This window comes from Amycolatopsis sp. NPDC098790 (assembly GCF_044759945.1).
Lineage (GTDB): Bacteria > Actinomycetota > Actinomycetes > Mycobacteriales > Pseudonocardiaceae > Amycolatopsis.
On sequence record NZ_JBIWAI010000003.1, the window covers coordinates 114,777 to 339,407 of the forward strand.

Genomic DNA, 224,631 nt, shown 5'->3' on the forward strand with positions numbered 1-224,631 from the left:
CGACGGCCGCGATCGACGTCCAGGACCAGTGGGTCGCGGACGCGGTGGCCGCGGCGGCCGCGCGCGGGGTGACGCAGATCGTCGACTACGAGTACGCGGACACGGTGGCGGACTGGACGCGCCGCGGTGCCCCGGCGGCCCGCATCTCGTGCGTGATCGCGAAGCACCTGCTGGACCAGACCATCGAGCGCGGCCACCGCACGGGTGACGTCCTGCCGGACTCGGACGGGCTGCTGACGGTGGGCCCGTTCAAGCTCTTCGTGGACGGGTCCCTCAACACCCGCACGGCTTATTGCCACGATCCCTATCCCGGCGGGGACTTCCCGGGACTCTTGGAACTCCCGATCTCGTCACTCGTTTCGTTGATGCAACGGGCTTTCGTCCACGGGCTGATCCCCGCGGTCCACGCGATCGGCGACCGGGCGAACACGATCGCGCTGGCCGCGTTCGAGGAGGTCGGCTGCCCGGGCCGGATCGAGCACGCGCAACTGCTCTCCGCGGCCGATGTTTCGCGGTTCGCCGAGCTGGGCGTGATCGCGGCGGTCCAGCCGGCGCACCAGCCGGACGACCGCGACGTCGCCGACCGCCATTGGCACGGCCGGACGTCCCGCGCGTTCCCGTACCGCTCACTGCTGGAATCGGGCGCCCGCTTGGAGTTCGGCTCGGACGCCCCGGTGGCCCCGCTGGACCCCTGGGACGGCATAGCGTCGGCGGTGTTCCGGACGGACGACGACCGGCCCGCGTGGCACCCGGAGCAGTCGATCCCGTTCCCCGACGCGCTGGCAGCGTCTTCGGGTGGCCGCCGCGGGGTGTCGGTGGGGGACGTGGCGGACTTGATGGTGACGGCGGCGGACCCGTCGGTGTTGTCGGCCGCGGATCTGCGCGCCCTCCCGGTGACGGCGACGATCCTCGCGGGGCACGTGACGCACCTGGTTTAACCAGTTCTGTGACGGCGTAACAAGCCGGACGAGCCTCGCCTCCCGAGCACCGGCCGCCATCATGGCTTCACCCGGTTGTCGACACGGAACGGCGGAGATCCTCTTCGGAGTACTGGCATCGGCTGCCGGCTCTTTCCTGCTGACCTTTGGGGCGATGCTCGGGCGGAGTTCGAAGTGACTTCGAACTGACCGACGTCGGAGGGCTTGATTTGTCCACCGGACACCGGAAAAGATCCCACCGTGCATGTGACAACGTTGTCAGGAGGAAACCGGATGAGAACGCGGACGCGCGTCCTTGCCACCTTGCTCGCCGGGGCCACCACGGTGGCCCTCGCGACCCCCGCCCAGGCCGCCGGGCCGAGGTTCGCCGACGACCCCACCACGCTCGTCGACACCTCGATCGGCAACAACGGGGACGGCACCACCTTCCCGGGCGCCACCACCCCCTTCGGGATGGTGCAGCTGTCCCCGGACACCCAGCTCAAGAAGTACGCGTCCTACGACTACGCGCAGGACACCACCCTCGGCTTCAGCCACACCCACCTCTCGGGTGTCGGCTGCCAGACCATGGGCAACTTCCGGTTCATGCCGACCACCGGCGCCGTCACCAGCAGTGACCCCGCCCAGTACGGCGCCAAGTTCAGCCACGCCAACGAGACCCGCCAGCCCGGGTACTACGGCGTCAAGCTCGACAACGGCATCGACGCCGAGCTGACCGCCACCCAGCGCACCGGCCAGCACCGCTACACCTTCCCCGCCGGCGCCACCAGCGAGAACGTCCTCATCGAGGTCGGCGAGAGCAACGGCTACACCTACGCCGGCGACGTCCACGTCGTCGGGAACGACACCGTCGAAGGCTGGCTCCAGGGCGGCAACTTCTGCTGGGAGACGCAGAAGGAGCGGTACAAGGTCTTCTTCAGCGCCAAGTTCGACCGGAAGTTCAGCAGCTTCGGCACCTGGACCGACAACAAGCTGACGCCCAACCAGCGTGACGCCGAGCTGGGTTCGCAGCGCACCGGCGCCTGGCTCACCTTCGGCAGCGACAAGAGCCAGGTCGGCGCGTCCGTCGGGCTCTCGTACACCTCGATCGACGGCGCTCGCCTGAACCGCGGCGCCGAGCAGCCCAAGTCGTTCGACAAGGCGCGTGCCACCGCTCACGACACGTGGGAAGACGAGCTGAACCGCATGCGCGTCGCCGGCGGGACGACCGCGGACCAGCGGACCTACTACAGCGCGCTGTACCGGTCGCTGCTGCACCCGTCCGTCGGGTCCGATGTGGACGGTTCCTACCGCGGCTTCGACGACGCCGTCCATCGAAGCCGCGACACGTACTACCAGATGTTCTCGCTGTGGGACACCTACCGGTCGCAGAACCAGCTGGTCGCGCTCCTGCACCCGGACAAGGCCGCGGACATGACCAAGTCGATCCTGAAGGTCTACCAGGACGGCGGCTGGGTCCCGCGCTGGGCGCTGGCCGGAGGCGAGACGAACGTGATGAGCGGCGACCCCGTCACGCCGTGGGTCGTCGACAACTACCGTCGCGGGCTGCTGGACGACCGGACCGCGCGCCAGCTGTTCGACGCGTTGTGGCGCAACGCCAACGAAGTCCCGGCGGACCAGTCGATCTTCCGCGGCCGCGACGGCAACCCGACGTACGTGCAGAACGGCTGGATCGGCTACCAGGACCTGCCGGGCTACACCTACGGCGACACGCGTCAGGCGGGTTCGGCCACCCTCGAATACGCCCTGGCCGACTGCGCGCTGTCCACCATGGCGGCCGGCTTGGGCTACCGCGACAAGGCGGCGACGCTCTCCGCCCGCTGCGGCAACTTCGCGAAACTGTGGGACACCAGCGTCGATTCCCACGGGTTCACGGGCTTCCCGCGCACCCGCGCGGCGGACGGCACCGGCGTCGGCGACCCGGACCCCGCCCAGTCGACCGGTTTCCACGAGGGCACGCCGTGGCAGTACCAGTGGCTCGCCCAGCAGGACACCGCGAAGCTGTTCGGCCTGATGGGCGGCCCGGCGCAGGCGGAGAAGCGGCTCGACACGTTCTTCGACATGCCATTGCTGCTCACCGACCCGGCGAAGGCCGCCGCGGACTCCTGGGTCCACGGTGCGTACGACTACCACAACAACTTCGCGTTCAACCCGAACAACGAGCCCGACCTGCACGCGCCTTGGATGTACAGCTGGACGGGCGCACCGTGGAAGACCTCGGCGGTCCTGCGCGCGGCGCGGACGCTGTTCACGGACACGCCGTACGGCATGCCCGGCAACGACGACCTCGGCACCATCTCGTCGTGGCTCGTGTTCGGCATGACGGGGGTTTTCGAAGCCCAGCCCGGTTCCGGGACGTACCTGCTCAGCACCCCGATGTTCGAGAAGGTCGAGATCCGCCCGGCCGGTGGCCGCAAGATCGAGATCGAGGCGCCCGGTGCGAGCGCGTCGAAGCTCCAGTACACAAAGGACGTCCAGATCGGACACCGGACGTACGACCGTAGCTGGATTTCCCACGCGGACCTGCTTCGCGCGGGGAAGATCCGGTTCGCTTTGAGTGACACCCCCACGGCGTGGGGTACGAAGGCTGTTCCGCCCGCTATGTAGCTGTGAGGGGCACCTTCATGGCCTTTGAGGCCATGGGGGTGCCCTTCATGGGTTGCGGGCCGATCAGCGAAGCCGGCGGAGGGCTGCTGACCAGGCCTGACGTGAGACGGTGAGCTGACCGGCGGCGGGAGCCTTGCTGTCCCGCACGCCGACGGTGCGCTCGATCGCCACCTCGACGCAGTCGCCTGAATCGCCGCTGTGGGATGACTTGCGCCAGTTCCGGTGCATCCAGGCCCTCCGCTATCTGGTCACCTCCGCGATCAGGCTGCGGGAGGCTTCTTCGCTCAGAGCGCTTCCGGTCACGATTTTAGCAAGGCGGCGGTAGGCGGTGATGTGCCGATCGTCGGAGAGAAAAGCACTCCCGCCGTGGTGTTCGAGGAAGATGACCGGGGGCAGCTCCTCGTATTCGTAGATGAGGAAGCTGCCCAGGAGGCCGGGGTGGTACCCCTGGCCCGCGGGCAGGATCCGCAGCGAGACGTTCGGCAGCCCGGACATCGCCAGCAGGTGGTCGTACTGGTCGGACATGATGTCCTCGTTCCCGAGCAGCTCGCGGAACGCGGTCTCGTAGATGACCGCGCTGAGCCGGGCCGGGTCGGGGCGGGTGAGGATCTTCTGCCGGTCGAGCCGGACCTTGAGGCGCGCATCGGCCTGCTCGACGGTGAGGTTCGAATTGCTCAGGAGAGCGCGGGCGTAATCGGCGGTCTGCAGCAGTCCGGGAATGATCCCGAGCGCCCAGTTGGTGACCGTGGTCGCCGAACGCTCGCATTCCAGCAACCCGCTCAAGGGCTCGGGGATATCGGGCGAACCGATGGTGAGCCAGTCCGGCTCCCGTGCGGATCCTGCCAATTCCAGAAAATACTTCTGCTTTTCGCCTCGAACCTTGAAGAAGCCGAGGATCAGGGCCACGTCCGCCACGGACGGCAGCCTCAGCCCCTTCTCCCACAACGACAACACTTGCGGCGCGAAGCCGAGTATACGCGCCAGCTGGCGCAACCCCACTCCGTGCGCTTCGCGTACTTCGCGCAGTCCTGCGGCCAACGTGCGAGCGCGTGGCGTGGAAGAAGTCGCTTTCATGGCCTCGATAATACGAACTCCGTCCATCACTCCATCAGCGTGTTGGTGTCTACCGGATCGGACAGATTGAATGGTCCTATGTTGAGGTGGCAGCAAGCGGAGGGAAAGCGCCACGCGCTCGACGGAACCTTCCCTCCGCGTCCCGAAGAACAGTTCACGGCCCTGTGCGGGGAGGAGGTGACCGTCGCGGTGTGCGATGTCCCCCAGCTCGGCGGGAACTGGTTCGACCCGACCTGTGCCGAGTGCCGGGCCGCGTGGCTGGCTCGGTGCTGACCGAAGCCGACCGGGACCCGCGGCTGCTCGACCGCGTCCGGGATCTCCACACCTCGCTCGCCCTCGACGTCTCCTGGCTGGCGCGCACCCTCGACGACGAGGCGCCGCGTCCCGACATCCTCCGCGACCTCGGCGAACGGCTCGCCGACCTGGGCGCGGACCTGATCGCCCGCGCCGACGAGCTGGACGCCCGCGTCCGCGCCACCCTCCCGGACCACGGCTGGCTCCCCGAAGCGGGCGCACGGCGGCGCGCACTGGCCGTCGCCCACCAGGTCGGCCCGCACCCCCTCCGGTGCGGGCCGATCTTCCTGGCCGTCTGCGGCGCGGCGTGCCTCCCGTTCTACGGGACCGACCCCACCGGCCGGACAGCGCGCCACGAACGGTGCGAAAAGTGCCTCCACGTGCGCTGACCTGCCGTTCGTGCTGAGCTGGGGGCATGTCCGAGACGAAGACGACCGCGACCGAGAAGTTCTTCCGCGTCGCGATCGCGATCAAGGGGCTCGACGGCGCGCTGCAGGTCGTCGGGGCCCTGATCCTCGCTTTCATCCCCGCTTCGACCGTCAGCGGGTTCACCCACGCGGTCATCACGCGCGACCTGCTGGGCGACCCGTCCGGCACCCTCGCCCGCCACCTCGAATCGGCGACCGAGAACTTCCTCCACGGCGACACGAAGACGTTCGCCGTCGCCTATCTCCTGGCCCACGGCCTGATCAAGCTCGGCCTGGTCTGGGCGCTGGCCCGCAAGATCGTGCGCGCGTACCCGGTCGCGGCGTTGATCCTCGCGGCGTTCGTCGTCTACGAGGTCTTCCGGGCCGTCCACACCCACTCGATCGCGCTGCCGTTCTTCGCCGCGCTCGACGTCGTGATCATCGTCCTCGTCCTGCGCGAGTACCGGCAGCTCAAGCGCGCCTAGGACCGGCACGCCGGCGACGTGTCCAGCGGGCGCCCCTGCGACCAGACCAGGGCGTCCGGGCTGGTCGAGCCGTCGGCCCGCAGTTCGAGGATCGGCAGGGCCTTGTCGACCTGGTTGCCGTCCTCCTGCCGGAACGCGACGAAGCCGGTGGCGCCGGGCAGCGCCGAGTTGCAGTCGATGTTCGCGACGAAGTTGGCCATGCCCTCGTGCCCGCGTGCCGGGTTCTCCTCGGCGGCCTTCACCGCTGTGGCCGCGGCGTCGTACTCGATCATCGCGGCGCCGTCCAGCAGGTCGGTCAGCGGGAACTTGTTCCGGGTGAAGCGGTTTTCGAAGTCGTTGTAGTTCGTCCGGTACGTCAGGGACGCTTCGTCGCCGACGAACTTCTGCCACTGGTCGCGGTAAGCGAGCGCGGTGTACAGGGGCCGGACGGCGATGTCGCCGTCGAGCCGCAGCGGCGACCCGACGAGCGTCGCGGCGTCGTCGCCGGAGACCACCGTCACCGACGGGAGCTGCCGGCAGGCGCCGTCCTCGGCCAGCGCGGTGGTGAACGAGCGCAGGTCGACGCCGCGGCCCGCGAAGTAGATGACGTCCGGCTGGGCGGCGCAGATGTCGGAGTGCATGCCGCTGAAGAGCTTGAGCAGGTACTCGTGGCGGTTCGCGCCGGTGAGCTTCGGCGGGAGCCGGTACTTCTTCGTGAACTCGACCGGCACCCGGTCCTGCGCCTGGAAGGCCCTGGCCAGCGTCGCGGCGTAGATTTCGGCGTCGCTGACGTCCGCGACGAGCATCGTGCGGCGCTTCGGCAGGCCCGCGATGTAATTGACGGCGGCGCGCGCCTCGTCGCTGTTCGTCGGCCCGACCCGGAAGAAGTTCCGGATGGGCCGCTGCCCGGCGTCGAAGTTCAGGTCGTCGCCGGTGACCGTGGCGCCGATCGTCACGATGTCGTGCGCGGACAGGGCCGCCACGGCGTCGCGGACGTTCGCGAGGCTGATGCCGAGGCCGGTCACCGCGGCGATGTGCTCGCCGTCGGCGTGCTCGAGGATCCGGTCCACCACCGTGCGCCAGTGCGCGGCGTCGCCGCCGATGTTGGCCAGCAGCAGCTTGAAGCGGGGGGTCTCGCCGGGACCGGGCCAGACCGCGGCGATGGCCCCCTCGATCTCGTGGCGGACGTACTCGGTCGGCGTGCTGTCGGTGTCCGGGTCCGAGGTCATGTTCTCCAGCAGCACGATCGTTTCGTAGTCGCCGGCGACCTGGCCGTTGCGATCGGCGATGAGCGCTTCGAGGTCGGCGAGCGGGTCGTCGTCCCGGAACGGACCGGACTCCAGGTTCAGGCCGACGCACCCGGCGTCGGCCGTGTAGTCGAGACCGGGCCCGCACTGCTCCCACGGCCGTTGCCAGATCACCAGGCCGCTGATCAGGACGAGGCCGGCGACGGACAGGATGAGCCAATGCCGGTGCGCCCAGCTCCGCGGACGCACCGGCGGAGCGGGACGCCGGCCGCGCGACGGGGCGCGGCGGGCCAAAGCGGTGGGGGACAAGGCGGGCTCCTCACGGCCAGAGGCCGCGCGCGGCCCGGTCGGCGAAGGTGTAGAGCTGGGCGGTGTCGGCGAGCTCGGACGCCCGCGCGAGGTTGACCAGGGCCAGCTCGATGTCGCGGTTCTGCGCGCTGCCCCGCACGGCGAACGGGTTCGCGGCGAGCCAGCTCGAGGCGATCAGGCGGGCGAGCTCGTTGCGCACGGGCGTCCGGGCGGGCTGGTGCTCGCGGTCGGCCTTGACGAGCTGTTCGCGCAGCTCGTGGTAGCCCGCGCCGAGCGGCTGGTCGTCCGGCGCGTGGACGACCAGGGTGAGCCGGTCGAGCCAGTCGAGGTGCTGCAGGTCCGGGAAGTCCCGTTCGAACAGGTCCACCACCGCGGGGAACTCGCCGACGGCGAGGCGGCAGTAGGCGAGCCGGACCTCGTCGGTCCCGGCGACCGCCCGCAGCGCGGCGAACTGGGCCCGGTAGCCGGGCGTGCCGCCGTCGTGCCGGGCCAGCGCGGAGGCCAGGTTCCCCGCGAGCCACGGGTGCAACGTGACTTGGTCGTGGCCGCCGACGCCTTCGCCGGCCCGCACCCACAGGGAGGCCCGCAGCTCGGTGAGGATCGGGCCGATGCGCGGCTGCACGACGGCACCCTCCGCCCGCGGCTGGACCAGCCAGGGTGCGGTGGCGAACGGGGCCGCCGCCACCAGCTCGTCGACGTCCACAGTGGAGAGACCGAGGGCGGAAAGCCAAGACTGCCACGGTTCCGGGCCACCGGCGCCGAGGAGGTCGCGCGCGCCCGGCACGATCTCCTGGTCGAGCAGGACCCGCGCGACGTGCCGCACGGCACCCGGCAGGCCGCCGGTCGCGCGGTGCGCGAACTCCGCGTGGGCGCGCGGGACGTCGCGGCCGAGGAGTTCGGCCACCGCGCCGACACCCAGTGGTTCGAGCAGCACCGGGTAGTAGGCCGACGAGCGCGCGTCCGGCGGCCCGGTCCAGTGCTCGTAGGACGCCCGCCCGCAGTCGGGAACGGCCCGGCCCACGCCGGTTCCCGGCTGCCAGGGCGGCCGCCAGACGCGGCCCAGTTCGTCACCCCACTCGCCGCGCCACGACCCGCTGGTCGCGACGACGAGCAACGGGTCGGGCGTGCCGTGGTGACGTTCGCGGGCGGCCGTCAAGGCCCGCAGGAAGGCCAGGCCACCCGGGTGGTCGACGTTGTCCAGCAACGCCACCCAGGTGTGCAGGTGCGGCCGGCGCCGGGATTCGGGGCAGTCGCAGGGGCTCCGGCGTTCGGGGCCGGACATCCGGCGGTGGTTTTCCTTGACGTCGGCGAGGAAGGCTTCGAGCAGCCAGGCCGTGAGCCGCTCGGGGTCCGCTTCGCGGCCGCGGGCGAGCCGGTTGATCTCGATGAGGGCGTCGTAGGCGTCGTCGCCCTGGAACCACTCGACGTCCCGCAGCGAGCGCAGGGCCTGGGCCAGCCGCGGCCGGACGGCTCGCACCAGCTTCGGCAGCTCGGCGGAAAAGGCGTCGGCGATGGGGGCGGGGACCGTGCCGGTCGCGGTGGCGACGCGGACGCCCAGCCCGACGGTCGCGTCGACCCACCGGGGCCGGCGGTCGCGGTGGAACTCTTCGAGCAGCCGGCGCAGCGTCGCCTTGTCGCGGGTGTAGTCGGTCGTGCCGAGGTCGGCGCGCGCGGCGATCAGGGCCAACGCGAACCGCAGGAACCGCGGTTTCGCGCGGTGGCGCCAGCCGCGGGAGAAGCCGTAGGCGAGCCGGGTGAGGACGTCGGCCGGGCTCGGGCCGGCGTCGCCGAAGTCGAACCGGCTGTGCACGACGCCCCAGCCGAGGTCGGCGTCGATCCGGTCGAGCGCGTGCGTCTTCCCGGAACCGACCGGGCCGAGCAGCACGGTGACCGGGGGCTTGCGCGGTTCTTCGCCGACCGCGCCGTGCCACAGCAGCTCTCTGGTGAACTGGACAGTCCGGTCTGGTTCGGCCATCGGTGGTGACTCCCCCTGCGAACCCTCGATACCCTGGGTAACGAGAGTAAGCGGAAGGTGACGAATCGGCTACCGATCCGGCCCGATTGGCCAGGATTTGTCAAGTCACCTCACGCGGCGACGGGAAATCGCACCGTCGTGACGTCGGCCTCCAGGGGTTCGACGTAGATGGCGGTCGCGTTGTCCGAGCCGCCGCGGGCCAGCGCCGCCTCGACCAGCTCGGCCGCTCCGGTGCCCGGCCGGGCCAGCACCGCGCGGATGCCGCTGCCCGCCAGCGGCTTGTGGACGCCGTCGCTGGTCAGCAGCAGGCCCGCGCTCGTCGTCTCCGCCGTGCCGATCTCCTCCGGCTTGGTCGTGCGGACGCTCGTGGTGACGACGTGCTCCATCCGCGGGGTCACCGGCTGGTGGCGGGCGCGGAAGTACTCGGCGAGGGTGTGGTCGGTCGTCAGGCGGCCGAGAGCGGTGCCGTCCCATGCGTACGCGCGGGCGTCGCCGACCCAGGCGATGCGGTACCCGCCGTGCCCGGCCGGCATGGCGACGACGAGCACGGCGTCCCCGAGCGTCTGCTCGCGCACGGCTTGCTGCGCCGCGAGAACCGCCTCGACGGGTCCTTTGTGGACAGGGGTGCGAGCGGCAGCCGCGGCGGCGACCCGGGCGGCCCGCGCGGCGGCGGGATCATCCCCGACCCCGTCGGCGAGGGCGAACACGACCCCGGGACCACCGGCGGCGGCATAGGCCCCGACGGCATCGGCGTTGAGCGAGCGCGGCCCCTGGGCGCTCGCGGTGTGCCAGCGCGGGTAACCCGGACGTGTCGTGATCATCGCGGCCTCCTCGTCCCCTCTGACCGCCATGATCCGCGCCGAACCTGTGGGCCGTCTGAGACTTTCCTGTGCCGCCGGTGTTGGTTCGCGTACCTTGGGAACGGGGTGGGGGACATGGAGTTCCGGATTCTCGGACCGCTGGCGGTGGCGCGCGCCGACGGGTGCCAGGCCGTGCTCGGGGGCCGCAAACCGCGGACGCTGCTGGCCGCGTTGCTGCTCGCCCGGGGGCGCGTAGTACCCGGCGAACGGCTGATTTCACTGCTGTGGGACGACAACCGGCCCTCGACGGTCGACGCTCAGCTGTGCACCTACGTCTCCCGCCTGCGCAAGGGGCTCGGCCGGCCCGCGCGGCTCGTCCGCTCCGGGGGCGGGTACCTGCTCGCGCCCGGCGGGACCGTCGACGCCGAGGAGTTCGAACGCCTGGCCGCCGAAGGACACGACGAACTGCGCGAGGGCCGCGCCACCCGGGCGGCGCGGCTGTTCGGTGCCGCACTGGACCTCTGGCGGGGTCCGGTGCTCGCCGACGTCGCCGAACCGCTCCGCGCGGGGGAGTCGGCGCGGTTCGAGGAACTGCGGCTGAACGTCCTGGAAGGCCGCATCGAGGCGGAAGTGGCGGCGGGCGAACACTTCCGCGCGGTGCCCGACGCCACCGGACTCGTGCTCGAACACCCGCTGCGGGAACGCGCGCGGGCGCTGCTCATGGCCGCGCTCTGCGCGAGCGGGCGGCAGGCGGACGCCGTCGCCGAGTACCACCGGGGCCGGCGGATCCTCGCCGAACGGCTGGGGATCGCGCCGGGCCCGGTGCTGCGGGCGGCCTATCAGCGGGTGCTGTCCGGGTAGGGCGTCGCGCGGAAGTCGCGGTCGAGCTCGGCCGGCGAGCGCGGCAGCCAGTACCGCGCGAGCGCGCGCACCTGCTCGCGCGGCAGGCCCGGGTTGACGTGCCGGTGGTCGGGACGCGCGAGCGACTGCAGCGCCCACGCGAACCCGAGCATCGGGTCGATCCGCGCCCACCGGTGCCGGTCGATGCCCAGCAGCATCTGCGCGCGCTGGACGCAGTGCCAGAAGTGGTAGCCGTTCGGCGGATCGCCGTCCATCGTGTGCACTTCGGACTCGACGTCGGCCCGCCGCGGGTCGAACAGCACGCCCTGCCCGAACGCGGCGAACGCTTTGACGAGGCCGTCTTCGTCGCCGCGGTAGAAGCGGTCGAAGTTGCCGAGCTGCAACGCCGAAAGCGTTCTCAGCTGCGGCTCGATCGGCTTGACGAACTCGGCGTAGTTCTTCGGGTAGCCCGGTTCCAGGCTGAGGGCCCGCCACTTCGCGTGCAGCCCCTCCGGGGCGTTCTGCTGGATGAACGGGAAGAGCACCGCGTAGGCGTCCTGGACCTCCTGGGACGGGTGGTACAGCGCGATTTCGTCGAGCTGGTACCAGAGTTCGTTGGCCTTGCGGTCGCCCAGCATTCCCGGCACGGGCGGCAGCGCCGAAGCTTCGGCGGTCCCGGTGAGCAGCCCGGTCCCGGCGACCGCGACGGCCGCCCCCGCACCGAGTTTGAGCAGGCTGCGTCGATCGAGCGTCATGGATTCACCCCCGTCGGCGGCCCCCTGCCGCCGTCGCCGCCACGGTACGGAAGGTTTCTATACTTTCTCTGTACGATCGTCCCCGTGGACGATCACCGCGCGCTCGAAAACCTGGTCTACACCTACGCGTCACTGGTCGACGCGGGGGATTTCGACGGCGTGGGCGAGCTGTTCGCCGAAGGCGCGTTCGTTGGCAGCGGGGGCGCCTTCCGCGGCGCCGAAGTGGCGCAGATGCTGCGGGACACCGTGATCGTGTACGAGGACGGGACCCCGCGCACCAAGCACGTGACGACGAACCTCGCGCTCGAGGTGGACGGCGGCACGGCGTCGGGCCGGGCCTACTTCACGGTGCTGCAGGCGGCGCCCGGGCTGCCGCTGCAGACGATCGCGGCGGGCCGGTACGCGGACCGGTTCACGCGCACCGCCGGCGGGTGGCGATTCACCGAGCGGCGGGCCGCGGTGGATCTCGCCGGGGACGTCGGTCACCACCTGCGGCCCCGGCCGTAACGAGCCGCTGACCTGCGACGACTTCGGTGAAAGGACCGAAGGAGCCGACGATGGGCGCAGCGTCGCAGGACTCACGGCCGCTGGTGGTGTACGGCCTGCGCCTCCCCGGCGCCACGGTGGCCGAAGGCGATCTGCTCGCCGTGGTGGAGCTGCAGGCCCAGCTCGGCTCGGCCGTGCGGCTCGTCGAAGCCGAGGCGGTCACCGACAACGAGCTGTGCGACGACCTCATCCTGATCGGCGGCAATTCACTGACCGAACGCGTCCTCGAGCGCCTGGACGGCGTGCTCTCGCTCGGGTTCGCCGAGCACGGCTCGTCGGTCTACGACCGCAAGTCCGGCTTCGCGGCCTCCCCGCGCTACGACGACGCCGGTGAGCCACGCGTCGACTACGGGCTGGTCATCCGCGCCGCCAACCCGTTCGCCCCGGAGACCGCGGAGGTCGTGGTCGTCGCCGGGTGCGGGGGCCACGGCACCGCCGCCGCGGCCGAGGCGTTCGACGAGGCCGAAGCCCTCGGCGGGTACCGGCACTTCGAGGCGCTCGTCGAGACGGCCGTCTTCCGCGGCTCCCACCGCGACACGTTCGTCCGGGAAGCCCGCGGGATCGCGTGAAACCGCCCGGGCTTCCGCGGGGAAGCCCGGGCGGTCGGTCACTTCTGCAGGTCGTAGACCGTCTGGCCGTCGACCGTGGTGGCGGTGAAGTTCGCCGTCACCCACGCGGTGATCTCCGAGGAGCCGCCGCCCGGGCCGCCGCCGCGTCCGCCGTCGATGTAGTACTCGATCTCGCCGGCGGCGACGTACGCCTTGAACTCGTCCAGCGTCGGCGCCGGGTCGGAGCCGCTCCACCCGCCGATGCCGATCACCGCCTTGCCGCTGGCCAGTTCCAGCGACGCCGCGTTCTGCGAGCCTGTCGTCGCCGCGGCCCACTTCGTCGTCGTCTTCGCGAGCAGTTCGCCGACCGCGTTCGACGACGACTCGGGGTTGCCGCCGAAGCCGCCGCCCATCGCGCTCGACGTCGGTCCCGAGGTCGGGATCGAGCCGCTGTGCGCGAGCGACGCCGTCTCGACGCCGTAGGCAGCAGTGGACACACCCAGCGTCAGCACGACCGCCGTCGCGACGACCGCGGCCGCCTTGCGGACGGTCGGTACGCCCATCACCAGCACGGTCCCGGCGAGAACGCCGAGCACCGCGACGATCCAGCGCAGCGCCGGGAACCAGTCCGGCGTGCGGTCGAGCAGGATGAACGACCAGACCGCCGTCGCGACGACCATGCCGGCCAGCGTCGCCCGCGGGCCCGGGTTGGCCCGGCCCTGCCACAGCGCGCGGCCCGAGATCGCGACCAGCGCGGCGATCGCCGGGGCGAGCGCGACCGAGTAGTACGGGTGCACGATGCCGCTCATGTAGCTGAACACCAGCGCGGTGACGACCAGCCAGCCGCCCCACAGGACCAGCGCCAGGCGCGTGGAGTCGGTGCGCGGCGCGCGGCGGGTGAACCACAGGCCGGCGACCAGGCCGATCAGCGCGGCCGGCAGCAGCCACGAGATCTCCGTGCCGAAGCTCGACCCGAACATCCGGAAGAGGCCGGACGCGCCGCCGAAGCCGGTGTTCCCGCCGCCCATGCCACCGCCACCGCCGGGACCGCCGCCGTCGCCGCCGCCGAAGATGCGCGACAACCCGTTGTAGCCCAACGCGAGTTCGAGGAGACTGTCCCCTTCGGACCCGCCGATGTAGGGCCGCGACGCCGTCGGCCACAGGTCGACCAGCGCGATGTACCAGCCCGCCGAGACGACCAGCGCGACGACCGCGCCGCCGAGGTGCAGCAGCCGTTTCCCGAGCGACGTCGGCGCCGCGATCAGGTACGCCAGCCCGAACGCCGGCAGCACCAGGAACGCCTGCATCATCTTCGTCAGGAAGCCGAAGCCGATCGCGACGCCCGCCAGCGCGAGCCACTTCGGTGACGCCTTTTCCGTTGCGCGCACGACGAAGTAGGCGCCGGCGACCATGAGCAGCACGAGCAGCGCGTCCGGGTTGTTGAACCGGAACATCAGCGCCGCCACCGGCGTCACGGCCAGCAGCGCGCCGGCCATCAGCCCGGCGATCGGGCCCGAAGTGCGTTTGACTGTCAGGTAAAGGATCCCGACGGACGCGACGCCCATCAGCGCCTGCGGGGCGAGCACGGTGAAGCTGGAGAAGCCGAAGATCCGCGCGAAGGCCGTGGCGACCCACAGCGCCGCCGGCGGCTTGTCGACGGTCAGCACGTTGCCCGAGTCGAGCGACCCGAACAGCCACGCTTTCCAGTCCTGCGTCCCGGACTGCACGGCGGCGGCGTAGAAGCTGTTGCCGTAGCCGGAGGCGGTGAGGTTCCAGAAGTAGAGGACGGCGGTCGCGGCCAGCAGCCCGAACACCGCCGGGCGAACCCAGCGCGGTGGCGCGTGCGCGGCGTCTTCCTTGCGGTGGCGCGGTTCCCGCGTCACGGGGTCGGACAGGACGGCGGTCATCAGTACTCCTTCTGGGTAGCGGCCTGGCGGCGCGGGTTGAACACCCAGCCGCGCAGGAGCAGGAACCGGAGCACCGTCGCGGCGAGGTTCGCCAGCACGAGCACGGTGATCTCCAGGACCAGGCCGGGGGTGGTGGATCCGTTGAGCAGGGCCAGCGCGCCGCTGGTGAGGGCGAGGCCGAGGCCGAAGACGATCAGCCCTTCGAACTGGTGGCGCCCGGCGCCGGAGCGCCCGCGGATGCCGAAGGTGAGCCGCCGGTTCAGCGCGGTGTTCCCGACGGCGGTGACCAGCAGCGCGGCGAAGTTGGCCGGCTGCGCGCCGACGACGGTCCGCAGCAGCAGGAACAGCACGAGGTAGGCGAGCGTGCTGCTGACGCCGATGGCGGCGAACCGCACGAGCTGCGTCACCAGCCGCGGCGGCACACCCGGCGTCTCGACGCCGATCGGCTGCCTGCCGAGCTGTTCGCGCAGCCTGCTGATCGGGATCTCGCCGGTGAAGGTGGCCTTCGTGACGCGGGCGATGCCCTTGAGGTCGGCCGTCGCGGTCTTGACGATGTTGACCGACGAGTCGGGGTCGTCGACCCAGTCGACGGGCACCTCGTGGATCCGCAGCCCGGCGCGTTGCGCGAGGACGAGCAGCTCGGTGTCGAAGAACCAGCCGGTGTCCTCGACGTGCGGGAGCAGCTCGCGGGCGACGTCGGCGCGGATGGCCTTGAAGCCGCACTGGGCGTCGCTGAACTTCGCGGCGAGAGTGGACTTGAGGATGAGGTTGTAGGCGCGGGAAATGAACTCGCGCTTCGGCCCCCGCACGACGCGCGCTCCCCGGGCGAGCCTGCTGCCGATGGCGAGGTCCGAGTGCCCCGAGAGGAGAGGGGCGACGAGCGGCCCGAGCGCGGCGAGATCAGTGGAGAGGTCGACGTCCATGTAGGCGAGGACGGCGGCGTCGGAGGCCCGCCAGACGGCGTTGAGCGCGCGGCCGCGGCCCTTCTCGTCGAGGTGGTGGACGGCGACCTCGGGGAACTCGCGGGCGAGTCTTTCCGCCACCCGCAGCGTGGAGTCGGTGCTCGCGTTGTCGGCGATCGTGATCCGGTACGGGTAGGAGACGTGGTCGGCCAGGTGCGCGTGCAGCCGTCGGATGCACGGTTCGAGGTCGGTCTCTTCGTTGTAGACCGGGATGACGACGTCGAGGACGGGCTGCGGACCGGCCAGATCGACCGGGACGGTCCCGGGCCGTGCTGCGGAGGCGGTGGCTGTCATGGGGTCCACGGTCGCGGGCCCCGCTTTGGTGACGGTGTGATCGCCCTGTGCGCTTGCTGTGCGCACGCCCGGCGTCCAGGACGTGGACGCCGGGCGCGGGATCAGCTGTGCGCGCGCAGCGGGACGACCTCGCCCGGCGACACCGCGCGGCCGGGCTCACGGCGAGCCGCCTTCGCGCAGATCGTCAACGTCACCAGTGCCCCGTACTTCGGGTGGCGGTCCACGTAGATCTCCGCCGCGAAGCACGCGTCCGCCAGTACCTCGCGGCGGGAATGGATCTGGTCGAAGCCGATGCCCGCCGGGCAGAACAGGGACACCACGATGTCGCCGTCGATCACGCGGGTCCAGAGGATCGCCGGGCGGCGGCCGTCGACCGTGCAGATGCGGGCGCTCGCGAACGCGGTGCGCAGCCGGTGCTGGACCACGATCGCGCGCAGCCTGCCCCGGACGTGGCGGCGGGCCGCGCGCCAGTAGAACACCCAGTTGAACGCCACCACGAACGCCACCGCGGACCACACCGGGCCCAGCCACAGCACCAGGTTGACCAGGGCGTAGGGGAGCAGCGTCACCGCGAAGACCTCGTAGCGCCAGTGGTAGAGCCACAGCACCGGGTTGGGCCGCTTGACGGGGGCCAGCTGCCGGGCCAGTTCGGGGATTTCGTGGGTCATGACCGTGCTCCTTCGCAGCCGTCGGCGACCGGGACGGCGGTCGCGGGTGCCCGGCGGACGACTCCGGTTCCGGCGCAGCCCGGGCAAGCCGTGCCGTCGGAGGGGTGGGTCCCGTGGCCGCCGCACGAGGTGCATGCGTGCACGGTGTCCCAGCGGGGATCGCGGTAGACGCGGGTGCCGCGGGCCCCGCGCCGGACCTCCCAGCCGCGCGCGGTCGCGCGGGCGTCTTCGTCGGCGGCGAACAGCCACTCGCCGAGGCGGAGCAGCAGCCGATCGAACCGGCCACGTCGGCGGGACGTAGGTAGGTTGTGGTCTTGCATCGTGGCACCCCCGGAACGAACGCACGGACTCGGACGGGCGGCCCGGCAAGGGCGCCCACGGGCGGCTCGGGGAGGCCGCCGGGCACGTTGCGTAGTGCCCCAGCTGCGCGTGGTCGCGTCCACTCCTGCGAACAGGGGGTCCGCGAGCAGGGGGTTCAACCCGTTCGGGCGAGTCGACCCCAGTCCGCACCAACAAAGAGTCGCGGGTGGGATAGAGTGCGCTCTGTGTCCACATATTGTCACCTCCCTACGTCTGCCTACCTGTGTAGGTAAGGTTGGTGGCTAGTGCTTACCTACATTCTACGACCGTGGCGCGGCCGATAGGTTCTGATGTGATAACGACCGAGACCGTGGGCGCCGAACTGCGCCGGCTGCGCAAGGCGGCCGGGCAGACGCAGGCGGACGTGGCCAGGATCGTCGGCGTCAGCCGCGCGAACCTGACCCAGTGGGAGACCGGGCGCTACCTGCCGTCGGCGGAGAACGCCCGGCTGCTCGACGATCACTTCCGTGCCGCGAACGCCCTGGTAGAGCTGGCCGAAGCGGCCCGCTCACCCGCCCCCGTGGCGGCCGGGGCGCTGACCACCGGCGGCTCCCTGCTCGAGGTCTTCCGCCGGGCCGGGACCAGCCTCGCCGAGGAGCTGATCCGCGACGGCGACGGCCGCGCGGTCGGCTGGCGGCACAACCTCCAGAAGCGGGGCGCGCACACGACGCTCGCCACCGCCTACGGGATCTCGGCGATGGTCGTGGTAGGCGAGCCCTACATCGACCTACATGCGGTCGTCGAGGACCTCTACGACAAACGTTCCGACTTCGGCTGGCAGGGCCGGTCGGAAGGCCGCCGGCCCGAGGTCACGGCCGCGGTCGTGGGCGCCCTGTTCCAGGCCAGCACCGTCCTCACGGCCGAAGAAGGACTGTCCTACCTCGAACGCTCGCTCGACGACCGCGCCCGGACGCGGCCGTTCCTGCTCGCGTCCGCGCTGCGCACCGCGGTCCGGCTCGGGCCGGACGCCCCACTGACCCGGCGCCTCACGGACGACCTCCTCGCGGCCCGGCTCGACTTCGACGGCGTCCCCCTCTGGGGCGAGAAGAAGGAAGAGGTCCTGTTCTCCCCGGAGCCGTCGACCGCGCACACCGCGCGGGCGGTGGTGGCCCTGCGCGAGCTGCTGCGCTCCGGGCACGGCAGCGCCGAAGTCTCCGACGCCGTCGACGTCGGCACCCGCTGGCTCGTCGAGCGGGTCCACCCCGACGACGGCGTCTCCGAAGACCTGGCCCTGCCGCAACCGGACGGGCGGCCGGAAGTGCGGGTCACGATCAAGCACTTCACCTCCGCCTGGGTGCTCCAGGCACTGGCCGAGGCACCACAAGTGCCGGTGGCCAGGGTGAGCCGCGCGCTGAACTCGTTGTGGGAACGCTACGAACCCTCGCGCGGCCTGTGGGCCTGGGGCAGTGGCGACCTCCCGATCTGGATGACGCTCGACGCCGTCACGGCCTTGCGCGCGGTCGCGCTGGCCTTCCCGGCACCGCAGTTCCTACCCCCGACAGCCGCAGAATAGAGATTCCCGCGATGAGCACGACCCCGGTGGTGGTCAACGGCGACCACCCGTTCCCGCGGCACCTGGCGGAAGCGTTGCACGGCAACGGTTCCCGTCCCGGCCTCGCCCAGCTCGAAGCGGCGGCCGAGTACGTCCGCGCGCACCGCCCCGCCTTCGCCGCCTGGCTGCGCGACCTCGCCGGCGACCCCGTCGCGGCGGCCGACGTCGCGAAACGCTCCTATTGGCACCCCAACGGTTTCGCGAAGATCGTCCTCCACACCGGCGTCGAACCCGAGTTCCGGGTTCGCCTGCACGTCTGGCCGGAGGGCGAAACGGTCTCCCGCGGCGAGTCGAACCCGCACAGCCACCGGTGGGAGTTCGCGTCCCACGTCCTGACCGGCACCGGGATGCACATGGTCGAGTTCGCCGAAACCGCCGACGGCGGCAAGCCGTTCCGGCGGTACCGCTACGGCGCCGACCCCGCGAACCCGGCGGCCCTGGTCGCCGACGGCGAGGTCCGGCTCAAACGCCGCGCTTCACCGCACGTCCAAGGCGGCGACGTCTACACCTGCGACACGTCGGTCGTCCACACGGTACGGCCGGTCGACGCCGGGCTCACCGCGACCGTCGTGGTCCAGGGGCCCCGCCGGACGTCCACCACGGTCGTCTACTGCGAACCCGGGGAAAGCGACGACCAGCCGAACCTCGACCTCACCCCGGCGGACTTCGAGCAGCTCGTGACCGCCGTCCTGGCGAAGCTGGACAGCGGGGTCGCACCATGAGGTCCGTGCGGCCCGACCAGCCCGGCGTCCTCACCGACCGGGCGATCCGGCGGGCGTACGAGAGCGGGCAGCTGCGGGTCGACCCGTTCGACGCGGAGCTGGTCCGGCCGGCCGCGCTCAGCCTGCGGCTCGGGCGTGAAGCGTTCTCCCTAGTGACGCGCAGGCCGGTCGACGTCGCGGACCGGTCGACCCACCCCGAGCTGGTCCCGAAGGCGCTGGACCCGAGCGGACGGCTGACCGTCGAGCCCGGCGAGGTCGTGCTCGCGCCGACGCTGGAGAAGATCGGCCTCTCCGAAAACCTGGCCGGTCTCGTCGACGGCACGAGCGACTACGCGCGGCTCGGCATCAGCGTGGTGCTGTGCGGTCAGGTCAGCCCCGGCTTCGGCCGCGACACCGGTGCCGTGCTCACCCTGGAGATCGTGAACCACCTGCGGCATCCCGTGCTGATGTATCCCGGCGCGCGGATCTGCAACTTGATGCTGTTCGCTTCGACCGGGAGCGAGCGGCCGTACGGCGCCATGCCGCACAACTACTCGAGCGACCAGGCGGTCGTGGCGTCCCGATTGGCGGATCATGTCCGGCACCAGTGAAACCCTCGGCGACCTGGGGGAGCGCGGTATCCAGGAACACGTCCTGCGACCGCGGTACGGCGGCACCGACGGCTTCGGCGACGACAGCGCCCTGCTGGGCGCCGTGACCGCCAGGAGCGAACTCGTCGCGACGACCGACAGCTGCCCGGCGCCGGTGGTGAACCTCCTGCGCGAGCCGGACCTCTACCACGCGGGCTGGCTGCTGGCGACGATCAACCTGTCCGACCTCGCGGCGGCCGGCGCCGAACCGCTGGGCCTCCTCGTCAACTACACGCTGCCCAAGACGACCACGGTCGAGGAGTTCCGGCGGCTGCTCGACGGCGTCGACGACTGCTGCGCGGCGCACGGCACGAAGGTCGCGGGCGGGGACATCCGGGACGGCGCCGTCCAGCTGACCGCGACGGCGGTCGGGCGGTGCGTTCCGGGCAGCAGGTTCCGGCGGTCCGGAGCGAAGGCGGGGGACCGCCTGCTGCTGGTCGGCTCGCCCGGCTACCTGTGGGCCGCGGCCCTGCTGGAGACCGGCCGGGCCACGCTGCCGGCGAAGGCCCGCGAGGAGATCTGGGACCGCGCGTGCCGCCCGATGGCTCAGCTGAAGGCGGGCCAGGCACTGGCGAAGACCGGGCACGTGCGAACGGCGATGGACGTTTCCGACGGCCTGTTCGCCACGGTCCGCACGCTGTGCGAAGCGAACGGCCTCGGCGCCGAGGTCACCGGCGAGTACGACCTCGACGGGCCGGTGGCCGACGTGGCCGCCCAGTGCGGGATCCGGCCGTTCGACCTCGCCGAGACCTGGGGCGACTGGGGTCTGGTCGTGGTGGCCGAGGACGCCGGTCAGGTCCGGAAGACGCTGGACGAAGAAGGCTTGCCGGTGCAGGAGATCGGGACGCTCACCACCGACACCGCCATCACGAAGGGAACCGCTCCTTGGCGGGGGATCGCCCAGGAGCGGTTCTCGGCCAGTTCGTGGCACGGCGGTGAACTGTCCGCTTTGCTCACCGAGGTGCTGGGCCGCTAGCTGTGGGCCCGCAGGGGAACCACGTTGCTCGGCAGCACCGTCCGCTCGCGCGGGGCCTCGGTCGGGCTGATCGTCAGCGTCACCAGGCTCGCGTACTTCGGGTGGCGGTCGACGTACACCTGGGGGACCCCGCACGCCGCCGCCAGGACCGCGCGGTGGCGGTGCAGGTGCTCGAACGCCTCGCGGCCGAACAGCGACACCACGATGTCGCCGCCGCGGGGGCGGGACCACAGGATCGCCGGACGGCGGCCGCCGGGCAGGCGCAGCAGCGGGAACGCCGCCCGCAGCCGGTGCTGCAGCCGGATCGCGCCGATGCGGGCCCGCACCTGGCGCCGCCGCAGCAGGGCCAGGCCGACCGCGCCGGCGAGGACCGCCGCCGTCCACAGCGCGCCCGCCCACAGCGCGAACGTCACCAGGGCGTACGGCAGCAGCGTCACCGCCAGGACCTCCCACCGCCAGTGGTAGAGCCGGGCGGGGAACGACGCTTGCCTGCTGGTCATTTCCGAGCTCCTTCCGGTGAACCGGCGGCGCAGGAGGCCGCCGAGGTGGCGCGAGAGACGGCCGGCGGCGATGCCGAGCACGAGGGCCGCGACGATCACCAGCCCGGACGTCATGTCGGGATCCGGGTCTTCGGCGCCGGCTCGGGCCTGCGGTCGCGGTCCCGGCCGAGCTGCCAGGTCCAGCGCCACGCCGCCCAGAGCGCGACGACCGAACCCAGCAGGATCAGCACGAACGCCTGGCCGACGAGCCCGTCGAGCGGCGCGAGCCGCAGGAGCACCAGCAGCGCCCAGATCTGCGTGGCGGTGAACGGGATGACGAGCCCGGCCGCGTAGACGCCCCGGCGCCAGCGGCTGCGGCCCGGTGCGGTGGTGTAGGGGTCCATGACAATGCCCTCCTCTGCCCGTGGATCCAGGAAACCTCCGGCTCGCCGCGGCCTCTGTGTCAGCTGACACAGAAGGCGGGATTCAGCTCGCCAGGCGCCGAAGTTCGGCCATGCGGTGGATCGTCACCTGTCTTCTGCCGGTGCTGATGACGCCTTGCCGCCGCAGGTCGCGCGTCGCGCGCGCCCACGACTCGCGGGAGAGCGCCGCGGTCATCGCCAGTTCCGCCTGCGTGGCCGGGACGGCGATCTCGATGTCCCCGCCGCGCGGCACGCCGTGCTGGACGGCCAGCTGCATCAGCTGCGCGGCCACCCGCCGGGCCGCGGCGCCGCCCCCGAGTTCGAGCCACTGCCTGCCGACCGACCGCAGCCGCGTCGAGAGCACCTGCAGCAGCGCCCAGGAGATCCGCGACCGCGTCCGGCACAGCGAGGCGAACCGGTCGCCCGCGACTTCCAGGACCTCGACGTCTTCGAGCGCCTCGACGGTCGCCGAGCGCGGCTGCGCGTCGATCGCGGCCAGCTCGCCGATGACGTCGCCGGTGCCGCGCACCCCGACGACGACCTCGCGCCCGTCCGGCGTCCCGTGCACGATCCGCACGTGCCCGGCCAGCAGCACCAGCACGACGCTGGACCGGTCGCCTTCCCGGCAGAGCGTGCCGCCGCGGGGGTAGGCGCGCCGCGTGGCGGACTCCGCCAGCACGCGGCGATCGGCAGGCCCCAGATCGGCCCAGAATCCCGTCGGTTGCACATCCCCACCTCGTTTCCGGTCCCTACGCGGTCAGCCCCTCCTCCGGCGCGCCGGCTTCGGGCGTGTGGAGCCAGCCGCGCAGCCGTTCTTCGCCGAGCTTGATGTGGACGGCCTGGGTGAACGCCGTGTGGTCGATGCCGGCGTAGCCGTGCCGCACGACCGCGCGGTGGATCTCCTGCGAGATCGCGAGCGCGAGCGGCGCGGTGGTCTCCTTCAGCCGCCGCTTCAGCTCGGGGGCGTCGACCAGCCGGCAGGTGATGTCGACGTCCTCGCCGTACAGCCCGCGGGTGTCCCGGTGCACTTCGCCGGCGTGGATCGCGACGCGGAGCCGGAAGGCGAGGTCCGGGAGGTTGCGGGCGTGCTTGTCGAGCAGCTCGGCGAGCGCCGGGGCGAAGGAGGCGAGCAGCAGCGTCTTGGGCACCTGGTCCGCAGGGCGCACGAGACACAGAGCGCCGTCACCGCGGTCGACGAAGGCGTCCCGGTGCTTGCGGCCGATCCCGGCGATCGTGAAGGCCTCTTCGAGCAGCTGGTAGAGGACGTTCCGGAGCAGGGCTCGCACCGAGTTCGTGTGTTTGGTCGATCCCTCGATGTCGACCGCCACGATGGCCCGGTGCCGGGGTATGTCAGCTGGAACACTCATTGGCCCGCTCCTGCCTTCAGGTGTGAACTGAAGTTCAGTCAAGTTCACTGTAACGGGTGGAGTACCCTGGAACAACCAGGATGAATCGCTGTTACCCGTTTGCTGTGCGGAGGTTTGGGTACGCGTAACGTTTCAGTACTCGTAACCGCGGGTCGCCGATCGTGACTTTAGGTCCGAGGAGTACTATCAGGCCACTTTCCGCTGTACTGAAATTTACTGAAGGGTGGCGGAGGTCGTGTCCCCAGTCGCGCCGCGTGCGCTCGCCCGCCGTCTTAAGGCGTTGCGCGAGGAGCGGTGGCCGGACGCCGGGCTCACGCAGGGCCAGCTGGCCCACGCGCTCGGCAAGCTCAGCATCTCGCTGATCTCGTCGTGGGAGAACGTGGACAAGCCCGTCCGCCCGCCGACCCGCCGGATCGAGGCCTACGCGACGTTGTTCGCCACCCGGCGGTCCCTGGACGGCGGGTTGCACCTGCTCCCCGTCGAGGAACTGACGGACGAGGAGCGGGACGAGCGCAAGGACCTGCTCGAAGAGCTGCTGTGGCTGCGCGAAGGCAAGGAAGCGGCCCCGGGGGAGACGGGGGCGGCCGACCTCTGGACCTTCGACGACCCGGAGCAGCGGATCACGATCGTGTGCGCGCAGCTGCCGGAGAAGTACCGCCGGCACCTCAGCTACGCGGATCCCGAGAGCCCCGACTTCGTGTCGCTCTACACCTACGCCGATCCGGACGCGCTGATCGAGCTGTTCGGCCACATCAAGGCGCGCAACCCCGAGAACCCGGTCACCTTCCGCACCAGCGACGCACTCGAGCCGGACGACTACACGAGCCACCTGGTCCTGCTCGGCGGCGTCGACTTCAACAGCGTGACGAAGGACGTGATCGAGCGGGTGGACCTGCCGGTGGAGCAGGTCGGCCGGGCGGACGACGCCGAGCACGGCGGCTTCCGGGTCCAGGAGAACGGCCGGTCGAAGCTGATCGAGCCGCACCTCGACGCCGACGAACACCTCCTGGAAGATGTCGCGCACTTCTACCGGGGCGTATCTCCGTTCAACCGGAAGCGCACTGTGACCGTATGCAATGGTATGTACGGTCGAGGAACGCTGGGCGCGGTGCGGGCGCTGACCGATGCCCGGTTCTTGGACCGGAACACCGGCTACGTCCGCGAGCGGTTCGGCGACGGGAAGTCCTTCAGCATCATCAGCCGGGTCCTGGTGGTCGACGGCAACGGCCTGACGCCCGACTGGACGATCGAAGAGAACCGCCTCCACGAGTGGCCCGAGGCGGCCGGGTGAACGCGCGCCAACACAGGTCGCACCAGAACCTGCTGGACCACTTCGTTTCGGCCGAGGCCCCCCGCGAGACCCTGGACGCGATCGTCGTGCCCAACGGGCGCCCGGCGCCCTACCTGAAGCAGGCCATCAGCGCGGCCAAGTTCCTCGACGCCCACCTCGTGCTCCTGTGCAGCATGCACGCCGACGCCTCGAGCGCGGCGCTGGCCGCCAAGCAGGAGGGCGTCCGGGTGACGGCGATCGACGTCGGGCTGCTGCCGGACGGGATCGTCCCGCGGTTCGCCACCGACAAGCTGTTGCGGCTCAGCCGGTTCCACCGGCCCGTCGACACCAGCCTCAAGCGCAACCTCGGCCTGCTCCTGGCGAGCTTCGCGGGATGGAAGCGGATCCTCTTCCTCGACGACGACATCAAATTGCCCGACCTCGGTGACCTCCGCGCCGCCGCCGGGCTCCTCGACAACCATCCGGTGGTCGGTCTGGCGAACGCGGGGATGCCCGACAACTCGGTCGTCTGCCACGCGCTCCGCGAGGTCGGCACCGCCCAGGACGTCTTCATCGGCGGGGGCGCGCTGGTGGTCGGCGAAGCGGCGTTTTCCTCGTTCTTCCCGAACATCTACAACGAGGACTGGTTCTTCCTCCTGGACGGCGAGGGACTGCGGCCCTCGGCCGTCACCGGTACCGCGTGGCAGTACCCCTACGACCCGTACAACGACCCGCGGCGGGCCCGCGGCGAGGAGCTGGGGGACACCCTCGCCGAAGGGGTCTTCGGCCTTTTCGACAACGGGTTCGGCCTGGCCGATGCCGACAACGCCTACTGGAGCGAGTTCCTGCCCGACCGCCGGCGGATCATCAGCACGACGATCGAGCGGGTGCTCGCGTCGGCCATCGAACCAGCCCAGAAAGCCCGGATGGTCGCCGCGCTCAAGGGATCGATCGGGCGCAGCCACCTGATCACCCCGGAGCTGTGCGTGCAGTACCTCAAGGCCTGGCAGGCGGACGGCCGGCGGTGGCGGCGGCACATCGGCGACCGCCGAGGCATGGGGATCGAGGGCGCACTGGCCACCCTGGGCATCGGCCACCTCGCCCAGCCCGGTATCGACGGCCGGATCAGTACCGGCTCGAGGCGCCGATCCTCGGCTCCCCGCGCGGTTCCGGCGTGACCACGGTGAGGTCCTTGACCAGGACGTAGCAGCGTTCCGGCACCTGGAGCACGGTCCCGTTCGGCAAGGTCAGCTGCGCGTAGCACGTGACGGTGCCGTGGCCCCAGTCCCGGTAGCCCAACCGGTCGTACAGCCGGGCCGCGGCCGGGTTGTCCGTGCGGACCGCCAGCGCCACCCGCTCGTGCCCCAGATCGGCGAGGTGCCGTTCCACCTCCCCGACCAGGGCCGTGCCCACGCCCCGGTTGCGCAGCTCCGGGTGAACCTGCAGGTGGGTGAGCAGGGCGACGCCCGGCAGGTGACGGAGGATCGGCGGTTCCTCGGCTTTCTCCAGCCACAGGTAGACCGCGCCGGCCGGGCGGGTGCCCAGCCAGGCCAGGAACAGCACGCCGCGGCCGTTGCGCTGGCGCATCCAGCGATCGATGAGGAATCCGCCGTCGCCCAGGGCCGCGGCGAACGGAAACAGGTCTGCGGAGCGGGCCCGCCCTACGTGGGGCTCGGTCATGCAGAAACTCCGTTCTCCGGGTACTCCCATAGTGCCGGAGGCGGCACGGAGTTGACCAGGTCATTCGGCCCTGACCCTGCTTTCGTCGGTGCTCAGGCGGCCGCGGTGAGGTCGTAGACGGTCACGCCGTCCACGGTGGACGACTGGTACGTCGAGGCCACCCACTCCGCGATCTGCTGGGCCGCGTCCGAACCGGTGGAGCCCTGCATCGTCATGCCTTCGCCGAGGAAGTAGTGGATCCGTCCGCTCGCGACGTACTGCTGGAACTGGTCCAGCGTCGGGTACGGGTCCGTCCCGTTGAACCCGCCGACCGCCATCACCGGGGCGCCACTGGCCAGCTGGTAGCCGGCCGCCGCGTTGGAGAGGACCGTCGCCGCCGTCCACGTGTACTTCGCCGCGTCCTGCTGGAGCAACGCCGTCAGCTCGGCGCCCGGCAGCGTCGTCGACAGCAGCGAACCCGGGCCGCCGGCGCGGCCGCCGCCGAAGCCGCCGCCCGGGGCGCCACCGGGACCACCCCGGAAGCCGCCGCCGAACCCCGATGACGGACCCGCCGACGGGATCGCGCCGTCGTGCGTCGTCGCCGCGGTCGCCAGCGTGTACGCGCCGCTGCCGGAAAGCAGGACCACCAGCGCGAAACCGGCCACCAGCGAGGCCGCCCAGCGCGTCAGGTGGGCCGCGAAGAACAGCGTCACCGCCGCCAGCAGCCCGCCGACCAGCACCGCCGGGGCCAGCCACGGCTGCCACGACGACCCGGACAGCAGGAGGTACGTCGTCACCGCGGTCAGCGCCACCCCGCCGCTGAGCAGGCCGGACGCGACCGGGCGGGAGCGCAGCAGCCACAGCTGGACCGCCGCCGTGCCGACCAGCGCCGCGATCGCCGGGGCCAGCGCGACCGTGTAGTACGGGTGGATGATCCCGCCCATGTAGCTGAACACCAGCGCCGTCACCAGCAGCCAGCCGCCCCACAGCAGCAGGGCCGCCCGCGACCGGTCGGTGCGCGGCGCCCGGCGCGTGAACCACAGGCCGGCGCCCAGCGCGAGCAGCGCCGCGGGGATCAGCCACGCGATGCCGCCCGCCATCTCGCTGCCGAAGAGCCGCGTCAGGCCCGTCGAGCCCCAGCCGCGGCCGGCGCCGCCGCCGACGCTGCCTACCTCGTCGCCGGTGATGCGGCCGAAGCCGTTGTAGCCGAAGACCAGCTCCCACAACGAGTTCGTCTGCGAACCGCCGATGAACGGCCGGTCCGCGGCCGGCCACAGCGCGACGACGACGAGGTACCAGCCCGCCGCGGCCACCGTCGCCGCGAACGCGCCGAGCAGGTGCAGCAGCCGCTTGCCGGGCGACGCCGGCGCCGCGACGAGGTACGCCACCGCGAACGCGGGCAGCACGAGGAACGCCTGCAGCATCTTCGCGAGGAAGCCGAACCCGACCGCGACGCCGGCCAGCGCGAGCCACTTCGGGCTCGCCTTCTCGAGCGCGCGGACGACGCAGTACGCGCCGGCGACCAGCAGCAGGACGAGCAGCGCGTCCGGGTTGTTGAACCGGAACATCAGCGCCGCCGCCGGGGTCAGCGCGAGCACCAGGCCCGCGACGAGCCCGGCGGCCGGGCCGGAGGTCCGCTTGACCGTCGCGTGCAGCAGCCACACCGAGCCGACGCCCATCAGCGCCTGCGGCACCAGGATGCTCCACGCGTTGACGCCGAACAGCCGGGCCGACAGGCCCATCACCCACAGCGCGGCCGGGGTCTTGTCCACGGTGATCGCGTTCGCCGCGTCGCTCGACCCGAAGAACAGCGCCTTCCAGCTCTGCGAACCGGCCTGCGCGGCGGCGGAGTAGAAGGCGTTGGCCCAGCCGGACGCGCCGAGGCCCCACAGGTAGAGCACGGCGGTGCCGAGCAGCAGCGCGATGAGCGCGGGGCGGTGCCAGGTGCGGCGGGCTGGTGGAGCGGGCGTCACGGTCGTCGTTTCGCGCGAAGCGAGAGCGGTCATGAGATCAGCTTCCGGTTTCCAGCTGGGGCCGGGTTGTGCCGATGCTGTGCACTCGCTGTGCGGGCACGGCCACGGGCAGGCGCACCGCGAACTCCGTCCGGCCGGGGCGGCTGTGCACCTCGATCGTGCCGTGGTGGGCGACGACGACCGCGCACGCGATCGCCAGCCCGAGGCCCGTGCTGCCGGCGTTGCGGGAGCGCGAGGAGTCGCCGCGGGCGAAGCGTTCGAAGACGTCCGGCAGCAGGTCCGGCGCGATGCCGGGGCCGTTGTCGGTCACGGTGATCACGGCGCTGCCGTCGGCCGAGCGGGCGAGCGACGTCGCGACCGTGGTGCCGGGCGGGGTGTGCGTGCGCGCGTTGGCCAGCAGGTTCGCCAGGACCTGGTGCAGCCGCTGGACGTCGCCGAGCGCGAGCACCGGGTCCGGGGGCAGTTCCAGGAGCCACCGGTGGTCGCGCCCGGCGACCTGGGCGTCGCCGACGGCGTCGGCGACCAGCCGGGTGAGGTCGACGTCGCGCACGTCGAGCGGGCGGCCCGCGTCGAGCCGCGCGAGCAGCAGGAGGTCTTCGACGAGCGCGCTCATCCGGACGGCCTCGGACTGGATCCGGCCCATCGAGTGCGCGACGTCGGGGGGCACCAGCGAGCTGCCGCGGGCGGCCAGCTCGGCGTACCCGCGGATCGCGGCCAGCGGCGTCCGCAGCTCGTGGCTGGCGTCGGCGACGAACTGGCGGACGCGCAGCTCGCTGTCGTGCCTCGCTTCGAGGGCCTGTGCGACGTGGCCGAGCATCAGGTTCAGCGCCGAGCCGACCTGGCCGACCTCGGTCCGCGGGTCGGTGTCGGACTCGGGCACGCGGATCGACAGCGCCACCTGACCGCGGTCGAGCGGCAGTTCGGTGACGCGTCCGGCGGTGGCGGCGACGCGGTCGAGCGGCCGCAGCGTCCGGCGGACCGCGAACGCGCCGAGGAAGGCGGCGCCGAGCACACCGGCGGCGGCGACGCCGAAGAGGATCAGGCCGACGGTGAGCAGCGTGTCGGTGACCGGCTTCATCGGCAGGCCGGTGACCACGACCTCGGACGTGCCGGTGACCGGCAGCGCCATCAGCCGGTACTCGCCGAGGTCGTCGACGGACACCGTGTGCGGCTTGCCGTCGGTGGGCACCGAGAGCAGCACGGCCTGCTGGGCCGCGGTGAGGTCCAGCCGGGAGCCGTGCTCGGAGATGCTGTCGTCGTGGACGAGCTGCTGCCCGTCGAAGGTGCCGCTCACCGTCCCGACGTTCTGCCCCAGCGGGTGCTGGCCCTGGTCGTCGGGCTGCGGACCGCCGTCTCGGGGGCCGGCGTTGCTCGCGAAGACCAGGGAGCGCGTCGCCGCGGCGGAGAGCTGCTGGTCGATCTGGCGGGTGAGGAAGAGGTCGAGCGCGAGCTCGCTGACGACCCCGACGATCAGGCACACCACGGTGAGCAGCACGACCATCGAGCCGGTCAGCTTCGCGCGCAGCGACAGGCGCCCCCGGCGGGGGTGCGGTGCAACGGTTCGCGCGGCCATGGGTCCAGCGTCCGTCCGGGCCGTGTGTGCGGGTTGTGTGCTGCCTGTGAGGCGGCTGTGCGGTGACCGGCCTGTCGCGGAAGTCCGGTTCCTCCGGTCACAGGAACGGCTGACGGCAGGCACAGTCCGCACACAGCCGGCCGCTCCACCGTGGATCGCACACCTCGTTAAGGAGCAACGCATGACGACACCGCAGGCACCGTCCACTCCGGACCAGACGTGGGGCGCGGCACCCGCACCGGGCACCCCGCCGCGACCGGCTTGGTCGCCGGGCAAGAAGATCGCGGCGGGCGCCGTCGCGGTCGCCATCGTGGCCGGCGGGGGAGCGGCGATCTGGGCCGCGTCGTCGTCGTCCGCGTCAACGGAATCGGCGACCGGCCCGGGCGGGATGCAGGGCGGCCCGGGCGGGATGACGGGCGGCTCGGGTGGCCTGGCTTCGGCGTTGCACGGGGAGTACGTGGCCTCGGACGGAAACGGCGGCTACGTCACGAAGATCACCCAGACCGGAGAGGTGACGGCACTGAGCGCGACGTCGCTGACGGCGAAGAGCGAGGACGGGTTCTCGAAGACGTACACGATCACGTCGGACCAGGCGACGGGCTTGGCAACGGGCGACACGGTGACGGTGGTGGCCACGGAATCGGGCGACACGGCGACGGCGACATCGGTGAGCGACGGCGCAACGGGCGGTCAGGGCCAGCCACCGGGCGGCGGCCAGGGAACCCCGCCGACCCAGACCGGCTGACGCGATGGGCTCCGGGGACAGGCCGGTTCCTCGGAGCCCATCGAGAGGCTCGGAAGGTTCAGTCGGTGCGCCAATGACCTCGGGTGTCGATCCAGCCGCCGCCCGCCGACCACATCAGGCAACGGCCGAAGAGGTAAGCGCTCATGACCCAGCAGTGGGTGACGTCGTCAGGTACAGCGGGCGGTGCCGCAGGCGTATCACTGAACTCAGGTGAGAGCGGGAAGTGGAGCTCCCAAGGGCTCGTGTAGGTCGTACCGAGGAAGAGGTGCTTCTCGTCGCTGCTCGCTTGCCGGAGCTTCCGGCACTTCCCGAGCACCCTTTCGGAGCGCAACAGTTCATCGAGGGCGCCGTGCCACTGTTCCCAAGTCACGTCGGCCGGGCCCTCGATCCCGTCCGGGTAGAGCAGGACCTCGCCTTCGTCGTCGGCTGCTTCTCTCCACGAAGCACGCGTGATGCCGAACTTTCGAAGATCATCCTCGGTGGCGTCCTCGAGTAGCTCTGGCAGGCGTCTCCGGAGCTGGGACAAGTTCGCCTTGCCGGAGAGAGTCAGGAACCAGACCCGGTCGAGGTTCGGCGCGGTGATGCGGCCGGGTATCTCGGGATGCGCGGATCCTTTGGTCCGTAGTCCGGAAACCATCTCGGCGTATCTCGGGTCGAGGTCGGCGGTCACCTCGACGCAACCGATCCGGCCGTCGTCGTATTCGATCCGGAGATCGGGAGTGCGATCCGCCTTGTTGTCGTCCTGGATCACGACGCGCTCACCAGTCAGACGCGCGACGACCCGAGCAGCCGTGTTTTCGAAGTCGCCCAGGATACTTCGGGCTGCTCGCTCGCGCTGCGCGTCGCTCCTGAGGTCGACCGGATAGCCCCGCACGCCGTGACGATACGGCGCGGCGGCCCCGGGGTCAGCGGCGGTCGTAGTCGACCGCCACCTCCGGGGTCGTCGGCCGGGCACGGCACGTCAGGATGCGGTTCGCCGCCACGTCGTCCTCCGTCAGCGCGTAGCGGACGTCCATGTCCACCTGGCCGTGCCGCAGCGTTGCCCGGCACGTACCGCACGCGCCGCCCGTGCACGAGTACGGCACCTCGAACCCCGCCCGCATCGCCGCGTCCAGCACCGTTTCGCCGGCCTCCGTGCGGACGCACGTCGTCGTGCCGCCCAGCGTCACCGCCACGTTCGCCGGCGTGCCCGCCGGGTCGCGCAGCGGGGCCGCGCCGCGGAACAGTTCGAAGTGGACGTTCTCCTCCGGGACGTCCGCGTCGGCCAGTGTGCGGCGGACCAGGTCCATCAAACCCCTCGGCCCGCACAGGAACCACTCGTCGACCTTCGCCGGGTGCAGGCGGTTCTGCAGCAGCGCCCGCAGGCGCGTCCCGTCGAGGCGGCCGCGCTGGTAGCGCTCGTGGGAGATCGCCAGCGCCTCGCCGAGCGTGTCGAACTGGCGGGGCCGGTGCGCGTGCAGGTCCGGGTCGCGCTCGTCGGTCCGGTAGTGGACGACGTGCAGCCGCCCGCCGAACCCCTCGGCGAGCGCGCTCAACTCCTTCGCGAACAACGTCGTCGCGCCCGAAGTGTTGACGTACAACAACGTCGCGCGGCTGTGCGGCTCCGCCTTCAACGCGCTGACCACGATGGACAGCACCGGCGTGATGCCGCTGCCCGCCGCCAGCGCGACGTAGTGCGCGGTCCGCGACGGGTCCGGTGTGAGCGTGAACCCTCCCGACGGCGGCAGCACGTCCAGGAAGTCGCCGACGGCCAGCGCCGACATCGCGAAGCCGGAGAACGCGCCGCCCGGACGGCGTTTCACCGCGATCCGCAGCTCGCCCGCGTCCGCCGGCGCGCAGATCGAGTACGTCCGGCGCACCGGCTGCCCGTCGAGCACCGCGCGGACCGCGACGTGCTGGCCCGGCGTGAACCGGAACTCCTCCGCCAGCTGCGGCGGGACGTAGAAGGTGATCGCGACGGCGTCCGCGGTCAGCGGCCGGATCTCGCGGACCCGCAGCCGGTGGAACCGGCTCGGCCCGAGCGGCGGCGGGGCGGGCGCGGGCACGGACACCTCCGGGGAGCAGTCGAGGCCGGCCGCCGCGCGGTACTCCGCCGCGGTCAGGTCGCGGCCGCCGGCGGTGCGGATCGGGACGTCGCGGGCCAGGTACGCCTCGCGGTTCTCCAGCCAGACCCGGCGGTACCGGTGGAACGGGACGGCGGGGTGCAGGTGGTGCACCAGGTGCAGGTTCTGGGCCAGCAGCACCGGGGTCAGCAGCCAGTCGAGGCCGACGCGCACCCGGGTGGCGCCGAACCGGCCCGCGGCGGGCAGGCCGTGGTGCGGCAGCCAGGCGAACGACCACGCGAGCAGCCCCATCCCGAGCCGCTGCGGCAACAGGTAGACCAGCAGCAGCTCGACGCCGTGCCCGGCCGCGATCAGCGCCACCACCGCCGACAGGGCCGCGGCGAGCACGACCAGCGTCTCGGCCAGCTCGTGCGTGGGCCGGGACCGCAGCCGGGAGAAGTAGCAGCGCGCGTAGGCGAAGTCGAGGGTCAGCCAGCGCAGCGGCAGCTGCCAGCGCGGGCCCCGCGAGGTCCAGGCGTCCGGGTCGGCGGGCACCGACGCGTTCGTGTGGCGGTGGTGCTCGCCGTGGGCGAACCGCAGCGAGGGGAACGACGCGTACGCCGCGACGAACGGGACGGCCAGCCGGCCGAGCACCTCGTTGACCCAGGTCAGCTTCCCCACCGAGTGGTGGGCCGACTCGTGCACCACCGTGTACATGGCGAAGGTGACGAAGGTGTTCAGCACCACGGTGACCACCGGCGGCACGAGTCCCGCGAGCAGCAGCCACGTCGAGGTGACGCCCAGCGCCAGGCCGCCGGCGAAGAGCAGGAGCGCCGGAACCGAGACGGCGGGCAGGCTGATCCGCGGCGCGGGCAAGCCACGAAAGGTCGTCTCACCGGTCGCCGCCACGACGGCAGGGCCGTGCTGCTGGGTGAGGGCGACGGGCATCGAGCGGTCTCCTCGGTCGAGAAGCTCCTGGCCAGGCGGGAGTCACCGTAGACAACTCATCCGGGTTTGTAAACGTTACAGCAGGACCCGAAAAAAGGTGTCGGCCAGCGGGACGCAACCGGCGGGTAAGCTCGCCGTGTGAAGGCGGTCACCCACCCGGCGCCGGCGCGGACCCGGGAGAAGCTGCTGGCCGCGGCGGCCGACGTCATCGAGGCCGACGGCTGGGCCGCCGTCACCATGGGCAAGCTGGCCGCGCGGGTCGGCGTGAGCAGGCAGACCGTCTACAACGAACTGGGGTCGAAGGCCGAGCTGGCCAAGGCGCTGCTGCTGCGCGAGACCGACCGCTTCGCCGCGCGCGTGACCGATGACGTCGCCGCGCACCCGGACGACCCGGTCGCCGGCGTCACGGCCGCGTTCCGCCACACGCTCGAAGCCGCGCACACCAACCCGCTGGTCGAGGTCGCGCTCGGCGGTTCGCAGGGCGGCCGGGACGACTTCCTCCCGCTGCTGACGTCGCAGCCCGAGGCGGTGCTCGGCCGGGCGGTCGAAGCCGTCGCGGCGGTGTTCGCGCGCAGCTACCCGGGGGTCCCGCTGACCCCGTCGGAGTGGGCCGTGGCGGTCGAGGCGTGGATGCGGCTGCTGCTCTCGCACCTGGTGCAGCCGAGCGGCTCGGCCGAGTACGCGGCGGGCCAGATGCGCTGGGTGATCGGCCGGATGCTGCGGCCCTGAACCCCGGCGACGCCGGTCCGTGCACCGGCCGTGACGCCGCAGGTGGCCCCCGCCCCGGCGGCGCGGGCCACTGGCCTAGACTCGGACGTCCCGGTCTGCAGGTGACCTGGGGCCATTTCCGCAGGATTGTCCTACACAATCGTTACCGCTCGAGGAGAAGACCTTGAAGAGCACCGTCGAGCAGCTGAGCCCGACGCGAGTCAAGATCAATGTCGAGGTGCCGTTCGACGAGCTCAAGCCGAACTTCGACCGCGCCTACCGCAAGATCGCCCAGCAGGTGCGCATCCCGGGCTTCCGGCCCGGCAAGGCGCCCGCTCGCGTCCTGGAAAGCCGGATCGGGCGCGGCCCGGTGCTCGACGAGGTCGTCAACGAGGCCATCCCGGCCAAGTACATCGAGGCCGTTCGCGAGAACGAGGTCCGCACGCTCGGCAACCCCGAGTTCGACGTGACCAAGCTCGAAGACCGCGACGTCCTCGAGTTCACCGCCGAGGTCGACGTGCGCCCGGAGATCGAGCTGCCCGACCTCGAAGGCTTCGCGGTCACCGTCGACGACGTCGAGCTGACCGACGCCGAGGTCGACGAGCAGCTCGACGAGCTGCGCGCCCGCTTCGGCACGCTGACCGGCGTCGAGCGCCCGGCCGAGACCGGCGACTTCGTCTCGATCGACCTGTCCGCCACCGTCGACGGCGAGGCCGTCGAGGAGGCGAGCACCACCGGGCTGTCCTACGAGATCGGCTCCGGCCAGCTCGTCGACGGCATCGACGAGGCCATCGTCGGCGCGAACGCCGGCGAGACCAAGACGTTCACCACGCAGCTCGTCGCCGGTGAGCACGCCGGCAAGGACGCCGACGTGACCGTGACCGTCCAGTCGGTCAAGCAGCGCGAGCTGCCCGAGGCCGACGACGAGTTCGCCCAGATGGCCAGTGAGTTCGACACGATCGACGAGCTCAAGGGCGACCTGCGCGAGCGCCTCGGCCGCGTCAAGAAGATGCAGCAGGGCGTCCAGGCCCGCGACAAGGTGCTCGACGAGCTCCTGGAGCGCACCGAGGTGCCGATCCCGGAGAAGGTCCTCGACGCCGAGATCGAGAACCGCAAGCACGACGCGATCCACCCGTTCGACCACGACGAGGCCCAGTTCGCGCAGGCCCTCGAGGCCGAAGGCCGCACGCTCGAGGAGTTCGACGCCGAGACCCGCACCGAGTCGGAGAAGGCCGTCCGCACGCAGCTGCTGCTGGACACCATCGCCGACAAGGAAGAGGTGTCGGTCAACGACGGCGAGCTGACCGAGCGGATCATCTACCAGGCCCAGCGCTTCGGGATCAGCCCGGACGAGTACGTCCAGCGCGCCCAGCAGTCCGGCCAGCTGACCGCCATCTACGCCGACGTCCGGCGCGGCAAGGCCCTCGCCTCGGTGGTCCGCAAGGCCACCGTGACCGACGGCTCCGGCGCCGAGGTCGACCTCTCGGAGCTGTTCGGCTCCGACGAGCCGGCCGCCGACGAGGCAACCCAGGAGACGCAGGTCACCGACGAGGCGGCGAAGACTCCGGCGGAGTGAAGCTGTGAGCGAACTTGGGCGGTGTCAGGCATTCTGCACCGCCCGAGTTCGTTAGGGTCGGATACAAGATCTCAAGCATCTGAAACGACAGCGGCGGCCGTCAGCACCGGGCCGCCGCCGGCGAAAAGGCAGGCAGACGTGACGCAGCACACGCCCGAGGCGCGGACCGGCACCGCAGGGCTCACCCTCACCGACTCGGTGTTCGAGCGGTTGCTCCAGGAGCGCATCGTCGTCCTCGGCTCCGAGGTCAACGACGAGATCGCCAACCGGATCACCGCGCAGCTGTTGCTGCTCGACGCCGACGACGCCGAGTCCGACATCCGCTTCTACATCAACTCGCCGGGCGGTTCGGTCACCGCCGGGTTCGCGATCTACGACACCATGCAGCTCATCCGCCCGGACGTCGCGACCTACGCGATGGGCATGGCGGCCTCGATGGGGCAGTTCCTGCTCTCCTCGGGCACGCCGGGCAAGCGCTACGCGCTGCCGCACGCGCGCATCCTGATGCACCAGCCGTCGGCGGGTGTGGGCGGCACGGCGTCGGACATCGCGATCCAGGCCGACCTGTTCAACAAGTGGAAGCAGGAGCTGGCCCGGATCACCGCGGACCAGACCGGCCAGACGGTCGAGCAGATCATCAAGGACGGCGACCGCGACCGCTGGTTCACCGCGCAGGAGGCGAAGGACTACGGGTTCGTGGACCACGTCCTCACCCGCGACATCGCCCGTCCGGCCTCGAACTGAGCGCGAAGCACACAGGAGACTCGAACATGAGCAATTTCCGGCTCCCGGGTGACTTCCAGGCCCCGAGCACGCCCCAGTCGCGGTACATCCTGCCGTCGTACGTGGAGCGCACCAGCTACGGCGTCAAGGAGTCGAACCCGTACAACAAGCTGTACGAAGAGCGGGTCATCTTCCTCGGCGTGCAGGTGGACGACGCGTCGGCCAACGACGTGATGGCCCAGCTGCTGCACCTCGAGCACGAGGACCCGGACCGCGACATCCTGGTCTACATCAACTCGCCGGGTGGCTCCTTCACCTCGCTGATGGCGATCTACGACACCATGCAGTTCGTCCGCCCGGACATCCAGACGTACTGCCTCGGCCAGGCCGCCTCGGCCGCCGCGGTGCTGCTGTCGGCCGGCACGCCGGGCAAGCGCTACGCGCTGCCGAACTCGCGCGTGCTGATCCACCAGCCCGCCACCGAGGGCACCTACGGCCAGGTCTCCGACCTGGAGATCCAGGCGAACGAGATCCAGCGGGTGCGGCGCCAGATGGAGGTCATCCTGGCGAAGCACACGAACAAGGACCCGGACCAGATCCGGACCGACATCGAGCGCGACAAGATCCTGACGGCCGAGGAGGCCAAGGCGTACGGCATCATCGACGAGGTGCTGCCGTACCGGAAGGCGTCGGCTCTGTAGATCCGCCAGGCCGGTGTGTGTCGAGGAGACGACATACACCGGCACTCTGGTTTAGGGTCGTCCTCTGACGTGCTCCCGGCGCCTGTGGGTGTTCCCGCCCACGGCATCGGACGGGTACCGTCAGTGGCAATGCGTGAGGCTCCGCTCGGTCGTCCGTGACCGCCGGGTCGCACCGTCGCAACACACGTCAGGCGCGCCCACCGCGCGCCGGAGGGGACGAGGTCAACGGCCATGGCACGGATCGGTGACGGCGGAGACCTGCTGAAGTGTTCTTTCTGCGGGAAGAGCCAGAAGCAGGTGAAGAAGCTCATTGCCGGCCCCGGGGTCTACATCTGCGATGAGTGCATCGACCTCTGCAATGAGATCATCGAGGAGGAGCTGGCCGAGGCCGGCGACGTCAAGCTCGACGAGCTGCCCAAGCCCGCCGACATCCACGAGTTCCTCGAGCAGTACATCATCGGTCAGGACGACGCCAAGCGGACGCTCGCGGTAGCGGTCTACAACCACTACAAGCGGATCCAGGCGGACGACAAGGCCGGGCCGAAGGACTCCAAGGAGGAGTCGGTCGAGCTCGCCAAGTCGAACATCCTGATGCTCGGTCCCACCGGGTGCGGCAAGACCTACCTCGCGCAGACGCTGGCGAAGCTGCTGAACGTGCCGTTCGCGATCGCGGACGCCACGGCGCTGACCGAAGCCGGGTACGTCGGCGAGGACGTCGAGAACATCCTGCTCAAGCTCATCCAGGCGGCGGACTACGACGTCAAGCGGGCCGAGACCGGGATCATCTACATCGACGAGGTCGACAAGATCGCCCGGAAGAGCGAAAACCCGTCGATCACGCGGGACGTCTCCGGCGAGGGCGTGCAGCAGGCCCTGCTGAAGATCCTCGAGGGCACCACCGCCTCGGTGCCGCCGCAGGGCGGCCGCAAGCACCCGCACCAGGAGTTCATCCAGATCGACACGACGAACGTGCTGTTCATCGTGGCCGGCGCGTTCGCCGGGCTGGAGAAGATCATCAACGAGCGGGTCGGCAAGCGCGGCCTCGGCTTCGGCGCGGAGATCCGCACCAAGTCCGAGATCGAGGAGAGCGACGTCTTCTCCGACACCATGCCCGAGGACCTGATCAAGTTCGGGCTGATCCCGGAGTTCATCGGCCGCCTCCCGGTCGTGGCGACGGTCAACCACCTGGACAAGGACTCGCTGGTCAACATCCTGACCCAGCCGCGCAACGCCCTGGTGAAGCAGTACAAGAAGCTCTTCGAGATGGACAACGTCGAGCTCGAGTTCACCAAGACCGCGCTCGAGGCCATCGCCGACCAGGCGGTCCTGCGCGGGACCGGTGCCCGCGGGCTGCGCGCCATCATGGAAGAAGTGCTCCAGCCGGTCATGTACGACATCCCGAGCCGCGACGACGTGGCGAAGGTCGTGATCACCGAGCAGACCGTCCGGGAGAACGTGAACCCGACGATCGTCGCCCGGCAGCCGACGCGGCGCACGCGCAGCGAGCGCGGCGAGAAGTCGGCCTGAGGCCGGGCGTCTCCGGGCCGGCCGGCCCGGAGACCGACAGGAAAGCCGAATGACTGCAGACTCTGTGCCGGTCACCGGTGGGGGCGCCGCCCCCACCGGTGGCGTGCAGGCACCGCCGCCCCCGGAACCGGCGCCGGTGGCCGCCGGGCCGGTGCTCGGGTTCCGTGAGCTGAGCGAGCGCGTCATCGCGTCCGCGGCCGAGCGGTACCCGTGGCTGAACCGGGTGCTGATGGGCGTGCTGGCCGTGTGCACGGGCACGTGCGTCGTCGCCGTGGTGTCCCGGCTGTCGCCGTTGCCGCTGATCCCGGTGCCGCTGTTCCTCGTCGCCGGCTACGGCCTCTGGCGGGCCCGCGGCGTGACCGACCGGCGGGCGCTGGGCAACTGGGTGCTGCTGTTCGCCCTCGCGGCCATGGTCGGCTTCTGGCTGATTTCGGTCGTCGGTCGCTGGGTCGAGTGAATCCCGGCCGCCGGCTCGTTTGAAGCCGCGGGGCCGTGGGTATGTCCGCTCCGTGGTAGATGCCCTCAGACCGTTCCGGCATCCCGCACTCTTCTACCGCGGTGACACCGAGTACCTGGACGGTGTCGTTCCGTACCTCCTCGAAGGCCTCGACCGGGGCGAACCCGTGGCCGTCGCGGTTCCCGGGCGCAACCTGCTGCTGATCGAAAAGGCGCTGGAAGACCGGGCGGGCGAAGTCCGGCTGATCGACATGTCCCGCGCGGGCCGCAACCCCGGCGCCATCCTGCCTTCGGTGCTGCACGCGTTCGCCGGGCAGCACGACGGCCCGGTGCGGATCGTGGGCGAGCCGATCTGGGCCGGCCGCACCGACGACGAGTACCCCGCCTGCGTCGAGCACGAGGCCCTGATCAACAACGCGTTCGCGGGCCGCGACCTGGCGGTGCTGTGCCCGTACGACGTCGCGGAGCTGCCCGCGTCGGTGCTGGCCGACGCCGAGCGCACCCACCCCGAGCTGTGGGGCCTGGCGGGACCGTTCATCAGCCCGCGCTTCGACCCCGACGGCGTGCGCGCGGACTTCCGGCGCCCGCTGGTGCCGCCGGCAGGCGTGGTCGAGCGCGCGTTCGACATCGGGCAGCTGGGGTCGCTGCGCGGGTACGCCGAGATCTGGGCCGCCCGCCACGGCCTGCGCCGCCCCCGCCGCGACGACTTCGCGCTGGCGATCGCCGAGCTGATCACGAACAGCGTGCTGTACGGCGGCGGCACCGGCGTCCTGCGGCTGTGGCCGGAGGGGGAGCGGGTGATCGCGGAGGTGACCGACGCGGGCACGATCACCGACCCGCTGGCCGGCCGCATCCCCCCGCCGGCGACCACCCCGGGCGGCCGCGGGCTGTTGCTGGTGAACCGGCTGGCGGACCTGGTCCGCACGTACTGGATCCCGGGCCGCACGACGACCCGGGTCCACTTCGGCCGCTGAGGCTCAGTCCTTGCGGGGCACGTGCTTGCCCAGGAAGCTGATCACGCTCGGCACCACGGTCCGGTTGAACGGGTCGCCGTGCTTGCCGTGGGCCGTGTGGGCCACCGCCGGGTGGGCCGCGTCGATGTAGCGGCGGACGCCCGTGATGAACGGGTCCTCCGTGCCGCACCAGATGCCGTTGGCCACGGTCTTCGTCTCGTCGATGTGGCGAAGCGGGTCCAGCGCCGTCCAGTCGTTGAGCCCCGTGAAGATGCGCCGCTTGGCCATCTCCTGCCAGGACAGGATCAGCGCCGGGGCCAGCGTCGCGACCGCGGCCGGCGGCTGGCGGCGCTCCACCCGGCGGCGCGTGTACACCAGCGCGCCGAAGCCGCCCATCGACACGCCCGTGCACGCGAACGGCTGCCCCGTGTCACCGCCGAAGCCGCGCGCCCGCAGCCACTGGGGGACCTCCTCCAGCAGCATCGCCATCGGGTCGTCGCCCGGGTGCACCTCGTGCCAGTAGTTGTCGCCGCCGTCGACCGCCACGAAGCCGAACGCCGGGACCGCCTTGCGGGCGACGTCGCTGGCCAGCTGCTTGAGCGTGCCCGTCGGGGCCGCGCTGCGGGCGTTGCCGTGCAGGCCGTGCAGCATCAGCGACATCGGCAGCCCCTTCGGCGGGGTCTTCGACGGCAGGATGAACACCAGGTCGACCATCCGGCCGCGGGCCTGGGAGTAGACGCGCTCGACGCGGGTGCTGCCCAGCTGGGTCGTGGGGTTCGACGACGTCACGCCCAGCGTCCGCTGGAGTGCCTGGCTGAACGGCAGCTTGCCGGTCGCGGTGCCGAGGGCCAGGCCGCCCACGGCCAGCCCGGACGCGCCCGCGATCAGCACGGACCGGCGCGACAGCCACCGCCGTGCGTCCCGGACCGCGGCCGCCCCGACCGTCTCCGGGATCAAGGGCTCGCCCGGAGGTCGCTCCCCGTTTTCCTCGTTCACCTGTCTCCGTCCCCCGCCTGCTGTTCCTAGGACGCCGCGCACCCGCTCCGCGTTCCCCTCACGTCCCTGTTCGCCGGGTTAGTCGTTCTCACCCTGCCCGGCGTTTCGGTTCCTCGCGCGCCAGGCCGCCTTCGCGGCCTCGGTCGAGCGTTCCGCCTGCTCCACAGTGTCCCCGAGACCCACCGCGAGGGTGATCCCCAGGGGTATCAAAATGTGGTCGATGCCCTGCTCGGCGACCCCGAAGTGGCCCGACGCCTCGAGCGTGACGAAGCCGTGCAGCGCGCTCCACAGCTGGGCGGCGGCCTGGTACTTGTCCGCGGGCCGGAACCGGCCGGCCTCGATGGCCCGCTCGGTCGCCCGGACGATGTGGTCGAACGCCTCCAGGCCCTCCTGAGCGGCTTCGCGGCCCTCCTCGGTGGTGAGGTCGGACAGTGTCGCGCGCTTGCCGCCCGGCGCGGACTGGCCGAACGTCACCGCGAACAGCTGCGGCTGCTCGGCGACCGCCTGCCGGTAGGTGCGGGCGAGGCTGAAGATGTCGGCCACCGGGTCGTCGGTCTCGCCGACCCCGGCCAGCCACGTGCTCAGCCGCAGGAACCCCGTGCGCGCGACCTCGTCGACCAGCGCGGCCATGCCGCCGAAGTGCGTGTACACGGCCATCGTCGAGACGCCGACCTCCGCCGCCAGCTTGCGGGCCTGCAGGGCTTCGGGACCGCCCTCGGCGAGCAGCCTGATGGCGGCCTCGACGAGCCGCTCCTTGACGTCGTTCGCGCGCGGTTTGGGGCTCATGCTTGCCAGTATCTCATAACCCTGTTATAAATGGGTTCATAACCAAGTTATGGCAACTCTGGAGGGGTCGGCATGGGCAACAAGTTCCTCGAAGGCAACTTCGCCCCGGTGAGCCGGGAGCACACGATCACCGAGCTGGCCGTCACGGGGGCGATCCCGGAGTTCCTCGACGGCCGCTACCTGCGCAACGGGCCCAACCCGCTGTCCGAAGTGGACCCGGCGGCCTACCACTGGTTCATGGGCGACGGCATGGTCCACGGCGTGCGCCTGCGCGACGGCAAGGCCGAGTGGTACCGCAACCGCTGGGTCCGCAACCCGGCCGTCGCGGCGACGCTGAACGGCGAGGACGCGAGCCGCCTCTGCGGGCTCGACGCGCTCGGCGCCAACACCAACGTCATCGGCCACGCCGGCAAGACCCTCGCCCTGGTCGAGGCGGGCGCGCCGATCTACGAGCTGACCGACGAGCTCGACACCGTCGGCAGCTGCGACTTCGACGGCACGCTCCCGGGTGGCTACACCGCCCACCCCAAGCGCGACCCGCGCACCGGCGAGCTGCACGCCGTCTCGTACTTCTTCGGCATGGGCAACAAGGTCCAGTACTCGGTGATCGACGCCGGCGGCCGCGCGCGCCGCACGGTCGACGTCGAGGTCACCGGGTCGCCGATGATGCACGACTTCTCCCTGACCGAGAAGCACGTCGTGTTCTACGACCTGCCCGTGACGTTCAACGCCGAGATGGCGGTGGCCGCCAGCGTGCCGAGCGCGCTGCGGACACCGGCGAAGCTGGTCGTGTCGGCCATGGTCGGCAAGGTCCGCGTACCCGATCCGGTGACGGCGATGATGTCCCGCAAGATCGGCGCGAACGGCGGCCTGCCGTACCGCTGGGACCCGAGGTACCCGGCGCGCATCGGCGTCATGCCGCGTGAGGGCGGCAACGGCGACGTCCGCTGGTTCGAGGTCGAGCCCTGCTACGTCTTCCACCCGCTCAACGCCTACGACGACGGCGACTCGATCGTGCTCGACGTCGTCCGCCACCCGAAGATGTTCGACCGGGAGCTGCACGGCCCGGACGAGGGCGGCCCGACACTGGACCGCTGGACGGTCGACCTGGTGGCGGGCAAGGTCATCGAGGAGCGCCTCGACGACCGCGGCCAGGAGTTCCCGCGCGTGGACGAGCGGCTCGTCGGCCGCCGGCACCGCTACGGCTACGCGATGTCGGCCGACGGCGGCGCGAACCCCGGCGGGTCGCTGTTCAAGCACGACTTCCACACGGGTGCGCGCCAGGAGCGCGCGTTCGGCGCGGGCCGGGAGCCGGGCGAGTTCGTGTTCGTACCGTCCCATGAGGACGCGGCGGAGGACGACGGCGTCCTGATGGGCTTCGTCTTCGACCCGGCGACGCAGCGCAGCGACCTCACCCTGCTCGACGCGGGGACGCTGGAGACGGTCGCGGCGATCCACCTGCCCGACCGCGTGCCCAACGGCTTCCACGGCAACTGGGTCGAAGCCTAGGTCAGGACGCGGTGGTCGCCGGTGTAGAGGTTCATCGAGTCGCCGCGGAGGAAGCCGATCAGGGTCATGCCGTTCTCCTCCGCCAGCTCGACCGCCAGTGACGACGGCGCGGACACCGCGGCCAGCAGCCCGATCCCCGCCATCGCGGCCTTCTGCACCAGCTCGAACGACGCGCGCCCGGACACCAGCAGGCCGTGCCCGGGCGCCGGCACGCGACCTTCCAGGACCGCCCAGCCCAGCACCTTGTCCACCGCGTTGTGCCGGCCGACGTCCTCGCGGACGACGGCGAGCGAACCGTCCGGGGTGAACAGTGCCGCCGCGTGCAGGCCGCCGGTGCTGGAGAACACCTTCTGGCGGGCGCGCAACGCGTCGGGCAGCGCGGACAGCGTCTCGCTCTTCACGGCGAAGGCGGCCGAAGCGGGGGAGAAGCGGGTCTTCAGCTTCACCGCGTCGAGGGCGGCTTTGCCGCAGACGCCGCACGACGACGTCGTGTAGAAGTTGCGCTCGACCCCGGTGTCCGGCGGCGGCACGCCGTCGGCCAGCGCGATGTCCAGGACGTTGTAGGTGTTGCGGCCCTGGTCGTCGACGCCGTCGCAGTAGCGGGCGACCGCGATGTCCTCGCGGCCGCCGATCACCCCTTCGGACAGCAGGAAGCCGTGGGCCAGCTCGACGTCGTGCCCCGGCGTGCGCATCGTGACGGCCAGCGCCTTGCCGCCGACGCGCAGCTCCAGGGGTTCTTCGGCGGCCAGCGCGTCGGGGCGGCGCCGGTCCCCGGTCGCGGAGATCCGCCGCACCGGCCTGCGCACGGTCACCCTGCCCATGACCCACACCCTTCTCCGCCGGAAAGTTTGACACCCGCATGGTGCAACGCCGGGTATTTAGTAATACATTCCGTCCATCATCCCCACTCTAGGAGAGGGATCCGATGGCTCTCGGCTTCCTGGACCGTTCCCGGATCGTGGCACCCCCAGGCTGGACGCGCTGGCTGGTGCCGCCGGCGGCCCTTTCGGTACACCTGTCGATCGGGCAGGCCTACGCGTGGAGCGTCTTCAAGACGCCGCTCGAGAAGACGATGCACCTCAACGGGACGCAGAGCTCGCTGCCGTTCCAGCTGGGCATCGTCATGCTCGGGCTGTCCGCCGCGTTCGGCGGGACCCTCGTCGAGAAGAACGGCCCGCGCTGGGCGATGTTCGTGTCGATGTGCTGCTTCGCCAGCGGGTTCCTCATCTCCGCCCTCGGCGTCGCGACCGGCCAGTTCTGGCTGGTGGTCGTCGGCTACGGCGGGATCGGCGGCATCGGGCTCGGCATCGGCTACATCTCGCCGGTGTCCACGCTCATCAAGTGGTTCCCGGACCGGCCGGGCATGGCCACCGGCATCGCGATCATGGGCTTCGGCGGCGGCGCGCTGATCGCCTCGCCGTGGTCGTCGTCGATGCTCGGCACCGCGCCCACCGAGGGCACCATCGCGACGGCGTTCCTGGTCCACGGCATCGTCTACGCGGTGTTCATGTCGATGGGCTGGCTGCTCGTGCGGGTGCCGGCCGACGACTGGAAGCCGGCCGGCTGGGAGCCCAAGACCGACCACGGCAAGGCGATGATCAGCACGGCGAACGTCTCGGCGGCCAACGCCATCAAGACGCCGCAGTTCTGGCTGCTGTGGGTCGTGCTGTGCTTCAACGTCACCGCGGGCATCGGCATCCTCGAAAAGGCGTCGCCGATGATCGTGGACTTCTTCAAGGGCACGTCCACGCCGGTCGGCACGGCCGCGGCGGCCGGGTTCGTCGCGCTGCTGTCGCTGTGCAACATGCTCGGCCGGTTCGTCTGGTCGTCCACTTCGGACCTGGTGGGGCGCAAGAACATCTACCGCACCTACCTCGGCGTCGGCGCGGTGCTGTACCTGGTGATCGCGCTGACGGACAACTCGTCGAAGCTCGTGTTCATCCTGTGCGCGATGGTGATCCTGTCGTTCTACGGCGGCGGGTTCGCCACGATCCCGGCGTACCTCAAGGACCTCTTCGGCACCTACCAGGTCGGCGCGATCCACGGACGGCTGCTCACGGCGTGGTCGGTGGCCGGCGTGCTCGGCCCGCTGATCGTCAACGCGATCGCGGACAACGAGAAGTCGGCGGGCAAGTCCGGGCCGGAGCTGTACCAGCTGTCCTTCTACATCATGATCGGCCTGCTCGTGGTCGGCTTCGTCGCCAACGAGCTGGTCCGCCCGGTCAAGGAGAAGTTCCACGAGCCCGTCGCCGCGGGCGCGGCCGCGAGGAGTGAGGCGTGATGAGCGAGCCGGCGACGAAGCCCAACCGGGTGCCGCTGATCGTGCTGGCGTGGGCGTGGGTGGTCCTGCCCTTCGGCTACGGCGTGTACCAGCTGTTCCTGAAGCTGGTTCAGCTCTTCGGCTGAGCCGGTGTGACCTGCCTCACCCGTGCAGCGGAGGAGGGCCCGGCGGCGTCGGTAGGGCGTGCACCTACTGGGGAAGATCGCCGTCGCCGGGCTCGCCTTCGCGGTCCTGTGCGGGACCGCGTACGGCTACGCGAACCTCCACGCCCTCGACGACGTGTCCCGCGACAGCGTCATCGGCGAGGGCGCCACGCCGCCCGGTGAGCAGCCCGCCGACGGGTCGCTCGACATCCTGCTCGTCGGCCGGGACTCGCGGACCGACCAGCAGGAGAACCCGCTGCCCGCCGACGTCCTGCGCGAGCTGCGGGCCGGTGCCAACGGCGACGACCTCACCGACACCCTGATCGTGCTGCGGATCCCGAACGGGACCCACGACGTGAAAGCGTTTTCCATCCCCCGGGACAGCTACGTGTCATTGCCCGGCGGGAAGGGCAAGATCAACGCCGCGTTCGGCCGCGCGAAGGCCGCCGAAGCGAAGCGGCAGCGCGACGCGGGGGAGACCGACAAGGCGAAGGTGAACAAGGCCGCCCTCACCGCCGGGCGGCGCGCGACGCGGCAGGCGGTCGAGGACCTCACCGGCGTCAGGATCGACCACTACGCCGAAGTCAACCTGCTCAGCTTCTACGAGATCAGCAAGGCGGTCGGCGGCGTCGACGTCTGCCTCAAGGAAGCCACGAAGGACAAGAACTCCGGCGCGGACTTCCCGGCCGGGCCGCAGAAGGTCCAGGGCGCCGAGGCGCTGGCCTTCGTCCGGCAGCGCGACGGGCTCCCGGGCACCGACTTCGCCCGCGTCCGGCGGCAGCAGGTGTTCCTCGCCGGGCTGGCCCGGCAGGTGCTGTCGGCGGGGACGCTGGCCAGCCCCGGGAAGCTGTCCGACCTCATCGACGCCGTCAGGCGGTCGGTCGTGCTCGACGACTCGTGGAACCTGCTCGACTTCGTCGCCCAGATGCGCGGGGTCAGCGGCGGTGGGATCCAGTTCGAGACGATCCCCGTCGTCAACCGCGACTACCGGTACGACACCGACAACCCGCGCGCCACGGCGGTGCAGGTCGACCCGGCCGAGGTGAAGGCCTTCGCGGCGAGCCTCATCGGGTCCCCGGCGCCGTCCTCCCCGCAGGCCGGGCCCGTCACCGTCGACGTCACCAACGCGAGCCCCAACGGCGGTCTCGCGGCCCGCGTGTCCGGGTTCCTGGGTGACCACGGCTTCACCAAGGGCACGACCGGGAACGCCGATGCGCGCCGGACGTCCCTGGTCCGCTTCGGTGCGGACCTCGCGAAGCAGGGCGCGGAGGTCGCGAAGCTGCTGGGCGGGCTGGCGACGCAGGAATCCGCGGCGGTACCGGCGGGCCACATCGAGGTGGTGCTCGGCACGGTCTACTCCGGACCCGGGACGACCGGTGGCGGCCGCGCCCCGGCCGCCGGCGACGACCCGATCACGTCCGGCGGCGTCGTCTGCGTGGATTGAGTTTTTCGCGGGAATCGACGAAAACCGCGGGAAGAATTTCCGCAAATCGACGCAAAGGCGTTTTCCGCCGACCGGACCACGGCGGACCACGCGGGTGACTGGTCTTGACGCTGCCTCCCTGGTGAGGCAGGGTGCGATGACCGTCGACGGCAGCCCGTCGGACGGACCGGAAAAGATCACCGGACCGGTGACGACCCGGAAAGTCAATTTCGAAGAATACGGAAAGTCCGGAACCCATGCGTATCAGCGTCGCCCGCGGAGGGTGGCTCCTTCCGGTGCTCGCTTCCGCCGTGCTGTGCACCGGGTGCCAGTCGGCGTCCGCCGCGGCGCACTACCCCAAGTCGATCGACGCGTGCAAGCTGCCCGGGCCGAACGCGCACAACCAGCTCGCCCCCGGAACCGTCGAAATCCCGGCCGACTCGGTGAAGACCGCCGACGCGAAGGTCGTCCCCCAGGACCGCTCGACCGAGGGCAACGACCTCACCAGCTGCAAGCGCCTGTACGCCCGCGACCTCGGCGGCGGCAAGCCCAACATGCAGGACTACCGCCTGGTGACGATCGCGGTGGTGCGGTTCACCGACTCCGACGCGGCGGACGGGGCGGCGAAAGCGAGCCAGCTCCTGACCGACGCGCTGGGCGACCACTCGGGCGTCCGCCTGGCCACGGACGTCGGCGACGAGGCCGGGTTCTCGGAGCAGTGGGCGGCGGTCCGCACGGGCAACGTGGTGCTGAGCATGGCGATCGCCGACGGCGGCACGGAGGCGGCGCTGATCCCCCCGGCAACGCTCGACAACGTCCAGGCGGTGGTCACCGACATGGCGAACACCCTGCAGCGCGACTACAAGGGCTGAGCCCGGCCGGCGTTGCGCCGACTGCGAAACCCGCTGACAGCCGCGCCCAGCGCGAGGCATCCTCCCGCAAGATCGGGAGGGGGCCGGGTGGCCGGACGACGTGGTGGCCTGTGGCGGCACCGGGACTTCCGCCTGCTGTGGGCGGGCGAGACGACCAGCAAGCTCGGCAGCAACGTCACGACCGTGGCCTTGCCGCTGGTGGCGGTGCTCGTCACGCACGCGGGCCCGTTCACCGTGGGTGTGCTCGCGGCCGCGTCCTGGGTGCCGTGGCTGCTGCTCGGCCTGCCGGCCGGGGCGTGGATCGACCGGCTCCCGCGCCGGCCCGTGCTGCTGGCCTGCGACCTCGTTTCGGCCGCGGCGCTCGTCAGCGTCCCGGTGGCGGCCGGGCTGGGCGTCCTGACCGTGGCGCAGCTGGTCCTGGTCGCGCTGCTGACCGGGGCGAGCGGTGTGCTGTTCAGCACCGCCTACCGCGTATACCTCCCGGTCCTCGTCGCCGCGCCGGACCTGCCGGAGGGGAACGCGAAGCTGCAGGGCAGCGAGTCGGTCGCGCAGCTCGCCGGCCGGAGCCTGGCGGGTGTGCTCGCCCAGTGGGCGGGCGCGGTGGCCGGCCTGGTCGTCGACGCGGTGACGTTCCTGATCTCCGCCGGCTGCCTGGCGGCGATTTCCGTCCGGGAACTGCCCCGGCCGCGGGGCCGGCGGCGGGGCACGCTGCGCCGGGAGATCGCCGACGGGCTGCGGTGGGTGGTCCACGACCGGTACCTGCGCTCGTTGGCGGTGTTCAGCGCGGTCGCCAACGTCGCGCTGACCGGGTACCAGGCGATCCAGGTCGTGTTCTTCGTGCAGGGGGTGGGCGTGACCCCGGGCGCCGTGGGCCTCCTGGTGGCGGCCCCGGGGGCCGGCGGGGCGCTCGGCGCGGCCCTCGCCGTCCGGCTCGCGCGGCGCTGGGGCAGTGCGCGCAGCCTGCTGGCCTGCTTGCTCACCCTGACCCCGCTCGGCCTGCTCATCCCCTTGACCACGCGGGGCCCCGGCCTGCTCCTCGCGGCGGCCGGCGGGGTCGCCGTCGGCGCGGCCGTGGCGGCGGCGAACGTGCTCGCCGCGGGCTTCCGGCAGACCTACCCGCCGCCGGGCGTGCGCGGCCGGGTCGTCGCGACGAGCAGCCTGCTGGCCAACGGCTCGAGCGCGGCCGGCGCCCTGCTCGCCGGCGCCCTCGGGTCTCTCGCCGGGCCACGCGCGGCGGTGTGGGCGGTCATGGCCGTGCTCGTCGTGGCGACGGCCATCGTCGTGGCTGGCCCGGTTCGGGCCGGCCGGGATCTGCCCGTCGCAGCGACGGAGCCGGCGCGTCAGGCCTGAGCTTCGAGCCGCACCACGATCGCCTTCGACACCGGCGTGTTCGACTTCTCCGCCACCGAGTCCAGCGGCACCAGCGCGTTGGCCTCCGGGAAGTACGCCGCCGCGCAGCCGGGGGCCGTCGGGTACGACACCACGCGGAACGACGGCGCCCGGCGGTCGCCGTCGCGCCACTCCGAAACCAGGTCCACCATCGCGCCGTCGGCGAGGCCGAGCGCCGCGAGGTCGTCCGGGTTCACCAGCACCACGCGGCGGGCGTTCTCGATGCCGCGGTACCGGTCCGACAGCCCGTAGATCGTGGTGTTGTACTGGTCGTGGCTGCGCATCGTCTGCAGCAGCAGCCGGCCCTCGGGCACCGCCGGGTACTCCAGCTCCGACACCGTGAAGTTGCCCTTGCCGTTGGCCGTGCCGGTGAACTCCCGCGAGTCGCGCGGCGCGTGCGGCAGCACGAACCCGTCCGGCTCGCGGACGCGGCGGTTGTAGTCCTGGCAGCCCGGCACCACGCGGGAGATGCGGTCGCGGATCAGGTCGTAGTCGCCTTCGAACGTCCGCCACGGCACCGCGTGCCCGGCCCCGAACAACGTCTCGCCCAGCCGGCAGACGATCGCGACCTCGGACAGCAGGTGCTCACTCGCCGGCTTGAGGCGCCCGCGCGAGGTGTGCACCTGGGACATCGAGTCCTCGACCGTGACGAACTGCTCGCCGCTCGCCTGCACGTCCCGCTCGGTGCGGCCGAGCGTCGGCAGGACCAGCGCGGTGCGGCCGTGCACGACGTGCGACCGGTTCAGCTTCGTCGACACGTGCACGGTCAGCGAGCACGACTCGAGCGCCTTCTCGGTCGCCTCCGTGTCCGGCGTCGCGGACGCGAAGTTGCCGCCCACGGCGAAGAAGACCTTGCCGCGGCCGTCGCGCATCGCCCGGATCGCGTCGACGGTGTCGAAGCCGTGCTCGCGCGGGACCTCGATGCCGAACTCGCCCGCGAGCGCGTCCATGAAGGACTGCGGCATCTTCTCCCAGATGCCCATGGTCCGGTCGCCCTGGACGTTCGAGTGGCCGCGCACCGGGCACAGGCCCGCGCCCGGCTTGCCGATCATCCCGCGCATCAGCGCGAGGTTCGCGATCTCGGAGATGGTCGGGACGGCGTGCTTGTGCTGCGTCAGGCCCATCGCCCAGCAGTAGATCGTCCGCTCCGACGACGCGATCATCCGCGCGACGCGCTCGATCTGCGCGCGCGGCAGCCCGGTCGCGGTCTCGACCTCGGTCCAGTCGATCTCGCGCAGGTGCTTGGCGTAGTCGTCGAAGCCGTCGGTGACCCGCTCGACGAAGTCGCGGTCGACGATCGCGCCGGGCGCTTCCTCGTCCCACGTGAGCAGCAGGTGCCCGACGGCCTGGAACAGCGCGAGGTCGCCGCCGAGGCGGATCTGCGCGAACTCGTCGGCCAGCGGCGTGCCCTTGCCGACGACGCCGCGGACGTTCTGCGGGTTCTTGAACCGCATCAGCCCGGCTTCGGGCAGCGGGTTGACGGCGATGATCTTCGCGCCGTTCCCCTTGGCCTCCTCCAGCGCCGAGAGCATCCGCGGGTGGTTGGTGCCCGGGTTCTGCCCGACCACGACGATCAGGTCGGCCTTGTGGATGTCGGCGAGGCTGACCGAGCCCTTGCCGATGCCGGTCGTCGCCGCGAGCGCCGCGCCGGAGGACTCGTGGCACATGTTGGAGCAGTCCGGCAGGTTGTTCGTGCCGAAGGAGCGCACCAGCAGCTGGTAGAGGAACGCGGCTTCGTTGCTGGTGCGGCCCGAGGTGTAGAAGATCGCCTCGTTCGGGTCGGTCAGCGCCTTCAGCTCGCCGGCGACCAGCTCGAACGCGTCGTCCCAGGAGATCGGTTCGTAGTGCGACGCGCCTTCGCGGAGCACGAACGGCTCGGTGATCCGGCCCTGCTGGCCGAGCCAGTAGTCGGTCTTGGCGCGGAGGTCCTCGATCGGGTGCTTCGCGAAGAAGTCGCGGTCCACACGCCGTTTGGTGGCTTCCTCGGCGACGGCCTTGGCGCCGTTTTCGCAGAACTCGGCCAGCTTGCGCTTCTCGCCGTCGACCTCGCGCGGCTCCGGCCACGCGCAGCCCGGGCAGTCGAAGCCTTCGCGCTGGTTCAGCAGCCGCAGCGCCTTCACCGTCCGGCCGGTGCCCATCTGTTCGACGCTGCGCGCGAGCGACACGGCCACGCCCGGTATCCCGGCCGCCCAGCCCTTCGGCTTGCCCACCTCGAGGCGGTTCTCGTCGACGTCCTGCACCGGCGCTTCACGGGTCATGTGTCCATCGTGCGCCTCGATGACCGCGCGCGCGAACACGGGTCACGCTTCGGCGGTGCGCAGGCCCCGGTCGGCGAGCGTGACGACGAGCAGCAGGACGCTGACCACGACCAGCGCGAAAGCGAGCCGGTGCAGGCCGGCCGAGTCCGCGTGCGGGCCATAGCAAAGCGCGATGAGCGTGGACGCCACGATCGCGCCGAAGTACTGCGCTGTGCGGAACAAGCCGCTCGCGGTGCCCATCTGCTCGGCCGGTGCTTCGCGGTAGAGCGTCGTCTGGTTCGCGACGCTGGTCAGTCCCTGCGCCAGGCCGAACAACGCCGCGAGCGCCAGCAGCGCGCCGACCCACGTGCCGTCGTGGACGAGCAGCAGCAGCGCCGAGCCGCCGACGAGGGCCACCGCGACCGTGATCAGCCGCGCCCGGATTCCGGACGCGCGTCCCGAGAACGCCGCCGCGCACACCGCCGTGCCCGACATCGGCAGCAGCATCAGCCCGGCGGCCTCCTCGGACAGCTGCCGCGTCGTCTCCAGCCACTGGACGTAGCCGAACATGATCGCGTAGATGGCCATGAAGCTCAGGGCTTGGCGCAGGTAGGTGCGCAGGATCGCCCGGTTGGCCGCGAGCATCCGCAGGTCGAGGAACGGGTCGCCGCGGCGCAGCTCGACCAGCGTGAACGCGGTGCCGAAGACCGCGGCGAGGGCGAGCGCCCAGCTGTCGGCGCCCGGGTCCATCAGGAAGAACAGCAGCGCCAGCAGCGTCGCCGAGAACAGCGCGATGCCCAGGACGTCGATCCGCTTCGCCGTGCGCTCGCCGCGGTCGCTCTTCGGCACCCACAGCAGCGCCAGCACCAGTGACAGCCCGGCGAGCGGGATGTTCACCGCGAAGATCGCCGGCCAGCCGAACAGGGCGATCAGCACGCCGCCGAGCGTCGGGCCGATCACCATCACGGTCTGCGCGGACATCGACAGCAGCGCCAGCACGCGGGCGGGCACGCCCTGGCCGGTGGCTTCGGCGTGGTGGCGCAGCACGGCCATCGCGGCCGGGAACCCGGCACACGTGCCCAAGCCGAGCACGACCCGCACGCCGGTCAGCCAGCCGACGGAGATCGGGACCAGGCCGGCGATCCCGGCGATGATCACCAGCGTCGCGCCGCCGAGCAGGACGCGGCGGGCGCCGTAGCGGTCGACGAGCAGGCCGACCACCGGCTGCCCGACCGCGGTGGCCAGGTAGAGCGCCGAGATCAGCCAGGCGGTCTGGCCGGGGCCGGCGCCGAAGCTCTGCCCGATCGGCACCAGCGCGACGGCGATGAGCGTGGAGTTGATCGGGTTGAGCACCGCGCCGGCCACCAGCGGGGAGACCAGGCGGGCGCCGAACTTCGCGGGAGCGGTGAGGGTGGTCGTGAGGACCCCTTCTTTCAGTGTTCGGCGACGCGCTGCAGCAGCGGCAGCGCGCGGGTGACGGCGTCGAGCTCGGCGGGGGACAGGGCGTCGGCCAGCGCCTGGGCGAGCCACTCCTCGCGGTGCTGGAGGATGCCGCGCACGGTGTCGCGGCCGGACTCGGACAGGCTGATCACGACGCGGCGCCGGTCGGCCGGGTCGGGGGTGCGGGCGAGGTAGCCGAGCTCGTCGAGGACCCCGAGGGTGGCGGCCATCGACTGCTGCCGCACGTGCTCGGCGGCGGCCAGTTCACCCTGCGTGGCGGGACCTTCGCGGTGCAGCCGGTTGAGCACGGCGGACTGCGTCGGCGTCAGGATCCCGGCGTTGTCGACGTGGCGCAGCCGCCGGTGCAGCTGCGCGACGACACCGCGGAGCCAGCCGGCGCTTTCGGCCACGTGTGCGGGTATTTCGCCCATACACACAGGTTAACTGTACAGTCCAGACTGTGCATCCGGATGTGACGGACTTCTAGTCGTGGCAGCCGTCGAGGTCCGGGACCGGGTACTTCGGGTCGTAGTAGCCGGGCGCGTCCTGGTCGGCGCCGGTGCCGGGGCCGGCCGGCGGGTTCGCGTAGCCGGGGGCGAGGAAGCCCTCCCTGGCGGCGGCGCAGCCGACCGACGAGAACGCGCTGTGGACGTTCTCGAGCCAGAGCCCGTTGCTGCTCTCGGCGAAGGTCTTGCCGCTGCGGAGGATGTACGTTTCGTCCACGCGCAGGAAGCTGACGATCTCGTTCGGGCTGGTCAGGCCCTCCGGGTGGACGTTGTCGAAGGCGTAGGCGATGACGTACCTGGCGTCGACGGCCAGCTCACCCGGCTTGGCGCCGGGGTGCGCGGCGAGGGTGCCGAACGAGCGGGGCCCGGCGTCGAGCAGGTGGTAGCCGTCGGCGATCTCGGTCACGTAGGAGTCGAAGCTCGCGACGTCCTTCGCCGGCTTGCGGCCGAACACCTCGGTCAGGTGCTGGCGCATGTCCGGCGCGAAGAGGGCGAGGAAGGCCTTCGGGTCGTGCCCGGTCAGCACCGCGGGATCGAGCCGGGCTGCGGAGATCACCTGCTTGACCTCGGCGTACGCGTCGGCTTCGGCGGGTCCGGCCGGGGCCGCGGTGATGCCGTCGAGGCCCTTGGGCCAGTCCTGGGCGGGGGTGTTCGCGTACGGCCGGGCCAGGTCGACGTGGGCGTAGTCCGGCACCTGCGTCGGGTTCGGGACCTCCGGGACGGCCTCCCCGGCGGGAGCGGACCGGCGGCCGACGTACACGATCGCGGCCGTCGTCACGGCGAGGACCAGCACGAAAACACCGAAGATCCACCAGCGCCGCCGCGGTTTCCGCGCGCCGCGCCTCTGTTGCTTGCGGAACTGCTTGCGGTCCTGCTTGGCGCCCAGCCAGGCGTCGGTCTGCGCGTGCTTGCGCCACTCCGGGTCCACCAGGTCCGGGTGGGAATCGAGCAGGTTGTCGTCGTCCACGTCACTTTCCCCCAAGGTCGATGCCTGATCATCGACGGCGGGGGCCGGGCGTTACGGCGTCACGACCCGAAGAACAGGAACGCGCCCTCGTTGACGCCGACGCCCTGGATCTGGTGCACGACGACGGCCGCCGCGACCAGCACCACGACCAGCAGCAGGGCGAGCACGCCCGGCCACCGGCTGTGCCCGGGCTGCTGGTGGCCACCGGTGCGGCGCTCGCGTTTGCGGCGCTTCTTGAGCTCCTTCTTCGCGCCCAGCCAGGCGTCCCGTTCGGCGAACTTCTGCCAGTCCGGGTTCATCAGGTCGGGGTGCGTCTCCAGGCGCCGGTCGTCCGGATCCTGCGGCTGCTGAGGCTGTGCCATCCGAGAGTGCCTTCCCCCTGGGTGACCCGCCGTGACGGGTTCGTAGACTTGTCCATTGTGACCGAGAACGCTCCGCAGCAGACCACCGACCTTCCGGGTGCCTGGGACCCGGCCGCCGAGGAAGCACCGATGTACGACCGCTGGGTAGCGGCCGGGTACTTCACGGCCGACGCTTCGTCGGGGAAGCCGCCGTTCTCGATCGTACTGCCGCCGCCGAACGTCACCGGTTCGCTGCACATGGGCCACGCCCTCAACCACACCCTGATGGACGCGATGAGCCGCCGCCGTCGCATGCAGGGCTACGAGGTGCTGTGGCTGCCGGGCATGGACCACGCGGGCATCGCGACGCAGAACGTCGTCGAGCGCCAGCTGGCCGGCGAGGGCCTTTCGCGCCACGACCTGGGCCGCGAGAAGTTCGTCGAGCGCGTCTGGGCGTGGAAGGCCGAGTACGGCGGCAAGATCCTCGGCCAGATGAAGCGCCTCGGCGACGGCGTCGACTGGTCGCGCGAGCGCTTCACCATGGACGAGAACCTGTCGAAGGCCGTCCAGACGGTGTTCAAGAACTTCTTCGACGAGGGCCTGATCTACCGCGCCGAGCGGATCATCAACTGGTGCCCGCGCTGCCAGACGGCGCTGTCGGACATCGAGGTCGACCACAACGACGACGACGGCGAGCTCGTCTCGATCCGCTACGGCGACGGCGCCGACGCGATCGTGGTGGCGACGACCCGCGCGGAGACGATGCTGGGCGACACCGCGGTCGCCGTCCACCCGGACGACGAGCGGTACGCGCACCTGGTCGGCACCGAGGTCGAGCTGCCCCTGACCGGCCGCCGCATCCCGATCGTGGCCGACAAGCACGTCGACCCGGAGTTCGGCACCGGTGCGGTGAAGGTGACCCCGGCGCACGACCCGAACGACTTCGAGATCGGCCGCCGCCACGACCTGCCGATGCTCACGGTGATGAACGAGCGCGCCGAGATCACGGTGCCGGGCCCGTTCCAGGGCCTCGACCGGTTCGAGGCGCGGCCCGCGGTGGTCGCGGCGCTGCGGGAGATGGGCCGGATCGTCGCGGAGAAGCGGCCGTACGTGCACGCGGTCGGCCACTGCTCCCGCTGCGACACGGTCGTCGAGCCGCGGCTGTCGCTGCAGTGGTGGGTCAAGGTCGAGGAGCTGGCCAAGCTGGCCGGCGACGCGGTCCGCGACGGCCGCACCAAGATCCACCCGCCGGAGCTGGGCAAGCGGTACTTCGACTGGGTCGACAACATGCACGACTGGACGATCTCGCGCCAGCTGTGGTGGGGTCACCGCATCCCGGTGTACTACGGCCCGGACGGCGAAGTGGTGTGCGTCGGCCCGGACGAGCAGCCGCCGTCGGGTGAGGGCTGGACGCAGGACCCGGACGTGCTGGACACGTGGTTCTCGTCCGGCCTGTGGCCGATGTCGACGCTGGGGTGGCCTGCTTCTTCGGAAGATTTGGATCGCTTCTACCCGACAAGCGTGCTCTCCACGGGCTACGACATCCTGTTCTTCTGGGTCGTCCGGATGATGATGTTCGGCGTGCACCAGATGGACGGCAAGCAGCCGTTCGACCACGTCTACCTGCACGGCCTAATCCGCGACGCGCAGGGCAAGAAGATGTCGAAGTCGCGCGGGAACGTGATCGACCCGCTGGAGTGGATGGACGCGTACGGCGCGGACGCGACGCGGTTCACGCTGGCCCGCGGAGCGAACCCGGGCGCGGACATGGCACTGGCCGACGAGTGGGCGGCGGGTTCGCGCAACTTCTGCACGAAGCTGTGGAACGCGACGAAGTTCGCGATGATGAACGGGGCTTCGGTCGCTGCTCCGTTGCCCGCTGCTTCTTCCTTGACGGAATCGGATCGGTGGATCCTCGGCCGCCTCGGCGCGTTGGTGTCCGAAGTGGACGGTCTGTTCGAGGACTTCCAGTTCGCCAAGGTGGCGGGCGCGCTCTACCAGTTCACGTGGAACGAGCTGTGCGACTGGTACCTGGAGCTGGCGAAGGTCCAGCTGTACCAAGGGGATTCCTCGCGGGTTTCTTCGACTCGCGCTGTCCTCGGGCACGTGCTGGACACGGTGCTGCGGTTGCTGCACCCGTTCATCCCGTTCATCACGGAGAAGCTGTGGACGGCGCTGACGGGCGGCGCTTCCCTGGTGGTCGCTGCTTGGCCCGCGGCTTCGTCTGGTTTTGCCGATTCCGTGGCCGATGCGCGGATCGCGGACGTCCAGAAGCTGGTGACGGAGATCCGCCGGTTCCGAGCGGACCAGGGCCTGAAGCCGGGCCAGAAGGTGGCGGCCCGCTTGGCGGGGTACGAGGGCGGTCACGAGTCGGCGATCAGGTCGCTGGTCCGGTTGACTGAGCCTGCTCCCGAGTTCGCCGCGAGCGCGTCGCTCGAGGTGGCTTTGGGCGACGGCGTGGTGACGGTGGAGCTGGACCTGTCGGGCACGGTCGACGTGGCCGCGGAGCGCAAGCGTCTGGAGAAGGACCTGGCGGCGGCTCAGAAGGAGTTGACCCAGACGGAGGCGAAGCTGGGCAACGAGGCGTTCATCGCGAAGGCCCCGGAGCAGGTGGTGGACAAGATCAAGACCCGTCGCGAGACGGCGGTGGCGGACATCGACCGGATCACGGCCCGGTTGGCTGCCCTGCCGGCTTCCTGAGCCGACGGCGGCACTTTCACGTGAAAGTGCCGCCTTGCAAAGCCCGGTTCCTCCTGCAGGAGCCGGGCTTTGTCGTACCCCTCCGGTAGCGTGGAAAACGGGGGCTGCTCAGTCGGCGTCGATGGTGCGCGCCGCTTCGATCAACGCCACCACCTCTGGTGTCACCCGGCGCTCCGCCGGTGTTGCCAGATACGTCTGCATCCGCGGTGTCGGGTCCCGGAGTGGCCGGAACACCACCCCCGGCACCGGCAGCAAATTGGCGTGCGCCCGGTAGAACACCGTCCAGTGTGGACGGCCGAACCCCAGCGTTCCCAACGTGTCCTGCGCTGTCGTGAAATCGGGACCCAGTACCGGCTCGAACCCCGCCGACCGGCAACAAGACACCACCAGCTCGAACAACGGCCGGTTCCGCGAAGGCGGGCTCAACCGCACCGGAAGCGAAGCCAGCGAAGCGAAAGAGACAACAGAAGAAGCCGCAAGGGGATGGGAAGCGGGCAACGCCACCAAAACCTCGTCCATCCACAAGGGAGTGAAGTCGAGTCCGGAAGAAGGCCAAGACCCCCGCACGATGGTCGCGTCAAGAGAACCGTCGCGAACCCGCTCCAACCGCTGGGAAGTCGGCGCGTGCACCAGCTCCAACGAAACCGAAGGCGCCAACCGGGCAAACGCCCCCAGCAACACGTCCAGCCGATCACCCAGTCCCTCGCTGGTCCCCAGACGGACCGAGGAACCCGCGGGCCGGAACTCCGCCACCGAATCCGCCGCCCGGTCGGCCGCCGACAGCACCGCGCGCGCGTGCGGCAAGAACCGCTGCCCGGCCTCCGACAACACCACCGACCGCGTCGTACGCAGGAACAGCGCCACCCCCAGGGCGCGCTCCAGCCGCCGGATCTGCTGGCTCACCGCCGGCTGGACGATGTGCAGCCGCTCCGCCGCGCGGCCGAAGTGCAGCTCCTCCGCAACCGCCACGAAGTACCTCAGCTGCCGCAGCTCCACCGGCCCACCCCATTCATCAGCTTTCGTGATGAGTGTACGAGCGGACTGCCCATCGATCACCGCGAAAACGAGCACCAAGCTCGAGACATGCCTTACCTCGACGTCAACGACACCCGGCTCTACTACGAAGACGCCGGCACCGGCCCGGCCCTGCTGCTCCTGCACGGCTGGGGCGCCAGCGGCCGCGTCTGGCAGGCCTGCTTGCCCGATCTCGTGCGCTACCACCGCGTCATCACCCTCGACTGGCGCGGTTGCGGCCGCTCGGACCGCCCGCTCGACGGCAACTCCACCGCCGGAGTCGTCGAAGACCTCGCCGCGGTGATCGAAACGCTCGGCGCCACGCCCACCGTCGTCGGCTCCAGCATCGCCGGTGTCTTCGCCACCGAGCTCGCCCTCGCCCACCCCGAACTTGTGCACCGGGTGGTCGCCGTCGACAGCCCGGGGTACTGGCCGAGCACCGGCATGCGCGACACCGTGCAGGACCTCCGGAAGAACCTCGTCGACGACCGCTTCGGCACCGTCGCCGGCTGGGTGCCCGGCTGGTTCGGTCCGAAGGCGTCGCCCGCGCTGGTCGACTGGACGATCCGCCAGCTGCTCGACTCCGGCGTCTACATCGACGCCCACTTCACCGAGATCACCACGTACGACCCGCGGCCCCGGCTGAAGGACCTCAAAGTCCCGATCACCTACCTGCACGGCGAACTGGACACCCAGATCCCCGTCGAAGTCTCCCGCGAGTGCGCGGCGGAAACGCCGGGTGCGGAAGTCCGGGTCATAGAGGGCTGCGGCCACATCCCGCACCAGGAAGACCCGCGCGCGTTCACCGCCGCCCTCCGAGAGATCGCCTGAACCATGCCGAAAGTCACGCTCGAAGACGCCGTCGTCCACTACGACCGGACCGGCGACGGCCCCGCGCTGCTCCTGCTGCACGGCACCGCCGCCTCCCGCGAGCAGTGGGCGCACCTCACCGAGAGGGCGAAGCAGCGCTTCACCGTCCTGGCGCCCGACTTCCCGGGCTCCGGCTTGACCACCGACGACGGCAAAGAGATCACCGTCGAAGCCCTCGCCGCTCAGGCCGAAGCTGTGCTGGACCATGCGAAGGCAACCGAAGCCCACGTTGTCGGCCACTCCCTCGGCGCGGTCGTCGCCGCCCACCTGGCCGGCACCCGCCCGGACCGCGTCCGGAGAGCGGTCCTCCACGCCGCCTGGCCCGCGACCGATACCCGGCAGGACGCCGAGTTCCGCTACTGGCTGGACCTGCTCGCAACGGGGACCTTCGCCCGCATGCTCCCGCTGATGGCGTTCGGCCCGCGCTACTGGGAGCAGGCCACCGCCGAGAGCAACGAACAGCTCGTCAAGACGCTCGAGCCGGCCATCCAGTCCGGGACCGCCCGGCAGATCGAAACCGATCGGGCCGTCGACCTCCGCCCGATCCTGGGGAAGATCGCGGCAAGAGTACTGGTCCTCGGCAGCGCGCACGACCGGCTGATCACGGCCGAGCAGCAACGCGAGCTGGTCGCCGCGATCCCGGACGCGCGCGCCGCCGAGATCGACGCGGGGCACGGTGCCCCGGCCGAGCTGCCGGACGAGTTCGCCCGGCTCGTGCTGGAGTTCCTCAGCGCAGGGACTTGAGCACCACCGCCGCCACGCCCGCCATCCCCGCTTTGACCGGGTGGTAGGCGGCCGCCTCGAAGATGTTCTGGTCCTTCCCGTTGATCCACGCCGAACCGCCGCGCGCGCACGCGTCGTGGCCGCGGGACGGGCCGAACGTGTCGACGAACTCCGTCGCGCCGTCCGCGTCCGCGGCGTCGGACAGCGTCGAGTTCAGCTTCTCCTCGACGCTGTTCAGCCACGCGTAGTCGCCGTCGGCGAACGGCAGCACGTCCGGGCAGTAGCCCTTCTCCGGCGCGATCCGCGGGTAGCCGACCAGCAGGACCCGCGCCTTCGGGGCACGCTCGTGGATCGCGGCGAGCACCGCCTCGACCCGCGGCCCGATGTTGTCGATCGCCGACGTGACCGAACCCTTGAAGTGCTGCTCGCAGGGGTTGCCCGTCGGGTCGCTCGCCCGCAGGCCCGGGCACGTCGAGGTCAGGCTGCCGAAGACGCCGTAGTCGTTGCCGCCGATGCCGAGCGTGACCAGGTCGGTGTCGATCCGCAGCGCGCCGAGCTGCGGCGGGTTGGTCCCGTTGAACGGCACGCCCTGCGGCCGGGTCATGTTCGTGGTGTCCGCGCCGGCGCAGCTGACGTCGGTGAACCGCCCGGCGTGCAGCGCCGCGGCCAGCACCGACGGGTAGTTCGCGGTGGACCGCCCGCAGCCCAGCGGGTCGAGCCGCTGAGCGGGGATGAACGGCCCGGAGGTGTAGGAGTCGCCGAGGGCGACGTAGCTGCCGACGGTCGCCGCGGACGCCGCTGTCGCCGACGCCGGCAGCAGGACGGCTGCCGAGACGACGGCGGTGAGCAGCCGGGTGATGCGCATGAAGACCCCGTTCTCGCTGGTGGAAACGTTGCTTCCACATCTAGCGAGCCTCGGGCGGCGACGGAGATGAACTTCACCCCGCAGTGGGGTCACCGTCACCGTGCTCACGGTAAGTGATCAACGTGCGCCAGAACAGCAACGGCCGGACCGTGCTGCCGGGCAGCAGCCGGGCCGCCTCGCGCCGCACTTCAGCGAGCGTCGGGTAGTCGTCGACGACCGGGGCCTTCGGGCCGTCCTCGGCGCCGCCGTTCAGCCGTTCGCCGGCGTAGACGACGAGCCGCGCGAGCGCGTTCACCGGCACCGCCGCCACGGCCCGCGCCCAGTCCACCGGCGTGCTGGGCCTGGCCAGGCCCAGCACTACGAGCACGCCACCCGGCACCAGAGCGCGGCGCAGCTTGGCGAGCGTCTCGAACGGCATGTGGTGCAGCGACGCCAGGCACGAGATGAAGTCGTAGTGCGCCTCGGGCAGGGGATCGGTCGTGACGTCGGCCTGCCGGTAGACGATCTCGCCCGGGCCGGGGGACCCGAGGCCCGCCGCCGCCTCGACCATCGCCGCGGAGACGTCGACCGCCTCCACCGCCATGCCGGTCGCGGCCAGCCGCCGCGCGAAGCGGCCCGTCCCGCACCCGACGTCCAGCGCGATCCCCGGGCCCGGCGGCAGGTGGTCCAGCAGCAGCGGGTGGTAGTGGTCGTTGTGGTTGAACGGCATGCGTCGAGAGTGCCACCGCGCCCGCACGTAGACTCGCAAGGCAAGCCGAAAACCCCAGGCCGGAGGAGATTCAGTGCCGCAGGATGAGACAGGTCGCAAGCCGGACCTGTCGGATCTCGACAGCTTCGCGGGCGTCGACGAACTGGGGACGTCGGGCTACGAGGAGTCCGACGACCACGACCCGGAGCTGGACGTCCGCGACACCGCGTTCGAAGCGGGCGGTGGTTCGCGCGGCGGCATCGGCGGGGTAGGCCAGCTGGGCGACAACCTCGCCACCGGCCCGGTCCCCGACCTGACCGTGCCCGAGGACGCCGAGCTGCACGAGCTCGACGACCAGGGCGAAGCCGCGGTGTACGGCGACCCGGACGGGCCCGAAGCGCGGCGCGAGCTGCTGGCCGTCGAAGCCGAGCTGAACCAGCGCTGGCCGGAGACGAAGATCGAGCCGTCGCTGGCCCGGATCGCCGCGCTGACGCAGCTGCTGGGCGAGCCGAACAAGGGCTACCCGGTGCTGCACGTCGCCGGCACGAACGGCAAGGGCTCCACGGCCCGGATGATCGACGCGCTGCTGACCCGGATGGGCCTGCGCGTCGGCCGCTACACGAGCCCGCACCTGCAGCTGGTCACCGAGCGGATCGCGCTCGACGGGCAGCCGATCTCCGCCGCGCGCTACGCCGAGTTGTGGCACGACATCGCGCCGTACGTGTCCATGGTGGACGGTGCGAGTGCGGACGGCGTCGAGATGAGCAAGTTCGAGATCCTCACCGGGATGGCGTTCGCCGCGTTCGCCGACGCGCCGGTGGAGGCCGCCGTGCTCGAAGCGGGCCTCGGCGGCGCCTGGGACGCCACGAACGTCGCGGACGCCGACGTCGCCGTCCTCACCCCGATCGGTCTCGACCACGTCGAGTACCTGGGGCCGGACGCCGTCAGCGCGGCGAAGGAGAAGGCGGGCATCATCAAGCCCGGCTCGGTCGCGGTCATCGCGGAGCAGGACCCCGAGGTCCTGAAGGTGCTGCTGGCCAGGGCCGTCGAGGTCGACGCGGCGGTCGCCCGCGCGGGCAGCGAGTTCGGCGTGCTCGAGAAGGAGATCGCCGTCGGCGGGCAGCTGCTCAAGCTGCAGGGCCTCGGCGGGGTCTACGACGACATCTTCCTGCCGCTGCACGGCGCCCACCAGGCCGCGAACGCCGCGCTCGCGCTGGCCGCGGTCGAGGCGTTCTTCGGCGCGGGCAAGGACAAGCAGCTGGTCGTCGAGGCCGTCCGCGAGGCGTTCGCGGAGGTCGAGACCCCGGGACGGCTCGAGCGGGTCCGGGCCGCGCCGGCGGTCATGCTCGACGCCGCGCACAACCCGCACGGCGCCCGCGCGCTGGCGACGACGGTGGCCGAGGAGTTCGCCTTCCGCCGCCTGGTCGCGGTGGTCGGCGTGATGGCCGAGAAGGACGCGCACGGCATCCTCGACGCCCTGGAGCCGGTGGTGTCCGACATCGTCGTGACGCGCAACTCGTCGCCGCGCGCGATGCCCCTGGAAGAGCTGAACCAGCTGGCGATCTCGATCTTCGGCGAGGAGCGCGTGGTCGCCGAAACCGACCTGGAGACGGCCATCGAGACGGCGATCGCGCTGGTGGAGACCAGCGAAGACCCCGAAGAGCCGCTGTCCGGCGGCGGCGTCCTCGTCACCGGCTCGGTGGTCACCGCCGGCGAGGCGCGCACCCTGTTCGGGAAGGAGCCGGCGTGACGTCGAACGAGAACGAGACGCCCAAGCCGAAGGACCCGATGAAGGGCTTCCGCGGCGTGATGTCGGGAACCCTGATCATGGAGGCGATCACGGTCGCCCTCGCCTTGCCGGTCGTCAACAAGCTCGGCGGCGGGATCGGCACGGGCACGGGCTGGACGGTCATCGCGGTGGCCGTGCTGCTCGTCGTGACCTGCGGGTTCGTCAAGCGCCCCTGGGCGGTGCCGGTGATCCTCGGCCTGCAGGTCGTGCTGATCGCGCTGGTGTTCTGGCTGCCCGCGATCGCCGTGCTGGGGGCGCTCTTCCTGGCGGTCTGGCTGTGGCTGCTGTGGCTGCGCAAGGACGTCGCCCGCCGCATGGCGGCCGGCACCCTGGCGAGCCAGCAGCCCCAGCCCTGACCTCCTACAGGTAGTCGCCGTCCGCCACGTCGTCGAGCAGCGTGGTGTGGCGTGGTGACCAGCCGAGCAGCTCCCGCGTGAACGCGCTCGAGACGGGCGCGTCGGTGCCGTAGGCCCGCGCGATGAACGGGCTGACGAAGTGCCCGGCGGCTTCCTCGGGCGTCAGGGAGACGACGGGCAGGCCGAGCCCGCGTCCGATCGTCTCCGCGATGTCCCCGAAGCGCACGTTCTCGGCCGTCGCGTGCAGCACGCTGCCGGCCGGGGCGCCCTCCAGGGCGAGGCGGAACACGACCGCCGCGTCGAGCCGTTGGACCGCGGGCCAGCGGTTGTCGCCGTCGCCGACGTAGGCCGACTGCCCGGTCTTGCGCGCGGTGTCCACGAGCCAGGCGATGAACCCGTGGTCGCCGGGGCCGTGGACGGTCGGCGCGAGCCGGACGACGCTCGCCCGCACGCCTTGCCCGGCGAAGTCCAGGCAGGCCCGCTCGCCGGCGATCCGGAACGCGGCGAGCCCGGCGCCGTCGGGCTCGTCCCGCTCGGTGCTCTCGCGGCCGGCGGGCATGACCAGCGTCCCGGACGTGCTCACGAACGGCTTGCCCGAACCCACCAGGACCCGGCCGAGCGTCTCGATCGCCGTGCGGTCGCGGCGGGTCATGTCGTCGAGGTCGCTGAAGTCGCCGCCGAAGGCCATGTGCAGGACGCCGTCGGCGGCTTCGGCGCCGGTGCGGAGGCTGCCGAGGTCGTCGAGCGAGCCGGGGTGCGGGGTGGCGCCGAGCGCCGCGAGCCGGGCGGCGGCCGCGTCCGAACGCGCCAATCCGGTGACCGTGTGCCCGGCCGCGAGCAGCTCGGTGACGACGGCGGGGCCGGTCTGGCCGGACCCGCCGGTGACGAAGACGTGCATGGGACTCTCCCGCGTTGTGACAGTGACTGACACTACGAACTGTACCTCGTAGTGTCAGTCACTGTCACAACGGGTAAGCTGACGCGGTGCCCCGCAGCGGAGAAGAAGCGCGCCGCCGCCTTCAGCAGGCGGCGCTGGAGCTGTACGCCGAGCGCGGCTTCGACCGGACCACCACCGCCGAGATCGCGGCCCGGGCCGGCGTCACCGAACGCACGTTCTTCCGGCACTTCCCGGACAAGCGCGAAGTGCTGTTCGACGGCGAAGCCACCCTGCGCGCGGACCTGACGGCTTCGGTGGCCGGCGCGCCCGATGGGCTGTCGCCCCTCGAAGTCCTGATCCGCGCGTTCCGGCAGTCCGCGCGGATCCTCGAAGGCAACCGGTCGTTCGCCGAACCGCGGCTGGCGGTCATCGCCGCGACCCCGGCGCTGCGCGAACGCGACCTGGCCAAGGCCGCGACGATGACCGACGCCCTCGCGGCGGCGCTGCGCGGGCGTGGGGTCGCCGACCGGCTCGCCGCGCTGGCCGCCCACATCGGCTGGGTGACCTTCCACCACGCGGCCGGAGCCTGGATCGAAGAATCGAACCGCAGCCTGGACGAGCACCTCGACGAAGCCTTCGCCGACCTGCGCGCGTTGGCGGCGGAGACGGGCGGCTGACCGCCCGCCTCCGCCGCGCACGTCAGCGCAGGACGACGACCCGCAGCGCGGGGGAGCGCAGGATGTCGGCTTCGCAGAAGCGTTCCTTCACCCATTCACCCCGGCTGTAGAGCTTCGTCTGGTCGCTGAAGTACGGCGACTTCGGGTTCGCCGACTGCGAGTACGTCAGCAACGTCGAGGAGTCCGGGCACGCGTTCCCGCGGAACCCGACCACCTGGATGTAGCTCGACCCGTGCACCACCTCGACGTTCCCGCGCGCCGGGTCCCACACCGGCGTCATCACGTTGAGCACGCCGAGGAAACCCTGAGCGCCGTGGATCGGGATGCGCTCGCCGTTGCGCGTCACCGCTTGCCCGTCCCGCAGCCGCGCGTCGGGGGCCAGCCCGGCCGTGCGCAGCTCCACGAGCGCGTCCCCGAACGCCTTCTGGACGTCGGCGTTGCCCACGTTGAGCGTGTTCGGTGTGGTCAACGGCGCCTTCGGGTCGAACAGCACGGCGAACCGGTCCACGTTCCCGAGCCGCGCCGCGAACCGCTGGAACAACAGCGAACCCCGGCTGTCGAGCGAGTAGTTGTGGTCCCACGTCGCTAGTGCGTCGCAGGCCGGCCCGACCGGCACCGGACCGGACGACGACGGCGCCTGCCCGCCCGGGAAGGACGCGCACAGCTTCGCCAGGTCCGCGGCCGTGAGGTCGGCGAACAGGCTGTGGTCGGCGAAGAGCATCTTCTTCATCGAGTCCGTTGTGAAGCCGCCCTTTTCGGCCGTGAGCAACGCTTCCCGCGTGCGCGGCGAGCGTTCGGTGCCGATGTCGCCGACGATGTGCGGGTACCCCGTGATCGGCGCCTTCGCGTTCGCCAGCCAGGCGCTGTCGTTGGCGTTCAGTTCGTAGTCACGGCTTTGCTGCTGCGGCAGCCGCGACGGCGCGAAGATGCCCGGCTCGATCGCGCCCGGGTCGGAACCCCACTGGCACGTCGACTTCGCACCGTCCAAAATGGCCAGTCCGACCTGCTCGAAGGTGCCCTGCCCCAACGGGGTGCTGCACGCCTTCGCCAGCTCGTCGGTGACGTGCGGGACGACCTGGATGTCGGCGTAGAGCGCGTTGCCGGCGCGGTCGGTGGCGATGGTGTTGACCCACGGGACGCCCTGGGTGCGGCTCAGCGCTCGCACGATGTCACCCGTGCTGCGGGCCTGGTCCAGCTCGAACCACGTGTTGAGCCCGCGCAGGTTCGTCGCGTTGGCGTCGCGCACCGCGTACGCCGACTTCGCCGTCCACGGCAGGGGAATGCCCTGGAAGTCGGCCATCACCGGCCCGTACCGGGTCGACCAGAAGGTCTGGCGGACCGGCTTCAGCGAGCCGTCGGCCTGGCGCACCTGGACCGTGACGTCGCGGGACGTCATCTTCTCCGGCTTGCCGTCGACCAGGTACGTCGTCGGGTCGCCCGGCGTCAGCGGGACCTCGAAGAGGCCGAACGTGACCGGGGTGGACACCGTGTGCGTCCAGGCCGCGTCGGCGGTGTGCCCGATCTGGACGAACGGCATCCCGAGCAGGCTCGCGCCGGCGACGTCGAACCGGCCGGGGATGGTCAGCTGGCTCTGCCAGAACCGGCGCCCCGCCTGCCACGGGTAGTGCGGGTTGCCGAGCAGGACGCTGCCCTTGCCGGCCGCGGTGGAGTCCGCGCCGATCGCGATGCCGTTGCTGCCCAGCCCGCTGCCGCCCAATGCTTTCCGGACCTGCTCCGAGAGCTGCGCGGCCGTGCCCGGCGCCGGTGTCGGGCCGGACGGCGGTGCGGTGAACAGGCTTTCGGTCACCACGCCCTGGCCACCGGTGATCGCGATGGCGTAGAAGTGCCGGTAGAAGTCCTGTTCGGTGATCGGCCGGACCCAGGCCGCGCCGCGGCAGGCCGGGTCGGAGATGCCGGCCCGGCCGGTGCGCGCGAGGTAGGCGTTGAACCCCTTGACGTACCCCGAAACGATCTGCCGGACCTCCGGCCGCGGTCCCTGCGGCGCGGGCTGCGCGGCCAGCCGGTCGACGACGCCGGAGTCGTTGATCTTCTGGAAGAACAGGTCGCTGTGCAGGTTGTTCGCCGCCTCGGACAGCGACGGGTAGCCCTCGCCGTCCGGGCCGAGGTACTTCGACCGCTGCGCGCTCACCGTGAGGTAGATGTTCGCGAGCTCGCAGACGTTGTCGGTCGCCGCCGCGTAGCCGTACCCGTAGCCGAGGCCGGCGAAGTCCTTCGCGACGATGTGCGGGATGCCGTGTTCGGTGTAGCGGAGGACGGCTTTCCCACCGCCTTCTTCGCCGGCGTTCGCGACCCCCGCGCCGAGTGTGGTGACCGAAAGCGCCGCCGTGACGACGGCGAGCACTTTCCTGAAGACTGCCATTCGAACCCCCTTGTCGTGATCGCTACGCTACCGACGGCGATCGGTCCCGGGTATGGGGGAAAACCCCAATGTTCGTTCACCCGCGCGCAAGACGGCGTTGGCCGCGGCGGGATAGAAACCGCGCATGACCGAACCGACCCACCACTCCCGCCGCACCCTGCTCAAGGCCGGTCTCACCGGCGCCGCCGCCAGCCTCGTCCTGCCTTCGACGGCCTTCGCCGCGACGCCGCTGGTGCGCGCCGGCCGGCCCGTGCTCACCCACGGCGTCCAGTCCGGCGACGTCACGCCCGGCTCGGCGATCGTCTGGTCGCGGGCCGACCGGCCGTCGCGGCTGGTCGTCGAAATCGCGCGCGACCCGTCCTTCCGGCACGCGCGCCGGATCCCGGGGCCGCTCGCCGGGCCGGCCACCGGCGGGACCGGGCAGGTCCGCGTCGCCGGCCTCGCGCCCGGCACCGAGTACCACTACCGCGTCACGGCGGAGTCCCTCGACGGGCGCGCCACGAGCGAGCCGCTGACCGGCCGGTTCGCCACCGCGCCGGTGGGCCGCCGCGACACCCGGATCGTGTGGTCGGGCGACGTCGTCGGCCAGAACTGGGGCATCAACCCGGCCCTGGGCGGCATGACCATCTTCTCGGCGATGGCGGCCCGCCGCCCCGACCTGTTCCTGCACAGCGGCGACACGGTGTACGCCGACGGCCCGCTGACGGAGACGGTCACCCTGCCCGGCGGCCGCACGTGGCGCAACGTCGTCACACCGGAGAAGTCGAAGGTCGCCGAGACACTGGACGAGTTCCGCGGCCAGCACGCGTACAACCGGCTCGACGAGAACTTCCGGCGCTTCGCGGCGCAGGTGCCCTCGTGCGTCCAGTGGGACGACCACGAGGTCTCGAACAACTGGTACCCGGGCGAAGTCCTCGACAACCCGGCCTACACCGAGAAGCGCACGGACGTCCTCGCGCCGCGGGCGTACCAGGCGTTCCACGAGTGGCACCCGATCGACTCGCGCGCCGCGGTCGACGGCCGCGTCTACCGCAGCTTCAAGTACGGCTCGCGCGCGGAGATCTTCGTGCTGGACATGCGGACCTACCGCAACGCCAACACCGCGGACCAGACGAAGCCGGGTTACATCCTCGGCGACCGGCAGGCCCGCTGGCTGGCCGACGCACTCGGCCGCAGCACGGCGACGTGGAAGATCGTCCAGGCGGACATGCCGCTGGGCCTGGTCGTCCCGGACGGCACGGACATCGAAGCGGTGGCGAACAACCTCCCGGGCGCGCCGGGCGGCCGCGAGACGGAGCTGGCGTGGGTGCTGCGGGAGATCCAGCGCCGCCGCGTCCGCAACGTCGTGTGGCTGACGGCGGACGTCCACTACACGGCGGCGCACCACTATTCCCCCGACCGGGCGGCGTTCCAGGACTTCGACCCGTTCTGGGAGTTCGTGTCGGGGCCGCTGAACGCGGGCGCGTTCGGGCCGAACCAGCTCGACCCGACGTTCGGCCCGGAGGCGGTGTTCGTGCACGCCCCACCGACGGCGAACACGGCCCCGATCGACGGCTTCCAGCACTTCGGCGAGCTGAACATCGACGCCGGCAGCGGCGACCTGACGGTGGACCTGCGGGACGCCACGGGGGCGTCGCTGTGGTCCAAGAAGCTGCACCCGCAAGGCCGCTGACCGAGGTCGGCTACGCTCACGCGCACCGACCCTCACCCGTACCAAGGAGAAACACCGTCGTGACTGAACGCACGCTGGTCCTCGTCAAGCCCGATGGCGTCGCGCGCGGCCTCGTCGGCGAGGTCGTCTCGCGCATCGAGCGCAAGGGCCTGAAGCTCGCCGCCCTCGAGCTGCGGACCGTTCCGCAGGCGCTGGCCGAGGAGCACTACGCCGAGCACAAGGAGCGTCCGTTCTTCGGCGACCTGCTCGAGTTCATCACGTCGGGCCCGCTGGTCGCGCTCGCCGTCGAGGGCCCGCGCGCCATCGCCGCGTTCCGGCAGCTGGCCGGCGGCACCGACCCGGTCGAGAAGGCCATCCCGGGCACCATCCGCGGCGACTTCGCGCTGGAGACCCAGTACAACCTGGTCCACGGCTCGGACTCCCCGGAGTCGGCCGAGCGCGAGCTGAAGCTCTGGTTCCCCGACCTGTGATGCTGTGACCGGCACCGGGGCCGCGCCCGCCGCGCGGCCCCGGTTTCCTGGGGAGACCCGATGACGACGATGCCGTTCCCCGCCCGCGGGTACCTGCCGGTGCTGCGCGAGCTGACCGACGCGTTCGCCGAGCGGCTGCGCACCGGCGACCCGGCCGCGAAGGTGCCCGACTGCGCCGGCTGGACGCTGGCCGACCTCGGCACCCACCTCGGGAACGTGCACCGCTGGGCCGCCACCGTCGTCACCACCGGGGAAGTCCAGCCGCAGAACTTCGAAACCGGCCCGGGCGCCGATCTCGCGGCCTGGTACGCGGAAAGCGCCGGAATCCTGCTCGACGCCCTCGCCGAAGCGACTCCCGAAGACCGGTGCTGGCACTTCGGCGGCACCGCGAAGACCAAGGCGTTCTGGTTCCGCCGCCAAGTTCACGAGACCGCCGTCCACCTCGCCGACTCGGGCAGCGACCACGCGCTCGACCCGGCCGTGGCCGCGGACGGCGTCGACGAGGTCCTGACCGCCTGGCTCCCGCGCGTCACGCGCTGGCACGCCGCGCCGTCGCTGACCGCACCCCTCGCGCTGCGCGCCACCGACACCGGCGACGTCTGGACGCTGCACCCGGGCGAACCGCCCGCGCTCGGCCCGGCGACCGAACCCGCCGCGACCGCCGAGGCGACGGCCCGGGACCTCCTGCTGCACCTGTGGAAGCGCACGGCCACCCCACCGGACGTCAGCGGTGACACCGCGGTCGCCGACCAGCTCCTCAAGGCCCCTTTCACCGCCTGACCCGACAGCTGTTCTAGACCATTCAGGCGGCGTTCACCGGGAAGCCTTCCTCCGGCCGTGCCGCTGCGCTGTGCTGGTCCGGCTCACTCTCACTCGATACTGGGGTACCTGGTGAAGAAGCCACACATCGCGCTGCCGCTCGCCGCCCTGTTCGCGACGGTGTTCGTCGTCCCCGCCCACGCCGACCCGCTGAAGGCGCCGCTCGGCACGCCTCCGGTCGAGGCCGCGCCCGCCGCGTCGTCGGCTCGCGAAGGCGTGACCACCTTCGCCGCCGCGGACCCCGACGACGGCCTCGTCACCGGCAGCGCCACCACCGAGGTCGCGCCCGGGCTGAACCTCACCCAGTTCGACCGGTTCGACCCGGCGGGCTGGATCCGCGGCGACACCCTGTCCGTCGACCTGGGCAGCAAGGTCCTGAAGCCGACGTACCTGAGCCCCGGCACGGTCTCCGCGCGCACGCCGCTGTCGCAGCAGGTCGCGCGCACCGGCGCGGTCGCCGGCGTGAACGGCGACTTCTTCGACATCAACGCCACCGGCGCGCCGATCGGCGTCGGCATCGACCGCGGGCAACTGCAGACCGCGCCCGCCGCCGGGCACAACCTCACCGCGTCGATCACCGACGAAGGCAAGGCGCAGCTCGCTTCGGTCTTCCTCGAAGCGACCGTGACGCTGCCGGGCGGCACGGTGAAGGCCACGAACTTCAACAGCCCGGTCCTCGGTACCGACGCGATCGGCGTCTACACGCCGTTGTGGGGTGCCTCCGGGCGCGCGACGTCGGTGGCCGGAGCGTCGCGGGTGCGCGAGGTCGAGTTGCGCGACGGCGTCGTCACCGCGGTTCGCGACCAGCCCGCGGCCGGCCCCATCGCGGCCGGCACGACGCTGCTGCTGGCCCGCGAAGCCGGCGCGGACGCCCTCGCGGCGCTCAAGCCGGGTGACCCGGTGGGCGTCACGTACGCGCCGCGCTCGGACGCCGGCAAGATCGCGGTCGCCGTGGGCGGCAACGAAGTCCTGCTCCGCGACGGCGTCGTGCAGCCGGTCGACGACGTGGCCATGCACCCCCGGACCGCGGTCGGCTTCTCCGCCGACGGCCGGCGGCTGTGGCTGGCCACTGTGGACGGTCGCCAGGCCGACAGTCGCGGGATGACCGAGCTGGAACTGGCCCGGCACATGAAGAGCCTCGGCGCCGACGACGCCATCAACCTCGACGGCGGCGGCTCGTCGACGCTCCTGGCCCGCAACGAAGGCGAGGCCGCGCCGAGCGTCCGCAACGCGCCGTCGGACGGCGGGGAACGCCTGGTGCCCAACGGGATCGGCTTCGGGACCGTGCCCGGCAGCGGCAGGCTCACCGGCTTCGCGCCGGCGCCCGCCGTGGCGACCGGCGACGCGAACCGCGTGCTGACCGGCCTGACCCGGCACCTGGTCGCCGACGGCCACGACGAGACGGGCGCAGCCGTCGCCGCCGACCCGCGCTGGAGCACGTCGGACTTCCGGCGGGCGACCGTGACGCGCGGAGTCGTCACCGGCCACGGCGCCGGCAGCGTCGACGTCGTCGCCCGCGCCGGGCGCGCGTCCGGCAAGACGACGCTTTCCGTGCTGGGCAGGGCGATCCGGCTCGGCACGAGCACCGAGCAGGTCGCGCTGTCGGGCGCGGGCGCGAAGAGCACGTTCAAGGTCTACGGCTATGACGCGGACGGCTACGGCACCTGGCTGGAGCCCGACGACGTCAAGCTCGACTACGACCACTCCGTCGTGAAGGTCGAGCCGTCGGGCGACGGTTACACGGTGACCGCGCTGACCGCGTCCGGCGCGTCGGCGATCACCGCATCGGCCGCGGGCCTGACCACGCACCTGGCCGCCTCGGTCGGCACCGTGCCGCAGGTCGCGGCCCCGCTGGACGGCCCGGCCGGCTGGAGCGCGACGGTGTTCCCGGCGGTCGTCGGCGCGGCCCTGTCCGCGGCGCCCGGGCGGGACGGCGGCGCCGGTCTCGCGCTGGACTACCGGCTCACCGGCACGACCGCGACGCGCGCCGCGTACGTGACGCCTTCGTCGCCGCTTCCGGTCCCTTCGGGAACGCAGAAGATCGGGCTGTGGGTGAACGGCGACGGCAAGGGTGCCTGGCTGCGCGCCGAACTGCGCGACGCCGCCAACGTGGCGTCCATTGTGGACCTTTCGCTGAGCGTCGACTGGACGGGCTGGCGGTACGTCACCGCGGCGGTCCCGGCCGGGCTGCCCGACGGCCAGCGCCTGGCGCGGTTCTACGCCGTCGAAAACGTGCCGGACCAGCAGTACGAGGGGCACCTCGTGTTCGACGACCTGACGTTCGAGGTGGCGCCGACGACCACCGTGCCCGCCGATCCGGCCCCGCACGACCCGGCGCTGGTCACCGACGGGGTTCTGGCGGGCGGCCTGCGCGTCGCGGTCGTCAGCGACGCGCAGTTCACCGCGGACGACCCGGCGGGCCCGCTGGTCGCCCAGGCTCGGCGGGCGCTGCGGGAAGCCGTCGCGGCGAAGCCGGACCTGGTGCTGATCAACGGCGACTTCGTCGACCGCGGCACGGCGCCCGACTTCGTCTTGGCGAAGCAGGTCATCACCGAGGAACTGGACGGCAAGGTGCCCTGGTACTACGTGCCGGGCAACCACGAGGCCGAGGGTGGCAACGGCCTGGCCAACTTCCAGGCCGCGTTCGGCGTGACGCACCGGGTCGTCGACGTGCACGGCATTCGGCTGGTGTTGATGGACTCCTCGCGCGGCTCGCTGCGCGCGGGCGGGTTCGACCAGGTCCGGATGCTGCGGGACGCGCTCGATTCGGCGGCGAAGGACCGGTCGGTCCGCGGGGTCGTCGTCGCGATGCACCACCCGGTGAAGGACCCGAGCCCGACCGGGAACTCCCAGCTCGGCGACCGGAAGGAAGCCACGCTGCTGAGCCAGTGGCTGACCGGGTTCGAGCAGGCGTCCGGCAAACCGGCCGCTTCGGTGGCTTCGCACGCGGGCGTGTTCTCGCTGTCGCGCGTGGACGGCGTGCCGTACCTGGTCAACGGCAACTCGGGCAAGGCACCCGCGGCCGCGCCCGGCGACGGCGGGTTCGTCGGCTGGACGCTGCTGCGCGTCGACCCCGCCGACCGCGCCCAGCCGGTGCGCTTCGAGACGCGGCCGAACGTCGACTCGCTCACCGTTTCGGGACCGTCGTCGCTGAAGCGCGGCGAACGCGCGGTCGTCCGGGCTTCGCTGCGGCAGGGCAGCCGGGACGTCCCGGTCTCCTACCCGGTGAGCGCGGACTGGACGGTCGGCTGGGGTGTCGTTTCGTTCGATCCCGCGTCCGGGGTCCTGACGGCGCTGCGGCCGGGTGTCGCGCGGTTGTCGGTGACGGTCAACGGGGTGACGCAGTCGCTGGTCGTGACCGTGCGCGGCTAAACCGTTCGGTTTTTGTCGGTGCCCGCTCGTATGGTCGGGGGGTGGACGAATCGGAGGACCGGGAACCGGCGCTGGTGCAGGCCAAAGCACTGGTGAAGCGCTTCGGCGAGTTCGAGGCCGTGCGCGGGATCGACGTCGAGGTGCGGCGCGGGGAGGCGTTCGGCTTCCTCGGCCCGAACGGCGCGGGCAAGTCGTCGACGATGCGGATGATCGCGTGCGTGTCACCCCGCACCGACGGCGACCTGCGCGTGCTGGGGCTGGACCCGGAGGTGGCCGGGCCGCGGATCCGCGCGCGCCTGGGCGTCGTGCCGCAGCAGGACAACCTGGACGTCGAGCTGACGGTCCGGGAGAACCTGCTGATCTACGGCCGCTACTTCGGCCTGTCCCGGGCGGCGGCCCGGCGCAAGGCGGACGAGCTGCTGGAGTTCGCGCAGCTGACCGACCGGGCGGGGGACAAGGTCGACCCGCTCTCGGGCGGCATGAAACGACGGCTGACGATCGCGCGCTCGCTGGTCAACGACCCGGAGCTGCTGCTGCTCGACGAGCCGACGACGGGGCTCGACCCGCAGGCCAGGCACCTGCTGTGGGACCGGTTGTTCCGGTTGAAGGCCCAGGGCACGACGCTGATCGTGACGACGCACTACATGGACGAGGCGGAGCAGCTGTGCGACCGGCTGGTCGTGATGGACCACGGCCGCATCGCGGCGGAGGGTTCGCCGGCGGAGCTGATCAAGCGGTACTCGACGCGCGAGGTCGTCGAGCTGCGGTTCGCGTCGGGGGAGCAGGCCGCGGCGGCGCAGCAGGTCGAAGGGCTGGCCGACCGCGTGGAGATCCTCCCGGACCGGGTCCTGCTGTACAGCGACGACGGCGAGGCGGCGCTGGAACACGTGCACGCCCGCGGCGTCCGGCCGCTGTCGAGCTTGGTGCGGCGCAGCTCGCTGGAGGACGTGTTCCTCCGGTTGACCGGCCGGACGCTGGTGGACTGATGACGACCGTCGAACCCACCGGCCGGGTGGTCGGCACCTGGCACGGCGCCTGGCTGCGCGTCGAGGGGTACTGGACCTGGTACCGCCGCCACTGGGTGTCCACTTTGTACTCCACCGGCCTCCAGCCCGTCCTCTTCCTCGCCGCCATGGGCCTCGGCTTCGGCTCGCAGGTCCGTCCCGGCGCGGCCACCGGCGGCCTGTCCTACCTGCAGTACATCGCGCCCGCCCTGCTCGCCGCCGGTGCCGCGCAGCAGGCCGTCGGCGATTCGAGCTATCCCGTGCTGTCCGGGTTCAAGTGGCAGAAGGACTACCTGGCCGTCACCGCCACCCCCGTGTCACCCGGGCAGGTCCTCGGCGGCCACCTGATCTGGACGGCCCTGCGGCTCACGCTCGCCGGCGCGATCTACGCGTTCGTCGCGCTGTTCTTCGGCGCCTGGACCGGGCCCGGCGTGCTGCTGGTGATCCTCGTCGGCACGGTCACCGGCCTCGCCTGCGCCACGCCGATCACCGCGCTGGCGGCCCGGACGTACGACGAGGGCCAGCGGTTCGGGATCATCTTCCGGTTCGTCGTGATGCCGATGACGTTGTTCTCCGGCACGTTCTTCCCGATCTCCCAGCTGCCGGGCGCGATCCGCTGGCTGGCCTGGCTGTCCCCGCTCTGGCACGGCACGCAGCTGGCCCGCGGCGTGAGCCTCGGCGGGGTCGGCGGCTGGGCGGTGCTCGGCCATCTCGCGGTGCTCGCGGCGTTGTTCGCGGCCGGGTGGGCGCTCGCGCACCGGGCCTTCTACCGGCGGCTGGTGGTCTGATGGTGAGCGTCCAAGCCCCGCCCGCGCGGGCCGGGCTGCTGCTGCGGATCCTGCCGACCGGGCTGTACGCGGGCCGGGCCCGCATGCTCGTCGAGCGGTCCGTGCGGGTGAGCTGGAACAGCTGGCTGATGTTCCTCTCCGGCGCGGCCGAGCCGTTCCTCTACCTGCTGGCGTTCCAGCTCGGGTTCGGCAAGCTCGTCACCGAGGTGGCGGGCCCGGACGGCCACCCGATGGACTACGTCGCGTTCGTGGCGCCGGCGCTGCTGGCGACGTCGGCGATGAACGGCGCCGTCTTCGAGTCGACGTACAACCTGTTCTTCAAGCTGCGGTACGCGAAGCTGTACGACGCGATGCTGGCGACGCCGATCGGCCCGCTGGACATCGCGCTGGGCGAGATCGGCTGGGCGATGACCCGCGGCGGCGTCTACGCGGTGGCGTTCCTCGCGATCGCGGCGGGGATGGGACTGCTGGCGTCGTGGTGGGCGCTGCTGATGGTCCCGGCGGCGCTGCTGGTGGGCCTGGCCTTCTCGGCGATCGGCATGGCGCTGGTGACGTTCCTGAAGTCGACGGCCCAGTTCGACTACATCGCGCTGGGCCTGATGCCGATGTTCCTGTTCGCGACGACCTTCTTCCCGCTGTCGGTGTACCCGGAGCCGCTGCAGTGGGTGGTCCGCTGCCTCCCGCTGTACCACGGGATCGAGCTGATGCGCGGCCTGGCGAACGGCCTGCTGTCGGGGAGCATGCTGGTCAACCTGGCCTACCTGCTGGTCCTGGGCGCGGTGGGCCTGTGGGCGTCGACGAGGAGGATCGCCAAGCTCCTGCTGACGTGAGCGCGGCGGTCGCCCCGGTCGAGGCCGCCGCTCGCCGCCGACCCGCCGCAACCGGCCGCCGTGACGGGTCGCGGCGCTCCGCCGCAACCGAGCAGCCCGAATCCGCGCTGACCGCCGTCCGGCTCAGCGGGCCGGGTCGGGCTTGCCCCGCGGCACGGCGGCGGCCAGCGCGTCCACCATCCCGTGGCCGTAGAAGCCGTTGAACCCCTCGTAACCCGCGCAGTAGGCGTCCTGGGTGCCGTCGCCGGTGAGGTCGTAGTCGGCCGGGCACGGCATCGGCATCGCCTGGGCGTCGAGCGTCCGCCGCAGCTGGCGCGGGCCCGCGTTCGGCAAGGCGGACGCCAGCAGCGCCAGCACCCCGGTGACGTGCGGCGCGGCCATCGACGTCCCGCACAGCGGCGCGTACCCGCCCGGCACCGTCGAAAGCACGCACTCGCCGGCCTCCCCGCCGGGGGCCGTGACGTCGATCACGCCGAGCCCGTACGAGCTGTAGCCCGCCTTCACCCGGTCCGAGCCGACGGCGGACACCGCGACGACGTCCCGCAGCGCGGCCGGCAGCGCTTCGCACCCGGACCCCGGCCCGGGCGAGCCCGAGCGCGCCGACGGCGTCAGGTCGACGGCCTCGTTCGTCGCCGCGGCGACGTTCAGCGTCCCGGCCGACGTGCTGTACTCCACCGCCCGCGCCAGCACCTCGTGCACCACCCCGCGGTCGTCGCCGCGGATGCACGACAGCGTCCACGGGTTCACGAAGAAGCTGCTGTTCGTCAGCCGCAGGTGGCGTGAGGCCGCCCACATCAGGCCGCACACCGCGGCCTCCGGGTCGGCGTAGCCGCGGTCGTCGATCACCTTCACCGACGCCACGCGGACGCCGGGCGCCACGCCCGTGGTCCCGCGCCCGTCGCCGGCCGCCGCGATGATCCCCGCCACGTGCGTGCCGTGCACCGACGTCGTCGGCGCCCAGGCGGACGGCGCCCGGTCGGGCTCCCCGGTCAGGCAGCCCGCGGAGTCGTCGCGATCGAGGGCGCCGGCCAGGTCCGGGTGGTTCGGGTCGATCCCCGAGTCGAGCACGCCGACGACGACGTCGCGGCTGCCTTCCCCAGCGCCGCCCGCGTTGATCATCCGCATGTCCCACTGCTGCCCGCGCAGATCTGTGGTGGGCACGCGGGCGGGGTCGGTGACGGGCAGCGTGGCCCGCGCGGGCTGCGGCCTGGCCTCGGTGACGCGCTGCGCGGCCAGCCGCTCGGCCTGGGCGCTGAAGGCCCGGTCGAGCCCGATCCGGGCGCCGAACGCCGGGTCGCCGGAGGTGGCGACCGCCACGGCGATCTGCGGGTAGTAGACGGTGGTGGCGCCGCACGCCGCCGTTACCTGCTCGCGGGCGGCGGGCTCGGCCGTGCCGCGGTCGAAGGCGACGACGTAGCGCAGGGCCCGGCCGTGACCGCAGGCGGGCGCTTCGGCCACCGCCGGACCGGCGGTGACGCATCCCGAAAGCACCAGTACGGTGCACACGGCCGCCCGCAGCGGCCGCGCCAGCAGGGACACCGGACCTCCCACCGGATGCAGGAACCGCGGGTGCCGGCGCGCGAGATCCCGGTCACCCCGAGCCGCACGGTAGCCACCCCGTGCCCGCCGGACAAGCGATCCGGCCAAGTTCCCCCGGCCGGTGGGTGCGCGGCGCGCCCGGCGGCGTGGGCGGAGGTACCGAGTACACCGGAGCAGTCACCCGGTGTGGGATACTCGGGGTGGCCGCTGGGCCGCGGGGCGCACGTGAGAGGTGCTGCCTGCGGCGTTGTGGCCCGGTGAGGTGCACGAACCAGCACGACGCGCGTCGCCGCCCGGAGCCGGGCGGCTGGACGACGTGGCGGGCGGCCCGGGGGCCGCGAGTGCCGCGCACCGCGCCGAGCAGACCTTTGACCGGGCTGCGCGTCACCGGGATGCGGTGGTGCGGCGCCCGGTCGTCGGGCAAGGATTCCCGTCGCTGGTGACCACCACGGCGGAACGAACAGAAAGGGGCCCCTGCGCGGCCGCGTCCCTGCCGGTGCGAACCGGCAGACGCGCCCGGGGGCGGAGGAGACACATGTCGAACGCGGAAACACCCGCCGAGCACACCGGCGGGAATCCCGCCACACCCACGAGCGGCCCCCTGGCCGACCTGCCGCCCCGGATCCGGGTGCACGCGCTGGCGAAGCTGCTGCAGAAGCACAGCCGGGACGTCCTCGCCCAGCTCGCCGAGCTGGGGGAAAGCGTGCGCAGCGCGCAGTCGAGCGTGACGAGGGACGTGGCGCTCAAGGTGGCCGAGGCCTTCGCGCCCGCCGAGGGTGAAGGGTCGACCGGCACGCCCGAGCCGACCGCGGCCGGCCAGGACCAGCCGGCCGGCCAGGGCGGCGCAGACCGGCCGTTCACCGAAGGCGGCGCCGGTCGTCAGGACGAGGCCACGGGCCAGGCTGGCGCGAGCCAGCCGCTCACCGAGGGCGCCGGTCGTCAGGGCCCGGCCGCCGGTCACGGCAGCGCGGGTCAGGACCAGTCCGCGGGCCAGAGCCAGCCGTCCGCCCAGCAGCCCGCCGGCCAGAACCAGCCCACCGGCCGGGGCAACGCCGACCGGCCCTTCGCGCAGCAGCCCGCCGGCACCGCCGGCCGTGGCGACGACGCGCAGGACCAGGCCGCCGGCCGCGGTGCCGGTCAGCCGTCCGCCCAGGGTGGCGCCGGCCGGAGCCGTGCCGCCGCCGGTCAGCCGTTCGCCCAGCAGACCGCCACCGGCCAAGCCGCCGAGCAGGCTCCCGCCGCCGAGTCCGAGAAGCCGCGCCCGCGGCAGAAGACCCGCGCCCACCTGCCGGTCTTCGCCGCACCCTCGCCGGTCTTCCTGCCGCCGGAGCCCGCCGAGCCCGCGGCCAAGCCGGCCCGCAAGCCCGCCGACCCGTTCGCCGAGCCGGAGCCCCGCCCGGAGCGCGCGGAGCGCACCCGCCCCGAGCCCGAGGCCGCCGAGGAAGAGGCCGAAGAAACCACCCCGGCCACCGACCTCGACGAAGACGACGACGCCGGCAGCCGCCGCCGTCGCCGCCGGGGCCGCCGTGGCCGCGGCCGCGGCAAGGGCGCCGACGGTGGCGACGAGACCGCCGAGAACGACGACCAGGCCGAGGAGCAGCCGCGCCGGAAGTCCCGCAACGGGGACGAAAAGCCCGAAGCGGACACCGAAGAGCCCGAAGAAGCCGAAGCCGACTCCGACAACGACAGCGACGAGGGCGAAGGCGGCAGCAAGCGCCGTCGCCGCCGCCGTCGCCGCAAGGGCTCGGACGGCGACGACGCCGAGGGCACCGACGACCCGCCCAACACCGTCACGCACGTCCGCCAGGCGAAGGCCGAGCAGGCCGAGCGCGAGCGCCCGGCGCGCGACGAGGTGCGCAGCGTCCGCGGGTCGACCCGGCTCGAGGCCAAGCGCCAGCGCCGCCGCGACGGCCGCGAGGCCGGCCGCCGCCGCGCCCCGATCCTGTCCGAGGCCGAGTTCCTGGCCCGCCGCGAAGCGGTCGAGCGCACGATGGTCGTCGCCGAGCACGGCGACTCCACCCAGATCGCGGTGCTCGAGGACGGCGTCCTCGTCGAGCACTTCGTGACGCAGTCGGGCTCCGGCTCGATCGTCGGCAACGTCTACCTCGGCCGCGTCCAGAACGTGCTGCCGAGCATGGAGGCCGCGTTCATCGACATCGGCCGCGGCCGCAACGCCGTGCTGTACGCCGGCGAGGTCGACTGGGACGCCGCCGGCCTGGAGGGCAAGGCCCGCAAGATCGAGCAGGCGCTCTCGACCGGCGACTCGGTGCTGGTCCAGGTCACGAAGGACCCGGTCGGGCACAAGGGCGCCCGGCTGACCACGCAGATCTCGCTGCCCGGCCGCTTCCTCGTCTACGTGCCCGCGGGCGGCGCCACCGGCATCTCGCGCAAGCTGCCGGAGAACGAGCGCCGCCGGCTCAAGGACATCCTCAAGCGGATCGTCCCGGAGGACGCGGGTGTCATCATCCGCACCGCCTCCGAGGGCATCGGCGAGGAGGAGCTGGGCCGCGACGTCGACCGCCTGAAGGCGCAGTGGGACGTCATCAAGGAGAAGGCCGCCGCCGGTTCCGGCAAGAAGGGCGGCGCGCCGACCATGCTCTACGAAGAGCCGGACCTGCTGGTCAAGGTCGTGCGTGACCTCTTCACCGAGGACTTCACCAAGCTGGAGATCCAGGGCAACCGCTCCTGGGAGACGATCAACGGCTACGTCAGCCACGTCGCGCCGGAGCTCACCGAGCGCCTCAAGCGCTACACCGGCACCGGCGACGCGTTCGCCGACCACCGGATCGACGAGCAGATCACCAAGGCCCTCGACCGCAAGGTCTGGCTGCCCAGCGGCGGTTACCTGGTCATCGACCGCACCGAGGCGATGACGGTGATCGACGTCAACACCGGCAAGTTCACCGGATCGGGTGGCAACCTCGAGGAGACGGTGACCCGCAACAACCTGGAGTCGGCGGAGGAGATCGTCCGCCAGCTCCGGCTGCGGGACATCGGCGGCATCATCGTGATCGACTTCATCGACATGGTGCTCGAGTCCAACCGGGAGCTGGTGCTGCGCCGCCTCACCGAGTGCCTCGGCCGTGACCGCACGCGCCACCAGGTCGCCGAGGTCACCTCGCTCGGCCTGGTGCAGATGACCCGCAAGAAGATCGGCACCGGCCTGCTGGAGGCGTTCTCGACGCCGTGCGAGCACTGCAAGGGCCGGGGCGTGCTCGTCTCGACCGAGGTGCAGCGCGCGGGCGGCGGCTCGCACTCCCACGGCGGGAACGGCAACGGCGGCGGTGGCAACGGTGGCGGTGGCGGCGGGGAGAAGAGCTCCCGCCGGTCGCGGGGCCGCGGCAAGGGCGAGGAGGCCGCCAAGGAGCAGGCCGAAGCCGCCAAGGCCGAGGTGCACGCGGTGCCGCCGCCGGAGCGGCGCGAGTCGATCGCGTCCGCGGTGGCGGCGGTGGCCAACGCCTCCAAGGCCGTCAAGGAGCACGACCAGGGCGCGGTGAACGGCACCGGGCCCGCCCGGGAGGTCGCGGACGTCCCGGCGACCACGGAGGCGGACGAGACGCCGGTGACGGCCGAGCCGCCCGCCGAGCCCGCCCAGGAGGTCGCCGGCACCCCGGTGACCACCGAAGCGGACGAGGCGCCGGTGCCGCCGGAGGAAGAGCCCGAGGTCGAGCGGACCCCGGCGCCGGAACCCGCGGAGGAGCCGGTCAACGAGGCTCCGGAGGCCGCCGAGCCGGAGGTCAGCGTGCCCGAACCGGCCGCGCGCTCCACCCGGCGCCGTCCGCGCCGGGCCGCGTCACGCCCGGCGGGCCCGCCGGTGCACGCCTCCGACCAGAGCAAGTGAACGACTAGGGGGACCCCGGTGGTAACGCACCGGGGCACCCCACGTAACCTGTAGTACGGCCTGCCACCAGAGCAGGTCGCTGCGCGAGTCCAGGACCGCCGTCTCCACCAGGTGGGCCGGTCGCGCGGGCCCCCACCCATTGTCGAGTAATGCAGGAGACTTCCGTGTCGGCGTACGCGATCGTCAAGACCGGCGGCAAGCAGTACAAGGTGGCCGTCGGCGACGTCGTCGAGGTCGAGAAGCTCGAGGGCGAGCCGGGCACCGAGCACATCCTCCCCGCCGTTTTGTACGTCGACGGTGGCGAGGTCACCACGGACGCCGACGCGCTGGCGAAGGTCTCGGTCACCGGCAAGGTCGTCGAGCAGACCAAGGGTCCGAAGATCCGGATCCACAAGTTCAAGAACAAGACGGGCTACCACAAGCGCCAGGGTCACCGGCAGAAGCTGACCCGCGTCGAGGTCACCGCCATCTCCCTGTAAGAACTTCTCCGGATCTGCTTTTCAGAAAGAGGGCTGAGCCATGGCTCACAAGAAGGGTGCGTCCAGCTCCCGCAACGGTCGCGACTCGAACGCGCAGCGCCTCGGCGTCAAGCGCTTCGGCGGCCAGGAGGTCAACGCCGGCGAGATCCTGATCCGCCAGCGCGGCACCAAGTTCCACCCCGGCGTGAACGTCGGCCGCGGCGGCGACGACACGCTGTTCGCCCTGGCCGCCGGTGCGGTCCAGTTCGGCGAGAAGCGTGGTCGCAAGACGGTCAACATCGTGCCGTCGGAAGCCTGAGTTTCGGCTTCTGTCTAGACCTCTGACGAGGGGTGGGGCCGGAATATCCGGTGCCACCCCTCGTTTGTTTTGTCAGTACCCCTTTGGTTTCGCGAGTGAATAGAGGCAAGTCATGGCGTCCCGGTTCGTGGACCGCGCGGTCATCCACCTGACCGCCGGTGACGGGGGCAACGGCTGTGCCTCGGTGCACCGCGAGAAGTTCAAGCCCCTCGGCGGCCCCGACGGCGGCAACGGCGGCAACGGCGGCGACGTCCTGCTGGTCGTCGACCCCAACGTGCACACCCTGCTCGACTTCCACTTCCGCCCGCACGCCAAGGCCGGCAGCGGCAAGATGGGCCAGGGCGGCAACCGCGCCGGCGCGGCGGGGGAGACGCTGGTGATGAAGGTGCCGTCCGGCACCGTCGTGTTCACCGAGGACGGCGAGATGGTCGCCGACCTGATCGGCCCCGGCACCACGTTCGTCGCCGCCCAGGGTGGCCGCGGCGGCTTGGGCAACGCGGCGCTCGCGTCGAAGGCCCGCAAGGCCCCCGGGTTCGCCCTGCTGGGCGAGCCGGGCGAGGCCCGCAGCCTGACGTTGGAGCTGCGTTCGGTCGCCGACGTCGGCCTGCTCGGCTTCCCGTCCGCCGGCAAGTCGTCGCTGATCTCGGTGCTGTCCGCGGCCAAGCCGAAGATCGCCGACTACCCGTTCACCACGCTGGTGCCGAACCTCGGCGTCATCACCGGCGGCGAAACGGTGTTCACGATGGCCGACGTGCCCGGCCTGATCCCCGGCGCGTCCGAGGGCAAGGGTCTCGGCCTCGACTTCCTCCGCCACATCGAGCGCTGCGCGGTGCTGGTGCACGTCGTCGACTGCGCGACGCTGGAGCCGGGCCGCGACCCGGTGTCCGATGTGGACGCGCTCGAAGAGGAGCTGGCCAAGTACACCCCCGGGCTCGGCGGCAAGCTCGAGGAACGTCCCCGCGTGGTCGTCCTCAACAAGATCGACGTCCCGGAGGCCGCCGAGCTCGCCGAGTTCGTCCGGCCGGAGTTCGAGGCCCGGGGCCTGCAGGTGTTCGAGGTCTCGACCGCGTCGCGCAAGGGCCTGCGCGAGCTGACGTTCGCGCTGGCCGCCGTCGTCGAGAAGTACCGCGAGGCGCAGCCGGTGCTGGAGCCGGAGAAGATCGTCCTGCGGCCGCTCGCCGTCGACGACTCCGGGTTCACCGTCGAGGTCGACCCCGAAGAGGAGGGCGCGTTCATCGTGCGTGGCGCCCGCCCGGAGCGGTGGATCCGCCAGACCAACTTCGGCAACGACGAGGCCGTCGGCTACCTCGCCGACCGGCTCAACCGCCTCGGCGTCGAGGACGAGCTGGCGAAGCTCGGCGCGAAGCCGGGCAGCCCGGTCACGGTCGGCGACGTCCAGTTCGAGTGGGAGCCGTCGACGCCGTCGGTGGCGGTGCACCTGTCCGGCCGCGGCACCGACGTCCGGCTGGAGCGCACCGACCGCGTCGGCGCGGCCGAGCGCAAGGAGGCCCGCCGGATCCGCCGCGACGGCACCGGCGAGGACGACGACTTGGACCCCGACGCGTGAGCGGCACGCGCGAAGCGATCGCCGCGGCCCGGCGCCTGGTCGTCAAGGTCGGCTCCTCGGCCCTGACGACGGCGGGCAGCGGCCTCGACGTGGCCCACCTGGACGCGCTGGTCGACGCGATCGCCGAGCGCGTGTCCCGCGACGCGCAGATCGTGCTGGTGTCCTCGGGCGCGATCGGCGCCGGCCTGGCACCGCTGTCGCTGGGCAAGCGCCCGCGTGACCTGGCGACCCAGCAGGCGGCGGCGAGCGTGGGGCAGCTGCAGCTGGCGCACGCGTACGCGGAGTCGTTCGGCCGGTATGCGCTGACGGTCGGCCAGGTGCTGCTGACGTCGGACGACGTCGTCCGCCGGTCCCACTACCGCAACGCGCAGCGCACGTTTTCACGGCTGCTCGCGCTGGGCGCGGTCCCGGTGGTCAACGAGAACGACACGGTGGCGACGGAAGAAATCCGCTTCGGCGACAACGACCGCCTGGCGGCCCTGGTGGCCCACCTGATCGGCGCGGACGCGCTGGTGTTGCTGTCCGATGTGGACGGTCTGTACGACGGAGACCCCCGCGACGGCGCCACCCGCAAGCTGACGGAAGTCCTGTCGGAGTCCGATGTGGACGGAATTTCGGTCGGCATGTCGAGTTCCGGCCTGGGCACGGGCGGCATGGTGTCCAAGCTGGCGGCGGCCCGAACGGCGGCGGGAGCGGGCATCCCGGTCCTGTTGGCGGCGGCTTCGGAAGCCTCGGCGGCGTTGACGTCGGCATCCCCGGGAACAGCGTTCGCCCCGGCGGACACGCGCTTGTCGGCCCGCAGGTTCTGGCTGGGCTACGCGGCGGACACGACGGGAACGCTCCGCCTGGACGACGGCGCGGTGACGGCGGTGGTCCGCCGCCGCAGGTCCCTGTTGGCCGCGGGGATCACGGGCGTTTCAGGCGAGTTCCAGGCCGGGGACGTGGTGGATCTGGTGGACGCGAAGGACCGCCCGGTGGCCCGCGGAGTGGTGGCGTTCGACGCAACCGAGCTGCCGGACCTGATCGGCCTGTCGTCGCACGAGATCCCGGAGGAGCAGAGGCGAGAAGTCGTCCACGCCGACGACCTGGTCCCCCTGCGCCGCTGACCACACCCCAGCCGGAACTTTCCCTATGAAAGCTCTGCCTCCGTCACCCCAGCGAGACCAGCCGGGCGCCGACCTGGTCGCGGATCCGGGTTACGGCGCCTCGACCGCCGAAATCCGGTAGCGCGCGACCGACGCGTCGAGGATCTGCGCCGTCTGCTCGTCCGACGGCCCGGACCCGCGGAAACGCTCGAGGTCCGCATCGGACTCCCAGCGCTCGTACACGGTGATCCGGCCGGGGTCGAGCAGGTCGGCACCCAGCGCGTACTCCAGGCAGCCGGGCGCCTCCCGCGCGAGCCGGACGGCTTCCGCGCACCCGGCCAGGTAGGCTTCACGCTCGTCGGGAGCGACGGCGAGCCACCCGGCGACGATGATCACGACGCGATCCGATCCGCCTTGATCGTCAGCAGCAGCCGCGTCTGGTCGCGCCCGCCCCACCACGGGTACGGGCCGCCGAGGTAGCGCTGAGCCAGTTCCTCGATGTGCTCGACGGCGCCGTCCTCGGTCATCTCGAGGACCCGCCCGCGGATCGCGAAGTAGCGCGACGGCCGGTCGCGGTCGGCGACGTTGAGCGCCACCCGCGGGTCGCGCGCGATGTTGCGCTGCTTCTGGTGGCCCAGCACGGTGTTGACGAGGATGTGCGTGCCGTCGGTGTCCACCCAGGTCTGGGTGAGCTGCGGCGAGCCGTCCGGCATCAGCGTCGACAGGAAGCAGAGGCTGGGCTCGCGCAGCAGGGCGAGCAGGTCGCCGGGCAGTTCCACAATGGTCTCCCGCTAGAGCTGGTCGGGCGCTTCGATGCCGAGCAGGGAAAGCCCGAGCGCGAGCGTGTGCGACGTCAGCGTAGTCAACCTCAGCCGCGACGCGCGCAGCGACGGTGAGGACGCTTTCAAGACCGGACATTCCTCGAAGAACCGGGAAAACGCGACGGCCGTCTCGTACAGGTACGTACAGAGCTTGTGCGGTGCGTACGCCGTCGTCACGGCCTTCAAGGCTTCGCCGAACCGGAGCAGCTTCACCGCCAGGGCCCGTTCCTCCGGCGCTTCCAGCAGAATTTCCGTGCCGTCGGGCACGCCACCCGCCTTGAGGAGGATCGACCGCGTCCGCGCGTGCGCGTACTGCAGGTACACCGAGGTGTTGCCCTCCTTGGCGAGCATCCGGTCCCACGCGAAGACGTAGTCGCGCTCGCGGTCGCCGGACAGGTCGGCGTATTTCACGGCGCCGATGCCGACCGCCCGCGCGACCTCGGCTTGGCCGGCGGCGTCGAGCTCACTGCGTTCGGCGACGACCGCGGCGGCCTGCGAGACGGCTTCGGTGAGCAGGTCGGCCAGCTTGACCGTGTCGCCGGCCCGGGTCCGCATCGTCTTGCCGTCGGCGCCCAGGACCGTGCCGAAGCCGATGTGCTCGGCGTGGCCGGTCAGCCAGCCGGCGGCGCGGCAGACGGCGAACACCATCGCGAAGTGCTGCGCCTGCGGTGCCCCGACGACGTAGAGCAGGTCGGTCGCACCGCGTTCGGCCGTCCAGTACCGGGCGGTGGCCAGGTCGGTCGCCGCGTAGCCGTAGCCGCCGTCGCGCTTGCGGACGATCAGCGGCAGCCGGTCGCCCTCGCGGTTGCGGAACCCCTCGGGGAACACGCAGATCGCGCCGTCGCTGACCTCCGTCAGTCCCGCCTTTTCGAGATCGTCGACCACGGCGGCGAGGTACGGGTTGTAGAAGCTCTCGCCGTAGATGTCCTCGTCCGTCAGCGAAATCCCGAGCAGCGCGTAGACCTCGTTGAAGTGCCGCGTCGACTCGGCGATCAGCTCTCGCCACACGCCGAGCGTCTCTTCGTCGCCGCTTTGCAGCAGCACCACCCGTTCGCGCGCGCGGGTCGCGAACGCGTCGTCGGTGTCGAACTTCCGGCGCGCTTCGCGGTAGAAGGCGTCGAGGTCGGCGATGGCGCTCCGGCCGGCCGAGACGTCGAGCAGGTGCTCGATGAGCATCCCGAACGGCGTGCCCCAGTCGCCGAGGTGGTTGTGCGGCAGCACTTCGTGCCCGGCGAACCGCAGCAGCCGGGCGAGGGCGTCGCCGATGACCGTCGTGCGCACGTGCCCGACGTGCATCTCCTTGGCGACGTTCGGGCTGCTGTAGTCCAGCGCGATCCGCCGCGGCGCCGGCGTTTCCGGCACCCCGAGACGCGGGTCGCCGAGCAGCGCGGCCGTCCGGTCTTCGAGCCATTCCTTGCGCAGCACGAAGTTGAGGAAGCCAGGGCCGGCGACTTCGGGTGTTCCCGCGATCCCGTCGAGTTCCAGCGCCCCGGCGATCAGCCCGGCGACCTCGCGCGGCGGCCGGCCGAGCCGTTTGCCGAGGCTCATCGCGAGGTTGGCCTGGTAGTCGACGCCCTCGCGCGGCGACGCCTGGACCAGCGCCTGGTCCGTCGACAGTTCGACGTCCAGCACCTTGCCGGCGGCGGCCACCACGCGGCGGGCCAGCTCCTCGGTAACGTCGGCGGTCTGCGGCACGGTGTCCCTCCTTCGGCTCGGTCACGGAAGCCCGCAGCGTAGCGAGCGTGACCGGCCGGCGACGAAGGGTTTACCGCAGCTCGCTGCCCTTCGTTTCGGGCAGCGTGAGGATGACGGCGAACGCGATCGCCGCCCCCGCGGCGACGTACCAGAAGTAGAGCGTCTGCGACACCGTGCCGAAGAGCGTGATGAGCAGCGGCGCGGTACCGCCGAAGATCGCGACGGTCAGGTTGTACCAGGCGCCGATCCCCAGCCCGCGCAGTTCGGTCGGGAACAGCTCGCTCATGATGGCCGGCGCGATCGACGTCATCGCCGTGTACAGGCCGAGCCCGACGCAGAACACCACGAGCAGGCCGCCGACGTTCGGACCGATCAAAGTGGACAGCGGCACGACGACCACCGCGGTCACCCCGGACCACACGAGCAGCTGCGGCTTCCGCCCGACCCGGTCGGCGAGCGCCCCCATCGGGTACTGCAGCGCGATGAACAACGCCGTGCCGACCGAAAGCGCGAGGAAGACGGCGTCGGCGTCGGCGTGCCGGTTCTTCACCGCGAACGACGTCAGCGCGCTGAAGAACGTGTAGTAGCAAAGCGTCGAGAGCATCGTGAAGCCGACGAGCCTGCCGACGGCCTTGGGGTGGTGCGTCAGCGTCGTCAGCAGCGGCCGTTCGAGCTTGCGCGCCTTGGTCTTCGTCTGCTCGAACAGCTCGGTCTCGGCGAGGCTCCGGCGCAGCCACAGCCCGACCAGGCCGAAGACGCCGCCCAGCAGGAACGGCAGCCGCCAGCCCCAGGACGCGAGCTGCGCCTTGTCCAGCACGCGGGCCAGGACGAACCCGAGCACGGTCGCGATCAGCACGGCCGACCCCGTCGAGATGTAGAAGAACGCCGAGTACCGGCCGCGACGCTCCCGTGGCGCGATCTCGCCCAGGTAGGCCGACGCGTTCGACACCTCCCCGCCGAGCGACAGCCCCTGCGCGATGCGGGCGAGCAGCAGCAGGATCGGCGCGAGCCACCCGACCTGCGAGAACGTCGGCAGCAGCCCGATCGCCACCGACCCGCCCGCCATGAGCAGGATGGTGAGGATCATGGCCGGCTTCCGGCCGCGCGTGTCCGCGAAGCGCCCGAGCAGGACCCCGCCCAGCGGGCGGAAGAAGAACGCGAGCGCGTAGGTGGCGAACGTGTTGATCAGGGCCAGGGTGTCGTTCCCGGCGGGGAAGAACGCGCCGGCGAAGTAGATGCTGAACGTCGCGTAGATCGTCCAGTCGAACCACTCCAGCGCGTTGCCCGCGCTCGCCGCGAACAGCTTGCGCACCGGCAACCGGTGCCGCTGGGTTGCCTGAACGGTGGACTCGGTCATGGCGGCCTCCACGTCACCCGAAGGTGGAACGGGACTTTGCCACATCCGTTCGCGGTTCGAAAGGTTCTGACCGTCCTCCCTTCTCCTAAGCCGTGCTCGCCAGCGCGAACGGCAGGACCGCGGGCGCCCCGGCCCGCCGCAGCAGGCGTGCGGCCAGTGTCATCGTCCAGCCCGTGTCGATGACGTCGTCCACCAGCAGCACCGGCCCGGACGGCAGGATCCCCGCGAGGTCGGCCGGCATGCTCAGCCGCCGCCACAGGTCCGCCAGCCGTTGCGCGCTGTTCGCCTGGCGCGGCGGTGGTCCCTCGGCGTCGAGCGCCCCGAGGAAGTCCAGCTTCCCGATCTCGGCCAGGCGCGTCGCGAGGCTGTACACGAGCTGCGGCCGCGTTTCGGACGGGACGGCGACCACCGCCACCGGCCGTTGTGCCCACTGCCAGCCGGCCAGTACCTGCACGCACGCCTTGAACACCGAGTCCGGCACCTCGGCGTCCTTCGCCTGCGGACCGACCAGCTCCCGCAGCCGGTTGCCCCAGCCGACGTCGGTGAGCCGCCCGAGCACCTGGCCCGGCTCGGCCTGGTCGTCCGCCCCGATCCGGCCGGAGACCGGAACGTCCAAAGAGGACATCCCGGTGGGCCACTGCTTCCGGGGCGCCACCTCGACCCCCGGCCGCTGCAGCCGTTCGCGGGTCGCCTCGGCGACGTCGTCGGACACCGCCGTGTCCCAGTGCTGCCCGGTGCAGTTGTCGCACCGCCCGCACGGCGCCGCCTCGGGGTCGTCGAGCTGGCGCCGCAGGTACTCCATCCGGCAGCCGTCCGTGGCCAGGTAGCCGAGCATCGCCGTCTGCTCGCGTTCACGGGCCTCCGCGACCCGCCGGTACCGCCCGCGGTCGTACTCCCAGTCCTCGCCCGTGCTCGTCCAGCCGCCCTTGACGCGCCGCACCGCGCCGTCGACGTCCAGGACCTTGAGCACCATTTCCAGCCGGGACCGGGAAAGCTCGACCGACGGCTCGAGCGCCGCGGTCGACAGTGGACGGTCGGCGTAGGCGAGCGTGTTCAGCACCTGCGTCACCCGCAGCTCGTCCGGGAAGGCCAGCGAGCCGAAGTACGCCCAGATCGCCCGGTCCTCCTCGCCGGGCAGCAGCACGACCTCCGCGCGTTCCACGCCACGCCCGGCGCGGCCGACCTGCTGGTAGTAGGCGATCGGCGACGACGGCGCTCCGAGGTGCACGACGAACCCGAGGTCCGGCTTGTCGAACCCCATGCCCAGCGCCGACGTCGCGACCAGGGCCTTGACGCGGTTGCCGAGCAGGTCGTCCTCGGCCGCCTGCCGGTCGGCCGGGTCGGTCTTGCCGGTGTAGGCCGCCACCGGGTAGCCGCGGTCCTTCAGCAGCGACGCGACGTCGTGCGCCGCCGCCACGGTCAGGCAGTAGATGATCCCCGAGCCCGGCAGCTCGGCCAGGTGGTCGGCGAGCCACGCCAGCCGCGCCTGCGACGTCGGCAGCCGGCACACCGACAACCGCAGGCTCTCCCGGTCGAGGGTGCCGCGCAGCACGAGCGTGTCGGAGCCGGTGCCGAGGCCCAGCTGCTCGGCGACGTCGGTGACCACGCGGTCGTTCGCGGTCGCCGTGGTCGCCAGCACCGGCACGCCCTCGGGCAGGTCGCCCAGCAGCGTGCGCAGGCGCCGGTAGTCCGGCCGGAAGTCGTGCCCCCAGTCGGAGATGCAGTGCGCTTCGTCGACCACCAGCAGGCCGGTGCTCGCGGTCAGCTTCGGCAGCACGTTGTCGCGGAAGTCCGGGTTGTTCAGCCGTTCGGGGCCGACCAGGAGGACGTCGATCTCGCCGGCCGCGACCGACGCCTGGACCTGGTCCCACTCCTGCGGGTTCGCGGAGTTCATGGTCGCCGCGTGGATCCCGGCCTTGGCCGCCGCCGAGATCTGGTTGCGCATCAGGGCGAGCAGGGGGGAGACGATGACCGTCGGCCCGCTGCCCTGTTCGCGCAGCAACGCCGTGGCCAGGAAGTACACCGCCGACTTGCCCCAGCCGGTGCGCTGCACGACCAGCGCGCGGCGCCGCTGCGCGACCAGGGCCTCGATGGCCGTCCACTGGTCTTCGCGCAGCTTCGCCGAGTCGCCGGCCAGTGCCCGGAGGAGGGTTTCGGCGCGGTCTCGGAGGGCTGGGGTGGTGCTGGTCGTGTCCACGTCCCCACGTCTACCCCATGGCACCGACAGACCGGGAATCGGCGGCGTCGCGAACGGACCGTTCGCGACGAATACGGGCCGTTATGTGACCTGAATCACATCTCTTGCCCGGTCGGGCGAGGTGTCCCACAGCACCCGGCTCCGGGGCTCGCGGCTGTATAGGCTCTCCGGTCATGTCACCACGGCGGATCGGGGTCATGGGCGGCACGTTCGACCCCGTGCACCACGGCCACCTCGTCGCGGCCAGCGAGGTCCAGTCCCGGTTCGGGCTCGACGAAGTGATCTTCGTCCCGACCGGTCAGCCATGGCAGAAGACCAGCCGCCAGGTGACCAGGGCCGAGGACCGCTACCTCATGACGGTCATCGCGACCGCGTCCAACCCGGTCTTCTCGGTCAGCCGCGTCGACATCGACCGCGGCGGCCAGACCTACACCGTCGACACGCTGCGCGACCTCCACGCCGAGTACCCGGACGACCAGCTCTTCTTCATCACCGGCGCCGACGCGCTCGAGCAGATCCTGACCTGGCACAAGGCCGACGAGCTGTTCGACTTCGCGCACTTCATCGGCGTCACGCGGCCCGGCTACCGGCTGAACTCGCACCACCTGCCCAGCGGCAAGGTGAGCCTCGTCGAGGTCACCGCGATGGCGATCTCCTCGACCGGCTGCCGCGAGCGCGTCGAACGCGGGGAGCCGGTCTGGTACCTCGTGCCCGACGGCGTCGTCCGCTACATCGCGAAGAAGGATCTCTACCGGAAGAGCGACTGAAGGGCCCCTGGTCGCGGCGGGTACTCTTCTCGGGCGAACCCGATCTGAGAAGGAGCACCGTGGCAGCCACGTCCGAGGCACGAGAGCTGGCCGTAGCGGCCGCACACGCGGCGGCGGACAAGAAGGCCAGCGACGTCGTCGTGCTGGACGTGTCCGAGCAGCTCGTCATCACCGACGCCTTCGTCATCGCCTCCGCGTCCAACGAGCGCCTGGTCGGCGCCATCGTCGACAACGTCGAGGAGAAGCTGCGGGAGAGCGGGCACAAGCCGGTCCGCCGCGAAGGCGCCCGCGAGGGCCGCTGGGTCCTGCTGGACTACGTCGACGTCGTCGTGCACGTCCAGCACGTCGAGGAGCGCTCCTTCTACGGCCTCGAGCGGCTGTGGAAGGACTGCCCGCGCATCGAGGTGGCCGGTCTCGAGGAGCCACCCGCCGACGAGGACCCGGACGTCCCGTGAGCCCGCGGCGGCTCGTGCTCTGGCGCCACGGCGAGACGGACTACAACGCCGCCGGGCGGATGCAAGGCCACCTGGACTCGGCGCTGACCCCGCGGGGCTGGAACCAGGCCCGGTTCGCGGTGCCCGCGCTGGCCCGGTTCTCGCCGGACCTCGTCATCGCGTCCGACCTGCGCCGCGCCACCGACACGGCCACCGTGCTCACCGACGCGATCGGCGTCCCGCTGCGGATCGACAAGCGGCTGCGCGAGACGCACCTCGGCGAGTGGCAGGGCCTGACCGGCGCCGAGGTCGACGAGGCCTACCCCGGTGAACGCGCCCGCTGGCGCCGGGACGCCACCTGGGCGCCGCCGGGCGGGGAGAACCGCCTCGACGTCGCCGACCGCGCCGGCGAAGTCGTCACCGACCTGCAGCAAGCCAACTCCGAAGCGGGCGAGACCGTGCTGCTGGCCGCGCACGGCGGCCTGATCACGGCACTCACCGCGCACCTGCTGAACCTGCCGGTGGAGACCTGGCCGTCGCTGGGCGGGATCTCGAACTGCCACTGGGTCGAGCTGGGCGTGCGGGACGGGAAGTGGCGGCTGCGCGCCTACAACGCGGGGATGCACGGCTAGCCGATGGGGCCGCGCCTGCTGGTGTTCGGCGATTCGCTGAGCTTTCACGGTCCCGAAGGACCCTGCGCCGCCGACGAACCGCGGCTGTGGCCGAACGTCGCGGCCGCCGCGCTGGGCGGCACCGCCGACCTGGTCGCCGGCATCGGCTGGACCGCGCGGGACGCCTGGTGGTCGCTGACCGGCGACCCGCGCGTGTGGGCCGACCTGCACCACGTCGACGCGGTCGTCCTGGCGGTCGGCAGCATGGACACGCTGCCCTCGCCGTTGCCGACCTACCTGCGCACGGGCTTGAAGTACCTGCGGCCCGACCCCGTGCGTCGCGTGGTGCGCAAGGCCTACCTCGCCGCGCAGCCCCGGCTTTCCGTTGCCTTCCGAGGCCGTCCCGTGGTGCTGCCGGCCAAGCTGACCGTGCAGTACCTCGACACCGCGGTCGGCGCGTTGCGTGTCCTGCGCCCCGACCTGCCGATCTTCAGCATGCTGCCGTCGGTGCACCGCGCGGCGGCCTACGGTGGCGTGCACACCGCGCGCCCGGCCGCGACGGCCGCGATGACGGCCTGGGGCGCGCGAGCGGGAGTGCCGTTGCTGGACCTCGAAGCCGTTGTCGGGGACCACGTCCTGAGCGGCGAGGGCAACCCGGACGGCATGCACTGGGGCTGGAAGGGGCACGCCGCGGTGGGCGACGCGATGTCCGTGTTGATGGCACCGGTGCTGGCCCCCGGCCACGTAGGCTGACGGCGTGTCGGTCGCCGTAGTCACGGATTCCACCGCCCACCTGCCGGAGGGCTTCGCCGAACGGCACGCGGTCCGGGTGGTGCCGCTGCACGTCCTGGTCGACGGCGTGGTCTCCCTCGACGGCGTCGAGACCGGCCCGGCGGCGGTCGCCGAAGCGATGAAGCAGCGCAAGATCGTCACGACGTCGCGGCCGACGCCCACCGAGTTCGTCAAGGAGTTCCGCGCGGCGCTGGCCGACGGCGCCGAAGCGATCGTTTCCGTGCACCTCTCGCGCGAACTGTCGGGCACCTGGGAAGCGGCGGTGCTGGCGGCGCAGGAAGTCGGGCCGGACCGGGTCCGCGTGGTCGACTCGCGGACCACCGCGATGGGGCTGGGGTTCGCCGCCCTGCACGCCGCTTCGGCCGCGACCGCCGGAGCCGACGCCGCCGAGGTCGAAGCCGCGGCGGTGACCGCGGCCGGCTGCTCGTCGACGCTGTTCGTCGTGGAAACGCTGGACCACCTGCGCCGCGGCGGCCGGATCGGCCCGGCCGCGGCGCTGCTCGGCACGGCGCTGGCGGTGAAGCCGGTGCTGCACATGTCGGACGGCCGGATCCTGCCGCTGGAGAAGGTCCGCACCATGAACCGCGCGCTCGCCCGGCTGGTCGAGCTGGCTGCCGCGGCCGCCGAGGACGACGACGTCGAACTCGCCGTCCACCACCTCGCGTCGCCGGAGCGGGCGGTCGAGCTGGCGAACCGGCTGGAAGAGGCGGTGCCGCGCTCGGCGGGCTGCGTGGTCTCCGAGCTCGGCGCGGTGATCGGGGCGCACACCGGTCCCGGCGTGCTCGGCGTGGTCGTCCAGCGGACGGTCCCGTCCCGGCGCTAGCCGCCGAACCCTCCAGCATGCCACTCGGGTACGACGGAAACGGTCGTTCCCGGGCCGGGCCGGGTGGATCCGTCCACATCACCCCGGTTGTCCACAGGACGCGGCGGCACCCCTGTCGGACGCCTCCCCGCGGGCCCTAACGTCGATCGTGTGTTCGAGCAGCCCGCCCGGGATCCGGGCCCTCCCGTCAACGACCGGCTCGCCTGGCTGGCCGACCAGCTCTCGCCCGATGCGAGCACGGTCGGGCCCGGCGGCCGGCTGGTCCGGCGCTGGCTACCGGGCGGATCGGCCGGTCCCGGCCGCCGCCGGTGGGCGCTCGCCGGTGTCCTCGCGGCGGTCGTGGTGATCGTCCTCGGCTCGGTCGCGCTCCTCGGCGGCCGTCCGGCACCGGAGTCACCGCCCGCGTTGCCGAGCGCGAAACCGGCGAGCGAGGCCTCGGCCCGGGCCGCACCCCAGGCCGGTCTCGTCGTCAGCGTGATCGGCCGCGTCCGGTCGCCGGGGTTGGTCACCGTGGTCCAGGGCGCCCGCGTCGCGGACGTGCTGCGGGCCGCGGGCGGTCCCGAACCCGGCGCCGACCTGAGCTCGCTGAACCTCGCCCGCCGGGTGACCGACGGGGAGCAGCTCGCGGTCGGCGTCCCGGCACCCGCCGCGGCGACGGCCGGTGCCCCGGCGGGCGCCAAGGTCGACCTCAACGCGGCGAGCGCGGACCAGCTGGACACGTTGCCCGGCGTCGGCGCGGTGACAGCCCAGCGGATCGTCCAGTGGCGCACGGAGCACGGCGGCTTCACGAAGGTGGAGCAGCTGCGCGATGTGTCGGGCATCGGAGAAAGCAAGTTCGAGAAGCTGCGGGAGCAGGTGATGGTCGGATGAGCACGCTTCCCGCGACCGACACCCGGCAGGACATGCGGCTGGTACCGGCGGCACTGGCGTGCTGGCTCGCCGCACTCGGCGGCCTGCTGCTCGGCTGGTGGACGGCTGTCGCGGCCGGTCTCGCGTCGGCGGTGCTCGCCGGGCTGGTGCTCTGGCGGCCGCGCGGCCATCCCCGGGCGCTCGGCGCGGCCGCGGCTCTGCTGGTGCTGGGGCTGGTCGCCGCGGGTCCGGTCGCCTGGCGGATCCGGGACGCGCAGCGGGACGACCTCCGCGCGGCCGCGGCCGACGGACTGCCCGCGGTGGTGCGGGTCGTCGTCACCGAACGCCCGAAACCGGTACGCGGCGCGGGGTACGCCGACCAGCAGGCCGGCGCCCGGTCGGTGGTGTTGACGGCCGACGTCCGCACGGCGTCGGTCGACGGCCGGCCGGTCACGTCGTCCGGGCGCGTCCTGCTGCTGGCGCCGGTCGCGCAGTGGGCGGCGCTGCTGCCGGGGCAGGACGTGACGGCGTCGGGCCTGCTGATGCCGCCGCGCGGCTCGGACCTGACCGTCGCGGTGCTGTCCGTACGCGGACCCCCGGGTGAACCGGGCCCGGCGCCGTGGTGGCAGCGGACCGCGGCCGGGTTGCGCGCCGGCCTCCACGACCTGTGCCAGGTGCTGCCGGACGAACCCGCCGGCCTGCTGCCGGGCCTGGTCCTCGGCGACACGAGCGGGTTGTCGCCGCGGGTCGAGCAGGAGTTCGTCACCGCCGGCCTCGCCCACCTGACGGCCGTCAGCGGCGGCAACCTCGCCGTCGCGTGCGGCGCGGTCCTGCTCCTGCTGCGCGTGCTTCGGTTCGGGCCGCGGACTTCGGCGGTCGCCGCGGGCGGGTGCCTGGCCGGGTTCCTCGTCCTGGTCGGCCCCGAGCCGAGCGTGCTGCGGGCGGGCCTGATGGCGGCGGTCGCGTTGCTGGCCTTGGCGTTGGGACGGCGGGGGTCGGCGCTGCCGGCGCTGGCGTTCGCGGTGTGCGTGCTGGTGGTGATGGATCCGGCGATGGCCACGGACTTCGGGTTCGCGCTGTCGGTGTTCGCCACCGCCGGGCTGGTCCTGATCGCGCCCCGCTGGGCCGCCGCGCTGGTGCGCCGCGGCGTCCCGCCCGGGTTCGCCGAAGGGCTGGCGATCCCGTTGGCGGCCTTCCTCGTGACGGCGCCGGTCCTCGCGGGCATGGCGGGCACGGTGAGCCTGGTTTCGGTGTTCACCAACGTCCTCGCCGCACCCGTGGTCGCCCCGGCGACGGTGCTCGGCGTGCTGGCGACGGTGGTCGGCCCCTGGTGGCCGGGTGCCGGGCGGGTCCTGGTGCACCTGGCCGACCCGGAAGCCCGCTGGCTGATCACGGTGGCGCGGCACGGCGCACGGGCACCCGGCGCGGTCGTCGCCTGGCCCGGCGGCTGGACTGGCGGATTGCTGGCCGCCGCGGTCCTCGTGGTGCTGGTCCTGGCCGCCCGGCACCGGCGCGTGCGGCTGGTGATGGCGGTGCTGGTCGCCGGGGCGCTGCTGGTGTTCGTGCCGGTGCGGGTGATCGCGCCGGCTTGGCCACCGGCTGGCTGGGCGATGGTCGAGTGCGATGTCGGCCAGGGCGACGCGGTCGTGCTGGCGACGGCGGAGCCTGGGCGGGCCGTCGTGGTGGACACCGGACCGGAGCCGGGGCCGGTGGACGAGTGCCTGCACCGGCTGGCCGTCGAGCGGATCCCGTTGCTGGTGCTGAGCCACCTGCACGCGGACCACATCGGCGGGCTCGCGTCGGTCTTCGACGGCCGGGCGGTCGGCGCGGTCGCCGTCGGCCCGGGGCGGGCGCCGGAGTGGGCGTGGCGCCAGGTCGCGGCGGAGGCGAGGCGGCAGGAGGTGCCGCTGGTGGAGCTGAACCCGGGGGAGCGGATGGACTGGCCCGGCCTGACGCTCGACGTGCTCGGCCCGCGTTACGTACCGGCCCGCACGGCGGGCACGCAGGACGGCACGACGATCAACAACAGCTCGGTGGTCCTGCGAGCGCAAACCCCGGCCGGCCGGGTGCTGTTGACGGGCGACGTCGAGCTGGCGGCCCAGTCGGACCTGCTGGCCGACGTCGATGATCTGAAAGCGGAGGTGCTGAAGGTGCCACACCACGGTTCCCGCTACTCGTCGCCGGCGTTCCTCGCGGCGGTGGCACCCCGGGTGGCGATGGTGAGCGTGGGCGCGGGCAACACGTACGGCCACCCAAGCAAGTCCACAATGGACACTCTAAGTGCGTTGGGAGCACTGGTCACCCGAACCGACACGGACGGCGACACGGCGGTGGCCACGGGAACGGCGATCGTCCGCCGGGGCGAGCCGCGCGGCCCGCCCCGCCGGTAAGCCCGGCCCGGCCCGGTCGGCGGTCCGGCGGGGTGCGCTGAGGAAGCCTGCCCTGGCGGCTAGCCCGGGCCGGCGGGGTGCACCGAGGAGCTCCGCCCCGGCGGTGCGCCCGGTCTGGCGCGGTTGGCGGTGCGGCGGAGTGCGCCGAGGAGGTCTGCCCCGCTGGCCAGCCCGGGCCGGCGTGGTGGCCGTGCGCCGGGAAGTGCCGAGGTCGCCAAAAGGCCGGCCGTCTCCGGCGAACGCGCCAAGTGCGGCGTCCAGGGCCGCTGTAGCCTGACTAAGCGGCCGGTTCTAGGGGTCTGCCCATCGCTTCCCGGTTACGGCTTCAGCGACAAGCCGGCCGCGCCGGGGTGGGGGATCGAGCGGATATCCGACGCGTGGTGCGAGCTGATGGCCCGTCTCGGCTACCGGCGGTTCGGCGCCCAGGGCAGCGACTGGGGCACCAGCATCGCCACGAGCATCGGTCAACGGCAACCCGATCGGGTCGCCGGCATCCATCTCATGCCGCCGCTCGCACCGCCCGATCCGGCCACGTCGGACGACCTCACCGGTGCCGAGCGGGCGGCGCTCGCGACACTGCGGGAGGCGGACGAATGGGGCTCCGGATACTCGGCGCAGCAGTCGACCCGGCCGCAGACGGTCGGCTGCGGGCTGGTCGACTCGCCGGCCGCCCTCTGCGCCGGTGCCTCATCCGCCCGGCTGTACTGGGAAAGCCTCCGGCAGGTCAACGAATGGATCTCCGGGTCGGCCGGCGCGCCGGTGACCGTATCCACCGGCTGTTCGGTCTTCCCCAAGGAGCTGCAGCGCCCGTCTCGGCGGTGGGCGGAGCGCCGGTTCCCGAACATCCGGTACTGGAACGAGCCCGGCAAGAGCGGCCACTTCGCGGCGTTCGAGCAGCCGGCGTTGTTCGTCGACGAGGTCCGGTCATTCTTCCGGCTGGTCCGCTGATGGTCACCCGTGCTCGGTAAGCGGCTGGCTGAAGATCAACAAGTGCCCATCGGGTGTCCGTACGTTGAAGTCGCGCATCCCGTAGGGCCGGTCAGCCAGTGGCTCGACGATGTCGGCGCCGCGGGCGCGCAGCTCGTCGTGGCAGGAATCGACGTCGTCGACGACAACCGTCACCCTGGCCGGGCCGACGCTGCTTTCGGCGTACAGGTGGAACTCGGCGGTGTCGCGGATCACGGCCGCGTAGCTGGGTGGGGTCTCCCAGGTGAATATGGTGTCGAATCCGAGCGCGTCCGTGAAGTACGACCGCGCTGCCTGCACATCTCGGCACGGCAGCACGGGAATCGCCACCCGCATGACCATTCCGTCACCTTACCCGACTTTGGCTCAAGATCGCTGATCTTGGATAGGGTGCTGGTTGTTGAGCTGCGGTTTCGTCGTGTGAACGGCGAAAATCTGCGCACTAAGCGGCCGGTTCTAGGCTGTCTTTGTGGCGTATGTGCGCACGGTGAAGACGGCGTCGGGGGCCAGGGCGGTGCAGATCGTGCACTCCTCGCGTCGCGGGTCGCGGGACATCGAGCACATCGGCTCGGCGCATGACGATGCGGCGTTGGAGGCGCTCAAGGCGGTGGCGAGGCAGCGTCTGGCTGTGGGGCAGCCCGAGCTCGACTTCGGCCCGGACTTCGCGGCGTTGCAGGCCGGCAGTGGTGCTGGTGGTGGGCCGCTTGCGATCACGTCGTCGCGGACGGGGTACCTGTGGGACGCGCTCGGCCACGCCTACCAGCTGTTGGGTTCGAGGAGGCCGCTGGTGGTGACGAGGTGTTCCTATTACTGGTACTGGCACGGATCGTCGAGCCGATCAGCAAGCTGGACAGTCTGCGGGTGGTCGAGGAGGCAGGTTTCGACCCGCCGGCGTACGCGACCCTCAAGCGGCGTCTGCCCGCGTTCGCGGTTCCGTGAGCCCGGGTTCTCCAAAGGACGCCGCCTGGAGCCGCAGATCACGATCGAGCTGCTCACCGACGCAAGCGGGTTTCCGTTGATGGTCAACGCGTTCGAGGGCAACCGGGGCGAGACCACTACGATGCTGCCGACCATCCGTGCGTTCATGGATGCCCACCAGCTGGCTGATGTCACGGTCGTGGCCGACGCTGGCATGATCTCTGCGGAACAGGTCGCCAAGGCCGAGCAGGCCGTCGCCGGCAAGACCGCGGTCAAACGCAACCGGTTCATCCAGCTCACCGGCGCCACCAAGAGCGTCAACCGGACCCTGGAAGCCAAGGCACGCGCCCTTGCCGGCCTCAAAGGCTACGTCACCAACCTCCCGGACCTCACCGCCGAGTTCGTGATCGACGCCTACCACCGACTGTTCCACATCGAGAAGTCGTTTCGAATGTCTAAACACGACCTACGTGCGCGGCCGATCTACCACCACAAGCCGCTACCGCACCATCAACATCCAGGCCGGCGAGCACACCCTCACCGCAGTCGACCCGCTACCCGACGACCTCCGCGATGCCCTCACCCGCATCCACGACCGCGGTGCGCACTAATTTGAGCCAAGTCAGGTCCGTCTCCGGAGCGCGGCGACCGCTTGGCTCGCCGCTGTAGGCGGGCCAAGCGCGGTCGGTAGCCGGGCAGAAGTCGCGTGGCCGCCGACGTCCTACACGATCGCCCCAGCGCCCCAGCGCCCCAGCGCCCCAGCGCCCCAGCGCCCAGCGCCCCAGCGCCGGTCGAGCCCGTTGCCGGTGACCGGACTCGGGGCGAGCCGCACGGCCCGCCCCGAGCGTCGTCGGACGTCAGTAGCCGAGCGCCTCGTTCACCGCGGCGGCTGACGGCGGCACGATCGCCTTGGGGCCGAGGTGGTTCTCGACCGCGTCGAGGGTCTTGAGGCCGTCGCCGGTGATCAGGAGGACCGTCTCGGCGTCCGGGTCGAGCTTGCCCGTCTCGACGAGCTTCTTCGCCGTGGCCACGGTGACCCCGCCGGCCGTCTCGGTGAAGATGCCCTCGGTGCGGGCCAGCAGGCGGATGCCTTCGACGACCTCTTCGTCGGTGACGTCCTCGATCGCGCCGCCGGTGCGGTTGACGATGTCGAGCACGTACGGGCCGTCGGCCGGGTTGCCGATCGCCAGCGACTTGGCGATCGTGTCCGGCTTCACCGGCTGGACCACGTCCTGGCCGGCGCGGAACGCGGCCGACACCGGCGAGCAGCCGGTCGCCTGCGCGCCGAACACCTTGTACGGGCTGGCGTCCACGAGCCCGAGCTGTCCCAGCTCGCGGAAACCCTTGTCCACCTTCGTCAACTGGGAACCGGAGGCGATCGGCACGACGATCTGCGGCGGGATGCGCCAGCCGAGCTGCTCGGCGACCTCGAAGGCCAGCGTCTTCGAGCCCTCCGAGTAGTACGGCCGGACGTTCACGTTCACGAACGCCCACTTCGGGTGCTCACCGGCCAGCTCGGTGGCGAGGCGGTTGACGTCGTCGTAGTTGCCGTCGACGGCGATCAGGTCGCCGTCGTACACCGCGGTGGTGAGGATCTTGGCGCGCTCGAGGGTCTTCGGGATCAGCACGACCGACCGCCAGCCGGCGCGGGCCGCGGCGGCGGCCGTCGCGTTGGCCAGGTTGCCGGTCGACGGACACGCGAGCACCTCGAAGCCGAACTCGCGGGCCGCGGCCAGCGCGACGGCGACGACGCGGTCCTTGAACGAGTGCGTCGGGTTGCCGGTGTCGTCCTTGACCCACACGCGCTTGAGGCCGAGTTCTTTGGCCAGGCGGTCGGCGCGGATCAGCCGGGTCGCGCCGGGCTCGGTGTTCGGGATCTCTTCGACGTTGGACGGAACCGGGAGGAGCTTCTTGTAGCGCCAGATGTTCTTGGGGCCGGCCTCGATGTCTTCGCGGCGGACGCGGCCGAAGTCGTAGGCGACCTCGAGCGGCGAGAAGTCTTCGGCGGAGACGAACTCGGGGGCGAGCGGCTGCCGGTGGCCCTCTTCCTTCGACACCAGTTCGACGGCCGGTCCGAGGTCCGGGGTCTTGGTGGTGGAGGTCGTGCCGAGGGTTGCGGTCATCGCGAGGTTCCTTTCCTCATCTGCCCCGCCGAAGCGGGCCGGAATTGGCACCGTGGTCGTCAGCTACCCCGCGATCGCGGGATGACGGGCTGTACGCCGGTTGCCGGGGCTTCGTCGGGCCGTTCCCTCTGCCCCTCTGGATGAGCGGTATTCGGTTGTCGGGGCGCGCGAGTCAGCGCGCCGCCTCGTGGACACCGTACGACATGGCGGTCACGCCGTGCCACGGTGGCCGTCCGACATCACCGGAGCGGGCGCACGACACCGCAAGTGAGAGGATCCTCGGGTGACCGCGCAAGCCACCGCCCCCGCCCCGCTGCAGCTGGTGCTGGGCGAGGAAGAACTGCTGATCGAACGGGCCGTCCGCGAGACCCTCGCCGCGGCGCGCGCGATCGACGCCACGGCCGAGCTGACCCGGGTCCGGGTGTCGGATCTCACAGCCCCCGAGCTGGCCGAACTCGTCAGCCCGTCGCTGTTCAGCGAGGGTCGCGTGATCGTCCTGGAGTCGGCGCAGGACATCTCGCAGGAGCTGGCCGACGCCGTGGCGTCGTACCTGAAGGACCCCGCGGACGGCGTCGTGCTGGTCGTCGTGCACAACGGCGGTGGCCGCAGCAAGGCGGGCAAGTCGCTCCCCGCGGCGCTGAAGAAGGCCGGCGCCGAGGTCACGGAGTGCCCGAAACTGACCAAGCCGGCCGAGCGCGAGCAGTTCGTGCGGCACGAGATCCGCCGGGCGGGCGGCAAGATCGACCCGGCCGGGGTGGCCGCGCTGATCGACGCGGTGGGCTCCGACCTGCGTGAACTCTCCTCGGCGGCGAGCCAGCTGGTGGCCGACACGGGCGGCACGGTCGACGCCGACGCGGTCCGCCAGTACCACCGTGGCCGCGCCGACGTGACGGGCTTCGCGGTGGCGGAGAAGGCGGTGAGCGGCGACCGGTCGGCGGCGCTGGAGTCGCTGCGCTGGGCGATGCAGCTGGGCGTCCCGCACGTCCTGGTGGCCGACGCCCTGGCCGACGCGGTCCGCACGATCGCCCGCGTCTCGGGCGCGGGCCGCGGCAACCCGAACCAGATGGCCGGTGAACTGGGCATGCCGCCGTGGAAGATCCGCAAGGCCCAGGGCCAGTCGCGGGGCTGGAACCAGGACGGCCTGGCCACGGCGATGCGCGTCGTCGCGCGCCTGAACGCCGAGGTCAAGGGCGTGGCGGCCGACCCGGGCTACGCGCTGGAGCGCGCGGTCCTGGAGGTCGCGGCCGCCAAGGGCTGAACCCCGGGCACGAGAAAAGCCCCGGCCGAAGCCGGGGCCTTCCCAGAAATCAACCAGCTCAGAGCGCGTTGACGCGCTTGGCGAGCGCCGACTTCTTGTTGGCGGCCTGGTTGGCGTGGATGACGCCCTTCGAGACGGCCTTGTCCAGCTTCTGGGCGGCGTCGCGCTGCAGCTCGACGGCCTTGGCCTTGTCGCCGGCCTCGGCGGCTTCGCGGACCTTGCGGATCGCGGTCTTCACCGAGGACCGGATCGCCTGGTTGCGCTGACGCGCCTTCTCGTTCGTCGTGATGCGCTTGATCTGCGACTTGATGTTGGCCATAGGGCAACTCCTGTTTCACTCGGTGAGATCGCCGCCGCGCTGAAGTGGCCCCGCGAAAAGCGGGTTTCCTCCATGACGGAATGCCGCACGGGCAGCGAGCGACCACTTTAACAGCCGGGCCACGGGCGCCCGGCACCGGGAGTACGGTGGGCGACGGCAGTGCCTAGGGTTCCGTCGCCGGTCCGCGTACCCAGCCCGACACAACCAGGACCGGTGGGCCTGGTCCGAGCGGCACCATCGGCGGGCCCGGACGGCCGGTCGTTCATCTGACGGGGCAAAAGCCTGGAGGACCCGGTTTTCGCGCGCGCGAAAACCCGAAGGGGTCCCGTGAACGCCACCGCCTTGTCCCTCGTCCTCGTCGCCGCCGTCGTGCACGCCGCCTGGAACCTGGCGGCCAAGCGGATTTCCTCCGGTGGCACGCAGTTCGTCTGGCTCTACTACACCGTCGGCGCCGTCGTGCTGCTGCCGATCACGGTCGTGCAGCTCGTCGTCGAAGCGAACCGTCCACAGTGGAGCTGGCTGCTCGCCGCGGTCGTCACCTCCGTGCTGCACATCGCCTACGGCATCGTCCTGCAGCGCGGGTACCGCGTCGGCGACCTGTCCGTCGTCTACCCGGTCGCGCGGGGCACCGGGCCGCTGCTGTCGGTGCTGGCCGCCGTCCTCGTGCTCGGCGAGCGGCCCGGCTGGCTCGGCCTGCTCGGCGCGTTCCTGGTCGTCGCCGGGGTGCTGGTGATCAGCACCGGCCGCAAGGCGGACGACCCGCAAGCGGTGAAGGCCGGGATCTTCTACGGCCTGCTGACCGGCGCCGTCATCGCCGGCTACACGCTCTGGGACGCGCACTCGGTCACCGGGCTCGGCGTGCCGCCGATCGTCTACTTCGGCCTCGGCTCGGTCCTGCAGAGCCTGATGCTCGTGCCCGGCGCGCTGGCCGGGCGCGTCGAGGTCGGCCGCGTCTGGCGCGAGCACCGCCGCGAGGTGCTGCTCGTCGGGCTGCTGTCGCCGGTCGCCTACATCCTCGTGCTGTTCGCCCTCACGATGGCGCCGGTCAGCCTGGTGGCGCCGGCGCGGGAGCTGAGCATCGTGATCGGCGGCGTCGCCGCGTGGCTGGTGCTGGGCGAACGCGACGCCGTCCGGCGGCTCGCGGGATCGGTGATCGTGCTTTCCGGCATCGCCGCGATTGCGGCCGCCTGAGCGCGTCCGGTAGGGATGGTCGGATGGAAGTCCTGAAGAGCAGGCTGATCGTCCGCCCGCGCGACGCCGCCGCGACGACGGCGTTCTACCGCGACACCCTCGGCCTGGCCGTGGAGCGCGAGTTCCCCGGCGGCACCGTGTTCTTCCTCGGCCACGGCTCCCTGGAGGTCTCCGGCGGGGGCGAGACGGGTTCGTCGCCCGGCCTCGTGCTCTGGCTGCAGGTCCGGGACCTCGCCGGGACGCTGGCCGACCTGAAGGCGCGGGGCCTGGAGCCGGTGCGGGACGCCCAGCGCGAGCCCTGGGGCCTCGACGAGGCCTGGATCGCCGACCCGGACGGCACGCGCATCGTGCTGGTCGAGGTGCCCGAGGGCCACCCGATCCGCACGGACACCCGCTAGGCGGGCTTGACGGCGCGCAGCTGGGCGGCCAGCGCGGCGAAGCCGGGCGGGTCCCACGTCCACGTCTGCAGGTCGGCGAAGCCCGCTTCGGCGGCTTCGTCGGCCAGGACGTGCCTGCTCACGGGCAGCCACTTCTCGTGCGCGGAAAGCAGCAACCGGCCGCCGGGGCGCAGCACCCGGAACAGCTCGGCGAACCCGGCCGCGCGGTCGTCCCACAGCATGACGTTGTTCACGCTCAGCACGACGTCGACCGACTCGTTGGGCTCGCCGGTGTGCGCCGCCGACCCTTCGCGCAGTTCGGCGCGGTCGGCGCAGCGCTCCTGGCAGAGCGCGAGCATCTCGGGCGAGGGGTCGACGCCGATCGCGCGCCCGGCCAGCCGCGCGGCGGCGTCCAGGCCGACGCCGGGGCCGGGCCCGACGACCAGGACGGTGTCGTCCGGTTCGAGCCGGGCCAGGTCGACGACGCGGTGTTCGGTGGCGGCGTTGCCCCGCGCCATCACCCAGCCGCCGAGGCGGCCGAGCGGGCCGGAGGGGTGACCGAACGCACGGTCGAGAACTCGGGCGAAGCCGCTGGTCTCCGGCTGGGGAGGGGGTGCCGGCTGGTGCGAAGTGCTCATACTTCGAGGGCACCACGGATCGCGGAACCCCGCATCGGGGATGACCCCCACCCGCACCCGGAGGGCCATGGGAACATAGAGGTGGCCATCCCCGACTTTCCGAGGACTCATTCGAGTGACGACGTTCGCCGACACCACCTTCACGCCGCCGGAGCTCATCCGGAACTTCTGCATCATCGCGCACATCGACCACGGCAAGTCCACCCTGGCCGACCGCATGCTGCAGCTCACCGGCGTCGTGGAAGAGCGGGCCATGCGCGCTCAGTACCTCGACCGGATGGACATCGAGCGCGAGCGCGGCATCACGATCAAGGCGCAGAACGTCCGGCTGCCCTGGAAGGTCGACGGGCAGGACCACGTCCTGCACATGATCGACACACCCGGCCACGTCGACTTCACCTACGAGGTCTCCCGGGCGCTGGAGGCGTGCGAAGGCGCGATCCTGCTGGTCGACGCCGCGCAGGGGATCGAGGCCCAGACGCTGGCCAACCTGTACCTCGCGCTGGAGAACAACCTCCAGATCATCCCGGTCCTCAACAAGATCGACCTGCCCTCGGCCGACCCCGACAAGTACGCGGGTGAGCTCGCCCACATCATCGGCTGCGAGCCGGAGGACGTGCTGCGGGTCTCGGCCAAGACCGGCATGGGCGTCGGCGAGCTGCTCGACGAGGTCGTGAAGACGGTCCCGGCGCCGCAGGGCGACGCCGACGCGCCGGCGCGGGCGATGATCTTCGACTCGGTGTACGACACCTACCGCGGCGTCGTCACCTACATCCGCGTGGTCGACGGCAAGATCACACCGCGCGAGAAGATCAAGATGATGTCCACCGGCGCGACGCACGAGCTCCTGGAAGTCGGCATCATCTCGCCGGAACCCAAGCCCAGCAAGGGGCTCGGCGTCGGCGAGGTCGGCTACCTGATCACCGGCGTGAAGGACGTCCGGCAGTCGAAGGTCGGCGACACGGTGACGTCCGAGCGCCACGGCGCGAAGGAAGCGCTGGCGGGCTACCGCGAGCCGAAGCCGATGGTCTACTCCGGGCTCTACCCGGTGGACGGGTCCGACTACCCCGAGCTGCGCGAGGCGCTGGACAAGCTCCAGCTCAACGACGCGGCGCTCGACTACGAGCCGGAGACGTCGGTGGCGCTGGGCTTCGGCTTCCGCTGCGGCTTCCTCGGCCTGCTGCACCTGGAGATCACGCGCGACCGGCTCGAGCGCGAGTTCGGCCTCGACCTGATCTCGACGGCGCCCAACGTCATCTACCGCGTGGTGCTCGAGGACCGCAGCGAGGTCGTCGTGACGAACCCGTCCGACTGGCCGACCGGGCTCAAGATCGCCGAGGTCCACGAGCCGGTGTCGAAGGTCAGCATCCTCGCGCCGTCGGAGTTCGTCGGCACGATCATGGAGCTGTGCCAGACGAAGCGCGGCACGCTGCTCGGCATGGACTACCTGTCCGAGGACCGCGTCGAGCTGCGCTACAACATCCCGTTGGCCGAAATCATCTTTGATTTCTTCGACACGCTGAAGTCGCGTACGCGCGGCTACGCGTCCCTCGATTACGAAGAGGCAGGCGACCAGATCGCGGATCTGGTCAAGGTGGACATCCTGCTGCAGGGCGAAACGGTGGACGCGTTCTCGGCGATCGTCCACAAGGACGCGGCGTACGGCTACGGCAACCGGATGGCGACCCGGCTGCGCGAGCTGATCCCGCGCCAGCAGTTCGAGGTCCCGATCCAGGCGGCGGTCGGTTCCCGGATCATCGCCCGCGAAACGATCCGCGCGATCCGCAAGGACGTTCTGGCCAAGTGCTACGGCGGTGACATCTCGCGGAAGCGCAAGCTGCTGGAGAAGCAGAAGGAAGGCAAGAAGCGGATGAAGACCGTCGGCCGGGTCGAGGTTCCGCAGGAGGCCTTCGTCGCCGCACTGTCCACTGAGGACTCGGGCAAGAACAAGAAGTAACTGTTCCACTGACGTGACAACGGCGCCCATATTCACGCCTCCGCGTGAATATGGGCTTCGAATCCGTGTTCGAGGCGGTTTCTGTCGGTGCCTTCTGGTTCGCTCTGGTGTGAAGAGCGAAAGGAGAGCACCATGACGGTCATGGCAGACATCGAGCATCCCGTCGATTCGGGCCCCCTGACGGTGCACGACCTCGAGGGGATGCCGGAAGATGGCCGACGCCGCGAACTCATCGACGGGGTGCTCATCGTGAGCCCTGCGCCGGGGCGAAGACATCAGAAGATCGTGGTCAGACTTTGGCGAGTCCTCGACGACGTGTGTCCGCCCGAGTACGACGTACTCGTCGCGCCGCTCGCGGTGCGCCAGGGCGACAGCACGGAGCTGCAGCCGGACGTCCTGGTCGGCCGGGACGAAGACTTCACGGAGAAAGACCTCCCGGCACCGCCGGTGCTGGCCGTCGAGGTGCTGTCGCCCAGTACGGCGATCTACGACCTGAACCTCAAGAAGGCGGTCTACGAGCGGCTCGGGACCGGCAGCTACTGGGTGATCGACCCGGAAGAGCCCGCGGTCACGGTGTTCGAGCTGGACGAAGACGGCTGCTACCAGCAGGTGGCCAAAGGCGCGGGCGACGAGGTTTGCGAGGTGGAGCGGCCGTTCCGGGTGCGGTTCGTACCGAAGGAGCTGCTGGGCCGGCTCGGCTGAGGGCGGGATGGCAGCGCCGAGGGACGGGCTTGGTTCCGCGTCGGGTGACGGCGGCAAGCCGGAGCCGGCTCGGCTGAACCTCCGTCAGCGGATCCGAGGTGTCCCGCGGAGCTGGGCGTGCAGCTGCCGGTGCCGCAACTCCTTCCGGAGCCGCTCGACCACCGCGTCGAAGAGGGCCGGGTCGAGCACCGCCGTCTGCTCGAACTGCCTCCTCTGCGGCGGCGCCGGCTCCAGCCGTCCGCGGGGCGCGTAGCGCTGCACCGAACTCTCGATGCCGCCGCCCGTGACCAGGTCGAGCCAGAGCGCGTCGCGCAGGTGACCGTCGCCGAAGCGGGCCGAGCGGCGGACCGACACGTCGGCTATCTGGGACCACGGCACCACCCGGGTACTCAGCGTGCCCGCCGGCAGGCGAAGACCCTCGTCGCCGATCGTGAGGTCGCGGAGGCTCGCGAAGCCGCGCTTCAGCTCGCGGGCCCGGGACACGCGAAACCCGACGATCGCGACGAGCACGGACGCCGCGTAAGCACCGCCGATCAGCCACGGCGACAGGCCGCGCAGCACGCCGAGGGCGAGCGCCGCTCCAAAACCGGCGTCGGCGACGAAGAGCAGGCCGAGCAGGATCTTGACCGGCGTGCTCACACGGGGCGGGGACTCGGGCAACGGGTCGACTCCTCGGGCCGGGCTGGTCAGGGATTGCCGATTATCCGGTCCGCCGTCACGAAGACCGCGACCCGCCGCTCCTCGGCCATCACGCGGTCGTACTCGTCCCAGTCGTCGTGCGTACCGGTGGCGGCCTTGAAGACGTCGCGCAGAAGCTTCGGCAAGCCCGCGGGATCGAAGGCGGGGTCGGGATCGTCCGGCCCGACGAGGTGGGTGGCCCCGGTGACGGAGACCCAGTTCCACCGCCGCCGGAAGGTGACGGTGGCATGCCCGGCCCGCCGCAACAGCGCAAGCTTGTGCGCCCGCCCAACAGCAACGTAGGCAACGCCCGGAGCGCCGGTGACGGGGTCTTCGAGCACGCCGGCGTTGACCACGGAGGAGTGAACGGTGCCATCACCCCGCGTCGTGGCAACGGTGGCGAGGCCGTTCTCCTGCAGCGACAGCGTGCGAACCTGCTCCAGATCAACGCTCATGCCGCAATCTAACCCGCCGGACGAACCGGGTGTTCCGGAATCACCGCGCGAAATCAGTCGAGCACCGTCCGTACGGGGAGCTGACCATCATGCCAGCGCTGCCCGGTGCAGGCCGCTGAAGAAACGACGGTCAGGGAGCCAGCAGGCCGGTGGTCACAGCTTGCAACGGGACCCAGGCGGAGCCAGGTGCGGTTTGCCAGGTGTTGTAGAGCAGGCCGTCAGCGCCCCTCGCGAATGCGACCAGGCCGCCAGTCGAGCCCATCTCGACGTCGGGGATGCCGGCCGGGGTCAGCCCACCTCCGCCAATGCCGGTCCAGGGCTGCCAAGCGCTACCCGGTGCGGTTTGCCAGCTCGTGAGCAGGACGCCGTTGAAGTTTATGGCGTACGCGGAGAACCGGCCGTCGGGTTCCCGGTGGATCGCGGGAGACCCCGCGAGACTGCCGCCACCTGTGACGAGCTGCAGGGGAACCCACGTCGAGCCGGGCGATGGTTGCCAAGCGTTGTACAGCTGTCCGTCAGTGCCGCGGGCGAACACGACCAAGCCGCCCGTCGACGCCGTATCCACCACGGCCCTGCCGGACAAGGGAGTCCCGCCCGCGATGGCCGCCCAAGGCTGCCACGCACTGCCGGGTGCCGATTGCCAGGTGCTGATCAGGATGCCGTTGGAGTTGATCGCGTAAGCGGACAAACGCCCGTCCGGCTCACGGTGGATCGCGGGTGTCCCGGTGAGGCTCCCCCCAGGGGCGACGACTTGCAGTGCGCCCCACGACGACCCAGCCGAAGACTGCCAGGTGTTGTAGAGCTGTCCATCGAATCCTCGGACGAACACCACGAGGCCACCGGTGGATGCGCGCTCGACGACCGGGATGCCGGTGACGCCGCTGCCGCCGATCACGGTCCAAGGCTGCCAGGCGCTGCCCGGCGTTGTCTGCCACGTCGTCAATAGAGTCCCGGATGTATTGACCGCGTAGGCCGAAAACCGGCCGTCGGGTTCCCGGTGGATGGCAGGCGGAGCGGAGAGACCGCCACCGGAGGTGACGGGGTGGAACGGTGTCCAGGCCGAGCCCGGAGCGGATTGCCAAGCGTTGTACAGCTGCTGGTCGTTGCCCCGACCGAAAACGACGAACCCACCGGTCGTGGTCTGCGCGGCCGGCTGCATCGATTCGTGGGCGGGAGCGCTCGGGGGAGCCGTGGTGATGTCCTTGAAGTGGATGTAGCCAGTCGGGGAATTCGCTGCGATGGTCCGTTCGCTGTACGTCCCCGTCAGCGAACGGTTGTATTCCTCGACCGTCACTGTTCCGCCCGGGTTGACCGACTCGACCCACGCGACGTGTCCGCTTGCCCACCAAGCGACCGATCCAGCCGCAGGAGCCGAGTTCACGGCATAGCCTCGAGTCTGGGCTTCGGGCCCCCAGCCGGATGCGTTGGCGTGGAACGGGATGTCGAACCCGTTGCGCGAGTGCAGACGCCATGCGGCGAAACTCGTGCATTCTCTGTTGTACATGCCCCACGAGTCGAACGTCGAATCCATCGACGCGTTCCGCCAGGCGGTGGGATAGTCGTCGGTCCCCGCTTCCGCGGACGTGCCGATCGACAAGGCTGTTGCAGTCATGATCACCGCCGCCGAGACTCGCATGAGCCGAAGCCGCACCTTCGAAGAACGCGGCGTGAAGCACCTGACCATGGTGCACCTGCTTTCATGCCTGGTATCCGCTTCCGTGAACCGCATCGCGAGGTGAGTCGTGCCCGGCCTTGTCGCACGCACGCGGACGCCGGTTTTTCCACCGTTCGGCTCAGCGGGTCGGTTCGGCGCTTTCACGACGGCTCCGCCGAACGGCTGATTTCCCGCGGTTCTGTCACATCCGGCTCGTCCCGAGGCGATACAGGCCCGGTCGAATCGACCGCAAGGAGTCTGATGAGGGACAGGACATCCAGCCGGGCCCTGGCGTTCCGGCGCCGGCTCATCGTCGTGCTCGTAGCCATCACCGCAGCGCTCGGTGTTCCGGCCGTCGCGGTGGCGGGCACGGATGATTACCCCGCTCAGTGGCGTAGCGCAGCGCAGGGTTCGCTGTGGGATTCATGGGGCTACGAGAATCGGGAATGCACAAGTTTCGTAGCCTGGCGCCTGCATGCGCGGAACGCCTTCGAGATGCCACGGGCGATCGGGAACGCCGGAGCATGGGGTGCGTGGTTCGCACAACACGGATACGCCGTGGACAGTTCTCCGGCGGTCGGTGCGATCGCCGAGTCGGCGGGCCACGTCGCCTGGGTGGAAGCGGTCAACGGCGACGGGTCCGTCACCGTCGAGGAATACAACGAAACCGCTCCGGGCGTCTACAACGAGCGGACGGTCGCGGCGTCGGCCTTCCACTTCATCCACGCCCGGGACATCACCGTTTCGCCGGGCGGCGGCAGCGTCGGGACAAGCGAGTACTCGGGACGCGACCACCTCTCGCCCGACCAGCGCCTGTATCCCAACCAGTACGTCACCTCGACCGACGGACGCCACGTCCTGATCCTGCAAGGCGACGGCAACTTGGTGCTGTACGGCCCGGGCTACCGTGCGCTCTGGTCGACCGCCACGGCCGGCCGCTCGGTCCACTCCCTGCTCATGCAGAGTGACGGGAATCTGGTGTTGTACGGCACTGGCAGCCAGGGGGCTTTGTGGGCCAGCAACACCGCCGGTCGGGGGAGCTCGACGCTGAGGCTCCAGGACGACGGCAACACCGTCCTGTACGCCGGCAACGGCGCCAGCTGGAGCAGCGGAACCGCGAGCGGGACGGCGGGGCTGACCACGGTGTCGACCGACCGGCTCGCCGCCGATGCCCGGTTGTACCCGGGGCAGTTCCTGCGTTCCTCCGACGGTCGTTACCGCCTCGCGCTGCAGAGCGACGGGAACCTCGTGCTCTACTCGCCGGGCTACCGGGTGCTGTGGGCCTCCGGGACGGCCGGGCGGTCAGCGCATTCACTGCTGATGCAGGCGGACGCGAACCTTGTGCTCTACGGCACCGGCAGCCAGGGTGCCTTGTGGGCGTCCAACCGGACCGGTGTGGGCACCTTCGCGTTCACGTTGCAGAGCGACGGGAACGGAGTCGTCTACGGGCCCGCCGGGGCGATCTGGACGACGGGCACGGGCGGTCTGACCTAGAGACGAGCTGAAGGCCGGGCCCGCGAGAGCAGGCCCGGCCCATCACCTCAACAGGTGCCGTTGTCGGTCCACACTCCCCACTGGCCCGTCGTCCCCGGCTCCTCGCCCTGGGTCCACCACTTCGCCGTCCACTTGTGGCCGTTGTGGGACACCACGTTCCCGCCCGTGTACACCTGGGACGCACTCCAAGCCGGGTCCGCGCACGTCCCCGGGTTCGAAGTCCCTCCGGTGTCCCACGCCACCTGCGTAGACCGGTAGAAGTTGATCCCCTGAGCCACCCACCGCGGGGCCTGCGCGCCCAGCCGGGTGCGGAACGCCGTCCAGTCGTGGGTTGACCACGGGGACCAGCCCAGCTCCGCGTGGGCCGCCAGCCTCGGGAATGCCAGGTACTCGATGTCCGACTGCGTGACCACCGTTTCCGTCCACAGCGGCGATTCCACCCCGCGGACCGCCGACTCGCCGACGCCCGACAAGTACGCTCCCGGGTTCCAGCCGTACGCGTCCTGGACCTCGATGTAGCCCGCCCACGACAGGCCGATCGGTGTCGAGCTGTTGTACTTCTGGTCCACGTACGCCTTGTTCGCCGGCGACATGATCACCTTGCTGCCGCGGGAAACCGCGCTCGCCACGCCCGCGTCCGACGTCGTCGTCCCCCAGAACTGCGGGGTCGCCGACGCGGGCAGTACGGCCTTCGCGATGTCGTGCCAGCCCACGACCGACTTGCCCGTCGCCGCCACCAAGGGCAGCACCTTGTTCACGAACGTCAGGTAGTCGGCCGCCGACGTCGATTGGGCCTCGTCGCCGCCGATGTGGAGGTACGGGCCCGGGGTCAGCGCTGCCAGCTCGCGCAGCACGTCCGCGATGAACGTGTACGTGATGTCCTTCGAAATGCACAGCGAGCTGTAGCCGACCGCCGTGTCGGTGCGCAATGCGGGCGCCACGCCGTTGCAGTTCAGCTCCGCGTACGACGCCAGTGCCGCGTTCACGTGGCCCGGCATGTCGATCTCCGGGATCACCGTGATGTGCCGCGAAGCCGCGTAGTTCACGATGTCCGTGTACTGCGCCTTCGTGTAGTAGCCGCCCGCGCCGCCGCCGACCTGGGTGCTGCCGCCGACCGTCGTCAGGCGGGGCCAGCTGTCGATCTGGATGCGCCAGCCCTGGTCGTCGGCCAGGTGCAGGTGCAGGTTGTTGATCTTGTACTGGGCCAGCTCGTCGATGTACCGCTTGACCGTGGACACCGGGTGGAAGTGCCGGGCGACGTCGAGCATCGCGCCGCGGTAGCCGAAGCGCGGGTAGTCCACGATCGTCGCGCCCGGGACCGTCCACGGGCCCGTCTGGGGAGACGGGCTTTCGACCCGGCCCGGCAGCAGCTGCCGCAGCGTCTGGACGCCGGCGAAGAGCCCGTCGGCCGTCTGTGCGCGCACCGTCACCGACGACGCCGTCGACACCAGCTGGTAGCCCTGCGCGCCGACCGAGGAAGGCGCGCCGCTCAGCAGCAGCGCGATGCTGTCCGCCGGTACGGACGCCGGGGCGTCGGACACCGGCAGTGCGAACCCGGTCGACGGCCGCAGCACGCCAGCCAGGTAGTCGCCGACCTGACGAGCCGGCGCCGACCCGGCTTCGGTGACGATCTTCGTCGTCGACACCAGCGGGAAGGTGACGCCGGCGGCCGGGGTCACCGAGACCGGCACCGGCACGATCGACTGCAGTGCCGGGGTGGCCGCCGCGGCCGGGGCCAGCTGGGCGGCGGTCGTACCGGCGCCGACCAGCGCCAGCACGGCGAGGGCGCGGCCGAGCCGCCGCGCCAAGGGTGTCTTCACCGGGGGACCTCCTGGCGGGAAGGGCGCGACCTCGCCGTCGCACCTGCCCGGATCGTCGCATTTCTGCCAGCGATGGTCTAGACCAAACCGGGTGGTTAAGCTCGCGCGATGCCGCAGGAGTTCGCGCCGGGCTCGCCGTTCGCCCTGCTCTCGCCCACCGAAACGGCCGCCTGGTACGCGTACATGAAGGTGCACCTCCGCCTGGAGTACGAGCTGAACCGGCAGCTGCGCGCGGACAGCGGCCTTTTGCTCGCCGACTACCACGTGCTCGTCGCGCTGACGAGCGAGTCCGGTGGCCGGATGCGGGTCACGGACCTCGCGATCCGCATCGGCTGGGAGCGCAGCAGGCTCTCGCACCACCTCAAGCGGATGCGCGAACGCGGGCTGGTCGCGACCGGCGTGAGTCCCGAGGACCGGCGCGCCACCGACGTGGTGCTGTCCGAGGCGGGCTGGGCGGCGCTGCGCCAGGCCGCGCCGGACCACGTCGAATTCGTGCGCAAGGCCTTCCTGGACGCCCTCGAGCCCGGCGAACAAGCTCAGCTGACGACGCTGCTCGACCGCGTCTACGACACGCTCCTCGAGCACGGCAGCTTGCCGCGGCCGGACGACCACCCCTGACGCTTACGTGACATGTCACGTAATATGGCTTCGGAACCTCAGGAGGGTGCGACATGGCGACGGCGGCCGAACTGATGCGGGCGAACCTGCTCGACGTCTTCAACGAGCGCGACGACGAGCGGCGGGCGAAGGCGATCGCCGCGACCTACGCGGCCGGCGTCGAGTTCGCCGACCCGGAAGGGATCGCGACCGGGCACGAGGAGCTGAACGCCAAGGCGAAGGGGCTCCTGGAGCAGTCGCCGGGGTTCGTCTTCGCCCCCGCGGGCCCGGTGCTCGTCAACCACGACCTGGGCCACCTCGCCTGGGAACTGGGTCCGGAAGGCGGGCCGCCGGTCGTCCGGGGGATCGACGTCGCCCTCGTCGAGGACGGCCTCATCGCGAAGCTCTACACGATGTTGCTGCCCGCCTGAGTACTACGCTCGGGACATGTTCGACGAGCTGACGTTCCCGGTCATCGCCGCGCCGATGGCGGGCGGCCCCACCACCCCGGAGCTGGTCGCCGCGGTGACCGAGGCCGGGGGCTTCGGCTTCCTCAGCGCCGGGATGCTCACGCCCGCCGCGCTGGCCGCGCAGATCGACCGGACCCGCGAGCTGACCGGGCGCCCCTTCGGCGTCAACCTCTTCGTCCCGCAACCGGACACCGGCGCCGACGTCTCCGCGCACCGCGAACGGCTCGAAGCCTTCGCCCGCGAGTACGACGTCGAGCTCGGCGAACCCAAGTGGGACGACGACGCCTACCCCGCGAAGCTCGACGTCGTGCTCGAGAAACGGGTGCCCGTGGTGTCGTTCACCTTCGGGCCGCCCTCGCCGTCGGACGTCGTACGGCTCAAGGAAGCCGGGAGCACGGTCGTCGTCACGGTCACCACGCCGGAAGCCGCGCGGCGGGCCGCGGACCTCGGCGCCGACGCGCTCGTCCTGCAGGGCTTCGAAGCGGGCGGGCACCGTGGCCTGTTCACCGACGACGCCCGCCTGCCCGGCGGCGGCGCCGAATACGGCGTCCTCGCGCTGCTCAGGCTGGTCGCCGCCCGCGTCGAGGTGCCGCTGATCGCCGCCGGCGGCCTGGTGCACGGCGCCGACGTCGCCGCCGTGCTCGCGGCGGGCGCCGTCGCGGCCCAGCTGGGCACGGTCTTCCTGCGCGCCGACGAAGCCGGGACGTCCGAGGCGCACCGCAAGGCCCTGGCGCTCGCCGAGCGCGAGACGGCGTTCACCCGCGCCTTCAGCGGCCGCCCGGCGCGCGGGCTGGTCAACAAGTTCATGGACGCGCTGTCCGAGGGCGCGCCGGCGGCGTACCCGCAGCTCAACCACCTCGCGGGCCCGGTGCGCAAGGCGTCGGCGAAAGCCGGTGACCCGGAAGCGATCTCGCTGTGGGCCGGCCAGACCTACCCGCTCGCCTACGACGCGTCGGCCGCCGTCATCCTCGAGCGGCTGAAGGTCGAGGCACGCGACGCCGCCGCGCGCCTCGACCGGATCCGCTAGCCGCCCGAGCGGTTCAGCAGCGAGTGCCGCCGGCTGTAGAGGAAGTAGATCACCAGGCCGAGGACGAACCAGACGGCGAACCGCAGCCAGGTCGCCGGCTGCAGGAACGTGATCAGCCAGATCGAGAACACGATGCCGATCGCGGGGACCACCGGCATGCCCGGCGTCTTGAACGTGCGCGGCAGGTCGGGCTGCTTGTAGCGCAGCACGATCACCGCGACGCAGACCACGACGAACGCGAGCAGGATGCCGATGTTCGTCAGCTCGGCCGCCTCGCCGATCGGGAGCACGCCGGCGATGATCGCGGACGCGCCGCCGAGGATCCACGTCATCCGGCTCGGCACCTGGCGCTTGACGTTCGTCTTGCCGAACCACGCCGGGAGCAGCCCGTCGCGGCTCATCGAGTAGCCGACGCGGGTGGCGCCCATCAGGAACGTGAACAGCACGGTGAGGATGCCGATGATCGCGCCGATCGCGATCACCGTGGCCAGCCCGGAGAGGCCGACCGACTTGAACGCCGTCGAGAAGCCGCTCTTCGGGTCGATCTCGGTGTACTTCTGCATGCCGGTCAGCACCAGGCAGGCCAGCACGTACAGCACCATGGAGATCGCCAGCGAGTAGATGATCGCCTTCGGCATGTGCCGCTGCGCGTCCTTCGACTCCTCTGCCGCGGTGCTCATGGCGTCATAGCCGAAGACCGCGAAGAACACTGTCGCCGCGCCGGTCACCGCGCCGCCGAAGCCGGCCGGGGCGAACGGCGTGTAGTTGCCGGTCTTGACGTAGAAGAAGCCGACCAGGATGACCACCAGCACGATCAGGACCTTGATCCCGACCATCGCCGTCTCGAACCGGGCGGCGCTGCGGATGCCGCGGTTGAGCAGGAACGCGATCAGCAGGCACAGCAGCATGGCGAACAGGTCGACCTTGTGGCCCGGCCCGGTGCCGGGCGCGCCGAGCATCCACGCGGGCAGGTCGAGGCCGAGCTGCCCGAGCAGGAAGCTGAAGTAGCCGGAGATGCCGATGGCCACCACCGACACGATCGCGGTGTACTCCAGCAGCAGGTCCCAGCCGATGAACCAGCCGACGACCTCGCCGAGCACCGCGTAGCCGTAGGTGTAGGCCGAACCGGCCTTGGGGATCAGGCCCGCGAACTCGGCGTAGGAGAACGCGGCCGCGGCGCTCGCGACGCCGGCGATGAGGAACGAGATCAGCACGGCGGGGCCGACGCCGGGGATGCCCGCCGAGTCGTCGCCGTGCGCGACGCTGCCGGCGAGGGCGAAGATCCCGGCGCCGATGATGCCGCCGATGCCGATGGCGGTCAGCTGCCACAGACCCAAAGTGCGTTTCAGGCCACCGCTTTCCGAGGTGTCCTGGATCTGGTCGATCGGCTTGCGCCGGAAGATGCCGGAGCTGGAACCCAAGCCTCCTGGTGCGGACATCGTCGTCTCCCGAACGTCGCGGTGGACGGGCCCGGATCACGGACCCAAGGCCGGAACCTACCGCGATCTCGGTGTGAAGACAGCGTGAGCCGCTCAGCCCGCCGCGGTGTCCTCGCTCACGGCCTCGACCGCGCGCTTGGCCTGGGTGGTCCGGACCGCGCTCGCCGCGAAGTAGGCCAGCAGCTCGGCGATCTCCACCGGGTCGTCCAGCTGCGGGCAGTGCCCCCAGTCCTCGCGGACGAGCAGCCTGCTGTGCGGCACCAGCGTGTGCAGCTGCCGCCCGGACGCCGCGGTGACGAGCTTGTCCTTGCCGCACGCGACGACCAGCAGCGGCACCTTCACCGACTCGAGCCGGTAGGCGTCGGCGAGCTCCGCGACCAGCTGCCGGGCCTGCTCGAGCCGGCTCTTGGTCGAGCGGTAGTCGGGGAACAGCGCGGTGAAGCGCTGCACCTGCAGGGCGTCGGCGACGCTCGAGTCGGCGTACAGCAGCCGCGGGACGACCTGCTCGGCGACCTTGCGCACCAGGAAACCCGGCACGGGGACCGGAAGCGCCGAGTACAGCCGCAGCGGCAGCGGGTAGCGCGCGACCGTCCGGATCAGCCACGAGTCGACGAACCCGGGCGCGGCGATCGAGACGACGCCCGAGATCGGCAAACGGCTGTTCTGGGCCGCGCGCAGGCTCATCGTGCCGCCCAGCGAGTTCCCGGCCAGCACGACCGAGCCGAGCACGGCCTGCTCACGCACGACGGCGGTGGTGAACGCGTCGAGCTGGGGCAGCATCGGGCCGGGCCGCAGCGGCTGCGCGTCGCCGAACCCGGGCAGATCGACCGCGACCGCCGGGATCCCGGCGGCCGCGAGCTGCTCCAGTGCGGGGCGCCACGTGTCGGCGCTGTCGCAGTAGCCGTGCAGCAGCACCAGCCTCGGTGCCGACGGTTTGACGTGCGGCGTCGCGCTTCGGCGACGCAGGGAACGACGGGGGAGTTCCGGGTCCGGAGCGGCTTCGCCGACCTCCAGGACGCGGGTGCGGACGCCGGCGTAGCGCCGGAAGGAGACCCGGATCGGATCCGGGTCGCTGCTGGACCGGCCGCCCGGTCCAGCCGAGGCGGGCCGCTTCGTCGCGGTCATGCCACAAGATTACCTTGCGACCATTGGGTTTTGGTCGAATTTAGGTGCTAACGACCAGATCTCGAACTGAGTACGTTAGAGATTCACCGGATGCCGAGCCGGGCGGAACAACACGATCCGCCCAGCTCAGCGGTGGTCTAGCGGGTGAAGACGATCTTGCCGGCGGTGTCGCCCTCGAGCATCGCTTGGAACCCCTTAGGGGCCTCCGTGAAGGGCAGTTCGGCGCCGATCTGCGGCCGCACGCCGGTCAGGTCGAGGTAGGCGAGCAGGTCGGCGAGCTCGTCGCGGGTGCCCATGGTCGACCCGGCGACGCGCAGCTGGAGGAAGAAGACGCGCTGCAGCTCCGCGCCCGCGTCCGGGCCGCTGGTCGAGCCGGAGACGACGATGATGCCGCCCGGCTTGAGCGATTTGACCGAATGCGACCAGGTCGCCTTGCCGACGGTCTCGAACACGGCGTCGACGCGCTCGGGCAGCCGCGCGCCCGACTCGAACGTCTGGTGCGCGCCGAGGCTCGAGGCGAGTGCGCGCTTCTCCTCGGAACGGCCGGTCACCCAGACCCGGAACCCGGCCGCGCGGCCGAGCTGCACCAGCGCCGTCGAGACGCCGCCGGAGGCGCCCTGCACGAGCATCGTCTGGCCGGGCCGTAGCCCGGACTTCACGAAGAGCATCCGGTACGCGGTCAGCCAGGCCGTGCCCATGACGGAAGCCTCGGCGAAGCTCAGCCCGGCCGGCTTCGGGACGACGTTGCGGGCCGGGACGACCACCTGATCGGCGAAGGTGCCCTGGTGCTTCTCGGTGAGCAGGGTCCGCTTCGGGTCGAGGGTGTCGTCACCCTGCCAGCCCGGCGCGTTGATCACGGCGTGGATGACGACCTCGGAGCCGTCGTCGAGGGTCCCGGCGCCGTCGCAGCCGAGGATCATCGGGAACTGCTCGGGCTTGATCCCGACCCCGCGCAGCGTCCAGAGGTCGTGCATGTTGAGGCTGGCCGCCTTGACGTGCACGCGGACCCAGCCGTCCGGCACGTCGGGTTCGGGTCGCTCGCCCACGACGAGCGCTTCCAGTGGGCTTTCGGCGTTGGGTTCCTGCGCGTACACGGCGAACATGAGTGGCAACGTACCTCCCCGGAAGCGCGGTGGCAGTGGAGCGCGCGTAGGCTCACACCGTGTTCAACGGGCTTGCCGACTGGTGGGACGGGGTCGAGCTGTGGCTCGCCCAGGCCTGGTTCCCGGTCCAGTTCGTGCTGGTCATGGTGGTCGTCGTGCCGCTGTGCCTGGCCGCCGCGTGGGTGCTCGACAAGCTGGTCGGGCTGTTCGCCCGCCGGCTCGCTCCCGGGCGTGACGACGACCGCTCCGACACCCCGTCCTAGGCTGGCGCACCATGTTCAACCGAAGGCGGATCACCGCCGCGCTGATCGGGCTCCTCGTGCTGGTGCTGGGGGGCTGGCTGGTCAAGGACGTCGTCAGCGACGGCTCCCCGGCGTCCCCCTCGCAGAGTCCGTCGGCGAGTGCGTCGGCGAGCGCGCCGGCCAAGGGCGGCGCGGCCGTGCCGGGCGCGGACTCCGGGCTGCCGGTCAAGGGCCTCTCGACGCTGCCGTCGCAGGCTTCCGACACGTGGCGGCTGATCGAAAAGGGCGGGCCGTACCCGTACCCGCGCAACGACGACGTCGTGTTCGAAAACCGCGAGAAGCGGTTGCCCGGCAAGAAGTCCGGCTACTACCACGAGTACACCGTGAAGACCCCGGGCAGTGCCGACCGCGGCGCGCGGCGGCTGATCACCGGGCAGGCGCACGAGCTGTACTACACCGGCGACCACTACGCGTCGTTCGTCGTCGTGGACCCGGCCCGATGAGCGCCTCGGAGCAGGCGAAGGCCGCCGCCGAAGCAGCCTTCGCGAGGGGCGCGTATCCGCACCTGGTGAATTCGCAGGCGACCGTGGACAAGGCGAGCACGCTGACGGCGTTCGCCGCGGCACTGTCCTTTCCGGACTACTTCGGCCACAACCTCGACGCGTTGTACGACTGCCTGACCGACCTCTCGTGGCTGCCGCCGGGGGAGCACGTGCTGATCTGGCCGGGCTCGGAAGCGTTGCGCAAGGCCGAACCCAAGACGTACCTGGCGATCCGCAGCGTGCTTTCGGACGCGCAGCGCGCGCTCGGGCCGAGCGGCCGCAGCGCCGGTTCGTGGCGGCTCACGGTCGTGCTGCCGGACGCCTGAGCGGCGTCCCCGCGCGTTTGACCGTCCGGATCACCGGCGCGCTTTCGAGCGTCTGCACGCCGCGGATCCCGGCGACCCGGTCGGTCAGGTAGCGGTAGAGATCGCGGCCGTCGCGGCAGTTCACCATCGCCGTGAGGTTCGTGGTGCCGGTGGTGGCGACGGCGAACGACGTCTCCGGGTGGCTCGCCAGCGCCGCGCCCGCTTCGGCCAGGTTCGCGGGCGAGACGGTCAGCCACAGCCGCGTTTCGGAGCGGAACCCGAGCCGGGCCGGCGAGACGTCGAGGTGGTAGGTCAGCGTGCCGTGCCGCCGCAGCACGTCCATCCGGCGCCGCACGGTGGAGTCGGACCAGCCGGTCGTCTTCGCCAGCGCGGTGTAGCTCGCGCGGCCGTCGAGGGCCAGCGCGTCGAGGAGCGGCTGGTCTTCGGGTTCCGGCGGGAGGCCGGTGCCGTCGGGCTCCGGCGGCCGCAGCTGTTCGACCTGCTCGGGGGACAGGCAGTGCAGCCCGCTCCACCCGTCCGGGAGCGCGAACGTGTGCAGCAGTTCGTGCGCGGAGACGGCGGTGACGCGGTTGGCGCGCGGCAGCTTGTGCAGCAGGAGGTCGTCACGCCCGGCCGTGTCGGGCGCGTGGACGGTGCAGGAGATCTCCGTGCCGCCCGAGAGCAGGTGGACCCAGGAGACGTCGGGCCGGTCGGCGAGCGCGTCGGCGACGGCGGCTCCGGCGTCGGGCGTCGTGCGCAGGCGAAGAGTCCACGTCGTGTAGCCCGCTTCGCCGCCGCTGATCGCGCCGGTGACCCGGAGGACGCCGGCGGTCCGCAGCCGCTGATAGCGCCGGGCGACGGTGTTTTCGGAGACGCCGAGGACCTCGCCGAGCGTCCGCATCGGCGCGCGGCCGTCGAGCTGCAGCGCGTGGAGCAGGCCGCGGTCGACGTCGTCGAGGGTGACGGTTTCCATGCGTGCAGCGTATTCGGTGACGGTATCCGGCGGAATTTTCGCGTTCTCTGGTGGCGATCGGCGTCGCGCCCACACCCTTCGGGACACACGAAGGGAGTTTCGATGCGCAAGTGGTGGCCGCTGGTCGCGGTCTGTGCGGGGTCGTTCCTGTTCCTGCTGGACACCACCGTCGTGACGGTGGCGCTGCCCCGGATCGGTGCCGACCTGTCGGCGTCGGTCGGGCAGCTGCAGTGGGTGCCGGACGTCTACACGCTCGTCCTGGCGGTGCTGATGCTCGCGGTGGGTTCGCTCGCGGACCGCTGGGGGCCGAGGCGAGTGTTCCTCGCCGGGCTGGCGGTGTTCGGCCTGGCGTCCCTGGCCTGCGGGTTCGCCGGCGACATCGGGACGCTGATCGCGGCACGCGGGGTGCAGGCGGTCGGCGGCGCGGCGTTGGCGGTGACGGGGTTCGCGTTGCTGGCCGGTGGTTATGAAGGACGTGCGCGCGGGACGGCGATCAGCGTGTTCTTCGCGGTGAACGGGCTCGGCGCCGCCGCGGGGCCGGTGGTCGGCGGCGTGCTGACCGAGTACTTCGGCTGGGCGGCGATCTTTTTCGTCAACGTGCCGCTGGCGTTGCTCACCGGCGTGTTCGCGGTGGTGGCGTTGCCATCGGACACTCCCACTCGGCGGGGCCGGTTCGACGTCGCGGGCGCGGTGTGGTTCGCGGTGTTCGCCGCGAGCCTCGTGCACGGACTGACGTTGGGTGGCTCAGTGCCGGTACTGGTGATGTCGGTGGTCGCCTTGGCCGGGTTCGTGGTGGTGGAACGGCGCCGGGCGGAACCGTTGCTGGACCTGGGGTTGTTCCGCGACGGCCGGTTCACGGCGTTGGTCGCGTGCGCGGCGGCGTCGACGCTGACCTTCGCGGCGCTGGTGTACGTGTCGTTGTGGCTGGGGCTTTCGCTTTCGCCGGTCGAAGCGGGGCTCGCGATGGCGCCGCTGGCCGTGGCGTCGTTCCTGACTTCGACGTTCCTCGGAAAGGTCCTGCACCGGTTCCCGCCGCGGGTTCTGCTGGGAGCCGGGGTCTTGCTGGGCGCGCTCGGCTGCCTGGTGCTGCTGGTCGTGGGGATCCCGATCGGCCTGGCGGTGACCGGGGTGGGCGTCGGGATCGCGGGGCCGGCGACGGGCGCGGCGATCGCGGCCGCGGCGCCGCCGGGACGGGCCGGGATGGCCGCCGGGATCCTCACGACGACCCGCCAGTTCGGGCAGACACTCGGTGTCGCGGTGCTCGGGATCGCTTACCATGCCGGAGGTTTGACGCCGGTGTACGTGGCCGCCGCGGCGTGCGGCGGGGTGACGGGCCTGCTCGCGCTGGTCCCGCGCAAGCAGGCCGTCGCCACCGCGCGTTAGTCCTGCGGGACCCAGTTCGGCTTGCGCTTCTGGGCGAAGGCCAGGATGCCCTCCTGGCCCTCCTCACTGGCGAAGAACTTGGCCGACAGCCCCAGCATTTCGTCGAAGCCGTCCGACGGCGTGGCCGGGCGGGGGCGGCTCAGCAGCGCCTTCGTCTCGGCCAGCGCCTTCGGGCCGCCCGCCGCGAGCGCCTTCACGAACCGGGCCACCTCGGTGTCCAGATCGGACGTCGCCGAGTTCAGCAGTCCGATCTCGACCGCGCGGCGGGCGTCGAACGTGTCGCCGGTCAGGAACAGCTCGTGCGCCGCGCGCGGGTTGAGCCGCGGGAGGACGGTGAGCGAGATGACCGCCGGGACCACCCCGATGCGGACTTCGGAGAAGGCGAACGTCGCTTCCGGCACCGCCACCGCGATGTCGCACGCCGCCACCATGCCGATGCCGCCGGCGCGCGCGGGGCCGGCCAGCCGCGCGACGACCGGCTTCGGGCTCGTCCACAGCTGCTCGAGGATCTTCGGGAACTCGTTCACGCCCTGGTCGCCCGCGCCGGCGCCGCGGGCCTCCTTGAGGTCCATCCCCGCGCAGAAGACCGGCCCCGTGTGGGTCAGCACGATCACGCGCACGGCGTCGTCGCTCGCCGCCTTCGCCAGCGAGTCCGAGAGTTCGCGGCGCAGCTGGGCCGAGAGCGCGTTGCGGTTGTGCGGGGAGTCCAGGGTGATCGTGGCGGTGCCGCCCACCACGTCGTAGTGCACCAGTTCGTCAGCCATGACCGACACCCTTGCACATCCGTCGCGCGTGGCCGGTGTTACGCGGGCCACCCCGCGGGATCCCGCCCGCGAGGTGGCCGCGCGGTCAGCCGATGGTCGTCGTGGTGAAGACCGGGCTGGGGTTGGGGAAGCACGCCGTCGGGGCGGTGATGTCGCCGATGAAGGTGCTCGCCACCGCCTTGAACGTCAGGCCCGGGTCGCTGTAGCTGGTGCCGGACAGCTTCGTCTCGATCGTGCCCGACTGGCCCGCGGTCAGGTGGGCCGTGATGGTGGGCAGCTCGAACGTGGCGCCGCCGGCGATCGGGCCGGGGAAGCTCAGGGTCGCGACTCCGTTCGCGACGGCGATGGTGGGCGCGGTGCTGCCGAGCCCGGAGCCGCCGGCCAGGTCCGCGCCGACGTAGGTGGAGTTGGCCGGGATCGGGAACTTGAGCGCGAAGGTGTTGATGTTCTTGACGGTGTTCCCGGCCACCTCGCTCGGCACCTCGTTCGGCGCCGGATCGATGACGACGTCGAAGGCCCCGCCGGGCGCGACCGTGGCGGGCGCGGTGACGTCGGTGTCCTGGTTCAGCGACACCTGCTGCGGCCCGACGATCGGAGCGTCGGCCTGGCAGTCGAAGGTGACGGTGGTGGCCGCCTGCGCCGGAGCGGCGAGGGCGATCGGAAGGGCGGCGGCCGCGGTCAGAGCGGCGAGCCGGGAAAGGTGAAGAGCTTTCATCTGTATCCACCTACCTGCGGTTTCAAGAGGGGAGGGAGAAAGCTGCGCAGCGCTTAGATAGTTACCGGCAAGTTAAGTAGCGCGTCAAGGATTTACCGTTCCCATGCGCGCAGGGTGACGCCAAATGTGAATAAGACTCGCCTTTTGGCGGTGGTGGGCGCACTGAGCTACGCGTATTGGCGGAGCAACCCGCTCGTCGCGGTGGCATATCTGCTGATCACGACGTCGGCGACGCGCGGGTCGTCCGCCAGGGGTTCCGCGATGAACGCGCGCGGGTCCGCCTCCAGCGCCAGTCGCGCGATGCGGTCCGGCAGCAGCCCGGGCGCCAGGAACCACGACGCCACGACCAGGTGCCGCATCCCTCGGGCGCGCAGGCGGGCCGCCGCGGAAGGGATGTCCGGCTGGGTGGCGGATGCGAACGCCTCGCTCACCGGGACACCCAGCCGCTCTTCCCACTGCGCCGCCAGCGAAGCGACCACGGCATTGGCCGACGCGTTCGACGACCCGACCGCGCTCAGCAGCACGCCCGTCCCACGTCGGCGGGGCGCCGAAGCCAGCCGGTCCAGCGCCACCTCTTGCAGTGCCGGGTCCGCACCCAGCACGTCCGACACCTCGACCCGGAAGCCGGGGCAGGAGGAGACGACCGACTCGATCAGCGCCGGCAAGTCGACCCGCGCGTGGAACGCGCTGCCCAGCAGCAGCGGCACCACGACCGCGGTCCGGTGCCCGGAGGCGTACAGCCCGCGCAACACGTCCGTGACGAGCGGTGCGGACAGATCCAAAAAGGACTCGTGCACCGTCACGCCCGGGGCCTGCGCGCGCACGACGCCGACGAGTGCCCGCACCGTCGCGGCCGAGCGGGGGTCGCGACTGCCGTGCGCGACGGCGACCAGGGGTGGCGTCACGAGAAGCGCTCACCCACCAGGCCCGCGGCGAGCGTGTCGCCGTCCTTCGGGTCGATCACCAGGAACGCGCCCGTGCGCGGGCTGACGCCGTAGTCGTCCACGCTCAGCTCTTCGGCCAGCCGCAGGGACACGCGGCCGATGTCGTTGAGCTCCAGCGATGCCGGCGCGTCCACACTGGACAGTGTCTGCTCGTCGAACCGGGCGTGCAGCTCGCCGACCAGTGCCTGCACCGTGCGGGTGCCGTGCTTGACCAGCACGCGCGCCCCTTCCTTCAACGGCTTCGACGACAGCCAGCACAGCGTTCCGGTGATCTCGTCGGTCACCTGCGGCGGCGCGTCGGCGGCGGCGATCAGGTCGCCGCGGGAGATGTCGATGTCGTCGGCCAGCAGCAGCGTCACCGACGTCCCGGCGCCGGCCTCGTCCAGGGGGCCGTCCGCGGTGTCGATGCGCTCGACGCGGCTGCGGATGCCCTGCGGCAGCACGACGATCTCGTCGCCCGGCCGCACGGTGCCCGCGGCGATCTGGCCCGCGTAGCCGCGGTAGTCCGGGTACTCCGGCGTGCGCGGGCGGATGACGTACTGCACCGGGAACCGCAGCGCCGAGTCGTGCGGGTCGGGCGCGACCGGCACCTCCTCCAGGTGCTCCAGCAGGCTCGGGCCGGAGAACCACGGCGTCCGCTCCGAGCGGGTCGCGACGTTGTCACCCTCCAATGCGGACACGGGGATCGCGAGCACCGAACCGCGCGCGTAGCCCAGCGAAAGCGCGTGCGCGGCGAACTCCTCGGCGATCACGGTGAACGTCGCCTCGTCGTAGTCGACCAGGTCGATCTTGTTCACCGCCAGCACCAGCTGCGGCACGCCCAGCAGGGCCAGCACGGCCGCGTGCCGCCGGGTCTGCTCGATGACGCCCTTGCGCGCGTCGACCAGCAGCACGGCCAGCTGCGCGGTGGACGCGCCGGTCACCGTGTTGCGCGTGTACTGCACGTGCCCCGGCGTGTCGGCCAGCACGAACGACCGCTTCGGCGTGGCGAAGTACCGGTAGGCGACGTCGATGGTGATGCCCTGCTCGCGCTCCGAGCGCAAGCCGTCCACGAGCAGCGACAGGTCCGGAGTGGACAGTCCCTTGTCGACGGACGCGCGCGTGACGGCGTCGAGCTGGTCGGCCAGCACCGACTTCGTGTCGTACAGCAGCCGGCCGACCAAAGTGGACTTTCCGTCGTCCACGCTCCCGGCCGTGGCCAGGCGAAGAAGCGAGCTCATCAGAAGTACCCCTCACGCTTGCGGTCTTCCATGGCCGCCTCGGACATCCGGTCGTCGGCGCGGGTGGCGCCGCGCTCGGTCAGCCGCGACGCCGACACCTCGGCGATCACGTCCTGGACGGTGGTGGCGGTGGATTCGATCGCGCCGGTGCACGAGCCGTCGCCGACGGTCCGGTAGCGGACGGTCAGCTCGCGGACCTCTTCGCCGGGACGCGGGCCGCCCCACGGGCCTTCGGCTAGCAACATCCCGTCGCGCAGGTAGACCTCGCGTCGGTGGGCGTAGTAGATCGACGGCAGCTCGACCTTCTCGCGGGCGATGTAGTTCCAGACGTCGGCCTCGGTCCAGTTGGACAGCGGGAAGACGCGGACCTGTTCGCCCGGGCGGTGGCGCCCGTTGTAGAGGTTCCACAGCTCGGGCCGTTGCCGCCGCGGCTCCCACTGGCCGAAGGCGTTGCGGAGGCTGAAGATCCGCTCTTTGGCCCGGGCACGCTCCTCGTCCCGGCGGCCGCCGCCGAACACGGCGTCGAACTTGTTCTCCGCGATCGTGTCGAGCAACGGCGTGGTCTGCAACGGGTTCCGCATCCCGTCGGCGCGCTCTTCCAGGCGCCCGTCGTCGATCCAGTCCTGGACCTTCGCGACGACCAGGCGCAGGCCGTGGCGCTCGACGACGCGGTCGCGGAACTCGATGACCTCGTCGAAGTTGTGCCCGGTGTCGACGTGCAGCAGCGGGAACGGCACCGGCGCCGGCCAGAACGCCTTGATCGCCAGGTGCAGCAGCAGCGTCGAGTCCTTGCCGCCGGAGAAGAGGATCACCGGGCGGTCGAACTCGCCTGCCACCTCCCGGAAGATGTGGATGGCTTCGGACTCCAAAGCGGCCAGATTGTCCTGTGCCGCATCCGTAGCGGGCTCCAAGGTCGTCATGCGTCCCTTCCTCAGCCGTGCAGTCCGCACTCGGTCTTCGACTGGCCCGCCCACCGGCCGCTGCGCGGGTCCTGCCCGGCCTCCACGCGAGCGGTGCAGGGCGCGCAGCCGATCGACAGGTAGCCGATCGACACCAGCGGGTTCTCGAGGATCCCGTGCTCGCGGATGTAGCCGTTGAACTCGTCGTCGGTCCACGCCGCGATCGGGTTGATCTTCACCAGCCCGTTGCGGTCGTCCCAGGTGACGATCGGGGTGTTCGCGCGGGTCGGCGCGTCGACCCGGCGGACGCCGGTGATCCACGCCGAGTAGTTCGCGAGGGTTTTGCGCAGCGGCACGACTTTCCGCAGGTTGCAGCACAGCGTGGCGTCGCGGTCGTGCAGTTTCGCGCCGTACTCCGCGTCCTGCTCGGCGACGCTCTGCTCGGCCTGGGCGTTCACGATCTTCACGTCCGGGTAGACCGTCTGCACGGCGTCGCGCGTGCCGATGGTCTCCGGGAAGTGGTAGCCCGTCTCCAGGAACAGGATGTCCACATCGGACTTCACCTTGGTGGCGAGGTCGATGAGGACGGCGTCCTGCATGTTGGACGCGACGATGAAGTCGTCGTCGAACGTCTCGACGGTCCAGCGGATCGCCTCGTCGGCGGTGGCTTCGGCGAGTTCTTTCGACGCGCGCTCGGCGAGCGTCTTGTAGTCGGCAGTGGCGGTCATCGGGACACCTCCGGAAGGGACAGTCCGAGGAACTTGACCGAGAAGACCCGGCGACAGGCGGAACACAGCCAGCCGCCGTTCTCTTCCGGTCGCAGGTCCTCGTCGCCGCAATAGGGGCAGTAGTACGGCGTCGCTCGCTCGGTCACTGCAGGGCGCTTTCTTCGGCGCGCGCAGCCCACTGGGGGAATCGCTCGCCGTCCTCGCGCCCGGCCACATACGCCCGCACGACCCGCTCGACGTACCCGGTCAGCTCGCCCGAAGTCACCTTGTGGCCGCGCAGCTTCCGGCCGAACCCGGCGTCGAGGCCGAGCCCGCCGCCGAGGTGCACCTGGAAGCCCTCGACCTGGTTGCCGTCGGCGTCGGTGACGATCTGGCCCTTGAGGCCGATGTCGGCGGTCTGGATCCGGGCGCAGGAGTTGGGGCAGCCGTTGAGGTGCACGGTGACCGGCGTGTCGAGGCCGTCCTGGATGTCCGCGAGCGACTTCTCCAGGTCCGAAACGAGCTGCTGCGCGCGGGCCTTCGTCTCGACGATGGCGAGCTTGCAGAACTCCAGCCCGGTGCAGGCCATCACGCTGCGCCGCCACGGCGACGGCTTCGTCTCCAGGCCCAGTTCGGCCAGCTCCGCCTGCAGCCCGCCGACCTGCTCCCGCGGGACGTCCAGCACGACGAGCTTCTGCTGCGGGGTGAGCCGGACGCGGCCCGAGCCGGCGCGCTCGGCGGCCTTGGCCACGGCGACCAGCGTGCCGCCGGAGACGCGGCCGGCGACCGGCGCCGCACCGACGTAGAACTTGCCGTCGACCTGCGGGTGCACGCCGACGTGGTCCATCGGGACGGCGGGGTCGACCGGCGGCGGGCCGTCGAGCAGCTCGCGCTTGAGGTACTCGTCCTGCAGCACCTGGCGGAACTTCTCCGCACCCCAGTCCTTGACCAGGAACTTGATCCGCGCCCGCGAGCGCAGCCGCCGGTAGCCGTAGTCGCGGAAGATCGAAATGACGCCTTCCCAGACGTCCGGCACCTCGTCCAGCGGCACCCAGGCGCCGAGGCGCTGCCCGAGCATCGGGTTGGTCGAGAGGCCGCCGCCGACCCAGACGTCGAAGCCGGGGCCGTGTTCGGGGTGGTCGACGCCGACGAACGCGACGTCGTGGATCTCGTGCGCCACGTCGGGGAGGCCCGAGATCGCGGTCTTGAACTTCCGCGGCAGGTTCGCGAACTCCGGCTTGCCGATGTAGCGGCGCTTGATCTCCTCCAGCGCCGGGGTGCCGTCGATGACCTCGTCGGCGGAGATGCCGGCGACCGGCGAGCCGAGCATGACGCGCGGGCTGTCGCCGCACGCCTCCATCGTCGTCATGCCGGCGTTTTCGAGCTTCGCCCAGATCGTCGGCACGTCCTCGATCCGGATCCAGTGGTACTGGATGTTCTGCCGGTCGGTGATGTCGGCGGTGTCGCGCGCGTACGCCTGCGAGAGCTCGCCGAGCACGGTGAGCTGGCCGGTGGTCAGCGCGCCGCCGTCGAGCCGGACCCGCAGCATGAAGTAGCGGTCGTCGAGCTCTTCGGGCTCCAGCGTGGCGGTGCGGCCGCCGTCGATGCCCGGCTTGCGCTGGGTGTAGAGGCCGAACCAGCGGAACCGGCCGCGCAGGTCGCCCGGGTCGATCGCGTCGAACCCTCGGTGGGCGTAAATGTTCTCGATCCGCGCCCGCACGTTGAGCGGGTGGTCGTCCTTCTTGGACCGCTCGTTCGGGTTCAGCGGCTCCCGGTAACCGAGCGCCCACTGCCCCTCACCGCGCTTCTGCTTGGCGCGCGCGGGGCGGGCGGGGGTCTGACGCGTGGGCGTGGCCATGACGGCGTCCTCCGAGAGGCTTTTCGTGGCAGCGGAGGACACCGGCTCGCGGTTCCCCCCGGCGCCGGCTGTCCAGATTCGTGGCAGGTGGTGGCGACGGCAGTCAGCGAACGGGTACGCAGAGGGCGCTCGCGACCCGCAGGAGGTCGACGTGGCGGCGCGCCACGAGGAGAACACCGGCATGAGTCACGGCGTCAGCGTGCCACGCGTCCACAATGTGGTCCAGGCCTGCCCGAATGGTGGGAGAAGGGTCACTCGCCTGGGAGAATGCGGTCGACCAGCAGGCTCACGACCTGCGCGTCCGAGTACCCGGAGAAGGCTTCGGGCAATGTCAACCGCTCGACGGTCAGGCCGGTCAGGGCCAAGTAGAGCAGCAGGACCTCGTCCCGGCCGCCGGGCAGCCCGGCGGCTTCGTGGAAGCCCACGCTGATCTCGAAGCTGTCCTTCACGGTCGCGGTCAGCGCCGCCGCCAGTTCCGGCCGCCGGTTCGCTTCCAAACGCAGTTCGAGCAGGGCGAGGTAGGAGCTGCGGCGGGTCGTCAACCGGGTCATCAGGTCGCCGAGCAACGCGGTGACCCGCCCGGTCGACGGCTCTTCCGCTCGCGGATCGGCCATGACGTCCTCCGGCGCCGACAGCCGGATGTGCACGCGGGCACCCGCTTCGGCCAGCAGCCGGTCGCGGTCGCGGAAGTAGTTCGACGTCGTCCCCGGCGGCACGCCCGCCTCGGCGTCCACCGCCCGGTAGGTGAGCCCGCGCGCGCCGTCGCGGGCGAGAACCTCGATGGCCGCGTCGGTCAGCGCGGTCCGCCTTTCGGTGTTCTGCCGCACCCGGCGTCCTCCTTGCCCGATTCAAACCACTATGACTATAGTACTACAAGCACAGTGGTTTGGAGAGGGGAACTGGGGATGCAGGTCAAGGGTTTCGGGGCGGGTTACCTGGTCGACGACGTCGCCGCGACCACCCGCTTCTACGCGGACGTGATCGGGCTGCCGGTCACCGTCGAGCTGGACTGGTTCGCGAGCGTCAACGCCGGTGCGCCCGGCTACGAGATCAGCTTCGTGCAGCGCGGCCACGCCTCGGTGCCCGAGGGCTACCGGGCCGCGGAGACGACCGGGCTGATGTTCGGGCTCGTCGTCGACGACGCGGCCGCCGAGGCGAAGCGGCTGGAAGAAGCGGGTGTGGACCTGGTCACGCCGGTCGTCGACGAGGTCTGGGGGCAGCGGCACTTCTACGTCGCCGATCCGAACGGCGTGCTGCTGGACGTCATCGAGATGATCCCCGTCGACCCGGAGTGGGCCGCGGCGAACACCCCGGCCCAGTAGGGGACAATCGGGGAATGCCCGATTCCCCGACCGACCTCACGCTGCCCGAAAGCGCGCTGAAGGGCGTCGGCAGCCGGCCGTTCGGGGTCTACGTGCACGTCCCGTTCTGCGCGACGCGCTGCGGCTACTGCGACTTCAACACCTACACGGCGGGCGAGCTGGACTCCGGCTCGTCGCCGCAGTCCTGGCTCGACGGGCTGCGGCGTGAGCTCGAACTCGCCGCTCGCGTGCTCGTCGTGCCGCCCGCCGCCGAAACCGTGTTCGTCGGCGGCGGCACGCCGTCGCTGCTCGGCGCCGACGGTCTCGCCTCGGTGCTCGACGCCGTCCGCGACGTCTTCGGGCTCGCCCCGGGCGCCGAGGTGACGACGGAGTCGAACCCGGAGTCGACGTCGCCGGAGTTCTTCGCCGGCATCCGCGAAGCCGGCTACACGCGCGTGTCGCTCGGCATGCAGTCGGCGGCACCGCACGTGCTGAAGATCCTCGACCGCGTGCACACCCCGGGCCGGCCGGGCCAGGCCGCCGCCGAGGCGCGCGCGGCCGGGTTCGAGCACGTGAACCTCGATGTGATCTACGGCACGCCGGGTGAGCGCCCCGACGACCTCCTCGCGACGCTCGACGCCGTGCTGGCCGCCGGGGTCGACCACGTCTCGGCGTACGCGCTGATCGTCGAAGAGGGCACCGCGCTGGCCCGCCGCGTCCGCCGTGGCGAGCTGCCGGCCCCGGACGACGACGTGCTGGCGGCGGACTACGAGATGATCGACGCGACGCTCTCGGCGGCCGGGTTGCGCTGGTACGAAGTGTCGAACTGGGCGGCGAACGACGCCGCTCGCTGCCGCCACAACCTCGGCTACTGGCGCGGCGACGACTGGTGGGGCGCCGGTCCGGGCGCGCACAGCCACGTCGGCGGCGTCCGCTGGTGGAACGTCAAGCACCCGGCGCGCTACGCGGCCCTGCTGGCCGCCGGCGACTCGCCCGCGGGCGGCCGCGAAGTGCTCAGCGACGACGACCAGCACCTCGAGCGGATCATGCTCGAACTGCGTGTCGCGGAAGGACTTCCGCTGGACGTGCTCGACGAGCCGGGGCTCGCCGAAGCGCGGGCGGCCGCGGCCGAAGGCCTGCTCGATCCGTCCGCTTTGGACTCCCGCGGCCGCGCGGTGCTGACCGACCGCGGCCGGCTGCTGGCCGACGGCGTCGTCCGGCGTCTCGCGGGCTGACGGGAATTAAAACCGGCCGCCCGGTCGTTGCTTGTATCGAGCAACGACTTAGGAGGCCCCATGGCGCGCGCGATCAGGTTCGACGAGTACGGCGACGTGGAGGTCCTCCGGGTCGAGGACGTGCCGCGGCCGGCACCGGGACCGGGGCAGGTGCTCGTCGAGGTCCGCGCCGCGGGAATCAACCCCGGCGAGGCCGCCATCCGCCGCGGGCTCCTGCACGACCGCTTCCCGGCGACGTTCCCGTCCGGACAGGGCAGCGACTTCGCCGGTGTCGTCGCGGAACTCGGTGACGGCGTCGAGGAGATCGCGGTCGGCGACGAGGTGATCGGCTTCGTGCACACGCGGTCGAGTCACGCGGAGTACGTCGTGGCGGAGGCTTCGGACCTCACGCCGAAGCCGGACGACGTGCCGTGGGAAGTCGCGGGCGCGTTGTTCGTCGCGGGTACGACCGCCTATGCGGCGACGGCGGCGGTGTGCCCGCGCGAGGGCGACACGGTCGTCGTCTCGGGCGCGGCAGGCGGGGTCGGCTCGCTGGCCGTCCAGCTGGCGCTGCTCGCCGGTGCCACGGTGATCGGCCTCGCCGGTGAAGCGAACCACGCGTGGCTGCACGAGCTGGGTGCGATCCCAGTGGCCTACGGCGACGGCGTGCTGGAGCGGATCCGGGAAGCCGCGCCGGACGGCGTGCACGCGTTCGTCGACACGTTCGGTTCCGGGTACGTGGAACTGGCGCTGCACCTGGGCATCCACCCCGGGCGCATCGACACGATCATCGACTACGAAGCGGCTGCGAAGTACAACGTGAAGACCGACGGGAACATGGCGGGCGCGTCGGCCGAGGTGCTGCGCGAGCTGAGCCTGCTGGTGGGCAAGGGACTCCTGGAGGTCCCGATCGCGCGCGTCTACCCGCTGGACGAGGTGCGGAACGCCTACCGCGAGCTGGAGCAGCGGCACACGCGCGGCAAGATCGTCCTGCGGCCTTGAGGCGGGTCCGAAACCCGGTGGATCGCCCGCCGCCGCCGAAGGCTTCCGCGGCGGGCGGTCACCAGGCGCGTTCTACTGCACCTGCAGGGTGTCGCTGACCGCGGCCGTGTATCCGACCGGGAACCCGATGGACTGGTAGGCCGCACGGGACCGGTGCAGGACGCACACGTTGCTCGCCGTTTGCCTGACCGAGTGGGCGGGCACGGAGAAGTTGGGCACCGAGTTGCACAGGTAGCCGACGCCGGACTTGTAGTAGTTGACGGCGACGCGCTCCAAGACGAAGTTGTAGTTCGCGGTGTTGCCGAAGTGGACGGTGAAGTACACCTCGTTGTTGTCCGCCCAGGCGCAGGACTGCCAGTACAGCGACGGATCGGACGGCAGGTGCTGGTAACCGCTGCACACGTGGCCGAATTGCCCCGGCGCGACGATCACGTCTGCCGCCGCGACGCCCGCCCCCGCGATCATGCCGGTGGCCGAAAGCCCGGCGGCGATCAGCCCGGCGACGATTCGTTTCATGGAACCCCTCGTTTCCGTCATGACCGGCCCGCGTGACCGGCACCGCTGACACACGCTGATCCGGTGCGTGGTTGAGCCGCGCGGCGATGGCCACTCGATCGGCCTAGCGGGGATCGGGAGCGTGCCTGGCGTTCCCTAGTTCTTCGCCGCCAGCACTTTCAGGCCGGCGAGGTAGACGTCGAGGGCGAACTCGAGGCGTTCGGTCGCCGTCTCGGCGGTGAAGAACTCGCCGATCCGCAACATGTTCGGGAACGCGTCGGCGGGCAGTGAGCGCATGTACGCGACCATCTGCTCGCCGCGCTTCGCCGTCTCGGCTTCGTCGATGTCGCCCCAGGTCCAGCCGCTCGCTTCATACGCGTACGCCTTGGCGTAGAGCGACAACGCGTCGCCCGCGAAGGTCGCCTGCTTGAGCGTCAGGCCGCCCGCGCGCAGCAGTGCGAGCATCGCCTCGCCTTGCCGCAGCGAACTCGGCGTGACCGGCACAGCGACGTCCCACGCCACCCGGGCGATCCCGGGGTGCGCGACCATCACCCGGATCTGGCCGCGGACGAGGTCCTTGACCTGCTCGTCCCAGCGCGCCGGGTCCGGGTCGGGGATCGGCGCTTCGGCGAGCACGGCGTCGAGCATCAGCTCCGCCAGCTCGTCCTTGTTGGCCACGTGCGCGTAGAGCGACGCCGGTCCCGTCTCCAGCTCCTGGGCGACCCGTCGCATGGTGACCGCGTCGAGGCCCTCCTTCGCCAGGATCTCCAGCGCCGTCTTGACGACGAGCTCCTGCGAGAGCGCGGGCTTCGCGGCGCGCCGGCGCGGGGCGCTGCGCCACGGAGGTGGGGGAACGGTCACGCGAACACTGTACTTGACGCGAACAGCGTTCGTATGTAGAACGGTGTTCGTCAAACGAACAGCGTTCGTGAAGGGGACCTCATGACCACCGCCGAAACCGAAGTCCGGGCCGTGCTCGGACGTCTCACCGAAGCCTGGAACGCCGGCGACGCGACCGCGTACGGCCGGTTGTTCACCGAAGACGCCGACTACGTGACGTTCTTCGGGCTCAACTTCCCCGGCCGCGAGGCGATCGAAAGCTCGCACCGCGCGCTCTTCGAAGGGCCGCTGAAGGGCTCCAAGCTGACCGGGCAGCTCGGCGCGGCGGCGAAGGTGCGGTTCGTCCGGCCGGACGTCGCCGTGGTCGTCGTCGGCGGCGGCTCGTCGCTGACCGGCGCGGAGACCACCGACGAAGGCCGCGAATCGACCGTCGGCTTCGTGCTCGTCGAGGAGGACGGCGAGTGGCTGATCACGGCGTTCCAGAACACGCGCGTCTCGGATCCGCGCGGGTGAAAACGCTTGCGGAGGCGTCGGGGGTCGTCGCGCGGCCGCCGGGCGAGGTGTTCGAGGACGTGCTGCGGCGGGTGACCGGGGGTGGCCACCCGATGCGGACGGAGGTCGACCGCGAGCGCGGGTTCCTCGCCGTCCAGGGCGGCTGGTGGTACCGCGGCGAATACCGCGTGACGGCCGATCCCGGCGGCGCGCGCGTCGAGCACCGGGTCGTCAACGCGGCTACCCGGGGACGCTGGGGTGTCCCGCTCGCCAACCGGTTCTTCGTGGGATTTCGCCGACGGACGTCTGTCGCTTTTGCCCGGCTGCTCGAGGAACTGGCCACATCCGAGTAGGCAGCCGGCGGCTCCGGCGCGTACGGTTGCTTAGGTAAGCCTTAGTTCTCGCGAGGAGTTGTCGATGGCTGAAGCACCCCGGCGGTCCGGGCGTCCCGCGGTGCGGCTGCGGGTGCTGCGCACCGAGCGGCTGACCCCGCACATGATCCGGATCGTCGCGGGAGGCGACGGCATCGCCGATTTCCGGCCCAACGCGTTCACCGACGCCTACGTCAAGGTGCTGTTCAAGGTCCCGGGCGTCGAGTACCCGGAGCCGTTCGACGTCCAGGAGTGCCGGGCGACGCTGCCGCGCGAGCACTGGCCGCGGATGCGGTCGTACACGGTCCGGGCGTTCGACCCGCAGGCCGGCGAGCTGGTCATCGACTTCGTCCACCACGGCGACGAGGGCATCGCCGGCCCGTGGGCGGCCTCGGCGCAGGCGGGGGACGAACTGCTGCTGTCCGGCCCCGGTGGCGCCTACGCGCCGGGCGACGAGGCCGACTGGCACCTGCTGGCCGGCGACGAGAGCGCGTTGCCCGCCATCGCGGCGTCCCTGGAGGCGCTCCCGGCGGGCGTCCCGGCGCACGCCGTGATCCTGGTCGAGGACGCCGCCGAAGAGCAGTCGCTGGTCACGAAGGCGGACGCGCAGATCACGTGGCTGCACCGGTCGGCCGGCGGTGACGTCGCCGCGGCGGTGCGTTCGCTGCCGTGGCGGGACGGCGTCGTCCAGGCGTTCGTGCACGGCGAGGCGGGGTTCGTCCGCGACCTGCGCCGCTACCTGCTCGACGAGCGCGGCGTGCGGCGTGAGCTGCTGTCCATCTCCGGGTACTGGCGCGTCGGCAAGGACGACGAAGCCTGGCGCGAGGAGAAAGCGGCCGAACGGGCCCGCGAGAAGTAACCTCGCCGCATGGCGAATCTCAAGGTGGACGTCGACCCGGCCGAAGCCGGGTTCGACGCGGACCGGCTGTCCCGGATCGACGCGCACTTCGACCGCTACGTCGAGAATGGACGGTTACCGGGCTGGCTCGCGGTGGTGAGCAGGCACGGCCGGATCGTGCACGTCGGCAGCGGCGGGTACAGCGACGTCGAGGCCGGCACGCCGGTGGAGACCGACACGCTGTGGCGGATCTTCTCGATGACGAAGCCGATCACGTCGGTCGCGGCGATGATGCTCGCCGAAGAAGGCCTGCTGGAGCTGGACGACCCCATCTCGCGCTGGCTGCCGGAGTTCGCGTCACCACGGGTGTACGTCAAGGGGTCGGCGCTGTCGCCGTTGACGGAGCCGGCGCGCGAGCCGATCCGCGTGTGGCACCTGCTGACGCACACGGCGGGCCTGACGTACGGCTTCCACCACGGCCACCCGGTGGACGCGATCTACCGTTCGGCGGGGTTCGAGTGGGGAACGCCGCCGGGCCTGGACTTGGCCGCGTGTTCCGAGCGGTGGGCGTCGTTGCCGCTGGCGTTCCAGCCGGGAGCGGAGTGGAACTACTCGGTGGCGACGGACGTCCTCGGGCGGCTGGTCGAGGTGGTTTCCGGGCTGCCGTTGGACGAGTTCTTCGCGTCACGGATCTTCACCCCGCTGGGGATGACGGACACGGGGTTCGTGGCTTCGTCTCCTTCGCGGTTGGCGGCGTTGTATGTGCCCTCGGCGGATGGGCTGGTCCGGAACGACGCGTTCGGCCGGTTGGGGACGTCGCGCCCGGACTGCTTGTCCGGCGGCGGCGGGTTGGTGTCGTCGGCGGGGGACTACTGGCGGTTCACGGAGATGCTGCTGCGCGGAGGAGCGTTGGACGACGTCCGGTTGCTGTCGCCCCGAACGGTGTCGCTGATGGCTTCGAACCACCTGCCGGGACACGTGGACCTGGAGGAGTACGGGCGGCCGTTGTTCGCGGAGATGCCGTTCGACGGGCACGGGTTCGGGCTGGGGTTCTCGGTACTGGAGGACCCGGTGAAGGCCCGGACGCTGTCGTCGGCGGGGGAGTTCGCCTGGGGCGGGGCGGCTTCGACTGCTTTTTGGGTGGATCCGGATGAGGATTTGACCGTGGGGTTCTATACGCAGCTGTTGCCTTCGAGCACTTACCGGTTGAGGTCCCAGCTGAGGCAGCTCGTTTACCAGGCGCTGGTGGACTGAGCGGGTTCCGGCGGGCGCACGGTGGTGAGGTACCGCGCCACCGTGCTCCGCAGCTGGGCCGCGTGCTGGTAGATGTCCTCGACCGTCTCGATCGGCAGCCGGGTTTCGACCTTGTTCTCGTCGAACACCCCGAGGTACTTCTTCGACCGGTTGAACCACAGCCGGGCGATCGGCTTGCGGTTGTTGTCGTCGAGGAGGACGCCGAAGTAGGTCTGGGTGTCCCGCGCGGCGATCCGGGCGGCCGGCACCTCCGCGCAGACGATCGCGCGGACGATCCGGAAGCCCTCGAGCTCTTCCTCGGTCGTGACCACCCGCTCGGCGTCGTCCGCCTCGACGACCGGCTGGGGCTGCGGCTGTTCGGGTTGCGTGGTGCTGCCGCCCGACACGCTGACGTAGGAGTCTGGGCCGCCCAGCGCGTTCTTCAGCCGGTCGTTGACCTGTTCGTTCAGGAACTGGCCTGCCGCCTTCGTCACCAGCGGGCCGAACTGCTCGCGGACCTTCTGCGTGAACGCTCCTTCGTAGACCCGCGCGGTCAGGAACTTGACCCACTCGTCTTCGGGGTCCTTGAACTGGGCAGCGAGGATGCGCTTCAGCTGCCCGATGTACTTGAGCTCGCCGGCGGCGCTGATGACCGAGTCGAGGTCGAACGACTCCTTCGTCAGCTTGGCCAGCTCGGGCAGCAGGGTGTCGTCGATGTCGGCGAAGTCCAGCACGAGGAACGGCTTGGCGTCCATGCGGTTCGGCGCGTCGAGGTCGGTGTAGAACTCGTACACCTGGCCGTTCGTCAGCACGGCGATCCGGGCGTTCGTGACGGCGAAGTAGCAGAAGAGCTGGGAAGCGTGCTCGATCCGGAGCGGATCGTTGATCTTCTTGGCCTCGACGAGCACCTGCACCTGGCCGTCGTGCACGATCGCGTAGTCGATCTTCTCGCCCCGCTTCGTGCCCACGTCGGCGGTGAACTCGGGAATCACCTCGGCGGGGTTGAACACGTCGTAGCCGAGGACCGTGCTGATGAACGGCATGACGAAGGCGTTCTTGGTCGCCTCTTCGGTCTCGATCGCGTCCTTGTGCTTGCGGATCTTCAGTGCGAGGGCTTGCGCGCGCTCGGCGATGTCCATGCCGGTGCCGTTCTGTGCGGGGAACGAGGTGCGCGGCCTGGATCGGTGCGGCCGGCCGGTCTGTTACGGACTCGGCTTGAAAAACGAAAAACTCCGCTCCGCCCTCGCGATCACCTGCGGGGCCTGGGGATGGTCCCGAAGCTGGACCTCCGCCTCGGCCACCCCCTCCGCGATCACCCGCCGGCCCCGCGCGTAGTCCAGTAGCTCCGCCACCGGGCGGTTGTCCGCCGAATACACCGCCGTGAACCTCTCGAACCCGCGTTCCAACGCCGCCAACCCCAGCATGTGCAGCAACGCCGAGGCCAACCCCACCCGGCGCCACTCCGGGGCCACCGCTATTGCCACCTCCGCCATCCGCCTGCCCGTTGCCTCGTAGCGCGCGACCGCCACTCCCGGACCCTCCAGCGAACGGGCCACCAGGGCGAACCGGCGCTCGTAGTCCAGTACCGTCAGGCGCTCCAGGAGTCGGGGTGTCACCCGGGGCGCCGAACCGCAGAAACGCCTGCGCAACGTCTCCGGGTCGGCCGTTCGGATCGCTTCGCCCAGCTCCGGGGCGTCTGCCGGAGTCAGGGGGCGGACGCGGACCCGGCGGCCGTCGCGGAGGAGGAGCGTGCGGTCGAATCCCTTCGGCGGTTCCGTCACCGGGCCACCCTAGCGGCCGCCCGATCGGGCAGGGCCCGATCACGGAAATCGAGTACGTTGGCAGCAAAGGGTTTCCGGGGGGAAGGGCGGCCATGCGGCGGATCGGGATCGTCGGAGCGGGGCAGGCCGGGCTCGTCCTCGGCATCGGGCTGCGGCAACGCGGCTACGACGTCACCGTGTTCGCCGAGCGCTCCGCGGCCGACGTGCGCGCAGGACGGCTCGTCTCCAACCAGTGTCTCTTCCACCCCGCCCTCGAACGCGAACGCGCGCTCGGCATCGACTTCTGGGAAGCGCCGCCCATCCGCGAAGTCGCCTTCGCCGCCGCGGGCGAAGGTGCCGAGCCCGCCATTTCCTGGCGCGTCGGGCTCGACCGGCCGGCCCAGTCCGTCGACCAGCGCATCAAGGTCGCCGACTGGATGACCGAGTTCGAGCGCCTCGGCGGCGACCTGCGCGTCCGCCGCGTCACCCCTGCCGACCTCGACGAGTGCGCCCGTGAGTTCGAGCTGCTCGTCGTCGCGGCGGGGCGTGGGCCGCAGTTCGACGCGCTCTTCCCGCGTGACGACGCCCGCTCGCCCTACCGCGAGCCGCAGCGGGCGATCGGCATCCTCTACGTCGCCGGCACGCTCGACGCCGTACCCGGCCTCACCTTCGGCATGGCCCCGGCCGGCGAGTTCTTCCTGCTGCCCGTGCTGTCGGTGCACGGCCCGGTGCACGGCATCGGCTTCTTCGGCCTGCCCGGCGGCCCGATGGACGTCTGGGACGACGTCGCCGACGTCGACCAGCACTACGAAACCGCCCGGAAGCTGCTGCGCACGCAGTACCCCTGGCAGGCGACCCTGCTCGACGACGCGCGTCCCGTGGCGCCCACCGAGATGCTGCACGGCCGGATCACGCCGGTCGTGCGGCACCCGGTCGGCACGCTGCCGTCCGGGGCGAAGGTCCTCGCGATGGGCGACACCGCGGTGACCAACGACCCGGTCGGCGGCCAGGGCGCGAACATGGCCGCCCGCGCCGCGCGGGCGTACCAGGAGGCCATCGTCGAGCGCGGCGACCGGCCGTTCGACGAAGACTTCATGCACGACGCCTTCGCCCGCTACTGGCACCACGCCCGGCACTCGACGCGCTTCACCAACGACCTCCTGGCCCCGCCGCCGGACCACGTCCTGGCCACGCTCGCCGCCGCGCAGCGCGTGCCCGAGGTGGCGCACCGGTTCGCGCACCTCTTCGAGAACCCGGCCGACTACGAAGGATGGTTGGCCGATCCCGAAGCGGCGATGGCCTACCTGCACGCGACGGCTCCGGGCAGACTCGGGAAGCAGCCCCCATCCGGAGGAGGAACGAACATGACGGCCGACAACCCGACGACGAAGCGGGCCGAACGCTTCCGCGGCCAGGCCCTGGTCGCACGGGTCAAGGAACTCGTCCACCAAGGCAACGTGCGGCGGATCCGGATCAAGAACGACGCCGGCCGCACGGTGCTGGAGATCCCGGTCACGGCCGGTGTCGTGGCCGTGATCGCCGCCCCGGTGGTCACCGCGGTCGGGGCGATCGCCGCGCTGGCCAAGGAATGGACCATCGAGGTCGACCACCGGGCAACTCCCGAGAAGGAGCCCGACGGGGGCACGGGCGACTGACCGGACGGTGGCCGGGTCACCCGGCCACCGCCGCCTGCCGTCAGTCGAAGGGGCCGCGGTCCGGAGCGCAGAGCGCGCCCTCGCCGGGGACGGAACCGGTGCCGTAGTAGCGGTCCAGCCACGCGTCGACGCACGCGCTCTTGCCGCGGGAACCGTGGCCGTACGTGTCGAGGCTCAGCAGGCGCGCGTTGCCCAGCAGCTTCTCGGTCCGCCGGGCACCGGCGTACGGCGTCTCCAGGTCGCCCTGACGGTTGGCGAGGAGCAGGATCGGTGCCGTCGGCCGGTTCCACGGTCCCGCATACCGGCCCGGGTCGGAGACGTCCCAGGTGGCGCAGGGGAGCGTCTTGTAGACGTCGTACGGTCCGAAGCCGCGGCCGACCCGGTCCGCACGTTGGGCGTAGTCCCACCAGACGGCCGGGTCGCGCGGGTTCGCCGCGTCCGAACACAGCGTCGCGCCGCCGCCCAGGAGCGAGTCGACGTCCGGTGGGCCGCCCGCCGCGGCCGGTGCGCGCGAGGCCGGATCCGCCAGCGCTTGAAGGAAAGCCGCCAGCTGCGGCGCGTCCTGGGCGTCGGTCAGGTAGTTGTGGATCGTCGCGATCGCGCTCTGGTAGGTGACGACGACCTGCTTGCCGGCCGTGTCGGTCACCGTGATCGGGCCGGCTTCGAGCCGGTCGAGGATCGCGTCGTAGTCGAAGGTGCAGCGGGCGGCGCAGGCGTCCAAAAAGGACTGGATGGCCCGCGGTCCGTCTTCGTAACCCCGCAGCCGGTAGCTCATCGGTCCGGACCCGGTCGACCAGCGCACCGGGTCGTCGACGGCGTCGAGAGCCAGCGAACCCACCCGGCCGGGGAACAGGTTGGCGTAGGTTTCGCCGAGGTAGGTGCCGTACGACTTCCCGTAGTAGCGCAGTTTCGGCTCGCCGAACGCCGCCCGCAGCCGGTCGAGGTCGCGCGCGATCGTCCCGGTCGAGAGGTGGTTCGCCAGCGGGCCGGCGTTCTGCTCGCAGAGGTCGGTGACGGTCTTCGTGTCCGCGATCTGCCGCTCTTCGGCGTCGCGGGTCAGCGGGAACGTGCCGAGCGCGCGCTGCAGCACTTCGAGTTGCGACGGATCGGTGAAGCAGTGGATCTTCGAGCTGGCCCCGACGCCGCGCGGGTCGAACCCGACGATGTCGAACCGCGTGTGCAGGAACGGCGTCAACGCGGGCGCGTACCGTCCGGACGAGCCGGGGCCGCCGGGGTTGTAGAAGATGGTGCCCAGTTTGTGGGCTTGGTCGGTGGCGGGCAACCGGCTGACGGCGATCGACACACCGCCCGCCGAAGAGTCCTGGTAGGACAGTGGCACATCGAGGTGGCCGCACTGGTACCCGGCGGCGCAGGAGTCTTCCCAGACGATTCCGGCGGGGCTCGCCGCGGCCGCGGGCGCACCCAGGGCGACCACGCTCGCGACGGCCCCCAAAGCCAGCGCAGCACGGAGTTTCGGAGGATTCATGGGCCCGATGGTCCCGCCGCCGGCACCGGGAACGCGCTGGTGCGCGCCCCCGGAACCGGGGTGGGGCAGGCCCTACGCGGTGAGCTTCGGGATGATCTGCGACCCGTAGGACGCCAGCGTCGCCTCGCGGTCGTCGTGCATCAAGTACAGCGAGAACTGGTCCACACCCAGTTCCGCCAGCTCCTGCAAGCGCGAGATGTGCGCCGATGGCGGACCCAGGAGGCAGAACCGGTCGACGATCTCGTCCGGGACGAACTCCGTCGACGGGTTGCCCGCCTTGCCGTGGTGGCTGTAGTCGTACCCCTCCCGTTCGCGGATGTAGTCGGTCAGCTCGCGCGGCACCGCATCCGACGAGCCGTACCGGGCGACCAGGTCGGCGACGTGGTTGCCGACCATCCCGCCGAACCAGCGCAGCTGTTCGCGCTGGTGCGGCAGGTCGTCGCCGACGTACGCCGGCGCCGCGACGCAGATCGTGATGCCGCCCGGGTCGCGGCCGGCCGCTCGCGCGGCGTCGCGGACCGCGCCGATCGTCCAGCGGGCGATCGCCGGGTCGGCGCACTGGAGGATGAAGCCGTCGGCGTGCTCGCCGACCGTCTGCAGTGCTTTCGGCCCGTACCCGGCCATCCACATCTCGAGGCGGCCGTTGCGGATCCACGGGATCTGCACGGTCTTGTCGTTCATCGTCGCCGGGCGGCCCTCGGCGAGGTCCTTGACCACGCGCATGCAGTCGCGCACGGTGGCCAAAGTGGACGGCGGTTTCCCGACGACCCGGTGCGCGGAGTCGCCGCGGCCGATGCCGCAGACCGTCCGGTTGCCGTACATGTCGTTGAGCGTGGCGAACGTCGACGCCATGACCGACCAGTCGCGGGTGCCCGGGCTGGTCACCATCGGCCCGACGACGAGGGACGACGTCGCCGCGAGGATCGCCGAGTAGATGACGAACGGCTCCTGCCACAGCACGCAGGAGTCGAACGTCCAGCCGTAGCGGAACCCGGCGTCTTCGGCGTCCTTCATCAGCCGCACGACGTCCCGCGCCGGCGGGTCCGTCTGCAGCACGATCCCGAAGTCCATGGCGTCCTCAGTTCAAGTACTGGTTCAGCGAGCGGGACAGGAACTTGCCGTGCGACGTCGACCCGCTGAACCCGTCCGGCGACACGACAACGCGTCCACGCGACAGCACCGTGTGCACCCGGCCGGTCAGCTCGAACCCTTCGTACGCCGAGTAGTCCACGTTCATGTGGTGCGTCGAAGCCGACAGCGTCTGGGTCGCCGACGGGTCGTAGATCACGATGTCGGCGTCCGAACCCGCCGCGATGACTCCCTTCTTCGGGTACAGCCCGAACATTCGCGCCGGTGTCGCCGAGCACGTCTCGACCCAGCGGCCGAGGGTCAGCTCGCCGGCGACGACGCCTTGGTGCAGCAGGTCCATCCGGTGTTCGACGCCCGGCATCCCGTTCGGGATGGCTCGGAAGTCGCCGCGCCCCAGCTCCTTCTGGTCCTTGAAGCAGAAGGGGCAGTGGTCGGTGGACACCACGGACAGGTCGTTCGTCCGCAGCCCGCGCCACAGGTCGGCCTGGTGCGACTTCTCCCGCAGCGGCGGCGAAGCGACGTACTTCGCGCCCTCGAAGTCCGGCTTCGCCAAGTCCTCAATGGACAGGTACAGGTACTGCGGGCACGTCTCCGCGAAGACGTTCTGACCGTCGTTGCGCGCCTCGGCCACCGCCGCAAGCGCTTGCGACGCCGACAGGTGCACGATGTACAACGGCGAGCCGGTCACCTTGGCGAGCTGGATCGCCCGCGATGTCGCTTCTCCCTCCAGTTCCGGTGGCCGCGTCAGCCCGTGCTGCACCGGGTCGGTGTTCCCGGCCGCCACGGCCTGCGCTGCCAGCTGATCGATCGCGATGCCGTTCTCCGCATGCATCATGATCGTAGCGCCGATTTCTCGGGCTTTCTGCATCGCGAGCAGGATTTCCCCGTCCGTGGAGTAGAACACCCCCGGGTACGCCATGAACATCTTGAAGCTGCCGACGCCGGCGTCGACGCAGGCTTCCATCTCCTTCAGCGACTGGTCGTTGACGTCGGAGACGATCATGTGGAAGCCGTAGTCGATCGCGCAGTTCCCGTCGGCCTTGGTGTGCCACTTGTCCAAAGTGGACAGCAGCGATGTGCCCTTGGCCTGCACGGCGAAGTCGATGATGGTCGTGGTTCCGCCCCACGCCGCCGCCGTCGTCCCGGTCGAGAACGTGTCCACCGAATGGGTGCCGCCGAACGGCATCTCCATGTGCGTGTGCGCGTCGATGCCGCCGGGCAGCACGTACTTTCCGGTGGCGTCGATCGTCTCGTCGCCGGTCAGTGTCCCGGGCGCCCCGACGGCGGCGATGGTCTCGCCGTCGACGAGGACGTCCGCGAGCAGCGCGCCCGACGGCGAGACGACCTGGCCGCCACTGATGAGCGTGGTCATCAGGCCTCCGCGAGCGGGCCGTAGGTGTCCGGGCGGCGGTCGCGGTAGAACGCCCACGTGTTGCGGACCTCTTCGAGCAGCGACAGGTCGAGGTCGCGCACCACGACCTCGTCGTCGGTGTCGGACGCGGCGTCGCCGACGAGCTGGCCGCGCGGGTCGACGAAGTACGTCTGGCCGTAGAAGTCGTTGTCGCCCAGCGGTTCCACGCCCACCCGGTTGATCGCGCCGACGAAGTACTCGTTCGCCACCGCGGCCGCCGGCTGCTCCAGCTTCCACAGGTACTGCGACAGGCTGCGGCTGGTCGCCGACGGGTTGAACACGATCTTCGCCCCGGCCAGGCCGAGCGCGCGCCAGCCCTCGGGGAAGTGCCGCTCGTAGCAGATGTAGACGCCGATGCGGCCCACGGCCGTGTCGAACACGGGGTAGCCGAGGTTGCCGGGGCGGAAGTAGAACTTCTCCCAGAACCCCTTGACCTGCGGGATGTGGTTCTTGCGGTACTTGCCGAGGTAGGTGCCGTCGGCGTCGATCACCGCGGCGGTGTTGTAGTAGACGCCGGGCTGCTCGACCTCGTACATCGGCACGATCAGCACGACGCCGTGGCGCTCGGCCACCTCCTGCATGAGCTTGGTGGTGGGCCCGTCCGGGATGGCCTCGGTGTAGGAGTAGTAGTCGGCGTCCTGCACCTGGCAGAAGTACGGCCCGTAGAACAGTTCCTGGAGGCAGACGACCTGGGCGCCCTGGGAAGCGGCGGTGCCGATGTGGTCGACCGCCGCCTTGATCATGGACTCCTTGTCACCCGTCCACCGCTGCTGGATCAGGCCGGCTCGAACCACGCTCACTGATTTCCTCCTTCGTTGTGGACAAGGGCATGGACAGGGCGGCGAAGACGACGAACGCGCCGACCAGGCCGACCACCCAGTTGTAGTCGTAAAGCGGCTTGAGGAACGGGATGAGACCGGCGTCCGGGAACGGCCCGCCGTAGGCCCCGCCCACCGCGAGCAGGGCTCCCACCAGCGTCGCGACCAGCGCTCGCCAGTTCCAGCCGCCGCTGAACCAATACACCCCATCGGGTGTGTACAGGTCCTTCAGCCGCAGCTTCGTGCGGTTGATGACCCAGTACCCGGCGACGAGCACGCCGGCGACCGCGCCGAGCAGGCCGCCGTAGAAGCCGAGCCAGGCGAAGATGTAGATGTTCGGGTCGGAGTACAGCCGCCACGGCTGGATCAGGATGCCGATGACGCCGGTGATCCCGCCGCCGATCGCGAACGTGATCCGCTTCGGGAACGCGTTCGAGAAGTCGTAGGACGGGCTGACGACGTTGGCCGCCAGGTTCGCCGAGATCGTCGCCAGCACCAGCGCGACCAGCGCGACGACCACCACGACCGGGCTCGCGAACTTGTCGGCCAGCTGCGCCGGGTCCCAGATGTCCTCGCCGTAGAGCACGTGCCCGCCCGACGTCGTCAGGATGGCCACGATCGCGATGAACGTCATCGTCGTCGGCAGGCCGAGGATCTGGCCGCGGACCTGCTTGCGCTGGCTGCCGCCGAAGCGGGTGAAGTCCGGCATGTTCAGCGACAGCGTCGACCAGAACGCGATCATCGCCATCAGGGCCGGCGCGAAGACCTTCCAGAAGTCCGGGCCCCAGCCGAGCTTGCCGCCGTCGGACAGGATCGGGCCGAGCCCGCCCGCCTTGACCAGCACGTACCCCAGCATGATCAGGAAGCCGACGGACACCAGCGGCGCCGTCCAGTTCTCGAACCGGCGGACCGCCTCCATGCCGCGCCAGATGATGAGCATCTGGCCGATCCAGAAGACCACGAAGGACAGCCAGAGCGTCCAGTGCTGCCCGGCGATCTCCGGGGCGTCGCGCCACCACGAGCCGAGCAGGCGGCCGAGGATGACGTAGATGGCCTCGCCGCCGACCCACGTCTGGATGCCGAACCAGCCGCACGCGATGAACGCGCGCAGCAGCGCGGCCAGGTTGGCGCCGCGCAGGCCGTAGAACGCGCGGGCGAACACCGGGAACGGGATGCCGTACTTCGTGCCGGCGTGGCTGTTGAGCAGCATCGGCGCGAGCACGACCAGGTTGCCGATCGTGATCGTGATGAGCGCCTGCACCCAGTTCATGCCGAGCGCGATCAGCGACGCGGCCAGGGCGTAGCTGGGGATGTTGTGGGCCATCCCCATCCAGAGCGCGAAGTAGTTGTAGGTGGTCCAGGTCCGTTTTTCGATCGCGACGGGTGCCAGTTCCCCGTTGAAGAACCGGCTGCCTTCGAGAGACCTGACGTCGGCGGGGTCGAGCTCGACCCGGCCGTCGTCGTGCACGCGCTGGTCTGCGGGTGTCGGCGCCATTGCGGCATCCTGCGCGCCTGGTCAGGGCCGGGGCAACGGCAGTCTGTTCACTCTTCGCTGATCAGGAGTGCAGTCTGTCGATTGCGCGAACGGGCTCCCGGGTGCATGACCTGCGTCACACATCCGCGCGAAACGAACCGGCAAAGCGGGTGAAACGTCTCCACAGGATCTTCACACTTCGCGCGAACCGTCTCCACCGGGGGTGCATAGGGTCGTGGCCATGGAACCGGGAGTGCGGCGGGTGCTCGTCGTCGAGGACGACGTCACGATCGCCGCGTCGATCGCGGCCCGGCTGCGGGCCGAGGGCTTCACCGTGGACGTCGCCCACGACGGGCCGGCGGCGGTCTCGGCCGAGGCGTCCGGGGAACCGGACCTGGTGGTGCTGGACGTGATGCTGCCGGGGTTCGACGGCCTGGAGGTCTGCCGCCGGATCCAGGGGCGGCGGCCGGTGCCGGTGCTCATGCTGACCGCGCGGGCCGACGAGACGGACCTGCTGGTCGGGCTGGGGGTCGGCGCCGACGACTACCTCACGAAGCCGTTCTCGATGCGGGTGCTGACCGCGCGGGTGCACGCGCTGCTGCGGCGGGTCGAGCGGTCGTCGTCGGTGGTGGGGACGCGGATCGTGCTGGGCGACCTCGAGATCGACGTCGACCAGCGGCGCGTCGCGCGGGCCGGCGTCGCGGCGCAGCTGACGCCGATCGAGTTCGACCTGCTGGTGCACTTCGCGCGGCGGCCGCGGGTGGTGCAGCCGCGGGAACGGCTGCTGTCGGAGGTGTGGGACTGGGACGTCCACGGCACGTCCGCGGGCACGCGGGCGGTGGACAGCCACATCAAGGCGCTGCGGCGGAAGCTCGGCGCGGACCTGATCCGGACCGTGCACGGCGTCGGGTACGCGTTGGAGGCGGGATCGTGAACCTCGTGCCGCGGCCGCTCGACCGGATCCGGTCGATCAAGCTGAAGCTGGCGATCCTGATGGTGGCGTCCGGCGGCGTCGCGTTCGCGTTCTTCAACTGGCAGATCGGCTGGCTGCCGCCGAAGACGACGATCACGGCGATGGTGCTGGCGCTGGTGTTGTCGCAGGTGCTGGCCCACGGCATGACGCGGCCGCTGCGGGAGATGACGGCGGCGGCGCGGGCGATGGCGAAGGGCGACTACACGCGCCGGATCCGGGCGACCACCCGCGACGAGGTGGGCTCGCTGGCGTCGGCGTTCAACCAGATGGCGGGCGACCTCGGGGACGCGGACCGCCAGCGGCGCGAGCTGATCGCGAACGTGTCCCACGAGCTGCGGACGCCGATCACGGCGTTGAGCGGGGTGCTGGAGAACCTGGTCGACGGGGTCGAGGACCCCGATCCCGCCACGTTGAAGACGGCGCTGCAGCAGACCGAGCGGCTGGCGACTTTGGTGGACGAGCTGCTCGATCTGTCGCGGCTCGACGCGGGGGCCATGCCGTTGCACAAGACGTCGTTTTCGCTTGCTTCGCTGCTTTCTTCGGCGGTGTCGGAGGCGGCTTTGGTGCGTGGGGTTCGGTTTGCGGTCTCGGTGTCGCCGCCCGACGCTTCGGTGACGGCGGATCGTGGTCGGTTGTTCCAGGTGGTGGCGAATCTGTTGGAGAACGCGGCGCGTCACGGTCCGGCGGGTGGGTTGGTCGAGGTGCTTGCCGAGGTTCGGCCTGGTGAGGTGCGGATCGACGTGTGCGATGAGGGGCCGGGGATCGCGTCGGCGGACCGGGAGCGGGTTTTCGAGCGGTTCACGCGGGGGGAGCGTTCTTCGGGTGGGGGGACCGGATTGGGGTTGGCGATCGCTCGGTGGGCTGTGGAGTTGCACGGGGGGACTATCGAGGCCGTGGGGGCTGGGAGCCGGATTCGGGTGACGTTGCCGACCGGGTAGGGCTGGGTCGGCGGGATGGCATGAACGGGTCGTTCATGTCGTCAGGCGACCTGAACGGGTCGTTCATGAGCTTTCGGCCGGGTGCCGGATGTCTTGAATGAGTCATTCAGGACATCCGGTGACCTGAATGAGTCATTCAAGACGTTGGGCGCGGTGGGTCTTGCCGGCTGGCGTTGCCGCGAATGCCTCATTCGCGGCGCTGGAGGTCCCGAATGCGTCATTCGCGACCCTTCCCGGGTCGGCTATTTGCGAATGCGAATGAGAGTTGAGGATGATGCCGAAGAGCAGGATCGGTGAACCGGGTGGGGACAAGAGGGTGCCGCAGGGGAAGCGAGCGGCCGGACGTGGTGCCGGGGAGGTGGCGGTGGCGGCCGGGGGTGGGCGGGGTGGTGATGCGCCCGCGGCAGGCTCGGCGGAGGCCCGAGCCGGGCGGGCGGCGAGGGTGGCGAATCGCGGCGATCGTTCGCGCGCGGCCGGCGTTGCCGCACCCGGTGTCGCGTCGGGTGGTGGGGTTGCTGCACCCGGTGTCGCGTCGGGTGCTGGGCCTGGCGCGGTGTCGGGTGGGGTTGCTGGGCCCGGTGCTGTGTCGGGTGGCGGGATTGCTGCACCTGGTGCTGTGTCGGGTGGTGGGGTTGGTGGACGTGGCGTCGTGTCGGGTGGTGGGGTTGCTGGACGTGGTGCCGGTTCGGGGGGTGGGGTTGCCGTTGCCGCTCCTCCCGTTCTCCTGCGGCAATTGCCGCCGCCGAAATCCGCCGTTGTCCCGCTGCCGCCCGCTGTTCTTCCGGCCGCCGGCCTCGCCGGCATTGCGGCTGCTCTCGTCCTGCCCGTCGACCGGCCCGGGGTCGGGTGGCTGCTCGCCGGGCTGGGCGTGACCGCCGCCGTCTTCGTTGCCGATCGGCGGGCGCGGGGCGGCCCCGGTTCCTTCACCTGGGTCAGCGCGGGGTGGGCCTTCCTCGCGCTCGCGCTGCTCGGGATGGGGGCCGTGCGGGCGTCCGGGTGGCTGTTCGTCCTCTGCGTGCTCGGGGCCGCCGTTGCCGGTTCGCTGGCCGTCGTGGGGAAGCGGACCGTCAACTCCGTCTTCTACGACATGCTCGCCGTCCCGCTCGAAGCCCTGAAAGCCGTTCCGTGGGCCGGGCGCGGGGTGGGACGGTTCGCCGCCCGGCGCGACGGCGTCGCCCGGCGGATCGCCCTCGCCGTGCTCGCCGCGGCCGCGCTCGTCGCCGTCTTCGTTCCGCTGCTCGCCAGTGCCGATGCCGCTTTTGCCGCCGTGGTAAGCGCTGTCGTCCCGGATTTCAGCGTCGACGTGCTCGTGCGGTGGTGCTGCGTCTTCGCCGTCGCCGCGTTGCTCGTCGCCGGGGCTTGTTACTTCCTCGCCGCTCCACCGCATCGCGCGACCGAAGAAAGTCCACATCGGACTCGGTACGGTCTGGAATGGACGGTTCCGCTCACCGTTCTCGTCGTGCTGTTCAGTGTTTTCGTCGGCGTCCGGCTGGTCGTGCTGTTCGGCGGCACGGAGTACGTCCTGCGCACGAGCAACCTGACGTCCGCCGAGTACGCGCGCGGCGGCTTCTGGCAGCTGTGCACGGTCACCGTGTTGACGCTGGGCATCGTCGCCGCGGCGCTGCGGTGGGCCCCGAACGTCACGAAGGCCGACCGGCTCCGGCAGCGAGTCCTGCTCGGGGCGCTGAGCGGGCTCAGCCTGGTGCTCGTCGGGTCGGCGTTGAGTCGCATGTGGACGTACCAGGAGGCGTACGGCTTCACGGTCCTGCGGCTGCTCGTCGAGGTCTGCGAACTGTGGTTCGGCGCGGTGTTCGTGCTGGTGTGCGCGTCGCTGGTCAAGCTCCGCTCGACGTGGCTGCCCCGCGCGGCGATCGGCACCGCGGCCGGCGCACTGCTGGTGCTCGCTGTTCTGAACCCCGAACGGCTGATCGCCGACGCCAACCTCGACCGCGCCGCCGCCGGCAAGCCCCTGGACCACCGGTACCTGGCGGGGTTCTCGACCGACGTGGTCCCGGTGGTGTCGGCCCGGCTGCCGGAGCCGCTGCGGACGTGCGTGCTGCGCGAAGTCCTCGCCACCGACACCCCGGACGGCTGGCCGGCCTGGAACCTCAGCCGCGCGAGCGCCCGCGAGGTGACGCTGGGCACCTGCTGAACCGCTGACGCGTGCGGTGCGTGGTTAAGAGCAATGCGCGGAAGCCACCGGGCCGTCGTGGGGGCGACCCGGCGGCTTCCGCGCGCCAAGCCGGCCGTTGCTGCTTTCAGGTGGTCACGCAGCGTGGGACCGAAGCGTGGCGAATGGCGGTGGCATGGGCACAGCCTGGCCGCGCGCAGACCGTGCCCAATCGGACGACCAACCGCGGACGCGCGTCAGAACGCGAACACGTCGTCCGAGTCTCGATCCGCTTCACAACGGTTCGCGAACGTCATCCGGTACGACACCGGCTTGCCGCGCCACGTTCCGACCGCCGTCACGTCCACTGGCGCGTAGATCAGCGTGCACATCTGGTGGCGTGACTGGATCCGCGAAAAGTCGCCGTCGGCGGCCGACAACACCGTGCATGCCTTGTCGTGCTTCGGATGCGTGCCGCCGGCCGGGTCGCACGTCAGGACCACCGAGCCGATGCGGTTGGCCGTGTCGTGGGTGGTGAGCTGCAGCGTCGACGCCGGCGGCTGGGCGGGCGCGAGGCAGCTCAAGCTCATCAAACAGGCTGCGAAGGGGATTAGGGCCATATCGGTTCCATCGGCAGCCCGGGGTCGATCACTGTGCTCCACGTCCGGGTGAGTCTTCTTCGCTCGACCGGGTGAGGTCCCACGCCAACAGTGCGACGTACAGCGAGAGCATCGACTCCGGGTCCTCCAGCCGGACGCCGAGGACCTGCTCGATCCGGGCCAATTGCTGGTAGTACGCCGTCCTCGAGGTGTGGGCCGCCGCGGCCGCCGCCGACTTGTTGCCGCCCTGCTCGCAGTAGTGCCGCAACGCCTGCACCAGCCGGCTGCCCGACGCCGCGTCGCGCTGGAGCAACGGGCCCAGCTCGCGAGCGGCGAACGCCGTCACGCGCTCGTCGCCCGACAACAGGTGCAGCAAACCGCGCAACCGCACGTCGGACAGCCGGTGCAGGACGCGCTGGGAGCCCGTCCCCAGCGCGGCCGCCGCCACCTGGCCCGCCTCCCGCAGCGTCCGGCGCGCTTCGGCGGGCGAAAGCACCGTCGTGCCGACCGCGAGCACGCCCGGCGCACTGGCGCGGGCATCGTGGACGTCGGTCGCGAGCCGGTGCAGCACGGTGTCCGCGTTCGCTTCCGGCGACAGCGCGATCAGCGCCCGCACGCCCAGCTCGTCCGTCGCCACCAGCGCCGACACCTTCGCGCGGCGCGCCGCCAGGACCGTCGCCTCGGCCAGCTCGCGCAGCACCGGCGGCGTCGACAGCGCGGGCCGGGTGCCGGCCAGCCGGGGCCGGACCGCCAGCCCGACCAGCTGCCGCCCGGCCAGGGGCACGGCCAGCGCCGAAGCCCGCGCCAGCAGCTCGGCCGACGGCGCCGGCGACGCGAGAAGCTCGGTGAGCACCGCGCGGTGGGCCTGGCGCTCCAGGCCGTCGGAGTCCTTGGCGACCAGCCGGTGCACGGCCAGTGCGGACGCGGCCCGCTCGGCGACCACCCGGTGGCGGTGCGGCGGCTGGTCGGCGCAGACGACGACGAGCCGTCCCCAGTCGTGCCCGCGCGCGCCGACGACGGTCACCAGCCAGCCCGAACCCGCGTGGTAGCCGGTCCGCTCGCCCACCTGCACCACCCGCGACCGCGACGGCCAGCCGGTGAGCAGCTCGGCCGGGTCGGTGCCGGCGGCGTCGTAGGCGAGGACCTCGTGCGACAGCGTCTCCAGCACCACCGGCTGCTCGGTCAGCCGCGCGACCTCGCCCAGGACGACGCCGGGTTCGGCGCCCGCGACCGTCAGCGCGGTGAACGTCTCGTGGACGCGCTCGGCGGCGCGCAGCTCGGCGACCTGGGCGTCGACGATCTGGCCGTTCACCGCTTCGGTGACGCTCACGTACCGCGTCTCGCGCGAGAGCGTGACCAGCGGCAGGTCGTGCTTCTCGGCCGCGTCGACCAACGCGGTGGGCAGCTTGTCGCTCCAGTGCCGGACCAGCTCGATCACCAGGCCGGCGGCGCCGACCCCGGCCAGGTCGGCGACGTAGCGGGCCAGCGCCGGGCCGTCGTCGGGGAGCGCGACGCCGGTCGTCAGGACGAGCTCGCCGCCGCGCAGCAGGTGCGCGATGTCGGCGACCTCGGCGACGTGCGCCCAGCGCACCGGGGCGTCGAGCCCGGCCGTGCCGGCGACGACGTGCGGGCGGCCCTGGCGCAGCACCGGCAGCGCGAGCACCTCGGCGACGGTCGGGTACATGGTTCCTCGCGGTCTGATCGGCAGGGACAGACTGTACGGCTGGGACGGGGAGTCCGTACACGTTGTCGATGGCGTTGGCGTGGCGCCCGCCCGGAGACTCTGGGGGAACCCCCGAGCGAAGGAGCGCGCGCCGTGACCGACCGCATCAGCCACTGGATCGACGGCAAGCTGTTCAGCGGGCCCGCCGAACGCTCGGGCGAAGTGTTCGACCCCGCGACCGGCCAGGTCCGGGCCTACGTCGACTTCGCGGGCGACGCCGAGGTCGAAGCCGCCGTCTCCGCGGCCAAGGCGGCGCTGCCGGGCTGGCGCGGGACGTCGCTGGCCGGCCGGACGCGCGTCCTGTTCGCCTTCCGCGAGCTGCTCTCGGCGCGCAAGCACGAGCTGGCGAAGATCGTCACGAGCGAGCACGGCAAGGTCGAGTCCGACGCGGCGGGCGAGGTCGCGCGGGCGATCGAGAACGTCGAGTACGCGTGCGGCGCCGCGCAGCTGCTCAAGGGCGGGTTCAGCGAGAACGCGTCCACCGGCGTCGACGTCTACTCGATCGCGCAGCCGCTCGGCGTGGTCGGCGTGATTTCGCCGTTCAACTTCCCGGCGATGGTGCCGCTGTGGTTCGTCCCGAACGCGCTGGCCTGCGGGAACACCGTCGTGCTCAAGCCGAGCGAGAAGGACCCGTCGGCCGCGGTGTTCATCGCCGAACTGTTTGCCGAGGCCGGGCTGCCCGCGGGCGCGCTGAACGTGCTGCACGGCGACAAGGTGGCGGTGGCCGGGCTCTTGTCGCACGCCGACGTCAAGGCGATCTCGTTCGTGGGGTCGACGCCGATCGCGCGCTACGTCTACGAAACCGGGACCCGGCACGGCAAGCGCGTGCAGGCTTTGGGCGGGGCGAAGAACCACATGGTCGTCCTGCCGGACGCGGACCTCGACCTGGCCGCCGACGCTGCGGTGTCGGCCGGGTTCGGCTCGGCGGGGGAGCGCTGCATGGCGGTGTCGGTGGTCGTGGCCGTCGACCCGATCGGTGACACGCTGGTGGAGAAGATCACCGAGCGCATGTCCCGGCTTCGCGTCGGCGACGGCCGCGACCCCGCGTCGGAAATGGGGCCGCTGGTGACGAAAGCGCACCACGCGCGGGTGGCGTCCTATGTGGACGCCGGAGTTTCCGAGGGTGCGTCGCTGGTGGTGGACGGCCGCGGGATCGACGTGCCGGGTGACGGGTTCTGGCTCGGCCCGACGCTGTTCGACCACGTCCGCACGGACATGTCGATCTACACGGACGAGATCTTCGGCCCGGTGCTGTCGGTGGCGCGGACGGCGTCGTACGACGACGCTCTGGAGCTGATCAACGCGAACCCGTACGGGAACGGAGTGGCGATCTTCACCGGCGACGGGTCGTCGGCGCGCCGGTTCCAGAACGAGGTCGAGGTCGGGATGGTCGGGGTGAACGTCCCGATCCCGGTGCCGGTGGGGTACTACTCGTTCGGGGGCTGGAAGGACTCGCTGTTTGGGGACAGCCACGCTTACGGTCCGGAAGGGTTCCACTTCTTCACGCGGACGAAGGTCGTGACTTCGCGGTGGCCGGACCGGTCGCACGCGGGCGTGAACCTGGGCTTCCCGCGCAACTCCTGATCGTTTCCGGGAATCGTCCGGGGTACTCCGGGGGTTCACCTTCGAGAGCACCCCGGACGACGATGGGACGGACATGAGCGCGAAGAACTCCGGCACTTTCACCATCGGCGGCGACCTCCCGGTCACCCGCCTCGGCTACGGCGCCATGCAGCTCACCGGGCCCGGTGTGTGGGGTGACCCGAAGGACCCGGAGGAGGCCGTGCGCGTGCTGCGGCGCGCGGTCGAGCTGGGCGTCACCCTGATCGACACGGCCGACGCCTACGGGCCCTTCGTCGCCGACCTGCTGATCAAGAAAGCCCTGCACCCCTACGCCGACGACCTGCTCATCGCGACCAAGGCCGGCTTCACCCGGCAGGGGCCGAACCAGTGGATCCCGGTGGGACGGCCCGAATACCTGCGCCAGCAGGTGGAGCTGAGCCTGCGCCACCTCGGTGTCGAGCGGATCGACCTCCTCCAGCTGCACCGGATCGACCCGAAGGTGCCCGTCGCCGAGCAGGTCGGCGAGCTGAAGAAGCTGCAGGACGAAGGCAAGATCCGGCACATCGGGCTGTCCGAGGTCAGCGTCGACGACCTCGTCGAGGCGCAGAAGACCGCGGAGATCGTGTCCGTGCAGAACCTCTTCAACCTCGCTAAGCGCGATGCCGAGCCGCTGCTGGAGCACGCCACCGAGCACGGGATCGCCTTCATCCCGTGGTTCCCGCTGGCCACCGGCGCCCTCGCCGGCCCGGACAGCCCGCTGACCGCGCTCGCCAAGGAGCACGACGCCTCGCCGTCGCAGCTCGCGTTGGCCTGGCTGCTCAAGCGGTCGCCCGTCGTGCTGCCGATCCCGGGGACCTCGTCGGTCGCGCACCTCGAGGACAACGTCGCCGCCGCGGACATCGACCTGACCGACGCCGAGTTCGACGCCCTGAGCAAGACGGTCTAGGCCGGGAGGACGTTGATCAGCAGCTTGGACCGCGGCGCGATCAGCACCGTGTTGACCCGGTCCGGCCGGATCCGCTCGCGGAGCTCGCGCTCCAGCGGGTAGGTCCGGCCGCCGACGCGGAGGCTGAACGACTCGAGGCTCTTGAAGCCCTCCGGGCTGCGGTGCAGGCCGATCGGGTACTCGTCGGTGAGCCGCGCGCTGTCGAAGTCGTGCGTCCAGCCCGTCACCGCGGTCACGGCCGCCGAACGCGTCGGCGAGCCGGCGCCGGCAGACGTACGCGAACCAGCCGGTGATCGCCAGGAGCGGGACTACCGCGCCCAGCACTTCACCGGCGGTCTCCGCCACGGAGGTGATGCCCACGGTCGTCACGAGCGCGGCGAGTCCCGTCACCGCGGCGAACCAGAAGTTCAGGTCGAGCAGCTTGCCGCGCTGCGACGGGTGGAGCCGGCCGTCGCGGTTGGCCGGCTCCACCTCGGGCCGGTCACTCACTCGGGGTGCTCCTTCTCGTAGGCCTCCGTCGCCTCGTGGTACCGGTCTTGCTGCTCGTTCTCCTGGCGGCGGCCTTCGGTCGCCACGCCGACGGTGTCGGCGGTGTTCCAGTGCACCTTCTCGTCCGGGTCGAGGACCTTGTGCTGGTTAAGCACGCTGCGGCCCTCCTCGGAGTACTTGCCCGGCCCTTCCAGCTTTTGGCGGCCCGGCACGTGCTCCTTGGCGGCGTCGCTCCAGCCCTTCGCCGTCTCCTCGGCGGACCTCGCCTCCCGGCCCACCTGCTTCAGCTCGTCGGCCTTCCGCTCGATGCCCGCGGCCGTGTCGACGCTCTTGTCCACGAGCTTGTCGACGCCCCTGCCCGCCTTCTTCAGCGCGTTCGCCGCGCCTTCGAGGGCGGCCTTCGACTTGCCCGCGCCCTTCGCCAGGCTCTCCAGCTTGTCCACGACCTTCGCGATGCGCGTGCTGATCTTCTCCGCGAGCACCCCGCCCTCGACGACCGTGTCCGCGATGAACGCCGCCACGGTGCCGCCGAAGGTGCACCACGACGCGGCCGCGACCGCCTTGACGATCAGCTCGCCGACGAACGACGAGATCATGTCGCGGATCAGCCCGCGCTCGGTGCCGACCAGCGCCGCGCCGACGTTCATCGCCGTCGCCGCGTCCCCCGCGTGCGACGCCGCGCCGCGCAGGAAGCCGACGTAGCTCTCGGCCGTTCGCTGGTACGCCTCGGCGGAGCCATCACCGCTCCCGGCGCAGGATCGGGCCGCCGAAGTCGTCGTCGGCGGGCGGTTCCGGTTCTGCCGCCTGCGGTGCCGGAATTTGTTCACGGAGGAATTCCATGGCGCCGCTGCCGGCCCCGATCACGGCGTCATGATCGCGGTCAGCTGCTGCGCGGCGTCGAGCTGAGCACGTTTCGCGGCAGCGAGGACGGCCTGGGCGAGCCGGGTGCGGGGCAGCTCGTCCGCGCGCGGCCCGAAAGTGAGTTCCTGCAGCGCACCGGCGGTGTTGACGGTGACCGTGACGGCCGTCGGCACTCGTGGCGGTCGCCGATACGCGTTGGAGCCGCGCTTTCGCCTCGGCCGCGCGCCAGGCGATTTCGGGCATTCCGGCCGAAGCGGGTTCGATTCGGTTCACGGCGACCTCGGAAGTCGGGGAAGGGCACGCGGATCAGAGGCAGCAAACCGCCTTTCGGTTCCCGGCTCAAGCCGGAAAATCATTTCGGGAACCGTGCATGGGAATGCGTTTGCCCATTCTTTACCCACCGCCGCGACCGGCCCGCGGCCCCGGGTTGAGCACGACCGGCTCAGGCTTCCGTAAACTCGGGGTGAGCAGCGAGCGAGGTAGGTGAGGAACCGGTGGCCAACGCGGATGAGCGCCGCTTCGAAGTGCTGCGCGCGATCGTCGCCGACTACGTGTCCAACCAGGAGCCCGTCGGGTCCAAGGCGATCGTCGAGCGGCACAACCTCGGCGTGTCCAGCGCCACCGTGCGCAACGACATGGCCACCCTCGAAGAAGAGGGCTACATCACCCAGCCGCACACCAGCGCCGGCCGCGTGCCGACCGACAAGGGCTACCGGCTCTTCGTCGACCGGCTTTCGGAGATCAAGCCGCTCTCGACGGCCGAACGCAAGGCCATCACCACCTTCCTCGACAGCGGCACCGACCTCGACGACGTCCTCAAGCGCTCGGTCCGGCTGCTCGCGCAGCTGACCCGGCAGGTCGCCGTCGTCCAGTACCCGATGCTGACCAACGCCAAGGTGCGCCACCTCGAAGTGGTGCCGCTCACCCCGGCGCGGCTCATGCTGGTGCTGATCACCGACAACGGCCGCGTCGACCAGCGCACGGTCGACCTCGGCGACGTCGTCACCGAAGAGGACGTCGCCCGGCTGCGGACCGTGCTCAACACGGCCATGTCCGGGCGGCGGCTCAACGACGCCGCCGCGCGCGTCGCCGAGCTGCCCGACCAGGCGCCCGGCGAGCTGCGGGACGCGCTCATCCGCGTCACGACCGTGCTGGTCGAGTCGCTGGCCGAGCACCCCGAAGAACGCCTGGTCCTCGGCGGGACCGCGAACCTCACGCGCAACGTCGCCGACTTCCCGGGCTCGCTGCGCCAGGTCCTCGAAGCCCTCGAGGAGCAGGTGGTCGTGCTCAAGCTGCTGGCCGCCGCGCGCAACCCCGGTGCGATCACGGTGCGCATCGGTGAGGAAAATGAAGACGAGCAGATGCGCAGCACCTCGGTCGTCTCGATCGGCTACGGCCAGGACATGGTGCTCGGCGGCATGGGGGTGGTCGGCCCGACCCGGATGGACTACCCCGGCACGATCGCCGCGGTGCGCGCGGTCGCCAACTACGTGGGGCAGATCCTGCACGGCCGCTGAGCCGGGCAGAGCAGAAGGAGAAGCGAAGACGGTGGCGAGGGACTACTACGGCATCCTCGGGGTGGCGAAGAACGCGAGCGATCAGGAGATCAAGCGCGCGTACCGGAAGCTGGCCAGGGAGCTGCACCCCGACGTCAACCCGTCGGAAGACGCCCAGCACAAGTTCGGCGAGGTCACGACGGCCTACGAGGTGCTGTCGGACCCGCAGAAGCGCAAGATCGTCGACCTCGGCGGCGACCCGATGGACGGCGGCGCGCGCGGCGGAGGCGGCGGCGACCCGTTCGCCGGGTTCGGCGGCCTCGGCGACATCATGGACGCCTTCTTCGGCGCGGCCGGCGGTGGCGGCGGGCGTGGGCGCGGACCCCGCAGCCGCGTCCAGCCCGGCTCCGACGCGCTGATCCGGCTCGGCCTGACCCTCGAGGAGTGCGCCACCGGGGTCGACAAGGAGATCGCCGTCGACACGGCGATCGTCTGCGACCTCTGCCGCGGCGCCGGCACCAGCGAGGGCACCTCGGTCAAGACGTGCGACACCTGCGGCGGCGCCGGCGAGGTCCAGTCCGTCCAGCGGTCGTTCCTCGGCCAGGTCGTCACCGCCCGCCCGTGCCCGGTCTGCCGCGGCTTCGGCGAGGTCATCCCCGACCCCTGCCGCCAGTGCGGCGGCGACGGCCGCATCCGCGCGCGCCGCAACGTCACCGCCAAGATCCCGCCGGGCGTCGGCGACGGCATGCGCATCCGCCTCTCCGGCCAGGGCGAGGTCGGCCCCGGCGGTGGCCCGGCTGGCGACCTCTACGTCGAGATCGACGAGACCCCGCACGAGGTCTTCGTCCGGCAGGGCCATGACCTGCACTGCAACTTCCGCGTCCCGATGACGACCGCCGCGCTCGGCGCCACGGTGCCCATCGCGACGCTCGTCGACGGCGACTACGAGCTCGACATCGAGCCCGGTACCCAGCCCAACGCCGAGCTCGTGCTCACCGGCAAGGGCATGCCGCGGCTGCGGTCCTCCGGGCGCGTCGACGGCCGCGGCGACCTGCACGTCCACATCGACGTCCAGGTGCCGACCAAGCTTGACGACGCCCAGCGCGAACTGCTGGTCGAGCTGGCCCAGCAGCGCGGCGAGGAAGCCCCGACGCTGTCGTCGAACGGAAAGCACGGCGGCCTCTTCTCCAAGCTGCGCGCCAAGAACCACCGCTGACCGTGCCCGACACGACCCTGCCGGTCTTCCTCGCCGCCGCCGTGCCCGCCTCCGGGCGGACGGTCCTCGACGGCGAGGAAGCCCGGCACGCGGCCACCGTCCGCCGCCTGCGCGCGGGGGAGCGGCTCGTCCTCTCGGACGGTGCGGGCGCGATGGCCCGTTGCGTCGTCGAAGCCGTCCAGCCCGGCCGCGACGCCGCTTTGACGCTGTCGGTCGAGGAAAGCTGGACCGAGGAGCCGCCCGCTCTGCGTGTCCTCGTCGCCCAGGCCCTCGCGAAGGGTGACCGCGGCGAACTCGCCGTCGAGCTGGCCACCGAGGCAGGCGTCGACGCGATCGTCCCCTGGCGCGCGGCCCGCAGCGTCGCCAAGTGGGAGGACGGCGGCCGCGGCGACAAAGCCCTCGCCCGCTGGCGCGCCACCGCCCGGTCTGCTGCCAAGCAGGCCCGCCGGGCCCACGTCCCCGACGTCACCGAGGCCGTCACCACCGGCGAGCTCGCCGGGCTGGTCGCCACGATGTCCCTGGCGATCGTGCTCGAATCCGACGTCCCCGACCGGCTCACCGACCTCGACCTGCCCGACGCGGGCGACATCCTCCTGGTCGTCGGGCCGGAAGGCGGCATCACGGACGACGAGCTTCGCGCCCTGCGCGAAGCCGGCGCCCGAGCCGTTCGGCTGGGTACGACGGTGCTGCGGACGTCCACCGCCGCGGCCGTCGCGCTGGGAGCCTTGGGCGCACTGACGACCCGGTGGCGGTGAAAAGATCACCGGAAAAAAGAAGCCTGATTTTGCGCCCAGTTATGGCGCGATCACACTCCGACCCGTTACTCTCGTTTACTAACGCACCACGCACCGTTCCGGGCCGTCACGGACCGTTCGGGCCGGGTGCGCCACTGGGAAGTTACAAAGCTCCGCCGGGCACCTCCCCCCTCGGTCCGGCGGCCGCCGCGGATGCGGTAGATCGACCCCCAGGGTCTACCGCTCCGCGGCCCCCTCTCTCGTATCCCGTTCGGTGCCCGTTGTGTGCCGCGTCTTTCGTTCGTCGGTAGGGTCCTCCTCATGAGTGAGGCTGAGACTCTCTTTGAACGGATCATCGCCGGGGAGATCCCTGCTGACGTCGTCTACCAGGACGACACCACCTTCGCCTTCCGGGATATTCGGCCTCAGGCGAAGGTCCACGTCCTCGTCGTGCCCAAGACCCGGTACCGGAACCTGGGGGAGCTGGCTGCCGCCGACCCCCAGCTGCTCGCCGATGTGGCGCTCACCGCCCGCAAGGTCGCCGAGCTCGAAGGCGTCGTCGAGAGCGGGTACCGCGTGGTGTTCAACACCGACGAGGATGCCGGGCAGACCGTCTTCCACGTGCACGCCCACGTTCTCGGCGGGGAGCCGCTGGGGCTCTTCGGGGCTCCGCAGGAGGACTAGGGAAACCGGCCTGCGTCTTGTCGGTGGGTGCCAGTAGCATCGGTGGGGTCCGTTCTCCCTCACCGAGAAAGCAGGCCTGAGGCCACGTGGCCGGAACCGTACCGGGTGGTGCCGCCCGACCCGACGTCCCCGGGGACGTCGCCAAGACCGAGGATGCCTCCGTTCAGGCTGCGCAGTCCCGGTTCCCCATTCCCGATGCCGCCGCGCTCAGCCTGCTCGGTTCCCGAGACGAGAACCTGCGCGTCGCCGAGGAGCTCCTGGCCGCCGACGTGCACGTCCGCGGCAACGAGGTCACCCTGACCGGAACCCCCGCCGACGTCGCGTTCGCCGAACGCGTCTTCGCCGAGCTCGTGCAGCTCGCCGGCGGTGGCCAGCAGGTCGGACCCGACACCGTCCGCCGCACCATCGGCATGCTCTCCACCGGGGACGCCTCGCCCGCCGAGGTCCTCAGCCTCAACATCGTCTCCCGCCGCGGCAAGACCATCCGGCCCAAGACGCTCAACCAGAAGCGCTACGTCGACGCCATCGACAAGCACACCGTCGTCTTCGGCATCGGCCCCGCCGGCACCGGCAAGACCTACCTCGCGATGGCGAAGGCCGTCCAGGCGCTGCAGGCCAAGCAGGTCACCCGCATCGTGCTGACCCGCCCGGCCGTCGAAGCCGGCGAGCGCCTCGGCTACCTGCCCGGCACGCTCAACGAGAAGATCGACCCCTACCTGCGGCCGCTCTACGACGCGCTGCACGACATGGTCGAGCCCGAGTCGATCCCGCGGCTCATGCAGGCCGGCACCATCGAGATCGCGCCGCTCGCCTACATGCGCGGCCGCACCTTGAACGACGCCTTCATCATCCTCGACGAGGCCCAGAACACCACGCCCGAGCAGATGAAGATGTTCCTCACCCGGCTCGGCTTCGGCTCCAAGATCGTCGTCACCGGCGACATCACCCAGGTCGACCTCCCCAACGGGCAGCGCAGCGGCCTCCGCGTCGTGCGCGACATCCTCGGCTCGGTCGACGGGCTCCACTTCTCCGAGCTCACCAGCCAGGACGTCGTCCGGCACAAGCTCGTCGGCGACATCGTCGACGCCTACGAGAAGTGGCAGGCCGTGCAGGACGCGCAGGAACAGCAGGGCAACGGCTGGAAGGGCAACCGGCGGTGAGCATCGAGATCGCCAACGAGTCCGGCGTCGACGTCGACGAGACGTCCATCGTCTCGGCCGCCCGCTACGCGCTCGACAAGATGGAGGTCAGCCCGCTCGCCGAGCTGTCCATCCTGCTGGTCACCCTCGACGTCATGGAAGACCTGCACGAACGCTGGATGGACCTCCCCGGCCCCACCGACGTCATGGCCTTCCCCATGGACGAGCTCGACTCCAGCCGCCGCCCCGACGCGCCCGACGCGTCCCCGGCGCTGCTCGGCGACATCGTGCTCTGCCCGGCGTTCGCCAAGGACCAGGCCAAGACCGCGGGCCACGCCCTGATCGACGAGCTGCACCTGCTCACCGTGCACGGCTGCCTCCACCTCCTCGGCTACGACCACGCCGAACCCGCCGAGGAACGCGAGATGTTCGCCCTCCAGAAGCGGATCCTCGGCGAGTACCAGGACGCCGTCGCGGCGCTGCAGAAGCAGGACGCCCAGCGCAGCTCGGACGACCGCGTCCTCGGCTTCGCCGGGCTCGACGCGTCCGCCGAACCACCCGCCGGGGAAACGCCCTAGGCGTCAGCCATGGTCCAGCTCCTCTTCGCGATCGCGCTCGTGCTCCTCGCGGGCGTGTTCGCCGCGGCCGACGCCGCCATCAGCACCGTCTCGCAGGCCCGGGCCGACGGCCTCGCCCGGCTCGGGCTGCCCGGCGCCCGCCAGCTCTCCGCCGTCGTCGCCGAACGCCGCCGCCACATCAACCTGCTGCTCCTGCTGCGCCTCGGCTGCGAGCTCACCGCCACCGTCCTCGTCACGGTGTTCGTGGGCACGCGCCTGGCGCCGCTCGGCGTCGCCGTGCTCGTCGCCGCCGTCGTGATGGTCGTCGTCAGCTACGTCCTCATCGGCGTCGGTCCCCGCACCCTGGGCCGCCAGCACCCCTACCGCATCGGCCGCTACGTCGCCGGGCCCGTCCGCGTCCTCGGCTCGATCCTCGGCCCGCTGTCCCGCCTGCTCATCCTCATCGGTAACGCCATCACCCCCGGCCAGGGCTTCCGCGAAGGCCCGTTCACCTCCGAGGTCGAGCTGCGCGAGCTGGTCGACATCGCCCAGGAACGCGGCGTCGTCGAGGACTCCGAGCGCGAGATGATCCACTCGGTGTTCGAGCTCGGCGACACCGTCGCCCGCGAGGTCATGGTGCCCCGCACCGAGATCGTCTGGATCGAGCGCACGAAGACGGTCCGCCAGGCCCTCGCGCTGGCGCTGCGCACCGGCTTCACCCGGCTCCCGGTGATCGACGAGTCCGTCGACGACATCGTCGGCGTCGTCAACATCAAGGACCTCATGGCCGGGTACATGGACCCGGACGGCGCGAGCACCATCGTCAGCACCCTGATGAACGAAGCCTCCTTCGTCCCCGACTCGAAACGGCTCGACGAGCTCCTCAAGGAGATGCAGCGCTCGCACAACCACATGGCGATCGCCGTCGACGAGTACGGCGGCACCGCCGGGCTGCTCACCATCGAGGACGTGCTCGAGGAGATCGTCGGCGAAATCACCGACGAGTCCGACGCCGACGAGCGCCCCGAGGTCGAAGAGCTCGACGACGGCGCCGTCCGCGTCTCGTCCCGGATGAGCGTCGACGACCTCGGCGAGCTCTTCGGCATCGACCTCGAAGACCACGACGTGGAGACCGTGGGCGGGCTGCTCGCGGAACGACTGGGTAGGGTCCCGCTACCGGGGGCCGAAGCCGAGGTCGCCGGCCTTCGGCTGTTCGCCGAAGGGGGCAAGGACCGGCGCGGCCGCATGCGGATCACCACCGTCGTCGTCCACCCGGCCGACGCCGAGGCGATGACCGACCCGGCCGACCGCACCACCCGGCGGCGCACGCGCCTGCCCCACCCCGACGAACGCGACAGGAGCGTCGAACATGCCTGACCTCGAGGCGGAGGACCAGAAGCTGGTCGTACTCGCCCGGTCCTCGCGCGCCCGCATCCAGGCCCCCGAGGGCGCCGCGGTCCGCGACACCGACGGCCGCACCTACGCCGCGGGCACGGTCGACCAGCCCTCGTTCAAGCTCACCGCGTTGCAGGCCGCGGTCGCCGCGGCGCTCTCGAGCGGCGCCGAAGGCATCGAAGCCGCCGCCGTCGTCAGCGAAGAAGGCCTGCTCAAGGGCGCGTCCGTGCACGCCGTGCGCGACATCGCCAAGTACGCGCCGATCATCCTCGCCGCCCCGGACGGCACGGTCCTCGAGGTGCTCGAGCGATGACGGAACACCGCTCCGGCTTCGCGTGCTTCGTCGGCCGTCCCAACGCCGGCAAGTCGACGCTGACCAACGCCCTCGTCGGCACCAAGGTCGCGATCACCTCCAGCAAGCCGCAGACCACGCGCCACGCGATCCGCGGGATCGTCTCGCGGGAGGACGCCCAGCTCGTCCTCATCGACACCCCCGGCCTGCACCGCCCCCGCACCCTGCTCGGCGAGCGGCTCAACGACATCGTGCACACCACGTGGTCCGAAGTGGACGTCGTGGGGTTCTGCGTGCCGGCCAACGAAAAGATCGGCCCCGGCGACAAGTTCATCGCCGGCGAGCTGCAGAAGATCGCCAAGCGGACCCCGGTCATCGGCGTCGTCACCAAGACCGACCTCGTCCAGCCCCAGCAGGTCGCCGAGCAGCTGCTCGCCCTGCAGGAGGTGATGGAGTTCGCCGAGCTGATCCCGGTGTCCGCGGTGGACGGCTTCCAGGTCGGCGCGCTCGCGGACCTGCTCGTCGGCAAGCTCCCCGAGGGCCCGCAGCTCTACCCGGGTGGCGAGCTCACCGACGAACCCGAGCAGACGCTGGTCGCCGAGCTGATCCGCGAGGCGGCGCTGGAAGGCGTCCGCGACGAGCTGCCGCACTCGATCGCCGTCACCGTCGAGGAGATGCTGCCCCGCGAAGGCCGCGACGACCTGATCGACGTGCACGCGTTCCTGTTCGTGGAGCGGCCCAGCCAGAAGGGCATCATCCTCGGGCACAAGGGCGAACGGCTGCGTGAGGTCGGCGCCAGCGCGCGCAAGAACATCGAGGCGCTGCTCGGCTCCAAGGTCTACCTCGACCTGCACATCAAGGTCGCCAAGGAATGGCAGCGCGACCCCCGTCAGCTGCGCCGGCTCGGGTTCTGACGTGAGCGAGCAGCCGCGGCCGCCGGCCGACTACAACCCCGGACCGCCGCCGGCGAGCCACCTGGTCTGGGGGATCGTCAGCGCGATCCTGTGCTGCCTGCCGTTCGGCGCGTTGTCGATCTACCAGGCCGCGAAGGTCGAAAAGCTCTGGGCGCAGGGCAACCCGGAAGCCGCGCACGAAGCGGCCCGCGACGCCCGGCGGTGGGCGATCGTCGCCGCCGTCGCCGGTGCCGTCCTGTGGGTCGCGGCGATCGTGACGGTCGTGCTGCTCTTCGGAACGCTGACCGAAGACGCCGCGTCGTACTGACGCAAGGTTCGGCGGCAGGAGGCGATCCCGGTGTACCAGCAGTACCCGCCCTACGGCTGGGGCCCCCACTACGGACCGCCGCCGGACAACAACATGGTCTGGGCGATCCTGTCGACGGTGATGTGCTGCATGCCGTTGGGTATCGTCTCCATCGTGAAGGCCAGTCAGGTCAACTCGCTGTGGTTCCAGGGCTTCCCCGCCGAAGCGCACCGGGCCGCCGACGAAGCCCGCAAGTGGGCGATGTGGTCGGCGATCTCGTTCGGCGTGCTGATCGGGCTCTACCTGGCCTTCATCTTCGTCATGATCGCCTTCGTCGGCACCACCGCCTGGAGGCTGGTGCCATGACGACCGTCTACACGGGACACCCGGCCCGCGGCGCCAAAGCCACCCTGCGCGCCCTCGGCGCCCCGATGGCCGTCGTCGGCGGGCTCGGCGCCGCCTGCGTGGCGGTCTGGATCGGCGACCCCACCACCCCCGGCGGCTGGCTCCCGGTCTGCCCGACGAAAGCGTTGCTGGGCATCGACTGCCCCGGCTGCGGCGGCATGCGGATGGCCTACAGCCTGATGCACGGCGACCTGCCCGCGGCCTTGCACTACAACGCCGTCTCGCTCGTCTTCGTCCTCCTCTTCGTCTGGAGCACGGTCGCCTGGACCGTCGGACGGCTGCGCGGTCGCTGGGTAAACAGCTGGCTGCACTGGCGCTGGACCCCGCTGACCGCCGGCGTCGTGTTCGTCGTCTGGTTCGTCATTCGCAACCTCCCGTTCGCCCCGTTCACCAGCCTGCACGTCTGATTCGGACGGACGGGAACCGCTTCGCCACGCTCTGCGTCGGAGGCTTGTTCGGTTCACCCGGACAGTGGATGCCTGGGCAGCGCGGCCGCAGGTGAACCGAGTACGCTCCCGCGGACCAGTGCCGTGTGTCCGGCGCGGGTTCCGTGCGGAGTGCGCGGTGGAGTGAGCAGCGAGGGGGAGAACCAATGACCGATCCCTACGGTCAGCCGTCCTTCGGGCAGCAGCAGCCCGGCGGCCAGCAACCGTTCGGACAGCCCGGCCAGGCGCCGCCGCCGTACGGGCAGCCCTATGGGCAGCAAGCGCCGTTCGGCCAGCCGGGTACCCCCTTCGGCGCGCCGCAAAACTACGCGAACTGGGGCCAGCGCGCGGGTGCGCTGCTGATCGACCAGGCGCCGGTCATCGTCATCTACCTCCTCGCGGTCATCCTCTTCGTCTCCGGCGCGTACGGCCTGGGCGGGGCCCTGTACGGGCTGGGCGCGCTCGCCGGCATCGGCTGGGCCGTCTACAACCGGTGGATCCAGCAGGGCAACACCGGTCAGTCGCTGGGCAAGCGGATCCTGGGCATCAAGCTGATCAGCGAGCAGACCGGGCAGCCGGTCGGCGCCGGGTCCGCGTTCCTGCGCGACCTGTGCCACATCGCCGACGGCGCGGCCTGCTACATCGGTTTCCTGTGGCCCCTGTGGGACGACAAGAGCCAGACCTTCGCGGACAAGATCGTCAGCACGGTCGTGGTGCAGGCCGACGCCGCGCCCGGCCAGGCCCCGTTCGGGCAGCAGCCCGGCGCGCAGCAGCCCTTCGCCGGCGGCTACCCGCCCGCGGGCCAGCAGCCCGGCCAGCCGGGCCAGTTCGGCCAGCCGCAGTCCGGCGGTTTCCCGCAGCAGCAGCCGCAGTCCGGCGGCTTCGGCCAGCCCGCGCCGGGTGGTTTCCCGCAGCAGCAACCGGCTTCCGGCGGTTTCCCGCAGACGCCCCAGCCGGGCGGCTTCGGGCAGCAGCCGAGCCAGCCGCTCGCCCCGCCGCCGGGTGGCGGCTCCGCCTTCGACGAGGTCGAGCGCACCCAGATGCTCCGCCCGGACTCCGCCGGGGGCGGCGGGTCCGCGTTCGACGAGCAGGCCGAGCGGACGCAGATGCTGCGTCCGGAAGGCCAGGGCGACGCCGGGCAGACCCAGAAGATCCAACCGGGTCAGTTCGGCCAGCCGCCGAACGACCAGCCGCCGCACCACTGAGGCACGCCTTTTCCACACCACGCCGGGGTGACCCGGCGGACGTTCACGAATAGTTGGGGTACCAGTTCATGACCAATCCCTACGGCCAGCAGCAGCCGCCCTACGGCCAGCAGCCTCAGTCCGGCGGTTTCCCGCAGCAGCCCGGTTACGGCACGCCGTCGGGCGGGATGCCCGCGCCCTACGGCCAGCCCGCGCCGTACGGCCAGCCGCCGTCCGGTGGCTTCGGCGCGCCCGGCTACGGCATGCCCGGCGGCGGCGACATCAACGCCATCAAGGACTACAAGGGCTGGGCCATCGCCTCGCTCTTCCTGGGCGGCCTGATCCTCGGCATCTTCGCGATCATGAAGTCGAACGAGGTCGGCACGTACAAGATGCAGGGCAACTACATGATGGCGGAGCAGGCGTCGCGCACCACCAAGACGCTCTGCCTGATCTCCAGCATCCTGGGCGGCATCGGCTGCGTCACGGCGATCATCCTGATCATCGTCGCGGTGACCGCGACGACGTACACCTGCTACGGCTACTCCTACTGCTGATTCCCGCGGGGCGCTCCACCCCGGCATCACCCCGAAGTGGGACGATGTCGGGGTGGTGAACCTCTACCGCGACACCGGGGTGGTGTTGCGCACGCACAAGCTGGGTGAGGCCGATCGGATCGTCACCCTGCTCACGCGCCGGCACGGCAAGGTCCGCGCCGTCGCGAAGGGCGTGCGGCGGACGTCGTCGCGGTTCGGGGCCCGGCTGGAGCCGTTCGGCCACGTCGACGTGCAGTTCTACACCGGACGCACGCTCGACGTCATCACCCAGGTCGAGACCGTCGACGCGTTCCAGCTGCCGCTGGTCGCCGACTACCAGCGCTACACCGCGGCCAGCGCGATCGCCGAAACCGCGGACCGGCTCTCGGCCGAAGAGGGCGAGCCGGTGCTCAAGCTCTACCTCCTCGTCTGCGGCGCGCTGCGGTCGCTCGCGGCCGGCGAACGCGACCCGTCGCTCGTGCTCGACGCGTTCTTCCTCCGCGCGATGTCCTACGCCGGCTGGGCGCCCGCGCTCACCGAGTGCGCCCGCTGCGGCCTGCCCGGCCCGCACGTCGCGTTCAGCGTCCCCGCCGGCGGCTCGATGTGCCAGGACTGCCGCGTCCCGGGCTCCGTGCACCCCGCGCCGGAGGTCCTGGACCTGCTCACGGCCCTGCTGCACGGCGAGTGGACGATGGCCGAGTCGACCCTGCCCGGCACCCGCCGCGACGCGAGCGGCCTGGTCGCGGCCCACCTCCAGTGGCATCTGGAGCGTCAGCTCCGGTCCCTTCCCCTGGTCGAGCGACGCGCCCGGGAGACCGTGGTACGCGGGCAGTAGGGTCGGCCCTGATCGGTATCACCCATCCAGGGAGGCTCGCTGTGCTGCGCAGGGGACGCGAGAGCAAGGCGTCGCGGTACGAGCTGCGGGCCCCGGATCCGCACCCGTCCGGCGCGAAGCCGCCGGAAATCCCGCGCGAGCTGGTGCCCAAGCACGTCGCGCTGGTCATGGACGGCAACGGCCGCTGGGCCAACCAGCGCGGCCTGCCGCGCATCGAAGGCCACAAGCGCGGCGAGGCGGTGATGATCGACGTCGCCGCCGGCGCGGTCGAAATCGGCGTCAAGTGGCTCTCGGTGTACGCGTTCTCGACGGAGAACTGGAAGCGCAGCCCCGAAGAGGTGCGGTTCCTGATGGGCTTCAACCGCGACACCATCCGCCGCCAGGTCGACTACCTCGGCTCGATCGGCGTGCGCATCCGGTGGGCCGGGCGGCGGCCGAAGCTGTGGGCGTCGGTGATCAAGGAACTGCAGGCGGCCGAGGAGAAGACCAAGCACAACACGGCGCTGAACATGACGATGTGCGTCAACTACGGCGGCCGCGCCGAGCTGGGCGACGCGATGCAGCGGATCGCGCGCGACGTCGCCGACGGCAAGCTGGACCCCTCGAAGGTCACCGAGAAGACCATCGGCAAGTACCTGTACCAGCCGGACATGCCGGACGTCGACCTGTTCCTGCGGCCTTCGGGCGAGCAGCGGACGTCGAACTTCCTGCTGTGGCAGTCGGCCTACGCCGAGATGGTCTACCAGGACACGCTGTTCCCGGACTTCGACCGCACGCACTTGTGGCGGGCGTGCCTGGAGTTCGCGAAGCGGGACCGCCGCTTCGGCGGCGCGGTCGACCAGGCGGCTTCGTCGTGAGCGCGACCGAGGCGGCCGAGACCGCGGAGCTGCTGACGCAGGCGAAGGACGCGCTCGAGCGGTACCTCGAGGTGCGGGTCGACGACGACGGCGCGTTGACGTTCTCCCACGGCGACGTCCCCTGCGTGATCCAGGCGACCCGGCTCGGCGAAGGTCTCACCGTGCTGTCGCTGACCTGCGTGGTCGGCTGGGACCTGGCGGACCGTCCGGACCTGTCGTTGGCCGTCGCCGAGCGGGCGGGCCAGGGGCTCTTCGGCACGCTCGGCGTCGGGCATTCGGACGGCGGGCTCGACGTGACGCTGCGGTACGCGTTCCCGGCCGCCGGCCTGGATGCGGCGGCGCTCGGGACGTTGCTGATGCTGGTGGTGTCCACGGCGTCGCAGCTGCGGACCGAACTGCCGGGAATCGCGCCCGGCGAATGACCCACACGGGGCATATCGGCGTCGCGAACGGTAAATTCCGGTCGTATTCCGGCCCTTTTCGACCGTTCGCGGATGTGCGGTGCTCTCGGTGCCGGACCCGGCTGGCATCATCGCCTTCGTGAACATCGTTTCCGACAGGCCCCGGCGCACCCGCCGGTTCCGGATCAGCTCGGTCGAAGTGCTGTGCGCGGTCCTGCTGGTCGCGATCCTCGGCCAGGGCTGGCTGCAGCAGGCCTTCGACGTGCCCGCGTTGCGCACGGGCTCGACCGTGTTCGTGGCGGTCTGCGTGCAGGCGCTGCCGTTCCTCGTGCTGGGTGTGCTGATCAGCGGGGCCATCGCGGCGTTCGTGCCGGCCCGGGTGCTGGAGAAGGTGCTGCCGCGGCGGGCCGGGGCGGCGGTCGGGGTGGCGGGTCTGGCCGGCGTCGCGCTGCCGGGGTGTGAATGCGCTTCGGTGCCGGTGGCGCGCCGGCTGATGGGGCAGGGCGTGGCCCCGGCGGCGGCGTTGACGTTCCTGCTGGCGGCGCCGGCGGTGAACCCGGTGGTCCTGGTGGCGACGGCGGTGGCGTTCCCGGGCAACCCGGAAATGGTGCTGGCCCGCTTCGCCGGTTCGCTGGCGACGGCGATGGTGATGGGCTGGCTGTGGGCCCGCTGGGGCAAGCTGGAGTGGATCACGGCCCGCGCGTTGCGGCGGCTGCCGGAGGTCGCGAGCGGGCAGCGGTGGCGGGTGTTCGCGGAGACGGCCCGCACGGACCTGGTCGAGGCGGGCGGGTTCCTGGTGCTGGGGGCGCTGATCTCGTCGGCGCTGAACGTGCTGGTGCCGGCGCGCTGGTTCGGGGTGCTGGGCGACCAGCTGGTGCTGGGCATCGTGGTTCTGGCGGTGCTGGCGGTGGTCCTGGCGCTGTGCAGCGAGGCGGACGCGTTCGTGGCGGCTTCGCTGACGGCGTTGCCGTTGCTGCCGAAGCTGGTGTTCCTGGTGGTGGGCCCGGCGGTGGACGTGAAGCTGTTCGCGTTGCAGGCGGGGACCTTCGGGAAGTCGTTCGCGGTCCGGTTCGCGCCGGCGACGTTCGTGGTGGCGGCGGCGTGCGCCGTGGTGGCCGGAGTGGTGGTGGGGCTGGCGTGAAGCGCGAGACGCAGAACATCCTGCTGGTGCTGCTCGGCGGCGCTTTGGTGAAGATTGCGATCAACGGCGACTACCTGCGGTACGTGAAGCCGGCGCAGCAGCCGTGGATCATCGCGGGCGGAGCGGTGATGGTGACGCTCGGTGCGGTGGCGATCGCGCGCGATTTGCTTGCGGCGCGGGCGAAAGCGGCGGTGCGGGCTGAGCCGGCCGCTGTGGCTGAGCCGGTTGCTGTCGTCGAGCCGGCTGCGGCCGCCGACCACGACCTTGACCGCGGCGGCCCTGCCCCTGCCGGTCATGGCGCCGGCGGCTTTGCCTCCGCCGGCCACGATCATGCCGGCCATTCCCACGCCGCGCGGTCCGCCTGGCTGCTGCTGGTGCCGGTCCTGGCGGTCTTCCTCGTCGCCCCGCCGGCCCTGGGCGCCGACTCGGTGATCCGCACCGAGGCGCGGGTCCCGTCGAGCGCGGCCGCCGCCAACGCCGCGGCCTTCCCACCCCTGCCCGCCGGGAACGTCGTGCCGCTGAGCGTCAACGAGTTCGTCAGCCGCGCGGGCTGGGACTCCTCCGGCACCCTCGACCGCCGCACGATTTCGCTGACCGGCTTCGTCGTGCACACCGGCGGCAACACCCTGCTCGCCCGCCTGGTGATCAGCTGCTGCGCGGCCGACGCGTTCCCGGTGACGGTGCACCTCCGCGGCGGCGAAGCCGACCACCTCGCCAGCGACGCGTGGATCCAGGTGACCGGCCAGGTCGTCCCCGGCACGGCCACGAAGAACAACAGCTACACGCCGGACTTCACGGTGGCCTCGATCACGGCCGTCCCCGCGCCGAAGGACCCGTATGAGTACTAGTGCTCGGCGCAGGTCCCGGTGATCTCCACCGTGTGCGAGATCTGCGAAAACCCGTGCTCCGCCGCGATCTTCTCCGCCCAGCGCTCCACCGCCGGCCCCTCGACCTCCACCGTGCGGCCGCACAGGCGGCACACCAGGTGATGGTGGTGGTGTGCCGAACAGCGGCGGTAGATCGCTTCGCCCGAATCCGTGCGCAGCACGTCGATCTCGCCGGCCTCCGACAGCGACTGCAGCGTGCGGTACACCGTCGTCAGGCCGATGCCGTCGCCGCGTTTGCGCAGCTCGTCGTGCAGTTCCTGGGCCGAACGGAAGTCGTCGATCCTGCTCAGCAGCTCGACGACCGCCGCCCGCTGGCGGGTCGAGCGGCGCCCGGGCACCGGGGCCTGGCTGCGCGGCGCAGCGGCGTTCATCACTTTCCTTCCTGCACGTGCGCGACGGCGTCGACGACGATGTGGGCCAGGTGGTCGTCGGCGAGCCGGTAGACGACCTCGCGGCCGCGCCGCTCGCCCTGGACCACCCCGGCCGTCTTCAGCACCCGCAGGTGCTGGCTGATCAGCGGCTGCGCGACGTCGAGGGCGTCCACCAGCTCGTGCACGCACCGGTCGGCCGCGCGCAGCTGCAGCACGATCGCGATCCGGACCGGCGCCGCCAGCGCGCGCAGCAGGTCGCCCGCGTCCGTCAGGACCGACGCCGGCGGGTGCGCCGGTGCCGCGGCCGCCGGGGCGCATTCCGCGAGGCCCGGCTGGGCGTCACTCCCGGTCACCGTCGCCATTGCCGCCTCCACCCTCGTCGCCGCGACATGAATTCCGTAGTCATTGCCGATAACGGCTCGGCCCATCCTAGTGTTCCCCCGGACGCGTCCCCGTTCCGTCACCTACCCTGCGGATTACGGCCGGTCGTACTACCCCGTTCGGGTGAGTTCGTGGGATATTGCCTCTTCGGCTTCGCATGTGGTGGCCGACGGTGCAAGGTTGTCGCGGAGCGTTTCGTCGCTTCTCGTACGCTGGCGACCCGCCCGAGCAGACGCAGTGGGGAGACATGACCCGTTTCGTGACGAAAGCAGCCGTCCTGACGGCCGTCCTCTTCCCGCTGGCCGGCACCGGGGTCGCCGGGGCGCAGAGCCAGGCCGTCGACGAGAAGACCGGCCCCGTCTCCTTCGCCAACATCGCGTCGGTCCGGATCGGCGGCGAGGGCCAGCGCGGCGGCGCCCTGATCACCGAGACCCAGCGCTCGCCGCTGCTGCCCGGCCAGTCCAAGCTCGGCACCGACCGGGTCACGGTGCCCAAGGACGACGGCGAGCGCGCCACCTTCGGCGGGCACTACCAGATCGACCTCGGGCGCTACAGCGGCGGCAACCCGTACCCGGCGGGCGTCGCGAGCCGGGACCACAACGTCGTCGCCGCGCTGCAGGCGACCACCGTGCCGACCGCCGTCGCCGAGACGAACTACGCGTTGCGCGACACCTGGCAGGGCGGCGCGAAGCCGTCCGACAACACCGTGCTGGTGCTCGAAGGCGCGAAGACGTCGGTGGACTGCACGAGCCCGTCGAAGCTCACCGGCACGTCGGCGGTGAACCGGCTGTGGGTGCGCCAGGGCGGCGGGCTCGGCATCGTCCCGATGCCCGGCGGCACCGCGGGCCTCGAGCTGAAGAACCTGCGGCTCGGCCCGCCCGGCGACATCACGAACGCCAGCAAGGACACCACCGTGTCCGACCTCCGGCTGACCCGCGTCGCCGCGTTCGACCAGCTGATCCGCCAGGACGGCTGGCGCGGGGGCGACTACACCGCCGTCGCCGGCTGGCGCGTCGAAATCACCACGCACGTCAAGGACGCGGCGGGCGCCGCGCTGCAGGACGTGCAGACGAACATCGTGCTCGGCGGGGTCAGCTGCTCGGTGCCGAAGGGCTTCGTCGCGAAGGCGGCGGGCAGCACCGGCGGCGGCACGGGCGCGACGCAGGCCCCGGTGCCGACGCAGGTCCCGGCCGGGTACCTGGGCGCGGCCGCGCCGGACACCGGTGGTGACGGCTCGCGCGTCCCGCTCGGCATCGGCCTGCTGTTCGGCGGGGTGTTCTTCGCGGCGGTCGCGCTGCTGCTCGGCAGGCGGCGCAAGACCGGGACGGACTAGGTGCTGCGCACCGGGCTGGCCGCCGTCTCGGGGGCGCTGGCCGTGGCCGCGTTCGCGGCCGGGGTCGTCGTGCTGACCTGGCTCCCGCCCACGGCCACGCAGGCCGCCGCGCCGCCGCCCGGCTCGCTGCCGGGGGAGAACGCGGCGCCGGCCGTGCTGCCCGCGGACAGCGAGTCGGCCGCGCAGCAGCGTCCGGGCACGGTCCGGCTCCCGGACGGCGCGACCGCCCGCCTGGTCCGCACGGAACTGACCGACCGCGGGGTGCTGCCGATCCCGCGCGGCCTGGGCGACGCGGCCTGGTGGGGCGCGAAGCTCGGCGCGGCGCAGGGGGCGGCGCTGCTGTCCGGCCACGTGAACTGGGAGGGGCAGCGAGGCCCGTTCGACGAGCTGTGGCGCATGCGCGGCGGCGACGAGGTGAGCGTGGTCGACGCCCGTGGGGGCCGCTGGGTGTACCGGGTGGACGACGTGGTGACGCTCCCGAAGGAGACGCTGCCGGAGCAGGCCGCGAAGTGGTTCGCCCAGACCGGCCCGCACCGGCTGGTCCTGGTCACCTGCGGCGGCGACTACGTGGGCGGCACCGAGGGCTACGACGAGAACCGCCTGGTCACGGCCCGATTGGTGACGCGTCCGACGGGCTGATCCGAGTCCGCTGCAACCTCCTGGCCCCGCCACCGCATGTGAACCTTCGCAACGGCACGACCAGCGAAGGAGCAGCATGCAGGAGCGGAACCCGGCGGAGAAGAACGGCTCCGGCCGCTGGTGGATCGTCGGGGTCGCCGGCGCCTTCGTGGTCGCGGCGCTCGTCGCCACCCTGCTCATCTTCACCGGAAAGGATGAACCCGCCGGCGCGAACGGCACTCCCGCGCCCACCGCGGCCGCGGAGCAGCCCGCCAAAACCGACACCGGCCAGGCCCCCGCGAACCTCGCCCTTCCCGGCGGCGGCACCGCGAAGCTCGTCCAGGAGGACCTCGACTCCAACGGCGCCCTCAAGATCCCCGAAGGCCTCGACGAAGCCGCCTGGTGGGGTGCGAAGCTCGGCGCCGACCACGGTGTCGCCCTGCTCTCCGGGCACGTCAACTGGAAGGGCAAGAAGGGCCCGTTCATGGAGCTTTGGCAGGTCAAGCAGGGCCAGGAGGTCAAGCTCACCGACGCCTCGGGCGGCGCCTGGGTGTACAAGGTCGACGCCACCGAAACCATCCACAAGTCGGAGCTCGCCGGGCGCTCCGAGCAGCTCTTCGACCCCGACGGCCCGCACAAGCTGCTCCTCGTCACCTGCGGTGGCGAGTACGTCGGCGGGAGCGAGGGCTACGAGGACAACCGGGTCGTGACGGCGTCGCTGGTGTCGCGGCCCTAGCCTGCGCGAAAAGGGCTCGGCCCCGGCGGATACCCTGGACGTTCTAGTCCGACAACCGTCCCCGCAAGCTTTCCGGAGCGTGGAGTGCCCACGAACACCATCGATACCGTAGTCAGCCTGTGCAAGCGCCGTGGTTTCGTCTTCCCCAGCGGGGAGATCTACGGCGGTACCCGCTCGGCGTGGGACTACGGGCCGCTCGGGGTCGAGCTCAAGGACAACATCAAGCGCCAGTGGTGGAAGACCGTGGTCCAGGGCCGCGACGACGTCGTCGGCCTCGACTCCTCGGTCATCCTGCCGCGCCAGGTGTGGGTCGCTTCGGGGCACGTCAACGTGTTCACCGACCCGCTGATCGAGTGCCTTTCGTGCCACAAGCGGTTCCGCGCCGACCAGCTCGCCGAGGAGTACGAGGCGCGCAGCGGCAAGCAGACGTCCGAAGACGACCTGTCCGACGTGCCGTGCCCGAACTGCGGCACGCGCGGCAAGTACACCGCGCCGCGAGACTTCAACATGATGCTGAAGACCTACCTCGGCCCGGTCGAGTCCGAAGAGGGCCTGCACTACCTCCGCCCGGAGACCGCGCAGGGCATCTTCGTCAACTTCTCGAACGTCCAGACGACGTCGCGGATGAAGCCGCCGTTCGGCATCGGCCAGATCGGCAAGTCCTTCCGCAACGAGATCACGCCGGGCAACTTCATCTTCCGGACGCGCGAGTTCGAGCAGATGGAGATGGAGTTCTTCGTCGAGCCGGGCGAGGACGAGACCTGGCACCAGTACTGGATCGACGAGCGCACGAAGTGGTACACCGACCTCGGCATCAAGGCCGACAACCTGCGCCACTTCGAGCACCCGAAAGAAAAGCTCTCGCACTACGCGAAGCGCACCGTCGACATCGAGTACCGGTTCGCGTTCAACGCCGGGCAGGAGTGGGGTGAGCTCGAAGGCATCGCCAACCGCACCGACTTCGACCTGACCACGCACTCGAACCACTCGGGTCAGGACCTGTCGTACTTCGACCCGACGTCGAAGCAGCGGTACCGCCCGTTCGTGATCGAGCCGGCGGCCGGGGTCGGCCGGTCGATGATGGCGTTCCTGATCGACGCCTACTACGAGGAAGAGGTACCGAACGCCAAGGGCGGCACCGACACCCGCGTGGTGCTGAAGCTCGACCCGCGGCTGGCGCCGTTCAAGGCCGCGGTGCTGCCGCTGTCGCGCAACGCCGACCTCACGCCGAAGGCGAAGGCCGTCGCCGAGCTGCTGCGCAAGCACTGGAACGTCGACTTCGACGATGCGGGCTCGATCGGCAAGCGCTACCGCCGGCACGAGGAGATCGGCACGCCGTACTGCGTGACGGTCGACTTCGACAGCCTCGACGACAACGCCGTCACGGTCCGCGACCGCGACACGATGGCGCAGGAGCGCGTCGCGATCGACAAGCTGGAGTCCTACCTGGCCGGCCGCCTGATCGGCTGCTGAACCACCCCGGAGCCCGGGTACCCCTGACACCTGTCACGGTGAGGTCGTGACGCACGGTCTGGGGACCCGGGCTTCGTGCACGGCAGCCTGGGGGCATGCGAGAAACAGACACCCAGGCGGTGGCGGCGGGGGCCGCGGTCCACCTCACCGGCCTGCGCAAGCACTACGGCGACGTGCACGCGGTCGACGGCGTCGACCTCACGATCGCCCCGGGCGAGGTGGTCGCCCTGCTCGGCCCGAACGGCGCCGGCAAGTCCACCACCGTCGACATGATCCTCGGGCTGACCAGGCCCGGCGGCGGCGACGTCCGCGTGTTCGGCCGCAAGCCGATCGACGCCGTCCGCGCCGGCCTGATCGGCGCGATGCTGCAGGGCGGCGCCCTGATGGACGACCTGACCGTCGAAGAGACCGTCGGCATGGTCGCGGCGCTGCACCGCAAGCCGCTGCCGGTCGCCGAGGCCCTGCGCGCCGCGGGGATCGAGGAGCTGGCCGGCCGCCGCGCGAACAAGCTTTCCGGCGGGCAGAAGCAGCGCGTGCGGTTCGCCGTCGCCCTGGTCAGCGACCCCGACCTGCTGATCCTCGACGAGCCGACCGCCGCGATGGACGTCGGCACGCGCCGCGAGTTTTGGCAGTCGATGTACTCGTTCACCGAGTCCGGCCGCACGGTCCTGTTCGCGACCCACTACCTCGAAGAGGCCGAGGAGTTCGCCGACCGGGTGGTGCTGATGCGCCGCGGCCGGGTCGTGGCCGACGGGAGCGTCGCCGAGGTCCGCGCGCTGGCCGGCGGCCGGACGCTGCGGGCCGCCGTCCCGGGCGCCACCGAAGCCGTCGTCGCGGCCCTGCCCGGCGTCAAGGAGTTCGAGCTGCGCGGCGACCGCGTCGCGATCTCCACCGCCGACTCCGACGCCACGCTGTGGGCGCTGAAGGCCGCCGTGCCCGCTGTCCACGACGTCGAGATCAGCGCCGTCGGCCTCGAAGGCGCCTTCCTCTCCCTGACCGCCGACGAGACCCCGGAGTCCGTGCGATGAACGCCACCTACCTGCTCACCGAGATCCGCCGGAACTTCCGGGCGCCGCGGTTCCTGATCTTCGTCGTCGCCTTCCCGGTGCTGATGTTCCTCCTGCAGGCCAACGTCTTCACCAAGGCGAGCGACCCGGACCACGCGCGGATCGCCGCCGTGATCATGATCAACATGATGACGTTCGGCGTCTTCGCCGCCGCGACGAACAGCGGGGCCCGCCTCGCGCTCGAACGCGCCGTCGGCTGGCAGCGGCAGCTGCGCCTGACCCCGCTCACCGGTACCGGCTACCTGGCGGGCAAGGGGATCTCCGGGATGCTCGTGGGGCTGCCCGCGCTGGTCCTCGTCCCGCTGCTGGGCGTGCTGGCCGAGGGCGTGCACGTGGACGGGAGCGGCTGGGTCCGCATCTTCGCCGGCATCTGGCTCGGCACGATCCCGCTGGTGCTGCTGGGCCTGCTGCTCGGCCAGTTCGGCACGCCGGACTCGATGCAGCCGATCAACATGCTCGTCACCCTCGGCATGGGGTTCCTGGGCGGGCTGTGGATCCCGATCGAGACGATGCCCGGCTGGATGCACGACGTCGCCCAGATCATGCCGACGTACTGGGTGCTGCAGCTGGCGCGGCCCGCGGTGACCAGCGACATGGTCGTGTCGCTGCCGCAGGCGGTCGGGGTGCTCGCGGCGTGGACGGTCGTGCTCGGAGCGCTGGTGATCAGGCGTTACCGTAAGGACAGCGCCCGGGTCTGAGGGCCGGGGACAGGGGAACGGGAACGGCGATGGCCAAGGACGAGGCGCAGAAGTACGGGCTGGGCAACCACGACACGTGGTGGGAGGACCCGCCGCCCAACCGGGGCAGGAGCGGGCCGGACAAGGTCCGCTGGCCGTTCCTGTCGATCGTGTTCACCCTGCCCTACCTCATCCCGGTGACGAAGTCGCTGCTGCAGCGGGACCCGGTGACGCCCGGCGTGGTGGCGCTGTGGGTGCTCGTCTACGCCGTCGCCGTCTCCTACGCGCTCTTCCCGATCGCGTTCGACCGCGGCCGCCCGTTCCGGTTCGCCTACAGCGGGTGGATGCTCGCGCTGGGCCTCGGGGTGGTCGCCACAACGCACGCCAACCCGTTCGTCCTGCTCTACGGCACCGCCGCGCTGGTGTTCCTGCTGCCGCTGGCGTGGGTGGTGCTCCTCGACGGCGCGGCGCTCCTGATCGCGGCGCTGATCCTGCTGGTGGACGGCCGGTTCGCCGACAACTGGGGCGACCTGGTCACCGTCGGTTCGGTGACGATGGCGATGTTCTTCATGTCCAGCCTCGTCCGGGCGGTCCGGCGGCTGCAGCAGGCCAACGAGGAGATCGCCACGCTCGCCGTGGCGAACGAACGCGAGCGCGTCGCCCGCGACCTGCACGACCTGCTCGGGCACAGCCTCACCACGATCACCGTCAAGGCGGGGCTGGCCCGGCGGGTGCTGGAGAGCTCGGGGGACATCCCGCGGGCGGTCGAGGAGATCCGCGAGGTCGAGGGCCTGACCCGCAGCGCGCTGTCGGACGTCCGCGCCACCGTGTCGGAGTACCGGGAGGTGTCGCTGTCGGCCGAGATCGTCGGCGCCCGGGCCGCGTTGCGGGCCGCGGAGATCGACGCCGACCTGCCGCACGCGGTCGACAACGTGCGGCCGGAGTTCCAGAGCGTCTTCGGGTACGTGCTGCGCGAGGCCGTGACGAACGTGCTGCGGCACTCCGGCGCCAAGCTGGTCAAGGTGCGGCTCGGGGACTCGTGGCTGGAGGTCGAGGACGACGGCCGGGCCACCGAGGTCGTCCCGGGCAACGGCCTGCGCGGGCTCACCGAGCGGCTCGACGCGGCCGGGGGCACCCTGCGGGCGTCGGCCCGGGCAGGGGGAGGATTGCTGGTGCGGGCGGAAATCCCGCAGCCGGAACCCCGCGCGGCCGCCCCGGCCGTGCGCGCCGAACCCGCGGGAGGACTCGCTTGATCCGGGTGTTGCTGGCCGACGACCAGGCCATGGTGCGCGGCGCGCTGGCCACCGTGCTCGGCCTCGAGAACGACATCGAGGTGGTCGGGCAGGTCGGCTCCGGTGACGAGGTGGTCGCCGCCGCGCGCGCGACCAAGCCCGACGTCGCCCTGCTCGACGTGCAGATGCCGGGCAAGGACGGTCTCGAAGCTGCCGCCGACCTGCGGGCCGCGCTCCCGTCGTGCCGGGTGATCATCTGCACGACGTTCGGGCGGCCCGGCTACCTGGCCCGCGCGATGGCGGCGGGCGCGGCCGGGTTCGTCGTCAAGGACGCTCCGCCCGAACAGCTCGTCGAAGCCGTCCGTCGAGTCCACAGTGGACTCCGGGTGGTGGACCCGGCGCTGGCCGCCGAGTCGCTGGCCACCGGCGCCAGCCCGCTCACCGCGCGCGAGCGGGACGTGTTGCGGGAAGCCGAGGACGGCAGCACGGTGGCCGACATCGCGCGCGCGGTGCACCTGTCCGAAGGGACCGTGCGCAACCACCTGTCGGCGGCGATCGGCAAGACGGGGGCCCGGACGCGGGCCGAGGCCGTGCGGGTCGCGGAGGAGCGCGGCTGGCTCTGAACGGCCTCTGACAGAATGGGCCGGGTGGGTACCGCTGAACGCACGAAACCGTCGCGCGCGAGCTGGGTGCGCCGGATCGCCTTCGGCACGGTGCTCATGGTGCTCGCGCTGGTCGGCGGCACGGCGTTCCGCGTCTGGCAGGTCGCGCGCGAGAACGACCGGACGCCCGCCGACGTCATCGTGGTGCTGGGCGCGGCCCAGTACAACGGCAAGCCGTCGGACATCTACGCGGCAAGGCTGGCCAAGGCGAAGCAGCTCTACGACGCGGGCGTCGCGAAGACGATCGTCACGGCGGGCGGCAAGAAGGCCGAGGACAACTTCACCGAGGCCCGCGCCGGCCAGCTCTGGCTGACCCGGCACGGCGTCCCGTCCGCCGCGACCCTGGCCGTGGGGGAGGGCAGCGACACGCTGCGCAGCCTCAGGGCGGTCGCGGAGCAGGTGCAGGGGCGCGGCTGGCACACGGCGGTGCTGGTCAGCGACCCGTGGCACTCGTTCCGGGCCCGCACGATGGCCGACGACCTGGGCCTGGACGCCTGGACCGCGCCGACGCACAGCGGGCCGATCGTGCAGGAGCGCGTGACGCAGGTCCGCTACATCGTCCGCGAGACGGGCGCGCTGCTGTACTACCGGCTGACGAAGACCCCGGCCGACGACCTGTTCGCCACGTTCCTCGGCTGAGTTTTTGTCGGTGGCCGCGTTTAGGCTGGTCGGGTGGATTACACCGAGCACGACACCGCCCGCCTGCTGCCGGAGCCGGCGAAGGGCGCGGCGCTGCCCGGCACGCGCGCGGACGGGCGCAGCGCGTTCTCCCGCGACCGGGCCCGCGTGCTGCACTCGGCGGCGCTGCGGCGGCTCGCCGGCAAGACCCAGGTCGTCGGGCCGGGGGAGGGCGCCGAGGTCACCGGCGTCCCGCGCACGCGGCTGACGCACTCCCTGGAGGTCGCGCAGATCGGCCGCGGCATCGCCGACGAGCTGGGCGCGGACCCGGACCTGGCCGACACGGCGGGGCTGGCGCACGACATCGGGCACCCGCCGTTCGGGCACAACGGCGAGCGCGCGCTCGACGAGGTCGCGGCCGCGTGCGGCGGCTTCGAGGGCAACGCGCAGACGCTGCGGATCCTCACGCGGCTGGAGCCGAAGCTGCTGTCCGATTCCGGTGACCCGGTGGGGCTCAACCTGACCCGGGCGTGCCTGGACGCGACGACGAAGTACCCGTGGCCGCGCAAGCCGGGGCAGGCGAAGTACGGCGTGTACGAGGACGACGTGCCGGTGTTCTCGTGGGTCCGGTCCGGGGCGCCCGCGGAGCAGACGTGTCTCGAAGCGCAGATCATGGACTGGGCGGACGACGTCGCGTATTCGGTGCACGACGTCGAGGACGGCGTGCTGGCCGGCCGGATCAAGCTGCGCGTGCTGGCCCACCCGGACGAGCGCGCGGCCGTCGCCGAGGCGGCGGCGAAGCACTTCTCGACGCAGTCGGTGTCCACTTTGGAGGACGCGGCGGCGGAGCTGATGGCGCTGCCGGTGCTGGCGGCTTTGGCGGCGGCAGAACCGGACGGCTCACCGGGCGCGCAGGCGGCGTTGAAGAGGCTGACGAGCGAACTGGTCGGCCGCTTCACGACGGCGGCGGTGAGCAGCACGAGGGCGGAGTTCGGCGAGGGCCCGCTGGGCCGGTACCGGGCGAAGCTGTGCGTCCCCGACCAGGTGGCGGCCGAGGTGGCGCTGCTGAAGGCGCTGGCGCTGCGGTACGTGATGAGCGACCGCCGACGGCTGGCGATGCAGGAGGGGCAGCGGGAGCTGCTGGTGGAGCTGGTCCACGCGCTGGCGAGGCGGGCACCGGAGACGCTGGACCCGTTGTTCGTGCCTGCCTGGGAGTCGGCGCGGGATGACGCGGGGTTGCTGAGGGTGGTGATCGACCAGGTTGCTTCGTTGACGGACGCGCAGGCCCACGCGTGGCATTCGTGGCACGTGACCCGGCACCACCGCTGAGGGCGGGCGGGCGGCTGGGCGGGTTGGGGCGGGGGCCAGGGGTTAGGCCGGGGGTGGCGGGTGCGCTGCCGTGGTTGAGCGCGCGCCGGGTGGCCGGGGTGGCTGCCGCGCCGGCGCGACCAATGCCCGCGGCGAGCGCGGCCGCGCCGGAGTGAGACCGGCTGCCATGTTCGCGGTGTCCGGTGGTCGCGTGGGGCTGCGGCCTATTGCCCGCGGCGAGCGAGTGCGGCCGCGCCGAGCCGCGGCCGGCCACGACCGACTGCTCGCGGCGAGCGCCTTGCGCCGGACCAGCGGCGCCCCTGGTCCGGCCCCTTCCGGACCACGTCGGGCGGTGGTTCTGGCACCCGGCTGTGCCATCACCCGTGGGGGATTTGTCACCCGTGGGCGGAGTTCCGCGTAGCCGCCCGTCGAGGTCAGCCGTTCCGGTAGTCTCGCCCGCATGGCCACGGACAGCCACCTCCGGTTCGCCCTCGCCGTCCACCGGGCCCTCGGTGCCGAGGGCGGGAACTCCTGTTTCTCCCCCTACTCGGTGGCCAGTGCGCTGACCCTCGCCGCTCGGGCGGCGCGGGGGCGGACCCGGGATGAGCTCGTCGCGCTCGTCGGGGATCCCGGCGAACAGACCTCCCTCCTGAGCGCGGCCGCCGAACTCGTCGAAGAGGGCCGCGGCGAACAGGCCGAGCTCGCCGTCTCCAACACGCTGTGGGCCGACGACCGGCTCCCGCTCGAAGACTCCTTCAAGGCCGCGCTGTCCGAGTGGCCCGGTGCCGCCGTCTCGAGCGCGCCCTTCGAGAACGATCCCGAAGCCGCGCGTGCCCTGGTCAACGCCGATGTCGAGCGCACCACGCGCGGGCTCATCCCGGAGCTGCTGCCGCCCGGCTCGATCGACCGCGACGTCGCCGCCGTGCTCGTCAACGCCCTCTACCTCAAAGCCGCCTGGAAGCTGCCGTTCCGCGAGGCGAACACCTCCGATGCGCCCTTCCACGCGCCGTCCGGCACGCGGGACGTTCCGACCATGTGGCTCGGCGAACGGGTCGGCTACGCGCACGCCGCCGGCTGGCAGGCCGTTCAGCTGGTCGCCGCGGGCGGCCTGCAGGCCGTCGTGCTGCTGCCCGACGGCGACCTCGCCGACGCCGAAGCCGCCCTCGACCAGGCCGCGTTGACCAGCCTGCTCGACCAGGTGAAGTTCAAGCCGGTCGAGCTCGCGCTGCCCAAGATCTCGCTCGACATCCCCGGCTCGCTCACCGGCGTGCTGCGCGGGCTCGGCGTCCGCACGATGTTCACCGACGAGGCCGACCTGAGCGGGCTCTCCCCGGACCCGCGGCTCACCGTGTCCGAGGTGCTGCACCAGGCCGTGCTGCGGGTGGACGAACAAGGCTTCGAGGGGGCCGCGGCGACCGCGCTCACCATGCGCCTCACCTCGATGATCATCGACGAACCGGTCACCGTGACGGTGGACCGGCCGTTCCTGCTGCTGGTCCGGCACGCCGGCACCGGGGCCCTCCACTTCTTCGCCAGGGTGGTCGAACCGTGAGCTTGAAGTCCGAAGCCGTCCCCGAACTCGTTCCGCCCGCCCCCGAACCACCCGAAGGCCCGAAGCGCTGGGCGTGGCAGGACTCCGCCATCACCGGCGGCTTCCTCCTCTTCACGATCCTGCTCTACAACGGGCTCTGGTTCGACCTCAAGCGCGGCTACCTCTGGAACGGCGCCGCCGACCAGAGCCAGTGGGAGTGGTACTCGACGGTCGTCGCGAAGTCCGTCCTCCACTTCCAGAACCCGTTCACCACGGACCTGCAGAACTACCCGCTCGGCGTCAACATGGCGGCGAACGCGGCGATGTTCGGGCTCAACATCCCCCTCGCCCCGATCACCCTGACCTTCGGCGCCACGCTGACGTGGGCCATCGTGCTCACCGCCGGCCTCGCCGGCACCGCGACCGGCTGGTACTGGGTCTTCTCGCGCCACCTGGTGCCGAACCGGACGGCGGCCGCGATCGGCGGCGCCTTCTGCGGCTTCGCGCCGCCGATGATTTCCCACGGCAACGCGCACCCGAACTTCGTCGTGCTCTTCGTGCTGCCGTTCATCGCGCTGAAGACCATCCAGATCGCGCACGGCGAACGGCCGATCCGCAACGGTGTCTGGCTCGGGCTGCTGGTCGCGTGGCAGATCCTGCTCGGCGAAGAACCCCTGGCGATTTTCGCGCTCACGTTCATCGTGTTCGCGATCGCCTACCTCATCCCGCACCGCGCGGAGATCCGCGGCATGCTGGCGCCGCTCGGCAAGGGGATCGGCATCGGCGCGGTCGTCGCGCTGCTGATCGCCGGCTTCCCGCTGTACTGGCAGTTCTTCGGCCCGCAGAGCTTCCACTCGCTGCTGCACGGCTCGGCGGGCAACGACACGGCGGCGTTCACCCGCTTCGCGACGCAGTCGATCGCCGGCGCGCCGGAGGCGGCCGCGGACGTGTCGATGAACCGCACCGAGGAGAACGCGTTCTTCGGCTGGCCGCTGATCGTCCTCATGGTGGTGCTGACGATCTGGCTGTGGCGCGACGTCGTTTCGCGCGCGCTGGCGATCACGATGTACGTGATGGCCCTCCTTTCGCTGGGCATCGAAATCACGGTCGCGCACGACGACACCGGCATCCCCGGCCCGTGGAAGTGGCTGGGGCAGCTGCCGCTGCTGGACTCGCTGCTCGAGTCCCGGCTCGCGATGGGCTGCATCCCGGTGGTCGGCGGGCTCCTGGCGATCGCGACGCACCGCGTGTGGACGGCGGCGGCCGAACAGCCGGAACCCCTCGAAGGCAAGCAACGGTTCCCCCTCAAGATGGTGTGGATCGGCGCGGTCGTGGCGGTGCTGCTGCCGATCGCGCCGACGGAACTGGTGACGCACCAGCGCCCGCTCTCGCCGCCCTTCTTCGCCGACGGGATCTGGCGCCAGTACATCGCCCCGGGCGGCTCGCTGGTGCCCGTCCCGCTGCCGAGCACCGGCGAGGCCGAGCCGTTGCACTGGCAGGTCGACGCCGGCCTCGGTTATCCGATGCCGGAGGGCTACTTCGTCGGCCCGACGTCGCCGACCGACCGCCGCGGCCGCTACGGCGCGGTGCCCCTGCCGACCTCGGACCTGTTCGCCGAGGTGGAGAAGACGGGGCAGGCCGCCGACGTCACCGAAGCCGACCGCACCCAAGCCCTGGCCGACCTGCGCTACTGGAAGGCCGACGTGCTGGTGGTCGGGCCGCGGCAGAACCAGGAAGCGTTGAAGTCCACTGTGGAGCTCCTCCTCAGGAAGCCGGCCGAGTTCGTCGGCGGGGTGTGGATCTGGGACGTGCGTCCGCTGACGCCGTGATCACGCTTTCGCCGCGTCCAGCAGGATCGTGGTCAGCTCCTTCGGTTGCGAGAGCATCGGCCAGTGCCCGGTGCTCATCTCGACCAGCTCCCAGCGGTCGCTTTCCAGCAGCTTCACGACGTCCGGGCTCGGTGTTTCCCCATCGAGCAGGCACTTGACGTAGGTCGCCGGGAGCTCGCCCAGCGGCCGCGCGAGTTCGGCCGGCTCGGTCATGGACGCGGCCGGGTGCGGGGTCGCCCCCTCGACGAGCCGGGCGATCTCGGCGTCCGAAAGTCCCTGGCCCGCAAAGTCTTCCGCGGTCAGCGGTGGCCAGTGGCCGCGCTCGGTGAGCGCCGCGACCTGCGCCTCGGACCAGACGGACGTGAACGACTCGCCGTCGGACGGCACGTTGGAGTCGACGAACACCACCCGCCGCAGCCGGTCGCCGATCCGCTCGGCCGCCTGGCCGACCGGGATGCCGGAGTAGCTGTGCCCGACCACCACGACGTCCCGCAGGTCGCCTTGGGAAACGACGTCGACGATGTCCTGGACGTGCTTCTGCTGTCCCGCGGGCACTCCGCGTTTTTCGGCGACGCCGGACAACGTCACCGCGTGCGCGCCGTGGCCCGCTTCGCGCAAGCCCGGGACGACGTCGTCCCACGCCCACGAACCGAGCCAAGCGCCTGCCACCAAAACGAATTCAGCCATGCCGGAAAACCTAGCGGAGGGGTACGACAATTTCGGTAGAGTCCGCCCGTGACCTCAGTGGACGACCAGGGGCGGACCGAGCCGCCCGCCGACGGCGACGAAGCCGCGATCCTGCTCGGCTTCCTCGACTTCCACCGCGACACGCTGGCGTGGAAGTGCGCCGGCCTGGGCGAAGCGGGCCTGCGCGCGACGCACCCACCGGCCACGCTGACGCTGGGCGGGCTGCTCAAGCACCTCGCGTACGTGGAGGACTACTGGTTCTCCTGCGTCCTGTTCGACCGCGAGCCCGCGCCGCCGTGGAACACCGTCGACTGGCGCGAAAACCCGGACTGGGACTGGGATTCCGCGGCCCAGGACTCGCCGGACCAGCTGCGCGAGCTGTGGGCGGACGCGGTCGCGCGGTCCCGCGAGCGGTACGCGGAGGCCCTGGCGAACGGCGACCTTTCGCAGCCGTCGAAGCACACGCGGCGGGACGGGACCTCGCCGAGCCTGCGCTGGATCCTGGTCCACATGATCGAGGAGTACAGCCGCCACAACGGCCACGCCGACCTCGTCCGCGAGTCGATCGACGGCAGCACGGGGGAATAGCTCACCGGCTCTTGGCGAGCGCGTCGGAGTCGATGCACAGCCCGCCGTCCCGCATCGCGAGCCCGAGGACGTGCGTTTCGGTGGTGTCCGGGCGGCCGTCGCGGTGGCGAAGCCGGATCCGCGCGGTCACCGTGCTGCCCTCGACCGACGGGGTGCCGACGACTTCGGCGCCGCTGAACCTGCTCCAGAACTTGTCGTAGCTGTCCCGCGTCCGCAGCCGCAGGTTCGGGCCGATCAGCTCCCAGCCGGCGTCGGTGTCCGGCATCAGCCCGTAGTAGTGGACGACGAACCCGGCGAGGTCGCCCGGCGACGGCCGGCTCGCACTCGCCGTAGTCACCGCGGCCGGAACGGTCGTCTCGGCGGCCGGAGTGGTCGTGCGGACCGGCACCGGCGCGGCCAGCGGTGCCGACGTCGGCGTCCCGGCCGGGGGCCGCGAGAGCAGGGACGGCAGCGCGAGCAGCGCGCCCACCCCGCCGAGCAGCAGGATCGTGACGATCGTGACGGCGGCCAGCAGCCCGGTCCGGCGCCGCGGAGGGGACTCCGGTTCCACCCGGGTGAAGGCCTGGGTCGCGGCGGGCGGGGTCGCGGAGCCGCGCGGCGAGCCGAGGGCGGCTCTCGCGCCCGCCGCGAGCGCCGCGGCGGTCGCGTACCGGTCGTCCGGGCTCTTCGCCATGCCCCGGGCCACGACGCCGTCGAGCGCCGTGGGGAGGCCCGGGCGCAGCAGGCTCGGGCGCGGCGGGGCCTGGTTCAGGTGGGCGTGCACGAGGGACGCGGCCGTCGTCGCGGCGAACGGTTTGGCGGCGGTCAGGCACTGGTGCAGCACGCAGGCCAGGGCGTAGACGTCGACGCGCTGGTCGGGCCGGGCCCCGGTGAACCGTTCGGGGGCCATGTAGTCGAGCGTCCCGATCGCGGCGCCCGCGCCGGTCAGCCCGGTCGCCGACTCCTGCGACCGCGCGATCCCGAAGTCCACCAGGTAGGCGAAACCCGTTGCGGTCAGCAGGATGTTCGACGGCTTGACGTCCCGGTGGACCAGCCCTTCGGCGTGCGCGGCCGTGAGGGCCTGGGCGATCTGGCCGACGACGTCGACGGCTTCGGCCGCGCCCATCGGCCCGCGCGTGCTCAGCCGCGTCGCCAGGTCTTCGCCGTCAACGAGCTGCATGTCCAGGTAGAGGCGGCCGTCGATCTCCCCGAACGCGTGGATCGGCACGATGTGCGGCTCGCGCAGCCGGGCCACCGCGTGCGCTTCGCGGCGGAAGCGCTCGCGGAACTCCTCGTCGGCGGCGAGGTGGGGCGGCAGCACCTTCAGCGCCACGACCCGGTCGAGCCGGGTGTCGCGGGCGCGCAGGACTTCGCCCATGCCGCCGCGCGCGATCGGCCGTTCGATGCGGTACGGCCCGAATTCCGGGTTCACAGGGCTCCTTCGCCAGGCGGATCACCCCCGGAGTCGCGGCGCCGGTGGTGGCGCGTTACGGACCCGGCGGAATCAGCCGACGAAGAGGCAGAACGGGTGGCCGGCCGGATCGGCGTAGACGCGCAGTGGCTCCTCCGGGTCGTCCGCGTGGTCGGTCAGCAGCCGCGCGCCCAGGGACAGCGCCCGCTCGTGCTGCTCGTCCAGTTCGGCACGCGGTCACCCACGGCGGTGCGCGACCTGGAACACGGTGCCGAACGTACCGGAACCCGAGCCGGTCACCGGGGTGCTCACAAGTGCAGGCCGACCAGCTTCACCAGGAACCGGTCGATCTGCTCGACCGCCGGCGGCCACGGCAGGTCCGGCTCGTTGATCCGCTGGGCGAGCATGCCGTTGACGGCGGTCCGCAGGTCGATCGCGACGGTCGCGGCGTCGTCTGCCGGCGCGAGGCCCGCGTCCATGCACGCCTGGACCGCCTCGGTCGTGCGGGCGACCATGACCTCCTTGAACGGCATGCCGTGACGCCGGTGGACCTTGCTTTCGTGCAGCACCTTGTAGAGCCCGGAGTGCTCGCGCGCCCACGCCGCCTGCGCCAGGATCCGGGCCCGCAACGCGGTCGCGGGGTCCGGTGCTTGCGCCGCGGCCGCGTCGCCGGTGCCGACGAGGTCCTCGTGGCAGCGCTGCATCGCGGCCAGCACGAGCGCGTCGCGGTCCGGGAAGTGCAGGTAGACCGACGTCGCCGCGATCGACACCTCGCGCGCGACAGCTCGGAGCGAGAGCGCTTCGTCGTCGCCCAGCTCCTCGAGCATGCGCACGGCGGCCGTGACGATCTCGTCGCGCAGCAGTTCGCCTCGGCCGCGCGCGTTCGGACGGCGGCGGGTCGTCTCGTTCATCCAGGTCAGTGTAGCTGGACACCCATCGCGCTACAGGTGTAGCGTCATTCGCACTACAGCTGTAGCGCTACATACGTTCAGCACTCTGAGGGAGCACGATCTTGACCACCACCGAAACGAACCTCGACCGGCTCGCCGCGCTCGACCCGGCGTTCGCCCAGCTGGTCGGCGCCACCGCGAAGTACGTCCGGGCGATTCCCGAGCTGACCGACCGGGAGAAGACGTTCCTGTGCGTCACGGCCGACGTCTGCCAGGCGAGCCTGGGCATGGCGTTCAGTGCCCACGTGCGAACCGGGCTGGCCGCCGGAGTGTCCACTTCGGACGTCCGCGAGCTGCTGCGGTTCGTCTCCTACGACTGCGGCTACCACGCCGCGACCGCGGGCATCGAGCGGATCGCCGAGCTGGAGGGAGAACTGGGCATCGAGCCGGAACTGACGACACCCGAGCCGGTGCCGGACGGGCCCAGCCCGCTGCCGGCCGAGGTGCGGACCCGGCTGAACGAGCTGGACCCGCACTTCACCGGGTACTTCGACCTGCAGTCGCGCATGCGTGCCGGGCACGGGCCGGGCACGCTCAGCGAACGCGAGCGCGGCCTGGTCAGCCTGAGCGTCGACATCCACTACCAGACGCTGGAAGACACGTTCCGCATCCACGTCGGGCGCGCGCTCCGGGGTGGCGCGTCGCCGGAAGACGTGCGGGCCGCGTTGCGCTTCACCGCCCAGTTTGGCGTGACCCGCGCCTGGCACGCGTGGGAAGCGCTGAACGGGATCCTCGCGGAGGACTAACCGAGGACCTCGTCCGCGAGCCGGTCCAGGTAGGCCGCGAAGCGGTCGCGATCCTCGGCGTCCCAGTGGCCTACCAGCGCCTCGAACGCCTGACGCTGGTGGGCCTGCGAAGCCGCGAGAAACTCCTTCGCCGCGTCGGTGAGCGTCAGCACCGCGCGGCGGGCGTCGCGGGACGACGTCGAGCGCACGACGAACCCGTCCCGGCCCGCTTCGGCGACCATCCGGCTGGCCACCGACCGGTCGATGCCCAGCTGGCGGGCCACGTCGGCGACCGTCACCTCGGCGCCCGAAGCGCCGTCGACCGCCTGGATCACGAAGAGGTTCGGCACCGTCCACGCCGGCGGGGCGTCCGCGGCGAAGCGCTCGACGACGTCCGGGCCCCACTGACGCGCCCAGTGCCGGACCAGGCGGAACAGGGCGGGCCCGCCTCCGGGGCTTGATGCGTGCATAAGGCACGTTATAACGTGTGCTTTATGCACGCATCTCGGAACCTCGCCTTCGCCGGCCTGCTGCTCGGCATGGCCATGGCCCAGCTCGACGGCCTGGTCGTCACCGCGGCCCTGCCCGCGATCGGTGCCGACCTGCACGCCCGCACCGGTCTCGTCGCCGTGACCGCAGCCGGCTTGCTCACCCTGACCGTCGCGACGCCGCTGCACGGCCGGCTCGGCGACCTCCACGGCCGCCGGATCTCCTTCGCCGCTTCGGTTCTCGTGTTCGCCGCGGCCTCGGCGTGGTGCGCCGCCGCGCCCGACCTCGGCTCGCTCGTCGCCGCGCGCGCCCTGCAGGGCCTGGGCGGGAGCGGCCTGATCGTCACGGCGATGAGCGCGCTCGGCGAGCTGTTCGAGCGCGACGAGCTGCTGCGCCGCCAGGGCTGGCAGACGGCGGTGTTCGCGGCCGCCACCCTCGGTGGCCCGCCGCTGGGCGGCCTGCTCGCCGCGGGGCCGGGCTGGCGCTGGATCTTCCTGGTCAACCTGCCGCTGTGCGTGCCCGCGCTGGTGCTCGGCCTGCGCGGGTTGCCCGCGAAACCGCGTCGCGCAGGCGAAAAGTTCGACGTCGGGAGCAGCCTCCTGCTCGTGGCCGCGGGGTCGGCGGTCGTCGCGCTCGGCACCGTCGACACCCTCGCCCACAGTCCACTGTGGACGCCGGTGCTGGCCGGAACCGCGGTGGCGGCGGGCTTCCTGTTCGTGCGCAGGCAGCGCCGGGCGAAGAGCCCGCTGATCTCGCCGAAGGTCTTCGCGGACGCCGTCCTCGCACGCGCGGTGCTGGTCAACGGCCTGGCGGGCGCCGCGCTCTACGGCACCTTCACCTACGTCGCGCTGGTCGCGGCGTTGCGCACGAGCGCGGCCGGCACGGGGCTCCTGCTGGTCGCGATGACCGCCGGGCAGCTCGCGTTGTCCGCCTCCTTCGCCGCGCTGGCCCGGCGGTACCCGGAAATGGCGGCGTGGGGCCGGTTCGGCTGCTTCCTCGGCACAGTCGGGCTCGCCGCGGTCGCCGTCGCGGCCGCGCGGGACGGCAGCCCGTGGCTCCTCGCGCCGGGCCTGTTCGCGATCGGCGCGGCCTTCGCGGTCTGCACGTCCGCGTACACCGTCCTGGGTCAGACGCGAGCCCGGCGCGACCTGCTGGGCGTCACGCTGGGGTCGCTCACCTTCGCCCGGCAGGCCGGCGGGCTGGCCGGGGCCGCGGTGTTCGGCTGGCTCGCGCTGGCCACGACCGGTGGCCTCGAGGCCGGCGGGCTCACCGTCGTGTTCGGCGCCGCGGCCGCGATCATGCTCCTGGCCTGCGTCGCCGCGCCCGCTGTCACGTCTTCCGAAGCGGTCTCGTCCTCCTCGTGACCGCGAACGAAGGAGAACGCCGATGCCTCGCATCCCCGCGAAGAAGACGTCCGAAGCCGGCCTCGTGCTCAAGCTGATGTACCGGTTCGCGGGCCGCCGCTACGGCGCCGTGCCCGAGCCGATGGCCGTCGCCGCCCACCACCCGGCCCTGCTCCGCACCTACGCGGTGCACGAAACGCTGGCCGAGCGGGCGTCGAAGAAGGTGCCCGCGAACGTGCGCGAGCTCGCCGTCTACCGCGTCGCCAGCCGTATCGGCTGCTCGTGGTGCGTCGACTTCGGCACCATGCTGCAGAAGCACGACGGCCTGGACGTCGAGCGGCTGAAGAAGATCGACGACTACGCGACCTCGCCCGCGTTCAGCGACCAGGAACGGCTGGCGATCGCCTACGCCGACGCGATGTCCGGCGACCAGGTCACCGTGACCGACGAGCAGGTCGCCGAGCTCGAGCGCGAGTTCGGCCGCGCCGGCGTGGTCGAGCTGACCTACCAGATCGCGCTGGAGAACTCGCGCGCCCGGATGAACAGCGCGCTCGGCATCGTCGACCAGGGCTTCACCTCGGGCGACGCCTGCCGCGTCCCGCTCCCGTAGGACTCCGGGGATCGGACCCCGGGTGGACGCGCCGCCGGGGTCCGCCGCGGGACCGTTCCCGCATGCACCTCGTCGCCAGTGAACGGATCAAGCTCTTCAGCATCGCCACGCCCTGGGTGTGCGGCGTCTTCGCGCTCGTCGCGCTGGCCTTCCCGGCCGCGCTCACGGCGTTGACGGCCACCGAGTCCAGGCTGCCGCCGACCGTCGCGAGCACCCAGTTCGGCTACCAGCTCGCGCTGGTCGCGGTGCTGCTGCTGGGGGCGCTCGCGGTGACGAGCGAGTACCACTCCGGCACGATCCACGGCACCTTCCAAGCGGTGCCGAGCCGGACTCCGGTGCTGCTGGCCAAGGCCGCGCTCGTCGCCGGGTACGCGTTCGGGATCGGCGAAGGGGCCGCGTTCGCGGCCTGGCTGGTCGCGCGAGTCCTCGCTCCGGACGCCGACTTGGCGCTGGACAGCGTCGCGGACTGGACGGTCGTCGCCGGTACCGGTCCGGTGTTCGCGCTGGGCGCCGTCTGCGGGGTCGGCGTCGGCCTGCTCGTGCGCCACACCGCCGGCGCGGTCGCGCTGCTCGTCGCCTACCCGCTGATGGCGGAGAACGTCGTCCAGCTGATCCCGCGGGCCGGGCAGGCGATCCACCGGTGGCTGCCGCTGAACGCCGTCACGAAGTTCCTCAGCGGCACCGGTGAGGCGAACGCGGGCCGGGACGGCGGAAACGCCACGGTGCTGTCCGACTCGCCGTTGCCCCCGGGCTGGGCGCTGGCCTACTTCGGCGCCTTCGCCGTGCTGCTGCTGGCGGCCGGGATCACGCGGGCTCGTCGCCGGGACGCGTGATGCGGGTCAGCTTGTCCGGGTTGACGACGTCGTAGATCGCCACGATCTTCCCGTCGCGGATGCTGACCGACTGGACGTGCTCGTCGAGGGCGAGGAAGCCGTCGCGGCCCGGCATCGGCGCCAGGTACATCCCGAGGTCGCCGTTGACCAGCACCGGCGCGCCGCGCTCGACCATGCCGGGGGCGTACTTGCGGGTGAGGCCGACGAAGAACCGGGCGATCTTGTCCGGGCCGAGGATGATCTGGCGGGTGGTGCGCCCCTTGCCGTCCGAGTCGCCGATGAGCACGACGTCCGGGGCCAGCAGCTCGGTCATCGCCCGGATGTCGCCCTGCTGCAGGGCGGTGACGAACTTTTCGAGGATCTTGGCTTGGTCCTCCAGCGGCACGCGCGGTGCCGGGTCGGCGTCGGCGAGGGCCTTGCGGCCGCGGGACGCGTGCTGGCGCGCGGCGTCGACCGAGACGCCGAGCGCGTCGGCGATCTCCGCGAACGGCACCGAGAAGGCGTCGTGCAGCACGAACGCGACGCGCTGCTCCGGGGTCAGCTTGTCGAGCACGACCAGCGCGGCCATCCGCAGCCCGTCGTCACGCACGGCGACGTCGAGGGGGTCTTCGCTCACCGGGCGCCCGAACGGCGTGACGACCGGCTCGGGCAGCCAGTTGCCGACGTACTTCTCCCGCTGGGCCGCGGCCGACTTCAGCCGGTCGAGGCAGATCCGGCCGACGACGGTGGTCAGCCAGCCCCGCAGGTCCCGGATCGCCGCGCGGCCGGCGTCGTCGAGCCCGGCCAGCCGCAACCAGGACTCCTGGACGGCGTCCTCGGCATCGGCGCGGGTACCGGTCAGCCGGTAGGCGACCCCGATGAGGTGACCGCGGTGCGCGGCGAACTCAGCGGCGAGGGTGTCCTGGGCGGTGGGCGTGGAGACCATGCCCCGAGTGTGCCGCAAACGGCGAGGCTAAAGTGGGCGGCGTGGCAGGACGGATTCGGGAGAGCGACATCGCGGAGGTGCGCGAGCGGAACCGGATCGACGAGGTCGTCGGGGAGTACGTGGCGCTGCGCCGCGCCGGTGGAGGCAGCCTGAAGGGCCTCTGCCCGTTCCACAACGAGAAGACCCCGTCGTTCAACGTCCGCCCGACGCACGGCACCTTCCACTGCTTCGGCTGTGGCGAGGGCGGCGACGTGATCAAGTTCATCCAGAAGATCGACCTGATCACCTTCGTGGAGGCCGTCGAGCGGCTGGCCGACCGGGTCGGCATCCGGCTCACCTACGAAGGCGGCGGCGCGACGATCCAGCGCGACCGCGGCAGCCGCAGCCGGCTGATCGAGGCGCACCGCGCGGCCCAGGAGTTCTACGCCGAACAGCTGGTCACCGACGAGGCGCGCCCGGCGCGGGACTTCCTGTCCGAGCGCGGTTTCGACGCCGCCGCGGCGAAGACGTTCGGCTGCGGGTACGCACCCGGCGGCTGGGACAAGCTGACGAAGTTCCTGCTCAACCGCGGGTTCGAGGTCAAGGAGCTGCTCACGGCGGGGCTGTCCAAGGAGGGCCAGCGCGGCCCGATGGACCGCTTCCACCGGCGCCTGGTCTGGCCGATCCGCGACGTCGGCAACGAGGTCGTCGGCTTCGGCGCGCGGCGGCTGTTCGACGACGACCGGATCTCGGCCAAGTACCTCAACACCGCCGAGTCGCCGATCTACAAGAAGTCCCAGGTCATGTTCGGCCTCGACCTGGCCAAGCGCGAGATCGCGAAGCGGCACCAGGTCGTCGTGGTCGAGGGCTACACCGACGTGATGGCGATGCACGCGGCGGGCGTGCCGACGGCGGTCGCGTCGTCGGGCACGGCGTTCGGCGAAGACCACATGAAGGTGCTTCGCCGGCTGATGATGGACGACGACGCCTTCCGCGGCGAAGTCATCTTCACCTTCGACGGTGACGAAGCAGGTCAGAAGGCCGCGCTGAAGGCGTTCGAGGGCGACCAGACGTTCGCGGGCCAGACGTACATCGCGGTCGCGCCGGACGGCATGGACCCGTGCGAGCTGCGCCTGGCCAAGGGCGACAGCGCGGTGAAGGACCTGGTCGCGCGGCGGACCCCGCTGTTCGAGTTCGTCATCCGGAGCACGCTCAAGAACTACGACCTCGACTCGGTCGACGGCCAGGTCGCGGCGCTGCAGAAGACCGTGCCGATGGTGGCGTCGATCAAGGACCGCGCGGCCCGCGACGGCTACGCGTCGAAGCTCGCCTGGTGGGTGGGCTGGCAGGACGTCGCCCAGGTGGTCAACCGGGTCCGCGGCAGCGCGGGCGCGACCGACAAGCGCGGTGGCGCGCCGCTGCGCCAGCCCGCGCGCGGTCAGCAGGCGGCCCCGGCGGCGCCTTCCCAGGACGTGGCCCGCCCGGCGCCGAAGGACCCGCGGTTCGCCGTCCAGCGCGAGGCGCTGAAGGCCGCGCTGCAGCAGCCCGCGATCGCCGGGCCGGAGTACGACGCCTTGCCGCTGGAGGCGTTCACGCACCCGGTGTACGTGGCCGTCCACGAGGCTGTGTTGAAGGCCGGCGGCGCGGGTTCGGGTCTGACCGGCCCGGCGCTGCTGGACGCCGCGGCCCCGCACTGTCCGGAAGGGACGGTCCGGCGGGTGCTGTCCGAGCTGGCCGTGGAACCGTTGCAGGCCAAGGACGAAGTCGACTCGCGGTACATCTCCTCGATCCTCGCCCGGCTCCAGGAGGGGCTCGTCGGACGGCAGATCGCGGAGATCAAGGGGAAGCTGCAACGGCTTTCGCCGGTCGAAGCGCCGGACGACTACCGCGCGCTGTTCGGCGACCTCGTCGCGCTGGAGCAGTACAAGAAGTCGCTGGGTGAGCAGGCGGCCGCCAGCACGTGGAGCTGACATGAGTTTCCTGCGCCGGTTGCTGGGCGACCGCACGCCGCCGGACTTCGCGGGGTCGCTGGACGCGGGTGAGGACGTCGTCGAGAGCGCCCCGGTCGAGGGCGGCGGGTACCTGGTCGTGACGGCGCTGGGCCTGTGGGTCCCGTCCGAAGACGGCGCGCGCCGCGTCGGCTGGCACCTGGTCGGCAAGGCGGCCTGGGCGGACGGCGTCTTCACGCTCACCGAGTCGTCCGAGGTCGGCACGGCGGGTTCGGCGGTCGTGCTGGCCGACCTGCCGCCGGTGCGCTTCCGGTTGCCGGCGCCGGGCAAGGTGCCGCGCGAGGCCTACCAGCGCGTCGAGGGCTCGATCCGGTCGCGGCACCGGCAGGAGATCGGGTCCGGGGGAGCGTGGTTCGTGCAGCGCAAGGTGCCCGGCCGCGACGGCAGCGTCCTGCAGGTCCGGCCCGACCCGGGCACCGACGCCGAACTGGTGGCCGCCATCGCCGAGCAGGTCGCCGCGAAGCTGGTCAACCCCGCCGAGTAGCAGTACGCTCGTACTCAGTACAGGCGTACTGTTTGCTGGGAGGCGGCCGTGTGGGATCCGGACAAGTACCTCGACTACGCCGACTTGCGGGCCCGGCCGTTCCACGACCTGGTCTCCCGCATCGGCGCCACTGCACCGCGCCGCGTCGTCGACCTGGGGTGCGGCCCGGGCAACCTGACGGTTTCGTTGCGCTCACGATGGCCTTCGGCGGCCCTGGAGTGCAGTGATAGTTCACCCGAAATGGTGACGGCCGCCCGCGCCCGCGGTCTCGACGCGTCCCTGCTCGACGTGCGCGACTGGCAGCCGGCGCCGGACACCGACGTCGTCGTGTCGAACGCCGTCCTGCAGTGGGTGCCGGACCACGCGTCTTTGCTGCGTTCCTGGGTTTCGTCGCTGCCCTCGGGGGCGCACCTGGCGGTCCAGGTGCCGGGCAACTTCAACGCGCCGTCGCACGCGCTGACCAGGCAATTGGCAGCGTCCCCGGCGTGGTCGTCCCGCCTGGCCGAGGTGGTTCTTCGCGAGGACGACGCGGTCTCGAGCCCGCTGGAGTACGCGAACCTCCTGGCCGACGCGGGTTGCGGCGTCGACGCCTGGGAGACGACGTACGTGCAGCCGTTGCGCGGGCCGTCACCGGTGCTGGAGTGGATCACCGGGACGGCGTTGCGCCCGATCCGCGCGGCCCTCGCCGACGCCGAGTGGGAGCAGTTCCGCGCGGAGCTGGCCCCGCTGCTGGCGTCGGCGTACCCCGCACGTGCCGACGGGACGACGTGGTTCGAGTTCCGCCGGGTGTTCTTCGTGGCTACCGTTTGACCTTCTCGCCGATCTTGGCCCGCGCAACCCCGGCGGCACCTTGGACCATGGGGTGGTCGACGACGCGGCGGTAGGTGCGCACGAGCTGCTCGTACCGCCCCCGGCCTGCCTTGGCGCCCAGCACGTACCCCAGGCCTGCCCCCAGCAGGAACTTCTTCATCCGCGTCCACGCCTTCCGTCTGTAGGTCGTCCGACTGTCCATTGTCCAGGAAAACGGCCCGGAGGGGGCGGTTGCGCCAAGTGGGGGGTGGTGCGAAGGGGGTTGGTGGCATGGGCTAAAGTTCTTCTCGTCGGACGGAGACGGACGACACCGGAAGTGAGCAACATTCCCCTGTAGCTCAACTGGCAGAGCATTCGGCTGTTAACCGGAGGGTTCTTGGTTCGAGTCCAAGCGGGGGAGCAAAGCCCAGGTCGTCGACCTGGGCTTTTTTGCTACCCATGGGTAGGGGTGATCTGTGTCTGTCTTGACGATCGTCCAGGGATGGGGTTGGCCATGGACGCCGGTTCACAGGGGCGCGTGGGACGGTGCCGCCGACCTGTGCCTTGGCGTCCCGTCGGCGATACCGTCGCGATGCCCGGGGTCGTTCGGGTAGCTCGATGACCCTGCAGCCGGGCTGGCCACTGACCGGGGCTGACGGCGAGGGACGTACCTCGGATGCCCCAAGCGGGCAAGGTGTCGTTCATGGGTCGAGGTCCCCGCCGTGAACGGGTCAATTTCAGGGAGTCTCGTCAAGGTGCCCGCACGCGTGAGTTCGTGCGGCGGGACGAAGCTGATCCTGTCAACGTGTGCAACCGCGACGGACAGCCGATGCGGACGCTGGACAACCGACGGAACTGGCAGGAGGAGTCGGATCGGCTCGCGGTGTGGTTTCGGATCTTCGCCCGGTGACGCAGAAGCGGCTGACTGCCTTCGTGATCCGGTGTCCGGCGAGAGGCTGCCTGCTGGGCCGCGTCTTCCGGCAGGGGGATCCGAAGGCAAGAGTTCGGTATGTCTGGCTGGCTCGGGTTCATGCCGGCCAGGACTCGGCTGCCATCGTCAGTCGCACGCAGTCCAAGCCGTCCACGTCACGGACAACGGCACCGACTTCGTCGATCTGGTCATCGCTGGCTCCCTCGGTACGGGGGTGGTCACCGCGACCGCGCATCACTTGTTCTGGAATGACACCACTCGACGATGGGCGTACGCCGCTGACCTCGTGCAGGGTCGACAACTCGATACGCCTGGCGATGTTCGCGCCACGGTAGTCGGCACCGGTCGGCATACGATGGTCGCCCGGACGTACAACTTGACCATCAGCAACGTCCACACGTTCTATGTGATGGCTGGAACGACTGCCGGTCTCGTACACAACGGAGCTCGCTGTGTCGAGGACCTGGTTGACGGCATATTTCGATATGACGACGGCTCTATTCGCACCGCAGACGTGCAATGGGCCGGAACGTTGGGTGCGAATGTCGGAGCCGACGCCGAAAAGGCGGTGTAGGGCGACCTTTCGGCACGTGGGCTGAACATTGTGCGATGGCTAATCGGGACGCTGCCCAACGGGCCTGCGACAACTGGGTTGAAAGCGGGAATATCGCCAAAGGCACTGGTCGGACTCAAGGTTTCAGGATCATCGGTGTGCGATTGGTTAACGTCTGAACCGTGCTTTCGGTTGTTCTGATATGATCTGCCTTTGGTGTAAGTTTGAAAGTGCCCCATGGGAGATGTCGTGGATGCGGAAGTTGTCATTCGAGAATTCAATGGTGCGACTGTTCGTCCGGCTAGCGAACTGAACATTCGGATAACGGTAGTCGGCCTTCGCCCCGGCGAGCATGTCGTTCTGGAACGCGATGGCGAGTAAGGAAAAGTCGACGTTCACTATGTCCAGGCTAGACTTCGACCGGAGGGGGGATATCAGCTTGAATATCGAGCGGGGGGAGCGGCGGAGCACTTCCAGACATTGACAGATTCTCGGGATGACGTGGTGGCCGCCCTTGCGGATTGGGTGAAGGGCGACTTCTCGTGGCGAGACAAGTTCGAGTGGAAGTCGATCGGCGATTGGTTCACACGTCAGTAAGCTGATCAGCGGAGTTTACGAGTTTGAGGGTCGTTATCTTTGCTCAGCTCTGGCCATTTTTCGAGCAAAGTTGAAACATACCGTAAAAATTCTCGGAGTCGGTGGCTGTGCGGCCTCGGCGACAACGTACTGGTCATATATTTGCAAAAAGAGCCTCTCGGCCCATCGGTCGGCTGCGGGGCGGGCGCCGTCCCACACCGCCAAGTCATAGCTCATGCTCGCATGGTCTCATAGATGCCGCAAAACACTGGGGGAGTACTCTGACCGGTAACGGCCGCTGCGGCACCGTGGGTGTCGTAAAGTGCGGCTGGTGCGCAAGTCGGGTGGCGATCGTTGCTCATCGCCATGAGAGTGCGTACGAACCCGAGCCAGTCCTGCATCGCCGTTGAAGCGGACGTCGGAGCTGTCGACTGCAGAGTTTCGGCGTTCATTAAGTGTCCGGATTTGGCTCGCGGCGTGATGCTGCGGCCTACGCCGCGGGACTGGAGGTGGATCGGCGTCGGCGGGTGTGGATCGATCCGGGGACAGCGCGGCCACAGTAGCTGAGTGGGGTGCTGCGGTGGTTCCGGCCGCTGGATCTGGATCCGCGGACGATCGAGAGCTACCGGAGCCGGCTGCGGTGTCACATCCTGCCGAAGTTCGGTCACATGCCGCTGGGTGCGATCACGGCGCCGGATGTGACCGAGTGGATCCGGGAATTGGAGCGGGGTGGGGTTGGCCACGTCGACGGTGAGCTCGCAGCTGAACCTGCTGTCGATGCTGCTGACCGATGCCGCCGATGAGCGGCTGATTCCGTTCAATCCGGTGCGGGGGCGGAGGCGCCGGGGTCGGCGGTCGCGGCGGGCGGTGTCGGAGCGGATCTGGGCGGCACCACTGCCGCCGACGCCATCACCGAATGTGGTCGAGAGGGCTGCGTCGATCCAGTCTGTTTCGACAGCCGTCGTGGTTCAGTGGTTCAGTGCGCGGCGAAGCCCGGTGCGCGAGTCGGTGCCGAGTTCGTGGCAGGCACTGAGTTCGAGCTTTCGGACCGCGTCCAGGTTCAACACCATCCGGTGCGCGATCGCGGCTTCCGAACGCCCCTCGGCGGCGAGCTGCGCGACCCGTCGCAAACGCGGTGACAGCGCGTTGACGCGCGGCGGTGGTTCGGCCGTTACCCCCATGTCGCCGAGTTGCCGGGCGACGTCCTTCCGGAGGGCGGGGGCGCCGCATTCGTCGGCCAGCGCGACGGCCTCGGTGAACGTGCGACGAGCGTCTTCGGCGTGTCCCGATCGGGCGAACACCGCGCCGAGCTGTGCGAGCGTCTGCAGGTACTGCCACCGGTCGGGTGCGCTTCGCAGCACGCGCGCGGATTCCTCCAGCAGCTCCGCGCGGTCCGCGTCGACCGCCGCGAGGGTTCGGAGCGCCTGACCGCGGGTGGCCGGGTCGCCGAAGCGGTCGGCCAGCCGGACCGTGTCGGACGCGATCTGCCGGGACTCCTCCGGCGCCGAATGACGCAGGGCCTCGGCCAGGCCGAGTCGCCAGCCGCACACCGCGGGGTTCGTCATGGACGCTGCGTCGAGCCGGTTTCCCACCGTGCGGAGGATGGCTGCGGCCCGGTTTTGCCGGCCCTGCGCGAGGGACAGCGCGCCCGCCACCGCCTCGGGCACCGGCATGATGACCGCGTCCGGCCGGTGCTCCCGGTACCCGCGCTCCGCGCAGACCGCGACCGCCGCGTCGACCTCTCCGCGGGCCAGCAGCGCTTCGACGAGAGTGCCGGTGGCGAACCACTCGGCGGGGGTTCCGCTGCCACTGCGGACGGCCAGGCGCAGGGCGATGCCGGCGTCGGCGACGGCGTCGGGCAGCCGGCCGAGCCGCAGTGCCGAGTGCCCGCGGTTCGCGTGGGCGAAGGCGAGGTGCGCGCCACGCCAGCCGTGCCGTTCGAACTCGTCGATCGCCTGGCCGAACATCCGGTGGGAGACGTCCGCGGCACCGGAGTAGAGGTGCACGAACCCGGTCATGGTCGCGATTTCCATCCCTTGGTCCACGTCGGCGAACACGACACCGCGCCGGACGACGCGCTCGACCGCGGCGAACCCTTCGGCGCGCGGCCGGCCGCGCAGGACGAGGCTCCACGCGTGCAGCACGATCAGCAGCCGTTCGACGTCGGTGTCACCGGCCAGCGGCGGCGCGGTCCGGTCGAGCAGGTCCATGCGGTCGACGCGCAGCGGGTCGTCGTCCCACCAGGCGGCCCACAGCAGCTGTTCGGCGAGCAACCGCTGCCGCTGCCGTTCGTCGGTGCAGCGCTCGAGCGCGTCGTCGAGCAGGCGCACGCCGTCGCCGAGCTGGTCGGCGTAGCCGTGGGCCTTCGCGAGCGCGACGGCCGCGTCCGTGCGCAAGACGTCGTCGGGGGCCTGCCGGTAGGCCGCGCGCAGTTCGGGAACCGCCGCCGCCACTTCCCGCAGGGCGAGGGCCTGGCCGTACCGCAGCCGCACCCGGCACTGCCGGGCGACGGGCGGCGGTTCTCCGGCCGCCCGCTCGAGGTAGCGGGCGGCGGTCGCGGCGAGCCCCGACCCGAGCGCGTCCTCGGCCGCGGTGGTCATCCGGTCGGTGACCCAGGGGTCACCGGCGGCGTGGACGTCGAGCAGGTGCGCGGCGACGGCGTCGGGCGCGGCGTGCCGGTCGTGCAGCAGCCGCGCGGCGGCCAGGTGGAGATCGCTGCGGAGCGACGGATCGATGTCGTCGTAGACGGCGCTGTGGATGATCGGATGGCGGAAATCGACCGTCGGTCCGGCGGCGAGGATCGCCGCGTCGCACAGCCGGTCGTACTCGCGCTTCGCCTCGGCCGTGGTCACCCCGGCGAGCAGGGCGGTGTCCCCGAGCGGGTGCCCCGGGCCGAGGACCGCGCCGGCGTGCGCGAGCCGTCGGGCGGCCGGGCCGAGACCGGCGAGCCGTTCGGACAGGTACTGCACGACGTGCCGCGGGGTGAGCGTGCCGACCAGTTCCGCGTCGGCTGCGGTGGGCTTCAGGTCGCGTTCCCGGGCCATGTCGAGCATCCAGCGCAGGTAGAACGGATTGCCCCCGCTGCGGTCGAGCAGCGCGGCGCAGAACCGGTCGTCGGGTTCGCCGCCCGGCGTCCGGTGGGCGAGCGGACCGCGGTGCACCATCGTCCGCACCGCCGCCGGCCCGAGGGGACGCGGGCGCACGACTTCCGTCGCCCGCAGCGCGATGCGCGTGAGCGCGGGCCGCTCGTGCGGCCGGTGCGCCAGCAGCAGCACGACGGGCAGCCCGGTGAGGCGGTCGGCGAGGAATTCCAGCCACTGCAACGACTCCTCGTCGAGCAGGTGCGCGTCGTCGACGGCGAGCAACAGTCCTTCCTCGTCGCTTCCGACGCCCAGCAAGGAGGTCGCGTTCACGACCAGCCAGTACAACGCCTCCGTCAGTCCGATCATCGAGTCGGGGCTGCGATGGCGGACCCGGGGAACGCCGAGGGGAAGGCGCGCGAGATCCGCCGCGCCGGCGAACAGCGCTCGCTGTTCCCGCTCGCCGTGGCCGGTGACCCAGCGGGCCAGCAACGTGCGGGCCGCGCCGAACGCCATCGTCTGGTCCCGCTGGTTGCCCCGGACGGCCAGCGGCACGATGCCCCGGACCGCCGCCTCCGTGCACACCTGGGCCAGGAGCTGCGACTTGCCGATCCCCGCGGGGCCCTCGACCAGGACCGTCGCGCCGACGCGGGCCCGCACCGCGTCCAGCACCGCCGAGCAGCGGTCCAGTTCGTCGTCCCGCTCCAGGAGCCCGCTGTCGGACGCGGTGTGCCCCGGCAGCCGCAAGGCGTGCAGGACCCGCCGCACGTCCATGGGGGCGTGCCCGTTGGCGCGGGCCGACACGACGCACCCGGCGACCACCTTGCCGACGAATTCTTCGCGCGGACTCCGTTTCCCCGACATCACCTCGGAAAAGGTGGCCGCGGAGATCCCGCTGCGCCGCGCCAGGACGGCGTCGCTGGGGCCGCCGACCACGCGCTGCAAGGTGCGCAGCTGGCGTCGGACGCGGTCATCGGACTCGGCCACCTTCGCCTCCCCGCCGGTGCGCTCGCCCAGGAACTGCGCCTGCGTCCTACCAGGTTAGCCCGGCGCCGCGAATCGTTCGGTTCTTCGAGACCGGTGCGAACCCGCCCGGACGCCGTCCACGCTGGTCGTCATCAGACAGCGGGGAAAGCCCTTCGCGGGCCCGCGGTGAGTCGCCCGATGCCCTCGACCTTCCAAGCGAACGGAAACCAGACGATGAAACTCCTCCTCACGCCGATTTCGACCGTCAAACTGTGCGGTGTCTGCCTTTTGGTGGGCTTTCTGGCCAGCTTGCTCCTCTGACGGGAAAGAGGCTCCCCTGCCCGAGCGCGATGGTGACGACGAGCAGTGATCGAGGGCGCAGGAATTGTCGGTGGGCGCCGGTAGGGTCCGGCCGTGTCTTCCACCGCAGCACCCACCGACAACGGACGCGAGATCCCCGGCATCGCGGAGCTCGCCCGGACCGCCACCCGCCTGCACCCTCGGCAAGGCGCGCCCACCGCTCGCGACAGCCACATCGGAGGTCCCCTGTGGTGGCCCGCGAGCGAGCCGTGGCCGCACTGCGACGGACGGATGCCGACCTCCAGTGGACGACCGCAGGAGGGCTGGACGGCCGAGCACCTGGTCGACGGACCGGTCGCGCTCGTCAGTGCCGTCCAGCTCTACCGCCGCGACTTCCCGGACCTGCCCTTCCCCGACGGCACCGACCTGCTGCAGGTGCTGCTCTGCCCGAACGAGCACGACGGCGAGCGCTACTACGGCCCCGCGGTCCACATCGTCTGGCGCGCGGCCGCGGACGTGAACGAGATCGCCGGCCCACCACCTCGGCCGTCGAGCGTCGACGGCGAATTCCTTCCCCGGCCGTGCGTGTTCGCCCCCTGCCGGGTCGTCGAATACCCGGAGCTCGACGAACTGCCGGACCACATCAAGCGGACGTTGTCGTTCGTGGACCCGGACGGGTTCGTCGACGACGACTACGAGGGATGGCCGTCTGTCGTCCAGGGCAGCAAGGTCGGAGGCTGGGCCTTCTGGTGGCAGACCAGTCCGTGGAAACTCGACTGCCAGGACTGCGGCGCGGGTCTGCGCCTCCTCGTCTCGCTGCACACCTATGAGCACGAAGGCGAGCTGTGCTCTTGCGAGCAGGAGGAGAAGGACCCGGCCGGGTGGGAGTTCGGCAGGCAGGGTGCGCTGAACATCTTCGCCTGTCCGAACGACAGCACCCACGCCTTCAAGCTGCACATCGATTGATGCTGCGGTTGGCGGTCGCGCAGAGCACGGTGCCCGAGGATCCGGCGGATCGGGACGCTCTTCGGGCAAGCGGAGCCGAGATCCGTGCTCTGATGCGGGAGGCGAGTGCCGCGGGTGCCCGGCTCGTGCAGTTCCCGGAGGGCGCGATCACGTATCCGAGCAAGTACGCGGTGTCCAGCGGTGGATCGGAGGAGCTGGCCGAGGCGGATTGGTCGCGTGTCGCTTGGGACGTCCTGCAAGAAGAGGCCGAGGCTGTCGCGGACCTCGCGGGTGAGCTCGGCATCTGGACGGTGTTCGGCTCGATCCACCGGTTGTCCGGGGCGAACCGTCCGCACAACAGCTTGTACGTGGTCTCCGATCGAGGTGAGCTGGTCGGCCGCTACGACAAGCGGTTCCTGTCGCACACCGAGATCAGCTACCTGTACACGCCGGGCGTGGCGCCGCTGGTGTTCGAGGTCGACGGTTTCCGGTTCGGTTGCGTGCTCTGCATCGAGGTCAACTTCCCCGAACTGTTCGCCGAGTACGAACGCCTGGACGTCGACTGCGTGCTGGCCTCGGTGATGGTCGACGACGCGCCGAGGTCGGTCGTGGCCCAGGCGTACGGGACGCTCTACAACTACTGGATCGGCTACTCCGTCCCGGCCCAGTTCAGCGCGACGGCTCCGTCCGGCATCGTCGCGCCCGGCGGTCGCTGGATCGGACGCAGTAACGGCGACGGGCGGCCTGGCCTCGCCATCGCGGAGCTTGATCGCGCGACGCCGGACGCCGACATCGATGTGGCCATCCGGCTCGCACGGCCCTGGCGCCGCACGGTGGGAGCGAGTCTCTACGAACACCGCGTCGTGCACGGAGACCCGCGAAGCGACACTCGCACCGCATTCTGACGTGTTCCGGCCGGTGAACTGGCGGCCAAGCTCGACGACAGCTTCGCGATCACCGAGCGGTGAACTGGTCTCCGTGACGCGGCGTCGTCCGCTCGTCGGCGGGCTTGAGCGAGGACCGTCTCCGAGTGGCCCATGCCGTACACCACCGCTGTGTCCCACAGCGTGAACCCGTTCGACTGCGCCCTTTCGACGACCTCTCGCAGGCCGGACGCGGTCAGCCGGCTGCCGAAGTTGCCGTTGCCCGCCTCGCCGCTGTCTCCACAGGCCTACGCGCCCAGCGCCACCGCCGGCGTCTTGCTCGTCATGTGCACTGCGTGACCAGCGGCTACCGTGGATGACCTGGATCAGCCGCCCGGGAACCGCGGCGAGATCCGGGACTTCCTGCGACCTGCCGCTGTCCGGCCGGGCCGTGCACAACCTGATCACCTACACGGCCGAACCCGGCACCGCGTCCGAAGACCGGCTCAAGCTCCTCGCCAGCTGGGCCGCCACGCAGTCGAGGGACGCTACTGCCGGTGTGCCTCCTGGTACTCCTGGTCGGTGACGGGCTCGAGCCAGGTGGTGCCGTCTCCGCCCTCTTCGGGACCTTCGAGCAGGGCGTAGTGGCTCATGCAGGTGGTGGCGGTGCCGCCGTGCCAGTGCTCTTCGCCGGGCGGGGTCCAGACGGTGTCGCCGGCGCGCATGCGGATGACCTGGCCGTCCCGGTCGGCGACGAGGCCGACGCCTTCGGTGACGTGGAGCGTCTGGCCGACGGCGTGGGAGTGCCAGTGGGTGCGGGCGCCGGGGGTGAACCGCACCAGGGAGGCGACCAGGCGTGAGGGCGGCTGCGGTGTCTTGATCGCGGTGACGTAGACGTCGCCGGTGAAGCGTTCCGCGGGTGCCTTCGCGGTGTCGTTGACGGGGGTCAGTTCTATCTCTTCTCCTCGGGATTCGTGACGCCGGACTCGGGTCAGCTTCGGAAGACCTTCTTGGCGACCGCCATGGCGGCCATCGCCTGCGGCCAGCCGGTGTAGAACGCCAGATGGGTGATCGCTTCGATCAGCTCGGCCTCGGTGTTGCCGTTCTCCTTGGCCAAACCGAGGTGGAAGACGAGCTGATCGGTGTTGCCGTTCGTGGTCAGCGCGGCGACCGTGACGAGACTCCGTTCCTTCGGCGTCAATTCGGTGCGCTTCCACACCTCGCCGAAGAGCACGTCGTCGGTGAAGTGCACCAGCGCGGGGGCGAAGCCGCCGAACATCTTCTCCGCGCCGGACGGTTCCTTGTCTGTCATAAGAGTTTCCTTTCCTAGTACCGAGTACGCAGTCCCGCCACCGCTGCGAACGCGGCGACGGCGGCCATCGCGGCGGCGAGCAACAAGCTGATCCGCATCCCGGTGTCCCCACCGGACGGTCCGGCCAGCAGCGCACCGAAGACGGCGACGGCCAGTGCTCCGCCGAGCTGGCGGCTGGTGTTGAGCACTCCGCTCCGGGGCAGCAGAACCGCGGCCACGAGGCTGACCGGCACGTTGATCAGGAAGATCCAGCGCCAGCTCGCCGTGGTGAGCAGCCCGCCCAGCACCGGCCCGGCCGACGAGGCGACCGCGCCGCCCATCGCCCACGCCGCGACCGCGCGTCCCCGCCTCACCGGATCGGGGTACGCCTGCGCGATCAGCGCCATCGACGACGGCATCACCATCGCCGCGGCGGTGCCCTGGAGGAACCGGAACACCACCGGCACCGGCAGCACCGGCGCGACGCCGCACGCCAGCGACGTGACCGCGAACACGCCGACCCCGAGGCCGAACGCGCGTTTCGCGCCGATCCGGTCGCTCAGCGCCCCGGCCGAGAGCAGGAACGCGGCGAACATCAGCGTGTAGCCGTCGACCACCCACTGCAGCCCGGTGATCCCGCCGCCCAGGTCGGCGCGCATCGCGGGCAGCGCGACGTTGACGATCACCGCGTCCAGCGTGACGACGAAGAACCCGAGCAGGGCCGCAGCCGGCGTTGTCGTCTTTTCGGTCGTGGTCACCCCACGAGGCAACGCCTGGACGACGGCGCGCGGGAGGTCGCGTCTTTCCGGGTCATGGCAGAACCCCCCTGGTCGGCGGGGCGCGTCGTACCGTGGAGGGCGTGAACGCCAAGAGCACCGAGGTCCGCGACTTCCTCGTCACGCGCCGGGCCAAGATCACGCCCGAGCAGGCGGGGTTGCGGCACTACGGCGGCAACCGGCGGGTGCCGGGCCTGCGCCGCGAGGAGGTCGCGATGCTCGCCGGGGTGTCCGCCGACTACTACACGCGCGTCGAAAAGGGCAACCTCGCCGGCGTCTCCGACAGCGTGCTCGACGCGATCGCCGAAGCCCTCCAGCTCGACGAGGCCGAGCGCGTGTACCTGTTCGACCTGGCCCGCGCGGCCAACGCCGCCGGCCGGCCGCGAACGGCCACCGGGCAGCGCCGGCGGGTGCCGCAGCGGGTCCGGCCGGTGGTGCAGCAGATCCTCGACAGCATGACGACGACGGCCGCGTTCGTCCGCAATGGACGGTTGGACGTCCTGGCCACCAACCTGCTCGCCCGGGCGCTGTACTCGCCGGTGTTCGACAGCCCGACCCGCCCGAGCGAGGTCGCGTTGCCGAACCTGGCCCGGTTCGGCTTCCTCGACCCGGCGGCGCGCGACTACTTCCCCGACTACGACAAGTCCTGTCACACGTCGGTGGCGATCCTGCGCACCGAGGCGGGCCGGGATCCGCACAACCGGGACCTGTCCGACCTCGTCGGCGAGCTGTCCACCCGCAGCGAGGACTTCCGCACCCGCTGGGCCGCCCACGACGTCCGGCTGCACCGCACCGGGACCAAGGAGTTCCGCCACCCGGTGGTCGGCGAGCTGACGCTGGACTTCGAGGCGATGGAACTGACGGCCGACGCCGGGCTGACCCTCACCGCGTACGCCGCTCCGCCGGACACGCCGTCGGGGGAACGGCTGCAGCTGCTGGCCAGTTGGGCGATGGCGTCGAGCGGCCAGGCACCGCTCACGCGACCTTGATGACGACCTTGCCCGCGGTGTGCCCGTTCTCGACGGTGGCGAGGGCGGCCGGGGCGTCGGGGAGCGGGTGTACCGCGGTGATCACGGGCGCGAGGACCCCGTCGAGGGCCAGCCGGGCGGACCGCGCCAGGTTCTCGCGGTCGAGACGGCGTTCGACGAAACGTCCACCGAGATCAGCAACCGACATGTCACCCACGGAGATGACGTCGCGGGCCTCCCGGGCCAGCGGGGCGACCGTCCGCAGCGACGCGCCGCCGGCCAGGTCGACGATCCCGTCGAAGCCGTCCGGGACCAGCTCGCGTGCCGCGGCGACGACGTCCTCGGCGGTGTAGTCGACGAACCGTACCCCGACCGCTTCGGCGTGCTCGCGCTTGGCGGTGCTCCCGGTGCCGATCACCCGCAGCCCGCGTGCGGCGGCCAGCCGGGCGACGGCGAGGCCGACGCCGCCCCCGACGCCGTTGACCAGCACGGTGGCGCCGGCCGGGAGGCCGAGCTGGTCGAGCGCGTCCACCGCGGTCGTCCCGGCCACGGGCAGCGTGGCCGCCACGCTCGCGGACAGGCCCGCCGGGATGCGCGCGGTGTTGACCGCGGAGAGCACCGTCGTCTCGGCGTAGGTGCCGCCACCGGTGAGCGCGAAGCCGAAGACCGCGTCACCCACCTCGAGCCCGTCGACGTCTTCGCCCAGCGCGAGAACGGTTCCCGCCGCCTCCATGCCGAGCACGCGGGGGAACGGGCGCCCGCCGTCGAGCCCGGGGACCAGGCCCGAGCGCAGCAGGTGGTCGAGGGGGTTCACGCCGGCGACGGCGACCCGGATCAGCACCTCGCCACGACCGGGGACGGGATCGGGCCGATCGAAGAACTCCTGCACCTCGGGGCCGCCGTGCTCGCTGAAACCCCACGCCTGTCCCATTTTCCGCCGCCTTCCGGATCACCGGCCCGGTGGTTCCGGGCGCTGCCGCCATCGTCGGCTTTGACATCGGTGTGAGGGGCAAGCGGCTGAGGTTCAGGTCACAGCTTCAGGCAGGCTGGGCCGTGGACAGCTCCGCCCGGTGCCTGCTGTTGGCCTCGAGGAGCAGGTCGAGCGCGTCGCGGGTCTCGATCAGGTGCGCGATGTCGGCGTCGATCCGGTCGCGCTCGCGCAGCATCGCGGTGAACGTCTCCTCGGCGATGCCCAGGTCGTCGGGGACGTCCACGCACGGCAGCAGGGTCGCGATCACCCGGCTGGACATCCCCGCGTCGAACAGCCGCCGGATGAGCGAGACGCGCTGGACCTCGGCGTCGGAGTAGTGCCGCTGCCCGGCGTCGGAGCGTGAGCTGGTCAGCAGGCCCTGCTGTTCGTAGTACCGCAGTGAGCGCGGACTCACGCCCGTGCGCTTGGACAGCTCGCCGATCCGCATGCCCGCGAGCGTACGCCCGTCACGGGTTCGCGAGGCCGGTCACCGCAGGGCGGCGCGGTAGCGGCCGGGCGTCTGCCCGACGAGTTCGGTGAACGCGTCGATGAAGCTGCCCGGGTTCGCCCACCCCAGCCGGATCGCCGTGTCGGTCACCGACGTGCCTTCGCCGAGTTCGAGCAGGGCCCGCTGCACGCGCAGCAGGGTGCGCCACTGGTGGAAGCCCATCGACAGCTCGCTGCCGAACAGCCGGCTGAGGGTGCGTTCGCTGGAACCCGTCCGGTGCCCCAGTTCCGCCAGCGTCGCCGGGCTCGCCGGGTCGGCGTGCAGCAGGTCGGTGACGGCCTTCAGGCGGGCGTCGCGAGGCTCCGGGAGGCGCAACGGTTCCTCCGGGGCGCGCAGGAGTTCCGAAAGGACGACCTCCAGCAGCAGCCGGGCGCGGGGGCCGTCGGCCGGGTCGGCGATCTTCGCCAGGTAGGCCTCGCGCAGCAGCGCGCTCGCCACGAACACCGACGGCTCGGCCGGCAGCTGCCCGGCCGGTGCCGCCGGGACCTCGAGCAGCCGGACGTCGGTCCGGCCGTGCGAACGGCTGCTGTGGACGTGGAACGGCGGCACCCACGTGATGCGGTTCGCCGGCGCCACCCACGTACCGGCGCGGGTCGACGTGACCAGCGCCCCGGACGCGGCGTACCGGAGCTGGCCGAAGTCGTGGAAGTGGGCCGGGACGGCTTCGCCGTGCGCCAGCGGCTCGCAGACGGCCTGATCGCCGGCCCGGACGAGTTCGATCATCGGCACCCAGCCTAGCCTGGCGGGTTGTCGGAATTCTCTGGCGCGGCAACGGTGGTACGCGTCCGCTGCGGCGGCCATCGTCGGGGTATGCGAGTCATCACCCAGCACGCGTTCGGGGGCCCGGAGGTCCTGACCATCGAGGACGCGCCCGCACCCCGGCCCCTGCCGTCCGAAGTCCTCGTCCGCGTCGAAGCGATCGGGCTCAACCCCTTGGAACCGCGGCTGCGCGCCGGTGAGTTCCCGTTGCTCGGGCCGCCGCCGTTCGTGCTCGGCTGGGACGTCAGCGGCGTCGTCGAGGCGGCGCCGGGGACCTGGCGGTTCCGGCCCGGCGATGAGGTGTTCGGGATGCCGCTGTTCCCGCGGGCAGCCGGCGCGTACGCCGAGTTCGTCGCGGCGCCCGCCCTGCACCTGGCGCGCAAGCCGGCGTCGCTCTCCCACGTCGAAGCGGCGGCGCTGCCGGTCGCCGGGCTGACCGCGTGGCAAGGTCTCGTCGACCTCGCCGGCGTGACCGAAGGCGACCGCGTGCTGGTCCACGGCGGTGGCGGCGGGGTCGGCCACCTCGCGGTCCAGCTCGCGAAATCCCTTGGCGCGCACGTCATCGCGACCGCCGGCCCGACCAAGCGCGAGTTCGTCGAAGGGCTCGGCGCCGACGAGGTCGTCGACTACACGGCGGTCGACTTCACGGAGGTGACCGGCGACGTCGACGTGGTGCTCGACACGCTCGGCAGCGACGCCGCCGAGCGCTCACTCGAGGTGCTCCGCCCCGGAGGCCACCTCGTGACGGCGGTCGCCGACGAGGACACGGAGCTCATCGCGAAGTTCGAGGCGGCGGGCAGGCGCTTCAGCGGCATCGCGGTCGATCCCGACCCGGTCGCGCTGCGGGGGCTCGCCGATCTCGTCGACCGGGGCCAGCTCCGGATCCACGTGCAGGAGACGTTCCCGTTCGACCGCATCGCCGACGCGCACCGGCTGATCGAGCGGGGTCACCTGCGGGGCAAGGTGGTGCTCACCGTCTGATCCCCCGGCGGGCGCGGCGGTGGCGGCAGCGGCAGGTGCGGGTCGAGCTCGATGCCGCCGGCGCGCAGGGAGTCGTCGATGATGCGCCAGATCCAGCGGGTGAGCAGCTCGGTGAGCTGGGTGCGCGTGACGCCGCGGGGGCTTTCGAGCCACTGCGCGGTGCAGGAGTCGACGAGGCCGACGACGCCGAAGGAGATGAAGTCGGCGATGCGCGCGTCCAGCTTGAACGCCGTCAGGTAGAACTCGAACACCTGCGTGAGCTGGCGCGCGATCACCGTCTTGACGTCGGAGATCGCGTCCCGGCCGCCGATCTGGGCGTGGCGGGTCAGGTAGCGGTAGAGGTTGCCGTTGCCGGCGAGCCAGCCGGTGTGCGCGTCGACCGCGACGGTGATCATCTGCAGCGCGCTGCCCTGCGGCTCCCACACCGGCAGCAGCGCGGCGGTGATGAGCCCGGTCGCCCGGTCGGCGATCGCCCGCTTCAGGTCGGTGGCGTCGTCGAAGTGCTTGTACAGCTGGGGACGCGCGACGCCGGCGACGTCGGCGATGCGCTCGGTCGAGACGTCCGGGCCGTGCTCGGCGATCGCCCGCAGGGCGGCGTCGACGAACTCGCGACGCCGGCGCTCGCGTTGCCCTGCCCAGCGGGCCGCGCGGCCGTCGCCGGGGCGCGCTGAGGAGGACGTCACTTCGGAGACCCTACCGGGGAGCCGAGTAGGGCCTACACTTCTGTATCTGTTACTTTGAGGCCCGAGTTATCACGGAGCGTGGTTGCGGCGGGGATCGGAGTACGCGATGTGGGGAGCGGTGGACGACGGCGGCCCGCCGGACGCCCGGTTGATCGCCGGGTTCCGCCGGGGCGACGCGGTGGCGGGCGGCCGGCTGTTCCGCCGGCACGCCGAACCCCTGCGCCGGCTCGCCGCGGACTGGGGCGGCCGGCCCGCCGATTGGGACGACCTGGTGGCCGAGACGTTCACCTGCGTCCTCGCCGTGCTTCGCGCCGGTGGCGGGCCGCGGGAGCACCTCCGGCCGTACCTCGTGACGACGATGCGCGACCTGGCCGCCCGGTGGGGTGGGCCGCAGCCGGGGGCCGACGAGCTGGCCGGGGCGGCTTTCCACACGCTGCCGGCGCGGTGGCGGACGGTGCTGCGGAGCACCGTCGCCGACGGGCGCACAGCCGCCGAACTGGCGCCCGTGCTGGGTGTGTCGCCCACCGGCGTCGAGGCGCTGGCGGCGCGCGCCCGGGAGGCGTTGCGGCACGCCTACCTGGAGGCCCAGCGGAGTCCGGCGACAGCCGGCGGCCGTCCCGCGGTGGTGCCCGGGAAGCGGCGGTGAGCCCCGGTTCGGCGACGCCCATCTTCGACGCGCTGGTCGCCGAGACCGGCGTCCAGTGGCCGGGCCCGCACGCCGACGACGAACCCGGCGCGAGCCCGGTCCGTGAGCACGGCGGTCACCCCGTCGGGGAGGACTGACTCTTCCGGGTCAATCCCCGAACGCGAAAGAGCCCAGGCCGCCGGGCCTGGGCTTCCCCGCCGAGCACTACCGCGTGAACGTGAACCAGTTGATGTTGACGAAATCCGCCGAACCGCCCGAGAACGTCAGGTACACGTCGTGCACGCCGGTCGCGGAACCGACCACGTTCGCCGGGACCGTCTGCCACGACTGCCAGCCTCCGTTGTTGGCGAAGTCGATCTCCGCCAGCACCGGGCCCGACACGCCGTCGATGCGCGCGCGGATCGCGCCGCTCACCCCCGCCGGTGCGCCGGACGCCAGCCGGGCGACGAACTGGCGGGGCGAACTGGACCCGAAGTCGACTCCCGAATATCTCAACCAGTCGCCGTTCGCGATCCAGCCGACGTCCGTGCCGCCGCCCGAATCGCTGCACGCCTCGTTCTGCGTGCCGCTCTGGGCGCTGAACGACTCCGCCTGGATCGTCGAGTACGCGCTCGTGCCGCCGCCCGTCGGCGGGGGAGTCGTGCCGCCGCCACCCGGGCCCAGCGCCACCGTCCAGGACGTCGGGGCCGGGTCCTGGAGGTGGCCGTCCACCGGCTGGCTGCCCGTCGGGCCGACGTCGTCGTACGGGAACGCGTAGCCGATCGACGCGTGCTGGTGGACCAGGCGTGCGTAGTGGTTCGTCGTGGCGTCCTTGTAGTACTGCGAAGGCGCGACGCCGTCGGGCTGGTTGTTGCCGCCCGCGACCAGCAGGCTGCTGCGGTTGAGCGCGGCCGCGAGGCGGGCCGCGATGGCGCCGCGGGCGTCGCCGCCGGAGTTGTACAGCGGCCCGCTCGCGCAGCCGAAGATGTCGATCGCGCTCGGCTTGGTGAACGGCACGCCGTTGGTGTTCAGGCCGGCGAACACGATCGTGTCGCCGCTGACCGTGCCCGTGTACGAGCCGATGGCGCCCTGCCCGTTGATCGTCAGCGGCGTCGACCGGTAGTGGTCCCAGACGGCGTTGAGGTACCCGGTCCAGTAGCCGCCGAAGTCGGTCGGGGAATGGCCCGGCGCGAGCACGCGCACCACCTTGCCGGACGTGTCGGTGACGACCAGCTGGTCCCACGGCGCCCCGTCCGCGGAGTGCTGGGCGCGCAACCCGTCGGCGATGGCGCCGAGCGCGCCGTCGGGCAGCGGGCTGACCGACTGCGACCCCGCCGCGCCCGTCGTGGCCATCGACACCGGCAGCGCCACCATGTCGACGTAGCTGATGTTCGCGTAGAGGTTCGCGCTGTTGTAGGTGAATTCGGCGAACGTCCAGTTGGTCCGCCAGTTCGGGTCCGAGCTGGTGAAGCCGGGCTGCACCAGGCCGGGGCCCGGGTTGACGAAGAACTGGATCTTCTTGTCGGCCGAGAACCACACGCGCCCGCCGATGATGTAGTCGCGCAACGTCACCGTGACCTGGGCGCCCGAGCCGGTGAGCGGAATGGCGTAGTCGGGGACCGGCGTCACCGGTGAGGACGGGTTCGGCAGGCGCTGGAACTGGCCGCTCGCGGTGACGAACCCGGGCCAGCCGGAGGTGTCGGCGCCGCTGATGTAGGCGTAGACGGTGCCGTTGCCCGAATTGTTCTTCAGCGTCACCGGCAGGTTGGCCGCGGCCCGGGCGGCCGGCGCGGTGGCGGCCGACCACAGCGGCGCGCCGGCCACGGCGGCCAGACCGGCGGTGACGAAGGTACGCCTGGACAGCATGGCGCCTCCTGATGGGGAGAGCGGCACGTGCGTGGCGGCGGCACGCGTCCGCGACGGTGGGGACGGCCGAACGCTAAGGACGCCTCGCCGCAATGGTCAAGACCATTCGACGCGGTCGGGTACGGGCGGCCGGAGACCCTGCCCGCGAGTACACCCCACCGCGGCTACTCCATTCGAGGGCAGGCTGCCCCCTGGTCGATCAACTTAGGTTGTCGGTGCCAGCGACCTTTTCCGCTAGCCGCACCACGTCCCGGCCCGGTTGACTCAGTACCGGAGCACCGCGCCGAGGCGAGCGCGGCCGAAGGCCCGGCGGGAGAACTCCCCCCTCCCGCCTGCGAGGTACGACGTCCGGCGCACCCAGCCCCCAGTACGGTGTGCCGGACGTCGTGCCGCTCACGGCAAGAAGAAATCCACAAAGGATGGTCAGACGGCCGCTGCGGCCCCGAGGTGACGGCGGGCGCTGTCGGCCAGCTCGTCGATGTTGCGGTCCAGCAGCGACTTCAGGTATCCGGGGCCGATGCCGAAGTCGTCGAAGCCGGTCACCAGGCCCCGCAGCTTGTCGATCCGCACCTCGCCGCGCTTGGCGGGCATATCGACCAGCTTGCGCTCGGCGCGGGTGCCGAGGCGCTCCTCCAGCCCGTCGACGATGTCCTCGATCGCCTCCGACCGCCCGGAAGCCACGTTGACGACCTCGTCGCGGACGCCCTGGGTGAGCAGCGAGTCGATCATCCGCATCATGTCGCCGACGTCGAGCAGGTCGCGCGAAACGCCCGAGTGCAGCGTGACCTCGCCCGAGAGCAGCTGCCGCGTCAGGGACGGCAGCAGCTGGTGCGACGACTGCCCCGGCCCGACGATGTGCGACAGCCGCAGCACGAGCCACCGGGCGCCGGAGAGCGCGCAGACGTGTTCGAGGCACAGCTTGTGCCGCCCGTACGGGGTGAGCGGGAAAACCGCGCCGCCCTCGGTGCCGACCGACCGGTCGGCGCCGTACATGCCGGTCGACGCGGTGGACAGGAAGATCACCGTGCGGCCGGTGGCCCGGCAGCGGTCGATCACGTCGTAGACCAAAGTGGACTCGCGCTGGAACGCCGAGACGTCGTTGACGAGCACCGTCGAGACGCCCGCCGCGATGAGGGTGACGTCCGGGTGCCGGTCGCCGAAGTACCGCCGGGTGTGGTGGGCGATGAAGCCGTTCCCGATGATCTCCATCAGCCGATCACCGCCGCGGCGTGCGTGAAGACGTCGCCGGCGAGCCGCGCGGTGGCCACCGACGAGGCGAGCCAACCGGCTTCGGAGTCGTCGCGCCCGGCCAGCGCGGCGACGGCGAACGAGCGCAGCGACAGCTCGAACTGGTGCGCCGGCGGCAGCCACAGCTCCTCGACGTGGTCCTGTTCTTCGATGCGCAGCACGGGTTGCCGCCCCGGTGGCGGGGTGAACGCGCGGTCGAGCGACAGCGCGGCGGCGCTGCCCCACAGGTCGTAGCGCGAGCGGTAGCTGTGCTGGAACCCGAAGTCGAGGGACGCGGTGACCCCGCTCGCCGAGGTGAGCAGCGCGTGCCCGGCGACGTCCACGCCGGTCTCGTCGAACTCGAGCGTGGCCCCGGTGACCCGGAGTTCGGGCCCCAGCAGGAAAAGCGCGGCGCGCAAGGGGTACACGCCGACGTCGAGCAAGGCCCCGCCGCCGAGGGAGGGCTGGTAGCGGATGTCCTCGGCGGGCAGCGGCGGGATGCCGAAGGACGCGGTGAACGTCCGGAGCTCGCCCAGCCGCCCACCGTCGAGGAGTTCCCGCACCTTCGCGTGCTGCGGGTGGTGCACGAACGTGAAGTTCTCCCGCAGCACCAAGTCCTGCTTCGCGGCCAGCTCGGCGAGGTCCTCGGCCTGGTCGAGGGTCAGCGTGAGCGGCTTCTCGCACAGCACGTGCTTCCCGGCCAGCAACGCCTTCCGCGTCCACTCGTGGTGCAGCGCGGTCGGCAAGGAGATGTAGACGGCGTCGACGTCGGGGCTGTCCAGCAGCTCGTCGTAGGTCGACGCGGTGACGCCGAAGCGCCGCGCGAAGTCGGCGGCCTTCTGCGGCAGGCGGGCCGCGACCTCGGTCAGCTCCAGTTCGGCGACGCCGGCCAGCGCGGGCAGGGTGCGCCGCGCGGCGATCGACGAGCAGCCCAGCGCGCCCAGGCGCAGCGGCCGGTTCACCGCAGGCCCCGCAGGCACGCGATCAGGCTCCGGGCCTGCACGTTGACGTAGTGGCTGTGCCGCAGCAGCTCGTTGAGCTGGTTGAGGGTGAGCCACCGGAAGTCGGCGAGCCCGGCGTCCGGGAAGTCCGCGGGCACCTCGATGATCTGGTAGTCGCTGTAGGCGTGGTGGAACCGGCCGCCCTCTTCCGAGAGCTGGGCGGCGAAGAGCACTTGGTCCTCGCGTCTGCCCAGCACCGTGTCGAGGAACGGCGGGCGGTGCGCGGGCGGGGTGAGCACGTAGTTGTCCGGGGTGCACTGCACGGTCGGCGCGAGCTCCACCACGTCGAGGTAGCCGGGTTCGACGCGGGCGTTGAGCAGCGCGTGCAGCACCCCGTCGACGCGCTTGACGAGCAGCGCCACCACACCCGCGCCGTGCGGGCGGACCAGCGGCTGCGTCCATCGCGCGACCTCACGGCCGTTGGTGGTGATGTCGACGGCGATGATGCTGAAGAACAGGCCGAGCTCGTGGGAGATCTCGGCCGGGGTCCGGACCCAGTTGGCGACCTGACCGAGGGGCAGTGAGCTGGTGCGCACGACGTGCTGGGCCTGGCGTGAGGTGATCCAGCTGAGCACCTCGGTGCGCGTGTGCAGGCTGCCGGTGGGCTGGGCCGACGACCGCGCCACCGCCGCGGCGAGGTCGCTCACGGCGTCGGCCTCGCGGCCCTCGAGCCCGGCCGGCATGCACGACAGCACCGTGCGGGCGTCCATGTTGACGAGGTTGTCCTGCTTGAGCAGCTCGTGCAGCTGGCCGAGGGTGAGCCAGCGGAAGTCGTCGGGCAGCTCGCCGTCCTCTTCGAACTCCGCGGCCTCGACGATCATGTTCCGGTTGCGCTTGCGGTAGAACCACGAGCCCTGCTCGGACTGCAGCACGTCGGCGAGCACGGTCTCCGGGTCGGGGTCGCGGAAGTGGTCCAGGTAGGGGACCGGCCGCCCGCCGTGCACGCGGGTGTAGTTGCTCTTGGTCGCCTGGACGGTCGGCGAGATCTGGACGCCGTTGACGTTGCCCGGCTCGGACTTCGCCTGCATCAGGCAGTGCAGGACGCCGTCGATCTCCTTGACGAGGATGCCGAGGATGCCGATCTCCGGCTGGTTGATGATCGGCTGCGACCAGTGCGTGACGGGCCCGTGGTCGGTGTCGACCTCCAGGCCTTCGACGCCGAAGAAGCGGCCGCTCTCGTGCCGCAGGTTCCCGCTGCCGGCCTCGAAGCCCCACTGGCGCAGTTCGCCGAACTCGATGCGCCGGACTTCGTGGCGGTGGGCCAGGTTGCGTTCGGCGATCCAGCCGGCCAGGAGCGCGTTCGGGGTCGCGACGCCGTCGGTGGCGGCCGCCGACTTGGCCAGCCGGTGGGGCAGCGTCAAGTCGGGTTTGCGGAGCAAGCCGGTTCCGGTGGGGCGCTCCATGGATTTCACCTCGCGTGGCCGGCGGACGGGATGTCCTAGTTGTAGCCGGGGAAATCTAGGAGGAATGCTGGTCTTCGGGCCGGTGCCGCGGGGACACTAGGCGATTCATTGGATTGCCTGTGCAGACGCCGGGGACGGCCCGCGCGCCGACCTAGGGTGGCCGCCGTGGACGTCTCCCGTGGGCATGTCGCCTTCTTCGGTTTCCCGGGCTTCGGTCACCTCCGGCCGACGCTGCCGGTCGTGCGCGAGCTGCTCGCGCGCGGGTACGAAGTGTCTTATGTGGTCGCCGAGCGGTTCGCCGGCGTGGTCGCCGAGACCGGCGCGACGGTGCTGACCTACCCGTCCGCGTTCCCGGAGTCGATGCCGGACGTGCACACCGCCGACGACCTCGCCGCCGTGCTCGCGCACTACCTCGACGAGGCCTACGCCCCGCTCGCCACCGCGTGGCCGGCGTTCGCGGACCGCCCGGTGGACCTCGTGGTCGAGGACGTGTTGAGCACCGACGTCGGCGGGCTCGTCGCGCGGCGCGCCGGCTGCGGCGTCGTCCGGCTGTTCGCCGGGTTCGGCGGCAACGACGAGGTCCCGCTCAACGGCAGCGAGGTCGAGCTGGCCGGCCCGCCGCTCGACCCCGCGCACCCCGCGCTGGCGGCGTGCGGCGAGCGCATCACCGCGCTGCTGGCGGAGTCCGGCCTCGACGCGCCGCCGGACTTCCCGTCCGGTGGCGGGGAAGTCGTCGCGAACCTCGTGTTCGTGCCCCGCGCCTTCCAGCCGCGGGCCGAGTGCTTCGGCGACGAGTTCGTGTTCGTCGGCCCGGCCGGCGACGACGGCGCGGCCACCGGCGGCTGGGCCCCGCCCGGCGGGGACGTCCCCGTCGTGCTGGTGTCGCTGGGCACGTCGTCCAACAGCAACCCCGGGTTCTTCACCGCCTGCGGGCAGGCGTTCGCGGGCACCGGCTGGCGGGTCGTGATGACCACCGCGGGCCACGTCGGCGACGACGTCGCGGCGGCCATGCCCGACAACGTCGAGCTGCACTCGTGGCTCGACCACCGCGCGGTCCTCCCGCACACCGACGTCGTCGTCTGCCAGGCCGGGACGGGCTCGCTGATGGACGCGTTCGGCCACGGCGTCCCGGTGGTCGCCGTGCCGCAGCGCCCGGAGGCGCGGGTGACGGCGGCGCAGGTCGAGCGGCTGGGTCTGGGCCGCGCGCTGCTCGACGACGTGACCGGCGACGACGTCCGCGACGCCGTGCTCGCGGTCGCCGCCGACGCGGCGATGGCGAAGGAGGTCGCGCGGATGCGGGAGGCGATCCGGGTGGCAGGCGGCGCGAAACGGGCGGTGGACGTGCTCGAACGCGCCGTCCGGGCCGGCGATGGGGAAAAGGCATGAGCGACGACGACAAGCTGCGCGGGTACCTCAAGAAGGTCACCGCCGACCTCTACCGGACGCGCGAGCGGCTGCGTGACGCGGAGGACCGCGAGCACGAGCCGATCGCGATCGTGGCGATGAGCTGCCGCTACCCCGGCGGCGTCCGTTCGCCCGAGGACCTGTGGGACCTCGTGGCTTCGGGCCGTGACGCCATCTCGGGGTTCCCCGTCAACCGCGGCTGGGACCTCGACGCGCTCTACGACCCCGACCCCGAACGCGCCGGCAAGTGCTACACGCGCCACGGCGGTTTCCTGCACGACGCCGACCAGTTCGACCCGGAGTTCTTCGGCATCTCCCCGCGTGAGGCGCAGACGATCGACCCGCAGCAGCGGCTCCTGCTCGAAACGGCGTGGGAGGCCTTCGAACGCGGCGGGATCGATCCGGCGACGCTGCGCGGGAGCAGCACCGGTGTGTTCGCCGGGGTGATGTACAACGACTACGCGACGCGGCTGACCGACCTGCCCGCGAGCCTCGAAGGCTATGTGGGCAACGGAAGTGCCGCCAGCATCGCGTCCGGCCGGGTGGCCTACACCTTCGGCCTGGAAGGTCCGGCGGTCACGGTCGACACGGCGTGTTCGTCGTCGCTGGTGGCCCTGCACTGGGCCGCGCAGGCACTGCGGCGCGGCGACTGCTCGCTGGCGCTGGCCGGCGGCGTCGCGGTGATGTCGACGCCGGTGACGTTCATCGGGTTCAGCCGGCAGCGCGGGCTCTCACCGGACGGCCGGTGCCGGTCCTACGCCGACGCCGCGGGCGGCACCGGATGGGGCGAAGGCGCCGGTTTTCTGTTGCTGGAACGGCTTTCCGACGCGCGGCGCAACGGCCACCCGGTGCTCGCGGTGGTGCGGGGATCCGCCGTCAACTCCGACGGTGCGAGCAGCGGGCTGACGGCGCCGAACGGGCCGTCGCAGCAGCGGGTCATCCGTGCCGCGCTCGCCGACGCGGGACTGTCCACTTCGGACGTCGACGTCGTCGAGGGTCATGGCACCGGGACGACGCTGGGCGACCCGATCGAGGCGCAGGCGCTGCTGGCGACCTACGGCCGGGACCGCGCGGGCGGGGCGCCGTTGTGGCTGGGCTCCGCGAAGTCGAACTTCGGCCACACGCAGGCCGCGGCCGGCGTCGGCGGGGTCATCAAGATGGTCATGGCCCTGCGGAACGATCTGCTGCCGCGTACTTTGCACGCCGAAGTTCCCTCATCCAAAGTGGACTGGGAGGCCGGTTCGGTTCGGCTGTTGCAGGAAGCCGTCGAATGGCCGGAGGGGGAGCGACCGCGGCGCGCCGGGGTCTCGTCCTTCGGCGTGAGCGGGACCAACGCGCACACGATCATCGAGCAGGCGCCCTCGCTTGCGGAGGATCCGGTCGAGCCGGGCGTTCCGGGGCTGGTTCCGGTCGTCCTTTCGGGCAAGAGTCCCGAGGCGGTGCGTGCGCAGGCGGAACGGCTGCTGTCGCGTGTGGACGGTCTGCGGCCGGTCGACGTCGGCTACTCGCTGGCCACCACGCGGACGGCGTTCGAGCACCGCGCGGTCGTCGTCGCCTCGACGGCGGAGGAACTGCGGGCCGGCCTGGCTGCGCCGGTGATCGGCGAAACCGTTGCGGGCAAGACGGCTTACGTGTTCCCGGGCCAGGGCGCGCAGCAGCCGGGGATGGGACGCGAGCTGTACGCCGCGTTCCCCGTGTTCGCGCAGGCCTTCGACGAGGTTTGCGCCGGTTTCACCGGGTTGCGGGACCTGGTCTTCGGCGGCGGTGAGCTGGACCGCACCGAGGTGACGCAGCCCGCGCTGTTCGCCGTCGAGGTCGCGCTGTACCGGCTCCTGGAGTCGTGGGGGCTGACGCCGGACTTCGTCATGGGGCACTCGATCGGCGAGCTGGCCGCCGCGCACGTCGCCGGGGTGTTCTCACTGGCGGACGCGTGCCGGCTGGTCGCCGCCCGGGCCCGGCTCATGCAGTCGGTGTCCGCGGCCGGGGCGATGGCCTCGGTGCGGGCCACCGAGGACGAGGTGCGGCCGCTGCTGCGCGACGGCGTGGCCATCGCGGCGGTCAACGG

The 224,631-nt window shown here is 71.4% G+C and carries 223 protein-coding genes, 1 tRNA gene, 3 pseudogenes and 1 riboswitch (2 of these 228 running past the window's edge); of the genes and pseudogenes, 131 read left to right on the plus strand and 96 right to left on the minus strand.

What is annotated here, in order from left to right:
* A protein-coding gene (locus ACIQWX_RS25985) for an amidohydrolase (RefSeq protein ID WP_400876179.1) crosses the window boundary here: on the plus strand, nt 1-938 show its 3' portion. Its footprint begins 511 nt before the window's first position; 938 of the gene's 1,449 nt are visible here — the last part of the coding sequence; its start codon lies off the left edge, out of view; it ends in the stop codon at nt 936-938.
* Between the two features lie 273 nt (nt 939-1,211).
* Complete coding sequence (locus ACIQWX_RS25990) at nt 1,212-3,545, plus strand: GH92 family glycosyl hydrolase (RefSeq protein WP_400876182.1); 2,334 nt, start codon at nt 1,212-1,214, stop codon at nt 3,543-3,545.
* Nucleotides 3,546-3,608: 63 nt separating this feature from the next.
* On the opposite strand, the gene ACIQWX_RS25995 is transcribed toward ACIQWX_RS25990, so the two are convergent.
* Nucleotides 3,609-3,773 (minus strand): DUF397 domain-containing protein, encoded by a 165-nt coding sequence (locus ACIQWX_RS25995; protein ID WP_372666577.1) that lies wholly within the window; start codon nt 3,771-3,773, stop codon nt 3,609-3,611.
* A 12-nt stretch (nt 3,774-3,785) separates the two neighbouring features.
* The gene (locus ACIQWX_RS26000; protein ID WP_400876186.1) at nt 3,786-4,619 is read right to left on the minus strand and encodes a helix-turn-helix domain-containing protein; all 834 of its coding nucleotides are present in this window, start codon (nt 4,617-4,619) and stop codon (nt 3,786-3,788) included.
* A gap of 78 nt (nt 4,620-4,697) precedes the next feature.
* Here ACIQWX_RS26000 and ACIQWX_RS26005 point away from each other — a divergent pair, with 78 nt between their 5' ends.
* The 3 genes from ACIQWX_RS26005 to ACIQWX_RS26015 are packed head-to-tail and all read left to right on the plus strand — an operon-like array spanning nt 4,698 to nt 5,805.
* Nucleotides 4,698-4,892, plus strand: a complete 195-nt coding sequence (locus ACIQWX_RS26005; protein ID WP_400876189.1) for a zinc finger protein — start codon at nt 4,698-4,700, stop codon at nt 4,890-4,892.
* Nucleotides 4,886-5,302 (plus strand): hypothetical protein, encoded by a 417-nt coding sequence (locus tag ACIQWX_RS26010; RefSeq protein ID WP_400876191.1) that lies wholly within the window; start codon nt 4,886-4,888, stop codon nt 5,300-5,302. Before ACIQWX_RS26005 ends, ACIQWX_RS26010 begins: the two co-directional genes overlap by 7 nt.
* A gap of 26 nt (nt 5,303-5,328) precedes the next feature.
* Nucleotides 5,329-5,805, plus strand: a complete 477-nt coding sequence (locus ACIQWX_RS26015) for a DUF2127 domain-containing protein (protein ID WP_400876194.1) — start codon at nt 5,329-5,331, stop codon at nt 5,803-5,805.
* On the opposite strand, the gene ACIQWX_RS26020 is transcribed toward ACIQWX_RS26015, so the two are convergent.
* From ACIQWX_RS26020 to ACIQWX_RS26030, 3 genes are all read right to left on the minus strand, one after another.
* A complete protein-coding gene (locus ACIQWX_RS26020) occupies nt 5,802-7,340 on the minus strand; it encodes an ABC transporter substrate-binding protein (protein ID WP_400876197.1) in 1,539 nt (512 codons plus the stop codon). The two genes, ACIQWX_RS26015 and ACIQWX_RS26020, sit on opposite strands and share 4 nt — an antisense overlap.
* Nucleotides 7,341-7,350: 10 nt before the next feature.
* Complete coding sequence (locus ACIQWX_RS26025; protein ID WP_400876200.1) at nt 7,351-9,315, minus strand: hypothetical protein; 1,965 nt, start codon at nt 9,313-9,315, stop codon at nt 7,351-7,353.
* Nucleotides 9,316-9,425: 110 nt separating this feature from the next.
* The gene (locus tag ACIQWX_RS26030; RefSeq protein WP_400876203.1) at nt 9,426-10,136 is read right to left on the minus strand and encodes a PP2C family protein-serine/threonine phosphatase; all 711 of its coding nucleotides are present in this window, start codon (nt 10,134-10,136) and stop codon (nt 9,426-9,428) included.
* 114 nt (nt 10,137-10,250) lie between these two features.
* On the opposite strand from ACIQWX_RS26030, the gene ACIQWX_RS26035 reads away from it, so the two are divergent.
* Nucleotides 10,251-10,976 carry a BTAD domain-containing putative transcriptional regulator gene (locus ACIQWX_RS26035; protein WP_400876206.1) on the plus strand — a complete coding sequence of 242 codons (726 nt, stop codon included), beginning with the start codon at nt 10,251-10,253 and terminating at the stop codon, nt 10,974-10,976.
* Here ACIQWX_RS26035 and ACIQWX_RS26040 read toward each other — a convergent pair.
* On the minus strand, nt 10,955-11,710 hold the full coding sequence (locus tag ACIQWX_RS26040; protein ID WP_400876209.1) for a hypothetical protein: 756 nt from the start codon (nt 11,708-11,710) through the stop codon (nt 10,955-10,957). The genes ACIQWX_RS26035 and ACIQWX_RS26040 overlap by 22 nt on opposite strands.
* A gap of 84 nt (nt 11,711-11,794) precedes the next feature.
* On the opposite strand from ACIQWX_RS26040, the gene ACIQWX_RS26045 reads away from it, so the two are divergent.
* On the plus strand, nt 11,795-12,217 hold the full coding sequence (locus ACIQWX_RS26045) for a nuclear transport factor 2 family protein (RefSeq protein WP_400876212.1): 423 nt from the start codon (nt 11,795-11,797) through the stop codon (nt 12,215-12,217).
* A 50-nt stretch (nt 12,218-12,267) separates the two neighbouring features.
* Nucleotides 12,268-12,825, plus strand: coding sequence for a hypothetical protein (locus ACIQWX_RS26050; protein ID WP_400876215.1), 558 nt, complete (start codon nt 12,268-12,270; stop codon nt 12,823-12,825).
* A gap of 38 nt (nt 12,826-12,863) precedes the next feature.
* On the opposite strand, the gene ACIQWX_RS26055 is transcribed toward ACIQWX_RS26050, so the two are convergent.
* The 4 genes from ACIQWX_RS26055 to ACIQWX_RS26070 form a co-directional block, all read right to left on the minus strand.
* Nucleotides 12,864-14,711 (minus strand): glycosyltransferase family 39 protein, encoded by a 1,848-nt coding sequence (locus ACIQWX_RS26055; protein WP_400876217.1) that lies wholly within the window; start codon nt 14,709-14,711, stop codon nt 12,864-12,866.
* A complete protein-coding gene (locus ACIQWX_RS26060) occupies nt 14,711-15,967 on the minus strand; it encodes a glycosyltransferase (RefSeq protein WP_400876220.1) in 1,257 nt (418 codons plus the stop codon). Before ACIQWX_RS26060 ends, ACIQWX_RS26055 begins: the two co-directional genes overlap by 1 nt.
* A 101-nt stretch (nt 15,968-16,068) precedes the next feature.
* On the minus strand, nt 16,069-16,635 hold the full coding sequence (locus tag ACIQWX_RS26065) for a hypothetical protein (protein ID WP_400876222.1): 567 nt from the start codon (nt 16,633-16,635) through the stop codon (nt 16,069-16,071).
* Nucleotides 16,632-16,955, minus strand: a complete 324-nt coding sequence (locus tag ACIQWX_RS26070; protein ID WP_400876225.1) for a hypothetical protein — start codon at nt 16,953-16,955, stop codon at nt 16,632-16,634. Before ACIQWX_RS26070 ends, ACIQWX_RS26065 begins: the two co-directional genes overlap by 4 nt.
* A gap of 335 nt (nt 16,956-17,290) precedes the next feature.
* Between ACIQWX_RS26070 and ACIQWX_RS26075 the strand changes: the two genes are divergently transcribed.
* From ACIQWX_RS26075 to ACIQWX_RS26090, 4 genes are read left to right on the plus strand one after another with little or no spacing between them, the layout of a single operon-like run.
* The gene (locus ACIQWX_RS26075) at nt 17,291-18,508 is read left to right on the plus strand and encodes a helix-turn-helix domain-containing protein (RefSeq protein ID WP_400877578.1); all 1,218 of its coding nucleotides are present in this window, start codon (nt 17,291-17,293) and stop codon (nt 18,506-18,508) included.
* 11 nt (nt 18,509-18,519) lie between these two features.
* Nucleotides 18,520-19,269 (plus strand): hypothetical protein, encoded by a 750-nt coding sequence (locus tag ACIQWX_RS26080; RefSeq protein WP_400876228.1) that lies wholly within the window; start codon nt 18,520-18,522, stop codon nt 19,267-19,269.
* A complete protein-coding gene (gene dcd / locus ACIQWX_RS26085) occupies nt 19,266-19,859 on the plus strand; it encodes a dCTP deaminase (protein WP_400876231.1) in 594 nt (197 codons plus the stop codon). The genes ACIQWX_RS26080 and dcd overlap by 4 nt, the downstream gene beginning before the upstream one ends.
* The gene (locus ACIQWX_RS26090; protein WP_400876233.1) at nt 19,843-20,874 is read left to right on the plus strand and encodes a thiamine-monophosphate kinase; all 1,032 of its coding nucleotides are present in this window, start codon (nt 19,843-19,845) and stop codon (nt 20,872-20,874) included. Before dcd ends, ACIQWX_RS26090 begins: the two co-directional genes overlap by 17 nt.
* Here the strand turns inward: ACIQWX_RS26090 and ACIQWX_RS26095 are convergent.
* The 4 genes from ACIQWX_RS26095 to ACIQWX_RS26110 form a co-directional block, all read right to left on the minus strand.
* The gene (locus ACIQWX_RS26095) at nt 20,871-21,488 is read right to left on the minus strand and encodes a hypothetical protein (RefSeq protein WP_400876236.1); all 618 of its coding nucleotides are present in this window, start codon (nt 21,486-21,488) and stop codon (nt 20,871-20,873) included. The two genes, ACIQWX_RS26090 and ACIQWX_RS26095, sit on opposite strands and share 4 nt — an antisense overlap.
* On the minus strand, nt 21,485-21,757 hold the full coding sequence (locus tag ACIQWX_RS26100) for a hypothetical protein (RefSeq protein WP_400876239.1): 273 nt from the start codon (nt 21,755-21,757) through the stop codon (nt 21,485-21,487). The genes ACIQWX_RS26095 and ACIQWX_RS26100 overlap by 4 nt, the downstream gene beginning before the upstream one ends.
* An 82-nt stretch (nt 21,758-21,839) precedes the next feature.
* Entirely contained in the window at nt 21,840-22,502 is a 663-nt protein-coding gene (locus ACIQWX_RS26105; RefSeq protein WP_400876242.1) for a Crp/Fnr family transcriptional regulator, read from the minus strand.
* A 22-nt stretch (nt 22,503-22,524) separates the two neighbouring features.
* Nucleotides 22,525-23,142, minus strand: a complete 618-nt coding sequence (locus ACIQWX_RS26110) for a hypothetical protein (protein WP_400876245.1) — start codon at nt 23,140-23,142, stop codon at nt 22,525-22,527.
* 235 nt (nt 23,143-23,377) lie between these two features.
* Here ACIQWX_RS26110 and ACIQWX_RS26115 point away from each other — a divergent pair, with 235 nt between their 5' ends.
* Complete coding sequence (locus ACIQWX_RS26115; RefSeq protein WP_400876247.1) at nt 23,378-24,433, plus strand: helix-turn-helix domain-containing protein; 1,056 nt, start codon at nt 23,378-23,380, stop codon at nt 24,431-24,433.
* Entirely contained in the window at nt 24,430-25,590 is a 1,161-nt protein-coding gene (locus tag ACIQWX_RS26120; protein ID WP_400876250.1) for a hypothetical protein, read from the plus strand. Before ACIQWX_RS26115 ends, ACIQWX_RS26120 begins: the two co-directional genes overlap by 4 nt.
* On the opposite strand, the gene ACIQWX_RS26125 is transcribed toward ACIQWX_RS26120, so the two are convergent.
* From ACIQWX_RS26125 to ACIQWX_RS26135, 3 genes are all read right to left on the minus strand, one after another.
* Nucleotides 25,538-26,092, minus strand: a complete 555-nt coding sequence (locus ACIQWX_RS26125; RefSeq protein ID WP_400876252.1) for a GNAT family N-acetyltransferase — start codon at nt 26,090-26,092, stop codon at nt 25,538-25,540. The genes ACIQWX_RS26120 and ACIQWX_RS26125 overlap by 53 nt on opposite strands.
* Before the next feature lie 92 nt (nt 26,093-26,184).
* Nucleotides 26,185-28,077: an ArnT family glycosyltransferase gene (locus ACIQWX_RS26130; RefSeq protein WP_400876255.1), complete on the minus strand. Its 1,893-nt coding sequence runs from the start codon at nt 28,075-28,077 to the stop codon at nt 26,185-26,187.
* A gap of 4 nt (nt 28,078-28,081) precedes the next feature.
* Nucleotides 28,082-29,617 (minus strand): sensor histidine kinase, encoded by a 1,536-nt coding sequence (locus tag ACIQWX_RS26135; protein ID WP_400876258.1) that lies wholly within the window; start codon nt 29,615-29,617, stop codon nt 28,082-28,084.
* A gap of 181 nt (nt 29,618-29,798) precedes the next feature.
* Here ACIQWX_RS26135 and ACIQWX_RS26140 point away from each other — a divergent pair, with 181 nt between their 5' ends.
* Nucleotides 29,799-30,362: a hypothetical protein gene (locus tag ACIQWX_RS26140; protein ID WP_400876261.1), complete on the plus strand. Its 564-nt coding sequence runs from the start codon at nt 29,799-29,801 to the stop codon at nt 30,360-30,362.
* 58 nt (nt 30,363-30,420) lie between these two features.
* Here ACIQWX_RS26140 and ACIQWX_RS26145 read toward each other — a convergent pair whose 3' ends face one another.
* Nucleotides 30,421-31,236 carry a hypothetical protein gene (locus ACIQWX_RS26145; RefSeq protein ID WP_400876264.1) on the minus strand — a complete coding sequence of 272 codons (816 nt, stop codon included), beginning with the start codon at nt 31,234-31,236 and terminating at the stop codon, nt 30,421-30,423.
* 31 nt (nt 31,237-31,267) lie between these two features.
* Complete coding sequence (locus ACIQWX_RS26150; protein WP_400876266.1) at nt 31,268-33,352, minus strand: fatty acid desaturase; 2,085 nt, start codon at nt 33,350-33,352, stop codon at nt 31,268-31,270.
* Between the two features lie 138 nt (nt 33,353-33,490).
* On the opposite strand from ACIQWX_RS26150, the gene ACIQWX_RS26155 reads away from it, so the two are divergent.
* From ACIQWX_RS26155 to ACIQWX_RS26185, 7 genes are all read left to right on the plus strand, one after another.
* A complete protein-coding gene (locus ACIQWX_RS26155; RefSeq protein WP_400876268.1) occupies nt 33,491-34,081 on the plus strand; it encodes a TetR family transcriptional regulator in 591 nt (196 codons plus the stop codon).
* Between the two features lie 163 nt (nt 34,082-34,244).
* On the plus strand, nt 34,245-35,636 hold the full coding sequence (gene tig / locus ACIQWX_RS26160; protein WP_400876271.1) for a trigger factor: 1,392 nt from the start codon (nt 34,245-34,247) through the stop codon (nt 35,634-35,636).
* Nucleotides 35,637-35,774: 138 nt separating this feature from the next.
* Nucleotides 35,775-36,380, plus strand: coding sequence for a ClpP family protease (locus tag ACIQWX_RS26165; RefSeq protein WP_400876274.1), 606 nt, complete (start codon nt 35,775-35,777; stop codon nt 36,378-36,380).
* A gap of 26 nt (nt 36,381-36,406) precedes the next feature.
* Nucleotides 36,407-37,060 (plus strand): ATP-dependent Clp protease proteolytic subunit, encoded by a 654-nt coding sequence (locus tag ACIQWX_RS26170; RefSeq protein WP_372666608.1) that lies wholly within the window; start codon nt 36,407-36,409, stop codon nt 37,058-37,060.
* A 231-nt stretch (nt 37,061-37,291) separates the two neighbouring features.
* On the plus strand, nt 37,292-38,587 hold the full coding sequence (clpX, locus tag ACIQWX_RS26175) for an ATP-dependent Clp protease ATP-binding subunit ClpX (protein ID WP_364455901.1): 1,296 nt from the start codon (nt 37,292-37,294) through the stop codon (nt 38,585-38,587).
* 49 nt (nt 38,588-38,636) lie between these two features.
* Nucleotides 38,637-39,044 carry a hypothetical protein gene (locus tag ACIQWX_RS26180; RefSeq protein WP_400876278.1) on the plus strand — a complete coding sequence of 136 codons (408 nt, stop codon included), beginning with the start codon at nt 38,637-38,639 and terminating at the stop codon, nt 39,042-39,044.
* Nucleotides 39,045-39,096: 52 nt separating this feature from the next.
* Complete coding sequence (locus tag ACIQWX_RS26185) at nt 39,097-40,017, plus strand: anti-sigma factor RsbA family regulatory protein (protein ID WP_400876281.1); 921 nt, start codon at nt 39,097-39,099, stop codon at nt 40,015-40,017.
* Nucleotides 40,018-40,020: 3 nt separating this feature from the next.
* On the opposite strand, the gene ACIQWX_RS26190 is transcribed toward ACIQWX_RS26185, so the two are convergent.
* Nucleotides 40,021-40,953 carry an alpha/beta hydrolase gene (locus ACIQWX_RS26190; protein WP_400877580.1) on the minus strand — a complete coding sequence of 311 codons (933 nt, stop codon included), beginning with the start codon at nt 40,951-40,953 and terminating at the stop codon, nt 40,021-40,023.
* 117 nt (nt 40,954-41,070) lie between these two features.
* On the minus strand, nt 41,071-41,778 hold the full coding sequence (locus tag ACIQWX_RS26195) for a TetR/AcrR family transcriptional regulator (RefSeq protein WP_400876284.1): 708 nt from the start codon (nt 41,776-41,778) through the stop codon (nt 41,071-41,073).
* 72 nt (nt 41,779-41,850) lie between these two features.
* On the opposite strand from ACIQWX_RS26195, the gene ACIQWX_RS26200 reads away from it, so the two are divergent.
* Nucleotides 41,851-43,287 (plus strand): carotenoid oxygenase family protein, encoded by a 1,437-nt coding sequence (locus ACIQWX_RS26200; RefSeq protein WP_400876286.1) that lies wholly within the window; start codon nt 41,851-41,853, stop codon nt 43,285-43,287.
* Here ACIQWX_RS26200 and fdhD read toward each other — a convergent pair.
* Entirely contained in the window at nt 43,284-44,108 is an 825-nt protein-coding gene (gene fdhD / locus ACIQWX_RS26205; RefSeq protein WP_400876289.1) for a formate dehydrogenase accessory sulfurtransferase FdhD, read from the minus strand. The two genes, ACIQWX_RS26200 and fdhD, sit on opposite strands and share 4 nt — an antisense overlap.
* Before the next feature lie 104 nt (nt 44,109-44,212).
* Between fdhD and ACIQWX_RS26210 the strand changes: the two genes are divergently transcribed.
* From ACIQWX_RS26210 to ACIQWX_RS26230, 5 genes are all read left to right on the plus strand, one after another.
* Nucleotides 44,213-45,568: an OFA family MFS transporter gene (locus tag ACIQWX_RS26210; protein WP_400876291.1), complete on the plus strand. Its 1,356-nt coding sequence runs from the start codon at nt 44,213-44,215 to the stop codon at nt 45,566-45,568.
* Complete coding sequence (locus tag ACIQWX_RS26215; RefSeq protein WP_400876294.1) at nt 45,568-45,693, plus strand: hypothetical protein; 126 nt, start codon at nt 45,568-45,570, stop codon at nt 45,691-45,693. Before ACIQWX_RS26210 ends, ACIQWX_RS26215 begins: the two co-directional genes overlap by 1 nt.
* 58 nt (nt 45,694-45,751) lie before the next feature.
* Nucleotides 45,752-47,155 (plus strand): LCP family protein, encoded by a 1,404-nt coding sequence (locus ACIQWX_RS26220; RefSeq protein ID WP_400876296.1) that lies wholly within the window; start codon nt 45,752-45,754, stop codon nt 47,153-47,155.
* 275 nt (nt 47,156-47,430) lie between these two features.
* Nucleotides 47,431-48,006, plus strand: a complete 576-nt coding sequence (locus ACIQWX_RS26225; RefSeq protein WP_400876299.1) for a hypothetical protein — start codon at nt 47,431-47,433, stop codon at nt 48,004-48,006.
* Between the two features lie 87 nt (nt 48,007-48,093).
* Nucleotides 48,094-49,356 carry an MFS transporter gene (locus tag ACIQWX_RS26230; protein ID WP_400876301.1) on the plus strand — a complete coding sequence of 421 codons (1,263 nt, stop codon included), beginning with the start codon at nt 48,094-48,096 and terminating at the stop codon, nt 49,354-49,356.
* Here ACIQWX_RS26230 and ACIQWX_RS26235 read toward each other — a convergent pair.
* The 5 genes from ACIQWX_RS26235 to ACIQWX_RS26255 form a co-directional block, all read right to left on the minus strand.
* A complete protein-coding gene (locus ACIQWX_RS26235; RefSeq protein WP_400876303.1) occupies nt 49,347-51,653 on the minus strand; it encodes an FdhF/YdeP family oxidoreductase in 2,307 nt (768 codons plus the stop codon). The genes ACIQWX_RS26230 and ACIQWX_RS26235 overlap by 10 nt on opposite strands.
* A 42-nt stretch (nt 51,654-51,695) precedes the next feature.
* Entirely contained in the window at nt 51,696-52,997 is a 1,302-nt protein-coding gene (locus tag ACIQWX_RS26240) for an MFS transporter (protein ID WP_400876306.1), read from the minus strand.
* Between the two features lie 68 nt (nt 52,998-53,065).
* Nucleotides 53,066-53,503, minus strand: a complete 438-nt coding sequence (locus ACIQWX_RS26245; protein ID WP_400876309.1) for a MarR family winged helix-turn-helix transcriptional regulator — start codon at nt 53,501-53,503, stop codon at nt 53,066-53,068.
* A 52-nt stretch (nt 53,504-53,555) separates the two neighbouring features.
* Nucleotides 53,556-54,545 carry a hypothetical protein gene (locus ACIQWX_RS26250; RefSeq protein ID WP_400876312.1) on the minus strand — a complete coding sequence of 330 codons (990 nt, stop codon included), beginning with the start codon at nt 54,543-54,545 and terminating at the stop codon, nt 53,556-53,558.
* A 59-nt stretch (nt 54,546-54,604) separates the two neighbouring features.
* The gene (locus ACIQWX_RS26255; RefSeq protein WP_400876315.1) at nt 54,605-54,907 is read right to left on the minus strand and encodes a hypothetical protein; all 303 of its coding nucleotides are present in this window, start codon (nt 54,905-54,907) and stop codon (nt 54,605-54,607) included.
* Between the two features lie 57 nt (nt 54,908-54,964).
* Here ACIQWX_RS26255 and ACIQWX_RS26260 point away from each other — a divergent pair, with 57 nt between their 5' ends.
* Complete coding sequence (locus ACIQWX_RS26260; RefSeq protein ID WP_400876317.1) at nt 54,965-57,586, plus strand: valine--tRNA ligase; 2,622 nt, start codon at nt 54,965-54,967, stop codon at nt 57,584-57,586.
* A 108-nt stretch (nt 57,587-57,694) separates the two neighbouring features.
* Here the strand turns inward: ACIQWX_RS26260 and ACIQWX_RS26265 are convergent, their stop codons facing one another.
* On the minus strand, nt 57,695-58,582 hold the full coding sequence (locus ACIQWX_RS26265) for a LysR family transcriptional regulator (RefSeq protein ID WP_400876320.1): 888 nt from the start codon (nt 58,580-58,582) through the stop codon (nt 57,695-57,697).
* An 87-nt stretch (nt 58,583-58,669) separates the two neighbouring features.
* On the opposite strand from ACIQWX_RS26265, the gene ACIQWX_RS26270 reads away from it, so the two are divergent.
* Both ACIQWX_RS26270 and ACIQWX_RS26275 read left to right on the plus strand, forming a co-directional pair.
* On the plus strand, nt 58,670-59,431 hold the full coding sequence (locus tag ACIQWX_RS26270; RefSeq protein ID WP_400876323.1) for an alpha/beta fold hydrolase: 762 nt from the start codon (nt 58,670-58,672) through the stop codon (nt 59,429-59,431).
* Between the two features lie 3 nt (nt 59,432-59,434).
* Nucleotides 59,435-60,214, plus strand: coding sequence for an alpha/beta fold hydrolase (locus ACIQWX_RS26275; protein ID WP_400876325.1), 780 nt, complete (start codon nt 59,435-59,437; stop codon nt 60,212-60,214).
* Here ACIQWX_RS26275 and ACIQWX_RS26280 read toward each other — a convergent pair.
* Together ACIQWX_RS26280 and ACIQWX_RS26285 are read right to left on the minus strand one after the other, a co-directional pair.
* On the minus strand, nt 60,198-61,058 hold the full coding sequence (locus tag ACIQWX_RS26280; protein WP_400876327.1) for an SGNH/GDSL hydrolase family protein: 861 nt from the start codon (nt 61,056-61,058) through the stop codon (nt 60,198-60,200). The genes ACIQWX_RS26275 and ACIQWX_RS26280 overlap by 17 nt on opposite strands.
* Before the next feature lie 73 nt (nt 61,059-61,131).
* Nucleotides 61,132-61,767: a class I SAM-dependent methyltransferase gene (locus ACIQWX_RS26285; RefSeq protein ID WP_400876330.1), complete on the minus strand. Its 636-nt coding sequence runs from the start codon at nt 61,765-61,767 to the stop codon at nt 61,132-61,134.
* 73 nt (nt 61,768-61,840) lie between these two features.
* Here ACIQWX_RS26285 and ACIQWX_RS26290 point away from each other — a divergent pair, with 73 nt between their 5' ends.
* Both ACIQWX_RS26290 and ACIQWX_RS26295 read left to right on the plus strand, forming a co-directional pair.
* Nucleotides 61,841-63,496, plus strand: coding sequence for a bifunctional folylpolyglutamate synthase/dihydrofolate synthase (locus ACIQWX_RS26290; protein WP_400876333.1), 1,656 nt, complete (start codon nt 61,841-61,843; stop codon nt 63,494-63,496).
* Nucleotides 63,497-63,534: 38 nt separating this feature from the next.
* Nucleotides 63,535-63,891 (plus strand): DUF4233 domain-containing protein, encoded by a 357-nt coding sequence (locus ACIQWX_RS26295; RefSeq protein WP_400877582.1) that lies wholly within the window; start codon nt 63,535-63,537, stop codon nt 63,889-63,891.
* A gap of 4 nt (nt 63,892-63,895) precedes the next feature.
* On the opposite strand, the gene ACIQWX_RS26300 is transcribed toward ACIQWX_RS26295, so the two are convergent.
* Nucleotides 63,896-64,789, minus strand: a complete 894-nt coding sequence (locus tag ACIQWX_RS26300; protein WP_400876335.1) for an SDR family oxidoreductase — start codon at nt 64,787-64,789, stop codon at nt 63,896-63,898.
* An 86-nt stretch (nt 64,790-64,875) separates the two neighbouring features.
* Between ACIQWX_RS26300 and ACIQWX_RS26305 the strand changes: the two genes are divergently transcribed.
* On the plus strand, nt 64,876-65,445 hold the full coding sequence (locus ACIQWX_RS26305; protein WP_400876338.1) for a TetR family transcriptional regulator: 570 nt from the start codon (nt 64,876-64,878) through the stop codon (nt 65,443-65,445).
* A 22-nt stretch (nt 65,446-65,467) separates the two neighbouring features.
* On the opposite strand, the gene ACIQWX_RS26310 is transcribed toward ACIQWX_RS26305, so the two are convergent.
* Nucleotides 65,468-67,825, minus strand: coding sequence for a penicillin acylase family protein (locus tag ACIQWX_RS26310; protein WP_400876341.1), 2,358 nt, complete (start codon nt 67,823-67,825; stop codon nt 65,468-65,470).
* Between the two features lie 124 nt (nt 67,826-67,949).
* On the opposite strand from ACIQWX_RS26310, the gene ACIQWX_RS26315 reads away from it, so the two are divergent.
* The 7 genes from ACIQWX_RS26315 (at nt 67,950) to ACIQWX_RS26345 (ending at nt 76,780) form a co-directional block, all read left to right on the plus strand.
* The gene (locus tag ACIQWX_RS26315) at nt 67,950-69,497 is read left to right on the plus strand and encodes an alkaline phosphatase D family protein (RefSeq protein WP_400876344.1); all 1,548 of its coding nucleotides are present in this window, start codon (nt 67,950-67,952) and stop codon (nt 69,495-69,497) included.
* A 59-nt stretch (nt 69,498-69,556) separates the two neighbouring features.
* On the plus strand, nt 69,557-69,967 hold the full coding sequence (gene ndk, locus ACIQWX_RS26320) for a nucleoside-diphosphate kinase (RefSeq protein WP_400876346.1): 411 nt from the start codon (nt 69,557-69,559) through the stop codon (nt 69,965-69,967).
* Nucleotides 69,968-70,027: 60 nt separating this feature from the next.
* Nucleotides 70,028-70,747, plus strand: a complete 720-nt coding sequence (locus tag ACIQWX_RS26325) for a maleylpyruvate isomerase family mycothiol-dependent enzyme (RefSeq protein ID WP_400876349.1) — start codon at nt 70,028-70,030, stop codon at nt 70,745-70,747.
* Nucleotides 70,748-70,879: 132 nt separating this feature from the next.
* The gene (locus ACIQWX_RS26330) at nt 70,880-74,158 is read left to right on the plus strand and encodes a phosphodiester glycosidase family protein (protein ID WP_400877584.1); all 3,279 of its coding nucleotides are present in this window, start codon (nt 70,880-70,882) and stop codon (nt 74,156-74,158) included.
* A gap of 41 nt (nt 74,159-74,199) precedes the next feature.
* Nucleotides 74,200-75,144, plus strand: a complete 945-nt coding sequence (locus ACIQWX_RS26335; protein WP_400876352.1) for an ABC transporter ATP-binding protein — start codon at nt 74,200-74,202, stop codon at nt 75,142-75,144.
* Entirely contained in the window at nt 75,144-75,950 is an 807-nt protein-coding gene (locus ACIQWX_RS26340; protein ID WP_400876354.1) for an ABC transporter permease, read from the plus strand. The genes ACIQWX_RS26335 and ACIQWX_RS26340 overlap by 1 nt, the downstream gene beginning before the upstream one ends.
* On the plus strand, nt 75,950-76,780 hold the full coding sequence (locus ACIQWX_RS26345; RefSeq protein ID WP_400876357.1) for an ABC transporter permease: 831 nt from the start codon (nt 75,950-75,952) through the stop codon (nt 76,778-76,780). Before ACIQWX_RS26340 ends, ACIQWX_RS26345 begins: the two co-directional genes overlap by 1 nt.
* Before the next feature lie 123 nt (nt 76,781-76,903).
* Here the strand turns inward: ACIQWX_RS26345 and ACIQWX_RS26350 are convergent, their stop codons facing one another.
* On the minus strand, nt 76,904-78,319 hold the full coding sequence (locus tag ACIQWX_RS26350; RefSeq protein WP_400876360.1) for a S8 family peptidase: 1,416 nt from the start codon (nt 78,317-78,319) through the stop codon (nt 76,904-76,906).
* A gap of 535 nt (nt 78,320-78,854) precedes the next feature.
* Between ACIQWX_RS26350 and ACIQWX_RS26355 the strand changes: the two genes are divergently transcribed.
* From ACIQWX_RS26355 to proB, 5 genes are all read left to right on the plus strand, one after another.
* On the plus strand, nt 78,855-82,160 hold the full coding sequence (locus ACIQWX_RS26355; RefSeq protein ID WP_400876363.1) for a translation initiation factor IF-2 N-terminal domain-containing protein: 3,306 nt from the start codon (nt 78,855-78,857) through the stop codon (nt 82,158-82,160).
* A gap of 164 nt (nt 82,161-82,324) precedes the next feature.
* The gene (gene rplU, locus ACIQWX_RS26360; RefSeq protein ID WP_086678418.1) at nt 82,325-82,639 is read left to right on the plus strand and encodes a 50S ribosomal protein L21; all 315 of its coding nucleotides are present in this window, start codon (nt 82,325-82,327) and stop codon (nt 82,637-82,639) included.
* Between the two features lie 40 nt (nt 82,640-82,679).
* A complete protein-coding gene (gene rpmA / locus ACIQWX_RS26365; protein WP_086846674.1) occupies nt 82,680-82,937 on the plus strand; it encodes a 50S ribosomal protein L27 in 258 nt (85 codons plus the stop codon).
* Nucleotides 82,938-83,049: 112 nt separating this feature from the next.
* A complete protein-coding gene (gene obgE / locus ACIQWX_RS26370) occupies nt 83,050-84,504 on the plus strand; it encodes a GTPase ObgE (protein ID WP_400876367.1) in 1,455 nt (484 codons plus the stop codon).
* Nucleotides 84,501-85,610, plus strand: a complete 1,110-nt coding sequence (gene proB, locus ACIQWX_RS26375; RefSeq protein WP_400876369.1) for a glutamate 5-kinase — start codon at nt 84,501-84,503, stop codon at nt 85,608-85,610. The genes obgE and proB overlap by 4 nt, the downstream gene beginning before the upstream one ends.
* 90 nt (nt 85,611-85,700) lie before the next feature.
* Here the strand turns inward: proB and ACIQWX_RS26380 are convergent, their stop codons facing one another.
* From ACIQWX_RS26380 to ACIQWX_RS26400, 5 genes are all read right to left on the minus strand, one after another.
* The gene (locus ACIQWX_RS26380; protein ID WP_400876371.1) at nt 85,701-85,985 is read right to left on the minus strand and encodes a putative quinol monooxygenase; all 285 of its coding nucleotides are present in this window, start codon (nt 85,983-85,985) and stop codon (nt 85,701-85,703) included.
* Nucleotides 85,982-86,368, minus strand: a complete 387-nt coding sequence (locus tag ACIQWX_RS26385; RefSeq protein ID WP_400876374.1) for a PPOX class F420-dependent oxidoreductase — start codon at nt 86,366-86,368, stop codon at nt 85,982-85,984. The genes ACIQWX_RS26380 and ACIQWX_RS26385 overlap by 4 nt, the downstream gene beginning before the upstream one ends.
* Nucleotides 86,369-86,380: 12 nt before the next feature.
* Nucleotides 86,381-88,105 (minus strand): arginine--tRNA ligase, encoded by a 1,725-nt coding sequence (gene argS, locus ACIQWX_RS26390; RefSeq protein WP_400876377.1) that lies wholly within the window; start codon nt 88,103-88,105, stop codon nt 86,381-86,383.
* A gap of 70 nt (nt 88,106-88,175) precedes the next feature.
* Complete coding sequence (locus tag ACIQWX_RS26395) at nt 88,176-89,462, minus strand: MFS transporter (protein WP_400876380.1); 1,287 nt, start codon at nt 89,460-89,462, stop codon at nt 88,176-88,178.
* An 85-nt stretch (nt 89,463-89,547) separates the two neighbouring features.
* Nucleotides 89,548-91,659 (minus strand): RecQ family ATP-dependent DNA helicase, encoded by a 2,112-nt coding sequence (locus ACIQWX_RS26400; protein ID WP_400876382.1) that lies wholly within the window; start codon nt 91,657-91,659, stop codon nt 89,548-89,550.
* 197 nt (nt 91,660-91,856) lie between these two features.
* Between ACIQWX_RS26400 and nadD the strand changes: the two genes are divergently transcribed.
* The 8 genes from nadD (at nt 91,857) to ACIQWX_RS26440 (ending at nt 99,273) form a co-directional block, all read left to right on the plus strand.
* Nucleotides 91,857-92,426, plus strand: coding sequence for a nicotinate-nucleotide adenylyltransferase (gene nadD / locus ACIQWX_RS26405; RefSeq protein WP_400877585.1), 570 nt, complete (start codon nt 91,857-91,859; stop codon nt 92,424-92,426).
* Between the two features lie 59 nt (nt 92,427-92,485).
* Nucleotides 92,486-92,881, plus strand: coding sequence for a ribosome silencing factor (rsfS, locus tag ACIQWX_RS26410; RefSeq protein ID WP_091316176.1), 396 nt, complete (start codon nt 92,486-92,488; stop codon nt 92,879-92,881).
* A complete protein-coding gene (locus tag ACIQWX_RS26415; RefSeq protein WP_400876385.1) occupies nt 92,878-93,492 on the plus strand; it encodes a histidine phosphatase family protein in 615 nt (204 codons plus the stop codon). Before rsfS ends, ACIQWX_RS26415 begins: the two co-directional genes overlap by 4 nt.
* 3 nt (nt 93,493-93,495) lie before the next feature.
* Nucleotides 93,496-94,224, plus strand: coding sequence for a diglucosylglycerate octanoyltransferase (gene octT / locus ACIQWX_RS26420; RefSeq protein ID WP_400876388.1), 729 nt, complete (start codon nt 93,496-93,498; stop codon nt 94,222-94,224).
* 4 nt (nt 94,225-94,228) lie between these two features.
* A complete protein-coding gene (locus tag ACIQWX_RS26425) occupies nt 94,229-95,086 on the plus strand; it encodes a DegV family protein (RefSeq protein WP_400876391.1) in 858 nt (285 codons plus the stop codon).
* Nucleotides 95,087-95,236: 150 nt separating this feature from the next.
* Nucleotides 95,237-95,956: a helix-hairpin-helix domain-containing protein gene (locus ACIQWX_RS26430; RefSeq protein WP_400876393.1), complete on the plus strand. Its 720-nt coding sequence runs from the start codon at nt 95,237-95,239 to the stop codon at nt 95,954-95,956.
* Entirely contained in the window at nt 95,953-98,325 is a 2,373-nt protein-coding gene (locus ACIQWX_RS26435; protein WP_400876395.1) for a ComEC/Rec2 family competence protein, read from the plus strand. Before ACIQWX_RS26430 ends, ACIQWX_RS26435 begins: the two co-directional genes overlap by 4 nt.
* Nucleotides 98,326-98,454: 129 nt before the next feature.
* Nucleotides 98,455-99,273, plus strand: a complete 819-nt coding sequence (locus ACIQWX_RS26440; protein ID WP_400876398.1) for an alpha/beta fold hydrolase — start codon at nt 98,455-98,457, stop codon at nt 99,271-99,273.
* A gap of 3 nt (nt 99,274-99,276) precedes the next feature.
* Here ACIQWX_RS26440 and ACIQWX_RS26445 read toward each other — a convergent pair whose 3' ends face one another.
* Nucleotides 99,277-99,633 (minus strand): VOC family protein, encoded by a 357-nt coding sequence (locus ACIQWX_RS26445; RefSeq protein ID WP_400876401.1) that lies wholly within the window; start codon nt 99,631-99,633, stop codon nt 99,277-99,279.
* 328 nt (nt 99,634-99,961) lie between these two features.
* On the opposite strand from ACIQWX_RS26445, the pseudogene ACIQWX_RS26450 reads away from it, so the two are divergent.
* Nucleotides 99,962-100,820, plus strand: a pseudogene (locus ACIQWX_RS26450) (transposase); the annotation flags it as partial.
* Nucleotides 100,821-101,066: 246 nt separating this feature from the next.
* Here the strand turns inward: ACIQWX_RS26450 and thrC are convergent.
* Entirely contained in the window at nt 101,067-102,332 is a 1,266-nt protein-coding gene (thrC, locus tag ACIQWX_RS26455; protein WP_400876404.1) for a threonine synthase, read from the minus strand.
* A gap of 13 nt (nt 102,333-102,345) precedes the next feature.
* Nucleotides 102,346-102,479, minus strand: a riboswitch (SAM riboswitch).
* A 136-nt stretch (nt 102,480-102,615) separates the two neighbouring features.
* Here thrC and holA point away from each other — a divergent pair.
* On the plus strand, nt 102,616-103,590 hold the full coding sequence (gene holA, locus ACIQWX_RS26460) for a DNA polymerase III subunit delta (RefSeq protein ID WP_400876406.1): 975 nt from the start codon (nt 102,616-102,618) through the stop codon (nt 103,588-103,590).
* 58 nt (nt 103,591-103,648) lie between these two features.
* Here holA and rpsT read toward each other — a convergent pair whose 3' ends face one another.
* Nucleotides 103,649-103,909, minus strand: coding sequence for a 30S ribosomal protein S20 (gene rpsT, locus ACIQWX_RS26465; protein ID WP_013228460.1), 261 nt, complete (start codon nt 103,907-103,909; stop codon nt 103,649-103,651).
* A gap of 327 nt (nt 103,910-104,236) precedes the next feature.
* On the opposite strand from rpsT, the gene ACIQWX_RS26470 reads away from it, so the two are divergent.
* Together ACIQWX_RS26470 and ACIQWX_RS26475 are read left to right on the plus strand one after the other, a co-directional pair.
* Nucleotides 104,237-105,100, plus strand: coding sequence for a DMT family transporter (locus tag ACIQWX_RS26470; protein ID WP_400876408.1), 864 nt, complete (start codon nt 104,237-104,239; stop codon nt 105,098-105,100).
* A 23-nt stretch (nt 105,101-105,123) separates the two neighbouring features.
* Nucleotides 105,124-105,498: a VOC family protein gene (locus ACIQWX_RS26475; protein WP_400876411.1), complete on the plus strand. Its 375-nt coding sequence runs from the start codon at nt 105,124-105,126 to the stop codon at nt 105,496-105,498.
* On the opposite strand, the gene ACIQWX_RS26480 is transcribed toward ACIQWX_RS26475, so the two are convergent.
* Nucleotides 105,495-106,115: a class I SAM-dependent methyltransferase gene (locus ACIQWX_RS26480; protein ID WP_400876414.1), complete on the minus strand. Its 621-nt coding sequence runs from the start codon at nt 106,113-106,115 to the stop codon at nt 105,495-105,497. The genes ACIQWX_RS26475 and ACIQWX_RS26480 overlap by 4 nt on opposite strands.
* Nucleotides 106,116-106,230: 115 nt before the next feature.
* Here ACIQWX_RS26480 and lepA point away from each other — a divergent pair, with 115 nt between their 5' ends.
* Both lepA and ACIQWX_RS26490 read left to right on the plus strand, forming a co-directional pair.
* A complete protein-coding gene (gene lepA / locus ACIQWX_RS26485; RefSeq protein ID WP_400876416.1) occupies nt 106,231-108,072 on the plus strand; it encodes a translation elongation factor 4 in 1,842 nt (613 codons plus the stop codon).
* A gap of 132 nt (nt 108,073-108,204) precedes the next feature.
* Nucleotides 108,205-108,774, plus strand: a complete 570-nt coding sequence (locus tag ACIQWX_RS26490) for a Uma2 family endonuclease (protein ID WP_400876419.1) — start codon at nt 108,205-108,207, stop codon at nt 108,772-108,774.
* A gap of 84 nt (nt 108,775-108,858) precedes the next feature.
* Here the strand turns inward: ACIQWX_RS26490 and ACIQWX_RS26495 are convergent, their stop codons facing one another.
* The 3 genes from ACIQWX_RS26495 to ACIQWX_RS26505 form a co-directional block, all read right to left on the minus strand.
* Nucleotides 108,859-109,434, minus strand: a complete 576-nt coding sequence (locus ACIQWX_RS26495) for a PH domain-containing protein (protein ID WP_400876422.1) — start codon at nt 109,432-109,434, stop codon at nt 108,859-108,861.
* A gap of 26 nt (nt 109,435-109,460) precedes the next feature.
* Entirely contained in the window at nt 109,461-109,907 is a 447-nt protein-coding gene (locus ACIQWX_RS26500) for a pyridoxamine 5'-phosphate oxidase family protein (protein ID WP_400876424.1), read from the minus strand.
* 130 nt (nt 109,908-110,037) lie between these two features.
* The gene (locus ACIQWX_RS26505; protein ID WP_400876427.1) at nt 110,038-111,543 is read right to left on the minus strand and encodes a CHAP domain-containing protein; all 1,506 of its coding nucleotides are present in this window, start codon (nt 111,541-111,543) and stop codon (nt 110,038-110,040) included.
* A 279-nt stretch (nt 111,544-111,822) separates the two neighbouring features.
* Between ACIQWX_RS26505 and ACIQWX_RS26510 the strand changes: the two genes are divergently transcribed.
* On the plus strand, nt 111,823-113,055 hold the full coding sequence (locus ACIQWX_RS26510) for a CHAP domain-containing protein (RefSeq protein ID WP_400877587.1): 1,233 nt from the start codon (nt 111,823-111,825) through the stop codon (nt 113,053-113,055).
* A 47-nt stretch (nt 113,056-113,102) separates the two neighbouring features.
* Here the strand turns inward: ACIQWX_RS26510 and ACIQWX_RS26515 are convergent, their stop codons facing one another.
* Nucleotides 113,103-114,875 (minus strand): family 20 glycosylhydrolase, encoded by a 1,773-nt coding sequence (locus ACIQWX_RS26515; protein WP_400876430.1) that lies wholly within the window; start codon nt 114,873-114,875, stop codon nt 113,103-113,105.
* Nucleotides 114,876-114,983: 108 nt separating this feature from the next.
* Between ACIQWX_RS26515 and ACIQWX_RS26520 the strand changes: the two genes are divergently transcribed.
* The 3 genes from ACIQWX_RS26520 to ACIQWX_RS26530 are packed head-to-tail and all read left to right on the plus strand — an operon-like array spanning nt 114,984 to nt 116,969.
* On the plus strand, nt 114,984-115,493 hold the full coding sequence (locus ACIQWX_RS26520) for a MarR family winged helix-turn-helix transcriptional regulator (protein WP_400876433.1): 510 nt from the start codon (nt 114,984-114,986) through the stop codon (nt 115,491-115,493).
* A 53-nt stretch (nt 115,494-115,546) separates the two neighbouring features.
* Nucleotides 115,547-115,903, plus strand: a complete 357-nt coding sequence (locus ACIQWX_RS26525) for a nuclear transport factor 2 family protein (protein WP_400876436.1) — start codon at nt 115,547-115,549, stop codon at nt 115,901-115,903.
* A gap of 16 nt (nt 115,904-115,919) precedes the next feature.
* On the plus strand, nt 115,920-116,969 hold the full coding sequence (locus tag ACIQWX_RS26530) for a nitronate monooxygenase (RefSeq protein ID WP_400876438.1): 1,050 nt from the start codon (nt 115,920-115,922) through the stop codon (nt 116,967-116,969).
* Here ACIQWX_RS26530 and ACIQWX_RS26535 read toward each other — a convergent pair.
* The 3 genes from ACIQWX_RS26535 to ACIQWX_RS26545 form a co-directional block, all read right to left on the minus strand.
* Nucleotides 116,966-118,408, minus strand: a complete 1,443-nt coding sequence (locus tag ACIQWX_RS26535; RefSeq protein ID WP_400876440.1) for an amino acid permease — start codon at nt 118,406-118,408, stop codon at nt 116,966-116,968. The two genes, ACIQWX_RS26530 and ACIQWX_RS26535, sit on opposite strands and share 4 nt — an antisense overlap.
* Before the next feature lie 93 nt (nt 118,409-118,501).
* Nucleotides 118,502-119,533, minus strand: a complete 1,032-nt coding sequence (locus tag ACIQWX_RS26540) for an alpha/beta fold hydrolase (RefSeq protein WP_400876442.1) — start codon at nt 119,531-119,533, stop codon at nt 118,502-118,504.
* Nucleotides 119,534-119,670: 137 nt separating this feature from the next.
* Entirely contained in the window at nt 119,671-120,636 is a 966-nt protein-coding gene (locus tag ACIQWX_RS26545; protein ID WP_400876443.1) for a zinc-binding alcohol dehydrogenase family protein, read from the minus strand.
* Nucleotides 120,637-120,695: 59 nt separating this feature from the next.
* Between ACIQWX_RS26545 and ACIQWX_RS26550 the strand changes: the two genes are divergently transcribed.
* From ACIQWX_RS26550 to ACIQWX_RS26560, 3 genes are read left to right on the plus strand one after another with little or no spacing between them, the layout of a single operon-like run.
* Nucleotides 120,696-120,899 carry a hypothetical protein gene (locus tag ACIQWX_RS26550; RefSeq protein ID WP_086676857.1) on the plus strand — a complete coding sequence of 68 codons (204 nt, stop codon included), beginning with the start codon at nt 120,696-120,698 and terminating at the stop codon, nt 120,897-120,899.
* A gap of 11 nt (nt 120,900-120,910) precedes the next feature.
* Nucleotides 120,911-121,381, plus strand: a complete 471-nt coding sequence (locus ACIQWX_RS26555; RefSeq protein ID WP_400876445.1) for a ribonuclease domain-containing protein — start codon at nt 120,911-120,913, stop codon at nt 121,379-121,381.
* A complete protein-coding gene (locus tag ACIQWX_RS26560; protein ID WP_400876447.1) occupies nt 121,378-121,746 on the plus strand; it encodes a barstar family protein in 369 nt (122 codons plus the stop codon). Before ACIQWX_RS26555 ends, ACIQWX_RS26560 begins: the two co-directional genes overlap by 4 nt.
* Here ACIQWX_RS26560 and ACIQWX_RS26565 read toward each other — a convergent pair.
* Nucleotides 121,721-122,698 carry an Lrp/AsnC family transcriptional regulator gene (locus tag ACIQWX_RS26565; protein WP_400876449.1) on the minus strand — a complete coding sequence of 326 codons (978 nt, stop codon included), beginning with the start codon at nt 122,696-122,698 and terminating at the stop codon, nt 121,721-121,723. The two genes, ACIQWX_RS26560 and ACIQWX_RS26565, sit on opposite strands and share 26 nt — an antisense overlap.
* A gap of 102 nt (nt 122,699-122,800) precedes the next feature.
* On the opposite strand from ACIQWX_RS26565, the gene ACIQWX_RS26570 reads away from it, so the two are divergent.
* Nucleotides 122,801-124,081, plus strand: a complete 1,281-nt coding sequence (locus ACIQWX_RS26570) for an MFS transporter (protein WP_400876451.1) — start codon at nt 122,801-122,803, stop codon at nt 124,079-124,081.
* Here the strand turns inward: ACIQWX_RS26570 and ACIQWX_RS26575 are convergent.
* The 10 genes from ACIQWX_RS26575 to ACIQWX_RS26620 all read right to left on the minus strand — a co-directional run bounded on the left by ACIQWX_RS26575 (nt 124,078) and on the right by ACIQWX_RS26620 (nt 132,015).
* Complete coding sequence (locus tag ACIQWX_RS26575; RefSeq protein ID WP_400876454.1) at nt 124,078-124,845, minus strand: enoyl-CoA hydratase family protein; 768 nt, start codon at nt 124,843-124,845, stop codon at nt 124,078-124,080. The genes ACIQWX_RS26570 and ACIQWX_RS26575 overlap by 4 nt on opposite strands.
* Before the next feature lie 85 nt (nt 124,846-124,930).
* Nucleotides 124,931-125,560 carry a cyclase gene (locus ACIQWX_RS26580; RefSeq protein ID WP_400876457.1) on the minus strand — a complete coding sequence of 210 codons (630 nt, stop codon included), beginning with the start codon at nt 125,558-125,560 and terminating at the stop codon, nt 124,931-124,933.
* Between the two features lie 167 nt (nt 125,561-125,727).
* On the minus strand, nt 125,728-126,465 hold the full coding sequence (locus tag ACIQWX_RS26585) for a sirohydrochlorin chelatase (RefSeq protein WP_400876460.1): 738 nt from the start codon (nt 126,463-126,465) through the stop codon (nt 125,728-125,730).
* Nucleotides 126,462-127,724: a sulfate adenylyltransferase subunit 1 gene (locus tag ACIQWX_RS26590; protein WP_400876463.1), complete on the minus strand. Its 1,263-nt coding sequence runs from the start codon at nt 127,722-127,724 to the stop codon at nt 126,462-126,464. Before ACIQWX_RS26590 ends, ACIQWX_RS26585 begins: the two co-directional genes overlap by 4 nt.
* Nucleotides 127,724-128,644 (minus strand): sulfate adenylyltransferase subunit CysD, encoded by a 921-nt coding sequence (gene cysD, locus ACIQWX_RS26595; RefSeq protein WP_400876466.1) that lies wholly within the window; start codon nt 128,642-128,644, stop codon nt 127,724-127,726. Before cysD ends, ACIQWX_RS26590 begins: the two co-directional genes overlap by 1 nt.
* A gap of 11 nt (nt 128,645-128,655) precedes the next feature.
* Nucleotides 128,656-129,351, minus strand: coding sequence for a phosphoadenylyl-sulfate reductase (locus tag ACIQWX_RS26600; protein WP_400876469.1), 696 nt, complete (start codon nt 129,349-129,351; stop codon nt 128,656-128,658).
* Nucleotides 129,348-129,497 carry an Insertion element protein gene (locus tag ACIQWX_RS26605; RefSeq protein WP_400876472.1) on the minus strand — a complete coding sequence of 50 codons (150 nt, stop codon included), beginning with the start codon at nt 129,495-129,497 and terminating at the stop codon, nt 129,348-129,350. Before ACIQWX_RS26605 ends, ACIQWX_RS26600 begins: the two co-directional genes overlap by 4 nt.
* Entirely contained in the window at nt 129,494-131,188 is a 1,695-nt protein-coding gene (locus ACIQWX_RS26610; protein WP_400876474.1) for a nitrite/sulfite reductase, read from the minus strand. The genes ACIQWX_RS26605 and ACIQWX_RS26610 overlap by 4 nt, the downstream gene beginning before the upstream one ends.
* Nucleotides 131,189-131,291: 103 nt before the next feature.
* A complete protein-coding gene (locus ACIQWX_RS26615; RefSeq protein ID WP_352252756.1) occupies nt 131,292-131,402 on the minus strand; it encodes a putative leader peptide in 111 nt (36 codons plus the stop codon).
* Nucleotides 131,403-131,439: 37 nt separating this feature from the next.
* On the minus strand, nt 131,440-132,015 hold the full coding sequence (locus ACIQWX_RS26620) for a TetR/AcrR family transcriptional regulator (protein WP_400876478.1): 576 nt from the start codon (nt 132,013-132,015) through the stop codon (nt 131,440-131,442).
* Between the two features lie 78 nt (nt 132,016-132,093).
* On the opposite strand from ACIQWX_RS26620, the gene ACIQWX_RS26625 reads away from it, so the two are divergent.
* From ACIQWX_RS26625 to ACIQWX_RS26635, 3 genes are read left to right on the plus strand one after another with little or no spacing between them, the layout of a single operon-like run.
* Nucleotides 132,094-132,510 carry a VOC family protein gene (locus ACIQWX_RS26625; RefSeq protein WP_400876481.1) on the plus strand — a complete coding sequence of 139 codons (417 nt, stop codon included), beginning with the start codon at nt 132,094-132,096 and terminating at the stop codon, nt 132,508-132,510.
* A 14-nt stretch (nt 132,511-132,524) separates the two neighbouring features.
* A complete protein-coding gene (hemW, locus tag ACIQWX_RS26630) occupies nt 132,525-133,724 on the plus strand; it encodes a radical SAM family heme chaperone HemW (RefSeq protein WP_400876483.1) in 1,200 nt (399 codons plus the stop codon).
* Nucleotides 133,725-133,784: 60 nt separating this feature from the next.
* The gene (locus ACIQWX_RS26635) at nt 133,785-134,705 is read left to right on the plus strand and encodes an NADP-dependent oxidoreductase (RefSeq protein ID WP_400876486.1); all 921 of its coding nucleotides are present in this window, start codon (nt 133,785-133,787) and stop codon (nt 134,703-134,705) included.
* 72 nt (nt 134,706-134,777) lie between these two features.
* Here ACIQWX_RS26635 and ACIQWX_RS26640 read toward each other — a convergent pair whose 3' ends face one another.
* Nucleotides 134,778-135,221: a hypothetical protein gene (locus ACIQWX_RS26640; RefSeq protein WP_400876488.1), complete on the minus strand. Its 444-nt coding sequence runs from the start codon at nt 135,219-135,221 to the stop codon at nt 134,778-134,780.
* A gap of 135 nt (nt 135,222-135,356) precedes the next feature.
* Nucleotides 135,357-136,061, minus strand: coding sequence for a TetR/AcrR family transcriptional regulator (locus ACIQWX_RS26645; protein ID WP_400876491.1), 705 nt, complete (start codon nt 136,059-136,061; stop codon nt 135,357-135,359).
* An 81-nt stretch (nt 136,062-136,142) separates the two neighbouring features.
* Between ACIQWX_RS26645 and ACIQWX_RS26650 the strand changes: the two genes are divergently transcribed.
* The 4 genes from ACIQWX_RS26650 (at nt 136,143) to ACIQWX_RS26665 (ending at nt 138,995) form a co-directional block, all read left to right on the plus strand.
* Nucleotides 136,143-136,553 carry an SgcJ/EcaC family oxidoreductase gene (locus ACIQWX_RS26650; RefSeq protein ID WP_400876494.1) on the plus strand — a complete coding sequence of 137 codons (411 nt, stop codon included), beginning with the start codon at nt 136,143-136,145 and terminating at the stop codon, nt 136,551-136,553.
* Nucleotides 136,550-136,885, plus strand: coding sequence for a hypothetical protein (locus tag ACIQWX_RS26655; RefSeq protein WP_400876497.1), 336 nt, complete (start codon nt 136,550-136,552; stop codon nt 136,883-136,885). The genes ACIQWX_RS26650 and ACIQWX_RS26655 overlap by 4 nt, the downstream gene beginning before the upstream one ends.
* Nucleotides 136,886-136,949: 64 nt before the next feature.
* Nucleotides 136,950-137,762 (plus strand): siderophore-interacting protein, encoded by an 813-nt coding sequence (locus ACIQWX_RS26660; protein WP_400876499.1) that lies wholly within the window; start codon nt 136,950-136,952, stop codon nt 137,760-137,762.
* Between the two features lie 9 nt (nt 137,763-137,771).
* Complete coding sequence (locus tag ACIQWX_RS26665) at nt 137,772-138,995, plus strand: serine hydrolase domain-containing protein (RefSeq protein WP_400876502.1); 1,224 nt, start codon at nt 137,772-137,774, stop codon at nt 138,993-138,995.
* On the opposite strand, the gene ACIQWX_RS26670 is transcribed toward ACIQWX_RS26665, so the two are convergent.
* Together ACIQWX_RS26670 and ACIQWX_RS26675 are read right to left on the minus strand one after the other, a co-directional pair.
* Complete coding sequence (locus ACIQWX_RS26670; RefSeq protein WP_400876504.1) at nt 138,974-140,113, minus strand: type I restriction endonuclease; 1,140 nt, start codon at nt 140,111-140,113, stop codon at nt 138,974-138,976. The two genes, ACIQWX_RS26665 and ACIQWX_RS26670, sit on opposite strands and share 22 nt — an antisense overlap.
* Before the next feature lie 63 nt (nt 140,114-140,176).
* Nucleotides 140,177-140,755 (minus strand): GNAT family N-acetyltransferase, encoded by a 579-nt coding sequence (locus tag ACIQWX_RS26675; protein WP_400876507.1) that lies wholly within the window; start codon nt 140,753-140,755, stop codon nt 140,177-140,179.
* A gap of 92 nt (nt 140,756-140,847) precedes the next feature.
* Here ACIQWX_RS26675 and ACIQWX_RS26680 point away from each other — a divergent pair, with 92 nt between their 5' ends.
* Nucleotides 140,848-142,389, plus strand: coding sequence for a DUF4342 domain-containing protein (locus tag ACIQWX_RS26680; RefSeq protein WP_400876510.1), 1,542 nt, complete (start codon nt 140,848-140,850; stop codon nt 142,387-142,389).
* 40 nt (nt 142,390-142,429) lie between these two features.
* On the opposite strand, the gene ACIQWX_RS26685 is transcribed toward ACIQWX_RS26680, so the two are convergent.
* From ACIQWX_RS26685 to ACIQWX_RS26705, 5 genes are all read right to left on the minus strand, one after another.
* Nucleotides 142,430-143,875 carry an alpha/beta hydrolase gene (locus ACIQWX_RS26685; protein WP_400876513.1) on the minus strand — a complete coding sequence of 482 codons (1,446 nt, stop codon included), beginning with the start codon at nt 143,873-143,875 and terminating at the stop codon, nt 142,430-142,432.
* A 72-nt stretch (nt 143,876-143,947) separates the two neighbouring features.
* Complete coding sequence (locus ACIQWX_RS26690) at nt 143,948-144,946, minus strand: TIGR03842 family LLM class F420-dependent oxidoreductase (protein WP_400876516.1); 999 nt, start codon at nt 144,944-144,946, stop codon at nt 143,948-143,950.
* A 7-nt stretch (nt 144,947-144,953) separates the two neighbouring features.
* Nucleotides 144,954-146,336: a dihydropyrimidinase gene (hydA, locus tag ACIQWX_RS26695; protein ID WP_400876519.1), complete on the minus strand. Its 1,383-nt coding sequence runs from the start codon at nt 146,334-146,336 to the stop codon at nt 144,954-144,956.
* Entirely contained in the window at nt 146,336-147,118 is a 783-nt protein-coding gene (locus ACIQWX_RS26700; RefSeq protein ID WP_361103693.1) for a nitrilase-related carbon-nitrogen hydrolase, read from the minus strand. Before ACIQWX_RS26700 ends, hydA begins: the two co-directional genes overlap by 1 nt.
* Before the next feature lie 10 nt (nt 147,119-147,128).
* Nucleotides 147,129-148,688 (minus strand): NCS1 family nucleobase:cation symporter-1, encoded by a 1,560-nt coding sequence (locus ACIQWX_RS26705; RefSeq protein WP_400876522.1) that lies wholly within the window; start codon nt 148,686-148,688, stop codon nt 147,129-147,131.
* A gap of 220 nt (nt 148,689-148,908) precedes the next feature.
* On the opposite strand from ACIQWX_RS26705, the gene ACIQWX_RS26710 reads away from it, so the two are divergent.
* The 3 genes from ACIQWX_RS26710 (at nt 148,909) to ACIQWX_RS26720 (ending at nt 152,730) form a co-directional block, all read left to right on the plus strand.
* Entirely contained in the window at nt 148,909-149,601 is a 693-nt protein-coding gene (locus ACIQWX_RS26710) for a response regulator transcription factor (RefSeq protein WP_400876525.1), read from the plus strand.
* Nucleotides 149,598-150,578 (plus strand): ATP-binding protein, encoded by a 981-nt coding sequence (locus ACIQWX_RS26715; protein WP_400876528.1) that lies wholly within the window; start codon nt 149,598-149,600, stop codon nt 150,576-150,578. The genes ACIQWX_RS26710 and ACIQWX_RS26715 overlap by 4 nt, the downstream gene beginning before the upstream one ends.
* Before the next feature lie 733 nt (nt 150,579-151,311).
* Nucleotides 151,312-152,730: a DUF4153 domain-containing protein gene (locus ACIQWX_RS26720; protein WP_400876531.1), complete on the plus strand. Its 1,419-nt coding sequence runs from the start codon at nt 151,312-151,314 to the stop codon at nt 152,728-152,730.
* A gap of 215 nt (nt 152,731-152,945) precedes the next feature.
* On the opposite strand, the gene ACIQWX_RS26725 is transcribed toward ACIQWX_RS26720, so the two are convergent.
* Together ACIQWX_RS26725 and ACIQWX_RS26730 are read right to left on the minus strand one after the other, a co-directional pair.
* Nucleotides 152,946-153,278 (minus strand): SSI family serine proteinase inhibitor, encoded by a 333-nt coding sequence (locus ACIQWX_RS26725; protein ID WP_400876534.1) that lies wholly within the window; start codon nt 153,276-153,278, stop codon nt 152,946-152,948.
* Nucleotides 153,279-153,336: 58 nt separating this feature from the next.
* Nucleotides 153,337-154,971, minus strand: a complete 1,635-nt coding sequence (locus ACIQWX_RS26730; RefSeq protein ID WP_400876536.1) for a PucR family transcriptional regulator — start codon at nt 154,969-154,971, stop codon at nt 153,337-153,339.
* 132 nt (nt 154,972-155,103) lie between these two features.
* On the opposite strand from ACIQWX_RS26730, the gene ACIQWX_RS26735 reads away from it, so the two are divergent.
* Both ACIQWX_RS26735 and ACIQWX_RS26740 read left to right on the plus strand, forming a co-directional pair.
* Nucleotides 155,104-156,594, plus strand: coding sequence for a CoA-acylating methylmalonate-semialdehyde dehydrogenase (locus tag ACIQWX_RS26735; RefSeq protein ID WP_400876539.1), 1,491 nt, complete (start codon nt 155,104-155,106; stop codon nt 156,592-156,594).
* A gap of 73 nt (nt 156,595-156,667) precedes the next feature.
* Nucleotides 156,668-157,519 carry an aldo/keto reductase gene (locus tag ACIQWX_RS26740; RefSeq protein WP_400876542.1) on the plus strand — a complete coding sequence of 284 codons (852 nt, stop codon included), beginning with the start codon at nt 156,668-156,670 and terminating at the stop codon, nt 157,517-157,519.
* Here the strand turns inward: ACIQWX_RS26740 and ACIQWX_RS26745 are convergent.
* The 3 genes from ACIQWX_RS26745 to ACIQWX_RS26755 all read right to left on the minus strand — a co-directional run bounded on the left by ACIQWX_RS26745 (nt 157,516) and on the right by ACIQWX_RS26755 (nt 159,042).
* The gene (locus tag ACIQWX_RS26745; RefSeq protein WP_400876544.1) at nt 157,516-157,755 is read right to left on the minus strand and encodes a hypothetical protein; all 240 of its coding nucleotides are present in this window, start codon (nt 157,753-157,755) and stop codon (nt 157,516-157,518) included. The genes ACIQWX_RS26740 and ACIQWX_RS26745 overlap by 4 nt on opposite strands.
* A gap of 249 nt (nt 157,756-158,004) precedes the next feature.
* Nucleotides 158,005-158,835, minus strand: coding sequence for a hypothetical protein (locus ACIQWX_RS26750; protein WP_400876546.1), 831 nt, complete (start codon nt 158,833-158,835; stop codon nt 158,005-158,007).
* A gap of 33 nt (nt 158,836-158,868) precedes the next feature.
* Nucleotides 158,869-159,042, minus strand: a complete 174-nt coding sequence (locus tag ACIQWX_RS26755) for a YbaB/EbfC family nucleoid-associated protein (RefSeq protein WP_400876548.1) — start codon at nt 159,040-159,042, stop codon at nt 158,869-158,871.
* Between the two features lie 321 nt (nt 159,043-159,363).
* On the opposite strand from ACIQWX_RS26755, the gene hrcA reads away from it, so the two are divergent.
* From hrcA to ACIQWX_RS26850, 19 genes are all read left to right on the plus strand, one after another.
* Nucleotides 159,364-160,386, plus strand: a complete 1,023-nt coding sequence (gene hrcA, locus ACIQWX_RS26760; RefSeq protein ID WP_400876551.1) for a heat-inducible transcriptional repressor HrcA — start codon at nt 159,364-159,366, stop codon at nt 160,384-160,386.
* Between the two features lie 31 nt (nt 160,387-160,417).
* Entirely contained in the window at nt 160,418-161,581 is a 1,164-nt protein-coding gene (gene dnaJ / locus ACIQWX_RS26765; RefSeq protein ID WP_400876553.1) for a molecular chaperone DnaJ, read from the plus strand.
* Nucleotides 161,582-161,583: 2 nt separating this feature from the next.
* A complete protein-coding gene (locus ACIQWX_RS26770; protein ID WP_400876556.1) occupies nt 161,584-162,336 on the plus strand; it encodes a 16S rRNA (uracil(1498)-N(3))-methyltransferase in 753 nt (250 codons plus the stop codon).
* A gap of 300 nt (nt 162,337-162,636) precedes the next feature.
* Nucleotides 162,637-162,999, plus strand: coding sequence for a histidine triad nucleotide-binding protein (locus tag ACIQWX_RS26775; protein ID WP_400876559.1), 363 nt, complete (start codon nt 162,637-162,639; stop codon nt 162,997-162,999).
* Between the two features lie 86 nt (nt 163,000-163,085).
* Nucleotides 163,086-164,159: a PhoH family protein gene (locus ACIQWX_RS26780; RefSeq protein ID WP_400876561.1), complete on the plus strand. Its 1,074-nt coding sequence runs from the start codon at nt 163,086-163,088 to the stop codon at nt 164,157-164,159.
* A complete protein-coding gene (ybeY, locus tag ACIQWX_RS26785; RefSeq protein WP_372666718.1) occupies nt 164,156-164,716 on the plus strand; it encodes an rRNA maturation RNase YbeY in 561 nt (186 codons plus the stop codon). Before ACIQWX_RS26780 ends, ybeY begins: the two co-directional genes overlap by 4 nt.
* Nucleotides 164,717-164,725: 9 nt before the next feature.
* Nucleotides 164,726-166,072, plus strand: a complete 1,347-nt coding sequence (locus ACIQWX_RS26790; protein ID WP_400876564.1) for a hemolysin family protein — start codon at nt 164,726-164,728, stop codon at nt 166,070-166,072.
* Nucleotides 166,065-166,403, plus strand: coding sequence for a cytidine deaminase (locus ACIQWX_RS26795; RefSeq protein WP_086679058.1), 339 nt, complete (start codon nt 166,065-166,067; stop codon nt 166,401-166,403). The genes ACIQWX_RS26790 and ACIQWX_RS26795 overlap by 8 nt, the downstream gene beginning before the upstream one ends.
* Complete coding sequence (gene era, locus ACIQWX_RS26800) at nt 166,400-167,296, plus strand: GTPase Era (protein WP_400876567.1); 897 nt, start codon at nt 166,400-166,402, stop codon at nt 167,294-167,296. The genes ACIQWX_RS26795 and era overlap by 4 nt, the downstream gene beginning before the upstream one ends.
* A gap of 1 nt (nt 167,297) precedes the next feature.
* Nucleotides 167,298-167,603 carry a CD225/dispanin family protein gene (locus tag ACIQWX_RS26805; protein WP_400876570.1) on the plus strand — a complete coding sequence of 102 codons (306 nt, stop codon included), beginning with the start codon at nt 167,298-167,300 and terminating at the stop codon, nt 167,601-167,603.
* A 30-nt stretch (nt 167,604-167,633) separates the two neighbouring features.
* Nucleotides 167,634-167,948, plus strand: a complete 315-nt coding sequence (locus ACIQWX_RS26810; protein ID WP_400876573.1) for a CD225/dispanin family protein — start codon at nt 167,634-167,636, stop codon at nt 167,946-167,948.
* Entirely contained in the window at nt 167,945-168,394 is a 450-nt protein-coding gene (locus tag ACIQWX_RS26815; RefSeq protein WP_400876575.1) for a DUF2752 domain-containing protein, read from the plus strand. The genes ACIQWX_RS26810 and ACIQWX_RS26815 overlap by 4 nt, the downstream gene beginning before the upstream one ends.
* A gap of 185 nt (nt 168,395-168,579) precedes the next feature.
* Complete coding sequence (locus tag ACIQWX_RS26820; protein ID WP_400876578.1) at nt 168,580-169,617, plus strand: RDD family protein; 1,038 nt, start codon at nt 168,580-168,582, stop codon at nt 169,615-169,617.
* 68 nt (nt 169,618-169,685) lie between these two features.
* On the plus strand, nt 169,686-170,153 hold the full coding sequence (locus ACIQWX_RS26825; protein ID WP_400876580.1) for a CD225/dispanin family protein: 468 nt from the start codon (nt 169,686-169,688) through the stop codon (nt 170,151-170,153).
* Nucleotides 170,154-170,205: 52 nt separating this feature from the next.
* A complete protein-coding gene (recO, locus tag ACIQWX_RS26830) occupies nt 170,206-170,967 on the plus strand; it encodes a DNA repair protein RecO (RefSeq protein ID WP_400876583.1) in 762 nt (253 codons plus the stop codon).
* A gap of 41 nt (nt 170,968-171,008) precedes the next feature.
* Entirely contained in the window at nt 171,009-171,824 is an 816-nt protein-coding gene (locus ACIQWX_RS26835; protein WP_400876586.1) for an isoprenyl transferase, read from the plus strand.
* Nucleotides 171,821-172,246 carry a YbjN domain-containing protein gene (locus tag ACIQWX_RS26840; protein ID WP_400876589.1) on the plus strand — a complete coding sequence of 142 codons (426 nt, stop codon included), beginning with the start codon at nt 171,821-171,823 and terminating at the stop codon, nt 172,244-172,246. The genes ACIQWX_RS26835 and ACIQWX_RS26840 overlap by 4 nt, the downstream gene beginning before the upstream one ends.
* A gap of 118 nt (nt 172,247-172,364) precedes the next feature.
* Nucleotides 172,365-173,366: a permease gene (locus ACIQWX_RS26845; RefSeq protein WP_400876592.1), complete on the plus strand. Its 1,002-nt coding sequence runs from the start codon at nt 172,365-172,367 to the stop codon at nt 173,364-173,366.
* On the plus strand, nt 173,363-174,214 hold the full coding sequence (locus ACIQWX_RS26850; protein WP_400876594.1) for a TIGR03943 family putative permease subunit: 852 nt from the start codon (nt 173,363-173,365) through the stop codon (nt 174,212-174,214). The genes ACIQWX_RS26845 and ACIQWX_RS26850 overlap by 4 nt, the downstream gene beginning before the upstream one ends.
* On the opposite strand, the gene ACIQWX_RS26855 is transcribed toward ACIQWX_RS26850, so the two are convergent.
* Both ACIQWX_RS26855 and ACIQWX_RS26860 read right to left on the minus strand, forming a co-directional pair.
* Entirely contained in the window at nt 174,211-174,624 is a 414-nt protein-coding gene (locus ACIQWX_RS26855; protein ID WP_364456119.1) for a Fur family transcriptional regulator, read from the minus strand. The two genes, ACIQWX_RS26850 and ACIQWX_RS26855, sit on opposite strands and share 4 nt — an antisense overlap.
* The gene (locus tag ACIQWX_RS26860; RefSeq protein WP_400876598.1) at nt 174,624-174,986 is read right to left on the minus strand and encodes an ArsR/SmtB family transcription factor; all 363 of its coding nucleotides are present in this window, start codon (nt 174,984-174,986) and stop codon (nt 174,624-174,626) included. Before ACIQWX_RS26860 ends, ACIQWX_RS26855 begins: the two co-directional genes overlap by 1 nt.
* 266 nt (nt 174,987-175,252) lie before the next feature.
* On the opposite strand from ACIQWX_RS26860, the gene ACIQWX_RS26865 reads away from it, so the two are divergent.
* The 12 genes from ACIQWX_RS26865 to ACIQWX_RS26920 all read left to right on the plus strand — a co-directional run bounded on the left by ACIQWX_RS26865 (nt 175,253) and on the right by ACIQWX_RS26920 (nt 188,089).
* Entirely contained in the window at nt 175,253-176,338 is a 1,086-nt protein-coding gene (locus ACIQWX_RS26865; RefSeq protein ID WP_400876600.1) for a hypothetical protein, read from the plus strand.
* Nucleotides 176,339-176,977 carry a class F sortase gene (locus ACIQWX_RS26870; protein ID WP_400876603.1) on the plus strand — a complete coding sequence of 213 codons (639 nt, stop codon included), beginning with the start codon at nt 176,339-176,341 and terminating at the stop codon, nt 176,975-176,977.
* Between the two features lie 76 nt (nt 176,978-177,053).
* A complete protein-coding gene (locus ACIQWX_RS26875) occupies nt 177,054-177,692 on the plus strand; it encodes a class F sortase (RefSeq protein ID WP_400876606.1) in 639 nt (212 codons plus the stop codon).
* An 84-nt stretch (nt 177,693-177,776) separates the two neighbouring features.
* Nucleotides 177,777-179,165: a glycine--tRNA ligase gene (locus tag ACIQWX_RS26880; protein ID WP_400876609.1), complete on the plus strand. Its 1,389-nt coding sequence runs from the start codon at nt 177,777-177,779 to the stop codon at nt 179,163-179,165.
* Nucleotides 179,166-179,260: 95 nt separating this feature from the next.
* Complete coding sequence (locus ACIQWX_RS26885; RefSeq protein ID WP_400876612.1) at nt 179,261-180,193, plus strand: ABC transporter ATP-binding protein; 933 nt, start codon at nt 179,261-179,263, stop codon at nt 180,191-180,193.
* On the plus strand, nt 180,190-180,930 hold the full coding sequence (locus ACIQWX_RS26890) for an ABC transporter permease (RefSeq protein WP_400876615.1): 741 nt from the start codon (nt 180,190-180,192) through the stop codon (nt 180,928-180,930). Before ACIQWX_RS26885 ends, ACIQWX_RS26890 begins: the two co-directional genes overlap by 4 nt.
* A gap of 29 nt (nt 180,931-180,959) precedes the next feature.
* Nucleotides 180,960-182,162, plus strand: coding sequence for a sensor histidine kinase (locus ACIQWX_RS26895; RefSeq protein WP_400876618.1), 1,203 nt, complete (start codon nt 180,960-180,962; stop codon nt 182,160-182,162).
* Nucleotides 182,159-182,764, plus strand: coding sequence for a DNA-binding response regulator (locus tag ACIQWX_RS26900; RefSeq protein ID WP_400876621.1), 606 nt, complete (start codon nt 182,159-182,161; stop codon nt 182,762-182,764). Before ACIQWX_RS26895 ends, ACIQWX_RS26900 begins: the two co-directional genes overlap by 4 nt.
* A gap of 24 nt (nt 182,765-182,788) precedes the next feature.
* Entirely contained in the window at nt 182,789-183,442 is a 654-nt protein-coding gene (locus ACIQWX_RS26905; RefSeq protein ID WP_400876624.1) for a YdcF family protein, read from the plus strand.
* A gap of 33 nt (nt 183,443-183,475) precedes the next feature.
* Nucleotides 183,476-184,750: a deoxyguanosinetriphosphate triphosphohydrolase gene (locus ACIQWX_RS26910; protein ID WP_400876627.1), complete on the plus strand. Its 1,275-nt coding sequence runs from the start codon at nt 183,476-183,478 to the stop codon at nt 184,748-184,750.
* A gap of 439 nt (nt 184,751-185,189) precedes the next feature.
* The gene (locus ACIQWX_RS26915; protein ID WP_400876630.1) at nt 185,190-186,281 is read left to right on the plus strand and encodes a serpin family protein; all 1,092 of its coding nucleotides are present in this window, start codon (nt 185,190-185,192) and stop codon (nt 186,279-186,281) included.
* Nucleotides 186,278-188,089 (plus strand): glycosyl transferase, encoded by a 1,812-nt coding sequence (locus tag ACIQWX_RS26920; RefSeq protein WP_400876633.1) that lies wholly within the window; start codon nt 186,278-186,280, stop codon nt 188,087-188,089. The genes ACIQWX_RS26915 and ACIQWX_RS26920 overlap by 4 nt, the downstream gene beginning before the upstream one ends.
* Here the strand turns inward: ACIQWX_RS26920 and ACIQWX_RS26925 are convergent, their stop codons facing one another.
* The gene (locus ACIQWX_RS26925) at nt 188,090-188,776 is read right to left on the minus strand and encodes an alpha/beta fold hydrolase (protein WP_400876636.1); all 687 of its coding nucleotides are present in this window, start codon (nt 188,774-188,776) and stop codon (nt 188,090-188,092) included.
* A 48-nt stretch (nt 188,777-188,824) separates the two neighbouring features.
* Here ACIQWX_RS26925 and ACIQWX_RS26930 point away from each other — a divergent pair, with 48 nt between their 5' ends.
* Nucleotides 188,825-189,364 carry a DinB family protein gene (locus ACIQWX_RS26930; protein WP_400876639.1) on the plus strand — a complete coding sequence of 180 codons (540 nt, stop codon included), beginning with the start codon at nt 188,825-188,827 and terminating at the stop codon, nt 189,362-189,364.
* A 1-nt stretch (nt 189,365) separates the two neighbouring features.
* Here the strand turns inward: ACIQWX_RS26930 and ACIQWX_RS26935 are convergent, their stop codons facing one another.
* The 3 genes and pseudogenes from ACIQWX_RS26935 to ACIQWX_RS26945 form a co-directional block, all read right to left on the minus strand.
* Complete coding sequence (locus tag ACIQWX_RS26935) at nt 189,366-190,775, minus strand: protein kinase (RefSeq protein WP_400876642.1); 1,410 nt, start codon at nt 190,773-190,775, stop codon at nt 189,366-189,368.
* 72 nt (nt 190,776-190,847) lie between these two features.
* Nucleotides 190,848-190,982: pseudogene (locus tag ACIQWX_RS26940) on the minus strand (VOC family protein); the annotation flags it as partial.
* 80 nt (nt 190,983-191,062) lie between these two features.
* Nucleotides 191,063-191,665 carry a TetR/AcrR family transcriptional regulator gene (locus ACIQWX_RS26945; protein WP_400876645.1) on the minus strand — a complete coding sequence of 201 codons (603 nt, stop codon included), beginning with the start codon at nt 191,663-191,665 and terminating at the stop codon, nt 191,063-191,065.
* Nucleotides 191,666-191,766: 101 nt separating this feature from the next.
* Between ACIQWX_RS26945 and ACIQWX_RS26950 the strand changes: the two genes are divergently transcribed.
* Nucleotides 191,767-192,450, plus strand: coding sequence for a carboxymuconolactone decarboxylase family protein (locus ACIQWX_RS26950; protein WP_400876648.1), 684 nt, complete (start codon nt 191,767-191,769; stop codon nt 192,448-192,450).
* On the opposite strand, the gene ACIQWX_RS26955 is transcribed toward ACIQWX_RS26950, so the two are convergent.
* Nucleotides 192,447-192,899, minus strand: a complete 453-nt coding sequence (locus ACIQWX_RS26955) for a MarR family winged helix-turn-helix transcriptional regulator (protein ID WP_400876651.1) — start codon at nt 192,897-192,899, stop codon at nt 192,447-192,449. The two genes, ACIQWX_RS26950 and ACIQWX_RS26955, sit on opposite strands and share 4 nt — an antisense overlap.
* Nucleotides 192,900-192,923: 24 nt before the next feature.
* On the opposite strand from ACIQWX_RS26955, the gene ACIQWX_RS26960 reads away from it, so the two are divergent.
* The 3 genes from ACIQWX_RS26960 to ACIQWX_RS26970 all read left to right on the plus strand — a co-directional run bounded on the left by ACIQWX_RS26960 (nt 192,924) and on the right by ACIQWX_RS26970 (nt 195,704).
* The gene (locus ACIQWX_RS26960) at nt 192,924-194,282 is read left to right on the plus strand and encodes an MFS transporter (RefSeq protein WP_400876654.1); all 1,359 of its coding nucleotides are present in this window, start codon (nt 192,924-192,926) and stop codon (nt 194,280-194,282) included.
* A gap of 22 nt (nt 194,283-194,304) precedes the next feature.
* Nucleotides 194,305-194,871, plus strand: coding sequence for a carboxymuconolactone decarboxylase family protein (locus ACIQWX_RS26965; RefSeq protein ID WP_400876657.1), 567 nt, complete (start codon nt 194,305-194,307; stop codon nt 194,869-194,871).
* A gap of 62 nt (nt 194,872-194,933) precedes the next feature.
* Nucleotides 194,934-195,704 (plus strand): hypothetical protein, encoded by a 771-nt coding sequence (locus ACIQWX_RS26970; RefSeq protein WP_400876660.1) that lies wholly within the window; start codon nt 194,934-194,936, stop codon nt 195,702-195,704.
* Here ACIQWX_RS26970 and ACIQWX_RS26975 read toward each other — a convergent pair.
* Nucleotides 195,676-196,629, minus strand: coding sequence for a sigma-70 family RNA polymerase sigma factor (locus tag ACIQWX_RS26975; RefSeq protein WP_400876663.1), 954 nt, complete (start codon nt 196,627-196,629; stop codon nt 195,676-195,678). The genes ACIQWX_RS26970 and ACIQWX_RS26975 overlap by 29 nt on opposite strands.
* 32 nt (nt 196,630-196,661) lie before the next feature.
* Between ACIQWX_RS26975 and dnaG the strand changes: the two genes are divergently transcribed.
* The 3 genes from dnaG to ACIQWX_RS26990 are packed head-to-tail and all read left to right on the plus strand — an operon-like array spanning nt 196,662 to nt 199,911.
* Nucleotides 196,662-198,578 (plus strand): DNA primase, encoded by a 1,917-nt coding sequence (gene dnaG, locus ACIQWX_RS26980; RefSeq protein ID WP_400876666.1) that lies wholly within the window; start codon nt 196,662-196,664, stop codon nt 198,576-198,578.
* Between the two features lies 1 nt (nt 198,579).
* On the plus strand, nt 198,580-199,101 hold the full coding sequence (locus ACIQWX_RS26985; protein WP_400876669.1) for a hypothetical protein: 522 nt from the start codon (nt 198,580-198,582) through the stop codon (nt 199,099-199,101).
* 48 nt (nt 199,102-199,149) lie between these two features.
* Nucleotides 199,150-199,911 carry a trans-aconitate 2-methyltransferase gene (locus ACIQWX_RS26990; RefSeq protein ID WP_400876672.1) on the plus strand — a complete coding sequence of 254 codons (762 nt, stop codon included), beginning with the start codon at nt 199,150-199,152 and terminating at the stop codon, nt 199,909-199,911.
* Here ACIQWX_RS26990 and ACIQWX_RS26995 read toward each other — a convergent pair.
* Nucleotides 199,901-200,071 carry a hypothetical protein gene (locus ACIQWX_RS26995; protein ID WP_400876675.1) on the minus strand — a complete coding sequence of 57 codons (171 nt, stop codon included), beginning with the start codon at nt 200,069-200,071 and terminating at the stop codon, nt 199,901-199,903. The two genes, ACIQWX_RS26990 and ACIQWX_RS26995, sit on opposite strands and share 11 nt — an antisense overlap.
* 167 nt (nt 200,072-200,238) lie before the next feature.
* On the opposite strand from ACIQWX_RS26995, the gene ACIQWX_RS27000 reads away from it, so the two are divergent.
* The 3 genes from ACIQWX_RS27000 (at nt 200,239) to ACIQWX_RS27010 (ending at nt 202,753) form a co-directional block, all read left to right on the plus strand.
* Nucleotides 200,239-200,311, plus strand: a tRNA-Asn gene (locus ACIQWX_RS27000).
* A 724-nt stretch (nt 200,312-201,035) separates the two neighbouring features.
* The gene (locus ACIQWX_RS27005) at nt 201,036-201,395 is read left to right on the plus strand and encodes a hypothetical protein (RefSeq protein WP_400876678.1); all 360 of its coding nucleotides are present in this window, start codon (nt 201,036-201,038) and stop codon (nt 201,393-201,395) included.
* A gap of 1,127 nt (nt 201,396-202,522) precedes the next feature.
* Complete coding sequence (locus ACIQWX_RS27010) at nt 202,523-202,753, plus strand: N-terminal phage integrase SAM-like domain-containing protein (protein ID WP_400876681.1); 231 nt, start codon at nt 202,523-202,525, stop codon at nt 202,751-202,753.
* A gap of 165 nt (nt 202,754-202,918) precedes the next feature.
* Here ACIQWX_RS27010 and ACIQWX_RS27015 read toward each other — a convergent pair whose 3' ends face one another.
* Nucleotides 202,919-206,017: an ATP-binding protein gene (locus ACIQWX_RS27015; RefSeq protein ID WP_400876685.1), complete on the minus strand. Its 3,099-nt coding sequence runs from the start codon at nt 206,015-206,017 to the stop codon at nt 202,919-202,921.
* A 393-nt stretch (nt 206,018-206,410) separates the two neighbouring features.
* Between ACIQWX_RS27015 and ACIQWX_RS27020 the strand changes: the two genes are divergently transcribed.
* Together ACIQWX_RS27020 and ACIQWX_RS27025 are read left to right on the plus strand one after the other, a co-directional pair.
* Nucleotides 206,411-207,262 carry a hypothetical protein gene (locus ACIQWX_RS27020; protein ID WP_400876688.1) on the plus strand — a complete coding sequence of 284 codons (852 nt, stop codon included), beginning with the start codon at nt 206,411-206,413 and terminating at the stop codon, nt 207,260-207,262.
* A 92-nt stretch (nt 207,263-207,354) separates the two neighbouring features.
* Entirely contained in the window at nt 207,355-208,146 is a 792-nt protein-coding gene (locus ACIQWX_RS27025) for a carbon-nitrogen hydrolase family protein (RefSeq protein WP_400876691.1), read from the plus strand.
* On the opposite strand, the pseudogene ACIQWX_RS27030 reads toward ACIQWX_RS27025, so the two are convergent.
* From ACIQWX_RS27030 to ACIQWX_RS27045, 4 genes and pseudogenes are all read right to left on the minus strand, one after another.
* Nucleotides 208,089-208,367, minus strand: a pseudogene (locus ACIQWX_RS27030) (aldo/keto reductase); the annotation flags it as partial. The gene ACIQWX_RS27025 and the pseudogene ACIQWX_RS27030 overlap by 58 nt on opposite strands.
* 285 nt (nt 208,368-208,652) lie before the next feature.
* Entirely contained in the window at nt 208,653-208,943 is a 291-nt protein-coding gene (locus ACIQWX_RS27035) for a cupin domain-containing protein (protein WP_400876694.1), read from the minus strand.
* Between the two features lie 152 nt (nt 208,944-209,095).
* The gene (locus ACIQWX_RS27040; protein ID WP_400876697.1) at nt 209,096-209,416 is read right to left on the minus strand and encodes a carboxymuconolactone decarboxylase family protein; all 321 of its coding nucleotides are present in this window, start codon (nt 209,414-209,416) and stop codon (nt 209,096-209,098) included.
* Nucleotides 209,417-209,430: 14 nt separating this feature from the next.
* Entirely contained in the window at nt 209,431-210,153 is a 723-nt protein-coding gene (locus tag ACIQWX_RS27045) for an MFS transporter (protein WP_400876700.1), read from the minus strand.
* 101 nt (nt 210,154-210,254) lie between these two features.
* On the opposite strand from ACIQWX_RS27045, the gene ACIQWX_RS27050 reads away from it, so the two are divergent.
* A complete protein-coding gene (locus ACIQWX_RS27050) occupies nt 210,255-211,160 on the plus strand; it encodes a helix-turn-helix transcriptional regulator (protein ID WP_400876703.1) in 906 nt (301 codons plus the stop codon).
* On the opposite strand, the gene ACIQWX_RS27055 is transcribed toward ACIQWX_RS27050, so the two are convergent.
* From ACIQWX_RS27055 to ACIQWX_RS27065, 3 genes are all read right to left on the minus strand, one after another.
* Entirely contained in the window at nt 211,147-212,070 is a 924-nt protein-coding gene (locus tag ACIQWX_RS27055) for an NADP-dependent oxidoreductase (RefSeq protein ID WP_400876706.1), read from the minus strand. The two genes, ACIQWX_RS27050 and ACIQWX_RS27055, sit on opposite strands and share 14 nt — an antisense overlap.
* Nucleotides 212,071-212,176: 106 nt before the next feature.
* Nucleotides 212,177-212,557 carry a MerR family transcriptional regulator gene (locus tag ACIQWX_RS27060; RefSeq protein ID WP_400876709.1) on the minus strand — a complete coding sequence of 127 codons (381 nt, stop codon included), beginning with the start codon at nt 212,555-212,557 and terminating at the stop codon, nt 212,177-212,179.
* A 39-nt stretch (nt 212,558-212,596) separates the two neighbouring features.
* Nucleotides 212,597-213,340, minus strand: coding sequence for an AraC family transcriptional regulator (locus ACIQWX_RS27065; protein WP_400876712.1), 744 nt, complete (start codon nt 213,338-213,340; stop codon nt 212,597-212,599).
* 87 nt (nt 213,341-213,427) lie between these two features.
* Between ACIQWX_RS27065 and ACIQWX_RS27070 the strand changes: the two genes are divergently transcribed.
* The gene (locus ACIQWX_RS27070; RefSeq protein ID WP_400876715.1) at nt 213,428-214,357 is read left to right on the plus strand and encodes an NADP-dependent oxidoreductase; all 930 of its coding nucleotides are present in this window, start codon (nt 213,428-213,430) and stop codon (nt 214,355-214,357) included.
* Here the strand turns inward: ACIQWX_RS27070 and ACIQWX_RS27075 are convergent.
* Nucleotides 214,324-215,040, minus strand: a complete 717-nt coding sequence (locus ACIQWX_RS27075; RefSeq protein WP_400876718.1) for a TetR/AcrR family transcriptional regulator — start codon at nt 215,038-215,040, stop codon at nt 214,324-214,326. The two genes, ACIQWX_RS27070 and ACIQWX_RS27075, sit on opposite strands and share 34 nt — an antisense overlap.
* Before the next feature lie 82 nt (nt 215,041-215,122).
* Here ACIQWX_RS27075 and ACIQWX_RS27080 point away from each other — a divergent pair, with 82 nt between their 5' ends.
* Together ACIQWX_RS27080 and ACIQWX_RS27085 are read left to right on the plus strand one after the other, a co-directional pair.
* Nucleotides 215,123-215,686: an RNA polymerase sigma factor gene (locus ACIQWX_RS27080; RefSeq protein WP_400876721.1), complete on the plus strand. Its 564-nt coding sequence runs from the start codon at nt 215,123-215,125 to the stop codon at nt 215,684-215,686.
* Nucleotides 215,683-215,823 (plus strand): hypothetical protein, encoded by a 141-nt coding sequence (locus ACIQWX_RS27085; protein ID WP_400876724.1) that lies wholly within the window; start codon nt 215,683-215,685, stop codon nt 215,821-215,823. The genes ACIQWX_RS27080 and ACIQWX_RS27085 overlap by 4 nt, the downstream gene beginning before the upstream one ends.
* Nucleotides 215,824-215,890: 67 nt before the next feature.
* On the opposite strand, the gene ACIQWX_RS27090 is transcribed toward ACIQWX_RS27085, so the two are convergent.
* The 4 genes from ACIQWX_RS27090 to ACIQWX_RS27105 form a co-directional block, all read right to left on the minus strand.
* Nucleotides 215,891-217,531, minus strand: coding sequence for a beta-1,3-glucanase family protein (locus tag ACIQWX_RS27090; RefSeq protein WP_400876727.1), 1,641 nt, complete (start codon nt 217,529-217,531; stop codon nt 215,891-215,893).
* Nucleotides 217,532-217,954: 423 nt separating this feature from the next.
* A complete protein-coding gene (locus tag ACIQWX_RS27095) occupies nt 217,955-218,740 on the minus strand; it encodes an NAD-dependent epimerase/dehydratase family protein (protein ID WP_400876730.1) in 786 nt (261 codons plus the stop codon).
* Nucleotides 218,740-219,738 carry a Gfo/Idh/MocA family protein gene (locus tag ACIQWX_RS27100; RefSeq protein ID WP_400876733.1) on the minus strand — a complete coding sequence of 333 codons (999 nt, stop codon included), beginning with the start codon at nt 219,736-219,738 and terminating at the stop codon, nt 218,740-218,742. The genes ACIQWX_RS27095 and ACIQWX_RS27100 overlap by 1 nt, the downstream gene beginning before the upstream one ends.
* Nucleotides 219,717-221,162, minus strand: a complete 1,446-nt coding sequence (locus tag ACIQWX_RS27105) for an NDP-hexose 2,3-dehydratase family protein (protein ID WP_400876736.1) — start codon at nt 221,160-221,162, stop codon at nt 219,717-219,719. Before ACIQWX_RS27105 ends, ACIQWX_RS27100 begins: the two co-directional genes overlap by 22 nt.
* 165 nt (nt 221,163-221,327) lie before the next feature.
* Here ACIQWX_RS27105 and ACIQWX_RS27110 point away from each other — a divergent pair, with 165 nt between their 5' ends.
* Nucleotides 221,328-222,548, plus strand: coding sequence for a macrolide family glycosyltransferase (locus tag ACIQWX_RS27110; protein ID WP_400876739.1), 1,221 nt, complete (start codon nt 221,328-221,330; stop codon nt 222,546-222,548).
* Nucleotides 222,545-224,631 carry the 5' portion of an SDR family NAD(P)-dependent oxidoreductase gene (locus ACIQWX_RS27115; RefSeq protein ID WP_400876742.1) on the plus strand. The gene runs 8,185 nt beyond the window's last position, so 2,087 of the gene's 10,272 nt are visible here — the first part of the coding sequence; it begins with the start codon at nt 222,545-222,547; the stop codon falls past the right edge of the window. The genes ACIQWX_RS27110 and ACIQWX_RS27115 overlap by 4 nt, the downstream gene beginning before the upstream one ends.

Coding starts and splice junctions, on each gene's coding strand:
- ACIQWX_RS25990 (WP_400876182.1), top strand. CDS start 1,212: ATGAGAACGCGGACGCGCGTCCTTGCCACCTTGCTCGCCGGGGCCACC.
- ACIQWX_RS25995 (WP_372666577.1), bottom strand. CDS start 3,773: ATGCACCGGAACTGGCGCAAGTCATCCCACAGCGGCGATTCAGGCGAC.
- ACIQWX_RS26000 (WP_400876186.1), bottom strand. CDS start 4,619: ATGAAAGCGACTTCTTCCACGCCACGCGCTCGCACGTTGGCCGCAGGA.
- ACIQWX_RS26005 (WP_400876189.1), top strand. CDS start 4,698: ATGTTGAGGTGGCAGCAAGCGGAGGGAAAGCGCCACGCGCTCGACGGA.
- ACIQWX_RS26015 (WP_400876194.1), top strand. CDS start 5,329: ATGTCCGAGACGAAGACGACCGCGACCGAGAAGTTCTTCCGCGTCGCG.
- ACIQWX_RS26025 (WP_400876200.1), bottom strand. CDS start 9,315: ATGGCCGAACCAGACCGGACTGTCCAGTTCACCAGAGAGCTGCTGTGG.
- ACIQWX_RS26030 (WP_400876203.1), bottom strand. CDS start 10,136: ATGATCACGACACGTCCGGGTTACCCGCGCTGGCACACCGCGAGCGCC.
- ACIQWX_RS26035 (WP_400876206.1), top strand. CDS start 10,251: ATGGAGTTCCGGATTCTCGGACCGCTGGCGGTGGCGCGCGCCGACGGG.
- ACIQWX_RS26040 (WP_400876209.1), bottom strand. CDS start 11,710: ATGACGCTCGATCGACGCAGCCTGCTCAAACTCGGTGCGGGGGCGGCC.
- ACIQWX_RS26050 (WP_400876215.1), top strand. CDS start 12,268: ATGGGCGCAGCGTCGCAGGACTCACGGCCGCTGGTGGTGTACGGCCTG.
- ACIQWX_RS26055 (WP_400876217.1), bottom strand. CDS start 14,711: ATGACCGCCGTCCTGTCCGACCCCGTGACGCGGGAACCGCGCCACCGC.
- ACIQWX_RS26060 (WP_400876220.1), bottom strand. CDS start 15,967: ATGACAGCCACCGCCTCCGCAGCACGGCCCGGGACCGTCCCGGTCGAT.
- ACIQWX_RS26065 (WP_400876222.1), bottom strand. CDS start 16,635: ATGACCCACGAAATCCCCGAACTGGCCCGGCAGCTGGCCCCCGTCAAG.
- ACIQWX_RS26070 (WP_400876225.1), bottom strand. CDS start 16,955: ATGCAAGACCACAACCTACCTACGTCCCGCCGACGTGGCCGGTTCGAT.
- ACIQWX_RS26080 (WP_400876228.1), top strand. CDS start 18,520: ATGAGCACGACCCCGGTGGTGGTCAACGGCGACCACCCGTTCCCGCGG.
- dcd (WP_400876231.1), top strand. CDS start 19,266: ATGAGGTCCGTGCGGCCCGACCAGCCCGGCGTCCTCACCGACCGGGCG.
- ACIQWX_RS26090 (WP_400876233.1), top strand. CDS start 19,843: ATGTCCGGCACCAGTGAAACCCTCGGCGACCTGGGGGAGCGCGGTATC.
- ACIQWX_RS26095 (WP_400876236.1), bottom strand. CDS start 21,488: ATGACGTCCGGGCTGGTGATCGTCGCGGCCCTCGTGCTCGGCATCGCC.
- ACIQWX_RS26100 (WP_400876239.1), bottom strand. CDS start 21,757: ATGGACCCCTACACCACCGCACCGGGCCGCAGCCGCTGGCGCCGGGGC.
- ACIQWX_RS26110 (WP_400876245.1), bottom strand. CDS start 23,142: ATGAGTGTTCCAGCTGACATACCCCGGCACCGGGCCATCGTGGCGGTC.
- ACIQWX_RS26125 (WP_400876252.1), bottom strand. CDS start 26,092: ATGACCGAGCCCCACGTAGGGCGGGCCCGCTCCGCAGACCTGTTTCCG.
- ACIQWX_RS26130 (WP_400876255.1), bottom strand. CDS start 28,077: ATGACCGCTCTCGCTTCGCGCGAAACGACGACCGTGACGCCCGCTCCA.
- ACIQWX_RS26135 (WP_400876258.1), bottom strand. CDS start 29,617: ATGGCCGCGCGAACCGTTGCACCGCACCCCCGCCGGGGGCGCCTGTCG.
- ACIQWX_RS26140 (WP_400876261.1), top strand. CDS start 29,799: ATGACGACACCGCAGGCACCGTCCACTCCGGACCAGACGTGGGGCGCG.
- ACIQWX_RS26150 (WP_400876266.1), bottom strand. CDS start 33,352: ATGCCCGTCGCCCTCACCCAGCAGCACGGCCCTGCCGTCGTGGCGGCG.
- ACIQWX_RS26170 (WP_372666608.1), top strand. CDS start 36,407: ATGAGCAATTTCCGGCTCCCGGGTGACTTCCAGGCCCCGAGCACGCCC.
- clpX (WP_364455901.1), top strand. CDS start 37,292: ATGGCACGGATCGGTGACGGCGGAGACCTGCTGAAGTGTTCTTTCTGC.
- ACIQWX_RS26180 (WP_400876278.1), top strand. CDS start 38,637: ATGACTGCAGACTCTGTGCCGGTCACCGGTGGGGGCGCCGCCCCCACC.
- ACIQWX_RS26195 (WP_400876284.1), bottom strand. CDS start 41,778: ATGAGCCCCAAACCGCGCGCGAACGACGTCAAGGAGCGGCTCGTCGAG.
- ACIQWX_RS26200 (WP_400876286.1), top strand. CDS start 41,851: ATGGGCAACAAGTTCCTCGAAGGCAACTTCGCCCCGGTGAGCCGGGAG.
- fdhD (WP_400876289.1), bottom strand. CDS start 44,108: ATGGGCAGGGTGACCGTGCGCAGGCCGGTGCGGCGGATCTCCGCGACC.
- ACIQWX_RS26210 (WP_400876291.1), top strand. CDS start 44,213: ATGGCTCTCGGCTTCCTGGACCGTTCCCGGATCGTGGCACCCCCAGGC.
- ACIQWX_RS26215 (WP_400876294.1), top strand. CDS start 45,568: ATGAGCGAGCCGGCGACGAAGCCCAACCGGGTGCCGCTGATCGTGCTG.
- ACIQWX_RS26235 (WP_400876303.1), bottom strand. CDS start 51,653: ATGACCCGTGAAGCGCCGGTGCAGGACGTCGACGAGAACCGCCTCGAG.
- ACIQWX_RS26245 (WP_400876309.1), bottom strand. CDS start 53,503: ATGGGCGAAATACCCGCACACGTGGCCGAAAGCGCCGGCTGGCTCCGC.
- ACIQWX_RS26255 (WP_400876315.1), bottom strand. CDS start 54,907: ATGGCACAGCCTCAGCAGCCGCAGGATCCGGACGACCGGCGCCTGGAG.
- ACIQWX_RS26270 (WP_400876323.1), top strand. CDS start 58,670: ATGCCTTACCTCGACGTCAACGACACCCGGCTCTACTACGAAGACGCC.
- ACIQWX_RS26275 (WP_400876325.1), top strand. CDS start 59,435: ATGCCGAAAGTCACGCTCGAAGACGCCGTCGTCCACTACGACCGGACC.
- ACIQWX_RS26280 (WP_400876327.1), bottom strand. CDS start 61,058: ATGCGCATCACCCGGCTGCTCACCGCCGTCGTCTCGGCAGCCGTCCTG.
- ACIQWX_RS26285 (WP_400876330.1), bottom strand. CDS start 61,767: ATGCCGTTCAACCACAACGACCACTACCACCCGCTGCTGCTGGACCAC.
- ACIQWX_RS26295 (WP_400877582.1), top strand. CDS start 63,535: ATGAAGGGCTTCCGCGGCGTGATGTCGGGAACCCTGATCATGGAGGCG.
- ACIQWX_RS26300 (WP_400876335.1), bottom strand. CDS start 64,789: ATGCACGTCTTCGTCACCGGCGGGTCCGGCCAGACCGGCCCCGCCGTC.
- ACIQWX_RS26310 (WP_400876341.1), bottom strand. CDS start 67,825: ATGGCAGTCTTCAGGAAAGTGCTCGCCGTCGTCACGGCGGCGCTTTCG.
- ACIQWX_RS26315 (WP_400876344.1), top strand. CDS start 67,950: ATGACCGAACCGACCCACCACTCCCGCCGCACCCTGCTCAAGGCCGGT.
- ACIQWX_RS26325 (WP_400876349.1), top strand. CDS start 70,028: ATGACGACGATGCCGTTCCCCGCCCGCGGGTACCTGCCGGTGCTGCGC.
- ACIQWX_RS26340 (WP_400876354.1), top strand. CDS start 75,144: ATGACGACCGTCGAACCCACCGGCCGGGTGGTCGGCACCTGGCACGGC.
- ACIQWX_RS26345 (WP_400876357.1), top strand. CDS start 75,950: ATGGTGAGCGTCCAAGCCCCGCCCGCGCGGGCCGGGCTGCTGCTGCGG.
- ACIQWX_RS26355 (WP_400876363.1), top strand. CDS start 78,855: ATGTCGAACGCGGAAACACCCGCCGAGCACACCGGCGGGAATCCCGCC.
- rpmA (WP_086846674.1), top strand. CDS start 82,680: ATGGCTCACAAGAAGGGTGCGTCCAGCTCCCGCAACGGTCGCGACTCG.
- obgE (WP_400876367.1), top strand. CDS start 83,050: ATGGCGTCCCGGTTCGTGGACCGCGCGGTCATCCACCTGACCGCCGGT.
- ACIQWX_RS26395 (WP_400876380.1), bottom strand. CDS start 89,462: ATGACCGAGTCCACCGTTCAGGCAACCCAGCGGCACCGGTTGCCGGTG.
- nadD (WP_400877585.1), top strand. CDS start 91,857: ATGGGCGGCACGTTCGACCCCGTGCACCACGGCCACCTCGTCGCGGCC.
- octT (WP_400876388.1), top strand. CDS start 93,496: ATGGGGCCGCGCCTGCTGGTGTTCGGCGATTCGCTGAGCTTTCACGGT.
- ACIQWX_RS26435 (WP_400876395.1), top strand. CDS start 95,953: ATGAGCACGCTTCCCGCGACCGACACCCGGCAGGACATGCGGCTGGTA.
- ACIQWX_RS26445 (WP_400876401.1), bottom strand. CDS start 99,633: ATGGTCATGCGGGTGGCGATTCCCGTGCTGCCGTGCCGAGATGTGCAG.
- thrC (WP_400876404.1), bottom strand. CDS start 102,332: ATGACCGCAACCCTCGGCACGACCTCCACCACCAAGACCCCGGACCTC.
- rpsT (WP_013228460.1), bottom strand. CDS start 103,909: ATGGCCAACATCAAGTCGCAGATCAAGCGCATCACGACGAACGAGAAG.
- ACIQWX_RS26475 (WP_400876411.1), top strand. CDS start 105,124: ATGGAAGTCCTGAAGAGCAGGCTGATCGTCCGCCCGCGCGACGCCGCC.
- ACIQWX_RS26480 (WP_400876414.1), bottom strand. CDS start 106,115: ATGAGCACTTCGCACCAGCCGGCACCCCCTCCCCAGCCGGAGACCAGC.
- ACIQWX_RS26490 (WP_400876419.1), top strand. CDS start 108,205: ATGACGGTCATGGCAGACATCGAGCATCCCGTCGATTCGGGCCCCCTG.
- ACIQWX_RS26500 (WP_400876424.1), bottom strand. CDS start 109,907: ATGAGCGTTGATCTGGAGCAGGTTCGCACGCTGTCGCTGCAGGAGAAC.
- ACIQWX_RS26505 (WP_400876427.1), bottom strand. CDS start 111,543: ATGCGAGTCTCGGCGGCGGTGATCATGACTGCAACAGCCTTGTCGATC.
- ACIQWX_RS26510 (WP_400877587.1), top strand. CDS start 111,823: ATGAGGGACAGGACATCCAGCCGGGCCCTGGCGTTCCGGCGCCGGCTC.
- ACIQWX_RS26520 (WP_400876433.1), top strand. CDS start 114,984: ATGCCGCAGGAGTTCGCGCCGGGCTCGCCGTTCGCCCTGCTCTCGCCC.
- ACIQWX_RS26525 (WP_400876436.1), top strand. CDS start 115,547: ATGGCGACGGCGGCCGAACTGATGCGGGCGAACCTGCTCGACGTCTTC.
- ACIQWX_RS26530 (WP_400876438.1), top strand. CDS start 115,920: ATGTTCGACGAGCTGACGTTCCCGGTCATCGCCGCGCCGATGGCGGGC.
- ACIQWX_RS26535 (WP_400876440.1), bottom strand. CDS start 118,408: ATGTCCGCACCAGGAGGCTTGGGTTCCAGCTCCGGCATCTTCCGGCGC.
- ACIQWX_RS26540 (WP_400876442.1), bottom strand. CDS start 119,533: ATGACCGCGACGAAGCGGCCCGCCTCGGCTGGACCGGGCGGCCGGTCC.
- ACIQWX_RS26545 (WP_400876443.1), bottom strand. CDS start 120,636: ATGTTCGCCGTGTACGCGCAGGAACCCAACGCCGAAAGCCCACTGGAA.
- ACIQWX_RS26555 (WP_400876445.1), top strand. CDS start 120,911: ATGTTCAACCGAAGGCGGATCACCGCCGCGCTGATCGGGCTCCTCGTG.
- ACIQWX_RS26560 (WP_400876447.1), top strand. CDS start 121,378: ATGAGCGCCTCGGAGCAGGCGAAGGCCGCCGCCGAAGCAGCCTTCGCG.
- ACIQWX_RS26565 (WP_400876449.1), bottom strand. CDS start 122,698: ATGGAAACCGTCACCCTCGACGACGTCGACCGCGGCCTGCTCCACGCG.
- ACIQWX_RS26570 (WP_400876451.1), top strand. CDS start 122,801: ATGCGCAAGTGGTGGCCGCTGGTCGCGGTCTGTGCGGGGTCGTTCCTG.
- ACIQWX_RS26575 (WP_400876454.1), bottom strand. CDS start 124,845: ATGGCTGACGAACTGGTGCACTACGACGTGGTGGGCGGCACCGCCACG.
- ACIQWX_RS26580 (WP_400876457.1), bottom strand. CDS start 125,560: ATGAAAGCTCTTCACCTTTCCCGGCTCGCCGCTCTGACCGCGGCCGCC.
- ACIQWX_RS26590 (WP_400876463.1), bottom strand. CDS start 127,724: ATGAGCTCGCTTCTTCGCCTGGCCACGGCCGGGAGCGTGGACGACGGA.
- cysD (WP_400876466.1), bottom strand. CDS start 128,644: ATGACGACCTTGGAGCCCGCTACGGATGCGGCACAGGACAATCTGGCC.
- ACIQWX_RS26600 (WP_400876469.1), bottom strand. CDS start 129,351: ATGACCGCCACTGCCGACTACAAGACGCTCGCCGAGCGCGCGTCGAAA.
- ACIQWX_RS26610 (WP_400876474.1), bottom strand. CDS start 131,188: ATGGCCACGCCCACGCGTCAGACCCCCGCCCGCCCCGCGCGCGCCAAG.
- ACIQWX_RS26625 (WP_400876481.1), top strand. CDS start 132,094: ATGCAGGTCAAGGGTTTCGGGGCGGGTTACCTGGTCGACGACGTCGCC.
- hemW (WP_400876483.1), top strand. CDS start 132,525: ATGCCCGATTCCCCGACCGACCTCACGCTGCCCGAAAGCGCGCTGAAG.
- ACIQWX_RS26635 (WP_400876486.1), top strand. CDS start 133,785: ATGGCGCGCGCGATCAGGTTCGACGAGTACGGCGACGTGGAGGTCCTC.
- ACIQWX_RS26640 (WP_400876488.1), bottom strand. CDS start 135,221: ATGAAACGAATCGTCGCCGGGCTGATCGCCGCCGGGCTTTCGGCCACC.
- ACIQWX_RS26650 (WP_400876494.1), top strand. CDS start 136,143: ATGACCACCGCCGAAACCGAAGTCCGGGCCGTGCTCGGACGTCTCACC.
- ACIQWX_RS26660 (WP_400876499.1), top strand. CDS start 136,950: ATGGCTGAAGCACCCCGGCGGTCCGGGCGTCCCGCGGTGCGGCTGCGG.
- ACIQWX_RS26665 (WP_400876502.1), top strand. CDS start 137,772: ATGGCGAATCTCAAGGTGGACGTCGACCCGGCCGAAGCCGGGTTCGAC.
- ACIQWX_RS26670 (WP_400876504.1), bottom strand. CDS start 140,113: ATGGACATCGCCGAGCGCGCGCAAGCCCTCGCACTGAAGATCCGCAAG.
- ACIQWX_RS26680 (WP_400876510.1), top strand. CDS start 140,848: ATGCGGCGGATCGGGATCGTCGGAGCGGGGCAGGCCGGGCTCGTCCTC.
- ACIQWX_RS26685 (WP_400876513.1), bottom strand. CDS start 143,875: ATGAATCCTCCGAAACTCCGTGCTGCGCTGGCTTTGGGGGCCGTCGCG.
- ACIQWX_RS26690 (WP_400876516.1), bottom strand. CDS start 144,946: ATGGACTTCGGGATCGTGCTGCAGACGGACCCGCCGGCGCGGGACGTC.
- hydA (WP_400876519.1), bottom strand. CDS start 146,336: ATGACCACGCTCATCAGTGGCGGCCAGGTCGTCTCGCCGTCGGGCGCG.
- ACIQWX_RS26700 (WP_361103693.1), bottom strand. CDS start 147,118: ATGATCAAGGCGGCGGTCGACCACATCGGCACCGCCGCTTCCCAGGGC.
- ACIQWX_RS26705 (WP_400876522.1), bottom strand. CDS start 148,688: ATGGCGCCGACACCCGCAGACCAGCGCGTGCACGACGACGGCCGGGTC.
- ACIQWX_RS26710 (WP_400876525.1), top strand. CDS start 148,909: ATGGAACCGGGAGTGCGGCGGGTGCTCGTCGTCGAGGACGACGTCACG.
- ACIQWX_RS26725 (WP_400876534.1), bottom strand. CDS start 153,278: ATGAGCTTGAGCTGCCTCGCGCCCGCCCAGCCGCCGGCGTCGACGCTG.
- ACIQWX_RS26730 (WP_400876536.1), bottom strand. CDS start 154,971: ATGTACCCGACCGTCGCCGAGGTGCTCGCGCTGCCGGTGCTGCGCCAG.
- ACIQWX_RS26740 (WP_400876542.1), top strand. CDS start 156,668: ATGAGCGCGAAGAACTCCGGCACTTTCACCATCGGCGGCGACCTCCCG.
- ACIQWX_RS26775 (WP_400876559.1), top strand. CDS start 162,637: ATGAGTGAGGCTGAGACTCTCTTTGAACGGATCATCGCCGGGGAGATC.
- ACIQWX_RS26790 (WP_400876564.1), top strand. CDS start 164,726: ATGGTCCAGCTCCTCTTCGCGATCGCGCTCGTGCTCCTCGCGGGCGTG.
- ACIQWX_RS26795 (WP_086679058.1), top strand. CDS start 166,065: ATGCCTGACCTCGAGGCGGAGGACCAGAAGCTGGTCGTACTCGCCCGG.
- era (WP_400876567.1), top strand. CDS start 166,400: ATGACGGAACACCGCTCCGGCTTCGCGTGCTTCGTCGGCCGTCCCAAC.
- ACIQWX_RS26815 (WP_400876575.1), top strand. CDS start 167,945: ATGACGACCGTCTACACGGGACACCCGGCCCGCGGCGCCAAAGCCACC.
- ACIQWX_RS26820 (WP_400876578.1), top strand. CDS start 168,580: ATGACCGATCCCTACGGTCAGCCGTCCTTCGGGCAGCAGCAGCCCGGC.
- ACIQWX_RS26825 (WP_400876580.1), top strand. CDS start 169,686: ATGACCAATCCCTACGGCCAGCAGCAGCCGCCCTACGGCCAGCAGCCT.
- ACIQWX_RS26855 (WP_364456119.1), bottom strand. CDS start 174,624: ATGAACGCCGCTGCGCCGCGCAGCCAGGCCCCGGTGCCCGGGCGCCGC.
- ACIQWX_RS26860 (WP_400876598.1), bottom strand. CDS start 174,986: ATGGCGACGGTGACCGGGAGTGACGCCCAGCCGGGCCTCGCGGAATGC.
- ACIQWX_RS26865 (WP_400876600.1), top strand. CDS start 175,253: ATGACCCGTTTCGTGACGAAAGCAGCCGTCCTGACGGCCGTCCTCTTC.
- ACIQWX_RS26875 (WP_400876606.1), top strand. CDS start 177,054: ATGCAGGAGCGGAACCCGGCGGAGAAGAACGGCTCCGGCCGCTGGTGG.
- ACIQWX_RS26885 (WP_400876612.1), top strand. CDS start 179,261: ATGCGAGAAACAGACACCCAGGCGGTGGCGGCGGGGGCCGCGGTCCAC.
- ACIQWX_RS26890 (WP_400876615.1), top strand. CDS start 180,190: ATGAACGCCACCTACCTGCTCACCGAGATCCGCCGGAACTTCCGGGCG.
- ACIQWX_RS26895 (WP_400876618.1), top strand. CDS start 180,960: ATGGCCAAGGACGAGGCGCAGAAGTACGGGCTGGGCAACCACGACACG.
- ACIQWX_RS26915 (WP_400876630.1), top strand. CDS start 185,190: ATGGCCACGGACAGCCACCTCCGGTTCGCCCTCGCCGTCCACCGGGCC.
- ACIQWX_RS26925 (WP_400876636.1), bottom strand. CDS start 188,776: ATGGCTGAATTCGTTTTGGTGGCAGGCGCTTGGCTCGGTTCGTGGGCG.
- ACIQWX_RS26945 (WP_400876645.1), bottom strand. CDS start 191,665: ATGAACGAGACGACCCGCCGCCGTCCGAACGCGCGCGGCCGAGGCGAA.
- ACIQWX_RS26955 (WP_400876651.1), bottom strand. CDS start 192,899: ATGCACGCATCAAGCCCCGGAGGCGGGCCCGCCCTGTTCCGCCTGGTC.
- ACIQWX_RS26960 (WP_400876654.1), top strand. CDS start 192,924: ATGCACGCATCTCGGAACCTCGCCTTCGCCGGCCTGCTGCTCGGCATG.
- ACIQWX_RS26965 (WP_400876657.1), top strand. CDS start 194,305: ATGCCTCGCATCCCCGCGAAGAAGACGTCCGAAGCCGGCCTCGTGCTC.
- ACIQWX_RS26970 (WP_400876660.1), top strand. CDS start 194,934: ATGCACCTCGTCGCCAGTGAACGGATCAAGCTCTTCAGCATCGCCACG.
- ACIQWX_RS26975 (WP_400876663.1), bottom strand. CDS start 196,629: ATGGTCTCCACGCCCACCGCCCAGGACACCCTCGCCGCTGAGTTCGCC.
- ACIQWX_RS26985 (WP_400876669.1), top strand. CDS start 198,580: ATGAGTTTCCTGCGCCGGTTGCTGGGCGACCGCACGCCGCCGGACTTC.
- ACIQWX_RS26995 (WP_400876675.1), bottom strand. CDS start 200,071: ATGAAGAAGTTCCTGCTGGGGGCAGGCCTGGGGTACGTGCTGGGCGCC.
- ACIQWX_RS27025 (WP_400876691.1), top strand. CDS start 207,355: ATGCGGGAGGCGAGTGCCGCGGGTGCCCGGCTCGTGCAGTTCCCGGAG.
- ACIQWX_RS27040 (WP_400876697.1), bottom strand. CDS start 209,416: ATGACAGACAAGGAACCGTCCGGCGCGGAGAAGATGTTCGGCGGCTTC.
- ACIQWX_RS27055 (WP_400876706.1), bottom strand. CDS start 212,070: ATGGGACAGGCGTGGGGTTTCAGCGAGCACGGCGGCCCCGAGGTGCAG.
- ACIQWX_RS27060 (WP_400876709.1), bottom strand. CDS start 212,557: ATGCGGATCGGCGAGCTGTCCAAGCGCACGGGCGTGAGTCCGCGCTCA.
- ACIQWX_RS27065 (WP_400876712.1), bottom strand. CDS start 213,340: ATGATCGAACTCGTCCGGGCCGGCGATCAGGCCGTCTGCGAGCCGCTG.
- ACIQWX_RS27070 (WP_400876715.1), top strand. CDS start 213,428: ATGCGAGTCATCACCCAGCACGCGTTCGGGGGCCCGGAGGTCCTGACC.
- ACIQWX_RS27090 (WP_400876727.1), bottom strand. CDS start 217,531: ATGCTGTCCAGGCGTACCTTCGTCACCGCCGGTCTGGCCGCCGTGGCC.
- ACIQWX_RS27095 (WP_400876730.1), bottom strand. CDS start 218,740: ATGGAGATCATCGGGAACGGCTTCATCGCCCACCACACCCGGCGGTAC.
- ACIQWX_RS27105 (WP_400876736.1), bottom strand. CDS start 221,162: ATGGAGCGCCCCACCGGAACCGGCTTGCTCCGCAAACCCGACTTGACG.